Annotated in this window: 190 protein-coding genes, 1 other RNA gene, 1 pseudogene and 2 riboswitches (2 of these 194 only partly in view); of the genes and pseudogenes, 120 read left to right on the top strand and 72 right to left on the bottom strand. The window is 60.6% G+C overall.

Annotated elements, in window-relative coordinates; translation table 11 throughout:
• Together fabB and fabA are read right to left on the bottom strand one after the other, a co-directional pair.
• Nucleotides 1-614, bottom strand: partial view of a beta-ketoacyl-ACP synthase I gene (fabB, locus tag EGJ68_RS16035; RefSeq protein WP_123035557.1) — the 5' portion only. The gene continues 613 nt to the left of window position 1, outside the view; only the first 614 of its 1227 coding nucleotides appear in the window; it begins with the start codon at nucleotides 612-614; its stop codon lies beyond the left edge, outside the window.
• Nucleotides 615-618: 4 nt separating this feature from the next.
• The gene (fabA, locus tag EGJ68_RS16030) at nucleotides 619-1134 is read right to left on the bottom strand and encodes a 3-hydroxyacyl-[acyl-carrier-protein] dehydratase FabA (RefSeq protein ID WP_027950911.1); all 516 of its coding nucleotides are present in this window, start codon (nucleotides 1132-1134) and stop codon (nucleotides 619-621) included.
• Nucleotides 1135-2109: 975 nt separating this feature from the next.
• Between fabA and EGJ68_RS16025 the strand changes: the two genes are divergently transcribed.
• The 3 genes from EGJ68_RS16025 to EGJ68_RS16015 are packed head-to-tail and all read left to right on the top strand — an operon-like array spanning nucleotide 2110 to nucleotide 5747.
• Entirely contained in the window at nucleotides 2110-3555 is a 1446-nt protein-coding gene (locus tag EGJ68_RS16025) for a mannose-1-phosphate guanylyltransferase/mannose-6-phosphate isomerase (protein WP_123035556.1), read from the top strand.
• Entirely contained in the window at nucleotides 3555-4382 is an 828-nt protein-coding gene (gene galU / locus EGJ68_RS16020) for a UTP--glucose-1-phosphate uridylyltransferase GalU (protein ID WP_123035555.1), read from the top strand. Before EGJ68_RS16025 ends, galU begins: the two co-directional genes overlap by 1 nt.
• 15 nt (nucleotides 4383-4397) lie before the next feature.
• On the top strand, nucleotides 4398-5747 hold the full coding sequence (locus EGJ68_RS16015) for a phosphohexomutase domain-containing protein (RefSeq protein WP_123035601.1): 1350 nt from the start codon (nucleotides 4398-4400) through the stop codon (nucleotides 5745-5747).
• Here the strand turns inward: EGJ68_RS16015 and pgi are convergent.
• Both pgi and EGJ68_RS16005 read right to left on the bottom strand, forming a co-directional pair.
• A complete protein-coding gene (pgi, locus tag EGJ68_RS16010) occupies nucleotides 5744-7408 on the bottom strand; it encodes a glucose-6-phosphate isomerase (RefSeq protein ID WP_123035554.1) in 1665 nt (554 codons plus the stop codon). The two genes, EGJ68_RS16015 and pgi, sit on opposite strands and share 4 nt — an antisense overlap.
• Nucleotides 7409-7476: 68 nt before the next feature.
• On the bottom strand, nucleotides 7477-8439 hold the full coding sequence (locus EGJ68_RS16005; RefSeq protein ID WP_123035553.1) for a polyprenyl synthetase family protein: 963 nt from the start codon (nucleotides 8437-8439) through the stop codon (nucleotides 7477-7479).
• 256 nt (nucleotides 8440-8695) lie between these two features.
• Here EGJ68_RS16005 and rplU point away from each other — a divergent pair, with 256 nt between their 5' ends.
• From rplU to EGJ68_RS15975, 6 genes are all read left to right on the top strand, one after another.
• The gene (rplU, locus tag EGJ68_RS16000) at nucleotides 8696-9004 is read left to right on the top strand and encodes a 50S ribosomal protein L21 (RefSeq protein ID WP_123035552.1); all 309 of its coding nucleotides are present in this window, start codon (nucleotides 8696-8698) and stop codon (nucleotides 9002-9004) included.
• Nucleotides 9005-9019: 15 nt separating this feature from the next.
• Complete coding sequence (rpmA, locus tag EGJ68_RS15995; protein ID WP_027950905.1) at nucleotides 9020-9277, top strand: 50S ribosomal protein L27; 258 nt, start codon at nucleotides 9020-9022, stop codon at nucleotides 9275-9277.
• A 122-nt stretch (nucleotides 9278-9399) separates the two neighbouring features.
• Nucleotides 9400-10581 carry an Obg family GTPase CgtA gene (cgtA, locus tag EGJ68_RS15990; protein ID WP_123035551.1) on the top strand — a complete coding sequence of 394 codons (1182 nt, stop codon included), beginning with the start codon at nucleotides 9400-9402 and terminating at the stop codon, nucleotides 10579-10581.
• Nucleotides 10581-11708 carry a glutamate 5-kinase gene (gene proB, locus EGJ68_RS15985; RefSeq protein ID WP_123035550.1) on the top strand — a complete coding sequence of 376 codons (1128 nt, stop codon included), beginning with the start codon at nucleotides 10581-10583 and terminating at the stop codon, nucleotides 11706-11708. The genes cgtA and proB overlap by 1 nt, the downstream gene beginning before the upstream one ends.
• A gap of 30 nt (nucleotides 11709-11738) precedes the next feature.
• Nucleotides 11739-12665: a ZIP family metal transporter gene (locus EGJ68_RS15980; protein ID WP_123035549.1), complete on the top strand. Its 927-nt coding sequence runs from the start codon at nucleotides 11739-11741 to the stop codon at nucleotides 12663-12665.
• Nucleotides 12666-12685: 20 nt separating this feature from the next.
• Nucleotides 12686-13135 (top strand): methyltransferase family protein, encoded by a 450-nt coding sequence (locus EGJ68_RS15975; protein ID WP_123035548.1) that lies wholly within the window; start codon nucleotides 12686-12688, stop codon nucleotides 13133-13135.
• Nucleotides 13136-13146: 11 nt separating this feature from the next.
• Here EGJ68_RS15975 and hemH read toward each other — a convergent pair whose 3' ends face one another.
• Nucleotides 13147-14223: a ferrochelatase gene (hemH, locus tag EGJ68_RS15970; protein ID WP_123035547.1), complete on the bottom strand. Its 1077-nt coding sequence runs from the start codon at nucleotides 14221-14223 to the stop codon at nucleotides 13147-13149.
• Nucleotides 14224-14470: 247 nt separating this feature from the next.
• Between hemH and EGJ68_RS15965 the strand changes: the two genes are divergently transcribed.
• Nucleotides 14471-14824, top strand: a complete 354-nt coding sequence (locus EGJ68_RS15965) for a UrcA family protein (protein WP_158283715.1) — start codon at nucleotides 14471-14473, stop codon at nucleotides 14822-14824.
• A 66-nt stretch (nucleotides 14825-14890) separates the two neighbouring features.
• Here EGJ68_RS15965 and EGJ68_RS15960 read toward each other — a convergent pair whose 3' ends face one another.
• Entirely contained in the window at nucleotides 14891-15880 is a 990-nt protein-coding gene (locus EGJ68_RS15960) for a prenyltransferase (RefSeq protein ID WP_233248865.1), read from the bottom strand.
• A 109-nt stretch (nucleotides 15881-15989) separates the two neighbouring features.
• On the opposite strand from EGJ68_RS15960, the gene EGJ68_RS15955 reads away from it, so the two are divergent.
• The 9 genes from EGJ68_RS15955 (at nucleotide 15990) to EGJ68_RS15915 (ending at nucleotide 26757) form a co-directional block, all read left to right on the top strand.
• Nucleotides 15990-17420, top strand: a complete 1431-nt coding sequence (locus tag EGJ68_RS15955) for an amidohydrolase (RefSeq protein ID WP_123035599.1) — start codon at nucleotides 15990-15992, stop codon at nucleotides 17418-17420.
• 97 nt (nucleotides 17421-17517) lie between these two features.
• Nucleotides 17518-18000, top strand: a complete 483-nt coding sequence (locus EGJ68_RS15950) for a MarR family winged helix-turn-helix transcriptional regulator (protein ID WP_123035545.1) — start codon at nucleotides 17518-17520, stop codon at nucleotides 17998-18000.
• The gene (locus EGJ68_RS15945) at nucleotides 17997-19697 is read left to right on the top strand and encodes an aromatic amino acid hydroxylase (RefSeq protein ID WP_123035544.1); all 1701 of its coding nucleotides are present in this window, start codon (nucleotides 17997-17999) and stop codon (nucleotides 19695-19697) included. The genes EGJ68_RS15950 and EGJ68_RS15945 overlap by 4 nt, the downstream gene beginning before the upstream one ends.
• Nucleotides 19698-19803: 106 nt before the next feature.
• Nucleotides 19804-20976, top strand: coding sequence for an acyl-CoA dehydrogenase family protein (locus tag EGJ68_RS15940; RefSeq protein ID WP_123035543.1), 1173 nt, complete (start codon nucleotides 19804-19806; stop codon nucleotides 20974-20976).
• 1 nt (nucleotide 20977) lies between these two features.
• A complete protein-coding gene (locus EGJ68_RS15935; protein ID WP_123035542.1) occupies nucleotides 20978-21610 on the top strand; it encodes a glutathione S-transferase family protein in 633 nt (210 codons plus the stop codon).
• A gap of 84 nt (nucleotides 21611-21694) precedes the next feature.
• Entirely contained in the window at nucleotides 21695-22843 is a 1149-nt protein-coding gene (locus tag EGJ68_RS15930) for an acyl-CoA dehydrogenase family protein (RefSeq protein ID WP_123035598.1), read from the top strand.
• Between the two features lie 10 nt (nucleotides 22844-22853).
• The gene (locus EGJ68_RS15925; protein WP_332888892.1) at nucleotides 22854-23981 is read left to right on the top strand and encodes an acyl-CoA dehydrogenase family protein; all 1128 of its coding nucleotides are present in this window, start codon (nucleotides 22854-22856) and stop codon (nucleotides 23979-23981) included.
• A 53-nt stretch (nucleotides 23982-24034) separates the two neighbouring features.
• Entirely contained in the window at nucleotides 24035-25438 is a 1404-nt protein-coding gene (locus EGJ68_RS15920) for an ABC1 kinase family protein (protein ID WP_123035541.1), read from the top strand.
• Nucleotides 25435-26757 carry an ABC1 kinase family protein gene (locus EGJ68_RS15915; RefSeq protein WP_123035540.1) on the top strand — a complete coding sequence of 441 codons (1323 nt, stop codon included), beginning with the start codon at nucleotides 25435-25437 and terminating at the stop codon, nucleotides 26755-26757. Before EGJ68_RS15920 ends, EGJ68_RS15915 begins: the two co-directional genes overlap by 4 nt.
• Here the strand turns inward: EGJ68_RS15915 and nagA are convergent.
• Nucleotides 26754-27929 carry an N-acetylglucosamine-6-phosphate deacetylase gene (gene nagA, locus EGJ68_RS15910; RefSeq protein WP_123035539.1) on the bottom strand — a complete coding sequence of 392 codons (1176 nt, stop codon included), beginning with the start codon at nucleotides 27927-27929 and terminating at the stop codon, nucleotides 26754-26756. The two genes, EGJ68_RS15915 and nagA, sit on opposite strands and share 4 nt — an antisense overlap.
• 135 nt (nucleotides 27930-28064) lie before the next feature.
• Between nagA and EGJ68_RS15905 the strand changes: the two genes are divergently transcribed.
• Both EGJ68_RS15905 and EGJ68_RS15900 read left to right on the top strand, forming a co-directional pair.
• Nucleotides 28065-30509, top strand: coding sequence for a penicillin acylase family protein (locus EGJ68_RS15905; RefSeq protein WP_123035538.1), 2445 nt, complete (start codon nucleotides 28065-28067; stop codon nucleotides 30507-30509).
• A gap of 56 nt (nucleotides 30510-30565) precedes the next feature.
• Nucleotides 30566-32104, top strand: a complete 1539-nt coding sequence (locus tag EGJ68_RS15900; protein ID WP_123035537.1) for a cryptochrome/photolyase family protein — start codon at nucleotides 30566-30568, stop codon at nucleotides 32102-32104.
• Here EGJ68_RS15900 and EGJ68_RS15895 read toward each other — a convergent pair.
• Together EGJ68_RS15895 and EGJ68_RS15890 are read right to left on the bottom strand one after the other, a co-directional pair.
• The gene (locus tag EGJ68_RS15895; RefSeq protein ID WP_123035536.1) at nucleotides 32049-32237 is read right to left on the bottom strand and encodes a DUF2256 domain-containing protein; all 189 of its coding nucleotides are present in this window, start codon (nucleotides 32235-32237) and stop codon (nucleotides 32049-32051) included. The two genes, EGJ68_RS15900 and EGJ68_RS15895, sit on opposite strands and share 56 nt — an antisense overlap.
• A complete protein-coding gene (locus EGJ68_RS15890) occupies nucleotides 32224-33558 on the bottom strand; it encodes a DASH family cryptochrome (protein ID WP_123035535.1) in 1335 nt (444 codons plus the stop codon). Before EGJ68_RS15890 ends, EGJ68_RS15895 begins: the two co-directional genes overlap by 14 nt.
• A 203-nt stretch (nucleotides 33559-33761) precedes the next feature.
• Here EGJ68_RS15890 and EGJ68_RS15885 point away from each other — a divergent pair.
• From EGJ68_RS15885 to gdhA, 4 genes and pseudogenes are all read left to right on the top strand, one after another.
• Nucleotides 33762-34870: pseudogene (locus EGJ68_RS15885) on the top strand (NADH:flavin oxidoreductase).
• A 12-nt stretch (nucleotides 34871-34882) separates the two neighbouring features.
• Nucleotides 34883-36337: a RimK family protein gene (locus EGJ68_RS15880; protein ID WP_123035534.1), complete on the top strand. Its 1455-nt coding sequence runs from the start codon at nucleotides 34883-34885 to the stop codon at nucleotides 36335-36337.
• Nucleotides 36334-37005 carry a 2OG-Fe(II) oxygenase gene (locus EGJ68_RS15875; RefSeq protein ID WP_233248863.1) on the top strand — a complete coding sequence of 224 codons (672 nt, stop codon included), beginning with the start codon at nucleotides 36334-36336 and terminating at the stop codon, nucleotides 37003-37005. The genes EGJ68_RS15880 and EGJ68_RS15875 overlap by 4 nt, the downstream gene beginning before the upstream one ends.
• Before the next feature lie 57 nt (nucleotides 37006-37062).
• A complete protein-coding gene (gdhA, locus tag EGJ68_RS15870) occupies nucleotides 37063-38421 on the top strand; it encodes an NADP-specific glutamate dehydrogenase (protein ID WP_269845674.1) in 1359 nt (452 codons plus the stop codon).
• A 42-nt stretch (nucleotides 38422-38463) separates the two neighbouring features.
• On the opposite strand, the gene EGJ68_RS15865 is transcribed toward gdhA, so the two are convergent.
• From EGJ68_RS15865 to EGJ68_RS15850, 4 genes are read right to left on the bottom strand one after another with little or no spacing between them, the layout of a single operon-like run.
• Entirely contained in the window at nucleotides 38464-40086 is a 1623-nt protein-coding gene (locus EGJ68_RS15865) for an ABC transporter ATP-binding protein (RefSeq protein WP_123035532.1), read from the bottom strand.
• Nucleotides 40083-41468 carry an ABC transporter permease gene (locus tag EGJ68_RS15860; RefSeq protein ID WP_233248862.1) on the bottom strand — a complete coding sequence of 462 codons (1386 nt, stop codon included), beginning with the start codon at nucleotides 41466-41468 and terminating at the stop codon, nucleotides 40083-40085. The genes EGJ68_RS15865 and EGJ68_RS15860 overlap by 4 nt, the downstream gene beginning before the upstream one ends.
• On the bottom strand, nucleotides 41468-42445 hold the full coding sequence (locus EGJ68_RS15855) for an ABC transporter permease (RefSeq protein WP_123035531.1): 978 nt from the start codon (nucleotides 42443-42445) through the stop codon (nucleotides 41468-41470). The genes EGJ68_RS15860 and EGJ68_RS15855 overlap by 1 nt, the downstream gene beginning before the upstream one ends.
• Nucleotides 42446-42458: 13 nt before the next feature.
• Nucleotides 42459-44630 (bottom strand): ABC transporter substrate-binding protein, encoded by a 2172-nt coding sequence (locus tag EGJ68_RS15850; protein ID WP_233248861.1) that lies wholly within the window; start codon nucleotides 44628-44630, stop codon nucleotides 42459-42461.
• 141 nt (nucleotides 44631-44771) lie between these two features.
• On the opposite strand from EGJ68_RS15850, the gene EGJ68_RS15845 reads away from it, so the two are divergent.
• Nucleotides 44772-47096: a M1 family metallopeptidase gene (locus tag EGJ68_RS15845; RefSeq protein WP_158283714.1), complete on the top strand. Its 2325-nt coding sequence runs from the start codon at nucleotides 44772-44774 to the stop codon at nucleotides 47094-47096.
• Between the two features lie 51 nt (nucleotides 47097-47147).
• Here EGJ68_RS15845 and EGJ68_RS15840 read toward each other — a convergent pair whose 3' ends face one another.
• Nucleotides 47148-49577: a TonB-dependent receptor gene (locus EGJ68_RS15840; protein WP_123035529.1), complete on the bottom strand. Its 2430-nt coding sequence runs from the start codon at nucleotides 49575-49577 to the stop codon at nucleotides 47148-47150.
• A 339-nt stretch (nucleotides 49578-49916) separates the two neighbouring features.
• On the opposite strand from EGJ68_RS15840, the gene EGJ68_RS15835 reads away from it, so the two are divergent.
• Nucleotides 49917-53222: a bifunctional diguanylate cyclase/phosphodiesterase gene (locus EGJ68_RS15835; RefSeq protein WP_158283713.1), complete on the top strand. Its 3306-nt coding sequence runs from the start codon at nucleotides 49917-49919 to the stop codon at nucleotides 53220-53222.
• Here EGJ68_RS15835 and EGJ68_RS15830 read toward each other — a convergent pair.
• On the bottom strand, nucleotides 53205-54173 hold the full coding sequence (locus EGJ68_RS15830) for a calcium/sodium antiporter (RefSeq protein WP_233248860.1): 969 nt from the start codon (nucleotides 54171-54173) through the stop codon (nucleotides 53205-53207). The two genes, EGJ68_RS15835 and EGJ68_RS15830, sit on opposite strands and share 18 nt — an antisense overlap.
• A gap of 249 nt (nucleotides 54174-54422) precedes the next feature.
• Between EGJ68_RS15830 and EGJ68_RS15825 the strand changes: the two genes are divergently transcribed.
• Together EGJ68_RS15825 and EGJ68_RS15820 are read left to right on the top strand one after the other, a co-directional pair.
• Nucleotides 54423-54851, top strand: coding sequence for an FKBP-type peptidyl-prolyl cis-trans isomerase (locus EGJ68_RS15825; RefSeq protein WP_123035526.1), 429 nt, complete (start codon nucleotides 54423-54425; stop codon nucleotides 54849-54851).
• A 74-nt stretch (nucleotides 54852-54925) separates the two neighbouring features.
• Nucleotides 54926-57304: a parallel beta-helix domain-containing protein gene (locus EGJ68_RS15820; RefSeq protein ID WP_123035525.1), complete on the top strand. Its 2379-nt coding sequence runs from the start codon at nucleotides 54926-54928 to the stop codon at nucleotides 57302-57304.
• A 61-nt stretch (nucleotides 57305-57365) separates the two neighbouring features.
• Here EGJ68_RS15820 and bfr read toward each other — a convergent pair whose 3' ends face one another.
• The gene (bfr, locus tag EGJ68_RS15815; protein ID WP_123035524.1) at nucleotides 57366-57830 is read right to left on the bottom strand and encodes a bacterioferritin; all 465 of its coding nucleotides are present in this window, start codon (nucleotides 57828-57830) and stop codon (nucleotides 57366-57368) included.
• A gap of 190 nt (nucleotides 57831-58020) precedes the next feature.
• Between bfr and EGJ68_RS15810 the strand changes: the two genes are divergently transcribed.
• Both EGJ68_RS15810 and EGJ68_RS15805 read left to right on the top strand, forming a co-directional pair.
• Nucleotides 58021-58233, top strand: coding sequence for a (2Fe-2S)-binding protein (locus EGJ68_RS15810; protein ID WP_158283712.1), 213 nt, complete (start codon nucleotides 58021-58023; stop codon nucleotides 58231-58233).
• A 16-nt stretch (nucleotides 58234-58249) separates the two neighbouring features.
• Nucleotides 58250-60307, top strand: a complete 2058-nt coding sequence (locus tag EGJ68_RS15805) for a TonB-dependent receptor family protein (protein WP_123035522.1) — start codon at nucleotides 58250-58252, stop codon at nucleotides 60305-60307.
• 55 nt (nucleotides 60308-60362) lie between these two features.
• Here EGJ68_RS15805 and EGJ68_RS15800 read toward each other — a convergent pair whose 3' ends face one another.
• The 3 genes from EGJ68_RS15800 to EGJ68_RS15790 all read right to left on the bottom strand — a co-directional run bounded on the left by EGJ68_RS15800 (nucleotide 60363) and on the right by EGJ68_RS15790 (nucleotide 65544).
• On the bottom strand, nucleotides 60363-61220 hold the full coding sequence (locus tag EGJ68_RS15800; protein ID WP_123035521.1) for an SDR family oxidoreductase: 858 nt from the start codon (nucleotides 61218-61220) through the stop codon (nucleotides 60363-60365).
• Nucleotides 61221-61278: 58 nt separating this feature from the next.
• Nucleotides 61279-63057: a cation:proton antiporter gene (locus tag EGJ68_RS15795; RefSeq protein WP_123035520.1), complete on the bottom strand. Its 1779-nt coding sequence runs from the start codon at nucleotides 63055-63057 to the stop codon at nucleotides 61279-61281.
• 168 nt (nucleotides 63058-63225) lie between these two features.
• On the bottom strand, nucleotides 63226-65544 hold the full coding sequence (locus tag EGJ68_RS15790) for a DUF6351 family protein (protein ID WP_123035519.1): 2319 nt from the start codon (nucleotides 65542-65544) through the stop codon (nucleotides 63226-63228).
• Nucleotides 65545-65749: 205 nt separating this feature from the next.
• Between EGJ68_RS15790 and EGJ68_RS15785 the strand changes: the two genes are divergently transcribed.
• Nucleotides 65750-66322, top strand: a complete 573-nt coding sequence (locus EGJ68_RS15785; protein ID WP_123035518.1) for a lysophospholipid acyltransferase family protein — start codon at nucleotides 65750-65752, stop codon at nucleotides 66320-66322.
• A 20-nt stretch (nucleotides 66323-66342) separates the two neighbouring features.
• A complete protein-coding gene (locus EGJ68_RS15780; RefSeq protein WP_123035517.1) occupies nucleotides 66343-67098 on the top strand; it encodes an SDR family NAD(P)-dependent oxidoreductase in 756 nt (251 codons plus the stop codon).
• Between the two features lie 75 nt (nucleotides 67099-67173).
• On the opposite strand, the gene EGJ68_RS15775 is transcribed toward EGJ68_RS15780, so the two are convergent.
• Together EGJ68_RS15775 and EGJ68_RS15770 are read right to left on the bottom strand one after the other, a co-directional pair.
• A complete protein-coding gene (locus EGJ68_RS15775) occupies nucleotides 67174-68163 on the bottom strand; it encodes a universal stress protein (RefSeq protein WP_123035516.1) in 990 nt (329 codons plus the stop codon).
• A 34-nt stretch (nucleotides 68164-68197) separates the two neighbouring features.
• Entirely contained in the window at nucleotides 68198-69841 is a 1644-nt protein-coding gene (locus tag EGJ68_RS15770) for a cation:proton antiporter (protein WP_123035515.1), read from the bottom strand.
• A gap of 112 nt (nucleotides 69842-69953) precedes the next feature.
• Between EGJ68_RS15770 and EGJ68_RS15765 the strand changes: the two genes are divergently transcribed.
• From EGJ68_RS15765 to EGJ68_RS15715, 11 genes are all read left to right on the top strand, one after another.
• Nucleotides 69954-72632 carry an HAD-IC family P-type ATPase gene (locus tag EGJ68_RS15765; RefSeq protein ID WP_123035514.1) on the top strand — a complete coding sequence of 893 codons (2679 nt, stop codon included), beginning with the start codon at nucleotides 69954-69956 and terminating at the stop codon, nucleotides 72630-72632.
• Complete coding sequence (locus EGJ68_RS15760; protein ID WP_123035513.1) at nucleotides 72629-73132, top strand: Na+/H+ antiporter subunit E; 504 nt, start codon at nucleotides 72629-72631, stop codon at nucleotides 73130-73132. The genes EGJ68_RS15765 and EGJ68_RS15760 overlap by 4 nt, the downstream gene beginning before the upstream one ends.
• Nucleotides 73129-73419 carry a monovalent cation/H+ antiporter complex subunit F gene (locus EGJ68_RS15755; RefSeq protein WP_123035512.1) on the top strand — a complete coding sequence of 97 codons (291 nt, stop codon included), beginning with the start codon at nucleotides 73129-73131 and terminating at the stop codon, nucleotides 73417-73419. The genes EGJ68_RS15760 and EGJ68_RS15755 overlap by 4 nt, the downstream gene beginning before the upstream one ends.
• On the top strand, nucleotides 73412-73726 hold the full coding sequence (locus EGJ68_RS15750) for a cation:proton antiporter (protein WP_199228076.1): 315 nt from the start codon (nucleotides 73412-73414) through the stop codon (nucleotides 73724-73726). Before EGJ68_RS15755 ends, EGJ68_RS15750 begins: the two co-directional genes overlap by 8 nt.
• Nucleotides 73723-73989: a Na(+)/H(+) antiporter subunit B gene (locus EGJ68_RS15745; protein ID WP_123035511.1), complete on the top strand. Its 267-nt coding sequence runs from the start codon at nucleotides 73723-73725 to the stop codon at nucleotides 73987-73989. Before EGJ68_RS15750 ends, EGJ68_RS15745 begins: the two co-directional genes overlap by 4 nt.
• 26 nt (nucleotides 73990-74015) lie before the next feature.
• Nucleotides 74016-74693: an MnhB domain-containing protein gene (locus tag EGJ68_RS15740; protein ID WP_158283711.1), complete on the top strand. Its 678-nt coding sequence runs from the start codon at nucleotides 74016-74018 to the stop codon at nucleotides 74691-74693.
• A complete protein-coding gene (locus EGJ68_RS15735) occupies nucleotides 74690-75013 on the top strand; it encodes an NADH-quinone oxidoreductase subunit K (protein ID WP_123035509.1) in 324 nt (107 codons plus the stop codon). Before EGJ68_RS15740 ends, EGJ68_RS15735 begins: the two co-directional genes overlap by 4 nt.
• Nucleotides 75010-76485, top strand: coding sequence for a complex I subunit 5 family protein (locus EGJ68_RS15730; RefSeq protein ID WP_199228075.1), 1476 nt, complete (start codon nucleotides 75010-75012; stop codon nucleotides 76483-76485). Before EGJ68_RS15735 ends, EGJ68_RS15730 begins: the two co-directional genes overlap by 4 nt.
• Nucleotides 76486-76499: 14 nt before the next feature.
• Nucleotides 76500-77978 carry a complex I subunit 5 family protein gene (locus tag EGJ68_RS15725; protein ID WP_199228074.1) on the top strand — a complete coding sequence of 493 codons (1479 nt, stop codon included), beginning with the start codon at nucleotides 76500-76502 and terminating at the stop codon, nucleotides 77976-77978.
• The gene (locus EGJ68_RS15720; protein WP_158283710.1) at nucleotides 77975-79354 is read left to right on the top strand and encodes a complex I subunit 5 family protein; all 1380 of its coding nucleotides are present in this window, start codon (nucleotides 77975-77977) and stop codon (nucleotides 79352-79354) included. Before EGJ68_RS15725 ends, EGJ68_RS15720 begins: the two co-directional genes overlap by 4 nt.
• A 200-nt stretch (nucleotides 79355-79554) precedes the next feature.
• Nucleotides 79555-79938, top strand: coding sequence for a DUF2165 family protein (locus EGJ68_RS15715; protein WP_269845673.1), 384 nt, complete (start codon nucleotides 79555-79557; stop codon nucleotides 79936-79938).
• Nucleotides 79939-79970: 32 nt separating this feature from the next.
• On the opposite strand, the gene EGJ68_RS15710 is transcribed toward EGJ68_RS15715, so the two are convergent.
• The 3 genes from EGJ68_RS15710 to EGJ68_RS15700 all read right to left on the bottom strand — a co-directional run bounded on the left by EGJ68_RS15710 (nucleotide 79971) and on the right by EGJ68_RS15700 (nucleotide 82829).
• Nucleotides 79971-80342: a hypothetical protein gene (locus EGJ68_RS15710; protein WP_123035505.1), complete on the bottom strand. Its 372-nt coding sequence runs from the start codon at nucleotides 80340-80342 to the stop codon at nucleotides 79971-79973.
• An 83-nt stretch (nucleotides 80343-80425) separates the two neighbouring features.
• A complete protein-coding gene (locus EGJ68_RS15705) occupies nucleotides 80426-81166 on the bottom strand; it encodes an ion transporter (protein WP_123035504.1) in 741 nt (246 codons plus the stop codon).
• A 31-nt stretch (nucleotides 81167-81197) separates the two neighbouring features.
• Nucleotides 81198-82829, bottom strand: coding sequence for a hypothetical protein (locus tag EGJ68_RS15700; protein ID WP_123035503.1), 1632 nt, complete (start codon nucleotides 82827-82829; stop codon nucleotides 81198-81200).
• A gap of 195 nt (nucleotides 82830-83024) precedes the next feature.
• Between EGJ68_RS15700 and EGJ68_RS15695 the strand changes: the two genes are divergently transcribed.
• Entirely contained in the window at nucleotides 83025-84077 is a 1053-nt protein-coding gene (locus EGJ68_RS15695) for a hypothetical protein (protein ID WP_123035502.1), read from the top strand.
• Between the two features lie 5 nt (nucleotides 84078-84082).
• Here EGJ68_RS15695 and EGJ68_RS15690 read toward each other — a convergent pair whose 3' ends face one another.
• Entirely contained in the window at nucleotides 84083-84628 is a 546-nt protein-coding gene (locus EGJ68_RS15690; protein WP_123035501.1) for a retropepsin-like aspartic protease family protein, read from the bottom strand.
• 151 nt (nucleotides 84629-84779) lie between these two features.
• Here EGJ68_RS15690 and EGJ68_RS15685 point away from each other — a divergent pair, with 151 nt between their 5' ends.
• On the top strand, nucleotides 84780-85898 hold the full coding sequence (locus EGJ68_RS15685; RefSeq protein ID WP_123035500.1) for a glucosaminidase domain-containing protein: 1119 nt from the start codon (nucleotides 84780-84782) through the stop codon (nucleotides 85896-85898).
• A gap of 90 nt (nucleotides 85899-85988) precedes the next feature.
• Here the strand turns inward: EGJ68_RS15685 and EGJ68_RS15680 are convergent, their stop codons facing one another.
• Together EGJ68_RS15680 and EGJ68_RS15675 are read right to left on the bottom strand one after the other, a co-directional pair.
• Nucleotides 85989-86528, bottom strand: a complete 540-nt coding sequence (locus EGJ68_RS15680; protein WP_158283709.1) for a pyridoxamine 5'-phosphate oxidase family protein — start codon at nucleotides 86526-86528, stop codon at nucleotides 85989-85991.
• A 116-nt stretch (nucleotides 86529-86644) separates the two neighbouring features.
• Complete coding sequence (locus tag EGJ68_RS15675) at nucleotides 86645-87019, bottom strand: hypothetical protein (RefSeq protein WP_123035498.1); 375 nt, start codon at nucleotides 87017-87019, stop codon at nucleotides 86645-86647.
• A gap of 406 nt (nucleotides 87020-87425) precedes the next feature.
• Between EGJ68_RS15675 and EGJ68_RS15670 the strand changes: the two genes are divergently transcribed.
• The gene (locus EGJ68_RS15670; protein WP_233248859.1) at nucleotides 87426-87803 is read left to right on the top strand and encodes a HEPN domain-containing protein; all 378 of its coding nucleotides are present in this window, start codon (nucleotides 87426-87428) and stop codon (nucleotides 87801-87803) included.
• A gap of 5 nt (nucleotides 87804-87808) precedes the next feature.
• Here EGJ68_RS15670 and EGJ68_RS15665 read toward each other — a convergent pair whose 3' ends face one another.
• Nucleotides 87809-88234 carry a hypothetical protein gene (locus EGJ68_RS15665; RefSeq protein ID WP_233248858.1) on the bottom strand — a complete coding sequence of 142 codons (426 nt, stop codon included), beginning with the start codon at nucleotides 88232-88234 and terminating at the stop codon, nucleotides 87809-87811.
• 339 nt (nucleotides 88235-88573) lie between these two features.
• A riboswitch (SAM-I-IV-variant riboswitch) is annotated at nucleotides 88574-88678 on the top strand.
• Nucleotides 88679-88864: 186 nt separating this feature from the next.
• Between EGJ68_RS15665 and EGJ68_RS15660 the strand changes: the two genes are divergently transcribed.
• The 6 genes from EGJ68_RS15660 to EGJ68_RS15635 all read left to right on the top strand — a co-directional run bounded on the left by EGJ68_RS15660 (nucleotide 88865) and on the right by EGJ68_RS15635 (nucleotide 99101).
• Nucleotides 88865-89554 carry a hypothetical protein gene (locus tag EGJ68_RS15660; protein WP_158283708.1) on the top strand — a complete coding sequence of 230 codons (690 nt, stop codon included), beginning with the start codon at nucleotides 88865-88867 and terminating at the stop codon, nucleotides 89552-89554.
• An 80-nt stretch (nucleotides 89555-89634) separates the two neighbouring features.
• A riboswitch (SAM-I-IV-variant riboswitch) is annotated at nucleotides 89635-89734 on the top strand.
• A 1032-nt stretch (nucleotides 89735-90766) separates the two neighbouring features.
• Complete coding sequence (locus EGJ68_RS15655) at nucleotides 90767-92746, top strand: type I restriction-modification system subunit M (RefSeq protein ID WP_123035496.1); 1980 nt, start codon at nucleotides 90767-90769, stop codon at nucleotides 92744-92746.
• Entirely contained in the window at nucleotides 92743-94167 is a 1425-nt protein-coding gene (locus tag EGJ68_RS15650) for a restriction endonuclease subunit S (protein WP_158283707.1), read from the top strand. Before EGJ68_RS15655 ends, EGJ68_RS15650 begins: the two co-directional genes overlap by 4 nt.
• Nucleotides 94164-95078: a GIY-YIG nuclease family protein gene (locus EGJ68_RS15645; protein ID WP_123035494.1), complete on the top strand. Its 915-nt coding sequence runs from the start codon at nucleotides 94164-94166 to the stop codon at nucleotides 95076-95078. The genes EGJ68_RS15650 and EGJ68_RS15645 overlap by 4 nt, the downstream gene beginning before the upstream one ends.
• Before the next feature lie 23 nt (nucleotides 95079-95101).
• A complete protein-coding gene (locus EGJ68_RS15640) occupies nucleotides 95102-95890 on the top strand; it encodes a phospholipase D-like domain-containing protein (RefSeq protein ID WP_123035493.1) in 789 nt (262 codons plus the stop codon).
• A gap of 10 nt (nucleotides 95891-95900) precedes the next feature.
• The gene (locus tag EGJ68_RS15635) at nucleotides 95901-99101 is read left to right on the top strand and encodes a type I restriction endonuclease subunit R (protein ID WP_199228073.1); all 3201 of its coding nucleotides are present in this window, start codon (nucleotides 95901-95903) and stop codon (nucleotides 99099-99101) included.
• A gap of 307 nt (nucleotides 99102-99408) precedes the next feature.
• On the opposite strand, the gene EGJ68_RS15630 is transcribed toward EGJ68_RS15635, so the two are convergent.
• The 13 genes from EGJ68_RS15630 to ssrA all read right to left on the bottom strand — a co-directional run bounded on the left by EGJ68_RS15630 (nucleotide 99409) and on the right by ssrA (nucleotide 114386).
• A complete protein-coding gene (locus EGJ68_RS15630; RefSeq protein WP_123035492.1) occupies nucleotides 99409-105327 on the bottom strand; it encodes a DUF4011 domain-containing protein in 5919 nt (1972 codons plus the stop codon).
• A 40-nt stretch (nucleotides 105328-105367) separates the two neighbouring features.
• Nucleotides 105368-105709, bottom strand: a complete 342-nt coding sequence (locus EGJ68_RS18180; protein WP_158283706.1) for a type I restriction-modification system subunit M N-terminal domain-containing protein — start codon at nucleotides 105707-105709, stop codon at nucleotides 105368-105370.
• A 346-nt stretch (nucleotides 105710-106055) separates the two neighbouring features.
• Nucleotides 106056-106733 carry a GIY-YIG nuclease family protein gene (locus EGJ68_RS18175; protein WP_158283705.1) on the bottom strand — a complete coding sequence of 226 codons (678 nt, stop codon included), beginning with the start codon at nucleotides 106731-106733 and terminating at the stop codon, nucleotides 106056-106058.
• Nucleotides 106734-107021: 288 nt separating this feature from the next.
• Nucleotides 107022-107753, bottom strand: coding sequence for a hypothetical protein (locus EGJ68_RS15620; protein WP_123035491.1), 732 nt, complete (start codon nucleotides 107751-107753; stop codon nucleotides 107022-107024).
• A gap of 405 nt (nucleotides 107754-108158) precedes the next feature.
• The gene (locus EGJ68_RS15615) at nucleotides 108159-108347 is read right to left on the bottom strand and encodes a hypothetical protein (protein WP_123035490.1); all 189 of its coding nucleotides are present in this window, start codon (nucleotides 108345-108347) and stop codon (nucleotides 108159-108161) included.
• Between the two features lie 27 nt (nucleotides 108348-108374).
• Entirely contained in the window at nucleotides 108375-108872 is a 498-nt protein-coding gene (radC, locus tag EGJ68_RS15610) for a RadC family protein (RefSeq protein ID WP_123035489.1), read from the bottom strand.
• Nucleotides 108873-109109: 237 nt separating this feature from the next.
• Nucleotides 109110-109310 (bottom strand): hypothetical protein, encoded by a 201-nt coding sequence (locus EGJ68_RS15605; RefSeq protein ID WP_123035488.1) that lies wholly within the window; start codon nucleotides 109308-109310, stop codon nucleotides 109110-109112.
• Nucleotides 109311-110151: 841 nt separating this feature from the next.
• Nucleotides 110152-111357: a DUF3631 domain-containing protein gene (locus EGJ68_RS15600; RefSeq protein ID WP_123035487.1), complete on the bottom strand. Its 1206-nt coding sequence runs from the start codon at nucleotides 111355-111357 to the stop codon at nucleotides 110152-110154.
• Nucleotides 111354-111743: a hypothetical protein gene (locus tag EGJ68_RS15595; protein WP_123035486.1), complete on the bottom strand. Its 390-nt coding sequence runs from the start codon at nucleotides 111741-111743 to the stop codon at nucleotides 111354-111356. Before EGJ68_RS15595 ends, EGJ68_RS15600 begins: the two co-directional genes overlap by 4 nt.
• A complete protein-coding gene (locus EGJ68_RS15590) occupies nucleotides 111740-112165 on the bottom strand; it encodes a hypothetical protein (RefSeq protein WP_158283704.1) in 426 nt (141 codons plus the stop codon). Before EGJ68_RS15590 ends, EGJ68_RS15595 begins: the two co-directional genes overlap by 4 nt.
• The gene (locus EGJ68_RS18525) at nucleotides 112162-112404 is read right to left on the bottom strand and encodes a helix-turn-helix transcriptional regulator (protein ID WP_123035484.1); all 243 of its coding nucleotides are present in this window, start codon (nucleotides 112402-112404) and stop codon (nucleotides 112162-112164) included. The genes EGJ68_RS15590 and EGJ68_RS18525 overlap by 4 nt, the downstream gene beginning before the upstream one ends.
• 161 nt (nucleotides 112405-112565) lie before the next feature.
• Complete coding sequence (locus EGJ68_RS15580) at nucleotides 112566-113810, bottom strand: tyrosine-type recombinase/integrase (protein ID WP_123035483.1); 1245 nt, start codon at nucleotides 113808-113810, stop codon at nucleotides 112566-112568.
• Nucleotides 113811-113994: 184 nt separating this feature from the next.
• Nucleotides 113995-114386: a transfer-messenger RNA gene (ssrA, locus tag EGJ68_RS15575) on the bottom strand.
• A 125-nt stretch (nucleotides 114387-114511) separates the two neighbouring features.
• Between ssrA and EGJ68_RS15570 the strand changes: the two genes are divergently transcribed.
• A complete protein-coding gene (locus EGJ68_RS15570; protein WP_123035482.1) occupies nucleotides 114512-115576 on the top strand; it encodes an Ldh family oxidoreductase in 1065 nt (354 codons plus the stop codon).
• Nucleotides 115577-115579: 3 nt separating this feature from the next.
• Here EGJ68_RS15570 and EGJ68_RS15565 read toward each other — a convergent pair whose 3' ends face one another.
• The 8 genes from EGJ68_RS15565 to smpB all read right to left on the bottom strand — a co-directional run bounded on the left by EGJ68_RS15565 (nucleotide 115580) and on the right by smpB (nucleotide 122423).
• On the bottom strand, nucleotides 115580-116842 hold the full coding sequence (locus tag EGJ68_RS15565; RefSeq protein ID WP_158283703.1) for a BatD family protein: 1263 nt from the start codon (nucleotides 116840-116842) through the stop codon (nucleotides 115580-115582).
• A complete protein-coding gene (locus EGJ68_RS18170) occupies nucleotides 116839-117495 on the bottom strand; it encodes a tetratricopeptide repeat protein (RefSeq protein ID WP_158283702.1) in 657 nt (218 codons plus the stop codon). The genes EGJ68_RS15565 and EGJ68_RS18170 overlap by 4 nt, the downstream gene beginning before the upstream one ends.
• Nucleotides 117492-118475 carry a VWA domain-containing protein gene (locus tag EGJ68_RS15555; RefSeq protein ID WP_123035479.1) on the bottom strand — a complete coding sequence of 328 codons (984 nt, stop codon included), beginning with the start codon at nucleotides 118473-118475 and terminating at the stop codon, nucleotides 117492-117494. Before EGJ68_RS15555 ends, EGJ68_RS18170 begins: the two co-directional genes overlap by 4 nt.
• Nucleotides 118472-119452: a VWA domain-containing protein gene (locus EGJ68_RS15550; protein ID WP_123035478.1), complete on the bottom strand. Its 981-nt coding sequence runs from the start codon at nucleotides 119450-119452 to the stop codon at nucleotides 118472-118474. The genes EGJ68_RS15555 and EGJ68_RS15550 overlap by 4 nt, the downstream gene beginning before the upstream one ends.
• A complete protein-coding gene (locus EGJ68_RS15545) occupies nucleotides 119445-119915 on the bottom strand; it encodes a DUF4381 domain-containing protein (RefSeq protein WP_123035477.1) in 471 nt (156 codons plus the stop codon). The genes EGJ68_RS15550 and EGJ68_RS15545 overlap by 8 nt, the downstream gene beginning before the upstream one ends.
• Nucleotides 119912-120856 carry a DUF58 domain-containing protein gene (locus tag EGJ68_RS15540; RefSeq protein ID WP_123035476.1) on the bottom strand — a complete coding sequence of 315 codons (945 nt, stop codon included), beginning with the start codon at nucleotides 120854-120856 and terminating at the stop codon, nucleotides 119912-119914. The genes EGJ68_RS15545 and EGJ68_RS15540 overlap by 4 nt, the downstream gene beginning before the upstream one ends.
• Before the next feature lie 12 nt (nucleotides 120857-120868).
• Nucleotides 120869-121855: an AAA family ATPase gene (locus EGJ68_RS15535; protein WP_123035475.1), complete on the bottom strand. Its 987-nt coding sequence runs from the start codon at nucleotides 121853-121855 to the stop codon at nucleotides 120869-120871.
• Nucleotides 121856-121940: 85 nt separating this feature from the next.
• Nucleotides 121941-122423 (bottom strand): SsrA-binding protein SmpB, encoded by a 483-nt coding sequence (gene smpB, locus EGJ68_RS15530; protein ID WP_027949592.1) that lies wholly within the window; start codon nucleotides 122421-122423, stop codon nucleotides 121941-121943.
• Between the two features lie 107 nt (nucleotides 122424-122530).
• On the opposite strand from smpB, the gene EGJ68_RS15525 reads away from it, so the two are divergent.
• The 3 genes from EGJ68_RS15525 to EGJ68_RS15515 are packed head-to-tail and all read left to right on the top strand — an operon-like array spanning nucleotide 122531 to nucleotide 124681.
• Nucleotides 122531-123886, top strand: coding sequence for a sodium-dependent transporter (locus tag EGJ68_RS15525; RefSeq protein ID WP_158283701.1), 1356 nt, complete (start codon nucleotides 122531-122533; stop codon nucleotides 123884-123886).
• A gap of 42 nt (nucleotides 123887-123928) precedes the next feature.
• On the top strand, nucleotides 123929-124360 hold the full coding sequence (locus tag EGJ68_RS15520; protein WP_027949594.1) for a type II toxin-antitoxin system RatA family toxin: 432 nt from the start codon (nucleotides 123929-123931) through the stop codon (nucleotides 124358-124360).
• Nucleotides 124361-124366: 6 nt separating this feature from the next.
• The gene (locus tag EGJ68_RS15515) at nucleotides 124367-124681 is read left to right on the top strand and encodes an RnfH family protein (RefSeq protein ID WP_123035473.1); all 315 of its coding nucleotides are present in this window, start codon (nucleotides 124367-124369) and stop codon (nucleotides 124679-124681) included.
• Nucleotides 124682-124685: 4 nt separating this feature from the next.
• On the opposite strand, the gene EGJ68_RS15510 is transcribed toward EGJ68_RS15515, so the two are convergent.
• Nucleotides 124686-125054, bottom strand: coding sequence for an outer membrane protein assembly factor BamE (locus EGJ68_RS15510; RefSeq protein WP_123035472.1), 369 nt, complete (start codon nucleotides 125052-125054; stop codon nucleotides 124686-124688).
• A gap of 74 nt (nucleotides 125055-125128) precedes the next feature.
• Between EGJ68_RS15510 and fur the strand changes: the two genes are divergently transcribed.
• The 5 genes from fur (at nucleotide 125129) to EGJ68_RS15485 (ending at nucleotide 129700) form a co-directional block, all read left to right on the top strand.
• Nucleotides 125129-125545: a ferric iron uptake transcriptional regulator gene (gene fur, locus EGJ68_RS15505; RefSeq protein ID WP_123035471.1), complete on the top strand. Its 417-nt coding sequence runs from the start codon at nucleotides 125129-125131 to the stop codon at nucleotides 125543-125545.
• A gap of 137 nt (nucleotides 125546-125682) precedes the next feature.
• Entirely contained in the window at nucleotides 125683-126930 is a 1248-nt protein-coding gene (locus EGJ68_RS15500; protein WP_123035470.1) for a cytochrome P450, read from the top strand.
• A 15-nt stretch (nucleotides 126931-126945) separates the two neighbouring features.
• Complete coding sequence (locus tag EGJ68_RS15495; protein ID WP_123035469.1) at nucleotides 126946-127917, top strand: Rieske 2Fe-2S domain-containing protein; 972 nt, start codon at nucleotides 126946-126948, stop codon at nucleotides 127915-127917.
• A gap of 58 nt (nucleotides 127918-127975) precedes the next feature.
• Nucleotides 127976-128740 (top strand): acetoacetate decarboxylase family protein, encoded by a 765-nt coding sequence (locus EGJ68_RS15490; RefSeq protein ID WP_123035468.1) that lies wholly within the window; start codon nucleotides 127976-127978, stop codon nucleotides 128738-128740.
• Between the two features lie 81 nt (nucleotides 128741-128821).
• Nucleotides 128822-129700, top strand: coding sequence for an SDR family NAD(P)-dependent oxidoreductase (locus EGJ68_RS15485; RefSeq protein WP_123035467.1), 879 nt, complete (start codon nucleotides 128822-128824; stop codon nucleotides 129698-129700).
• Between the two features lie 51 nt (nucleotides 129701-129751).
• Here the strand turns inward: EGJ68_RS15485 and EGJ68_RS15480 are convergent, their stop codons facing one another.
• Together EGJ68_RS15480 and recN are read right to left on the bottom strand one after the other, a co-directional pair.
• Entirely contained in the window at nucleotides 129752-130342 is a 591-nt protein-coding gene (locus tag EGJ68_RS15480) for a TetR/AcrR family transcriptional regulator (RefSeq protein WP_158283700.1), read from the bottom strand.
• A 135-nt stretch (nucleotides 130343-130477) separates the two neighbouring features.
• The gene (gene recN, locus EGJ68_RS15475) at nucleotides 130478-132208 is read right to left on the bottom strand and encodes a DNA repair protein RecN (protein ID WP_332888891.1); all 1731 of its coding nucleotides are present in this window, start codon (nucleotides 132206-132208) and stop codon (nucleotides 130478-130480) included.
• 59 nt (nucleotides 132209-132267) lie between these two features.
• On the opposite strand from recN, the gene hrcA reads away from it, so the two are divergent.
• From hrcA to EGJ68_RS15410, 13 genes are all read left to right on the top strand, one after another.
• On the top strand, nucleotides 132268-133302 hold the full coding sequence (hrcA, locus tag EGJ68_RS15470) for a heat-inducible transcriptional repressor HrcA (RefSeq protein ID WP_123035465.1): 1035 nt from the start codon (nucleotides 132268-132270) through the stop codon (nucleotides 133300-133302).
• A gap of 128 nt (nucleotides 133303-133430) precedes the next feature.
• Nucleotides 133431-134042, top strand: a complete 612-nt coding sequence (gene grpE / locus EGJ68_RS15465; RefSeq protein WP_123035464.1) for a nucleotide exchange factor GrpE — start codon at nucleotides 133431-133433, stop codon at nucleotides 134040-134042.
• A 99-nt stretch (nucleotides 134043-134141) separates the two neighbouring features.
• Complete coding sequence (gene dnaK, locus EGJ68_RS15460) at nucleotides 134142-136064, top strand: molecular chaperone DnaK (protein ID WP_027949603.1); 1923 nt, start codon at nucleotides 134142-134144, stop codon at nucleotides 136062-136064.
• A 117-nt stretch (nucleotides 136065-136181) separates the two neighbouring features.
• Nucleotides 136182-137315 (top strand): molecular chaperone DnaJ, encoded by a 1134-nt coding sequence (dnaJ, locus tag EGJ68_RS15455; RefSeq protein ID WP_123035463.1) that lies wholly within the window; start codon nucleotides 136182-136184, stop codon nucleotides 137313-137315.
• Entirely contained in the window at nucleotides 137312-138115 is an 804-nt protein-coding gene (gene dapB, locus EGJ68_RS15450) for a 4-hydroxy-tetrahydrodipicolinate reductase (protein WP_123035462.1), read from the top strand. The genes dnaJ and dapB overlap by 4 nt, the downstream gene beginning before the upstream one ends.
• Nucleotides 138116-138160: 45 nt before the next feature.
• Nucleotides 138161-139015, top strand: a complete 855-nt coding sequence (trxA, locus tag EGJ68_RS15445; RefSeq protein WP_408609917.1) for a thioredoxin — start codon at nucleotides 138161-138163, stop codon at nucleotides 139013-139015.
• 156 nt (nucleotides 139016-139171) lie between these two features.
• Nucleotides 139172-140917 carry an alkyl sulfatase dimerization domain-containing protein gene (locus tag EGJ68_RS15440; protein ID WP_158283699.1) on the top strand — a complete coding sequence of 582 codons (1746 nt, stop codon included), beginning with the start codon at nucleotides 139172-139174 and terminating at the stop codon, nucleotides 140915-140917.
• 48 nt (nucleotides 140918-140965) lie between these two features.
• Nucleotides 140966-142144, top strand: a complete 1179-nt coding sequence (locus EGJ68_RS15435) for an acyl-CoA dehydrogenase family protein (protein ID WP_123035459.1) — start codon at nucleotides 140966-140968, stop codon at nucleotides 142142-142144.
• Between the two features lie 27 nt (nucleotides 142145-142171).
• On the top strand, nucleotides 142172-143311 hold the full coding sequence (locus tag EGJ68_RS15430) for an acyl-CoA dehydrogenase family protein (RefSeq protein ID WP_123035458.1): 1140 nt from the start codon (nucleotides 142172-142174) through the stop codon (nucleotides 143309-143311).
• Between the two features lie 53 nt (nucleotides 143312-143364).
• Complete coding sequence (locus EGJ68_RS15425) at nucleotides 143365-144405, top strand: LLM class F420-dependent oxidoreductase (protein ID WP_123035457.1); 1041 nt, start codon at nucleotides 143365-143367, stop codon at nucleotides 144403-144405.
• Nucleotides 144405-145196, top strand: a complete 792-nt coding sequence (locus tag EGJ68_RS15420; RefSeq protein ID WP_123035456.1) for an SDR family oxidoreductase — start codon at nucleotides 144405-144407, stop codon at nucleotides 145194-145196. Before EGJ68_RS15425 ends, EGJ68_RS15420 begins: the two co-directional genes overlap by 1 nt.
• Nucleotides 145197-145213: 17 nt before the next feature.
• Nucleotides 145214-146965, top strand: a complete 1752-nt coding sequence (gene aceK / locus EGJ68_RS15415) for a bifunctional isocitrate dehydrogenase kinase/phosphatase (protein WP_123035455.1) — start codon at nucleotides 145214-145216, stop codon at nucleotides 146963-146965.
• Entirely contained in the window at nucleotides 146965-147672 is a 708-nt protein-coding gene (locus EGJ68_RS15410; protein WP_123035454.1) for a histidine phosphatase family protein, read from the top strand. Before aceK ends, EGJ68_RS15410 begins: the two co-directional genes overlap by 1 nt.
• On the opposite strand, the gene EGJ68_RS15405 is transcribed toward EGJ68_RS15410, so the two are convergent.
• The 4 genes from EGJ68_RS15405 to EGJ68_RS15390 form a co-directional block, all read right to left on the bottom strand.
• On the bottom strand, nucleotides 147659-148534 hold the full coding sequence (locus tag EGJ68_RS15405; RefSeq protein WP_123035453.1) for an acyl-CoA thioesterase: 876 nt from the start codon (nucleotides 148532-148534) through the stop codon (nucleotides 147659-147661). The two genes, EGJ68_RS15410 and EGJ68_RS15405, sit on opposite strands and share 14 nt — an antisense overlap.
• Entirely contained in the window at nucleotides 148531-149850 is a 1320-nt protein-coding gene (locus EGJ68_RS15400) for a TetR/AcrR family transcriptional regulator (protein ID WP_123035452.1), read from the bottom strand. Before EGJ68_RS15400 ends, EGJ68_RS15405 begins: the two co-directional genes overlap by 4 nt.
• Nucleotides 149851-149935: 85 nt before the next feature.
• Nucleotides 149936-151309 carry an MATE family efflux transporter gene (locus tag EGJ68_RS15395; protein WP_123035451.1) on the bottom strand — a complete coding sequence of 458 codons (1374 nt, stop codon included), beginning with the start codon at nucleotides 151307-151309 and terminating at the stop codon, nucleotides 149936-149938.
• On the bottom strand, nucleotides 151309-151899 hold the full coding sequence (locus EGJ68_RS15390; RefSeq protein ID WP_123035588.1) for a DNA-3-methyladenine glycosylase I: 591 nt from the start codon (nucleotides 151897-151899) through the stop codon (nucleotides 151309-151311). Before EGJ68_RS15390 ends, EGJ68_RS15395 begins: the two co-directional genes overlap by 1 nt.
• 97 nt (nucleotides 151900-151996) lie before the next feature.
• On the opposite strand from EGJ68_RS15390, the gene EGJ68_RS15385 reads away from it, so the two are divergent.
• Entirely contained in the window at nucleotides 151997-152773 is a 777-nt protein-coding gene (locus EGJ68_RS15385; RefSeq protein WP_233248857.1) for an enoyl-CoA hydratase/isomerase family protein, read from the top strand.
• Here EGJ68_RS15385 and EGJ68_RS15380 read toward each other — a convergent pair.
• From EGJ68_RS15380 to EGJ68_RS15355, 7 genes are all read right to left on the bottom strand, one after another.
• The gene (locus EGJ68_RS15380) at nucleotides 152761-154689 is read right to left on the bottom strand and encodes a triple tyrosine motif-containing protein (protein ID WP_123035450.1); all 1929 of its coding nucleotides are present in this window, start codon (nucleotides 154687-154689) and stop codon (nucleotides 152761-152763) included. The genes EGJ68_RS15385 and EGJ68_RS15380 overlap by 13 nt on opposite strands.
• A gap of 422 nt (nucleotides 154690-155111) precedes the next feature.
• A complete protein-coding gene (locus EGJ68_RS18165) occupies nucleotides 155112-155915 on the bottom strand; it encodes a hypothetical protein (RefSeq protein WP_158283698.1) in 804 nt (267 codons plus the stop codon).
• A gap of 34 nt (nucleotides 155916-155949) precedes the next feature.
• Complete coding sequence (locus tag EGJ68_RS15375) at nucleotides 155950-160272, bottom strand: two-component regulator propeller domain-containing protein (RefSeq protein ID WP_158283697.1); 4323 nt, start codon at nucleotides 160270-160272, stop codon at nucleotides 155950-155952.
• A gap of 311 nt (nucleotides 160273-160583) precedes the next feature.
• Entirely contained in the window at nucleotides 160584-161447 is an 864-nt protein-coding gene (locus tag EGJ68_RS15370) for a hypothetical protein (RefSeq protein ID WP_123035448.1), read from the bottom strand.
• A gap of 588 nt (nucleotides 161448-162035) precedes the next feature.
• Entirely contained in the window at nucleotides 162036-163946 is a 1911-nt protein-coding gene (locus tag EGJ68_RS15365) for a S8 family peptidase (protein WP_233248866.1), read from the bottom strand.
• A gap of 115 nt (nucleotides 163947-164061) precedes the next feature.
• Nucleotides 164062-165867 carry a two-component system response regulator gene (locus EGJ68_RS15360; protein WP_123035586.1) on the bottom strand — a complete coding sequence of 602 codons (1806 nt, stop codon included), beginning with the start codon at nucleotides 165865-165867 and terminating at the stop codon, nucleotides 164062-164064.
• A 123-nt stretch (nucleotides 165868-165990) separates the two neighbouring features.
• Entirely contained in the window at nucleotides 165991-167700 is a 1710-nt protein-coding gene (locus EGJ68_RS15355) for a putative bifunctional diguanylate cyclase/phosphodiesterase (protein WP_123035446.1), read from the bottom strand.
• 251 nt (nucleotides 167701-167951) lie between these two features.
• Between EGJ68_RS15355 and nadA the strand changes: the two genes are divergently transcribed.
• Nucleotides 167952-169025: a quinolinate synthase NadA gene (gene nadA / locus EGJ68_RS15350; protein WP_123035445.1), complete on the top strand. Its 1074-nt coding sequence runs from the start codon at nucleotides 167952-167954 to the stop codon at nucleotides 169023-169025.
• Here nadA and EGJ68_RS15345 read toward each other — a convergent pair whose 3' ends face one another.
• A complete protein-coding gene (locus EGJ68_RS15345) occupies nucleotides 169026-170486 on the bottom strand; it encodes a M48 family metalloprotease (protein ID WP_123035444.1) in 1461 nt (486 codons plus the stop codon). It abuts the gene before it with no gap.
• A 194-nt stretch (nucleotides 170487-170680) separates the two neighbouring features.
• Between EGJ68_RS15345 and EGJ68_RS15340 the strand changes: the two genes are divergently transcribed.
• The 9 genes from EGJ68_RS15340 to EGJ68_RS15300 all read left to right on the top strand — a co-directional run bounded on the left by EGJ68_RS15340 (nucleotide 170681) and on the right by EGJ68_RS15300 (nucleotide 184383).
• On the top strand, nucleotides 170681-170920 hold the full coding sequence (locus tag EGJ68_RS15340) for a sulfurtransferase TusA family protein (RefSeq protein ID WP_123035443.1): 240 nt from the start codon (nucleotides 170681-170683) through the stop codon (nucleotides 170918-170920).
• A gap of 18 nt (nucleotides 170921-170938) precedes the next feature.
• Nucleotides 170939-172015: an AI-2E family transporter gene (locus tag EGJ68_RS15335; protein WP_123035442.1), complete on the top strand. Its 1077-nt coding sequence runs from the start codon at nucleotides 170939-170941 to the stop codon at nucleotides 172013-172015.
• A 3-nt stretch (nucleotides 172016-172018) separates the two neighbouring features.
• Entirely contained in the window at nucleotides 172019-174877 is a 2859-nt protein-coding gene (locus EGJ68_RS15330) for an insulinase family protein (protein ID WP_123035441.1), read from the top strand.
• A 254-nt stretch (nucleotides 174878-175131) separates the two neighbouring features.
• Nucleotides 175132-177783 (top strand): pyruvate dehydrogenase (acetyl-transferring), homodimeric type, encoded by a 2652-nt coding sequence (gene aceE, locus EGJ68_RS15325; protein WP_123035440.1) that lies wholly within the window; start codon nucleotides 175132-175134, stop codon nucleotides 177781-177783.
• Between the two features lie 20 nt (nucleotides 177784-177803).
• Nucleotides 177804-179522, top strand: coding sequence for a dihydrolipoyllysine-residue acetyltransferase (aceF, locus tag EGJ68_RS15320; RefSeq protein WP_123035439.1), 1719 nt, complete (start codon nucleotides 177804-177806; stop codon nucleotides 179520-179522).
• Nucleotides 179523-179595: 73 nt separating this feature from the next.
• A complete protein-coding gene (locus EGJ68_RS15315; RefSeq protein ID WP_233248856.1) occupies nucleotides 179596-180525 on the top strand; it encodes a hypothetical protein in 930 nt (309 codons plus the stop codon).
• Complete coding sequence (locus EGJ68_RS15310; RefSeq protein ID WP_123035438.1) at nucleotides 180522-181364, top strand: HAD-IIB family hydrolase; 843 nt, start codon at nucleotides 180522-180524, stop codon at nucleotides 181362-181364. The genes EGJ68_RS15315 and EGJ68_RS15310 overlap by 4 nt, the downstream gene beginning before the upstream one ends.
• 5 nt (nucleotides 181365-181369) lie before the next feature.
• Nucleotides 181370-182602, top strand: a complete 1233-nt coding sequence (locus tag EGJ68_RS15305) for a glycosyltransferase family protein (RefSeq protein ID WP_123035437.1) — start codon at nucleotides 181370-181372, stop codon at nucleotides 182600-182602.
• Nucleotides 182599-184383 carry an alpha-amylase family glycosyl hydrolase gene (locus EGJ68_RS15300; RefSeq protein ID WP_199228071.1) on the top strand — a complete coding sequence of 595 codons (1785 nt, stop codon included), beginning with the start codon at nucleotides 182599-182601 and terminating at the stop codon, nucleotides 184381-184383. Before EGJ68_RS15305 ends, EGJ68_RS15300 begins: the two co-directional genes overlap by 4 nt.
• On the opposite strand, the gene EGJ68_RS15295 is transcribed toward EGJ68_RS15300, so the two are convergent.
• A complete protein-coding gene (locus EGJ68_RS15295) occupies nucleotides 184361-186208 on the bottom strand; it encodes a choice-of-anchor I family protein (protein WP_123035436.1) in 1848 nt (615 codons plus the stop codon). The two genes, EGJ68_RS15300 and EGJ68_RS15295, sit on opposite strands and share 23 nt — an antisense overlap.
• A 201-nt stretch (nucleotides 186209-186409) precedes the next feature.
• On the opposite strand from EGJ68_RS15295, the gene fabV reads away from it, so the two are divergent.
• The 3 genes from fabV to acs all read left to right on the top strand — a co-directional run bounded on the left by fabV (nucleotide 186410) and on the right by acs (nucleotide 190463).
• On the top strand, nucleotides 186410-187600 hold the full coding sequence (fabV, locus tag EGJ68_RS15290) for an enoyl-ACP reductase FabV (protein WP_123035435.1): 1191 nt from the start codon (nucleotides 186410-186412) through the stop codon (nucleotides 187598-187600).
• A 3-nt stretch (nucleotides 187601-187603) separates the two neighbouring features.
• Nucleotides 187604-188437 carry an MBL fold metallo-hydrolase gene (locus EGJ68_RS15285; protein ID WP_233248855.1) on the top strand — a complete coding sequence of 278 codons (834 nt, stop codon included), beginning with the start codon at nucleotides 187604-187606 and terminating at the stop codon, nucleotides 188435-188437.
• 85 nt (nucleotides 188438-188522) lie between these two features.
• On the top strand, nucleotides 188523-190463 hold the full coding sequence (acs, locus tag EGJ68_RS15280; RefSeq protein ID WP_123035434.1) for an acetate--CoA ligase: 1941 nt from the start codon (nucleotides 188523-188525) through the stop codon (nucleotides 190461-190463).
• Nucleotides 190464-190472: 9 nt separating this feature from the next.
• Here the strand turns inward: acs and EGJ68_RS15275 are convergent, their stop codons facing one another.
• From EGJ68_RS15275 to EGJ68_RS15250, 6 genes are all read right to left on the bottom strand, one after another.
• Nucleotides 190473-191138, bottom strand: coding sequence for a 3'-5' exonuclease (locus EGJ68_RS15275; protein ID WP_199228070.1), 666 nt, complete (start codon nucleotides 191136-191138; stop codon nucleotides 190473-190475).
• Nucleotides 191138-193015: a DUF294 nucleotidyltransferase-like domain-containing protein gene (locus EGJ68_RS15270; RefSeq protein WP_123035433.1), complete on the bottom strand. Its 1878-nt coding sequence runs from the start codon at nucleotides 193013-193015 to the stop codon at nucleotides 191138-191140. Before EGJ68_RS15270 ends, EGJ68_RS15275 begins: the two co-directional genes overlap by 1 nt.
• 2 nt (nucleotides 193016-193017) lie before the next feature.
• A complete protein-coding gene (locus tag EGJ68_RS15265) occupies nucleotides 193018-193482 on the bottom strand; it encodes a hypothetical protein (RefSeq protein WP_123035432.1) in 465 nt (154 codons plus the stop codon).
• Between the two features lie 19 nt (nucleotides 193483-193501).
• Nucleotides 193502-195232, bottom strand: coding sequence for a sodium:solute symporter family protein (locus EGJ68_RS15260; protein WP_123035431.1), 1731 nt, complete (start codon nucleotides 195230-195232; stop codon nucleotides 193502-193504).
• A 10-nt stretch (nucleotides 195233-195242) separates the two neighbouring features.
• On the bottom strand, nucleotides 195243-195509 hold the full coding sequence (locus EGJ68_RS15255) for a DUF4212 domain-containing protein (protein ID WP_123035430.1): 267 nt from the start codon (nucleotides 195507-195509) through the stop codon (nucleotides 195243-195245).
• Nucleotides 195510-195603: 94 nt separating this feature from the next.
• Nucleotides 195604-196926, bottom strand: a complete 1323-nt coding sequence (locus EGJ68_RS15250) for a DcaP family trimeric outer membrane transporter (RefSeq protein WP_199228069.1) — start codon at nucleotides 196924-196926, stop codon at nucleotides 195604-195606.
• Nucleotides 196927-197068: 142 nt separating this feature from the next.
• Here EGJ68_RS15250 and EGJ68_RS15245 point away from each other — a divergent pair, with 142 nt between their 5' ends.
• Nucleotides 197069-197725, top strand: a complete 657-nt coding sequence (locus EGJ68_RS15245; protein ID WP_123035429.1) for a response regulator transcription factor — start codon at nucleotides 197069-197071, stop codon at nucleotides 197723-197725.
• Between the two features lie 13 nt (nucleotides 197726-197738).
• Here EGJ68_RS15245 and EGJ68_RS15240 read toward each other — a convergent pair whose 3' ends face one another.
• Nucleotides 197739-201248 (bottom strand): hybrid sensor histidine kinase/response regulator, encoded by a 3510-nt coding sequence (locus tag EGJ68_RS15240; RefSeq protein ID WP_123035428.1) that lies wholly within the window; start codon nucleotides 201246-201248, stop codon nucleotides 197739-197741.
• 192 nt (nucleotides 201249-201440) lie between these two features.
• On the opposite strand from EGJ68_RS15240, the gene EGJ68_RS15235 reads away from it, so the two are divergent.
• The 30 genes from EGJ68_RS15235 to EGJ68_RS15090 all read left to right on the top strand — a co-directional run.
• On the top strand, nucleotides 201441-203072 hold the full coding sequence (locus EGJ68_RS15235; RefSeq protein WP_123035427.1) for a 3-(methylthio)propionyl-CoA ligase: 1632 nt from the start codon (nucleotides 201441-201443) through the stop codon (nucleotides 203070-203072).
• 133 nt (nucleotides 203073-203205) lie between these two features.
• Nucleotides 203206-204801 carry a FadD3 family acyl-CoA ligase gene (locus tag EGJ68_RS15230; protein ID WP_233248854.1) on the top strand — a complete coding sequence of 532 codons (1596 nt, stop codon included), beginning with the start codon at nucleotides 203206-203208 and terminating at the stop codon, nucleotides 204799-204801.
• A 28-nt stretch (nucleotides 204802-204829) separates the two neighbouring features.
• Nucleotides 204830-205315, top strand: a complete 486-nt coding sequence (locus tag EGJ68_RS15225; protein WP_123035426.1) for an Lrp/AsnC family transcriptional regulator — start codon at nucleotides 204830-204832, stop codon at nucleotides 205313-205315.
• A complete protein-coding gene (locus EGJ68_RS15220) occupies nucleotides 205312-205779 on the top strand; it encodes an Lrp/AsnC family transcriptional regulator (RefSeq protein WP_123035425.1) in 468 nt (155 codons plus the stop codon). Before EGJ68_RS15225 ends, EGJ68_RS15220 begins: the two co-directional genes overlap by 4 nt.
• 11 nt (nucleotides 205780-205790) lie before the next feature.
• Entirely contained in the window at nucleotides 205791-206663 is an 873-nt protein-coding gene (locus tag EGJ68_RS15215; RefSeq protein ID WP_123035424.1) for a CoA transferase subunit A, read from the top strand.
• Between the two features lie 21 nt (nucleotides 206664-206684).
• Nucleotides 206685-207488 (top strand): CoA-transferase subunit beta, encoded by an 804-nt coding sequence (locus EGJ68_RS15210; RefSeq protein ID WP_123035423.1) that lies wholly within the window; start codon nucleotides 206685-206687, stop codon nucleotides 207486-207488.
• Between the two features lie 8 nt (nucleotides 207489-207496).
• Nucleotides 207497-208570 (top strand): NAD(P)H-dependent flavin oxidoreductase, encoded by a 1074-nt coding sequence (locus EGJ68_RS15205; RefSeq protein ID WP_123035422.1) that lies wholly within the window; start codon nucleotides 207497-207499, stop codon nucleotides 208568-208570.
• A 27-nt stretch (nucleotides 208571-208597) separates the two neighbouring features.
• The gene (locus tag EGJ68_RS15200) at nucleotides 208598-209350 is read left to right on the top strand and encodes an enoyl-CoA hydratase family protein (RefSeq protein ID WP_123035421.1); all 753 of its coding nucleotides are present in this window, start codon (nucleotides 208598-208600) and stop codon (nucleotides 209348-209350) included.
• 15 nt (nucleotides 209351-209365) lie between these two features.
• Nucleotides 209366-210529 (top strand): acyl-CoA dehydrogenase family protein, encoded by a 1164-nt coding sequence (locus EGJ68_RS15195; RefSeq protein ID WP_123035420.1) that lies wholly within the window; start codon nucleotides 209366-209368, stop codon nucleotides 210527-210529.
• Between the two features lie 2 nt (nucleotides 210530-210531).
• Complete coding sequence (locus EGJ68_RS15190; RefSeq protein WP_123035419.1) at nucleotides 210532-211578, top strand: acyl-CoA dehydrogenase family protein; 1047 nt, start codon at nucleotides 210532-210534, stop codon at nucleotides 211576-211578.
• A 21-nt stretch (nucleotides 211579-211599) separates the two neighbouring features.
• Complete coding sequence (locus tag EGJ68_RS15185) at nucleotides 211600-212748, top strand: acetyl-CoA C-acetyltransferase (protein WP_123035418.1); 1149 nt, start codon at nucleotides 211600-211602, stop codon at nucleotides 212746-212748.
• A 1-nt stretch (nucleotide 212749) separates the two neighbouring features.
• A complete protein-coding gene (locus EGJ68_RS15180; protein WP_123035417.1) occupies nucleotides 212750-213637 on the top strand; it encodes an SDR family oxidoreductase in 888 nt (295 codons plus the stop codon).
• Between the two features lie 10 nt (nucleotides 213638-213647).
• Complete coding sequence (locus EGJ68_RS15175; RefSeq protein WP_123035416.1) at nucleotides 213648-214814, top strand: acyl-CoA dehydrogenase family protein; 1167 nt, start codon at nucleotides 213648-213650, stop codon at nucleotides 214812-214814.
• Complete coding sequence (locus EGJ68_RS15170) at nucleotides 214811-216001, top strand: acyl-CoA dehydrogenase family protein (protein ID WP_123035415.1); 1191 nt, start codon at nucleotides 214811-214813, stop codon at nucleotides 215999-216001. Before EGJ68_RS15175 ends, EGJ68_RS15170 begins: the two co-directional genes overlap by 4 nt.
• Nucleotides 216002-216027: 26 nt before the next feature.
• Nucleotides 216028-216819, top strand: a complete 792-nt coding sequence (locus EGJ68_RS15165) for an SDR family oxidoreductase (protein WP_123035414.1) — start codon at nucleotides 216028-216030, stop codon at nucleotides 216817-216819.
• Nucleotides 216820-217326: 507 nt separating this feature from the next.
• A complete protein-coding gene (locus tag EGJ68_RS15160; protein ID WP_123035413.1) occupies nucleotides 217327-218529 on the top strand; it encodes an acetyl-CoA C-acyltransferase in 1203 nt (400 codons plus the stop codon).
• A 93-nt stretch (nucleotides 218530-218622) separates the two neighbouring features.
• The gene (locus EGJ68_RS15155; protein WP_123035412.1) at nucleotides 218623-220344 is read left to right on the top strand and encodes a GspE/PulE family protein; all 1722 of its coding nucleotides are present in this window, start codon (nucleotides 218623-218625) and stop codon (nucleotides 220342-220344) included.
• 25 nt (nucleotides 220345-220369) lie between these two features.
• Nucleotides 220370-221572, top strand: a complete 1203-nt coding sequence (locus EGJ68_RS15150) for a type II secretion system F family protein (protein WP_123035411.1) — start codon at nucleotides 220370-220372, stop codon at nucleotides 221570-221572.
• 55 nt (nucleotides 221573-221627) lie between these two features.
• Nucleotides 221628-222062 carry a type II secretion system major pseudopilin GspG gene (gspG, locus tag EGJ68_RS15145; RefSeq protein WP_123035410.1) on the top strand — a complete coding sequence of 145 codons (435 nt, stop codon included), beginning with the start codon at nucleotides 221628-221630 and terminating at the stop codon, nucleotides 222060-222062.
• A 7-nt stretch (nucleotides 222063-222069) separates the two neighbouring features.
• On the top strand, nucleotides 222070-222531 hold the full coding sequence (locus EGJ68_RS15140) for a pilus assembly FimT family protein (RefSeq protein WP_123035409.1): 462 nt from the start codon (nucleotides 222070-222072) through the stop codon (nucleotides 222529-222531).
• Nucleotides 222518-222907 carry a type II secretion system protein gene (locus EGJ68_RS15135; RefSeq protein ID WP_123035408.1) on the top strand — a complete coding sequence of 130 codons (390 nt, stop codon included), beginning with the start codon at nucleotides 222518-222520 and terminating at the stop codon, nucleotides 222905-222907. Before EGJ68_RS15140 ends, EGJ68_RS15135 begins: the two co-directional genes overlap by 14 nt.
• Nucleotides 222904-223503, top strand: a complete 600-nt coding sequence (locus EGJ68_RS15130) for a PulJ/GspJ family protein (protein ID WP_123035407.1) — start codon at nucleotides 222904-222906, stop codon at nucleotides 223501-223503. The genes EGJ68_RS15135 and EGJ68_RS15130 overlap by 4 nt, the downstream gene beginning before the upstream one ends.
• Complete coding sequence (locus EGJ68_RS15125; RefSeq protein ID WP_158283696.1) at nucleotides 223503-224258, top strand: hypothetical protein; 756 nt, start codon at nucleotides 223503-223505, stop codon at nucleotides 224256-224258. Before EGJ68_RS15130 ends, EGJ68_RS15125 begins: the two co-directional genes overlap by 1 nt.
• 5 nt (nucleotides 224259-224263) lie before the next feature.
• Nucleotides 224264-225274 (top strand): type IV pilus biogenesis protein PilM, encoded by a 1011-nt coding sequence (locus tag EGJ68_RS15120; RefSeq protein ID WP_123035405.1) that lies wholly within the window; start codon nucleotides 224264-224266, stop codon nucleotides 225272-225274.
• Nucleotides 225271-225837 carry a type II secretion system protein GspM gene (gspM, locus tag EGJ68_RS15115; RefSeq protein WP_123035404.1) on the top strand — a complete coding sequence of 189 codons (567 nt, stop codon included), beginning with the start codon at nucleotides 225271-225273 and terminating at the stop codon, nucleotides 225835-225837. Before EGJ68_RS15120 ends, gspM begins: the two co-directional genes overlap by 4 nt.
• The gene (locus tag EGJ68_RS15110) at nucleotides 225834-226484 is read left to right on the top strand and encodes a hypothetical protein (RefSeq protein ID WP_158283695.1); all 651 of its coding nucleotides are present in this window, start codon (nucleotides 225834-225836) and stop codon (nucleotides 226482-226484) included. The genes gspM and EGJ68_RS15110 overlap by 4 nt, the downstream gene beginning before the upstream one ends.
• A 75-nt stretch (nucleotides 226485-226559) precedes the next feature.
• Nucleotides 226560-228779, top strand: coding sequence for a type II secretion system secretin GspD (gene gspD, locus EGJ68_RS15105; protein ID WP_233248853.1), 2220 nt, complete (start codon nucleotides 226560-226562; stop codon nucleotides 228777-228779).
• The gene (locus EGJ68_RS15100; protein WP_123035401.1) at nucleotides 228769-229476 is read left to right on the top strand and encodes a hypothetical protein; all 708 of its coding nucleotides are present in this window, start codon (nucleotides 228769-228771) and stop codon (nucleotides 229474-229476) included. Before gspD ends, EGJ68_RS15100 begins: the two co-directional genes overlap by 11 nt.
• A 211-nt stretch (nucleotides 229477-229687) precedes the next feature.
• Nucleotides 229688-230002 (top strand): hypothetical protein, encoded by a 315-nt coding sequence (locus EGJ68_RS15095; protein ID WP_199228068.1) that lies wholly within the window; start codon nucleotides 229688-229690, stop codon nucleotides 230000-230002.
• A gap of 96 nt (nucleotides 230003-230098) precedes the next feature.
• On the top strand, nucleotides 230099-230686 hold the 5' portion of the coding sequence (locus EGJ68_RS15090) for a hypothetical protein (protein WP_123035399.1). The gene runs 1005 nt beyond the window's last position; 588 of the gene's 1593 nt are visible here — the first part of the coding sequence; it begins with the start codon at nucleotides 230099-230101; its stop codon lies beyond the right edge, outside the window.

Raw genomic sequence — 230686 nt, 5'->3', positions numbered from 1 at the left:
GCACCCATTGCGTCGAACAGGCTGCTTAGCGTCCAGTGCAGCTCCTCACCGCCGCCGGCAAATACAACGTCCTGCTTGTTGAGCTGAATTTGCTCCATGGCATTGCCAATGCAGTGTGCGCTGGTGGAGCAGGCCGAGGATATCGAGTAATTCACACCCTTGATGTGGAAAGGCGTCGCAAGGCAGGCCGAGACAGTACTGCCCATGGTCTGAGTGACACGATAGGGGCCAACACGGCGCAGCCCTTTTTCCCGCAGAATATCCGCCGCTTCGGTCTGACTGGCCGAAGACGCACCGCCGGACCCGGCGATGATGCCGGTGCGCACGTTTGAGACATCCTTTTCGGTGAGCCCGGAGTCGGCAATGGCCTGCTGCATGGAAATATACGCGTAGGCCGCGGCATCCCCCATGAAACGCAGTTGCTTGCGATCGATGTGATCCGCCACGGTAATCTCCGGTGCCCCGGCGACGTGTGAGCGCATACCGATATCGATCTGCTCCTGGCGAATTTTGATGCCAGAGCGACCGGCACGCAGCGCGTCGGTGACTGTTGTGGCATCGTTACCCAGACAGGACACGATACCGAGCCCTGTAATGACTACCCGTCTGCTCATGGGATTAAAAAGACTCCGTTGAGGTGAACAGCCCGACACGCAGATCGTTTGCTGTGTAGATATCGCGGCCATCCACAGAGACCACGCCGTCGGCGATGCCCATGATGAGTTTGCGCTCGATAACGCGTTTCATGTGGATGTGATAGCCCACTTTCTTTGCACTGGGTACCACCTGGCCGGTGAACTTTACGTCCCCGGAACCCAGTGCGCGGCCGCGCCCCGGATTGCCTCGCCAGCCGAGGAAAAAGCCGACCAGTTGCCACATGGCGTCCAGCCCCAGGCAGCCGGGCATGACCGGGTCGCCTGGGAAGTGGCACTGGAAAAACCACAGGTCCGGATGGATATCCAGCTCGGCGATGATTTCGCCCTTGCCGAAACGTCCGCCTTCAGAGCTTACATGCGTGATGCGGTCCAGCATCAGCATGTTATCGGTGGGCAATTGGGCATTGCCGGGGCCGAAGAGGTGGCCGTGCCCACAGGCTACCAGTTCCTCTTTTGTGAATGCGCTTTGTGCGGTCATAGTGTATCCAGTCGGGCCCTGGGGCTGGGCGGGGCGGCAAGCCCCGCTGTCAGTCGCGTGCTATTCCGGTAGGGCATGTGTATCAGGTCGTCATTCTAAACCCTGCTGGGCACAAGTCCAGCGCTGGCGTGCGCAGGGATTTGGGTGTTGGTCAGGTATGTAGGCTGTGGTGGAGTTTAGTGGGCGGGCGCCCCGTTGGGCCGCTGCGTCNGTAGGCTGTGGTGGAGTTTAGTGGGCGGGCGCCCCGTTGGGCCGCTGCGTCGCTTTGCACGGCGCGTTGTTTCCTGCTCCATTCCGGGCGCATGCGGCGCGCGGTCCTTTGGGTGTTTTTGCGCTGCCGTCTGGCGATCGATTGTTCAAGATATTTGGTCACTTGTCGTGGCGGCGGTGTTCTTGGGGGGGCCTTTACGCACTAGCAGGGCTGGTGGTGGGGTGCGTTTAAGAGAGTTGTGGGGGCGCACCGACGCCCTCCAAGTCCGCAGGAAACAACCCGCCGCACAAATCCTCGCGGGTACGTTGACGATGGGCCTATCGCTTCGTAGATGCTGCGTAGTTGGCTCTACCCCCGCGTCGATCCGGTGTGCGGGGGTCTTTTTGCGGACTCGGAGGGCGTCGGCGCGAACACAGCCTCTCCTTAGGCCCTGCCAACCCCCAGCCCTGCTAGTACGCAAACGCCCCCCAAGCACTCAACAGCCCTGATAGATGCAAAACCCTTAAACCAGCACGCCGCGAAACGGCAGCGCAAGAACCCCCAAAGGACCGCGCGCCGCATGCGCCCGCAGTGGAGCAAAAAGACCCCCGCACACCGGAGCGACGCAGCGGCCCAGCGGGCCGCCAACCTCCAGCACCCGCCAGAACCCCCACCAGAGCCCCCCGCCGCCGCTGGCCTCACACTTTGTCCTTCAAGTAAGATAGAGGACTCCAGCGAGCATCGGCTGCCTGCGGCCAATCTCGCCCAACGCAACAGGACCTACCATGTTGACACCCGTTCTCCTCTCCGGTGGCGTCGGAAGCCGCCTGTGGCCCGTATCCAGGGAGCTTCACCCGAAGCAGTTTCTGCCGCTGGCCGGCGAGCTCACCATGCTCCAGCAAACCCTCAAACGCACAGGTTCACTGGAAGCCAATGCCCCGGTTGTAGTCTGCAACGAAGAGCATCGTTTCATGGTGGCGGAGCAGCTGCGCCAGGTCGGCATTGAGGCGGGCGCCCTGATTCTTGAGCCGCAAGGGCGCAACACGGCTCCGGCGGTGGCGCTGGCGGCGCTGCATGAGCAGGCTCGAGACCCCGAGGCCGTGTTGCTGGTGTTGCCCGCTGATCATCTTATCCAGCAGGTAGAGGCTTTTTCGGTGGCAGTGGCCAGAGCGCTGCCGCTGGCGCGCGCCGGCCGGCTGATGACCTTTGGCGTGGTGCCGCACACGCCCGAGACAGGCTACGGTTATATCCGCTGTGGAGCCGCTCTGGATGAAGACCTCTATGCACTGGAGGCATTTGTCGAGAAACCGGACAGCGCGACGGCTCAGGCCTATCTGGAAAGTGGCAGTTATCTCTGGAATAGCGGCATGTTCCTGCTGCGGGCGGAAACCTACCTGGCGCAACTGGCGGAGTTTCAGCCTGCGATGCTGGCAAGCTGTCGTCGTGCGATGCAGGAGGCAACGCGAGACATGGATTTCATCCGCCCCGAGGCAGAGGCCTTTGCGGCCTGCCCTGCGGACAGTATCGACTATGCCGTGATGGAACACACGCGCGAAGGTGGCGTCATCGCCCTGGACTGTGGCTGGAGCGACGTCGGCGCCTGGTCGGCACTGTGGGAAGTAGCGGCGCGTGATGTGCAGGGTAATGTCAGCCAGGGCGATGTCATGCTCGATAACTGTCAAAACAGCTATTTTCGTAGCGAATCCCGCCTGCTGGCTGCGGTCGGGGTGGATAACCTGGTGGTGGTGGAAACGGCGGATGCCGTACTGGTGGCGGATCGCGACCAAGTGCAGGACGTCAAGCGTATTGTCAGTCGTCTGAAAGCCGAGTCGCGGCCGGAGGCATCGCTGCACTCGCGCGTTTATCGCCCCTGGGGGTCTTACGAAACGCTGGTTACCGCCGACCGTTTTCAGGTGAAGCGCATCATTGTTAACCCGGGACAGACCCTGTCGCTGCAAATGCACCATCATCGCGCAGAGCATTGGATTGTGGTGCATGGTACGGCGGAGGTGACCTGTGAAGACAAGGTGTTCATGCTCGGCGAGGACGAATCCACCTACATCCCGCTCGGTCGCAAGCACCGCCTGGCGAACCCTGGCCGCATTCCCCTGGAGTTGATTGAAGTGCAGTCCGGGACGTATCTGGGCGAGGATGATATTGTTCGGTTTGAAGATGTCTACGGCCGCGAGCAGGCCAGCCAGGCAAACAAGGTAAACAAGGAGAGCCGTTGATGATCAAGAAATGCCTGTTCCCCGTTGCCGGTTACGGCACCCGCTTCCTGCCGGCGACCAAGAGTATGCCCAAGGAAATGCTGCCCATCGTCAACAAGCCACTCGTGCAATACGGTGTGGAAGAGGCTATTGCCGCAGGTATGACGACCTGTGCGATGGTCACGGGCCGGGGCAAACGCAGCATCGCGGATCACTTCGACATCAGTTTTGAACTGGAACACCAGATCTCCGGCACCGGCAAAGAGGTGTATCTGGAGAGCATTCGCAATGTGCTCGACAAGGGTGTGTTCACCATGGTGCGCCAGCGCGAAATGAAGGGGCTGGGCCACGCCATTCTGACCGGCGAGGCACTCATTGGCAGCGAGCCTTTTGGTGTGGTGCTATCCGACGATCTCTGCATCAATGACGGCCCGGGGGTGCTCAGCCAGATGGCCGAGCTCTACCGTCAGTTTCGCTGTTCCATCGTCGCCATTCAGGAAGTGCCGGTGGAAGAAGTGCACAAGTACGGGGTGATTGCCGGTGAAAGCCTGAAGGACGGAATTTTCCGCGTGGATGAGATGGTGGAGAAACCCGATGCCGCCTCGGCACCGTCGAATCTTGCGATCATTGGTCGCTACATCCTGACGCCGGACATTTTCGATATCCTGCGCGAAACCCCGCCCGGGGCCAACGGCGAGGTGCAGCTCACCGATGCGTTGCAGACACAGGCGCGGCAGGGCTGTGTCATGGCCTACAAGTTTTCGGGCCGCCGCTTTGACTGCGGTAGTGTGCCAGGGTTTGTCGAGGCCACCAATTTCGTTTACGAACATCTTTATTCACAGCAGTAGGTGGGGATTGGCAGCATGCAGAAGCTCGACTGTTTCAAGGCCTACGATGTCCGTGGACGCGTTCCCGACCAGTTGAATGAGGATATTGCGCGGCGCATAGGCCGTGCCTATGCCGAAGTGGTTAAACCGCAGAAGGTGGTTGTTGGTCACGATATCCGCCTGACGAGTGAAGCGATCAAGGCAGCTCTGGCGGACGGCCTGCGGGAGCAGGGTGTGGATGTGTATGACATCGGCCTTTGCGGCACTGAAGAAATCTATTTCGCGACCAGTGACGCCGAAATGGATGGGGGCATTGTGGTAACAGCAAGCCACAACCCAAAAGATTTCAATGGCATGAAGTTTGTGCGCGAAGAGTCGCGGCCCATTTCCGGCGACAGTGGCCTTGCGGACATTCAAGCTCTGGCGGAGGCCAACGCGTTTACGCGCGCAGGGTCTCACGGTCGCTACCTGCCGCTGGATACCTCTGACGCCTACATCAAGCATTTGCTTTCCTATGTGGATGTGGCGTCACTGCCACCTCTGCGCATCGTGGTCGATGCCGGTAACGGCGGTGCCGGGCGCGTGGTGGACCTGCTGGCACCGCACCTGCCGTTCGAATTTATTCGCCTGCATCACGAGCCGGACGGACACTTCCCCAACGGGGTGCCCAACCCGTTGCTGCAGGAAAACCGCAGGGTCACCAGTGAGGCGGTGCTCTCTCACAATGCCGATCTGGGTTTGGCCTGGGACGGCGATTTCGACCGCTGTTTCTTCTTTGACGAGCGCGGTGAGTTTGTCGAGGGCTATTATCTGGTGGGTCTGCTGGCGGAGATGGCGCTGGAGCAGCACCCCGGTTCGGCGATCATCCACGACCCGCGTCTGGTGTGGAACACCATCGACCGCGTGGAGCAACTCGGTGGGCGCGCAGTGGAAAGCAAAACCGGCCATGCGTTCATCAAGGAGCGGATGCGGGCCGAAAACGCCGCTTACGGTGGTGAGATGAGTGCTCACCACTATTTTCGCGACTTCGCCTACTGCGACAGTGGCATGATTCCCTGGTTGCTGGTTGCGGCCCAGCTGGGCCGGCGCGGCATGCCGCTGTCGGCGCTGGTCGCCGAATGCATGGCGGCTTTTCCCTGCAGCGGCGAAATCAATCGCAGTGTGCCGGACCCGGCTGCGGTGCTGGCCAGGGTCGCGGCACGCTACCGGCCCCAGGCTGTGGAGGAATCCTCGGTTGATGGGCTGTCCATGGCCTTTGCAGACTGGCGCTTTAATCTGCGCCTGTCGAATACCGAACCTGTGGTGCGCCTGAATGTGGAAAGCCGCGGTGACGCCGCACTGATGACGGCACAAACAGCCGAGTTGCTGGCCCTGATCGACGCTTAGGTCGCCGGGGGGGCGTCGGTTGACCGTTGTGCCCGGAACCATTCTGCGAGCAGGCGCTCAGTGGCCGGGTCTAGGGTTTTGTCGGCCCCGGGATCGTCGAGACGCCTGAGAATGCTGTGGCCGATACTCTTGCCCAGTTCCACCCCCCACTGATCAAAAGCATTCACCCCCCACAGCCGGCTGCTGCAGAATGTGCGGTGTTCGTACAATGCCAGCAGTGCCCCCAAGGTGTGTGGCGTGAGGGCGTCCAGCGTAATGACACTGTGCGGTCGACTGCCGGGAATTACCAGGTGTGGCGCCAGGCGCCGTGCCTCGGCTTCCTCGACACCGCGCTCCAACAGACTGGCGACTGCATCTTCCGTGCTGCGCCCGACCATCAGGGCCCGGCTCTGGGCGAGGCCATTGGCGACCAGCAGGCGATGTTGAGCGGCTTCACCGGTGGCGGTGGTCAGCGGCAGAATGATGTCGGCCGGGCACAGGCGCGTACCCTGGTGCAGTAATTGGTAAAAGGAGTGTTGTCCCATGGTTCCGGCAGCACCCCAGAGCACCGGGGCTGTGTCGTAAGCCAGGGTTTCCCCATCGCGGCTGACCCGCTTGCCGTTGCTTTCCATGGTGAGCTGCTGCAGGTAATCGGGCAGCCTTTCCAGGCCCTGGTCATAGGGCAGTACCACATGGTTAGCTGCCTGGAAAAAGTTGCAGTACCACACCTCAAGCAAGCTCATCAGCATGGGCAGGTTGTGCGCGCTGTCGGCCTCGAGGAAGTGCCGGTCCATGGCCTCGGCACCGGCGAGCAGGGCGCTGAAAGCCTCCCAGCCAATGGCGATCGCAATGCTGAGTCCAATGGCCGACCACAAGGAAAAACGCCCGCCGACCCAGTCCCACAGGGGCAGGCAGTTGTCCGCTGGAATGCCGAAGGCTGCGGCGGCTTCGAGGTCGCTGGTGATGGCCAGGAAATGCCGTGACCAGTCCCCGTCGCCGGCACCCGCCGCGCGCAACCAGCGCTGGGCCGCTTCGCCGTTGGCGAGCGTCTCCTGGGTCTGGAACGATTTCGAGCACAGAATGAAGAGCGTGGACGCGGGGTCGAGACCGCGCAGTGTGCCCTGCAGGTCTGCAGGGTCCACATTTGCCACATAATGGCAGTGCACCGGACCCTGCCAGTTCGCCAGTGCTGCTGTCACCAGCCGCGGTCCGAGGTCTGAGCCGCCGATGCCAATGTTCACCACGTGACGAATGGCTTGGCCGGAATAGCCGGTGAGCTCCCCCATCGTAATGCGTTCACACCACAGACGCATGCGGTGGCGGGTATCCTCGACGCGGCTGAATTCGGCCTCCAGGCCGGTCGGCGCGCTGCGCGCACGCAACAGGGTATGCAGTGCAGGGCGGGCTTCCGTGTTGTTCAGGGGCGCGCCCGCGAGCAGCTGCCGGGCGTGGTGGGGGAGTTGCGCCTGTTCGGCCAGGCGCAGTAACGCGCCGCGGCTATCCCGGCAGAGCAGGTGACGTGAGTAGTCCAGTGTGAGGCCCGCGGCGCTGGCGGTGAAATCCGCAGCACGCTGGACTTCGCGGTTGAACAGCGCACTGACGGCGGTGCTGCGCAGCGGTTCGGCCAGTGCCTGTAGTTCGTGCCAGGAGGGAAGATCCGAAAGATGCAGAGTGTGTGCCATGGTGCGCGCCGCCGGGATAGGTGGCCAGTATAGGCAGCGCTATCGCGGCCTGCAATTCGCTCGTGGCGTCAGTGGTCGCGCTCTATGGACAGGCGTGTAAGCTGCTGCAGGGCGACGAGCGCCGGGCCTGGGGGCAGCCCGGCCAGAGCCGCCACCGCCAGGTCGTGGTGTTCGCGTGCCCGCTTGCGCGTGTGCTCCATGGCGGCACAGCGTTCTACCGCGGCACTGATGGCCTCCATTTCCTCTGCGGAGCGCTCGGTGATGGCGCGTCTTACCAGTGCCTGTTCGTCTGCGTTGCCGGTGCGCAGAATGTGAATCAACGGCAGCGTTACTTTACCTTCGCGCAGATCGTCGCCGACATTCTTGCCCATGGTCGCGGCATCACCTGCGTAGTCGAGCATGTCGTCGACCATCTGGAACGCCAGGCCGAGGTGCAGCCCGAAGCTGGACAGCCGCTCTGCCTGTGCCCGGTCACTGCCGCCCAGCACCGCGGCGCCATAACAGGCGGCGGCAAACAGCACGGCGGTCTTGCGGGTAATGATGTCGATGTAATCCTGCTCGGTGGTGTCCGCGTTGCCCGCCCGGGCCAGCTGCAGTACCTCGCCTTCGGCGATGGTGTTGGTGGTGTCAGCCATGTGGCGCAGGATATCGAGGTTATCGAGTTGTACCATGAGCTGGAACGCGCGCGTGTAGAGAAAGTCGCCGACCAGCACGCTGGATGCATTGCCAAACGCGGAGTTGGCCGTCGGTCGCCCGCGTCGCAGCTGTGATACGTCGACCACATCGTCGTGGAGCAAGGTTGCCGTGTGGATAAACTCAATGACTGCCGCAAAAGTGATATGGGCGCTGGAGCAGGTTCCCAGCGCCCTGGCGGTCAGCAGTGCGAGCAGGGGCCGCATGCGTTTGCCGCCAGCGTCCACAATATAGTGGCCGACATTCTCGACCAGAGGCACGTTGGACTGGAGCTGCTGAATTATCAGGTGGTTGACCTGATCGAACTCGCGGGCAACGCTGGCGCGGATTTGCTGCATAGTGTGAGGGCGTTGAAAATGCTCGCGCATGCTAGGGTGGTCGGGGTGGGGTGTCAAGCGCGGCCGAGGTGGGGTGCCGCCGCGTGTAAATAAACCTTGCCCACATTGGGCGAGTTGAGTAAAATTCGCGCCCTCCGGGAGAGATGCGCCTGAAGCGTGTGCCCCGGAATCATGAGAACTGTTAGTGCCTGTCTCTGCCCCCTTGATTTTCAAGGGTTTTTTGCACCGCGAGCAGGCTAACTGAACGGAGACGGCAATGTACGCAGTTATTGAGAGCGGTGGCAAGCAGCATCGCGTGGTGGAGGGGGAGACCCTGAAGCTGGAAAAAATCGAAGTGGCCACAGGTGAGTCGGTTGAGTTCGACCGGGTGCTGATGGTCGGTGGCGAGCAGGTCAAGATCGGCACCCCGCTGGTAGCGGGAGGCAAGGTGACCGCTGAAGTGGTAAGCCACGGTCGTCACAAGAAGGTTAAGATTGTGAAATTTAACCGCCGCAAGCACTACCGGAGAGAAACTGGCCATCGCCAGTGGTTCACCGAAGTGAAAATCACCGCTATCACGGCGTAACGGAGGCTAGCGACTATGGCACACAAGAAAGCAGGCGGCAGTACACGTAACGGTCGCGATTCCGAAAGTAAACGCCTTGGCGTCAAGCGTTTTGGCGGCCAGCTGGTGCAGGCAGGCAATATCCTGATCCGCCAGCGCGGCACTCGTTTTCACCCCGGCGCCAATGTGCGTTGCGGCCGTGACCACACGCTTTTCGCCACGGCAGAAGGCAAAGTGGAGTTTGTGACCCGGGGCCCCAACAACCGGAAATACGTTCAGGTGGTGAGCGCCTGATCGGGCGGTCAACCTGGCCGGATAGATAGAAAGCCTCGTCAAGTGACGGGGCTTTTTTTTTTGAGTGACTGATGTTCGCAGTGGCGAACGGTGACCCCGCGAAGGGGCGCAACGGCTGAACCATGAAATTTGTAGATGAAGCAAGCATCAAGGTGTTTGCGGGCAACGGTGGCAACGGCTGCCTGAGCTTCCGCAGGGAGAAGTATATTCCGCGGGGCGGCCCGGATGGCGGCGATGGCGGCGATGGTGGCAGTGTCATCCTGGAAGCCGATGAGAACCTCAACACCATGGTCGACTACCGCTTTGTGCGCAGTTATCGCGCCGAGAATGGCGAGACTGGCCGCAGCCGCAACTGTACCGGCAAGAGCGGCGAGGACCTCATTCTCCGGGTACCGGTAGGCACCACGATCATTGATGAGGACAGCGCCGAGGTGCTCGGCGACCTGGCGGCCCACGGTGACCGGCTTATCGTGGCCCAGGGCGGTTGGCATGGCCTCGGTAACGCGCGCTACAAATCCAGCACCAACCGGGCGCCGCGACAAACCAGCCCGGGGACGGAGGGCGAACAGCGCGCGCTCAAGCTTGAATTGAAAGTGCTGGCCGATGTCGGCCTGCTGGGGCTGCCGAATGCGGGCAAGTCGACCCTGATCAGGGCGGTGTCGGCGGCGCGGCCGAAGGTTGCCGATTATCCCTTCACCACGCTGGTGCCGAATCTGGGTGTGGTCAAGGTCGATGCTCACCGCAGTTTCGTCGTGGCCGATATCCCGGGCCTGATTGAGGGCGCCTCCGATGGCGCCGGCCTCGGCATCCGGTTCCTCAAACACCTCACGCGCAATCGTATCCTCCTGCATCTGGTCGACATGGCCCCGGTCGACGGCAGTGAGCCGGCCGATGCGGCGCTCGCCATCGTGCGCGAGCTGGAGCGTTTCAGCCCGACACTGGCAGGGCGCCAGCGCTGGCTGATTCTGAACAAGGTTGATCTGGTGCCCGAGGGCGAGCTGGCGCCGCGGCGCGCAGCCTTGCTCGAAGCGCTGGCCTGGGAGGGGCCTGTCTACGAAACCGCCGCGATCAGTGCCGAAGGCACCAGGCGCCTGTGCCAGGACTTGATGGTTTCCCTGGAGGAGCAGAAGGCACTTGAACTTGCCGACCCGGATGTCGCCCAGGCAGAGGCGGAGCAGCAAGCGCGCATGCAGCAGGAAGCCCGCGATCGTATCGAGGCCCTGCGAGCCCGGCACCGTCGGCGGCCGGAGGACGATGCCAGCGATGACGATAGCGACGATGTTGAAGTGGAATATGTACACTGATGAGTGATCCGCAACGCGAAACCATTGCCGCCAGCCGACGCTGGGTTATCAAGGTGGGCAGCGCGCTGTTGACCAATGACGGGCGCGGGCTGGACGCGGCAATGATCGGCAGCCTGGTGGCGCAGATTGCAACCTTGCGCGCCGAGGGTGCCGAGGTCGTGCTGGTGTCCAGCGGCGCCGTGGCCGCGGGCCTGGTCAGGCTGGGTTGGCCGCGCCGCCCCACGCGCCTCCACGAGTTGCAGGCCGCGGCTGCGGTCGGCCAGTCCGCCCTGATCCAGAGCTACGAAACCGCATTTCGCGGGTACGACATCGTTTCTGCGCAAGTGCTGCTGGGCCATGACGACATTACTGCCCGCGACCGCTACCTCAACGCGCGAAGCACCCTGACCACGCTATTGCACCTCGGGGTGGTGCCGGTCATCAATGAAAATGACACGGTGGTGACCGACGAGATCCGTTTCGGTGACAACGACACCCTGGCGGCGCTGGTGGCGAATCTCATTGATGCCGATGCGCTGCTGCTGCTCACCGATCAACAGGGGCTGTATGAAGAGGACCCGCGCCTGAACCCGTTTGCGGTGCTGGTGGACAGCCGCGATGTGCACGATGCGGCACTGGATCGGATGGCGGGTGAGGGCGGTGCACTTGGCCGGGGTGGCATGATTACCAAGCTGCGGGCGGCCCGACTGGCGGCCCGTTCCGGCACCGAGACGGTGATTGCCAGTGGTCGTCATCCGGATGTTGTGGCCCAAGTGGCCAGCGGCAGTGCGCTGGGCACCTGGTTGCGCACGGGTCGGCAACCGGAAAATGCGCGCAAACAGTGGCTGGCTGGCATGGTGCGTATTCCGGGTAGCCTGGCGCTCGATGCCGGTGCGGTGCGCGTGCTCCGGGAGTCGGGACGCAGCCTGTTGCCGGTGGGCGTGTGTGCAGTGACAGGTGAGTTTGAGCGCGGTGACATGGTGCTCTGTGTGGACCCGCAGGGGCGCGAAGTGGCGCGTGGTCTGGTGAACTACAGTGCCGCTGAAGCGCGTCGAATCATGGGCAGGCCCTCGCTGGAAATAGCGCCGTTGTTGGGTTACCAAGGTGATGAGGAACTGATTCACCGCGATAATCTGGTGTTGTGCTAACGCACGGCGGCCTGGGGACTGGAGGAAAGGATGAGCCTGACACCCGAACTGCTATTGCTGCTCTACTGCCTGGCCATTGCCCTGCTGTCGCTCGCGGGGGGCCTGTTGCCCAACTGGGTGAGAATGACCCATACGCGCACGCAGCTGGTGATGAGCTTTGTGTCCGGCCTGATGCTTGGCGTTGCTTTCTACCACCTGCTACCGCACAGCATCGCCTTGCAACCCCGGGAATACGGTGCCGATGCTTCGGTCTGGTGGCTGATGATTGGGCTCATCGTCATGCTGTTGCTGTTGCGCATGTTTCATTTTCACCAGCACGACTTCAGCGAAGAGGAGCACGAGCATCATGACCACGGCTCCGAGCATACCCATGGCCTGGAGTCCGCGAGCGGTGGTGAGCACCAGCACGGGCATGTGTTGGCGCATGGCGGTCACAGTGGGCCCCAGGCCCTGCCGGCAGCACATCGCCTGAGCTGGGTGGGCCTGGCACTCGGCCTGGGGGTTCACACCCTGATCGATGGCGTTGCGCTCGGCGCGGTGATGCAGGGCGAAGTGGGACGCAGCGCAGGTTTACTGGGTGTTGGGGTGTTTCTCGCCATCCTCCTGCACAAACCCCTGGATGCCATGTCAATAACAACCATCATGGAAGCGGGCGGCTGGAGCAGGCGGTCCCGCTCGCTGGCGAACCTCGGCTTTGCGCTGTTGTGCCCGCTCGGTGCGCTACTGTTCTTCTTCGGCGTCGACCTGCTGGGTGATGCACGCCATCATGCCGTCGCCGGGGCACTGGCATTCTCGGCCGGGGCGTTTATCTGCATCGCATTGAGCGACCTGCTGCCGGAGGTGCACTTCCACAGCCACGACCGCGGCAAGCTGACTCTGGCCTTTCTCGCCGGAATCATACTGGCCTACGCCATTGGCGGGCTGGAGCCGGCTGGGGTACATTTGCACGGGGTTTAAACGCGCGCGAGGAGAACACGATGGTCAAACGTATAATTTATCCGCCCATGTGGCTGGTATTTGGCGTGTGCGCCATTTTTGCCTGCAACGAGTTCTACCCCGGACCGCGCTTTACCAGCCATGCCAGCCAGGCGATTGGTGGTGCCTTCCTGCTGGCGGGGCTCGCCCTGCTGGTGGTCGCCGGTGGCCTGTTCAAGCGCGCGGGAACGGACCTGATCCCGTTTCGCACGGTGTCCGCACTGGTGACCACTGGCGTCTATCGCTTCAGCCGCAACCCGATGTATCTGGGCATGGCGGCCATCCTCCTGGGGGTGGCGGTGACGGTGGGCGCGGCAACGGCGCTGCTGGTGCCGCCGCTGTTTATGGTCATTGTCGAATGGCGTTACATCCGGCCTGAAGAAGATCTGCTCCGGAACCTCTTTCCCGAGGAGTACCCCGACTACTGCGCGCGCGTGCGACGCTGGATCTAGGCGGTTTCTGCTCAGGCACCCATGGCTTTCGCCCGCGCCTGAGTAGCCTCTGTATCGAAGGGCTTTTCTGTCCAGCCCTGCAGTTGCTCTTCTACCAGCGTCGCCAGTGCGTTTATGTGGCCGGTATCGCTGTTGAGGCAGGGAATGTAGTCGTAGCGTTCACCGCCTGCTTCCATAAAGTAGTGGCGATTCTCCACGCCGATTTCCTCAATGGTCTCCAGGCAGTCCGCCGAGAAGCCCGGGCAGATTACCTGCACTGACTTGACCCCCTGCGCAGGCAGTCCCTTGAGCGTTTCATCAGTGTAGGGCTGCAGCCAGGGTTCCCGGCCGAAACGAGACTGGAAACAGGTCAGGTAGTCACCGGCGTCCAGTTGCAGCGCCTCCGCTAGCAGGCGGCTCGTCTTGTGGCAGTGGCAATGGTAGGGATCGCCGTTGTGGAGGTAGCGCTCTGGCTCGCCGTGGTAGGACATGATCAGGCGGTCCGCACGGCCATGTGCCTGCCAGTGCGAGCGCACGCTGGCGGCTAGCGCATCAATGTAAGCCGGGTGGTCGTGATACTGCGCGACAAAACGCAGTTCAGGTAGCCAGCGCCGCTGGCGAAAATCCGCGGCGAGCGCGTCGAAGGTGGACCCGGTGGTGGGTCCGCTGTACTGCGGGTAAAGCGGCAACACCAACAGTCGTTGCACGCCACGGTCAAAGAATGCCTGTAGTTGGCTGGAGATCGGGTGCGAGCCATAGCGCATGGCGAAATCCACCAGTACGCTGTCGCCGTGGGTTCTCTCCAGGACTTCGCGCAGGGCCCTGGCCTGGTCGCGCGTGTGCAGGAGCAGGGGTGAGCCATCATCGGTCCACACCGTGCGGTAGGCTTTGGCGGAGCGGGCCGGGCGCAGGTTCAGGATGATGCCGTGGAGAATGAAGAACCACAGCAGGCGCGGTACCTCGACCACCCGGGGATCGGAGAGAAACTCCTTGAGGTAGCGCCTGAGTGCGCCCTTTTCGGGGGCATCAGGCGTGCCAAGGTTGGTGATCAGGACGCCGATACGGGGCGCCTGAGCGTGGCTGTAGTCGTGTTGTCCGCGGTATCGCATAGGGTGACATTATCCTGTGGGCGTGCCGGAAAGCCAAGCAGTACGAGCCCCTGCAAGGCTCACCTGCCGTTTACGCAAACCATTCGTCGCTGGATTGATGCGGTTCATCGCTGCCCGGGTACTGCTCATCGAAAGCCCCTGTCGGGTGCAGCCGGGGGCCTCTAATCTGTGTTCCATGGACAGCGCGGGAGACACCCGGCGGGTCCTCAAGCCCACTGACAAGGCCACAATGGCCAGGAGAAGAATCATGCAATCATTCATCAACAAGACCGTCGTATCAATCGCTTTCGGTGTATTCAGCACGCTGGCCCTGTCGACGAACGCCGCCGATGCTCCCGAAAACACGCTGGTGCTGGCACAGGGCATGGAAGCCGCCTCAACGCACGTTGCGCTTGGAGACCTTAACCTGGCGTCGGCCGAGGGTCAGCAAGCGCTGCACGACCGGATCAGTCAGGCCGCCCGCGCTGTGTGCGGATCCACCGATTACCGTGTCGCCGGTGGTTTGCGCATGGCATCCAACAACCGTGCCTGCTACGAATCTGCGTTCGCCCAGGCCATGAGCCAGGTGGGTGCCGGGCGGCTTGCCAGCACGGTACGCTGAGTTGTTCAACTCCTGCTACCCCTGGTGGGAGTCCCGGGGAGTCACCGCAAGGTGGCTCCCTTTTTTTTACAGCAGCGTATCGATCACTACACCGGCCAGAAACAGCGGCGTGAACCGGCGGGTGTGCCGGAAGCAGGCAGCTGAGAACCACAGCGGCCACAGCGCAGGGGAATAGGCGGATGGCCGCGCCGATGGCTTCGCAGCTCGCAGTGCGCGCAGGGTGCGCCGCAGCCCCGGCAGGCTGGCGAACACCAGTAACAGCGGCCAACCGAAAGTCTGAGTCAGAACCAGTCCCAGGGTCAGTACGTACTGGGCCAGCAGCAGGGCCGCGGTAACCCGCCGGGCGCGCTGTTCGCCCAGTAGCACCGGTAGTGTGTGCACCCCTTTCTCACGGTCGGCGTCGAGTTTGTCGATGTGTTTGCCAAACAACACAGTAGTGGGCCCAAGCGCGAATACCAGGCTCAACCACGCCACCTCATTGCTCCATTCGCCTGCCACGATGTAGTAGGTGCCACCCACCATGAGTGGGCCCCACACGAGCAGCACGGCTGGCTCTCCAAGGCCGATGTACTTGAGTGGCCAGGTGTAGAACAGGACGAAAAAGGCACCGGCGAGGAACAGCGCAAGCGCGGGGCCGCTGCGCGCAGTCACCAGCCACAGGCCCAGCGCGAGCGCCACGCCCGCGGTAAAGGCAAAATAGCGCCAGAATTGCGCTTCGCTCATCAGCCCGTCTTCGAGTACATGTACGCCGTACTGATTGCGATAGTAGTTGCCGCGGTCAATGCCCCGGCGCGAATCGGTGTAGTCGTTGAGCAGGTTGTTGCTGGCATGGGCAAACAGCAGCCCGGTGGTGCAGGCTAACCAGAACAGCACATCAAAACTGCCGGCGCGCCAGGCCAGCAAGCCGCCAAGCATGGCGGCGGTGAGCGTCATGAACAGGACCGACGCCCTGCAGGCGAGCAACCAGCGCGCCACGGGATCCAGTTGCGCCCACTGCTCGGTGGTGACGCCGGGCATGCCGTTAAGGGCTGCCACCCACAGTTTGAGGTTTACCACGTTGACAAGCCTTGCTCACCACTCTTCAGCCCGCAAGCATATCAGGCATTGCGGTGCCTGCGATGATAAGGTGTCGCCCATCGACCTGAAGCACACGGAGGCACTTGCCATGCAGCGAATAACAGCCATTGCGGCACTGACCACAATTCTCTTTAGCGGCGCGGCGCAAGCCGCAGGGGAAAGCAGCATGCTGACCCGGCTCGATCGCGAGCAGGCGCGCTATGCGGAGCTGGCGCTTACGATCTGGGACAAGGCCGAGCTGGGTTACCTGGAGAACGACAGCAGCACCTTGCTGCAGGACACACTGGCCCGTGAGGGGTTCACCGTAGAGACCGGGGTGGCGGGCCTGCCCACGGCCTTTGTGGCCAGCTACGGCAGTGGCAAACCGGTGATTGGCCTGTTGGCGGAGTTCGACGCGCTCCCCGGGATTTCCCAGACAGCCGCGCCGGTGCGGGAAGCGGCAACCGACAAACACAGTGGCCACGCCTGCGGCCACCACCTGTTTGGTGCGGGTTCGGTAGCGGCCGCGGTAGCGGTGCGCCACTGGATGGAGGCAAACAAAGTGAGTGGCACCGTTCGCCTCTATGGCACACCGGCGGAAGAAGGTGGGTCCGGCAAGGTGTATATGGTGCGTGCTGGCCTGTTTGAAGACGTGGATTCGGTGCTTGTCTGGCACCCGGCTGATCGCAACCAGGCCAACCCGTCCACGACACTCGCCAACAAGTCGGCCAAATTCCGTTTTCGTGGCGTGTCTTCCCACGCTGCAGTAGCCCCCGAACGGGGTCGCTCCGCACTCGACGGTGTGGAGGCGATGAATATGATGGCCAATATGTTGCGGGAGCACATGCCGCAGGAAGTCCGCATGCACCACGTGATCACCAGCGGTGGCTCGGCGCCCAACGTGGTGCCGGATTTTGCGGAGTCTTTCTATTACCTGCGCCATCCCGACGCCGCGACCCTGGAGGAATTGTGGGCGCGCCTGGTGGCGACGGCGGAGGGTGCTGCCGTGGGCACGGGCACGAAGATGAGCTACGAGGTGATTCACGGCAACCACAGCGTACTTGCCAATGAAACGCTCGCCCGGGCCATGCATGATCGCCTGCAGCAGGTGGGCGGTGTGCAATACAGTCCGAGTGACCTCGCTTTTGCCAACACCCTTGCGGAATCTCTCGCTCGCAGCGAAGCGGATCTCGCCGCCGCTGCGGCGCGCATAGAGCCTTTCGCTCCATCGCGCAGCATGGGCTCCACGGATGTGGGTGACGTCAGCTGGGTGGTGCCGACCACCGAGATGCGTGCGGCGACCTGGGTGCCCGGCACGGCGCCGCACACCTGGCAGGCCATTGCCGCTGGCGGCACTGACATTGGTGTCAAGGGCATGATGGTGGCGGCGAAGACCCTCGCACTCACCGCTGCGGATCTGCTGCAGCAGCCCGAACTGCTGCGCGCCGCACGCAGTGAATTCGAGCAGCGCCGCGGCACCGACTTTACCTACCGCCCGTTGCTCGGTGACCGCGAACCGCCGCTTGATTACCGCAAGTAGGGCCACAGGCTGCATTAGCCGCCGGGACAGATGGTTGCATTGGAAACCATTTGTCCCGGGCGTATACTCGGGGTCTGTTTTCGCTTGCAGGTAGCCCATGTCACATTCTCTTTCCCTGGCGCGGTTTCTGCCCTACCGCTGTAACAGACTGGCGCGCAAGATCAGCGTTTCCCTGTCGCGTATTTATGCGGAAAAATATGGCCTCAGTATCCCGCAGTGGCGGGTGCTCGTTACGCTGGCAGAGTATGGCGAGCTGCAGGCCAGCCAGGTCACGGAGCTCACCAGCCTGGATAAAGTGCAGGTGTCGCGCGCGGTGGCGGGGCTCCGTGAACGCGACCTGCTGCTGCGGCGCAGCTCGGAGCGGGATAGTCGGGCAGCGCTGCTTTGTCTCAGTGACACCGGGCAGGCATTGTTCCACCGTATCGAGCCGGAGGTCCTGGCGTGGGAGCAAGCGTTATTGGCACCTCTTGAACCCGCGGAGCAGGCGGTGCTGTTTGCGCTGATCGACCGGCTCGAGCTGCGGCTACAGGGTATGCACCCGGTTGACGATGCCTCCGCCGACGTGAGGCATTTACTGTGACACAGGAGGAGGTGGTGGCCAGCCTGCCCGCCCATCTGCGGCCCTTTGTGCAGGTACAGGACTACGCCCAGCGCTATACGGCACAGGATCAGGCCCTGTGGCGATTCATCATGCGGCATCTGGTGCAGCAGCTGCGTGTCACGGCCCACCCGGTCTACCTCGAGGGGCTCGCTCGCACCGGCATCGCGCTGGACCACGTTCCCTCGATTGACGAAATGAATGCATGTCTGGCCCAGCTGGGTTGGCGAGCGGTGGTGGTTGACGGCTTTATCCCGCCCGCGATATTCATGGAATTTCAGGCGCTGCGCGTGCTGGTGATTGCACTGGACATGCGCAGTGTCGACCACGTTTTCTACACTCCGGCACCGGACATCGTGCACGAAGCGGCGGGGCACGCGCCGTTTATTGTGGATGTCGACTACGCGGAGTTTCTCCAGCGGTTTGGTGAAGTCGGCATGCTGGCGATCGCGTCACAGCGCGATCATGCCCAGTATGAAGCGATCCGTAAATTGTCGATACTGAAGGAGACACCGGGCGTGCAGGCCTCGGTGATTGCTGCCGCCGAGCAGGCGCTGACGGAGCTACAGGAGGCCGGAGAGGCCCCCTCAGAGGCGGCCCTGCTGGCTCGTCTGCACTGGTGGACAGTGGAGTATGGCCTGGTGGGAGACCTTGCGGATTACCGTATTTTCGGCGCGGGCCTGCTGTCATCGCTGGGCGAGAGCAGGCACTGTCTGGACGATGCGCGGGTGCGCAAAATACCGCTCACCGTCGATGCTGTTGCATGTCCTTATGACATCACCCGGGAACAGCCGCAGCTGTATGTGACTCGCAGTTGTCGACATTTGAGTCAGGTGTTGGAGGAGTTTGCTGCCACCATGGCCCATCGGGTAGGTGGTGCTGCCGCGCTGCGTCGGGCGATTGCCGCGGGTACCGTGTGCACGGCGACCTACGACAGTGGCGTTCAGGTCAGCGGCTGCTTTAGCGAGCTGCTCTGTGATGCGGTCGGTCAGGCGATTTACCTGCAGTGTGAAGGGCCGAGCCAGCTGGCCTTCCGCGGCAGGGAAATGTACGGTCATGGCACCGCTGCGCACAGTGCTGGCTTCGGCTCGCCAGTGGGCAAACTCAAGGATTTCACCCGCTGCCTGTCCGACTATTCGGTGGACGAGTTGCAGGCACACGATATACGCATGGGTGAGAGGGTCTGTTTGGAGTTCCTGTCGGGCATTACCGTACGCGGCCAGCTGCACCACGTGTTGCGTCAAGAGCACCGCAACCTTGTCCTCAGCTTCCTCGACTGTACCGTGACGGATCTCCAGGGTAATGTGCTGTTTGAACCCGGCCAGGGGCGATATGACATGGCGGTAGGCGGGGCGATCACAGCCGTTTCCGGCGGCAGTGCAGACCGCGAGAAATACCCGCTATATCAACCGCTTGCGAGTACGCACACGCAGCATGCGGCACCGGACCCGACGCTGGAGGCGGCTTATCAGGCCGTGTTGGCGTTGGGACAGCACGGCAACGAAGCCGCCGCGGCGGCAGCGCTGGATGAGCGGCCGGATGACTGGCTGCTGCGGGTGGAGGTGCTGGCCCTCGGCGAACGGGCGCCGGCGGCATTATCAGCCCGGGCGGAGCGAGAGCTGCAGGCCCTTGGCACACGGCGTGACGAGCTGCACGACGTGCTCGCTCTGATGCAGTAGCTCGCCGCGCCTGCAGCACAAACCGGTGTGGTGCGCGACGCATGCATCCCGGCGGTGCTTCCCTTACTATACCGGCTCGCACAAACACAGTGCATGGAGAGAACGGATGCCACTGGATTTCGATGGCGCGCGACTGCCCAATCCTCACTGCGGCGAGGAGCACGAGGCCTGGCGCACGCAGCTGCGCCGCTTTATTGATAACGAGATCATGCCTTTTGCCGAGGACTGGGATGAAGCGGGCGAGATTCCTGCCGATCTGTGGCCCAAGGCGGCGGCGGTGGGTTTGCTGGGGCTGGGTTACCCTGAGGCCTATGGTGGCACCAGTGAAGGTATCGACAGCTGGCATGCCTGGATCACCCAGGAAGAGCTGGCGCGCATCGGCGCGGGGGGGATTCCCGCCAGCCTCATGGTGCACGGCATTGGTCTGCCCCCCGTACTGAACTGGGGTTCCGAGGAAATGAAGCAGCGGGTGGCGCCACCGGTACTCGCCGGCAAAAAGCATATCGCCCTCGGCATCACCGAGCCTGGCGGTGGATCGGATGTCGCCAGCCTCGCGACCACGGCGGTGCGGGACGGGGACACGTTCATCGTCAATGGCTCCAAAACCTATATAACCGGTGGCATGCGGGCAAACTGGGTGTCGACGGCGGTGCGCACGGGGGGTGAGGGCGCCAAGGGGGTGTCCATGCTGCTGATTCCCACGGACGCGGAAGGGGTCAGCCGCACACCGCTCACCCGCAAGCAGGGTTGGTGGGCATCGGATACGGCCACGCTGTATTTCGACAATGTGCGCGTTCCTGCCGACCAGTTGATCGGCCCTGAAAGTCAGGGGTTCTGGGTGATCATGACCAATTTCAACAGCGAGCGCATGGCGATGGCGGCGGGCATGGAAGCCATGGCCCGGGTCTGCCTGGAAGAAGCGGTGGCCTGGGCGCGCGAGCGGCACACCTTTGGCAAGCGGCTGGCGGATCACCAGGTGATCCGGCATAAAATTGCCCAGATGAAGCAGAAAATCAATGCAACCCAAGCCTATATTCGCCTCTGTTTCGAGTCGATAGAAGCCGGCGTCGCAAACCCGGGCGATATCGCCCTGCTCAAGGTGCAGGCCAGCGAAACAGTGGAGTTCTGCGCCCGCGAGGCGATGCAGATCCTGGGTGGCATCGGCTTTATGCGCGGCAGCCGCGTGGAACGGATTTATCGGGAAGTGCGGGTCAACGCCATTGGTGGTGGCTCGGAAGAAATCATGCGAGACCTGGCCGCGCGCCAGTACGGAGTCTGATATGAAGCTGTGGCACTGTGGCGGGGCGCGCTCGCTGCGGCCCCTCTGGACGCTGGAAGAGTTGGGGCTGGATTATGAGCTTGAGGTGTTGCCGTTTCCTCCGCGTGTGATGCAGCCGGACTATCTGCAGGTAAACAGCCTTGGAACCGTCCCCTACTTTACCGACGGCGATACGGCGATGACGGAATCGTCCGGCATCTGCCAGTACCTGGTGGATCGCTACGATCATCACGGGCTGGGGCTGCGGCCAGAAGATCCGGAGTACGGCGCCTACCTGAACTGGCTGCACCACAGCGATGCCACGCTCACCTTCCCGCTGACCATCGCCCTGCGCTATTATTTCTTCGAGCCGGACCCGGCGAAACGGGCTGTGGCAGATGACTACGCCAAGTGGTTCCGGGCTCGCCTGCGGCGCCTGGATGCGTGTGTAGAGCAGCAGGAATACCTGGTGGCCGGGCGCTTTACCGTTGCGGATATCGCAGTCGGCTATGCCCTCTTTCTGGGTCAGCTCCTGCACCTCGATAAGTACTACAAGCCCGCCACCGCGGCCTATTTGCAGCGGCTGATGGGGCGTCCGGCATTTCAGCGCGCCAATGCGCACGGCGAACCACTGGTCCTGCCCGATGCTGTGTGACGCGCAAACGATGACAAGGAGTGCTCCGTGAGTCAGGTAAGCGAAAAGGAAAAGGCGGCGTTTCGCCAGCAGGTAGCAGCCTGGATGCAGGCCAACAAGCCAGCGGACCCCGGCTTCTTGCTGCCCCAGTCGTTCATGGAAGTGGGCAGTGAACAGCAGCTCGACTTCCTGCGTGAGTGGCAGCACAAAGTCTGGTCCGCGGGCTACCTGGGCATGGCCTGGCCGCGGGAATACGGGGGGCAGGGTGTGGACCCGGTGTTCCAATCCATTGCTGATCAGGAAATGCGCGGCCACGCCGTGCCTATTTGCTTCAATGTGATTGGCCTGGGCTGGGCGGGGCCGTTGATCAACGATATGGGTACGGAAGCGGAAAAAGCGCGCTATCTGAAAGGTATCCTGAGCGGTGAGGATATCTGGTGCCAGGGATTTTCCGAACCGGACCACGGCTCCGACCTGGGCAACGCGCAGCTGCGGGCCCGCAGGGACGGTGACGAGTATGTGCTCAATGGCACCAAGATCTGGACCACCATGGGCAACTTCGCGAAGTACATGATCCTCCTTGCGCGCACGAACCCCGAAGCGGAGCGTAAATACGACGGCTTGTCGTTTTTTCTTGCCCCGATGCAGGTGGCCGGTGTTGACCCGCGGCCGATACGCAAGCTCACCGGCGAATACGGTTTCACGGAAACCTTCTTCACCGATGCGCGCATCCCCGCCAGTTGCCTGATGGGCGAAGAGGGTCAGGGTTGGAAAATCGCCATGCAGACCTTGCAATATGAACGTGGCGCGGAAGCCGGTGCAGCCGGTGGTCTGGCATTCGTGCGCATAGCGATCGACGACATGATCGCCGGGCTTGCGGATGTGGAACGGGACGGCGCACCGGCGCTGCAGGACCCTGCGATACGCGACCAGTTGGTACAGATGATCATGGAAGAAAAAGCGGTGGTGCTCGGTGATCGACGCGCCGGGATCGGGCCCCTGACGACGGATTATCCGTTCTCGCTGCCATTGTCGAACAAGTTGCGGTTTACCGAGAGTACCCGGCGTATGCGCCAGCTGGCGATCAACCTGCAGGGCGCGGAGGGTGGCTTGTACGTAGGCGACGAGGGCGCGCGGGAGGGCGGTTTCTGGCAGCGGGCCTACCTGAACAGTTTTTCCGCCACCATTGGCGGTGGCACCAGCCAGGTACAGGCAAACATCATTGCAGAGCACATTCTGGGCTTGCCCAAGTGAGGAGAGATTGGTGTCGGTGATTGGCAATACAGCACTGCGTTTCAGCGAAGACCAGGCGATGATCATGGATGTGGCCCGGGCCTTCTGTGCCGACCGCTCACCCATGGCCAGCGTGCGTGCGTTGCTGGAGTCGGACGCCGGCTTCGACCCGGCCGTCTGGCAGGAAATGGTGGATATGGGATGGCCCGGCATGACCTTACCGGAAGCGCTGGGCGGCGCCGGTCTCGGTGTTGCGGCCGCCGTGCCGGTATTCGAGGCAATGGGGCGCTCCCTGTTGGGCGGTCCCCTTATGGCGAGCCTGCTGGCAGGGCAGCTGCTGCTGCGGGCCCAGACGGGGGACGCGGATGACAACGCGCTGCTGGCGATCGCCGCCGGGGTGCCCGCGACGATCGCGCTGCTCGACAGCGCCGACTGGGGCGCTGAACGTATCCGCTGCGAGCTTCAGGATGGAGTGCTGCGCGGTGTTAAGCAGCAGGTGATGGAGGCGGCGGCAGCTGAGTGGTTTGTGGTGGTGGCGCAGGAGCATAACGCACCCGTGCTGGCCGTGGTGCCGGCCACTGCGGTCGCCCGGGCGGTGCGGCGTGATCACGTGCTGATTGATGCCACGCGGCGCGCCCAGTCTATCGATTTCACCGGTATTCAGGTGAGTGAGGAGGCTGTGCTGCGCGGCCCCGCGGTTACCAGTGCCCTGCACGATGTGCGTCTGTTGGGCGCCCTGTTGCTGGCGGCTGAGGCGGGTGGCAGTGCGGCCAGCTGCCTCGATACCACGGTCGATTACCTGAAGACGCGCAAGCAGTTCGGCAAGCTCATCGGTTCCTATCAGGCCCTGAAACATCCCTGTGTGGATATTCTGATGGCGGTGGATTCAACGCGGTCTTTTGTCTACCACGCTGCGACCCTGCTGGGAGAAGACGCGCTGGATACTGACGCGGAAATAGCCTGCCGCATGGCCAAGGCGCAGGCTACCGAAACGCTGAAATACGCCGGTGACCGCGCTGTGCAGTTTCATGGCGGTATGGGGTTTACCTGGGAGTGCGATGCCCAGCTCTACCTGCGTCGCGCACAATGGGTGCAGCAGGCCTTTGGCGATGCCCCGCATCACCGGAAAAGACTCGCCCACTTGTTGCTTGATCGCTGAGGCTGGCAAACGTTGCCGGCAGTCCGGTGGCGCAGGTATGACGTATTACGCCCATGAGTAAACGCAAACCGACATCGTCAATTCGCAGCGGGGGCATGGGTCGCGGTCTGGCAATGTCGCTGGCGGGGTTGCGAGCCGGTGGTGCCTTCGCCCTTGACGGCGCGCTGGCGCGCCTGCGCCCGGGCGGTGAGGCGCAAGCGGAAGCCGGCGACTCCGAATTCCTGCGCCGCGAGGCCCGCCGGTTCGTCGCCGAGCTGGGGCGGCTCAAGGGCACCTATGTGAAGATCGGCCAGATGTTCGCACTGCTGGGGGAGCACTTTCTGCCCCGTGCGCTGACGGATGCCCTGCAGGAGCTGAATGCCGCCACCGAACCGCTGCCCTGGGCTGAGATTGAGCCCGCGCTGCGCGCCAGTCTCGGTGTGCGCCTGGATGAGCTCGAGGTCGAGCATGAGGCATTGGCTGCCGCTTCCCTGGCCCAGGTGCATCGTGCAACCGTGCGCGCAAGCGGCGAGCATATCTGCCTCAAGGTGCAGTATCCCGGCCTGCGCGATGTGATCGACAGCGATTTCGACACCGTGGTGCGCATGTTGCTTCTGGCGCGCTGGTTACCGGCAGGACGTCAGCTGGATGACTGGCTGGAGGCCATGCGTCAGCACCTGCACCATGAAATTGACTATCAGCGCGAGGCCCGGCTGGGCGATCTGATGGCGCACCATGTGAACGCAACGGGTGCCGCCCCCGGCTGTTGTGCCTATCATGTGCCCCGGCGCCATGCGCGTTACTGCGCCAGCGACGTTCTGGCGCTGGAGTATATCGACGGCCATCTGGTGACGGATGCGGCGGTGAGCAGGCTGTCGCAGCGCCGGCGCAACGCGCTGGGCCGCGGTATGCTTGATCTGTTCTTTCGCGAACTCTATTCCTGGGGCCTGCTTCAGACCGACCCGAATTTCGGCAATTACCTGATTCGCCGTGAGGCGCGCAGCGACCAGCTGGTGCTGCTGGACTTCGGCTCCACGCTTGAGTGCGAAGCACACTTCCTGCAGCACCTGGGCGGGGCGATTGCCGCCGGTCTGGAGCAAGATCGCGAGGCCTTGCTCGACAGCCTCATAGGCCTGGGGTGTTTGAACGAAGGGAGCAGCGCCTACGCGCGGGATACGTTTATCGATTTCTGTTTTGCCCTGCTGGAGCCGCTGCGTCCCCCCGCCCAACTGCCCGCGGAGTACCTCAACGCGGAGGGCGATTACTGCTGGGGTCGCTCGCAGTTGTTGCGCCGTGCGGGCAAACGCGCCGCCAGTTCAGCCGCATCGCTGGATTTTGCCACCCCCTCCCGTGATTTTGCCCTCATCGCCCGCAAGCTCACCGGGGTGTTCACGTTCATTGCGGTGCTCGACGCACAGTTCAACGGGCACGCGCTGGTGGCGCCGCATATCGCGCGCTGGCGCAGGGGGGGCGTATGACGGGTCGCGACAAGGAACGCCCGGTGCCCGCGGGCCGCCTGCGCCGTCTGGCGGGCATGGCGCGTCTCGCCGGCGGTGTCGCGGGGGGCATGCTGGCAGAGGGCGAGCGCCAGCTGCGCGCTGGCAAGCGCCCCAAGGTGCGCGACATGCTGCTGACGCCGGGCAACGCGCGCCGCGTTACCCGTGAACTTTCTCGCATGCGTGGCGCGGCGATGAAATTGGGGCAGATTCTGTCCATGGATACCGGTGACTTGCTGCCCCGGGAGCTCGCGGAAATTCTTGCACGGTTGCGCGCCGATGCGGATGCCATGCCGCGCCAGCAACTTGAAGCCGCGTTGCTGGGTGCCTACGGCAAGCGCTGGGATCCCGCCCTGTACGATTTCCACTGGCAACCACTGGCGGCGGCATCCATTGGCCAGGTACACCGGATTCGCGCGCCCGACGGGCGCCAGGCGGTACTCAAGATCCAGTATCCGGGTGTGGCAGACAGCATCGATAGTGATGTCGATAACGTGGCGAGCCTGCTGCGCATGTCGGGCCTGCTGCCCCGGCAGCTCGATATCGAGCCGCTGCTGGTGGACGTGCGGGCCCAGTTGCGGGAAGAGGCGGATTACCTGCGCGAAGCGAAGTTCCTGCAGCGTTTCCGCGAGGCTCTGGCGCACGATGAGCGCTTCGTGCTGCCCGAGGTGCTACCCGAGTTGACCCGGCGCACGGTGCTGGCGATGACCTATGTGGCGGGGGAGCCCATCGAGACCCTGGCGCTGCAGCCTGCCGAGGAGCGCGACCGGGTGATGACGGCCTTGATCGAGCTGCTGCTTACGGAGCTGTTCTCCCTGCGCCTGGTGCAAACCGATCCCAACTTTGCCAATTACCGCTACCGCGCCAGCGATGGTGCGATCGTCTTGCTCGACTTCGGCGCCACCCGGCGTTTCCGCGCCGGCTTCGTGCGCGACTACGGTAAATTGGCCGCCGCAGCAATGGCTGAGGACCGCGATGGTCTGGCGCGGGCAGCTGAGCGGGTGGGATATGCCATGGGGGACCCTGGTTCTCACTACCGCGAGCTGGTGCTGGACATGCTGCTCCTGGCGCTGGAGCCTCTGCGGCACCCGGGCGCCTATGACTTTGGTGCGTCGGATATGCCGGCGCGGTTGATGGAGCTGGGCCAGTCGGTTTCAGGGTTTCGCGACTTCTGGCAGGCGCCACCTACCGATGCCATCTACTTCCATCGCAAGTTGGGTGGCCTGTTTATGCTCGCGCACCGGCTACGGGCGCGCGTTGATGTGGCGACACTCATGGCGGAGCATATCCGCACGCCCTAGCGCAGTGTGGCGTGGTCCTGGCGCACGCCGCCCAACCAGGTTGCCGCAACCTCTAGCGTTGTGCCCAGCAGTACCATGTCGGCACGGGCGCCGGGCTGCAGGTGACCCCGTGTCTTATCGCCGACCACCCTCGCCGGGTAACGCGAGGCCATACGCAGGCACTCATCAAGTGCCAGGCCCACCACCTCATGGCAGTAGCGCACGGCGTCCGCCAGGCCGATGGCGCTGCCTGCGAGGGCGCCTTCTGCATTGACCAAGCGGCCGTCGCGTTGCACGATTCGCTCCCCGTACAGCGTGAACCAGTGCTGCCCCCCCGCCACGGTGGCCATCGCGTCGCTGACCAGAAACAGGCGTCCGGGGCTGGCGCAGCGCTGTGCGATACGAATGCTTGCCGGGTGTACGTGGTGGCCATCGGCAATGATACCCAGCCAGTCTGGTGTGCCATCCAGTGCCGCGCCGGTCACACCGGGTTCCCGGGCCGACAGTGGGCTCATGGCATTGAACAGGTGGGTGAAGCCGTTGAGGCCCTCGCCGCGCGCGGTCTGTACCGTCTCGTAGGAGGCATCGCTGTGGCCGGCAAACACCGTGAGCCCCGCGGCGCAGAGTTGGCGGATCTGTCCCGGCGCCATGACCTCCGGGGCGACCGTCAGCAGGCAACGCAGATCGGACAGGCTACTCAGCCATGCGATGTCCTCTGCACTGCAGTTGCGCAAGCGGTCGCCGCGGTGTGTGCCGCGACGGCTGGGGGCGAAAAATGGCCCCTCGATGTGCAGTCCGAGCACGCCGGCCGCGGCGGCTTCACTGCTGGCCTGAGCGGCGCGCACTGCGTTTGCGCCGGCGCGCATGACGCTGGCGGTATCGCTGAGCAGCGTGGGTAGCAGCGCCGTCGTGCCGCAGCGCCGGTGACTGGAAGTCATGTGCAGCACGGTTTCCACGGTAGGCGCGTTATTGAACAGAAGGCCGCCACCGCCATTGGCCTGCAGGTCAACAAACCCGGGCGCCAGGGTGCCCTCACGCAGCGTTTCGCAGGGCAGGGTGGGAGGCAGGCTGGCACGGGTCAGCACTCCGGTGACATGCTCGCCAGCCAGCAACAGCGCGCTGTCGTAATGCCATTTTTCGCCGTCAAACAGGCGCGGTGCACTAATCGCGCGGTCAGCTGTTGCGGTGTCCATGGCCCAGTGTCCTGTCCGAATTGCGCCCGGCTAGAGGAGGTCGGGCACGAGTAAACTAGCGTACATTAGTGGTATGCTTTCGCCAAATATCGGTGCCCATTTCGGTGCAACCGCCAATAACAAAAGAGGTTATGCATGCGCTCACGTGCCTTGTTAGGACTTTCCCTGTGCTGCGTGCTGGCTGCCTGCACCGATGGCAACGATCTGGTGGCGCCCCCGCCGCCCCCTCCCGAACCGGAGCTCACCTACTCCGCTGAGATTCGTCGTACCGAGTACGGCATTCCGCATATCCGCGCCGAGGACTGGGGCAGCCTCGGTTATGGTTTTGGCTACGCGTATGCGCAGGACAATTACTGTGTCGCCATGCGTGAAATCGTGTTTGCCGCGGGCCGCTCAGCGGAACTCATGGGCGAGGACATGGGCAATATCGAGTCGGACTTCCTGTTCCGCTTTCTCAACGGCGATAAAGATGCCTTTGCCGAGGAGTTCGTGTCGGCGTTGCCGCAGTTTGCGCGTGACCTCGCCGCCGGGTATAGCCGCGGTATGAACCGGTACCTGGAAGAAACGGGGCTGGATAACCTGCCCGAGGGGGAATATGGCTGTCGCAACGCGGACTGGGTCTACCCCATCGACAGTGTCGACCTCTTTCTCTTCCTGCGCCGTGAAGCCCTGCGTGGCAGCTCGGAACAGGGTCTGTTCCGCCGTGCCATCCTCGCCACTACGGGCCCGGATGAGGGCGCTGCCCCGGCACCCGATGCGCTGGATGAGGCTGCGCGAGCGCTGGAAGCCGCAGCCGCTGAGCTGCGCGACATTGATCGTGGCAGCAACGGTCTGGCGCTGGGACGCGATGCCACGCGCAACGGCAAGGGAATGCTGTTGGGTAACCCCCACCAGCCCTGGTTCGGCAGTGGCGCCTGGTACCAGGCGCACCTGACTCTGCCCGGTGTTTACGATGTCGCCGGCGCGGCGCTTCACGGTTTTCCCTTCATCGGCATCGGCTTCAACCAGGACGTGGCCTGGACACACACGGTATCGCTAGCCAACCGCTTCAGCCTGTACGAGTTGAAGCTCAACCCCGATAACCCCCTGCAGTATGACTATGACGGCGAGTGGCGTGATATTGATCCGCAAACCGTCACCATCCAGGTGCGCCAGCCGGACGGCAGCCTGCAGGACCGGGAACAGGTGTTTTATGTCTCCCAATACGGGCCGGTGGTCAATCTCAAGGGCGTGACACCGCTGCTGGACGGCTGGCCAATGTTCAATGGTTCGGTACTCGCCTTCCGTGATGCCAATATTCTCACCGGCATCCGCGGCATAGAGCAGTGGATCAACAAGGGGCAGGCCAGATCCATCGCGGAATATGTGGAGGCGTTGCAGAGCATCGGTAACCCGGTGTTCCATGAGTTGGCGGCTGATCGAGCCGGTCAGGCATTCTATGGCGAGCTCTCGGCAGTACCGTTCGTCACCCAGGCCCAGCTGGACCGCTGCATTAACGGTGTGGTGGGACCCTTGCTGGCGGCGGCAACCACCAATGTCATTCTATCGCTGGATGGCTCGGATCCGGCCTGTGAGTGGGGTACGGACCCGGAGGCCCCCGCAGGGAGCAATCTCTATGGCGGATCCAGTCTGCCGCAACTGTTAACCACAGACTACGTTGGCAACAGCAACAATAGCTACTGGTTGTCCGATGCCAATAATCCGCTGCAGGGTTTCCCGGTGATCATGGGGCCTGTGGGCCACGAGGGGCAGCAACAGTTCCTGCGCACCCGCATCGGGCACATCATGGTAGAGGAGCGCAAGCAGGCAACGGACGGCCTGGACCCGGAGCCCCTGTTCGACCTGACGACCCTCAAGGGCCTGATGTACGCCAACCGTGTGTACGGTGCCGAGGTGGTGCTGGACGACGTGTTGGCGGTGTGTGCAACCGAGGCCGCAACGCCCGTGCTGCAGGCCTGCAATGTGCTCGCGAGCTGGGACCGACGGGTGAATGCGGACAGCCGCGGTGCCCAGATTTTCACCGAGTTCTGGAAAGTTATCACTGACCAGCTTGGCAACAGCTTTCAGAATGTCGTGCAGAGCGATGAGTTCTGGGCGCTGGATTTCAATCCGGAAGATCCGTTGCACACTCCCGCCGGCATTGACCTGGCCGTCGCGGCCAACTCGACGCGGGTGGTCGCAGCCCTGACGTTAGCCAGTGAGCGACTTGCCACCGCGGGTGTACCGCTGGATGCGCCCTGGGGTGAGGTGCAGGTGCTGGAGCGCAACGGTGTGCGTGTGCCGATTCACGGAGGCTCCGGCACCATGGGGGTTTATGGCGCGATCAGCGCGAACCTGGTGGAGTCGGGCTATGTGAACCCCCGCAGCGGCAATTCTTACATTCAGGCTGTCACCTGGGATGATTCGGAGTGCCCCATAGCCGATGTGATTCTGGTGCCCTCACAGTCCACTAACCCTGCATCGCCGCATTTTGCCGACCAAACCGAGCTCTATGCGAACAAGCAGTGGGTGCGCTTCCCCTACTGTGAGGCGGATATCGCGGCGCGCCAGATTGGCGAGACGCTGCTGCTGCAGGAGTAGCCGGCGGCCCGTGTCCCGTCAGTGGTCTGGCCGCTGGCGGGCCGCGTAGCAAGGGCATGTCTACTCCACGACTCATTCTGGTGCTGGGTGACCAGCTGTCCCTCGCCAATCCCGCCATTGCCAGCGCTGATCCTGCCGCGGATCAGGTGCTGCTGGCGGAAGTGGCGGAGGAAGCGCATTACGTGCCGCACAACCGGCACAAGATTGCGCTGATTTTTTCCGCCATGCGGCATTTTGGCAACGCCCTGCGCGATCGCGGTTTTCAGGTGCACTACATTCGCTTTGCAGAGGGTGTGCCGAGTTTGCAGGCGGCGCTGGCGCGCGTGCTCGAAAGCCATCCCTGCACTGCGGTGCGTGTCTGTGAGCCGGGTGAATACCGCCTGCGCGAGGTGATGGCAGGTTGGGAGCAGGCTCTGGGCGTGTCTCTTGAAGTGCTCGAAGACAGCCGTTTTCTTGCCAGCCACAAAACGTTTCGCGACTGGGCGGCGGGGCGCAAACAGCTGCGTATGGAGTATTTTTACCGCGCCATGCGCCAGCGCTACGGCGTGCTGCTGGAGCCCGATGGGCAACCCGCCGGCGGGCGCTGGAACTACGATCAGGAGAACCGGGTTGGCTGGCGCGGCCAGCGGGATATCCCGCCGCGTCGTGCGCTGAAGCAGTCCGCTGTCACGCGGGAAGTACTCGCCGACGTCGCCAAGGCCTTCCCGGACAACCCGGGTGACCTCGCGCAGTTCAACTATGCCTGCACGGCCGCGGAGGCCCGCGCGGAGTTCGACTGGTTTCTCGAGTATGCCTTGGCGGATTTTGGTCGCTACCAGGATGGACTGGTGGAAGAGTCACCCTGGGTGTTTCACGGCAAGATTTCCATGTACCTCAATATCGGCCTGCTGGAGCCGTTGGAGCTGTGCAGTGACGTGGAGCAGGCCTGGCGCGACGATCGCTGCAGCCTGGCTGCCGCCGAGGGCTTCATCCGCCAGATACTCGGCTGGCGGGAGTATGTGCGCGGTGTTTACTGGCTGTTGATGCCCGAGTATGCCGAGGGCAACAGCCTCGACGCCCACAACCCGCTGCCCGACTTTTTCTGGACCGCGCAAACCGACCTCAGGTGCCTGCAACGCGCGCTGGAACAGAGCCTGGAGCTCGGTTACGCACATCACATCCAGCGGCTGATGGTGATCGGCAATTTTGCCCTGCTGGCGGGCCTGGATGTAAAGGCTGTGTGCGAGTGGTATCTGGCAGTGTACGCGGATGCCTTTGAGTGGGTGGAGCTGCCCAATACCCTTGGCATGGCCCTGCACGCGGATGGCGGCGTGATGGCTAGCAAGCCCTACGCTGCCAGCGGCAAGTATATCCAGCGCCAGGGAAATCACTGCAAGGACTGCCGCTACTCACCCTCGCGCATGACAGGGGAAGGTGCCTGCCCCTACAACGCCCTGTACTGGCGCTTTATCGACCGGCACATGGATGCTCTGTCGCAGAACCCTCGCATGAGTCTGATTACCGCGAACTGGCGCAAGCGGAAAGCGTCCGAGCGCGAGGCTATCGTCGCCTGGGGTGATCAGGCGCTGCAGCAGCTGCTGGAACCTGCGTCTTGATCGTGTGCCGGTTGCTGGCACAGCGGCGTGAGCAGTAGCGCACCTGCTCCCAGTTGAGACGCCAGCGCGCGCGCCACTGGAAGGGCCTTTCACAGACCGGGCACAGCTTGCTGGGCCGCTCAGTCCGGCTCATGGCCGTTTCCTGCGGTGTCGGGCGGCAGCGGCCAGTCAGCGGCATCGGTCACATACAGCGGCTGCTTGGGTCGGTGTCCGCCCCACTTGGTGGTAAACAGACCGTCGGGGTCGTGCTCGGCGGCCTGTTTTTCCTGATGGAAACGACGCCCGCCGCGGGGGTCGCAGCCCACTCCGGCGATGTACTGCCAGTTGCCGTAGTTGCTGCCCACATCGTAATCGATCAGATGTTTCTCGAAGAAGGCCGCGCCGTAGCGCCAGTCCAGGCCGAGCTCATGTATCAGGCAGCTCGCGCTGATTTGCCGCCCACGATTGCTCATCCAGCCCGTGGCGAGGAGTTGCCGCTGCAGTGCATTGACCAGCGGGAAATCGGTATCTCCCTGACACCAGCGCGCGAAGGCCCGCGGGTCGAAGGTGCAGAACCGGTTGTTGCGGCCCGTGCCAAGGCCGTCGAAACGGAATAGCAGGTGACGGTCATGCAGGGCCCGCCAGTGGAAAAACTCGCGCCACAGCAGTTCGAAAATCAGCCATTGTGTGGACTCATTGGCGGCGTGTGTTTGCTCGAAGCGGTACACGGTGTGAGCCACTTCCCGTGCCGAAAGCGCGCCGCCGGCCAGCCAGGGGGAGAGGGTGCTGGACCCTGCCAGGGGGTCCAGGTCATTGCGGGTGAGCTTGTAGCGGCTGATGGCCTGCTCGCCGAATGTGAATTGCGCCAGCCTGCGCTGCCCGGCGGCACTGCCGCCGCGTAAGGGCAGTGCGGTGTGTGGGGCCACGGGGGAGGCTGGCAAGGCTGGAAAGGCCAGGCCCCCGGGTGGGGGCGGTAGCTGCGTGGGCGCGCTGGCCGGTGCGTCAACCGGCAGCGCCTCGACTGCCCGGCGAAAGGGTGTGAATTGCCGTGGCAGGTCTTCGAGCGCGAAGGGCAGTTGCTGGCGGTTGAAGAGGGTGTTGCCGCCGTGCACCTGCAAGGGAACGGGCAGGCGCTCGCGCACACGCTCCAGCTGCTGTGCTTCATACACGCCGGGACAGCGGCTGGTACCTACCCGGTCGATGCGGTACTGGCGAACGAGCTCGGGCAGCAGCGTCTCCGGCTGGCCGGCGAGGAACAGCAAGTCCTGGCCGAGCGCTGCGAGCTGCTCACGCAGGTCCTGCAAATGCTCGAGTATTACCCGCTGACGTTGTTTGCCGATACCACGCAGATTGCACCAGGGCCTCGGTTCCTGCCAGATGTAGACCAGCAGTAGCTCCGAAGCTGCGGTGTGGGCCAGCAACCCGGGATTGTCCTGCAGGCGCAGGTCGTTCTGTAACCAGTAAAGTTCGCGCATGATTCCGACTTTCGGGGATGTCTTGGGTTTACGCAAGTCAGCCGGGGGTAGATTGTCGATAGCAATTGGAGCGTTCGGGGATTGCCCGCAAAGCGCCCCGGGCGCGCCGCGGTTTGCCGTCATAGTTGCTCTTTCGCGGCTGGTGTTGCCGGGATGGCTGGTATACGCTGCCGCGCAGACGCCTAGCCCTTCTGGAGCCCCGCATGACCACCAGCAATGCCCTTTTGCAACCGGTTACCCTGGGAAATCTCGCGCTGCGCAACCGGGTGGTGATGGCGCCGATGACGCGCAATTTTTCACCGGGCAATGTGCCTGGCGACGCCGTGGTCGAGTACTACCGGCGCCGGGCTGAAGGGGTACCGGCCTGATTATCACCGAGGGCACCTGCGTCGGCCACATTGCGGCGAACGGCTACCCGGACGTGCCGTACTTCCACGGTGAGGAGCGCCTCGCCGGCTGGCGTCGTGTCGCGGATGCGGTACACGCCGAGGGCGGCAAGATTGCACCGCAGCTCTGGCACGTGGGCGGCATGCGCAGTGCCGGCGTCATGCCCGAAGGGGATGTGCCGGGTCATACGCCGTCGGGCATGAATGTGCCCGGAAAGGTGAGCCGTCATGTGATGACCCAGCAGGATATCAACGACGTGGTGGCCGCGTTTGCCCGCGCGGCGGCTGATGCGAGAGCCTGTGGGTTTGACGCGGTCGAGTTGCACGGCGCACACGGCTACCTGATCGACCAGTTTTTCTGGGAAGGAACGAATCAGCGCGAGGATGCCTACGGCGGCAGCCTGGCCAAACGCAGCCGGTTTGCCGTGGAAGTCATCGAGGCGGTGCGCGCCGCTGTCGGCGTGGATTTCCCCATTATTTTCCGTTTCTCGCAGTGGAAACAGCAGGACTTCAGTGCGCGCCTGGTGCACACCGCCGCCGAACTCGGAGCATTCCTGGCGCCCCTGAGCGCGGCCGGCGTGGATATTTTTCACTGCTCCACCCGCCGCTTCTGGGAGCCCGAGTTCGAAGGTTCTGCGCTGAACCTGGCAGGATGGACCCGGCAGATAACGGGCAAACCCACCATCACGGTAGGCAGTGTCGGGCTCAATGCTGACTTTATCCCCAAGCCCGGCGAAACCACGTTTCGCGAAGCGGAACCCGCCAGCCTGGATGAGTTGCTGCGTCGGCTGGAGGCACAGGAGTTCGACCTGGTGGCGGTGGGACGTGCGCTGATTGCCAACCCCGACTGGGTGCAGCGTGTGACTGCGGACGACCTGGCCCGGGTACGCGCTTTTCGCAAAGAAGACCTTGCCAACCTCGCGTGAGGGAGCTGCCCTATGTACAAAACCATTATCGTTGTTGATGAAGAAGATTTCGCGCTGTCCACAGATGACCTTGAGGTTGTCTCCTTCGAGCGCTATCTGGTCGATTTCCCCAAACGCAATGAGCCCAAGACCCGGCTCATCAATCTTTGCGACACCGAGTATTACCTGAGCCGGGGCTATTACTGTTCCCTGTTGGCCGAGGCGCGTCAACACAAGGTGTTGCCCAGCGTCAGTGCGATCAATGATCTGCGTGACCTCACGCTCGGCCCGGATGACGAGGTGAACCTCGCGGCGTTTGACGCGGGTTCCCTGCAGGTGGGTGAAACACGGGAATTCCTCGCCTATTTCGGCTGGACTGAGGATGAACGCTGGCGCAAGCCGGTGCGCAACCTGTTCGAGCGCTATCCGGCGCCTATACTCCGGTTTCGCCTGGCTCTCGAAGACGGTCGCCCCTGCTTGACGATTCGCCGCCACGGCTACACGCACCTCTCGGAAGCGGAGCGGGGGCTGTTTCAGCAGCGGCTGAAAACCTTCACCGAGCAGGTATGGCGCACCTCTGGAAACCGCAAGCCGCTGCGCTGGGATCTCGCGATTCTGGTGAATCCGGATGAGGCCATTCCACCCAGCGATGCCGAGGCCATAAAGCGCTTCATCAAGGCGGCCGCGAAGTTGGGCATGCACGCGGAAACCATTACCGCGCAGCAGGCCGGGCAGATCGCCCAGTACGATGCCCTGTTCATTCGTGAAACCACGGCCATCGACCACCACACCTACCGCCTGGCGCGCAAGGCCGAGCGGGAAGGCCTGGTGGTCATTGACGACTCTGCATCCATTCTGCGCTGCTGTAACAAGGTCTTTCTGCACGATGCCTTCAGTTACCACCGGGTGCCCTCGCTGAAGACGCGCACGGTTATTGGTACCTCGGAAGCCGAGCTGGACGAGATCGAAGCCCAGTTCAGCTACCCCTGCATTCTCAAGCTGCCAGAGGGTGCGTTTTCCAAGGGGATCTACAAGGTTGCAAACCGGGACGAGCTCGCCCAGCGTTTGCGCGAATTGCTCAGCAACACCGCTCTGGTGCTGGTGCAAGAGTACATGTACACCGATTTCGACTGGCGCGTGGGAGTGCTTGCAGGCCGTGCCATCTATGCCTGCCGCTACCACATGGCACGTGACCACTGGCAAATCTACAACCACGGAGCCAAGCGCTTCTCCTCCGGTGGTTACGAGACCCTGCCCACTTTTGAAGTGCCTAAAGTGGTGCTGGATGCGGCACTGAAGGCCTCCCGCGTAGTGGGTAAAGGCCTCTATGGCGTCGACATCAAGCAGAAAGGCCAGCAGGTCTATGTCATGGAAGTCAACGACAACCCGAGCATTGAGCACGATGTCGAGGACGCGTACCTGGGCAAGGAGCTGTACATGCTGATCATGGCCGAGTTTCAGCAACGTCTGGAGCAGCGTGGCCGTTGAGCGCGCTAACCACCCGTGTTGTCGAACCCCCACGGTCTACCGCCAGTGGGCTGTTTTCGCGTATGGCCGGTGATTTGCGTGACCGGGGTTACAGTGTCTGCCCTGGTGCCCTGCCGACAGCACTTGCAGGTGGCTTGCTTGCCCACCTGCACAGCATGAGTGAGGCCCGGTTCACCCCGGCGGGGGTGGGCCGCGAGCACGGCCATACATTGAACAGTTTTGTGCGTACGGACGAAATCTGCTGGATCAATGGGGAATCCGCAGCCGGGCGAGACTGGTTGGCCTGGACCACTGCGTTGCAGCAGCACTTGAATCGCGAGTTGCTGCTCGGATTGTTTTCCTTTGAGAGTCACTTTGCTCATTACCGCCCCGGCGACTTTTACCGCAAGCATGTCGATGCCTTTCGTGGCGAGGCCAACCGTGTGTTGTCAGTGGTGGCTTACCTGAACCCGGGCTGGCAGACGGGCGATGGCGGCGAACTGCGCCTGTATACAGGGGCGGAGGACAGTTCACTGTTATCGGTGCAACCCCTGCATGGTACGGTGGTGGTATTTCTTAGCGAGGAGTTTCCCCATGAAGTGTTGCCGGCCAGCCGCGACCGCTACTCTATCGCCGGTTGGTTTCGCGTCAACGGTTCAACCGCAGACCGTGTTGACCCACCTCGCTAACCCACGCGACTTTCGCCACCCCACGCAACTCTTGCAATCCGCACAGGAGCCAAAACAGTGAACGCACAGCATGCTGATGCCCTCTCGACTTTTATGGACGAAATTGAGCGCCGCAACCCGGGTGAGCCCGAATTTTCTCAGGCGGTGCACGAAGTGGCGATGGATATCGTGCCTTACATTGCGGACAAGCCGGTCTACCAGGAACTGAAAATTCTGGAGCGTATGGCCGAACCGGACCGTATCGTGACCTTCCGGGTGGTCTGGGAAAACGACCACGGCGAGGTCTGCGTCAACCGGGGCTTCCGGGTACAGCAGAACAATGCGATTGGCCCCTACAAGGGCGGTATTCGTTTCCATCCCTCGGTCAACCAGTCGGTGCTGAAGTTCCTCGCCTTCGAGCAGGTGTTCAAGAACAGCCTGACCGGTTTGCCCATGGGCGGCGGCAAGGGCGGTGCCGATTTCGACCCCAAGGGCAAGAGTGAGCGGGAGATCATGCGCTTCTGCCAGGCGTTCATGACCGAGCTGTACAAGCACATCGGCCCGAATACTGACGTGCCGGCGGGTGATATCGGCGTGGGTGGACGTGAAGTCGGCTACATGTTTGGTCAGTACAAACGTATTGTGAATCGCTTCGAAGGTGTCCTCACGGGCAAGTCGCTGGAGTTTGGCGGCAGCCGTATTCGCGCGGAGGCCACAGGTTACGGCGCGGTCTACATGATGGAGGAAATGCTGTCGCACCATAAGGAAAGCATCGAGGGCAAAACCTGTGTGGTGTCCGGCGCGGGGAATGTGGCCACCTATTGTGCGGAAAAGCTGATCGGCATGGGTGGCAAGGTAGTCACCATGTCGGATTCCGGGGGGTTCGTGCATGACCCGGAAGGGCTGACGATGGACAAACTGCAGTGGATCATGGACCTCAAGAACCGGCGCCGCGGACGCATCGAAGAGTATGCGCGGGAGTTCAGTGATGTGACGTACCACGAGGGCGAGCGCCCCTGGCAGGTACCCTGCGACCTGGCCTTTCCCTGTGCCACGCAGAACGAAATCGACGCGGATGATGCCAGGCATCTGATAGAGAACGGCTGCCGGGGTATCTCGGAAGGCGCCAACATGCCTGCGACCACCGAGGCCATCCGGCTCATACAATCGGCAAAGGATGTGTTGCACGCACCGGGCAAGGCCGCGAACGCGGGCGGGGTGGCGGTGTCCGGCCTGGAGATGAGCCAGAACAGCCTGCGTCTGCAGTGGAGTCGCGCTGAAGTCGATCAGCACCTGCGCAGCATCATTCGCGGCATTCATGACCAGTGCGTGGAGTTCGGTACCGCCGCAGACGGCCACGTGGACTACTTCAAGGGTGCCAACATCGCCGGATTCAACAAGGTGGCAGCCGCCATGATTGCTTACGGGGTGATGTAGGCCGCGCCCGCCGGCCGGCCCCCGCAGCAGGCCGCCCGCCGCTCAGAGCCTGGGCACGGCCGCCAGCAGCTCCTGAGTATAGGGGTGAGCGGGTGCGGTAAGAATCTGTTCTGCCGTGCCCTGTTCCACCAGTTTACCGCGCTGCATCACACCCACCTTGTGGGCGAGGCCAGGCACAATCGACAAATCGTGCGTGATGAACAGGTAGGACACACCGAACTCGCGTTGCAGCTCAGCCAGCAGCTCCAGCACTTCCGCACGAATGGAAACGTCCAGCGCACTGGTCGGCTCGTCGCAGATAATCAGTTCAGGGTCTACCGCCAGTGCACGCGCAATGGCGATGCGCTGCAGCTGCCCGCCGGAGAATTCGTGCGGATAGCGGTTGGCGTGCTCCGCCCCCAATTGCACTCTCTGCAACAGGGCTTGAATACGCTCGCGACGTGCCTCCTCGGAAAGCCCCAGGCCCAGGCTGATCATGCCCTCGGCAATAATGTCACCCACGGTCATGCGCGGGTTCATGGAGGAAAAGGGATTCTGGAAAATCACCTGTATCTGCTTGCGGTAGGGCAGCATCGCGTTGCGCCCCAGCCCCTCAATGGCCTCCCCCCGAAAGCGTATCTGGCCGCCGGCTATCGCCTCCAGGTTCAGTACGGCGCGCCCCAGGGTGGATTTACCGCTGCCGGATTCGCCTACCAAGGCATAGGTTTCACCACGGCCGATGGTCAGTGATACCCCATCCACCGCACGGGTGTAGTCCACCACCCGTTGCAGCAGGCCACGACGGATTGGAAAGTGTACCTTCACCTCCTGCAGTTCCAGCAGTGGCGCTTCCGCCGCGGCTTCCCGGAACTGGGTCAGGTCGGGCAGGGCATCGATCAGGCGTTGGCTATAGGCCTGCTGCGGGTGCTGGAAGAAGTCTTCCACGCTGGCGCGCTCGATCAGCTCGCCCCGGTACATCACGGCCACCTCGTCAGCCGTGTTCTTGACGACCCCCATGTCATGGGTAATCAGCAGCACGGCCAGTTGCCGGGAGCGGGTGAGTTCGCGTATCAGGTTCAGTACCTGCAGCTGAATGGTCACGTCCAGAGCGGTGGTGGGCTCGTCGGCAATCAATACATCCGGTTCGCAGGCCAGGGCCATGGCGATCATCACCCGCTGCTGCTGCCCGCCTGAGAGCTGGTGGGGGAAGAAGTCGAAGCGCTGCTCCGGGTCGGGGATGCCCACCTCGCGAAACAGGGCCACCACGCGTTCACGCAGTGCCGCGCCGCGCAGCCGGGTGTGCAACTGCAGGGTTTCGGCGACCTGTTTGCCCACGGTCTGTACCGGGTTCAGTGCACTCATGGCGTTCTGGAAGATCATCGCGACCCGGCGCCCGCGCACCTCCTGCATGCGGGCCTCGGACAGGCCGAAGAGGTCCTGCCCTGCCACGTCCACGCTGCCCCCGCTGATGCGCAGGGCATCCGGGAGCAGGCGCATGGCGGCCAGAGACGTTACCGACTTGCCGCTGCCGGATTCGCCGACCAGGGCAAACACCTTGCCGGCCCGTAATTCAAAACTGACGCCCTTGACGATGGCCGCACCTGTGTCCGCGAGCGTCACGGTCAGGTCGCGTACCTGTAGGCAGACGGTGCCCGGCGCAGGCCGGCTGTGCTGTGCCTCGCTCATGCCTCTGCCCTCCGCAGGCTGGTGCGGGGGTCAAAGGCATCGCGCACCAGGTCGGAAAACAGGTTGGCGGCAAGCACCAGAATGAACATGAAGAAGAATGCCCCGGTGAGTGTCCACCAGATCGTGGGTTCCCGTGACAGCTCGGAGCGGGCCCCGTTGATCATGTTGCCCCAACTGCCCATGGACGGATCCACACCCACGCCGATATAGGACAGCACGGCCTCCGCCAGTACCAGCGCGCTGAAGTCGAGAACGAAGGTGATGAGGATAATGTGCACCACGTTGGGCAATACGTGTCGGCCGAGGATGCGGCTGTGGCTCACGCCAAAAGCATGTGCCGCTTGCACGTAGCCCAGCTGGCTGATTTTCAGTGTCTCCGCGCGTATCAGGCGGCACAGGGTCGACCAGCTGGTGACACCCAGAATGAAGCAGAGTGCGATGAACTTGGCGTCTGCCTTTTCCATGCCTACGGCAAAAAAGTCCGGATTGAGGTCGATGTACACCTGGAACAGCAGTACGGACGCTGCAATCAGCAGGATGCCCGGAATGGAGCTCAGCGTGGTGTACAGATACTGCACCACATCGTCCACCCAGCCCTTGAAGTAGCCGGCCATCACGCCGAGTGTGACGGCGATAGGCAGCATCACCAGCGTCGCCAGGGTGCCCAACAACACGCCGGTTCGAATGCCCTTGAGAGACTGGTACAGCACATCGGCGCCGCCCTGGTCCGTGCCCAGAATATGGTAGTGGTGGCTGATGCTCACTGTCCACGCGCCCGCGCAGAGAATCACGCCCTGGGTGAGCCAGGAAGCAGCCCAGGGCAGGGCGCTGCCTCGCAGCAGAAGCCACTGGGGCGTGATGACCAGCGCGCACAGCAACAGGCCCCAGAGCAGGGCGCTGACACTCTTGACGAGAATGTCCGCCGTGCGCTCATCGGGGTGGGCCAGGTGTTGCCCGGCGTGGCGCAGGGGCGGAAAGTCGCGAATGTCGCGGCCGCTGGCATCCTTGATATTTTCTTTCTCGAAGGACAACAGCGCAAAGGGGGCCGAGTAGGTGCGCTCGAAGCGATCACCCATGCCGCCAGTGAGGACGTCGAACACACTGCTGACCTTGTTGTCGTAGAACACCTCCTGCGTTGCCAGACTCTCCGGGTTCTCCAGAGCGCGCCGGAAATGCAGCGAGTCGAGGAGGGCGACCAGGATATAAGCGGCAATGATGGTGAATGCCACCATGCCCAACCGCGAACTGAATACCTCAGCCCAGCGTTCGCGGGTCTGTGGGTCATGGCGCAGTCGCCAGAAAAACAGCGCGAGGGAAATCACCAGCAGGAAAATCAGCGCATCGGACCAGAGCAGAACGGGTTTCATCGTTGCCAGACTCATCAGGACAGCCGGACCCGGGGGTCAGCCCAGGTGTAGGAAATATCGGTCAGCAACAACCCGACGATATAGAGGATGGAGCCGATAAACACCATGCTGCGCACAATGGCAAAGTCCTGTGAATTGATGGCGTCCAGCATGTAGCTACCGAGCCCGGGTATGCCGAAAAACGACTCGATCAGCAGGCTGCCCATGAACAGGGAAGGAATCAGCACCACCACGCCGGTGAGTATGGGAATGAGCGCGTTGGGCAGGATATGCCGGAACAGGATGGACAGTTCGCTGCAGCCCTTGGCGCGCGCCGTGCGCACGTAGTCCTGGTTCGCCTCCTCAAGAAACAAGGTGCGGTACCAGCGCGCGCCAGCGCCGATGCCGGCGACCACACCTACCAATACGGGAAGGACAAGGAATTTCCACACCTGGCCTTCGGTATGGAAACCGGATATGGGCACAAGGCGCCAAGTCTTGGCCACCAGGAACTGCCCGCCAATGATGTAGAAAAGGTAGGAAATGGACATCAACGCCACAAATACGAATACCGCGCCACGGTCCAGCCGGGTACCGCGAAACATGACGACCATCAGTGCGACACAAATATTGACGCCAATACCCACAAGGAAGGTGGGCAGGGCTACCGCGAGGCTGGGCCACATGCGGGTGGCGACATCGGTGGTGATGTCACGGCCACTCTCCGAGCGCCCGAAGTCGAAGGCGAACAGGCGCACGGACTTGTCGAAGAAAATGGTGTCGGTGACCTGTCCCACGCCGGCCGCCTGTGAGTTGAGAAACAGAGGCTTGTCGTAGCCGTTCTTCTGCTTCCAGTTTGCAATCGCCTCCGGGGTGACATACTTGTCGCCGAGTTGGGAGGCGGCCATGTCATCGGGTGAATTGACCACGAAAAACAGGGTGAAGGTGAGCAGGTTGACGCCGATCAAAATCGGAATGGCATAGAGCAGGCGGCGCACGATATAGGCAAACATGTGGTCGCTCCAGTTATTGGCGGGCCGTCGCACGCAGGCGGCGGCGGTAGGCGATAACGCCGGGTAGCAGCAGCGCGATCAGCAAAGCGCTCATGGCGTACAGCGGCCAGATGACGGGCTGGTTCCATTCCTCGCGCTTGCGCTCGCGCAGCTCGTCGTCAATGCGCACGTACTTCAACGTGTTTTTGGAAATGCCGTGGCGCTTGTTGTTGTGCACCCAGGGGTTGTTCAGGTAGATGTCTTTCGGGTAGTAGCCGAACAGCCAGACGGCGTCCTCGCGGTAGAGCTCGACCATGCGGGCGACCAGCGCATCCCGTTCCGTGCCGGGCGGCAGAACGCGCATCTGGCGGAACAACTCGTCGTATTCCGGTCGCTCGTAACTGGCATTGTTGGCGCCATCGCACTGGCAGATCAGCGGGCTTTCGGGGCCGTAAAGCAGGAACAGGAAATTTTCCGGGTCCGGGTAGTCCGCCAGCCAGCCGTGGGAGAAAATCTGCGTGTTGCCGGTCAGCAGCTTCTCTCGCGTGCGGTTCCAGTCCGCCGGGCGGTATTCCACCTGCACGCCAATACGGCCGAAGGCCCGGTCCATCCAGTTCATACTGGTGCTGGATATCGCCTGGCTCTGCACATCAATGAAGATTTTCAGGGGCTCACCGGTGCGTGCATCGCGACCATTGGGGTAACCTGCTTCGGCCAGCAGCTGCTTCGCATGCGCGATCGACTTGCGCTGTGGTGCGCCGTCTACCCAGTCATAGACGTACGGATTGATGCCGGCTTCACCTTCCACGAACCCGGGTATGCCCGGAGGAATGGGCGACTGGGCGGGGATACCGTTGCCCTTGTAGAAGATGTTGAGGTATTCCTCGGTATCGAAGGCGATCTGCAGTGCGCGGCGCAATTTGCGCCGTTCCTCGCTGTAGCCGCCGAGCACCGGGTCGCGCATGTTGAAGCCATAGTAATAGATCGCGGGTTTCACATCGGGGGCTACCGTGATGCCGTGCTCGGCGAGCTCTGCCCCCAGCTCAACGCCGTCGGGGCCTACCACGAACGCCTGGTCGAACACGCGATTGGTGTTGCCGTGGCTTTCACCCGAGCGGTCGTAGTAGCCCTGCAGGAACTTGGTCCACAGCGACAGCACCTCTTTTTCCAGCCTGAACACGGCGCGGTCGATCAGCGGCAGGCGCTTGCCCGCATCAGCCAGCCGGCCCTGCTCGGCGTCGCCCGGTGCCCCCTCGGTGGGGAAATAGTCTTCGCGGAAGTTGGGATTGCGCTCCAGCACGATCTCGCTGTTCGGGTCGTTCTTCACCATCATGAAAGGGCCGCTGCCCACCGGCCACCAGTCCAGTGTGAGGTTGCGGTCAAGAAAGCCGGGGTTGTGGAAGAAGCGATCCACCTCGGGGGCGATGGGCGAAAAGAAGTGCATGGCCAGCCAGTAGCTGAACTGCGGATAGCGGCCCTTGATGGTAATGCGAAAGGTGCGCTCATCGACCACCTCCAGGCCATCCATGCGGTACTGATCGAGGTTCACCCAGCCATCGCGGGGGATGTCCTTGAGGCGCTCGGAGAATGCCTCCATCCCCACAATGTACTGCGCCATGAAGCCGAGCATGGGCGAGGCATTGAACGGGTCGGCCAGCCGTTTGATGGCATAGGCATAATCATTGGCGGCGACGGGCCGTGAACCCAACTCGGGAAAATCGCTGATCTGCCGATATTGTCGTCCCGCGGCGGGATCTGTGAAGCGGTAGCGAGGGTTGCCCTGGTCATCGAGCGCGAAGGCGGGATGAGGTTGGTAGCGGGCATCGGCGCGCACGGTCATTTCATAGACCGAAAAGGCGACCGCTTCTGTATCGGGGTCAACGGGCTCGCCCGCGGCGTTGGTGTAGCTGATCAGCGGAAAGTCTTCCACGCCCAGTGGCAGCAGTTCGTAGGGCCGTTTCAGGTAGTGGTAACCCATCGGTGGTTCGTAGATCTGCATCAGGAACAGCGATTCATCCGCGGCGTAGGACAGTGCCGGGTCCAGATGTTTGGGCGGCAGGGGTGACATCACTGACTGGTAGGTCAGCAGGCCGGGAGGGCTTTCGGGGTTGGGGTTGTTCCAGGGGCCATCGCTGCACCCCGGCAGAAGCGCGGCGCCAAGCAGCAGTGTGGCGCGCGTGCAGAGAGCGGCGAATCTGGAGAGCATACCGGTGAATCCGAGTGACAGGCAGCATCCATGTTAGCAGTAAACACACCACCGGTTAACCATCGCTGCGCAGGCGAGGTAGAATGCTTCCCCGGAGGCGCCATGCGAAACTTTTGTTTAATCCTTGTGTTGGGTGTACTGATGACGGGTTGTAGCCGTAATGCGGTTGTGCCGCCGCCCGGGCCATTGCAGCCCGGAGTGTCGCTGGCGCTGGCCGAGGCGCGCGCCCAGCGTGTGACCGACATTCACTACCGTGTGCACCTGAACGTTCCGGAGGCCGCTGCGGAGCCCATTGCCGGGCGCAGCGATATCCGCTTCCATCTCGCGGACGTCAAGCAGTCGCTGGCACTGGATTTTCGGGCCGAGAGCACGGCGCTGCACAGCGTTGAGGTGAATGGCGCAACGCTCCCGGCGGTTATAGACACCGAGCATGTTGTGCTTCCCGCCAGTGCGCTGCAAAGTGGTGAGAACCGCGTGGTACTGGAATTCACGGCGGGTGATAGCGCCCTGAACCGCAACCCGGATTATCTCTACACCCTGTTTGTCCCCGACCGGGCGCGTACGGCGCTACCGCTCTTCGACCAGCCGGACCTGAAAGCACGTTGGACCCTGAGTCTCGACTTGCCCGTCAGCTGGGAGGCTGTTGCCAACGGCCCGCGGTTGACCGTTGTCGATGCCGGCGAGCGGCGCCTGCACCACTTTGCCGCGAGCGAACCGATCAGCTCCTATCTATTCGGTTTTGTTGCGGGCCGCTTCCAGGCCGTAACCCGGGAATGGCGCGGGCAGGGCATGACGCTGTTGCACCGGGAAACCGATAGCGACAAGCTCGCCCGCAACCTGGATGACATCTTTCGCCAACACCGCGAAGCGGTGGCCTGGCTGGAGGATTACACCGGCGTACCCTTTCCCTTCGAGAAGCTCGATTTCGCGCTTGTTCCGGCGTTCCAGTACGGCGGCATGGAACACGTTGGCGCTATTCAATACCGCGCCGAACTGTTGTTGCTCGACGAAAACCCGACCGATGATGATCGCCTGCGCCGGGCCAGCCTGATTGCACACGAGGTGGCGCACATGTGGTTCGGCAATCTGGTGACGATGCGCTGGTTCAACGATGTTTGGACCAAGGAAGTGTTTGCCAACTTCATGGCCGCGAAGATGGTGAATCCGGTTTTTCCGGAGATTGACCACGAGCTGAATTTTCTCCTGCGGCATTACCCACCGGCCTATGCGGTGGACCGCTCTGCCGGCGCCAACCCCATTCGCCAGCAGCTGGATAACCTGAACGAAGCGGGGCAGATGTATGGCCCCATTATCTACAACAAGGCGCCCATCATGATGCGTCAGCTGGAGTCTTTGCTGGGGGCCGAAGCGTTCCGCGCGGGCCTGGCCGATTACCTGCAGCGCTTTGCCTACGATAACGCGACCTGGCCCGCGCTGGTCACAATTCTGGACCAGCGCACCGACCTGGACCTTGTAGCCTGGAGCGACAGCTGGGTGCACCGCGCCGGTTTCCCGGACGCGGCACAGCAGGCAGAGGACGCCGCCCTGTTCTATGGACCACAAGTTGCCGAGCTCGCGCAGATGAGGCAGTGGGCGCAGCTGCCGCCCGTAGCGCGTGGTCGCCTGTTGCTCAACCTGTTTGAAGCGGTGCTCGCGGGCGGGGTATCACCGCAGGCCTACGCGGCTGAGTTGTTGCCGTTGGTGGCAACGGAACAGAACCAGTTGCTCCTGCAAACGCTGCTGGAACAGCTGGGTTGGATGCAGCAAACGCTGTTGTCGGATACCGCCGGTGCGCGCCTGCAGCCAGAACTGGAGGCGGTGCTCTGGCAGGCGATGGACACCTCTGCAGATGCGGGACGAACGCGCCTGGTGTTCGAGAGTTTGACGCGACTGGCGCGGCAACCGGCCAGTCTGCAGCGCCTCTATGCGGTGTGGCGTGGTGAGTCGTCGCTGGCGGGCCTGACGCTGGCAGAGCGCGACCGCATTCGTCTAGCGGAACGGCTGGCCGTGGCGTTGCCTGAGCAAGCGCATGCGATCATTGCCCAGCAGCTGGCGCAGATCGAGAACCCCGACAGCCGGCGTCGCCTTGCCTTTATTGCCCCGGCGCTGTCAGCGGATGTTGCGGTACGCGATGCGTTTTTTGCCAGCCTCGCCGATCCTGCACAGCGCGCCACGGAAAACTGGGTTGTGGATGCTGTGGGCTATCTTCACCATCCCCTGCGGATCGCCCATGCCGAGCGTTACATTGAACCCAGCCTGGAATGGCTGCAGGAAATTCAGGTAACCGGAGACATCTTCTTCCCTTCCGCCTGGCTGCAGGCCACGCTGCAATATCATCATTCACCGCGGGCGGTTGGCACGGTGCAGCGCTTTTTGCAGGAGCGTCCGGGTTACAACGCGCAATTGCGAATGAAGATCCTGCAGGCGCTGGATATGCCCCAGAGGGCCATGCGCCTGCGGCAATGAAAAAGGGCCGGGAGCTTGCGCCGCCGGCCCTTGCAGTTCGCGCGATAAACGCTAGAAGGTGTACACCGCGTCGAAGCCGAAGGTGCGCGGCTGCCCCCAGGTGTTGCCGGCCCAGCCGAGTGTGCCGAAGTCGATACCCCACTCGCGGTACTCTTTGTCGGTCAGGTTACGCACCCAGGCTGACAGGCGCAGGTCGCCGTTCTCGCCCATGCTGAGTTCATCCAGTGTGATGCGTGCGTTGAGCAGGGTGCGCGCCTCGGACGCGTCAAACGTGTTCTGGAAAGGGTGAAAAACCATGCTGTCGGTGTAGGCGACATCCAGTCGAGCACTCAGGCGCCCCATGCCAGTGTTGGCGGTGGAGTACTGCAGGCCGAGCGACGCGGTGTTCTCGGGCGCACGCGTGACGGTAACCACATCCTTGATGTTCTCAATCTGGTTGGTCACCGGGTTACGGGCGTTGTACTCGTCGAACTCCGCATCGAGATAGCCGTAGTTCATGTCCACGGACACGGTTTCGGTCAGCAGTGCGATCACTTCCAGCTCAAGGCCCATGTAGGTCGCTTCACCGGCGTTGGTGATGCGGCTGGAGGCGCCGCCACTGCCGGCTTCAAACACCGCGATCTGCATATCCTTGTAGTTGTTGTAGAACACCGCACCGTTGACGCGCAGGCGGCGGTCCAGCCAGTCGGACTTCATGCCCAGCTCGTAGGAGTCCAGTGTCTCCTCTTCGTAGGGCTCTTCCCAGGCCGTGGCACTGGATGCCCGGCTGTTGAAGCCACCGCCGTTGTAGCCCGTGGAGTAGGTAGCGTAGACGTTCATGTCCGGGCTGATCGAGTAGTTGGCCGTCAGCAGGTAGCTGATGTTGTCCCAGGTGTCTTCGTTGGTGAACCGGTCATCGAAGCTGACATGGTTCAAGCCTTCATTGAACAGGAAGGCTTCGCGATCATCCTCGGTGTAACGCAAGCCGGCGGTGATATCCAGCTGGTCGGTCAGGGAGTAGGTTGCCTGGCCATACACCGCCGTGGACTCGGAGGTCTGCCCGTAGATGAAGTCCTGGAAGCCGTTCAGGTTGGGATCAGCACCCGGGAACGGGAAGGGCAGCGGCAGCCGCTGGCTGCCCTGGCAGACCGGGCCGGTGCCGAAGTCGTCACAGAAACCCGCTCCGATAAAGGCACCGCCTACGGCACTGTCTACCAGGAAATTGATCGGTAGTACGAAGCTTTGCGGGTTGTCCTGATAGACTTCTTCCTCGAAGAGGAATACGCCCACGGTGTACTGCAGGCGGTCATTAAATGCATCGCCGATGATCTGGAACTCATGGCTCTCCATTTCAATCCAGCCTTCGGGGATGCCGGCCTGGAAGCCTTGGGTGGGGATTTCCGCGCCACCGCCGTAGAACAGGTCACGCATGGTGTAAGCGCCGCCGTCGAGGTCGGTGGAGTCGTACCCGGAGTCGGTGTCGCGGTTGGCATAGATGTATTTCAGTGTGAATGGTTCCAGCTCCCAGGCCACGGTCAGGTTGTGGCCCTGCACCTCCAGCCACTCTTCGCTGGACCCTTCCAGGGTGAACTGTTCGCGGCGCTTGGTGGGGTCACCCACGGTTGCCGCCATCTGCTGGAAAATCTCGCCGCCCAGGAACGTGTAGGGGAACGGCGTTGTGGTAAATCCGTTGTAGATCGAGTCTTTTACCTTGGTGACCTGAAAAGGTGTTGGTACCCCGGTGTTGTCGGTGTCATCGTAGGCGTAGTCGATGGTCAGGCCATCGGTGGGTTCCAGGCGCAGCGCCAGGCGGTAAGACGAGTTGTCCTCGCTTGCCAGATCCGGGTTGACGCCGGGGAAGTCGTTGGTGGCCCAGCCGTCGTATTCCATTTTGCTGCCGGAGATTTTCACCGACAGCATGTCCGCCATTTGCGGCAGGTCGACAGAGCCTGTAACGCGGCGATAACCGTCGTTGCCCACGCTCGCCTCAAGCCGTCCCCCGAATTCGCCGGTGGGCTTGCGCGTGGTCACGTTAATGGCGCCCCCGGTGCTATTGCGCCCGAACAGTGTTCCCTGGGGGCCGCGCAGCACTTCGATGGACTGCAGGTCGACGATATCAAAAATTGCGCCGACCGTTTTGCTCATGTAGACGCCGTCGAGGTAGAAACTGGTCTTCGGATCGGTCATCAGTGAGGTTTCGCCACTGCCCACACCGCGAATGTAGATGGACATGTTCGAGTTGGAAGACGGTTGCTTCTGCACGTTGGTGTTCGGTACGAACCCGTTGAGGTCGGTCACGTTGTAAATGCCGAGGTCGGCGATCTGCTCGGCGTTGAATGCCGTGACGGCAATGGGCGTTTCCTGCAACAGCGTTTCCCGGCGCTGTGCGGTGACCACGACTTCTTCCAGTGCCAGATTCTGGGCCTGAGCCAGGGAGATGAACGGAAACGATGTAGCGGCAATCAATGCGGCCGCAATGGGGGTGTGCATGTATCTCGGCATGGTAAGGCTCCGTAATCGTTATTATGAGCGTCCCGGAGGGGCGCCTGGGTACCCTGGCCAACACGGTGTGTTGGCTTGTGCAGTTATTGTGTGTTATCGAAAACCTGCAACCGCAGTTTAACTTTGCTTGTGCCTGTGGCGTCAAGTACCGGAGGTGTAAAAATTTACGCCCGTGTCGCGATAGCCCCTGCCGGATAGTCGAATGAGCCAAATTGGTGCGCTTGCCAGAGTGAAAATGACGAATACCAGCAACAGTGATTGCGGGGTTTTGTTACCCGTGCTTACATGCGATGCAGTCAGCGCCAAAAGGGAGGGCGATGCCGCGCTGCGGCAATTGCCATGAACGTAGTTAAGGAAAACGGCTCAAACAACCTCGTACCGGCCCTGTTGTCGGTATTTGTGTTGTTTCTGGGCACGGCTCTCACCATCGCCATGTGGCAGCACAACCACCGGCGAGAACAGGTGTTGCTGCACTCCGCGTTCAGTGCCGAGGCGGAGCGCCTGGTGGCGGTGGCTGAGAATCAGCTGCACGCCTACTCCGTTGTAATGCGCGGCCTGCAGGGCTATTTCCAGGGTTCGGAGAGCGTCGAATACCCGGAGTTTCTGGCATACACACGGGCCCTCAATGCCACCTCGGAGCTCGCCGGGCTGCAGGGCGTCGCCTGGGTGCAATTGGTGCCGCGCAGCGGTATCGACAAACACCTGGAGGTGATGAGGGCGCAGCTGCCGGTGGATTACGATATTCGGCCCCCCGGTGACGCTGACTGGCTCGCGCCTATTGCCTATATCGAGCCGATGGCGGGCGCCAACCTCCGTGCCATCGGTCTGGACATTTACCAGATTCCGGTGGCACGTGCCGCGGCCGAAAAGGCACGTGACCTCGGCGAGATCGTCATTACCCGGCCCCTGCAATTGGTTCAGGACCAGAGCGGTGACGACTTCCAGCAACCGGTGCAACCGGGGTCACCCTCTTTTGTCATGTATATGCCCATTTATGGTGCATCCGCAGTTCCGGACACCCTCGCAGCCCGGCGCGAGCGGATTACCGGCTACGTCGATGTACCCTTTCGCGTCCGGGACTTGATTGGCGGTATGGCGAGGGAAATCAATGCTGGTCTGGATTTCGATATTTTTGATGGCGACCCGGCAGATCCCGAGAGCCTTCTCTACCTGTCTGACGCGGTTTCCCATGCGGAGCGCGGTGCGAGTGGCGAGGTCCAGATCGAGCGCAGCCTGACCGTGGGCACTCGTCGCTGGACCTTTTACGTGAGCTCTACGCCCGCCTTCCGTGCCGCGGTGCTCGCGTCAGGCCGTTCCTCGATGATGTTCATGGCGGGCGGTGCCGCCAGCCTGGCGCTCGCCCTGCTGGTGCTGGTGATTGCTCGTGGGCGAGACCGCAGCGACCGGCGTGCGGAGCGGCTAGCGAACCTCTATCACGCACTGAGCGAGGTGAACCAGGCAATCGTGCGCATGGACAGCGAGGCAGACCTCATGCCGCTGGTGTGCAATGTCGCGGTTCGATTCGGTGGCTTTACTCTGGCTTGGGTCGGCCGGATTGATCCCGATACGGGTGACATCATCGGAGTTGCCGGCACGGGTGAGGGGAGCGAATATTTCGACAGCAAGTCCCTGTCGATTCACACAGACCATCCCGGCGGGAGTGGGTCCATGGCCACCGCCGCACGCGAAAATCGGCCCGTAGTCGTCAACGACTACCTCGATCCTTCCCTGACTGAACCTTGGCATGACCGTGCCCGCGAGTTCGGCTGGCGCTCGTCAGCCGCCTTCCCCATCCCTCGCGGTGGCAAGCCTTTCGCTGTGCTCAGCGTCTACCACGCCCACCGCAATGTATTCGACGATGAAGCGATGGACCTGCTGCGCGAGATGAGCGCCGATATCAGCTTTGCGCTGAACAACTTTGACCGCGAGGAGCAGCGCGCGAATTTTGAGAAGGCGATTCGAGATAGCGAATCGCTGCTGTCGACCATCTTGGAAAATGTCGGGGCCTGCATATACCTGAAGGACCTCGACGGTAAATACCTGTTCGTCAATCAACAGGTACTTGCGACCTGGGGCATCGAGCGCGAGCAATTGATCGGGCGCGGCGACGAGGAGCTGCTCGAACCCGAAAGTGTGGCGCGCATCCGCGAGAGCGACCGGAAGGTGCTGACTTCGGGAATCTTACAGGAACGTGAGGAAGTCGATACCGTGAGGAGCACGGGCAAGAGTCGCGTTTTCTGGTCGGTGAAGATTCCCCTGCGTGATGCGGACGGCAAGGTCTATGCGCTGTGCGGAATATCCACCGATATCACCGAGCACCGGGACAACCGCGATCGCATCCTTTTCCTGAGCAACTACGACCCCCTGACAGGCTTACCCAACCGTGAATTACTGCATGAGAGAACCCGGTTTGCGGTGAACTCGGCTGCGGCCAGCTCGGCGCCGCTGGCCCTGTTGTATATAGACCTCGACCGTTTCCAGCTGATCAATGAATCGCTGGGCCTTGCAGTGGGTGATGGTGTACTCAAGGCGCTGTCCAACCGGCTCACAGCGGAGTTGAACCTGGAGGCCACACTGTGTCGCATGGGGGGCGATGAGTTCTTCCTGCTGTTGCCTGGCTCAGGACAGGCCGAGGCGGCCGCTATGGCGGTGCGGTTGCTGCGCCTGATTGCCGAGCCGCTCGCACTCGATGCGCACCGTCTCAGCGTTACTGCCAGCATCGGCATTGCCTGTTTCCCTGAACATGGCAGGGACTTGGATCAGCTCACGCAGTCAGCCGACGCCGCCCTTTCCCGGGCCAAGCTGGCGGGGCGCAACGCGTTCTGTGTCTTTGAGGACGAGATGCGCGTGCACGCGCATGAAACCCTGCAGATCGAGAACCAGCTCAGGGAAGCCCTGGCCAACGGGGACCTCAGCCTGCACTACCAGCCGCAGGTAAGCCTTACCACCGGCGAGGTTACAGGGGTAGAGGCGCTTATTCGCTGGCAGCACGCGACAATGGGCTTCGTGCCGCCCTCGCGGTTTATCCCGATCGCGGAAGAGAGCGGGCTGATACTCGACATAGGCAGTTGGGTACTGCGTACTGCCATTGCGCAGCAGGCGCTGTGGCAGGCGGCGGGGCTAGCCGTGGGGCCTGTGGCCGTGAATCTTTCAGCGGTGCAGATCTACCGCGACGACTTTGCCGATATGGTAAGCCAGATGCTTGCCGATGCGGGGGTCCCTGCGGGACTTCTCGATCTGGAGCTGACTGAGCGTATCGCCATGGAAAGTTCCGGCAAAACCCTGGCAACACTCGCCGATCTGCACCGCCGGGGCGTCGTGCTCTCGATTGACGATTTCGGCACGGGATACTCGTCGCTGAGCTACCTGAAGCGGTATCCGGTACAGAAACTGAAGATCGACAAGAGTTTTGTTGACGGTGTGGCAGAAGATGCCGAGGACCAGGCGATCGCGCTGGCCATTATCGGTGTGGCTCGGGGGCTGGGTTTTCGCACAATCGCCGAGGGTGTGGAAACGGAGGCGCAGTGGCAGTTCCTCAAGGATAACGGCTGCGACGACTTCCAGGGCTACTATTTCAGCAAGCCGCTCCCCGCCAGCGAGTTCGAGGCACTGCTGCGTCAAATCACCTCAGGCAGCGCTGGTTAACAGTACCCAGCACGTGTAAGCCACGAAACACAGCATCAGCAGGGCGCCCTCCACGCGGTTGATGCGCCCCTGGCCGCGCCGTCGATAACCCATCACGCAGAGCAGGAGGGCCAGCGCGCCCATGCTGAGCACGTCGCGTCCCAGCACTTCGGGGGGCACGGTGATTTCGGCAATACCACCGGCAATGCCCACCACGGCGAGTGTGTTGAACAGGTTGGAGCCGATCACGTTGCCCAGCGCTATGTCGCTCTCGCCCTTGCGCGCGGCAATCACTGACGATGCCAGCTCGGGCAGGGAGGTGCCGATGGCGACGATGGTGAGGCCGATGACGAGGTCGCTGACACCCAGGCCCTGCGCAATCAGTACCGCGCCCCAAACCAGCAGCCTCGAGGCCGCAACCAGCAACACCAGGCCAAAGAACAGCCAGAACAGCGCGCGCCCGAGAGCCATGTTCCCCGCGCTTTCGTGTTCAGCGCTGACCTCGGTGGCAAGGGTGTCGGCGGGGCCGCGCAGTCCCTGGTAGATGGTCCAGCCCATGAGCAGGGTAAACACGCCCAGCAGGACAAAAGCCTCGCCGTGGGTAATGACCCCATCGGCCACCTGCCACGCCGCCAGCGCCGTTACCGCCAGCAGAACAGGCAGTTCCTTGCGCAGAATCTGTGAATGCACGGCAAGTGGACTGAGCAGGGCGGTCACACCGAGAATCAGCGCAATGTTGGTGATGTTGGATCCATAGGCGTTGCCCAGCGCCAGGCCGGGGTTGCCCTGGCTGGAGGCGATGGCCGAGACCACCATCTCCGGTGCGGAGGTGCCGAAACCAATGATCACCATGCCGATGAGCAAGGGGGGAACGTTGAAGTGCCAGGCCGTTGCCGCCGCCCCCGAGACAAAGCGGTCTGCGCTCCAGACCAGTATAACGAGGCCGATGAGAACGGCTGCCAACGCAATCATGACTCTGCTCCTGAAACGGGTGTGTACCGGGCAACTCCCGGTCGTTGCCCGCAAGATACTGACCATTGGATACTGTAGCCAGCGCGGCACCGTATCAATATTACCGTTTCGGGTTCCAGTGTGGCGCGGGCGCAGGTTTTCCGCCTCTCCGGTTTACATCGCCCGCACAGCCGTTACACTGGGGTGCTCGCGAGTGACTGCGCGCTGCACTGCGTAGTTTCCCCTTTCCCTACGCATCAGGAGCACACTATGAGCGCAGCTAAAGCAGGCGATAGCGTCAGCATTCATTACACCGGTACCCTCGACGATGGCACCGTATTCGACAGCAGCGATGGCCGCGACCCCCTGCAGTTCGAGGTGGGTTCCGGGCAAATTATCCCCGGCCTCGATCGTGCCATTGAGGGTATGACGGTGGGCGACAAGAAGCAGGTGAACGTCGCGGCCGACGACGCCTACGGCCAACCGGCCGACGAAGCACGCCAAGAGGTTGCCCGCTCCCAGATACCGGAAAACATTCCGTTGGAGCCGGGTCTGCAGCTGCAAATGCAAACGCCCGATGGCCAGGCGATCCCTGTACGTGTCGCCGAAGTCGGCGAAGACGTGGTGGTACTGGATGCCAACCACCCGCTGGCGGGCAAGGATCTTACCTTCGATATCGAGCTGGTTGCCATCGGTTAAAGCCGCTTTGTGTTTTGCCCTGCCTGTGGTAAACAGGCAGGGTTCCCTATAAAAGATAATAAAACGGAAGCACGATGAAGATACTTGCCCGATCCCCTGCTCTCTCCGCTGTTCTCGTCCTGGGCCTCGCTGCACTTATCGGGTGCTCCGACGGCAGTGACCCCGCCCCGGTAGTGCCGCCGGAGGTGACGCCGGAGGAAGTGCCGGACCCGAACCTGGTGATTGTTGAGCCCGGAGACGACTTTCAGCGTCGCCTGATAGAAGCCTTTATCAATGTTGAGCCCGGGCAGACCATCGAGCTGCCCGCCGGTGAATACGCACTGGACGCGCAGCTCTCCCTGGATGTCGATAACGTCACCGTACGCGGCCAGGGCCAGGGTGAAACCCTGCTCGACTTCGGTACCCAGGTGTCTGGTGGCGAGAGTATCCTGGTGACCAGCAACAATGTGGTGCTGGAAGATTTTGCCGTCATTGATGCCCCGTCGGATGGAATCAAGTTCAAGTTTTCCAACGGCGTGACCCTGCGTTCTGTGAGGGTGGAGTGGACCTGCGGCGCCTGCGAGGACAACGGCGCCTACGGCTTGTATCCCGTGCAGACCAAGAATGTGCTTATCGAGGACTGTGTGGTTATCGGTGCCAGTGACGCCGGTATTTACGTAGGGCAGTCGGACAAGATCATCGTGCGCCGCAACTCGGTGTCGCTGAACGTGGCCGGTATCGAAATCGAGAACTCCACTGACTCGGATGTGTACGACAACCTCGCCGAGAACAATACGGGGGGCATTCTCGTGTTCGATTTGCCGAACTTATCGACGGACGGCGCGCGTGCACGGATCTTCGACAATACCATTCGCGATAACAACACGCCCAACTTTGCCCCTGCGGGTAATATTGTCGGCGTGGTGCCGGCGGGTACCGGCATCCTGGCCATGGCCTTCGACGACGTGGAGATTTTCGGCAACCGCATCGAGAACAACCAGTCCATGGCGGTCGCGATCGTCAGCTACGATATCAGTGGTCTCACGACCAATGACGTGACTTACGACCCGGATCCCCGACGCGTTCACGTACACGACAACCTCTACAGCAACAACGCCTACGCGCCTGCGGACCTTGCGCTGGATGTGGCCGGCCTGTTCGCCGGGCTGGATGGTCTGCCCGAGGTGGTCTATGACGGACTGGGCGAAGCCGAAGGCGCCTTCCCGGGTGCTGACCGCATCTGTGTTTCGGAAAAGGATTCGGTGCGCATGGGCGTTGTATTCCAGCCCGGTGGCGGTGGTCCCAGCGTGGACCCCGCCTTCTTCAATTGTGCCCATGCCTCATTGACGGCAGTTGAACTGGACACGCCAGAGGAAATTGCCGAGGGCGAGCGCCCGCTGACAGATGATGAAATTGCCGCCTTGTGCACGCCGGAGGGTGCCGACCCCAATTTCGATGCAACCGAGGTGAGCTGTCGGGAACTTGCCGGCTACAACCTGTTTGCAGATGCCCTGGAGCCGCGCACAGCCGCGAACGCGGGAGTGGGCTATGAGCTGACCAGTGCGCTGTTCACCGATTACGCCAGCAAATACCGTTTCATCTTTGTACCCGAGGGTCTGCAGGCGGCCTACAATGCGCAGAATGTGTTCGATTTCCCGGTGGGCACCATCATCGCGAAGACCTTCACCATGCCCAACGATTTCCTCAATGCGGCATCGGGCGAGGTGATCATCGAAACCCGTTTGATGATTCACCGTCGTGATGGCTGGGCCACACTGCCCTATATCTGGCGCGAGGACGGTAGCGGCGCGGACCTGACGGTCGCCGGTGGCCGCCGCTCACTGGAGTGGATACACAGCGACGGCAGTACGCGCAGCACTGACTATGTGATTCCGGATGCCAACAGCTGCAAAACCTGCCACGGTGTCACACGGGCCGAAACCGGCAGTGGTGTCAACACGGAAACCGTCAACCTCCCTATTGGCCCCAAGGCGCGCTTCCTCAATCGCGACCGGCAGTATGGTGACGCTGTAAAGAACCAGTTGGCGCACATGGCAGACGAAGGCATTCTGGTGGGCCTCCCCGCCGATCTCGCGGCAATCGACACGGCGCCTGATTGGGAGGATGTGTCCAAGCCGCTGGAATCACGGGTGAAGGCTTACCTGGATATCAACTGCGCGCACTGCCACAGCCCCGGTGGCTTTGCCAGCAACTCCGGCATGTTCACCGAGTTCTGGCGGGAAGTGAACGCGACCTACGGCGTATGCAAGCCTCCGGTTGCGGCGGGCGCAGGCTCGGGTGGCCTGCAGTACGGCTTGGTGCCGGGGAATGCAGACGCCTCCATCGCTGTATTCCGCATGAACTCCAATGAGCCTAATGTGCGCATGCCGGAAATCGGCCGCAGCATCATTCACGACGAAGCGGTGGAGCTGGTGCGTAATTGGTTGAACAGCTTGAGCGGTGGGTGTGACTGACCGCGGCGCGGCCGCGTAATACCAAGGCCCGCCCTGTCTTGCAGGGCGGGCCTTGTCGTTTCTACATCATGGATTGCTGGTAATTCTGGTTGCCGATGCGCTCGATCAGTTCGAGCTGGGTTTCCAGCCAGTCGACATGCTCCTCTTCACTTCTCAGTATTTCCGAGAACAGGTCGCGCGTACCGAAATCGGATACCGACTCGCAGTGCACAATCGCTTCGCGGAGCAGCGGAATGGCCAGTTCTTCCTGCTTCATGTCGCATTGCAGAATTTCCGCCACGTTTTCACCGATAAACAGCTTGCCCAGGTCTTGCAGGTTGGGCAGCCCCTCGAGGAACAGGATGCGACGGATCAGCATGTCGGCATGTTTCATCTCGTCGATGGACTCTTCGTACTCCTTTTCGTTGAGCTTGTTGAGACCCCAGTTCTCGAACATTCTGGCGTGCAGAAAGTATTGGTTGATGGCCGTGAGCTCGTTCTTCAGCGCCTGATTGAGGTAGGCGATGACCTGTTTGTCACCTTTCACGATCTGCTCCTTGTGTGGTGGTGTTCTCCTGCAGTGTAGTCAACTTGCTGCGCTGAGGCCATGGATTGCGCAGCGCAGGCGTGGCTGCGCCGGGCGAGTGATTTTCCGATACGAGACTGACAATTAATACCACACGCAATTGACAATGATTCGCATTCTACTAAACTGGTCGCAATCAGGAGGTGATTACATGTTCGTTTGTCTTTGCCGGGGAGTGACCGACTCCGAAATTCGCGCCGAGGTGCGCCAGGGTGCAGTCCGCTACGAGGACATTCAGGCGCGGCTGGACGTGGGCATGTGCTGCGGTACCTGCAAAGAGAGTGCCGAAGAAGTCATCGCCGAAAGCATAGCCGAGTCCCTGTTTTTCGAACTCAAGCCCGCCGCAGACGCCGCCTGGGCCTGACCTGGAGTAATGCATCATGAAATTCGCTTTTCTGCGCCCGTCAAAACGGGTGCTGCCCCTTGCTGTCGCTGCTGTTTTTCTGCCCTCCGTCCTGTCTGCGCAGGAGGGAGGAGAGTTCCCCATGCCGGTGATCGAGGTGATTGGCAAGAGCGAGGATGCCGTGTCGCGGCAGACGGGCTCCGTGGTGCTGATTGACCGGGAGGCGCTGGAACTGATTCAACCACTCTCCACAGACGATGCCCTGCGTCGCGTCGCCGGCATCAACACGGCAACCGAGGACGAAACCGCGATCGTGGCGAACCTGGGGATTCGCGGACTCTCGGCGAGTGAGTCCAAATCGCTCATCCTGGAGGACGGTGTACCCGTCGCGCCGGGTTTGTTCATCGGTAACGAGCGTTATTTCAACCCGCGCATCCAGCGCATTGAGCGCATCGAGGTGCTCAAGGGGTCGGCTTCTTTGCGCTACGGCCCCTCTACCATTGGCGGTGTAGTGAACTACCAGACCAAGACCCCAGATGACGGCGTGCTGCTTTCGGGTCGGCTCGGCTCCTTCGATACCCGCGAGGCTTCGGTAGAGGCTGGCGGGCGCAGCGCTTCAGGTGACGCCTTTGCGGGGCTGGTGGCGACCCGCGCCGAGAGCGATGGCTTCATGGACAAGGACTACGAAATGACCGATATCCTGGTCAAGTCCGGCATGGCGCTAAGCGATACCCAGGAAGTAGGGATGAAGTTCTCCTGGTACGAAAATGACGCGAATATCTCCTACCGCGGGTTGCTGCTGGGCGACTACGAGGCCGGCAGCACCTACAATCCGGCGCCCGACGATTATTTCCTGACTGACCGCATTGCTTTTGACCTGAACCACGCCTGGCGTCTGAACGATCAGGCGCAGCTGCAAACAGTCGCCTACTGGAGCGAGGTGTCTCGGGATTACTGGCGCTACGATGTTGATACCGATGCCTCCAACGAGGCGGGTCGCTGGGTGTATACCGACACCCTCACAGGCAACAACCGCAGTTTTGAGCGCCTGGGCCTGGATACGAGGCTGCAGCTTGACCACCCACTTTTCGGTCTGGAGAACGAGGCGGAATTTGGTTTCAGGATCATGCGCGAGGAGTCGGACGACACACGCATTCGCGCCACCCGTGCCACCGATCGCACCGGCCTCAATGACCGGCATCGTGTCGACAGCGCCGACAGCATCGCCGTATACGCCCAGAACCGCATGGTGCTCAGTGAGAGATTGGCACTGACGCCGGGGGTACGGGTCGAGTCCTATGAGCAGAAGCGCCGCGTCCTGACGGACAATAACGCCTCGGCCAAAACCTCCAATACCGAGGTTCTGCCCGGTATTGGCGCCACCTTCGAATTGACCCCCACGGCGCAACTCTACGGTGGTGTATATCGCGCGTTTTCGCCGGCTGCCAACGGTGTGGCCCTCGATGGCCTTGCCGACCAGAACCTGGATGGAGAACGTTCCAATAACTACGAGGCCGGCATACGTGGCCTGCAGGGCAAGCTGAGCTATGAAGTCGCCGCTTTCTACATGGATTTCGACAACCAGGTAGTGACCGGTAACAGCGACCCGAATCTTTCCCAGTCCAATGCCGGTGAAACCACCCACCAGGGTATGGAGCTGGTGCTGGGCTACGAAATCGGCGGCGGTTTCAGTGTTGATGCCAACGCAACCTGGGTACCTGAATCCGAGTTTGAAACCGGGGAATTTGCCGGCAACCGGTTGCCCTACGCCCCCGAGCACCTGGCCAACCTTGCGCTGAACTACAGCGGTAACAAGCTACAGGCCGCATTGACTGCCCACTACCGCGGCTCGCAGTTTGGCGATGCCAGCAACCAGGTAGAGATCCCGATCGACGCGGCGGGGGGTATCTGGGGCGGGAAAATGCCGTCTTACACGCTGCTCGACTTCATGGCCCAATATGCCATCAGCGATTCCCTGACACTGTTTGGCTCGGTCAAGAACCTTACGGACGAGCGCTACATCACCGGCTTGCGCCAGGGGATTTACGTCGGTCCTGAGCGCTCATTCGAAGTGGGAGCGCGCTTCCGGCTCTAGCATCCATGCCGGCAGGGGCGGAGAGGCACCCACTCTCCGCTTGGCTGTCGGTGAGCTAGAGCGGATAGGTAAAACCCGTACACTCTTCCGTGTAAGTCCACAGCCGGGCGGCCGCGGCGTCGTCACGCGCCCAGGCACGCGGGCGCACCTTTTTACAGTTGGCGAAATAGTCACCGCTGACGTCGGCGACATCGTCACTCGTACACAGGTAGAGAGACGTTTCCGCGCCCTGATCGGGCGAGCGAAAGAAAATCTTCATGATGGCGGGCGCGATAGACTTCAGGAAGCCTTCGTTCTGCTGCCCCAGAGACGTGGCCACGGCACCGGGGTGTAGTGCATTCACCGTGATCGGCTGACCCGCCAGCCGCTGCGCCAGGCTGCGCGTAAACAGGATATTTGCCAGCTTGGAGCGTCCGTACTCGCGAAAGGCCTTGTAGTTCTTTTCCGCCTGCATGTCATCGAAGTTCATGCCGCGTACAAACGCATGTGCGGCCGAGGCCACATTCACGATACGCGCTCGCGGCGCTTGCTGCAGCGCGGGCAGAAGCAGACCGGTGAGCAGGAAGGGCGCGAAATGGTTGACTGCCAGCGTCTCCTCGTAGCCATCGGCTGATACGCGCCGGCGGGTATTCATGAGACCTGCGTTGTTGAGGAGCACGTCGACGGGCCTGCCCAGTTCAAGGCAGTCGTGTGCCGCCTCGCGCACGCTGGCAAGACTGGCCATATCCAGCGCGACGACGTTCACATCCTTACCCCCGGCTGCGACCACTTCCTTCTTTAACGCGTCTGCCTTCTGGAGATTGCGACAGAGCAAGGTGAGTACCGCTCCCTGCCCCGCGAGCTTGAGTGCTGCGCTGCGCCCGATGCCGGCTGTGGGGCCGGTAATGACGATGTGTTTGCCTTGCATATTCATGATCTCTGCCTCTCGAGTTCAGACCAGTGCCAATTACCTGATCAAATGATGATTAAGGTCAGCCCTCCGCGGACCAGACCAGCGCCAGCAGCTTGCCCTCGGACATCTCCTCGACGGGGGCATCGTCATTGATGACGCGCAGTTTGCCGTCTGCGGTGAGGGTGAACATGGGGAGGATGCTGCTGCCGTTCTTCTCCTTGTAGGCGGCGAGGTCGAACTCCGCGTTGAGATTGATGGCGCGGACTTCGGCGCCGCGGGCCAGCAGGCTGGCCAGTTTCTGGTAGGTGATGTCGTCGCCGAACAAGCGCGGTGCACGGAACTCGTCAGCTGGGCGCTCGCGGTCGCTCACGTCGCGCTCTTCCGCGTTGCGCAGGCTGAACACACGCTTGGGGCCGAATTCGCCGCGGTATTTCAGGCAGGCGAGCGTGTTCCAGCGGGCGCGTCGCGACATGGCGAACAGGCGGCCGATACCCACCAGTTCCAGATACTGATCGGCGTGTGAGGAAATCGGGTCACCGTAGTAGGTTTCCAGCCCGGCCATGCGGGCGCTGCGGATTTCTTCATAGGACGTATCCGCGAGTTTCACCCGAAAGCCCTGGCGCACGAGCGCCTGGCCGATCGCGCGCGCCACGCCGTTTGCGCCAACAATCAGCACGCCATTGGGCTCTGCTTCGGCCAGCCCCAGCGCGCGGGTGGCGGCGCCGGCAGTGAGGCTTTGCAGCACCACAGTGGCGATGATGACGAGGAACGTGTATGCCACCAGGTCAGAGGCGCCCGGGTAACCCACGTCCTCCAGACGCAGCGCAAACAATGAGGATACCGCGGCGGCCACAATGCCGCGCGGCGCCACCCAGCTCAACAGCGCTTTCTGCCGCCACGTATAGTTGCCACCCAGTGCCGCCGCCCACACCACCACGGGCCGTGCCAGCAGCACGACGAGTAACACCACCACGCCGCTCCAGCCGGTTGCCAGAATGTCCAGCGGGTCCACACGGGCCCCCAGTACGATGAACAGCACCGAAATGATGAGAACCGAGAGGCTCTCCTTGAAACTGAGAATTTCACTGACCCCCACATCCTTCATGTTGCCCAGCCAGATGCCCATAACGGTAACGGTCAACAGGCCTGATTCGTGGGCGATGTAATCGCTGCCGGCGAACATCATGATGACCCAGGCCAGGGTGACCACATTGATAAGATATTCAGGTACCCAGTGCCGCCGCAGGACGAAACCCAGGCTGATGGCCCCGGCAAAGCCTGCCACGAAGCCGACGCCAATACTCTGCGCGAACACCGCCCACGATTCCGCCCCGGTGAGAATGTACTGAAAAACCAGCACGGCCAGCAGCGCGCCTACCGGGTCGATGAGAATGCCCTCCCAGCGCAACACCTGGCTGACCTCCGGTTTGGCGCGCATGGTGCGCAGCAGGGGGTTGATCACCGTGGGGCCGGTGACCACCACCAGTGCCGCGAAGAGCAGCGCGATGGGCAGCGAGAAGCCCGCCAACAGCCAGCACCCTGCCGCCATCAGCAGCCAGTTGAGCAGGGCACCCCAACTCACGAGGTTGGTGACCACCCGGCCGTGGCCTTTGAGGTCGCGGAATTTCAGTGTCATGCCGCCTTCGAACAACACCAGCGCCACGCCGAGGGAGACCATGGGAAACAGCAGGTCACCGAACTGCTCGTCGGGACGTACCAGGCCGGTGACCGGCCCGGCGATAATGCCCAGCACCAGCAGCGCAAGGATGGAGGGCTGCTTGATGCGCCAGGACAGCCACTGGGCGCCCACGCCCAGTACCAGTATGGCGGCGATGATGTACAGCAGATTCTGATCCACTCGCAAGACTCCTGTCAGTGTGTGGTGGGCAGTGCGGCGGCCAGCATACCGCAAATCGCGGTGCGCGCGCCGCGACTGTCGTCGGCCGCGGGTCGGCGCCACCGTGTGAGGCGGGAAGGAGATTGCGGGAGTCGCACCCGGTCGGTGTAGCGGCCCCCGCGGTGCGGGTTAGTCGATAATGCCGGGCTGGCTGTAGTCGCAGACGCCGTCCGGGAAGATGGCCTGCAACTGTGCGTACTGCTCAGCTGTCGGCATCCAGTCACCGTAAAGGCCGGCGTCGATAGCGTCATCCAGCGGCTGCAGGGCGCAGCGGAAGACATCGCCCGTGACTGGCGCGCCGGCAACGATGCGCGAGGTGCTGTAGGGGGGGAAGCGTTCGGTACAGCTACCTGCAGGTTGATCGTCGAGTATGCCATCCCACACGGTATCGCCACTGGCAATCAGTTCGCCGGCGCTGTCGAAGCAGCTGTCCACGGCGCTCGCGGGGCGGTTGGCCGCCACGGAACTGTCCGGATTGGCCTGGATATTGGCCATCCATTCATCCAGCACGGCAAACGCCTGCATGGTGTTGTCGTAGTCGCTGCCGTCCGGATTGCGGTCGATGAACCAGATCACCTGGTTGGAAGCATCGCCGTCGTGATTGAGCAGGCGCTGGCGCGTGACGAAGGACTGGATCGTGTTGTGCATATCCAGCTCGTCCTCCAGGTAATGCCGCAGGTCGATGAACGGTATTTCGGCCTCGCCCCGCTGCACCATGCCGGAATCAAAAGCGGCCTGGATGGCGCCCGGGTCGGCACGTTTGCGCGCGGCGGGTTCATCTTCCGTTGCCGTAGTGGCGTTGCGCCAGCTCCAGGGGTCGATCTGATTCGGGTAGAGCGGTTCGCTGTCATCCAGCGCGAAACACAAATCGATAATGAACGGGCACCCCTCCTGCACCATCTCCGGTTCATTCTTCCAGCTGCCGATGTTCCAGTTGAGGTCGATGAACTCAGCGGGGCTGATGTTGCCATCGAGCAGCGCCTGCAAGCCGTATTGCACACCCACGTTGTCCCAGGTGGTGGCGGCGAAGCCGTCTTCGGCACGTCCGTAAATGTTGATGACATCGGCAAAGTGCGTCCACTCGACGGCGGCCTGCTGTTCCGGGGTGATTCCGGGTGCCTCGCCAAAGTAAGGATTCAGCGCCAAGGGGGAGAGGCCGCGCCAGGAGGCGGTGCATTCACTGGACCCCTGTGGCACCCAGGGTGTGAGCCCGAAGCTGACCACATCATTGGGCACGTCGTTGTTGGCATTCAGGCCGATAAGCCAGCTGCGGTTGTTCCAGTCGGCCCATTTGCCGCCCGGATCATCGCGCAGCTGCAGGTCTATCCAGCGCTCTATGAGCTCACAGTCACCGATGTGAATGGTCTGTGTCACCATATCGGAATAGGAATACTGCGGTACGCCGGCATCGATCAGGCCGGGGTGGTTCTGGGCGTAGACATACTGCTGGATGCCGCCGCCGGATCCACCCACACCCACCGTGTAGTCCGGTACCCCATAGGCCGAGACGAAGCGATCCTTCACCATGAGGGCGGTTTCACCGCCCAGTTCCAGATTGTAGTGGGTGCCCGTTTTCGTGCCGGTGGAGTAGGCCACCGCATACCCGGCGGCGAGGCCGTCGGTATACAGCGCGCGGCTGCGGCTGGGGCCGCCCTGATAGTGCCCGATGGCCACGCCGCCCTGGAAGTAATAGATCAGGCGCTTGTTCCAGGCGCTCAAGTCGGCGTTGCCGGCTTCATCCGGTGCCGGCGACAGCATGGCAATGGAATAGAGGAAGCGGTTCAGGGTTCCCCGTTCCCAGCGCACGATGAAGTCGACTTCCTCACCGTCCGTTGTTGTGGTCGTGGCGACATCGGCAGGCCGCTCCCCGCTTTCCGGGTAGTCCATCCAGCCGCCTGCTTCGCTTAAGTACTTGTAGCTCACCACAGTCTCCACGCTGCAGTTCTCATCAATCACCGGGCCCAGCTCAAGGTCTTCCAGGTGGCCATCGGTGGCGCAGAAAAACGGCTCCTGTTGGGGCCCCGAAAAAATCGGGCCACTGGCGGGGTGATTGACCAGGGTGACACTGGCTGCCGTCACGTTCCCCTCGACGCTGGTGACCTCGAGCACATTATCACCCTCCATGAGACTGCCAACGCGGCCTTCCAGACTGTGGCCTACCGTGCGGGCCGCAAACTGCGCGCTGACATCCTCGCCTTCCAGCATGATCACCACGTCCGCCAATGGCAGGGCCTTGGGCACTTCAATGCCAACCCGAGCCTCACCCCCGCTAACCCTTTCGGGCGCACTGGACAGCACCGACACGGCGAACGCGCCCAGCAGGTCGGGCTCTCCACCCGTGTCGGTGCGGTCGGTGCCATCGCTGCAGGCTGTGAGCAGGACGGTCAATGCCAATACCCTGCCAAGAAGTGACCCGCCACGGCGGGTAACTGAACCAAACGTCTGCATCCTTTTCTCCTTATTGTTTCGGGTGTGCAGTACTTTAATAGTAGATGGCCTGACGCAGGCCGCCACTCATCTGGTGCAATTTTCTGGCCAGCGCCTTTGGAAATGGCCCGAGTCTGATAGAATTCTCCAGAGGAGATTTTTCTGCTGCCATGTGGCGCGAATCGGTCGGGCCACAACCCGCATACACTCCGGGAGTGCCAGATACATGAAGCAGAAAATCGCCCGCTGGCTGCTGCGCAGGGCCGGCTGGAGCCTGGAGGGTGTGCGGCCAGCGCACGCGCGCTATGTGCTCATTGCAGCGCCACACACCTCGAACTGGGATTTCCCGCTGATGTTGTTATACGCCGCGGCGTTTGATATTCAGGTGCGGTGGATGGGCAAGCACAGCCTGTTCGCGTGGCCAGCTGGCTGGTTTATGCGCAAGCTGGGTGGCATGCCCATTGTGCGGCATCGCAGCGGTAACCTGGTGGCATCACTTGTCGAGGCCTTTCAGCGGCACCCGGGTCTGGTGCTTGTGGTGCCAACTGAAGGCACACGCGATCGAGCCGAGTACTGGAAATCCGGTTTTTATCACATTGCGCGTCAGGCCCGTGTGCCGATCGTCCCCTCGTTTCTGGACTTTTCCCGCAAGCGCGGCGGCTTCGGTCCGTCTCTGATTACCACGGGTGACGTGGTGGCGGATATGCAGTATTTCCGCGAGTTCTATGCGGGCATGGCCGGCAAGTTCCCCGCCAACGTGGGGCCGATACGCCTGCGGGAAGAAGCGGATCAACGGTAAACCAATAAGAGGAGTGAAAGATGCAACGTTTTGCTGGCAAGGTCGCATTCGTGACGGGTGCAGCGTCAGGCATTGGCCTGGCAACCATGACCCGACTGGGTCGCGAGGGTGCGAAAATATTCGCAGCCGACATCAATGCCGGGCAACTGGCAGAGGAAGTGGCGAAGCTCAGCGAGGGGGGCGTGGACATCCACAGCCGTACGCTGGACGTCACCGATGAAGCTGACTGCCGCGCCGCAGTTGAACAGTGCGTGACGCAGTTCGGCAAGCTGGATGTGCTGTGCAATATTGCCGGCATGGTACTGACCAAGAACTTTGCGGACGTGAGTGTGGCCGAATGGGATCGAGTCATGGCGGTGAACACCCGCTCGGTGTTTGTGCTCTGCCAGGCCGCTATGCCGCACTTGCTGGAAGCGGGCGGGAATATTGTCAATATTTCATCCGCGGCGGGTTTGCAGGGGCTGCCCTATAACAGCGCCTACTGCGCCAGCAAGGGCGCGGTGCTGTTGTTGTCGAAGTCACTGGCGGTAGAGTTTGCCGGCCGGGGTGTACGCGTCAACGCGGTTTGTCCCGGCGCGGTGGATACACCGTTGATCAAGGGCCTCCAGATCCCCGAAGGTGCCGACCTCGCCCTGTATGGTCGCATGTCGCCATTGACGAGCTATTTTGCCCAGGCCGAGGAAATTGCGGGTTCGGTTGCTTACCTCGCATCGGATGAGGCCAGGTTCGTGACTGGCTCGGCGCTGGTTATTGATGGTGGTCAGACTGCGATTTGAGTCTGGAACGACCAGGGGCGGGGGGCGCCCTGCCGGCGTTTCCCCTGCGTTTTAGGCGTTGACGCGGACTGGACCTCAGTCGTTTGCAGTGATGGGTGTCGCGAAGCCCTCGGGTTTGATAGCGAGTACCGAACAGTCTATCTGCTCCAGAATGGTTTCCGCCGTGTTGCCCATGAAGAACCCGCGAATCCCCGTGCGCGCTACGGTACCCATCACCAGGCAGTCGACCTCCAGTTGTCGGGCGAGCAAAGGGACCTCCTGTCTGGGGGCCCCCTTGACGAGGTGGGTACGGGGAGCGAGATAGCGCAGGGCCTCCTGAGCCGCAGGATTCTGTGCCCCAATGTCATGCAACAGCCTGTCGAGTTGCTGTCGATGCTGGAGCCTCTCCTGTTCAATGCCCGAGGCCAGTCGGTCCTTGGGTATGCTGGCAGACACTGCGAGGTTTTGAGCCAGCTCGGTCATTGCCTCCCATGCGTGCACAACATGCAGTTCTGCGGATTCCGCCAATGCGAGGCTGGCAGCCATTTCCAGTACCTGCACGTTCAACTGGCGGTGTCTTTCGAGTTGCTCAGGTGGATGAAACTGTGCGACATCGACCGCCGCCAATATGCGTTTATAGGGTCCGGCTATGTCGGGTTTGACAAACCATATGGGGCAAGGGCATTGGCGTAACAGCTGCATGTCATCCCCGGCAAAAAAGCGATCCAGCCAGGCGGGTGACTCGGGGCACTTGATGACCAGGTCATGGCTCCCGCGCAGCACTTCGCGGATAATCTCCAGAAATGAAGTCCCCGTCAGAACCGTGTGCGGAATGCTCGCTCCCCTCTGGTGATGCGCAGTCAGTGAGGCCAGCCGCGCTTCGTGTTGCTGACGCAGCGCGCTTTGCAGGTCGACAGGGTCTGAACCCGCGTGCGACAAACCCGTGAAAGACGGCAAGCGCGGAATCACGGTTGCGACCGTGAGTGCTGCCTGATTGCTATCTGCGAGCGCAACGGCGCGTTCCCACGCCAATTCACTGGAGGCATCCGCTTCCAATACGCATAAAATGTGTTTGAAACGCTTCATGGCAGTGCCCCCGGCTCTTGCTTGCCTGTGTGACCTACGTTGAATCCGATTCCGTGATCCTGTCGGCTGCTTCGTAGGCAGCATCAGAGAACGGTGACAGGACAATATCCGCACCGGCCTGTTCGAGCTCGGCCACATCATTGTCGAATTGAGCAGTGATCGCGGTACGGCCACGGTATCCCTGCTGTCTCAGTGAATGCAGGAGGGACAGGTTGGCGCGTTTCTCGCGCGCCGTACTGATTATCCATTGCACACGTTCCAGTGGCAATGTAGCGGAGAATTCGGGGTCTTCGGCATCACCAAACATAACGGGGTAGCCCGCCGGATCTCCATGCCTGGTCAGGTCCGGATTAATGTCTACCGTCAATACACGCCACCCTCGTTCGCGCAGCGAACGAGCAATACCGAAACCGTATCGTCCAAGGCCGAACAGTAGCGCTTGTGGCACGGCATCATCGGGTAGGTCTTGCGTCGACATTTCTCTATGCGTTTTGCGGCGTTCAAATAGCCGCAACCACGGTGCGAGCACGTTGTAGAGTTGGTGCGAGTAGATGATCATGTAGGTCGAGGCACTGATGGTAATCAGCCCTACCAGTGTGATCAGGCCCATGGTTTCTGCGCTGATATGGCCAAGGCTGAGCCCGAGAGCGCCCAGGATCAGTGAGAACTCACTGATTTGCGCCACCGTCAGGCCGGCGAGGAACCCGGTGCGGCTCCGGTAACCGAGGGCGCCCATGATGATCAATACGATCAGTGGATTGCCGACCAGTACAAATAGTGAGAAGACGGCAGATTCGAGCAGTTGTGCGCCCAGCATGCCCAAATCAAGGTGTGCACCAAGGTCGATGAAGAAGAACAGCAACAGGAAATCGCGCAGGCTGGTGAGGCGCGCACCCAGCGCGTCGCGATACGGCGTCGAGGCGAGGGATACCCCGGCGATGAAAGCGCCCACTTCTTTGCTGAAGCCCAGGGTAACCCCGAGTGCCCCGAGCGCCAGCCCCCAGGCGATGCCGAAAAGCACAAGCAGCTCTTGCGACTGGGACAGCATATGCGTGAGTTTCGGCAGCACGTAGCGCATGGCAGCGGCCACAAACAGCAGGAACACCGCGCCTTTCAACAGCACGGTCAGGGCCGCTACTGGCACCGATACGTCCTCAGTGGCCCGCATCGCATTCAGGCCGATCATGACCAGTACAACCACCAGGTCCTGCACGATCAGGAAGCCCAGCGCAATGCGGCCATGCAGCGTATCGACCTCGCGCTTGTCCGAGAGCAGCTTGACGATGATGATGGTGCTGGAAAATGTGAGGGCTACCGCGACATACAACGCGGTCACGGGTGGCATCCCGAAGGCCACCGCAATCAGGTAGCCGACAATGCTGGTGAAAGCGACCTGTCCCAGCCCCGTTGCCAGCGCGACCGGTCCCATGGTTTTGATAATGTGCAAATCCAGCTTCAGTCCGACGACGAAGAGGAGTAGCGCAATGCCGAACTGCGCCAACAAATCGATTTGGTCGTCTGCGGTCACCCAGCCAAGCATGGAGGGGCCAACCATGATGCCGACGGCGATAAATGCCACAATCAAAGGTTGGCGCAGGCGAACGCCAATGGCACCTACGAACGCCGCGAAGAGCAGCAGCACCGCTATCTCGGTAAATACGTCGGGGAACAGTCCCATCAAGTTGTCTCTCTGATGGCTGGAGAACAGGCCAAATGATATAAGATCATGCTTTCATAGGGGTGAGCAGAAAACAAGGAACCGGTCAGAATTCGACGGAGGAGCGCCTGCAATGACCACGCCGTGGCACAGCCGTGATGGCACCGATGTACTGGGCGATCTTGACAGCGATGCCCGGGGTTTGTCCGGGCACGCTGCAGCACAGCGGCTGCACGAGCATGGCTCGAACACCCTCCCGCAACCAGCGCGGCATGGTCTCCTGGTGCGCTTTCTGCTGCACTTTCACAATGTCTTGATCTATGTCTTGCTTGGGTCGGCAGTCGTTACAGCGCTGCTGGGTCACTGGGTGGACACCGTTGTTATCCTGGCGGTGGTGGTACTGAATGCGGTTATCGGCCTGGTGCAGGAGGGCAAGGCCGAGAGAGCCATGGATTCCATCCGCCACATGCTGGCGCCGACGGCATCAGTCATGCGCGATGGCAAGCGTCAGAAAGTGCCCGGAGAATCACTGGTGCCGGGCGATATTGTTCTCCTTGAGTCCGGTGACAAGGTGCCGGCCGACTTGCGCCTGCTGAGAGCGCACGGTCTCGCCGTCCAGGAAGCGATCCTCACCGGAGAATCCGTACCGGTGGAAAAAGGTGTCGAGGCTGTTGCCGCCGCTGCGGTGGTGGGAGATCGGGCCTGCATGGCGTTCAGCGGTACCCTGGTGGCAGCCGGTCAGGGCGAGGGCGTGGTGGTCGCGACCGGCGCGGATACCGAGATTGGCCGTATCGGCAGTATGCTCATCGGGGTGGAGGCCCTCACCACGCCGCTGGTGCGGCAGATGTCGCTATTTTCCCGCTGGCTCACGCTGTTCATCCTGGCTCTCGCAGGCCTGATTCTGGCTTTTGGCCATTTTTTTCAGGGTCAGGACCTGGGCCAGCTGTTCACGGCAGTGGTGGGGCTCTCCGTCGCTGCCATTCCCGAAGGTCTGCCGGCGGTACTGACGGTGACCCTTGCGATCGGCGTGCAGGCGATGGCCCGCGAACACGCCATTGTGCGCCGTCTGCCGGCGATCGAGACCCTGGGCTCGGTCTCGGTGATCTGCAGTGACAAGACGGGCACCCTCACCCGCAATGAAATGATGGTGGCGGCGGCGAGCATCGCCGGCGCCGACGTTGTGGTACAGGGTTTCGGCTATGAGCCCGTTGGCGAGGTGCGCGGCGACACTGACCGTGAATATCCGCAATGCCTGGACGTACTGGCCAGGGTGGCTGCCCTTTGTAACGATGCAGCACTGCATCGGCGAGACGGCGTGTGGGAGGCCGAGGGGGATCCCATGGAAGCAGCCCTCCTCGCCTTCGCCGGCAAGCTGGGTCTCAATCAGGAGGACACTCACGCCACCTGGGTACGTACCGACTTGATTCCCTTCGATACCCGTCACCGGTTTATGGCCACTCTCAACCATGACCATGACCACCACGCCTGTGTGCACGTTAAAGGCGCGCCGGAAACCATCTTCGGGTTCTGTAGCGCGCAGCGCGCTCCCGACGGCTCTACCGCCAGCTTCGATCACGATATGTGGCACGCTCGGGCGGAAGCACTGGCGCAGGAGGGCCAGCGTGTTCTGGCGCTGGCGACGGTGGCTGTGGCGGAGGAAAAGAACGTCCTGGATTTTGATGATGTGGAAAGTGGGCTGGTTCTGGAGGGGCTGGTAGGGCTTATCGATCCACCGCGGCCTGAGGCCATTGCTGCCGTTGCGGCCTGTGCCGGCGCCGGAATCAGCGTGAAAATGATCACCGGCGACCATGCTGGCACCGCCGCCGCCATTGGCCGCCAGATTGGCCTGGAAAATGCTGATCGGGTGCTGACCGGGGTCGAACTCGACCAACTTGACGATTCTGAGCTGGCGGCGCGGGTACTGAGCACCGATGTTTTCGCCCGCACCAGTCCCGAACACAAGCTGCGTCTGGTCAAGGCGCTGCAGAGCAGCGGCAAGGTGGTGGCAATGACGGGTGACGGTGTCAATGACGCCCCGGCCCTGAAGCGCGCCGATGCCGGTATTGCCATGGGGCTGGGTGGCAGTGAGGCGGCCAAGGAAGCCGCCGAGCTGGTGCTGGTTGATGACAATTTTGCCACCATTGTCGCTGCGGTCCGCGCCGGTCGCACGGTCTATGACAACCTGAAGAAGGTTATCGCCTTCCTGCTGCCGGTAAACGGGGGCGAATCCCTGAGCCTGTTGCTGGCAATCCTGTTCGGCCTGACCCTGCCGATTACGGCGGCCCAGATCCTTTGGGTCAACATGGTCAGCTCGGTGGTCCTGGCCATGGCCCTGGCGTTCGAACCCACCGAACCCGATACGCTCAAGCGGGCACCGCGGGATCCGGCCAGCCCCATTTTATCCCGCGGCCTGGTGGTGCGGATTGTGCTGGTGTCGCTACTGTTCTGCGCCGGAGTTTTCGGTCAGTTCTGGCTGGCGCTGGCCCAGGACCTGCCCCTGGAGACCGCTCGCACCATGGCCGTGAATACGCTCGTGGTTATGGAGATTTTCTACCTGTTCAGCGTCCGCTACGCCTATGGGACCTCCCTCAGCCTGGAGGGGATCAAGGGCACCCGGGCCGTCTGGGTGGCGCTGCTGGTGGTGACCGGCCTGCAGCTCGCCTTCACTTACCTGCCGTGGCTGGCAATGTGGTTCGAGGCGCAGCCGCTGGGGCCCCTGCAGGCGCTGCAGGTGCTCGCCATGGGCGTGGTCATGTTGTTGCTGATGGAAGCGGGCAAGGCGGTACGGGCGCGTTGGGCCATCGCTGTATGAACGGCCCCGTTCCCGGTAAGGTGTCGGTGCTGCAATGCTTTGCGAGCGCGGTCGTCCGCACCGTCGTGTTGCTTGTGTTGTGGTGGGCGCTCACAGAGGGGGATGCAGACGCTGTCGCGTTCGGGCTCTGGGTGGTGCCCCTGATCGTCGTGTTGTGGTGGCGTTTGTTTCCGCCAGAAGGCCGGGGTCCTCGGGTACTGGCTACCCTCGCGTTTGGCGGTTATTTTCTTTGCGGTTCGGTTGCTGCGGGCCTGGATGTGGCTCGGCGCCTCCTCTCACCGCGCCTGCCGATTAGCCCCGGCTATTTGACCTATACTACTTCTCTGCCCGCGGGTAGCCCGCGCTGGTTGTTGGCCAACACGCTCTCGTTGCTGCCTGGAACGCTCAGTGTGACCTTGCGAGGGCCGCAGCTTGAGCTGCACTGTCTGGATACCACGGCGCCTGTGTCTGCTGCGGTGGGCCACGTAGAAATGCGCATCGCCCGGATGTTTCCCCGATGACACTACTGATGGACACAGTGGCCGTCGTGCTGTTGCTGCTACTTGTCGTGGGCCTGCTGCGTATCTGGCTGGGGCCTGAGCCGGCAGACCGTATGTTGGCTTCACAACTCTTTGCTTCCACCGGCGTGGCGTTGCTGTTGGTATTGGCGGAGTCGCAGGCGCAACCGGCGCTGCGCGATGTTGCCCTGGTGTTGGCGTTACTGGCGGTCCTGTCTACCGTCGCATTTGTGACCCGTGTCATGCAGGTTGCCCGGGCGGACAGCAGAGGAGAACGGCGCGATGTCTGATAGCCTCATCATGCTTTTACAGGCGCTTCTGCTGGTCATCGGCTGCCTGTTTTTCCTGGTGGGTACGCTCGGTCTGTTTCGTTTGCCGGATACCTTGACGCGCATTCATGCGCTGACCAAGGCGGATAATCTTGGTCTCGGTTTTGTGGTTCTGGGGTTGTTGCCATCGGTGCCCGGTCCAGCCACCGCTGCCAAGATTCTACTCATCTGGCTCATCGCACTGGCGGCCAGTGCGACCGCAGCCCACCTCGTGGCAAGGACCGTGCGCGCTACCGATGCCAGCCGTGATCGTGAGGAACGCGCATGAGCGGGTGGCTGGATGGTCTTCTCGTGGTGTCTCTGCTGGTGACGGCGGTGGCTGTGCTGTTGTCCCGTGACCTGTTTCGCGCGGTGGTGATGTTCATGGCTTTTGGCTTGCTGATGGCTCTGGCCTGGGTGCGCCTGCAGGCACAGGACATCGCCCTCGCGGAGGTGGCCATTGGCGCCGGGCTCACCGGAGTCCTGTTGCTTGATGCGGTGAGTCATTTCCGGCGCGCGCGGCCTCAGCATCGGTCCCGGGGGACGGAATAACTGTGTGGCGGCCAGTGCGGGTGGTTGTGACTTTGGCGGCATGCGTGGGCTTTGTCGTCGCGCTGGCGGCTGCGGTGCTGGGTGCCGCCGGAGCCGCAGCGCCCTCGGAACTGTCGGACCAGTTGCAAGCCAGCCTGGCGCGCAGTGGTGTGGAACATCCGGTCACGGCGGTTCTGCTGAATTTTCGCAGTTACGATACCCTGCTTGAGATCGGCGTGCTGGTCATAGCCGGCATGGCGGGAATTTCGCTGGCCAGCACCAACGCGCTGGAGGATCCGGCACTGCGCAGTGCGGACTCTCTGCTGTATGCCCTGCAGCGCTGGTTCGTGCCGGTAATGCTGTTGCTGGCAGCCTATCTGCTGTGGGCTGGCGCCGACCGCCCCGGCGGTGCATTTCAGGCCGGTGCCGTTCTCGCCGCGACGGGCGTGCTCATGCGTCTGGGCGGCCTGCCCATGGCGTTTATTCGCCCGGGAATCCTGTTGCGGCTCGGCCTGGTGCTTGGCTTTGCGGTGTTTTTGCTGGTGGCCGTTGCCGGTGCCCTGAACGGCGAAGCCTTTCTCGCCTACCCAGTGACGATCGCGGGCGGACTCATCCTGATAATTGAGATCGGCCTGACGTTCTCCATCGGCATGATTCTACTGGCCCTGTTTGTGGCGGCGCCCGTTACCGATGAGCACGAGCCGGAGGAGGGAGGCGGGTTGTGAGCCTCAATCTGCTGTATGCCCTTGCCGGTGTTGCCTTGTGTGGCATCGGCCTTGCGGGTTTTCTGCTGCTGAACCACCTGCTGCGGCGCTTGCTGGCCTTCAATCTGCTTGGCTCGGGGGTTTTTCTGGTTCTGGTCGGCCTGGCGCAGCACGGCGATGGTCCGGACCCCGTGCCCCAGGCACTGGTGCTGACGGGAATTGTCGTCGCGATTGCCGCCACTGCCCTGGCCATCGTCTTGATTCGTCGTTATTTTCACCTGACCGGGCGCACCTCGCTGGATACGGGAAATAACGCGGGCGACGGCGGAGGGGAATCTTGAGTCAGTGGCTGATAGCGGGCCTGCTGTTCACGCCCCTGGCGTGGGCAGCGCTATCTCTGCTGCTGGGTTTCCGTCAGGGCCGGTGGCTGAGCTGGCTGGGTATGGCCATTCAGATGGCCGTGTCCCTTGCCCTCTGGTTCGCGGTGATGGAGGGGGGCGGTTTCTACTATGCCCTGGGGGGTTGGAACGCGCCGCTCGGTATCGCCCTGCGGGTAGACGGACTGGCGGTGACCTTTGTGCTGCTCACTGCGGCTGTGGGTACGGCCTGCGGCCTGCATGCCGGCGTCTACCTGGATGCCGACAAGCCCTGGCAGCGCTATTTCTGGCCGCTGTTCTGGTTCCTGTGGGCGGGCCTCAATGGCGTCTGGCTGGGCGCCGATCTGTTCAACCTCTATGTCAGCCTGGAACTCATCAGCCTCTCTGCCGTGGGGCTGGTCGCCCTGGGGGGAGAAGCGGCCGCTCTGCGCGCTGCACTGCGTTATTTGTTTGCCGCCCTGCTTGGATCGCTGGCTTATCTGCTGGGCGTGGCTCTGTTCTATGGGCGCTTCGGCACCCTGTCGCTGGCAGTCATCGACCAGCTGCTGGTTGGCGGGGAGCCGGCGCTGATTGTGGCTTTGCTGCTGATGCTGGCAGGTCTGGCTCTGAAGACAGCCTTGTTCCCGCTGCATGCCTGGCTACCGCCGGCCCACGGCATTGCCCGATCACCGGTCAGTGCGCTGTTGTCTGGGCTTGTGATCAAGGCCTCATTTTATATTGCCGCGCGCCTCTGGATGGAACTGGGGGACCGCCTGGGGTCCCCGTGGCTGGCGCAGGGCATGGGTGTGCTAGGCGCCGCTGCGGTTATCTGGGGCAGTTGGCTCGCTTTCTGCCAACCCCACTTGAAGCAGGTGGTTGCCTATTCTTCGGTGGCCCAGATTGGTTACCTGTTCCTGCTGTTTCCACTGACCTTCGCGGTCGCCGAGCCCGTGTCCCTGCTCGCGCAGCAGGGCATCACCCTGCAGGTCATCAGCCATGCCCTGGCCAAAGCCGCGATGTTCCTCGCCGCCGGCAACCTGATCCTGTCGGTGCGCAGCAACCGGGTGAAAGCGCTAGCGGGGGTGAGTCACTTCCTGCCATTCTCCCTGTTCTCGTTCGGTCTCGCGGGGGTGTCGCTGATGGGCTTGCCCCCGACCGGTGGCTTTGCTGCCAAGTGGCTGCTGCTGCAGGCAAGCCTGGCCAGCGGCCAGTGGTGGTGGGTCGTGGTGCTGTTGCTGGGTGGCGTTCTGGCGGCGGCCTATGTGTTTCGTATCTACCGGGCCTCCTTTCTCGAAGTCAGTAACAGCGATGACTTCTACCATCCGCCACAAAGCCTGGAGGCAATCCCGATGATACTGGCCCTCCTGGCGTTGGGGCTGGGGCTGGTGGCGGAGCCCGTGCTCTCGGTGCTGGCGCTGCCGTTTGAGGTGGTTGCTGCTGAGGCCGTTCACCCGTGAGTGCCGGGGCGTTATTGCCGATACTGGCTCTGCTGAGCTCGCTGCTGGCGGCGGTGGTCATCTTTGCCTTGCCGGAAACCAGCCACCGCTTGCGTACCCTGGTCAACCTGTTGGCGGCATTGCTGAAGCTGGGTATCGTTGCGGTGATGACCTGGGGCGTGTTCCAGGGTATTGATTTCAGCGTCAGTTTCACCATGCTGCCGGGGGTCCGTTTCATGCTGCGGGCTGATGCCCTCGCGATGCTGTTTGCGGGCCTCTCGGCCCTGCTTTGGTTGTTGACCACCATCTATGCGGTTGGCTATCTTGAGGACTCGCCCAATCGCAGCCGCTTCTTCGGCTTCTTCAGTCTTTGCGTTGCCAGCACCATGGGCATTGCCCTGGCGGGTAACCTGTTTACATTTTTCCTGTTCTACGAAATGCTCACACTGTCGACCTATCCGCTGGTCGTGCACCGGGGTACCGAGAAGGCTCTGCAGGCGGGGCGAAACTACATCATTTACACGCTCGGTGGTGGCGTGGTCCTGCTGCTGGGGATAGCCTGGCTGCACGGTCTGGCAGGGGATCTGGCATTTCGGGAGACGGGGCATTTCCAGGGATCAGACCCCGCGTTGCACGGCCAGCTAACACTGATTTTCGTCGTGCTCATCGCGGGTCTCGGGGTCAAGGCCGGCATGTTTCCAGTGCATGGCTGGTTGCCCCAGGCCATGGTGGCGCCCGCGCCTGTCAGTGCGCTGTTGCATGCGGTGGCGGTGGTCAAGGCAGGGGCCTTTGGCATTGTGCGTGTGGTCTACGATATTTACGGCATCGACTTCGCCTTTGCGCTCGGTTTGCTGCAGCCCCTCGCCTGGCTGGCGGCCTTTACCATTCTTTACGGCTCGGTGCGGGCCCTGACACAGATCGACCTCAAGCGCCGTCTGGCGTTTTCCACCATTAGCCAGGTGTCTTACATTATCCTGGGGGTGACCCTGTTCGGTCCGATCGGCACGGTGGGTGGCCTCGTCCACCTGTTGCACCAGGGCATCATGAAAATCACCCTGTTTTTTTGCGCGGGCAACTACGCCGAGACGCTGGGGGTGCATCGGGTCGATGAGCTGGACGGCGCCGGCGCCCGGATGCCCGCAACGTCGGCAGCCTTTACTCTGGCGGTCCTCGGCATGATCGGGGTGCCGCCGTTGGCTGGTTTTGTTACCAAGTGGGTGTTGGGTACTGGTGCGCTTGCCGCCAGCATGGAGTGGGTCATTCTAGTTCTGCTCCTGAGTAGTCTGCTCAATGCCGCCTATTTCCTGCCAATCGTCTATCGACTCTGGTTCAGCCCGGTTGTCGCACCGTGGCCGGCAGAGCGGCGCTGGGGCCGGCTGGAAACCAGTGCCTGGCTACTCTGGCCGCCGCTGGTTACCACACTGATGCTGATACTGGTCGGCCTGCTGGCGGCGACAGCGTTTAGTCCCCTGTCGTGGGCGCGGCTCATTGTGGTGAGGATGTACCTGCCGTGAACGGATCTCCACCGCTCGTGTTGGTTGCCGTCAGTGTGCTGCTGCCACTGCTGTATCCACTGCTGGCGACACGCCGTGGCTGGCACCGCGCCCTGCGCGGTGCCCTGCCGCTGCTGCCCGTGCCGGCGCTGTTACTGGCCTTCCAGTCGGCCGCGCCCTGGACACTGGAATTGCCTTGGCTGTTGCTGGGCAGTACCTGGATGTTGGATGAGCTGCGGCGCAGCTTCCTGTTGTTGACGGCGCTGCTGTGGGGTGTGGCGGGGTTGTACGCGGTCGGCTATCTGGGTGCGCAACATGTGCGCAGGTTTTGCGTGTTCTGGGGGCTGACCCTCTCCGGCAACCTCGGCCTTGTGCTGGCCGCAGACATCGCCAGCTTCTATGCCTTCTTCACCTTGATGACCTTTGCCGCCTATGGCCTGATTGTTCATGTGGGCAGCGGCCGTGCGCGTTTTGCCGGGCGCGTCTATCTGGTGATGGCGCTCTGCGGTGAAATGGCCATGCTGGCTGGATTCCTGCTGGCGGCGAGCACCGGGGACAGTTTGTTACTGAAGGATCTGAACGTCGGCATCGCCGGCAGCGCCAACAGTGAGCTGATGACGGCGCTGTTCATCGTTGGTTTCGGGGTCAAGGCGGGCTTGCCGCTGCTGCACTTCTGGCTGCCTCTGGCACATCCGGTGGCGCCAACACCGGCAAGCGCCGTACTCAGCGGGACGATGGTCAAGGCGGGGCTACTGGGTTGGCTGCTGACCTTGCCTGTCGGTGAGGCCGGCTGGTTTGCCTGGGGGCAATTTCTGATGCTGATGGGCTTTGCTGGCGCTCTCGGGGCGGCCGTGTTCGGTGTAAGGCAGCGGGATCCCAAGACCGTGCTGGCCTGGTCCAGTATCAGCCAGATGGGATTGCTGACGGTGCTGGCAGGCGCAACGCTGGCGGTGCCAGGGCAGGTATCGGGGCTGCTACCGGTGATTGGCGTGTTTGTTCTGCATCACGGTTTGGCCAAGGGTTGCCTGTTTCTGGCAGTGGGCCTGGTACTTCCCGCTCACCGTCTTCTGAGATGGGTGGTGTGGTTGCTGCTTGCCCTGCCGGGCCTGTCCTTGTTGGGAGTGCCGTTAACCAGCGGCCAATTCGCGAAGGGCGTGATGAAGGATGCCTTGCTGGGGCAGCCGGGCTTGCCGCTGTATGGGCTGCTGCCGCTGTTGTTGCAGGCGACTACGCTGGCGACGCTGGTGCTCCTTGTTCGCTACGGCTGGCTGTTGTGGCAGCAGCTGGAGCGAGGCAATATCCGTGCGACGCGCTGGCTGGGTTGGATGCTCGCGGTGCTCTGCAGTACCGTAGTGTTCTGGTATTTGCCCACTGTAACGGCGGTCATGTCGGCTTGATCATGGGCGAGCGGCGGAATATAAACTGCCGTGTGCCGCCTCTGCGATGAGTTACCCTTACTGCGTGCCTTTTGGCCCGCCGATCTCGTTGCATGTTCTCCGTGCTGCTGTCCTGGCTTTGCTGTTATGTCGATGGGCCAGGGTGGATGGCACCCGGACTGGTGTGTTTTCAAGTTGCCGGCTAGGTTGTAATTGTCGCCGTGGTCACCGCCGCGGGGGATCAACCTTACTATGCGCTCTATGGTCCCCCGATTGCGTCAAACGTTCTCCACGTTGCTGTGCTGGCTATGATTCTTGCCGGTGAGGCGGCGGTTGCGGCGCTTGCATCGGCCGGCGTGTACAGGATGCTGAGAAGCCGCTTGGCGGCGCCTGAGGTTTTTGCCGATGCCACACGTCCGGCGGTGGCCGCGTGTGCCGTGGGCATGCTGGTCTGGTTTGGACTGTTCGTCGTCATTGGCGAGGGCTATTTCATGCTCTGGCAAAGTCAGGCAGGTGCCGGGCCGATAGCCGGGGCGACGCGCTACGGTACGGTTTGTGGGTTTTTTATGCTGTTTTTATTGCTGGCGCCCGACACCGATCCGTAGCCAACCTCTCTGGATTACGCTGCCACCAGGCTTCACGGCTTGCAGTTCTTCTCCCCCGCCATAACGCACAACCCGTAGCCCAGGCTGCCGTTCTCGCGGCAGTTTTTGCTGCCTGCCAGCATGCAAAGGCCGTAACCCAGGCTGCCATTTTTCTTGCACAGGGTGCCGTCTGCCACTTCACACAGACCATAGCCTAGTGAGCCGTCGGGTTTGCAAAGAGGCTGCCCAGCCGCTTCACAGAGGCCGTAGCCAACCTTCAACCCGGGGTTGTCGAGCTGCACCAGTGCCGCAATGGTTTCCAGCGAAAGTTCACGGCTCTGCAGCTCATCGACCAGCGCCTCCAGGTTGTTCCCCAGTGAGGCAGTGCTGGCGCACAGCAAAAAAACGGTTATCAGGTACTTCATAGCTAGAGCTCCGTGCCGTTAGCCGCTGGGTTGTGAAAGCCCGGCTGCGCAGTTGATATTCAGTATTGATGCTCCCTGCTTCGTCAGCTGGCATCATCCTTGAGTGTCGCCTCGCGTGTGCTGACGATGGCCATGGTGATCAGCCCCGTGGGTACCGCAAACACGCCCAATCCGATCATGAGGGTAAAGAAGGTGAATATCTTCCCCCCCACAGTCACTGGGTACACATCGCCGTAACCCACGGTCGTGAGTGTCGCCAGTGCCCACCAGAATGAATGGAATACCGAGGCGAAGGTGTCGGGTTGCGCGTCCCGCTCGAAAAAGTAGATTCCGACGGCGGCGAGGTAGAACACGAATAGCGCGCCAATACCGAACACAGCGAGGTCCACGCGTACCAGGCGGAAGGCATCGCCAATGCGTTTGGCTGCGTCGACATAGCGAACGAGTTTGAACAAGCGGAAAAGCCGAAACAGCCAGAGAATGCGCAAACTGCGCAGGTCGAGCCCGAGCTGCAGGTAAAATGGCAGAATCACCAGCAAATCGATAAGGCCATGAAAGCTGAAGATGAAGGCCAGGCGTCTCTCGCTAAGCCACAGGCGCAGCAGGTATTCGATGGTGAAGACGATAATCACGAACACTTCGAACCGGTGCAGGTTGCTGCGTACGTCTGGCGGAAGGTCGGGCAGCGTTTCAACGGTAAATGCGACAATGGAAAGTACGATCAGCGCTTGAATGAAAGCCTGGCACGCGCGCCCGAACAGCGTTCTATTGCCGGCAAAAACCGTCTGTAGCCGCGTTCGCAGGCTGGGTGCCTCGGCAGTCAAACTCGCTCTCCCTGTGGTTCAGACTGGTACATCAACCGGGATAGTTGAAGCGCTGTACGGCGGATTTTTCGCCATTTTTGTAGGTCAGTTGCACGGTAACGTAACGCGTGCTGCGGGGCACCGTAATATGCACCGGTGTTTTGGCGTCAATAGGTGCCAGGCCGGGTTTGCGCCAGGGTGGAAAGCGAAAGTTCCGGTGCGGCTGGGCAGCGTTCAATCCGTACTGAATCTTCTCGATACTGCCCCGATAGCTCATCAGGTGGGTGAAATACAGTAGACGCTTGCCGTCGTAGTCCCTGAAGCTCACCCAGCTTGTGTTCGTTGCCTCAAGCACGCGCTGGTTCGCATCTTCGCTCTGTTTCTTTCCCTTGAACTCAACGCTGTAGGGCCCTTGCAAGTTGCCCCTGAGGTCGCGGTAGCGCACATCAATGGTGGTGTCGGGCTGGCCGGCGGGCAAGTTGAAGAACAGGTTGGGCGCGGGTTTGCCCGTTTGCGGATTGATCACGCCACTGTCCCCAGTACTGCGAGGCTCAGTACTGCCCTGCACATTCCAGAGCACCTCAAGAGCAGGCTCGGCGATAGTCACCTGGGCGGTGTAGCCGGCGTTGTTGGCGGCGAAGGAGAGGGATAAGGGGTTCTCCAGGGTGCCATCACCCAACGCGTTCAGCGCTTGCAGGCGGGCACTGGCGTCATTGCGCCATTGCTCAACCAGCGACTGATCGATCATGTACTTGAGCAGACCGCCGGCTTCATCGACTGCCTGGAATTGCTGCAGGTAACGTCGTTCTGCACGTTTATCAGCGAGTGTCTGAAAGCCCAGGCGGCGCGCGGACACGTCCTCACTGAGATGATAATAAACAGGTGCGAAATCCGGGTGCTGCTCGGCATGGTTTTCGAGCGCAAGCACGCGCTGTGGCGCTTCGAGTAGCAGCAGGCGGACGTAGGCGGGCATGCCGTCCTCCTTGCCTGTCATCAGGGTGGTGTAGGTCTCGCGGGCGCCTGCTGTGCCTTCTTGCACTTTTAGAAACGCGAGAAATCGGAGGTGTGGGTCCAGAAGTGGTAAATCACTGCGGAAATAAATGATATAGGAACGTTGTGCGGCAGCGTAGTCGCCGCCGAGTTCCTGTAGACGCGCGTTGTGATAGTAGTCCTCCGGCGAACGGGGGTTGTCGATCACGCCGCCGCTGGCGAAGTTCTCCCGCATTTCTTCCAGGGTACGGAGCACCTGCGCGGAACTGCCTTCAAGGCGCGCAGCGCTTTCGCGCAGGCTCAGCGTGTCCTCGGCAATTCCGTCAAGCTTCGCATCAATGATGCCGAGGCGTGACTGTAGTTCAGCGATGCCGGGGACGGCTACCGCGATAAACCCGGTTTCTTCCGCGCCCTCACCAGACTGGAAGAGCACAATCAGTCCAAACACACCGGCGGCTAGACCGGTAAAAGCAACTCCGCCCAGAAGATCCTCGTTCCCGCGGCGATAAAGAATAAACAACAGCACGAATGCCAGCGCGGACATCCCGAACAAGTAGGATGCGAACGGTGCAATGGGTTGCAGGACATCGGCGACGAGCCCACCAATTGTGCAGGCCGAGCCAGTGATGGTGAGGGTGGTACTGCGCAGGCTCTGGAAAACAGTGCGATCAGTGAAGGACTGTAGAACAGACATAGGCGTTGGCCATTGTTTTTCTCAATACTACACGGTGCGCCCCCGTTCGGCTATTTGGCCCAATGGTGTATGCACAAGCCCAACCAATTGCGTGGCGGGTGAATATTTTCTCTGCGCTGGCTAGGCGGACGGTGTGGTTTCTGCTAAAGCTACGCATCGCCAATCGGCGACTCACATAGACGCAGGAGATGGACCTTGGACGCGCTACAGATCACACGACGCAAACTTATTGCCACGGCACTCGCCGGAGCTGCTTTGAGCACCGGTTTGTTCATCAGCTCGCCGGCGGCAGTGGCCGGCGTAAAATTGAAGACCTCCAACAAACGTGGCCTGGCCAATATCAAGCAGGTGAGGTTGGGGAGCGTGGCGCTGGCATGCCTGACAGAGCGCAGGCGCCAGATATCGGTTGGGGGTGGGTTCCGCAGCATGGGCGGCGCCTCTCAGGCCACCGTGCAAACAAACCTCAGCGGATTGACCGACGCGGACTTCCAGGCGGCGGCAGACGCGGCCTATACAGCGGTCATCGCCGCGCTGTGCGCGAATGGAGTGGAGGTGCTGGACAACAGTGCCCTGTTGGCATCACTGCAGGAGAGTGAGCCTGTACAGGCCAATGGGGCCGAGTACGCCTTCCCTGAAGGCAACAAGCAGAGCAGCAAGGCAGTGATGTACGGCGCGAGCGCGTTTGGCGGTTATGTGCCACTCCCGGAATGGACACCGACTGCGCCGGGCCTGGCGGGTATGGGGTCCATGGGGCTGGTGATGTCGGCGAATCGTGTGGCCACGCTTTTCTCCCAGCGAGCAGCTGAAGACGGGGTGCCGATACTTGGAATTCTGATTGGTGTTAGCCCTGTGCGGATAGAAGCGGATTTTGGCTCCGACTGGCGTGTCCCCGATGCGTTTGGCAACGGCGGTCTGACGCGCACAGGCGCGCTGAGCACGGAGACCGGTCTCTCATCGCACCCCCTGCTTACCCGTCTGGAGGTGTTTCCCACCAGCGGCAAGCCGGCGCAGGTCAGAACGGAGGAGGAAATCGGTATTCAAGGTGGCGTAGGCAGCCTGACCGATACTACAGACGGTGTCACACAGGCTGCGCAGGGCATAGGGAATGTATTGTCTGTGTTGGGCGGCTCCGGCCGGCAGTCGAAGACGACCCGTTATACTCTGGAAGCCGATGTTCCTTCCTATGCCGCAGGCGTTGCCGCTCTGTCGGGCGATGTGACGACGGCGCTGCTGGGCGGCTTTTCCTAAAGGCTTTAACGGGAGGGTAGGGCGGGGTACTGGCGCAGCGTGAGGCTATCCCCGCGCTGCGTGAATTCCAGGTGTTTGAGGAAACTCATACCGAGCAGAACCTCGTCTGTTTGCAACCCCGGTACAATGCCGGCGCGAACATCGGGGAGCCGTATGTCCGCGACGGCCACCTCGTCCAGCACGGTGGCGTAGCTTATCGCCATACCGTTGGCGGTTTGCGTGCGGTAGGCTCGCCCGCGCTGTAGCCCCAGACGGCCTGCCAGCGTCTCCGGAATCGCCACCCCGGTGGCTCCGGTGTCCAGCAGGAAGGTGACCGGCTGTCCGTTGATCTCGCCGCTGGTGACATAGTGCCCAAAGCGGTTGCGTTGCAGTGTCACTTCGCGGATGCCGTCCTCAGCGTACAGAGTCTCGGGGCGCGGGTTCGGGTTGAGTTGCCGTTCCAGCACGTCGCTGAAATACAGAACGCCCAGCCCCAGCAGAACTATCCATGCCATGGCTTGCATGCCGAGGCCCATGCGTTTCTGTTCCTGAATTTCCTTGTCGTCGCTCATTGGGTTGATGAGGTGCTCAATGTTGAGTGGGGTATACAGACCTATAATAATGCATTTCTTGGTGGCTCATTGAGCGATGCCGGCGGGGTTGACTTCCCCGGCTCTGTGTCGCGCATAATCCCAACGTCTTTACCGCCATGAGAGAACCTGTATGCCCGTACAAATTACCCTCTTGCTGACCAGTCTCGCACTGCTCGCCGGCTGTGGCGGTGATGAACTCGTAGAGGTCTCCACACCGGCCTCTGAATCAGCCGCTCAGGTTTCGGCGCCAGCAACGACTCCGGCCCACGCGGATGCACCTGTGATAAGCACCACCGAGGTGCTCGTTGCCTCTTCGGTGCAGGACATGATCGCGCTGCTTGAGGGTGAGGATTGGTGGGGCGAACCCAAAACCGACGAGCCGCTGGCAGTGCCGCACCTGCTGATCACTGCGATCAAGCCGAACTGGCAAGAGGCGTCGAAGAATATTCCTGTGCAACAGAAAAAGGCGTTGTTCTATCGCCTGATGCTGCCGCTGGTAACGCATGCCAACCATATGGTCATGGAGTTTCGTGCCGGGCTGGAGCAGGCGCAACAGGAATTGGCCAGCGATGGCCGAGTGTCGGAGCAGAGCCTCGTCCTGCTGCGGCGGCTGGCGTTGTTGCTGCCTGGCGAGACTGAGGAGCATGTAGCTGCCCTGCAGCAGAATACCCCGGAGCTAAAAGGCATGATCGACGACCTGCTGTACCGTGTCGATACCGTACCTGCGGGCCTTGCGCTGGGGCAGGCGGCATACGAAAGCGGCTATGGCACCTCCCGCTTTGCGGTACAGGGGAATTCACTCTTCGGCCAGTGGACTTACCAAGGGGATGGGATCAAGGCTAAGGAGCACCGCAGCTACAAGGGTGATTATTCTATCAAGGCTTTCGACTGGCCGTTCGACAGCGTGCGCGGTTACTTCATCAACCTGATGTCCCACCCCGCCTATGAAGACTTCAGGGACCTGCGGGCCGAGATGCGCGGACGCGGCGAACCGCTGTCTTCGCTGGCGCTGGCAGACGGTCTGCTGCGCTATTCCGAGCGCGGCCAGGAGTACGTGGACTCCCTTAAAGGCATGATCCGCCACAACAAGCTCGACCGTGCGGATGGCGCGGTGCTGCGCGACGAGCCGGTTCGATTCCTGCTGGGCGCCGAGAGCCCTGTGGCGGCGGAAAAACTGCGGGCTGACATCGAGGCGATGCGTGCTAACGGTAAACTGCAGGAACTGGTAGATGGCATGCGGTTGGACTGAGTTACGCACACTCTCTCGAACCTGTCAGTCCACGGTGGTGGACTGACAGGTTATCAGTGATCTCAACCGCGATGTGCTGGAGCTTATGCGTCAGGGAACCAGCCATTGGAATTCATCAGGGGTCAACAATGCCCGCCGATGCCCTTCCGCGGCCAGTTCCAGCCAATCGATACTGAGAACGTTGGCGATAATAATAGCGAAGGCAGGCGACTCAGCAGGCTCTCCAGCATGGACGGGCATTGGTGACCCCGGGGTTTGCGGCGCAAGATAATCGGCTGCTGCAGCGGTTTTAACAACGGTTTCCCAGGCCTGTTCTACCCTCTCGCCCCGGGTTTCGATTCGGGTGCTCAGCGACACACGTAGTTGCCAGCTCAGCGCTTTGCTCCAAAAGACCAGCACCGACGACGGGTTGGCGGCCAGAGCCAAGGCCTTGGGGCTGCGATGATCGGTGTAGATCATCAGGCGCTGGTACGTCTCCTGCGCGTCGCGTAACACCACCGTGCGAGCCTGGGGTAAGCCATGCTCATCGACGTTCGCCAGAACGGGCAAGCGCCAAGCATGATGTCGGTCAATAGTCGCGCACTGCAGTTGCTCCCAGATAGCGCGCCGTATCTTCGCTTGAGAATCCACTCGTAAATCTCCAATAAAGGGTGGTGCTAACGCGGGGGAAAGGCCATGAAGATCATGGCCTGCCTAACCTGATAACTGCGTATTCTTGCTCTATTGGTTAGCCGGTGTCGCTGTCTTCATTGCCATGACTCGCATACCGACCCACACCAGGCCGATGAAGTATAGTAAGGCCATACCAAAATCAGAGCGAGGACGACCAACCCGTCGGCATCACCTAGCCAGCGGGGCAGCGCGAACACCAAGCACGCCATCAGTAATCCCACAATGGCGCCCACCACACAAGCGAACAGCTTGTCCCAGGCGAAATGCTCGATTCCCGCCCAGTAGAGCAGGAACAAGAATCCGGCCCAGAACTCGTGTACACCGAGCGCCGTATTGAGAGCGATGAACCCCGCGACCACAATGATGACGCCCAGCAGCACCAGCAGTCCCTTGGCGGGGGTCATGAGATCGTTGGTCTCGGTCTGGTCGGTTGTGTTGTTGTTATTCATGATAATTCCCTTTGGAATGGCTTGTACGCTGAGCGAGTGGGGCTGCGGAATGGTTGCAGTAAATCATCGATGCTCTTTTGATCCCGGCCATCGCCGTAATTGAAGCACACGCTCTTGGCAAAAACCTCACCAACACGATGCCACTCGCTACGTTTCACCACCCGCGGAAATTCACTCAGGGTATTGAGTATTTCGCGTCAATCTTGGGCGTGGTTTTTTATTCGAATTATGGTTTTTTTAACGGTGGTGTCTTGTACTAGCGAAAGCTAGCGGCATGCGGGCGCCTTAAAGGGCGCATTTGGCAAGGGCTATAGAGTCTTGGGCGACCTGTTGTATTCTCCGGCTGGCTGCCGGATTAATGCCTGAATCTTGTCGCCTCATATTCAAGCACAGGGGGATCAGATAGATGCTATTGGACCACCAGTCACTCAAGAAACGACAACGCGAGGAGCGAGAAAATCACCCCACCAATCTGGCATTGCGTGTACATCGTGCGCTCAGTTGGCTGGACAGGGCCGAGCGTTGCGAAGATCAGGACGGGCGCTTCATATTCCTCTGGATTGCTTTTAATGCCGCCTATGCCAACGAGATCGGTGACCGAGAACGCGCCCCGGAACTGCAGGTTTTTGAGGGTTTTTTACAGAAACTGGTGGACCTGAATCGCGACCAGCTGCGCGATTGCAACGCCTTTTTAGGCAAGCTGGTGCCCTTCGTGATTCTACTGATGCTGGATAACCCCAACGTGCTTTGGGGCGATGCCTGTTATCCGGTGGTGGCAAGCTGAAAATCTTACTGCCCCAATATTTTCAGTCCCTGGCCATACGGATTGTTTGGGCTGTCTGTCCGGTACGGGCTGCCAGCACCGTAAGGATTGTTGATGGAATCGGCGGAGTAAGGGCTGCCATAGCGTCCGTAGGGATTTGAGGTGGATTCGGGGTCGTATGGGTTGCTGCTCAGCTTTCCACGGTAGTGGCCCTGGCTGTCGTAAAGCTTCGGGGCATCGGTCGCGTAGGGATTGGTAGCCGATTTATTGCTGTGGCTAATACCGTAGGCGCCATAGGGGTTGTTGATGCTGTCCGCGTGGTAGCGGCTGCCTGCTCCGTAGGGATTGCTGTTGGAACTGCTATTGTAGGGATTGGCGCTGAGGTTACCCTGAGCAAGCGCGGAGCAGCCGTACAAGGCCGCTAGCAGGATGCTGAGCTTGAAACGAATCATCCGATGTCTCCTTGGCTGTAATTTCGCTCTAGCGTGTTGAGCGCTGTGCAGACATGTGTCGCCGGTTCTCCCTGGTTGGGCAGTTTGACGTTTTCTGTCAGCGTCGGTTTGCCATTAACGCCACTCAGTGTCGACTATAGACGATCAACCCGACGATCGTAGTAGTGGACGGACGTACAGGTACAGTTTTCAGGCAGGTTCTGCTGGGGCTGTGGACAAGAGCCAAAACTCCTTGCTCGATGGTGTACTGTCCCGCGACGAGGCTTGTTCAAGCAGGCTGAACCAAAAATGCTCCCCGTCTTTTCTTGTTGCAGACGGCCGGTTACGTTGGTAGATTGACCCCAGCATCAAGAGGAGCAATAGCTCCACCAACCGCCCACTCCGGGAACGGTGGTAAAACGATGCGCCATGCGCACAACCGTGCGTGGAACACATAGGAGAACGTCATGCCCAGTCTACCTTCGCCTGTCTTTCGCTTTCCCCCTTATTACGGGGCCGGAGTGTGTGGCCTAGCCTGTTACCGTATTTCAATCATAACGCTGGTTCCCCGGCAGCAGTTGCTTAGCGTATTACGCGTGTTCAGCGCCCTGACTCCGATTCATCGGCCGTCGCTGATTGGATGGCTCTGATATGAAACGCAGAGAATTCATGAAGTTATCGACGGGAGCCTTAACGGGTCTCGCTGTTGTTCAGGGCGCTAACGCATCATTGCAGGAGAACACCCAACAAACGCCGAGGAGGAAAGGCACATCGCTTCTTCGCGTCTTGGCTGTGATCCACCCATTGGATTTGGAATATCGGTTTAATCTTGCGGGTCACTTTATATGGGTTGACTTGGATCTTTCCACGGGGGAGTACGAGGTCTGCGGGGAATTTGATCAAATACACAGTCACCCGATGGCTAATTGGATCTCAGGAGCTCATCACCGTATACCAAACATCTATAGAACACCGGGTTTTCCACAAGAGAAACCTGTTCTGCCAGACTATTGGTTATGGCCTGAACTAGTGGAGACCTATCCTGTGGATGGTTTTTGGACAGCGGACATACCTCGATTTGTGAAGGCCACCTTAACCAGAGATATTGCTAGATGGCTCGCAACCGATGAGATTCAGATTAGAGATCGCCGAGACGATTTTGACCTTCTTTGGGCTGACTGGGATCTCGCCACGGGTGAGTGGAATGAATGTGCAGTTGACGACCCGATCTATGACAGTGTTTTATGCCATGGCGTCACTCCGGAATACGAAAAATGGGAAATAGTTGAAATGATGTCGAAGGAGGAAATAGAGGCCTTTTTCAAAAAATCACGTGGCTGAGTTGCGTAGGCCAGCCCGACATGGGCTGCCCGTTCGCACCCGTTTGAAAACAGTACATGCAGTTTCTGACTATACTGCGCCCACAGCATCAAGAAGGGCTTTATGCCCTGCCAACCTGCCCACCTGGGCAAGGTGGTTTCCGTAAGGAGATGTGGCCATTAGGCAACCAAACAGGTTCCGTATGTCCCCTTGATGCTCCCGATGAACTTTTAGCGGAGCACTGACCGTGAACACAATCGATATGTCTTTCCGGCCCGGCAGCTATTGGCCAGAATCCCTGGCGCCCGAGCAGTTATTGTCACTGGTACGGGCCATTTCCACATCCCTTTTGGCATTTTAGGGACACCGCCTCAGGGTGTTCTGTGCCGGTGTTCCTAAATGCGCAGGATTTTGCAGCACGCTGATGGACCGCGATGGATAATAAAAAAGCCGCAAACCCTTGTGGGGCGCGGCTTTCGTGGACTTCTTTGGACTTGCTTGGATGCTGCGGGAAATGTGATTGGTGGAGGCGGCGGGAGTTGAATGTTAAGCATAACTCTATGTTTTAATTGGAGCTATTTCATGGGCTTCTGCGAGGTATACCGCCAAATATACCGTCAATTGTCTTTCTTGCTCGGGTTCAATTGAGCTTTGAGCTGGTCTCGCCACAGCTGAACGAAGCGTACCAGCATCAGCAGTGCGTAGCCAGACTGGCGGCAGGTTCTCCCATCACTTGAACAGGCAATCATCCCAGAAAACGCTCAGCACTTTGAGTATGGTAGCTGGCGCCCCAACTCAAGAAGGCGACGCCAAACCATGTTCATGAAAATCATCACCCACCCCGCCGTTCGGTTCTCCATCAAGTGCTACGAGACCGCCATGATTGCAGGCGGGGTTTACATACTATTTAGCTTGCTGAAGCACCTGGTTTCCATCTCCATCTAGCCTGGCTGTCATCCGGACAACTCGCCTCCACAGTTCCTCACTTCTCCGCAGTGGCGTCCGTCCAGGTTGAGCGGAGCGGTACGTGGGCGGACGCCAAGCGCGTGACGCAATACAGATTTCTTCCCTCCTTGTAGCGTAGGGGCATCCCTGCCCGGGCTCCCGCTCCGCTGCGCCCGGGCAAGGCTGCCTACCCTTCAGGTTCTGGCTTCAGCACCACGTGCGCGACAGTCCAACCCTCCTTGGGTATGATCCTTGGTTGACCCTCCAAGCCAGACAAGGACAGCCGACTTGAACACCGAGAACCATTCTCAGACCGCAGCCTTCATCTGGTCCGTGGCAGACCTCCTGCGGGGTGATTTCAAGCAGTCGCAGTATGGGCGGGTCATTCTGCCTTTTACCCTCCTGCGGCGCCTGGAGTGCGTCCTGGAGCCGACCAGGCACAAGGTCCTAGCGCAAGCCAAGACCAGTGCCGACAAGACTGAGGCCGTGAGAGAGCGCCTTCTGCTGCGTGCTGCAGGCAAGGACTTCTTCAATGCGTCACCGCTTACCCTGTCCACTCTGTCCGATACCCAGACAGCTGATGACCTGATGAGCTATGTCCAGTCCTTCAGCCAGGCGGCCCGGGAGATCTTCGAGCACTTCCACTTTGAGGACTTCGTCCAGCAGTTATCCGGAGCTAACCTCCTGTACCAGGTGGTGCAACGCTTCGCCAGTATCGACCTGAACCCGGCCCGCATCACCAACTTCGGCATGGGCATCATCTTCGAGGAGCTGATCCGGAAGTTTGCCGAGAGCTCCAACGAGACTGCAGGGGAGCACTTCACTCCCAGGGACATTGTGCACTTAACGACTTCCTTGGTTTTGACCGGGCAGGAACACAAGCTCAAGCCCTCCAGCATTGTCACCATCTATGACCCAACAGCAGGTACCGGGGGCTTCTTGTCGGAGGGTGACGAGTACATCCAGAAGGTGAGTAGCGGGGTTACTGTGTCTCTGCACGGCCAGGAGCTCAACCCGGAGTCCTACGCCATCTGCAAGGCGGACATGTTGATCAAGGGACAGGGCGTGGACAACATCAAGCTGGGTAACACCCTCTCTGATGACCAGCTGCCAACCCTGCGGGCCGACTTCATGCTGGCCAACCCCCCGTTTGGGGTGGAGTGGAAGAAAGTCCAGAAGGACGTGGTAAAGGAACACGAGCAGCGCGGCTTCGATGGCCGTTTTGGTCCTGGTTTGCCCCGGGTCTCTGATGGCTCCCTGTTGTTCCTGTTGCACCTGGTCAGCAAGATGCAGGATCCCAAGCAGGGAGGTTCCCGGATAGGCATCATCTTGAATGGTTCCCCTCTGTTTACCGGCGGTGCCGGTAGTGGGGAATCGGAGATCCGCCGCTACCTGCTGCAGAGAGACTTTGTTGAGGCCATTGTGGCCCTGCCCACGGACATGTTCTACAACACCGGTATTGCCACCTACATCTGGATACTGTCCAACAACAAGCCAGTAGAGAGAAGGGGCAAGGTACAGCTAATCAACGCCACCAGCCGCTACAGTAAGATGAGGAAGTCCCTGGGGTCGAAGCGCCAGTATGTGGATGAGGCCAACAGTGATGCCATCGTCCGTGCCTATGGGGCCTTCGAGGAAACCGAGGAGAGCAAGATCTTCCCGGTGGATGCCTTCGGGTACCGGCGCATCACCGTGGAGCGCCCCCTGCGTCTTAACTTCCAGGCCAGCCCTGAACGGCTTGCCAGGCTGGCAGAGGAGAAGCCACTACAGAAGCTGGAGGGTGGCCAGCTACAGGCCCTGGAGGCTGCCTGTGGCAGTCTTGATGCAGAGGTGGTGTACACAGACCGTGCTGTATTCAGCAAGGCCCTGAAGGCCGCTCTCAAGCCTTTGAGGTTCAAGCTGCGCGCACCACAGCTGAAGTCGGTCATGAATGCCCTGGCGGAGCGTGATCCTGAGGCCGCCATCTGTACCGAAAAGGACGGCAACCCTGAGCCAGACACCAGCCTGCGTGACAACGAGAACGTGCCCCTGGGTGAATCCATCTACGAGTACTTCGACCGTGAGGTAAAGCCCCACGTCCCGGATGCCTGGATCGATGAGAGCAAGACGGATCCCCTGGATAGTGAGGTTGGTATTGTTGGTTTCGAGATTCCCTTCAACCGGCACTTCTACACGTTCGTGCCGCCCCGGCCACTGGAGGAGATCGATGCTGACCTCAAGGCCTGCACGGACCGGATCAAGGCTATGATCGAGGAGCTGTCGGCGTGAGTTTCCCAGTCTATGATCATTACGCCCCGGTCGATGTGGCAGGTCTAGGCCGAATACCACGCCATTGGTCCATCGTTAGAATGGCGTATTTGGAAAGTAGTGGGGAAGATTTTGTTTCGGGCCCGTTCGGATCATCTTTAGGCTCTGATGATTACGTTGATGCCGGTGTTCCAGTCATTCGAGGAGTAAATACGGCGCTACATGCAAACAGCAAGTTTTACGACAAGGATTATGTTTACGTCAACGACGAAAAATTTGAGAGCCTAAAACGCTGTAAAGCTATTCCGGGTGACGTTATTTTCACTGCTCGGGGCACGGTAGGTAAGGTTGGCATAGTCCCCGAAGCTGTACCAAAAGCACTCATTTCTCCAAATCAACTCAGGTTTAGACCAAGTACTGGCGCTGTTGTCGCCGACTTCCTTTTTTATGTTTTTGCCTCCGAGCCAATGTTCGCTCACGTTATCTTGTCATCTGACAGTGTCGCACAGCCAAATATGAACCTAGGCAGTTTGAAGTCGCTTCGTATCTGGCTCCCTCCAGCAACTGAGCAAAACCAAATAGCCCGCTTCCTCGACCACGAAACCGCAAAGATCGATGCCCTGATCCAGCAGCAGCAGCGTCTGATAGAACTGCTGAAGGAGAAGCGCCAGGCGGTGATTTCCCATGCCGTGACCAAGGGACTGGATCCCTCGGTGCCGATGAAGGACTCGGGGGTGGAGTGGTTGGGGGAGGTGCCGGAGCATTGGGAGGTAGTTCGTTTTAAGCACATTGCGCGAAGCATCAAGGCCGGACCATTTGGCTCAGCGCTGACCAAGGATATGTACACCTCGTCCGGGTATCGTGTGTATGGGCAGGAACAGGTGATACCCGGGGATTTCAAGGTGGGTGACTACTTCATAAGTGACGAGTACTACCGCGAGCTTCAGCAGTACTCGGTCGAGCCCCAAGATATTCTGATCAGCTGTGTGGGCACCTTTGGGAAAATTGCAATTGTCCCCGCAGATGTAGAACCTGGGATTATTAATCCACGCCTTATTCGGGTCCGAGTCCTAGACCATACAATCCCTCAGTTTATCGAAGTTACACTCAAGAGCTATATCGTCTTTGAACAATTTTCGTTGTTTAGTCGTGGTGGAACGATGGACATCATAAACATTGCGACCCTGAGCGACATTTGGCTTCCAATACCTCCACCCTCTGAGCAAGACTCAGTCGTCAGGTGGGTGGAAAGCCAGTCTGAAAGTTTCGATCAACTGATAACTGAGGCTGGCCTCAACATCAAATTGCTTGTTGAACGCCGATCCGCCCTCATCTCCGCCGCCGTCACCGGCAAGATCGATGTCCGTAACTGGAAGCCACCGGCTGACGAGAGCGCCTTTGATGAAGAAGTTCGCCAGGCTGGCCTGGAGATGGCGTCATGAGCCAGGGCCGCAGCATCCGCCTGTTCCTGGTCGATGGCACCCCCAACGGCCTCCTCACCGCCGAGATCATGAACTGGACAGGCCATGTCCTCACTGGCCCCCGCAGCAAGCTCAGCGAGCTTGTACAGCGTCCTGAAGTGGGGCGCACCGGGATCTACTTCCTGGTAGGCCCTGACCCGGAGAACAGCTTCAGACCCTTGGTTTACATTGGGGAGTCTGATGATGTCGGCAAGCGGCTGAAGCAGCACAACAAGCCAGAAGATCAAGGGGGCAAGGACTTCTGGGAGAAGGTCTGCCTGATTACCAGTAAGGACCAGAACCTCACCAAGGCTCATGCAAAGCACCTGGAGAGTGTGCTCATCTCCAAGGCTGGACAGGTCGGTCGCTGCAGGCTGGTCAATGGTACCGCGCATGACTATAGCAGCCTGCCGGAGTCGGACCTTGCCGACATGGCTTTCTTTGCTGAGCAGATCCGGACCGTGTTGCCTGTCCTGGGCTTCGATTTCCTGCGGGATACCAGCAAGCCAGTCACAACTGCCGTAGCTGGCACTGCTTTGGAGTCACCTGTATTCGTGCTGGAGATACCCAAACACAAGATCACAGCCAGGGCCCAGGAGATAGATGGCGAGTTCTTCGTCCTGGCCGGGAGCATCGCCAGAGCCAGCTGGTCCCCGAACAGTCACACCTACAGAGACCTCTATGAGCAGTTGATCCAAGACGGTGTACTTGCCCCGCATTCATCTGGCTCCCTGGAGTTTACCGCTGACCAGATGTTCTCCAGCCCAAGTGCAGCAGCGGCTGTGGTCTCGGGGAGAGCCGCCAATGGTCGGACACAATGGAAGGTAGAAGGTAGTGGGCAGACCTATGGAGAGTGGCAGGATCAGCAGGTAAGCTCTCTCGGAGCCTCTTAGAAAAATAAGTAGGAGAAGTACTGATGCAAGTGATGTATTGGCAGATCCTTGTGATTGGATCAATGGCAGGCGCTTACCTTTTAGTTTCTCGACAGGCGGCGCTATGGGTAGGCGCTGGCTGGACAGTCTGGACCCTTGCAATGCTTAACTATGAACCCCTGATCATGGTGCAGTTAGCTTCCACCTGGGGCACGTTTTTCGTAGTCGGTAGACTGAAAACGTCCTCCACTGACCTGGCCCAGGCCAGAGAAAAACTCGCAGGCTTTGAAGCTGCGACGGCGGGTTTCTCGGGGCAAGTGCGTGATCTTGCGAGATCGGCTGAGAGCCACGGGAAAGTGACGCCTCTGCAGGATTCCGAGCACTACGAGTACCTTTTGAGAGCCATCAAAGAGTCGAAGAAGTCATTGCTCATTTTGTCTGGATGGTTGTCGTCAAGCGTAGTCGATGAGACCTTCTGTGTTGCTATCAGAGATGCCCTGTCCCGAGGAGTGAATGTCTACCTTGGATTTGGCTACGAAAACTCAGGCGGCCAACATGAAGCCTCTCCTAAAAGTCATCAGGCCATGAACTCACTACGCGCTGTCGCTGACGCTGCTAGAGGGATGGAAGGAGTTTTGAAGGTTGGAGAGTTTAACAACCACCAAAAAATTCTGATCCGAGATTGCGAGGAAGTTGTCTGTGGGAGCCACAACTGGCTTTCCAACCGTGCATTCATGAACCGGGAGAAGAGCTTTGTCGTGGATGATCCGAACGTCGCACGGCAGGCATTCGCTGAATGTAGGCCGCTCATCGAAGGCAACCTGAAAATATAAGGGGCCAGCAGTGGCAGACAGCCGGGAGCTACAATTCCAGCAGGACATCATCAACCAGATGGTGGCTTCAGCAGGCTGGGTGACGGGACCTGCCTCAGGCTACGACCGTGCCACTGCTCTGTACACCGAGGACCTGCTGGCCTTTGTCCAGGAAGCCTACCCGGACCGCTGGGAGAAGTACTGCAAGAACAATCCCCAGGATCCTGCCGGTGCCTTGGTGAAGGCCGTGGTGAGAGAGCTGGATCGGCACGGGACTCTCGAAGTGCTTCGTCATGGTTTCAAGGTTCCAGGGGTCAAGATCGACCTCTGCAGCTTCCGCCCCGACCACGGCATGAATCCAGAAGCCCAGGCCCGGTATGCCGCCAATCGCCTGCGGGTGGTGCAGGAAGTCTCCTACTCACCTCATGCTCGGGAGGGGGAGTACAACCCGCGCCTGGACCTGGTGCTGTTCGTGAACGGGATCCCCACGGCCACCCTGGAACTCAAAAGCCAGTTCAAGCAGTCAGTGGAGAATGCCAAGCGCCAGTACCAGAATGACCGGCCAGTGAAGGACCCGGTGACCCGGAAGCCAGAACCACTACTGACCTTCAAGCGCGGAGCCCTGGTCCACTTCGCCGTGAGTCAGGCCGAGGTGGCCATGACTACCAAGCTGGATGGCAAGGCGACGTACTTCCTGCCCTTCAACCGGGGGACTGAGGAAGGTGGAGCAGGCAACCCTGCACCACCGGATGGTGACACCTACGCCACGGCTTACCTCTGGCAGGAGGTTTTCCAGAAGGATGCCTGGCTGGCTATCCTGGGCCGCTTCCTGCACCTGGACCGGCAGGAGGTCCAACACTTCGACGGCACCAAGGACATCAAGGAGGCCCTGATCTTTCCTCGCTACCACCAGTGGCAGGTAGTGAACCGGCTGATTGAGGCAACTCGGGAGGAGGGTGCCGGGCACAAGTACCTGGTGCAACACAGTGCTGGTTCCGGCAAGTCCAACTCAATTGCTTGGCTGGCTCATCAGTTGGCTTCCTTGTATGACGCCAATGGTGCCAGCAAGCTGTTCAACTCTGTCATCGTTGTCACCGACCGCACGGTGCTGGACACGCAGCTGCAGAACACCATCTATCAGTTCGAACATGCCCAGGGTGTAGTCAGGCCCATTACCCGGGACATCGGCAACCAGAGCAAGTCGGAGCAACTCGCCGAGGCTCTGGCCAAACAGACCCGCATCATCATCGTCACCATCCAGACCTTCCCGGCCCTGTTCGATGCTCTGGACAAGTATCCGGAGCTGGCCAGTGGCCGCTACGCCGTGATTGCCGATGAGGCGCACTCCTCACAGACTGGTTCCTCTGCCACCAAGCTAAAGGCAATCCTGGGTGCTGACAGGCCCGAGGGAGACGAGATCAGCGCTGAGGACCTACTGGATGCCGCGGTGCAGGCCCGTAAGCCAAGTGAAAGCATCAGCTACTATGCGTTTACCGCTACCCCCAAGGCCAAGACCCTGGAGCTGTTTGGTCGTCCACCGGACCCGAACTTGCCTGCGGGCAAGGAGAACTTGCCGGAGCCTTTCCATCTCTACTCCATGCGTCAAGCCATAGAAGAAAGGTTCATCCTCGATGTCCTGAAGCGGTACATCACCTACAACACGGCCTGGAAGTTGTCGCACCCCCACGGTGACGACACGGAGGTAGAGTCCCGCAAGGCGTCGACGGCACTGGCTCGCTGGGTACGTCTGCACCCCTACAACATCAGTCAGCGGGTGGAGATCATCGTGGAGCATTTCCGGGAGCATGTCCGGCACCTGCTAGATGGCCAGGCCAAAGCCATGGTGGTCACCGGCAGCCGCCAGGAAGCTGTGCGCTATGCCCTGGCCATGCGCCAGTATGTCGAAGCCAAAGGCTACAGGGACGTGCATCCCCTGGTGGCATTCTCTGGGACTGTGCCGGCTGATGAGGTGACCCCGGAGGAAGTGTCGGAAACCAGTAGCCTTCTCAATCCTGGCTTGAAAGGTAGAGACCTGGCGGACGCCTTCGACACGGCTGACTACAACGTGATGATTGCCGCCAACAAGTACCAGACCGGCTTTGATCAGCCCAAGCTGTGCGCCATGTACGTGGACAAGAAGCTGCAGGGCGTGGACTGTGTGCAGACATTGTCCCGGCTCAACAGGATCTTCCCGGGCAAGGAGACCTTCATCCTCGACTTCTTCAATGATCCCCAGGACATTCTCGAAGCCTTCGTTCCCTACTATGGCAAGGCGGAGCTTGAGGACGTGTCGGATACCCAGGTGGTCTATGATTTGCAACGCAGCCTGGACCAGGAGGGGATCTACCACGGGGAGGAGGTTACTGGTTTCGCGTCAGCGTTCTTTGATCCCAGAGCACCGGCATCCAGGCTCAGTTTTCACTGCCAACCCGCTGTCGAGCGCTACAGTGTCCGGTACCGGGCGGCACTCGATGACATGCAGCACTGGACCCAGGCTCGCAATGCCGCAGAGGCAAGCGGAGACCGGGAGGGGCTCAAGCAGGCAGAACGTGCCTTGGAAGAGGCAGGCCAAACCAAGGACACCCTGGACCTGTTCCGGAAGAACCTGCAGAGCTATGTCCGGGCCTATGAGTTCCTGTCGCAGATCGTCCACTATGACGACAGGGAGCTGGAGCAGCTTTGTGTCTACGCCAAACACCTGCACCCACTGCTGCGGGTAGACAGGGTTGAAGGCGAGCCGGTGGATGTGGCTGAGCTGGCACTGACCCACTACCGCCTCACCAAGCGCGCGGAGCAGCAGTTAAGGCTTGCTGATGAAGAGACAGAGCACGGCCTCAAGTCGATTCAGGATGTGGGCACTGGCAAACCACACGACCCCGAGAAGGCCCGACTGTCAGAGATCATCGGCAGGCTCAATGACCTCTTCGGTGCCGAGGTGGGTGATGACGACAAGCTGCACTTTGCAAACGGCATCGCCGACAGGATCGAGCGTGATGAAGAAGTCATGGCTCAGATCCGGCACCACTCAACGGAGAAGATCATGCACGGTCTGTTCCCGAAGCGGGTGACCGATGCGGTGCTGGATGCTCTGGGGGACAATGGCAAGCTATCTGAGCCTATCCTGGACAGTGAGGAGAAGAGTAGGCAGTTTGCTTTGTTGATTCTGGAGATGCTGGCGGGGCGTGGTCGATTGTTGGAGCCCGGCGCAGCTGATCAACCGGCTAGTCGATGAAGAAAGTCTACAGGAGCTACGGCAGGGTCTGCATTGGCAAGGACAGCAACGGTAGCTACGCTATTACGGCAGTCAGGGAATGCACCTAGTCAATGAAGACTTTGCCAAGCTCCCTGAATTTGTCCGTGAAGATTACGCCCTCTGTAAGCAGACACTCTGGGAGTCGGCGAATTGTTCTAAATCCGAACGACTTGCGAAGGAGATGAAGCTCATCCGTGAACATCAAGCTAATGAAAGGGGCTCTACCCCCTTTTCCACGGACCGCTCTAATACGGCTGAGCACGCAGGACTCGAAATTCGCCTACAGTTATTCCGAATGCAGTTTGGCTGCGACTGCACTGACCCATTGCCGGAATTCCTTCAACGTTGATTCAAAGCGACGCTGCAGTTTGAATACGTTACATATGTAATCCACTGGGTCGTGAGGAGCCTTCTCAAGAGCTTCGCGGGCAAGACCGAGCGCTTCTGGATAAGCAATTTCATTCCACTTTCTATCGCCACCAAAAGCATCAACCCCACGCCAGGGAACTTCTTCTCGTATGTCTCCAGGAGAAGGCCACATGACCCACTGGCCATTGAATGGACCTGACTTACCTGCCCAGTTTTCGATTATGTTAAGCAAGTGATCTCTCTGCTTTGCACTGGTCTTATTTCGGCCGTATGCCGCAGCAACTTGCAAAGAAAGATCCTTTAGTGTAATACCTGGTTGCTCAGCCAAGATCTCTTTTGCCAAGCTGTTGATGTTCATTCGCTCCGATGAATCGTAGTACTTGCGCGCATCATAGTCGGTACGCTCGGCATGAGCGAAACTGCCCGACGACTTGTCACCATCGTCGACCTCATCATGCTGGCTTGAAGACTGCTCATAGTCGTCACTTGACGCGGTCGCGGCTGCGTCGCCATGCTCGACTTCCTCATCACTCTCCCAATCAATCTTGAACTCGTCTTCACTCTGATTGATTATGTCGACATCTGATCGCTTGGTTCGATCCTTCGCAAGAAGTTCTTCAAGCTTGTTATGTACGCGCCGGATTACTTCATCCGGATCAGTGAAGTACTCAGTCGACCAGATGCGCACGAGTGTCCAGCCCAAATTCTCGAGCACCGAGTGACGCACGCGATCTCGGTCCCGGGCCGAAGGAGAACCGTGATAGGTGGCACCATCGCATTCGATACCCGCAAGATAAACACCCGGGTATTCCGGATGAATGATTCCGAGGTCTACGCGGAACTTGCTCACGCCCACCTGCGTTTGCACTTTCCAGCCGAGATCACGCAACGACCAAGCGACGGCCTCCTCAAAGTCGCTGTCAAACTGATCAACACCGTATTCAGCCGTTGCCTGCTCCGGCAGGACCATCGGACCATGCTCAGCGTACTCGAGATAGTGTTTCAGGTGCTCTACAGCGATGGCCGATGTGCGACTCATATCGATCATGCTGTGATCAAGGCTCGCAAATACACACACTTCAGTCGTTGCCCGGGTAATTGCGACGTTTAATCGACGCTCTCCGCCCGCTTTGTTCAGGGGGCCAAAGTTCATGCTCATGGTACGGCCGCCAGGCGAAATCGGTCCGTACCCCACACTCAACATGATCACATCGCGCTCATCACCCTGGACAGACTCCAAGTTTTTTACAAAGACGGGATCATAGTCATCGGTGCCGCGGAAGAACTGTTCAATCTCTGGATACTTCCGACGCGCTTCATCAAGGAAGTCCTCTACGGTACGCTGCTGCTCTGAGTTGAGGGTCACGACGCCTATACTGAACTTGCTGAGCTCGGGATGTAGAAGCCGCCGTACGACCTCGGATGCGACTGCCTTGGCTTCAATCGGATTGTTGCGCCCCCTACCCTTGGCGTAGACCCCATCCACACGGTGAAAGGTCACCATGGAGGCCTTTGTAGAAGCCGAGGGGTACGTTATGAGCGAGTTCTCGTAGTAGCGACCATTCGAGAACGCGATCAGCGTCTCATGGCGGCTGCGGTAGTGCCCCAGAAGCCGTAAGTGCGGGAGCCGAGCGGCAAGCGCTTGGTCTAGGATCGACTCGAGATCGTCCTCGTCAGGATTTTCGACATCAACTGTCTTGTTGAAGAAGTTCGTCGGCGGCATCTGCTTCGGGTCGCCAACGACAATAACATTCTTGCCACGGGCGATAGCGCCTACTGCATCCCATGGCGTGATCTGGCTCGCCTCGTCGAAGACCACAAGATCGAAGGACGAGAACGTGCTAGGCAGAAACTGTGCGACGGAGAGTGGACTCATCATCATGACGGGGCACAGGTCCAAGACTCTATCTCCCATGTCCTCAAAGAGCGCACGAATGGGCTTGTGACGCGTCTTCTTCTGCAGCTCCCGTGACAAAGTGCTGAAGTAAGGAGCATTCTCTTTGCTATTGATGTCTGGCGCCTGCTTGGCTGCCTGCATTCTTATGTAGTCGCTCGTGATGTCCGCCAGGTCGCTGTCCATCTTGCGGAAGGTGTCGATAAGATTCTCATGACTGATGGCGTCAAAGTTGACCAGGTGTTCGTCGGCGTCGATCAGGCGAGGCGCAAGCCAAGCGCAAAATGCCGTGAGCAGCTGCTGATCGGCCTCATGCAGCGGAATCTGACCTGATTCGAGACCATCTGCCATGGCGTCAAGTTTCAGCTTTGAAGCTTCTCGTTTGGCGCTCATCCAATTCACCCAGGCTTTGAGCTTCTGAGCGTTGTTGGATACCTGCAGCAAGGCATCATTCATTTCGGCGAGTGTCATCTCTTCCGGGAAAACAACTCCGAAGTCTGCGAGTCGGGACATCAGATCGTCGAAGGCCTCCTTTGCCTGCTCGTACTGTGTGGTTTTAGAGTTCACACTCGAAGTGTCGAGGAAATCACGCGCATCAACGAGGTGCTTCTTCAGGGCAACCATTAGGTCGACGGCGTCGTCGACAAGATTCAGCGCTTCGCCGATGCACTGCCTGGCCTTCTCGCCGGACACGAAACGTTCATTAAGGAAGGTAGGATCCGTGTCCCAGCCACTCCAGATGCCGGCCTTTTCGAACTCTTTCGTGCCATTCTGTACTTTTTCTAGTGTATCGCGGGCCGCTTTCAAATCCTCAAGGACAATGAGATCACTAAACTTTTCAAATCCGGCGGTGCGGGCAGCTTTGTTGACCTTGCTCTTCAGAAAGAGACGTTTAAAAAAACTGTTCGCCGCCTCCTGCTGCCAGCCAAGCCACTCCTCGACGGGAGCCGTTAGCACTTTTTCGGCTGTCGCATTGTGAGCGACCTTTTCGATTCGGGTATCGGCCTCCTTTTTGATTTCGGCCAGTTCTGCCAAGCGGCCCAATCGCGCCTTGGCGTCCCCCCCAACCACGTACTCGATAGAATGGTCTTCAGCAATGCGCACGAGCTTCGCAATAGCACCCACGGACTTCAGGGTCCGCTGGGTGATGTGATCGACTGGGCTAGCAAAGTGCACCGTCAAGCCACGGGAAGCTACCTGTAGTCTCTCGATGATCGGAGCGACTTCCTTCAGGAGGTCAAGGAACAGAGTTTGCCAGGCGTTAGACCACTCGAGGGACTTCACGATACGGAACGGCACGGCATCTACGGATTCGATGCCCTCATAGGCCGTGATCAGGTGCTGACCTGCGTGCAGGAGCTGCTGTAGGCCTACCTTGTCCTTGATGGGCGCTTCCTTAAGGCCGCCTGTCCAACCTAAGTCGAGGGTATGCGCGTCCCTGAACTTAGCCCAACGTGCGATCGCCTGCCGCGGGGTGATCTCAAACGGAGAGGGGGCATGGAGGGCCTGCACGTAGTTGTTGAGCTTGTCCCTGCGGTCCTTGAGGAGCTTTGCAGTCTCTTCCCAGTTTGCCGCCTGACCTGACTCAGCGTGGGATACAGCCCGCGCGAGCTGATCAAGCACAGCTTTCTTGTTGGCCTTGGAGGAATGCAATTCAAGGCACAGATGGTCGAGGCCAATCTTCTCAATGCGGCGATACACCACTTGCAGAGCCGCGATCTTTTCGGCTACGAAGAGAACCTTGCGGCCCATCGCAATATTGTGGGCGATGATGTTGGCAATGGTCTCGGACTTACCCGTTCCCGGCGGACCTTCCAAAACAAAGTCCTGCGCCCGGCCGGAAGCCTCCACGGCTACCAGCTGTGAGCTGTCACAATTTAGGGGCGTGAATACGCCGTTGGGGTTAATCTTCTCGTCAACATCATGTCGGTCAATGAATGACGACTCTTGCTGATATGCCTCATTAGGAGAGTCGACCATGTGACTGACAAACGGATTACCCTTTAGATCGTCCAGGCGGGTCCTGAGATCGTTCCACATCACGTATTTCGCGAAGCTGAACGACGCCAGAGCGGATTCTTCCACGACCTCGAAGCCGGGTTGCTCGCTGACCGCCTCCCGGACCATCTGCCAAACGTGGCCAACATCCACACCAGACGCATCCTCGGGCAGCTCATCCTTGAACTGACGAAGGTCGATCGCGTGCTCGTTAAGCAGGAATTCGATCAACGTAAGGTTGAAGATCGGCTCGTTGTCTGCCAGCTGACGCAGCTTGATCGATGCTCGGGCGCTTTTTCGGGTGAGCTCCACAGGTAGCAGTATCAGCGGTGCCTTGTAAAACTTGGTCTCCCCCGGCACTTCCTGCCACTTGAGCATGCCAAGCGCCAGGAAAAGCGTGTTTGCTCCGCCCTCTTCCAAGTCATTCTTTGACTTACGCAGGAGATCTACGAGACTGTTCTCGAGCTTCTTCTGCGTCATGTTGGCGATGATGTTTTTCTTGTCGAGCTGTCCAATGGCGAAGCTCTTATGCAGATCGTTTCCTGTCATCAGACGGAAGTTATCCGCGCTGCGCTCCGAATCATTGATGGGGCTGCGTTCTGCAGACTGAAAATCAAAGGCCTGCCCTCCCGCGAGCATGTCTTCTAGCTTGCCCAAGTCCGGGCAGTAGATCCTAACAGCGCGAGCGCGGTCGCTAAAGTTAAGTAAGCTGTTGCGCTTGGAAAGGTCCAGCAGCTTTCGCTGCCACATATCAACGCGGGTTTCGGGAGTCTCCTCCTCAACACGCTCGTCTATAGACACCTTCGGAAGTGGGGGTAGGGGTGGCAGCACCTCTAGGCTGACCTCCGCGGCTTCTTCTTCCTCACGGCGCTGTTCAACCGTAGACAGGGGCTTGATCTTGCGTGACCTAGCCTGAGCGATATCGATAACGTACACAAAGTTATCTTCTTTACCTTCCTCAATGAGTTCGCGGCCGCGGGCCGCCGACTCCTGGAAGCTCACGGGGGCACTGTTGGTTGCCAGCGTGGTCTCAAATATGACTAGATCCCGTGAATCGAATCGCTTGCGCAGATCCATCGGGTCGTCATTCGTTAAGAGCGGAAAGCTTGAGTCGATCAACCAGACACCCACGACGGCGTGACCTTCCAAAAGCGCGATCACGGGGTTGAGGCCCATGAGCTCAAGACAGCTGGCGAACAGCGTTGAAAGATCCAAACAAGCCGCAATTTTCTGGGTACTGATTTCGCTCGGGAGCCGAATCAACTGCCCATCGTGAGCATAGGACGGCGGGGGTGAGACATAGGCAAGCTTCTGACCCACGATGACATTCCAGAGCGCCATAGCCATCACATAAGGCTTATCCCGCGTGCCGCTCTGGTAGCCATCGGCTGAGCGACCGTGCCCATTCTTTTCCATGAGCTCGGTTGCCTGGCGCACTAGCGACTCAACATAGGCTCCATTGGGTTTTACGAAGGCGGCCAGCAACTCCGGCTGACGAGACTCACCGCCCCAGAAGTTGGCGGGCAAAAGCGTGATGTGGTGAGTGTCGAGTACGCGCTCGCCTTCCTGGTCTCGGGATGAGAGAACAAACTTAAACTTCAGCGTCACTTCTTCTGTCAGCCCATACAAGTACTCGTCGGGCATATCGATAGACTTCTCAGGCAGCCGGACGTGCTGCCCGGGGATCAAAGCGCCGATCTCCCAGACCGTGGGCTCTATGACTTCATGCTCACATTCGAGACGAAGCTGAAGGTTACGAATGGGCTTCGGGTCAGCCGTTAGCTCTATGTCCTCAAGGTGCAGTGCGAGCTCAGTGAAAAGTCGATATGCATTGCGCTGAGCGGCGAGCGAGTACACAGATGCGCCGTGGTAGCGCAACTTGAAACCTCGTTCAATGTCTTTGCGTGGTTCAGAGATTAGGCTTTCGTGTTGTGCCGTGTCCATTGCTGAGCCTTTGTATACTATTTTATGAATGCCCACCTCATTACGGGCGGCCGTCTAAGCGGTCTTCGAACTCGATACTAAAGCGGATCAAGGCCGGCTCCCAGCTGCGAGTCAGCGTAGTCCTTCCTTTCAATGCCTGTTGCATCGCTAGGAGAACGACTCTCATTGCGCCATCATCACTGGGGAATACCTTTCTGCACTTGATCGTTCTGCGGATGGCGCTGTTCAGTGACTGGATGGCGTGTAAGACGTATTTAAGGAAGATCAGACGCAGAATTCCATGCTTGTATTTGGCGACATTCAGGTTGACGCGTAGCTTGTCGGCGGCCTTCCAGCGTTTGTCGTCGATTGACTTCAGGAATTGCTGTTCGGTGTTGCTCATCGCTTCCTCTTGGGTCTTGTTGTTCCTAGTTTGCCGGGCCTAACCCGTCACCCTCGCTGGTGCCCGTGGGATGGCTAGGACTATACCCATCAATTGCAGCCACGGAAAAGCACAACGTGCGCAGTGTGACGGAGCCAGCAAACTCAGTGGATCGGTCGCCTCGTCCCCAGTCTTATCTCCAATCTATGGCATTCGGAACGGTGGCGCAGCGCTGTATGGATAGACAAGTACCGTTTTCAGGCAGGAGGGGGCCGAGACTCACCACCTACCTTCGTGGCACTTGATAGCATTCAACACCTCCCTAAGCGGGTAACGGATAAGGTAGCCACCAATTCCCAAAGGACTCTTAGCTTTCGACTTTGGTTATTTTTGCAGTAGTTGCAGCCACCAAATATAGGCCCCCTGTCGGCTTCGTCGAGAGTGATACGGACACCTCAACGACATCTCCAACATCAAACTCGTCTCGATCGCGATTACACTGGACCCTGAGCCCTTCAGGGAAGTATTCATTGGGAAGGCTAACAAAGCGTTTTCGGCCCCCCTCATATACCACTCTCGCTCGAATATTCCTTTTGTTATACGAACCACCTCTGTCGGAGTTGTCTTCTCGAGCCTTGGCCTCTAAAAACACTATCTTCGGAATTTGTGTATCTATGGGCCGGAAGCCATAGTCCTCTTGGCAATCTATGACTTCTGCTCGACTATTGAGCTTATGGCCATAAAACTTTATTGCGGCAGCTTCTTTACTCTTCGCTGATTTTGGAAATGAGGCAGTAGCTAGTACGTAGTGAGTAAATCCGGAGTGACCGTAGGCTCTGATCGCACGCTTGAAGTTGTCATTGTAGGATCCTGAGTTTGCATCTACGGAATGGTGAACATGCTGCTTCCAGCGCCTTACTGGGTCTTCAGACATGCCTACATATACACCCGCGGGACACCGGTGCGCATATACAATGTGCTTCGCTTTTTTTACATCTGCCTCTCCAAGTCCATTTAGTATCTCGAATCTGATTCTCTCTGGCATTTCCATCGATTCTATGAGGCCCCCCGTAGATTTTCTTTGTTAACAGCATTTTTGATATAAAACGTAAAATTTCCACTGGCGTAATGGTAGACACTGGACCAAATATTGGCCATGCGAATCAATGAAATTTTCTTTGGTGGCATTACAGCATCCGCGCCGTAAGCTAGCTCGATCGAGGATTGACGGTGACGCGCCGACCTGGCATAGAGCGGCTACGGTCCTGGCCTTAGCGAGGTTGAGGTCGTAACTGTTGAATCCGAGTCCCGCCGCGTGAGCCCGGGGGCAAGGTCATTCCTCAGAGAACTTGGCGACACGGCGCTTAGTGGCAGTAATCAGGCCATCCGCCGCTTCCGGATGAATATTCATATTCACATAGGCTTGAATGAAATCGTCGAAAGTCGGATGACGGCCATTAAAACCATCTACCGCTCGTGCGTAGCTAAAAATGTTGTTGACGCGAGCCTGTAGTTCGCCCAAGTCGACTATCCTTCCCAAGATATTAGTAGAGACATGACCAAAGAAGCCGTTAGCACTCTCTGCGCTTTCGTGTAATCCGATCATGCGTGTCTCATGAATCTGAAAATCTCGAAGGATTCGCGCCAAGTATTCGCCGACTTCCGGCTCAGCTTTCTGGATGGAGTCTCGGAACACTGTCCTAAAACTTGTTGGTGCGGAGGGTAAAATGGGTAGATTCACTGGTTGCCGGGGAGCATTCACGAGCTCGCTAATCGGCTTAGCTAAGGCTACGGCTTGTTTTAGATAAGCGGCGCTAGTTCGAAAGTGTCTCGTGAGTTCGCTCAGCGCATCGGGCAGGAAGGCTTGTGCTGCCCTGAAGTCCCTTCTGCGTTGTTGCTCTGAATTGTAGGCGGAAATATTGAAGGCTACTAAGCTGGCGGCGAAAGCAAGTACCCCCACGTTTAACGCCTGCCAGTCATACCATACGGCCCCAATGTGGTGCCATGAACCGCCACCAGATAGTATCGGGTGGAAAATCATGGAGTATAGATAGGCAATGCCCATCACAACGGCGCCAAGGTTTAGAGCTTTCAGTCTCGCTGTCCACATCTTAGTGTTGGTCGCAATCCGCAAATATGTTAAGAGGATACATCATCTCGGATGGCGACTGAAAATGGCTTTGAATGGTTAATTTATAGAGAAAGCTGGGTACACTCCACACGCGACGCGAGTCGGCTGCGCCCGGGTGCAGTAGCGCCGCCATGAGCAGCTAAGCAGATTTATCCATAGGACTGATTATGCGGCGTCAGCGTACAGTCCCCTTGGGGACAGCGCATAATCCCGTCTTATGGTCATTCTGCGACATCATTGCTGTTGCCTTGTACCTTCCTGGTTTGGCTTCCAAGCCAGCAAAAAAAAGAGGACCGCACCGTCTCCGGTGCAGTCTCTTCCTTGATGAAGCGTTGTTAGCTACGGCTCTTCCTGACCCGATGTCTTGCCAAGGAAGCTGATGTCACCACTGAGGTATCTGTAAAGCCAGTAGAGGACAACTGGGGCGCACAGGATAAGCCCTGCAGGCCCTTCCTCTGCTGTGATGAACAGGCCCAGCATCACCAGGACACTGCTAACCAGAAACGCGACTGTGTCTTGCTTGCTCATTGAGTAGTTCCTTATTGATGATGGGGCTCAGAGACGACCGCGCTCTGCCAGGGAGTAGACGCCCTCAGTACCGACGATGATGTGATCCAGTACTCGAACATCGACATGAGCTAGCACGTCCCTCAGGCGGGTCGTGATTCTCATGTCTGCATCGCTGGGCTCGGCAATACCTGATGGGTGGTTGTGGGTGAAGATGACAGCCGCTGCGTTATGCTCCAGAGCTCGCCGCAGGACGACCCTGGGATAGACAGCAGCACCATCTACCGTGCCCCGGAACATACGTTCGAAGGCAATGAGGCGGTGCTGGTTGTCGAGGAACATGCAGGCAAAGTATTCATCCAATTCGTGGGCGATCTGCAGGCGGCAGAAGGCCTTCACGTTGGAAGGGTTGCTATACACATCAGAGTCTCGGATTCGAGATTCGAGAATCATCAAGGCCTCTTGGATGGTGGCCTGCTCCTTCTCTTCAAAGCATATTGCATAGGTGAGCGGAGAAGTGAATTCCTTGGTTTGGTGAGTGTTCATGGTTTAGCTCCTGACGTTCGAAAGTGTGTGCGAGTGCAGCCGAGACCTTTCGAGGTCAGAAGCTGCAAGGGTCATGGGAAAGCCAGGAACGCGCCTGTGCCTCCCAGTCCTAGCGCGCAGCGCCAGGGATGGGCGAAGACGCAACCGATGAAACCAAGAGGCTAAAAGCGGGAGTAGAGGCTATCTGGTTGTGTGGGTGTGTAAGAAAACACCTGCCCGAAGGCAGGTGGTCGTTGATCAGGTCAACCGAGGCAATGTCTTAAGTTCGATCTGCAGCTGCTCAAGCCGAGCACTGCGCTCCAGTTGAGTGCGGTTCTCGAAGTCTGCGGCTTCGTGCTCTGCCCACTTGGCGCAATGGTCGAGGGCAGATGCACCACGGTTCATGGCGGTGAAGAGGGTAGCGATTGCGGTGAAGAAGTTGCCGAGGGCTGTGAACATGAGGGTAGCTCCGTAGTCATTGTGGGGTGGCGTTCGCCACACTGACCGCGCAGCGGAGCCAGCATCAGTAGCGAAGACGATGTCTATCGAAACGTACCGGGGGGCGGTGCTCCTCCCTACCGTCCCTGGCTTACCCCCGGGGGGGTATTTGCCAATGCGACAGCGAGGCACTGAGTACTGGGGCCGTAGGCAGGTGAGCAAATTTGCCTTATGGCTTCGGTAAGGTGCAGTTAGTACCTCGGGTGTACATAGTCGCCTGCGGCTGGTTCCGTCGAGTTAGAACATCGGGAGAACATCGGTGGAGAAGTCTGGCGAACTTCTTGGAGAGCGATCAAGCTAGTCCTGAGAGTTGTATATTTATTGATCAGTACTGGTTTCCTCGGGTAATGCTCTCGGTGGCCACCTAGTACTACACAGGGACTATATCGGTTTGGCCACCAGAGTTGATAGTTTCTCGTGATTGATCAAAATTTGTACAGTCATGCACCGACGGCCCCGGTTGGCGCTTTGGGCTGCGCCCCGGCGCCACCGGGCCGACGGTGGTGGCGTGGGCGCTCACCCCAAGGAAAGACCGCAACAACGAAACATTGCATAAAAAACAATGACCTACGAGAGCTGGAAGTGCAACATGCCCGAAACGGCTCATGAAACTTCTCTTCTACGTTGCAGATACTGTTGCGGGTATGTTGCAGTTAGTGTGGTTGGAAACCCCTATGAACGCTGGATTGTTGCGGTGTTGCGGGTAAATGCCCCGTGGAGGGGCAGGAAGAGGAGAGAATGTGCCGCTGGGAGCGTGGCGCCCTCAGCGGCAATGGTGGCCGGTACGCGTGGCGGGCAAACGTCAGGCCAGGTAACGCTCGAACGCATCCTCCAGCTGCGCATGCTCATATCCCCGAAGGGTCTTATCACCGACGCGGATGGTCTTTGGCTTGACTCCATACGGCCGCAGGAGCTTTCCTACCAGATTTGGCGTAATGGGCTTGCCAGTGTTGCAGGTTTTCCAGGGTCCATCCTCATCGCTGATTAGCGCTTCACAGAGTTCCTTCGAGGTGGCACGAGAAGACCCTGATTTCAGAAAGAACTGCTGGATGTCCCGCAGGAGCATCGTCTGCAGTTCGGGCTCTGCCGTAACCGTAAGCTCTCGACATGCCTTCTCGCACCGGCCCAGCCATGGCTCCCCCAGCACGGCAGCAACCTGAAAAAGGGGCTTCCAGTTGTCGCCAGCTCGGTCATTGCCCACTTTGGGCAGTTGGACAGACTGGTTCCTGATGAGGGTCCTGTTTGCCGCTACCCAGGCTGCAATGGTTTGCCGCAGCGGTTCATTGAGATCCTGCAGATCCACCGGCACTTCTTCCGTGTGCTCGTATGACTTCTTGCGCCGCAAGTTGATCACGATACTTCGATCCATCAGCGTGCCGGGTAGGTCGCCAATGGAGGCCAGCACCATAGGCATCCAGGTGCTGAACTCCCGAGCTTCGAAGTTATCGCCATCGCACCGCATTACCTTGGCTGCAGCCTTAGTGTGGCTGGAGTTGATCAGCCCGTTGAGGTCTGAATCTCCATTCTTCAGGAATGTATCAGCCTCATCTATGAAGAGTGTCGGCTGCCTCTTCTCTGTGATGCGATACAGTATTGCCTTAGTCATATTCGACATCAGTTGGCCATCCTTAGCCATCGAGCTAGTGACCTCCATAGTTGTCGTCTTCCCGCAACGTTTCTCCGGGCTGATGAGCGCCAGCTTTGAGAAGACACGGAAGTCATCAATGATGTAGCTGGCTATGAGCCAGAGTGCCATCGCGTCGACTTCGTACTCTGTGAGAACGCAGTACCTCTTGATCACCTCCACCATCTGGGTCGCCGGCTCAGCTGGAGGAGCTTGCGCCCCTCCTGCTGCCTGCCCACCAAGAACTGTTTGGATGCCAGCGTCGGTTTTGGTACTATCATCGCGCAGGTCAATTGGTATGTCTTGGTTTTGCTTGCAGGCGGCCAAGACATCCCCTTCTATTTTCTCCGCAGAATCTACGGCACCTTCTGGCAACATACTCATTGGCTTAGACTTTCCTTGATTTGAGGGAAGGCTGCGGCTGCAGCCTCTGTGAGATCAGCCCGGTGGATGTAGTGACCTACGCACTTCTTTACACCGTATTCATCGACCACCATCCGTCGTTCACGCATGATGTTCGCGCCAAGCTTGACCAGCTCGGATACTGCTTGAGAAGGGTTGGTTACTCCGGCCTTCTGGAGCTCCAAAGTGTTAATCCCTTGCTCACCAGCGGCGATGACGGACCGGAATGTCCGGCTCAAGTAGGGAGGCAGGGAGACCTTCTCTACAGTGACATGCGCTCGGGTACAGACAAGTCGATCAGATTGACTCGGTCTCGCGACGTCCATTCCGGTGTTCGTTTGAGAAACTTTCTGCGTAAGAGTAGTCATGCGTGCAGTCCTTTCATACTGGTATTAACGTCGAATGAGGTATGGTGGATTCGCAACCCAAGGTATTTGTAATGGGGTGCGTCCAAGTGGAGCTCGGAGTTTGAGGTCGCCATGTCCTTGCGCATGCGCTCAAAAGATGCTCCCAGCTCCTCCAGATATAAGACAGCCGCGTCGGGGTCGCTGACCCGAACTTCGTAGAGCTCGGGCCAGCTGACCCACTTACTGCCGGTAGCCAGGAAGTAGGCTAGCGCCCGACCAGGGTCCCGGGGCAAGGTAATCGTTGTATTGCTCGACAGCGTCACTGTCACATTGCCCTGCTCGTCCACGGGACGGATCATCAGTGTTTTTGAGATCCATGGATTCGGGGTTCTGTGATTGGTCTTCGGCGGCGGCCGCTTGTTGGGTTTTCCTCGGCTGTTCATTGGCCCACCTCCTGGTCACGCTCGGCAATCCGTTGATCGATGAAATTTAGGATTTCATCCTCGACCCACGCCCGAGATGTTCCGCCCGGAACCAGTGTTACGGGTGGTGGCAGCAGGCCTCGGTTTACCAAATCGTAGATGTAAGAGCGGGATAGCCCCGTCAGTTCCTGCACGCCTCGCAGGCGAAGCAGACGTTTCCGGCGACTACCGTTGTAGGAATGGTTTACGGTCTGTTGCATTGGTGCGATTTCCTATATGGCTTAGGGGTGTCGGCTACTGTCCAGTAGCCGACGAGGCCATCTTCAGGAATCTGCAAAGGCTTTTCTGAACTTTCTACCTTATAGGGCGAAACTAAATCTATGAAAACCTACGGACAGTATGGTACGCGCGGGAAGGCAGCCTAGGCCGCCTTTGCTCTGCTGTTAGCGTCGGTCCCTCCTGAGGAGGTCTGAAGCGCTTTATCGCGCAGCTCGTCCAGGTAGCTTGCCCACTGACTCATCATCTCCGTCCGCCCATCCAGGTGAGACGTGCGGTTGTAGGCCCGCCCATTGGGGTCTTTCACTGCATGCGCCAGCTGATGTTCGATCCAGTCGGGACGGAAGCCCAGAACCTCGTCAAGGAGCGTCCTGGCCATGGCCCGGAAACCGTGGGGGGTCATGGTGTCGTTGTCATAGCCCAGCGTCCTTAGTGCTGTTCGTACTCCATTCTCAGAAAGGCACCGGCTGGCGCCGCGGGCACTCGGGAAGACGAACTTGCCGCGTCCTGTCAGTAGTTGGATTTCCTGCAGGATAGATAGCGCTTGCTCGCTGAGCGGTACAATGTGGGCGTGCCCCATCTTCATTTTTTCAGCTGGTATCTCCCAGCGCTTTTCCGCCCAGTTCAACTCAGACCATTCCATGGCCCGAATTTCCCCAGGGCGTTGGAAGAGGAGGGGGGATAGCCTAAGGGCTCCCCGTACAACAGCAGTGCCACGGAAACCGTCAATCGCGACCATCAGCTTGCCTACTTCGACGGGGTCTGTGATCGCTGCCAAGTGTTTCTTCTTGGGGTTTTTCAGGGCACCCTTGAGATCCGCTGAAGGGTCTCGTTCTGCCCTGTCAGTGACAACTGCATATCGGAATACCTGGCCGGCGGTTTGCTTGGCGCGGTGTGCTGTCTCTACAGCGCCTCTAGACTCGATCCGCCGGAGCGTGTTGAGAAGGTCTGATGCTGTGATACCTGTGATGGGGCGGTCACCCAAGTAGGGAAACAGGTCCTTCTCCAATGCCCGGAGCGTCCTGTCCTGATGACTCTTGGAGCGATCAAACATTTTCGTGCTGAACCACTCCCTGGCGATTGCTTCAAAGGTGTTCTGGTCCGTCAGGTGCTGCGTCTGTTTTGCCACCTTCCTGGTTGCTGCGGGGTTAATGCCTTTCCTGAGGTTAGTCCTGGCATCCTGGTGCGCCTCGCGGGCCTTCAGCAGGGAGACATCGGGATATACGCCCAGTGCGAGTGTTTTCCGCTTCCCGGCAAACCGGAAGTCGAAACGCCAATACTTGCTGCCGTTGGGGTGGACTAGCAGGTATAGCCCGTCACCATCGCTGAGCTTGTACTGCTTGTCAGTTGGCTTTGCGTGTTTTACTTGGGTTGCCGTCAGCTTGCCCATATCTGCAGTCCTCTCCTGGTTTTGACGGTACACGTTTTGACGGTACCGAATATACCGCCACCTGTACCGTCAAAGGTGACGGGATCTCCTCGGATCGTGTGGAGGGTATAGGACGCAGTATAAACAAAAAAGCCCTGAATATCAGGGCTTTAAGGACTTCTTTGGACTTGCTTGGATGGGTGTTTGGTGGAGGCGGCGGGAGTTGAACCCGCGTCCGCCAGTACTCTGCCTTCGGCTCTACATGCTTAGTTTCCGTTAATTAATTTAGCCGCATACAGCCCAACGGGCAGGACGTAATTGGCGAGCCTGAATAAGTTTTAGCAGTTCCACCTCAGGCGGGCTTCACAGCGATCCAGTTCTATATGACAGTCAGTAGTGCGGTACTGGCACCTTACTAAAGACCGCTAGGGCCGAAGCCACTAGTTGGTGCTTTCACGGGCTGCTTACGCAGCCAGTTGGGCACCGTAGTTGTCGTCGTTGGCAACTAATAGTTTGCAGCTTTGGATTAACGTGATTGGCTACCATCACGGCATGCACCTCAGGGTTCGTTACCGTCGTCGAATCCGTATCGCCCCCAGTGTGACTCGCAATTGTACCTCAATTGCACAGTGTTAGACTGTAAATTCTGCAGAAGTTCCCTTGGTTGGCCTACCCGGTTTGGCATTGGCGGCCTGCCACAAATTTAAACACAGGAGCCTGACATGTCTGTGCGTTACGCTCACACCGACCTCCATTCTTTCAGCCAGCGCCTGTTTGAGGCCGCGGGCCTGCCCGCCGACCGCGCAGCGGTAATGGCTGAGGTGCTGCTGGAAGCCGATCTCATGGGCTTTACCACCCACGGTATGCAGAGGGTGGCACACAATGTGCGCTGGCTGATGGAGGGCGCCAGCCGCGGGAGCGGTGAGCCCACGGTTTTGGTGGACAAGGGCGCCCTGTTCAACTGGGATGCTGCTTTCCTGCCAGGCCCCTGGGTGGTGAGTCACGCGGTGGACACGGCGCTGGCACGGGTGCCGGAACATGGGGTAGTGACGGCAACGCTGCGCCGCAGCCAGCATATAGCGTGTCTTGCGGCTTATCTGCCGCGTGTTATTGAGGCGGGTTATCTGGGTATCCTCACCTGTTCCACGCCTGCGGAGCATACCGTAAGCCCCTTTGGCGGCCTCACGCCGGTCTTCTCCGCCAACCCGCTGGCCATGGGGGCTCCCGGCCAGGAGTACCCGCTGCTGTTTGATATCAGCATGTCGGTGACCGCCGGCGGCTACGTAGCGCGCGCAGCGCGTGAGGGCGAACGACTGCCCGAACCGTGCCTGAAGGATGCCGAAGGCCGGATAACGGATGATCCGGCTGCACTGGCCGGTCCCCCGCGCGGCAGCATCATGCCCATTGGCGGTGCCCAACATGGCTACAAGGGCGCAGCACTCTCCGCAGCGACCGAAGTGCTGAGCATGGCGCTGGGCGGCTACGGACGTGCGGACGCTGAGGCTGCGGGGGATGGTGAAGCCAATTCGGTGTACCTGCAGATTATCGACCCCGCCGCGTTTGGCTCGCTGGCCGCGTTCAAGGAGCAGCTGCATGCGCTGCAATACCTGGTGACGGCAAGCGAGGTACCCGAGGGTGCGCCGCCGGTGCGTTTTCCGGGTCAGCGAGCCTGGCAGCAGCGCAGCGAGCAGCTAGCTGGTGGTGTGGCGCTCTATCCGACCATAATGGAGGATCTGGCGCCGCTGGCGCGGCAGTTAGAGGTTGCCCAGCCCGTGCCGCTGGGCTGACACTCAGGGGTTCAACGGCGGCAGTGCCGGCATTGCGCGTGCGCGCCGGGCCTTGTGGTACTGCTGCCGCGCGCTTTGCAGGTCACGGGCCAGTGCGCTGCCGGCGGGTGCTGTTTTTCCCTGGCCGAATAGCGCCGTGCCCAGGTGGTCGAGGGTACTGGCAAGTTCCGCATTCCCGTAACGCAACGCGAACGCCCGGCTTGGCATGGGCGGCTGTAAATGCTCGCTCCAGGCCAGCAACGCGCGGTAGGCCGCTACGTTGTCGTTGGCCCGCAAGGCGCGCTGCAGTACCTTGAAGGCATGGGCTTCGCTCGCTAACCGGCGTTTGTGCCAAGTTTGCCAAGCGGGCTGCAGCAGCCGTCGCCACACGCGCCAGAGGGCGCCAACCAGCAGGCCGGCCAGGGCGACCGCGACGAGCGACCGCCAGCTCAGCGCCTCACCACTGTCATCCGCGGCTGTGCTGTCCGCGGGAGTTGGGCCGCTTACGCTGAACCTTGCGCCCTCGGCGGTCACCTGTTCCACGCTGCCACTCTCGGTATTCCAGTAGCTCAGAGTGACCGGCGGGACCTCGAATTCTCCGCCCGCTTCGAATACCAGCGTGACTTTTTCGCTGCGTGTGGCGGGCGGGCCATCGGCTGTACGCGGGCGGTCCGCATACACGGTGGCGCCCTCGAAGCGCAGGGCAGGTGCCAGTGGGGGCAGGAAGATGGCGGGCAAGCCGTCCAGTTCGGCGCGGTATTCCAGGGTGACGGCATCGCCGCTTGCGAGGCTGCCGGTGTCGCCACTGATGTCCACACTGAGCCGCAGAGCGGGCCCCGCCAGATACGGCGAGAGAGACTCGGCTCCCGCGGGCACCACGGCGCTGAAGCGCACGTCGGGTAGCGGCACCGCCATGCGGGTGGGTGCGGCGCCGGGGTTGGCATAGCTGACACCCAGTTCGGCACCGTCAATGCGGTAGTCGGCGGCTTGCAGCGGATAAATGCGGAAGCTGCGCACAATGCCCGACCAATTCTCGCCGTTGATGGTGCGGCTGGTAGGGAAGGAGCTGTCGGGGGGGCGCTGGGTGACGGTGTTGGCGAGCTCGAAATCCGGGTACGCCGGCGGCTGCGCAAACCAGGTGGGCACCAGCACGGTCACCTGCAGTTCCAGCGCTTCGCCCACCCGCACCTGTTCCGGGGTGACGGTCACTTCCACCACGGGCTGTACCTGGGCAAAGCCATTGGTGCTCAGCAGAGCGAGCCAGCACGCGGCGAGCAGACGTTTCATGGGGCCTCCCTCCGGCTCTGTTCCAGCGCGAAGCGGGTGCGCAGGAAGTCGGCGGTGTCGGTATTCACCGAGCGCATCCATTTTTCCGCGGATTCCAGCCCGATGGTGCTTTCCCGAGTGATTTCCATGTCGCGGCCGCGCTCATCTTCGTTGTCGAATACGTAGTCGTCGGCGCTGAGCTCGGATTCGTCCTCGGTGTCGCTGTCTTCGCGCAGTTGCTCAATGTAATGGGAAATATACCGCGCCAGGGCGAGGTTATCGGCAGCTTCCTGCCAGCCCGGCGCCGCGGCGACCGCCAGTTCAAAGGCGCGGATGGCATTGCGGTAGTCACGGGCTTTTATCAGGGCGTTGCCGCGGTTGTAGAATCCGGTGGCGTCCGGGACGCGTGCAAAGAGCTCTGCGGACTGTTCGTACTGCCCGGCGTGGTAAGCCGCGGTGGCTTTCCGGCCCGGGCTTTCAAAACGTTCGAGTGCGCTTTGCCAGTCGTTTCGGTTCATCGCCAGTTGGCCTTGCTGGTCGCGGGTCAGCCACAGGTCGACGAAGGCGGCTTCACGGCTGGCCAGCCAGGCCAGCGTCAGCGCGGTGAACAGCGTCACCAGCGCCAGCTGCAGGGATGCCCGCTGCCACCATGGCGGGTGTGGGTTGTGGCTCATCGCAACACCCAGCCACGGCGAAAGCCGTAGAGCACCAGCAGCAGAGCGGGCCACAGCAACAACCAGCCTTCGTCGTGCCATTCGGCGTCCGGATCTTCCGCCTGTAGCAGGTTGGATTCAATCAGGCGCAGCAAGCGGCGTATGTCACCGTCACCGGGCTCGCTGCGCACCAGGGTCATGCCGGTTTCGCGGCCTACCCGGGCCAACAGGTCACCGTCGATGGCGGTTTGCAGGGCGCCGCCAGCGGGCCCGAGCACCGGTTTGCCATCCGGCAGCAGCGCCACCCCACCGGCATCGGTGCCCACGACCAGTGCGGCCACCGCCGGCGCTGACGGGTTGGCCGTGAAGCTCGCCAGGGCGGGGATGTCTGCGCTGTCAAAGCCATCGCCAATGAACAGCAGGGTACCGATTTGGGCGCTCTCGCCGAGCAGGTCCAGTGCCAGCGGCAGCGCTGCCACGCTGTTGGTGCCCTGGCGAGGCATGATGGCCGGGTCCAGGCTTTCCAGAAAGCCAGCCAGGATCGCGCTGTCGGTGGTGGGCGGCACTACGATATGCGCGGAGCCGGCATACACAATCAGCGCCGTGCGCGCACCGGTGCGCGCGGCCACCAGGTCCAGCGCCTTGAAGCGGGCGCGCTCCAGCCGGCTGGGTGTGAGGTCGTTGCTGCGCATGGAATCGGTGACCTCCATGGCGATAACCAGCGGCGCTGTTTCCTCGAACCAGGGCGCTACCTGCTGGCGCCAGGCGGGGCCCGCAGCAGCCAGGGCCAGTAGCAGCAGTGCCAGCGCGAAGCTGTCCAGGGCCGTAACGCGTGTCTGGGTGGTGTGCTTGATGGTGAGCGCGCTGCGCAGGTGCGGTGCAACCAGGTTGCCGAAGGCGTGCTCGGGGCTGCGGCGGTTGCGCAGCAGCCACCAGATGCCGGCTACGGCGGGCACTGCAAATAGCCACAGTGGGCGCAGGAAATGCAGGTGCTCAATCATGCGCTGTGCCTCTGCCGGTTAAACAGCAGGAGGGCCAGTGCCGTGAGGCCGAGGAGCAGTGCAGCGCTTGCAGGCCAGGCTACCAGCGAATACCGCGGTCGCCAGGATTCCGTGTTGACCTCGGCGGCGGTGGCTTCATCAATGCGCTGGTACACCGCAGCCAGCGCCGATTCGTCTTCGGCGTTGAAGAATTCCCCACCTGTGCGTTCGGCGATTTCCGCCAACAAGCCGAAGTCGACCCGGTCTTCCCCCGTGGCCTGCGGGTCGCCGATACCGATGGTGTAGATCTCCAGGCCGTTGCGCGCGGCGATGGCGGCGGCGTTGATGGGTGTCATACGGCTGGCGGTGTCGTTGCCGTCGGTGAGCAGAATGAGAATGCGCTCATCCAGGGTGCTCGACTCGAAGGCGTGGATGGCGAGGCCGATGGCATCGCCCAGCGCGGTCTGTGGCCCGGCCATGGCCACCGCCATCAGGTCCATCAGCTGGCTTGCCGTGGCCAGGTCGCGGGTGAAGGGCAGCTGTATATAGGCTTTGTCGCCGAAGACAATCAGCCCCACGCGGTCGGCCTGACGGGCGGCAATGAAATCCGTCACCACCTGCTGCACGGCCTGGTGGCGGGAAATGGGCTCGCCGTCGAGGCCGGGAAAGTCCCGGTAATCCATTGAGCCGGAGAGGTCGATCGCCAGCATGATGTCGCGGGCAACCTCCGTGCGCACGATCGGCTCGCCCACCCAGGTGGGGCGCATCAGTGCCAACACCAGCAGCAACCAGGTCAGCCAGAGTACAAACGCCTGCAGGCGCCTGCGACGGCGCACAACGGCTCCCGTGCCCGGCTCGACGCCGGAGGCGGCCACGATGTCGGCAAAAAAGGGTACCCGCAGCGCGTTGGCGCGTTCCCGGTGTGGCGGCAGCCCCCACCAGAGCAGCAGGGGCAGGGGCAGGGCCAGCACGCCCCAGCTGAAGCCCAGTTCAAACACGGTGTACCTCGATCCAGCGGCGTGCGGCCGCGATCAGCTGGGGGTCGCTGACAGGTGGGACATAGGCGGCCTGTGCCAGCGCGCTTGCGGCGGCTCGCACCTCGGGGTGGTTGCCGCTGCTGCGGCAGAGGAAATCCGCCCAGGCGGCACCTTGCAGGGCGGCGACGTCATGACGTGGATAGGCCCCCAGTGCGGTGCGTTTCAGCAGCACGGCGACGGCCTGGCTCGCGGCGGCCTCCTGCCGCGCCAACGCATCCAGTGCGCGCAGCGCTTCACGCCGGTAACGGTTGGCCCGGTAGGATGCCATCCGGTGCGCAAGGGCAATCAGGCCCAGCGCCAGCAGCCCGCCCGCCAAGACCCACCAGCCGGCGGTGGCGGGCAGCAGGGGCACGGGCTCCGGAGGCACAATGCCGTGTAGCAGGTCGATGAGTTGCGACAGCGATAACCCGTCGTACTGGCTCATGCGCGGCTCCGGGCCGGGCGCCGCTGATCCAGTAGCTGGCGGATCTGGGGCAGTGTGCTGTGCGCCGCATTCAGGGGCAGAACCGACAGGTTGATTTCGCGCTGCCAGTTGCGGATGGTCTGCAGCCGCTGGCGGGTGAAGCCCCCCACGGCTTGCAGTGTGGCACTGTGGCTGAGGTCGATTTCCGCCTGCAAATGGCCGTCGCCAAGTACCGTGGGCTCTCCCTGCGCCAGGCCCTGCTCGGCCAGCGGGTCGTGCACCAGCATGAGTAACACATCGTTGTGCGCGGCAATGGTCGCCAGGCGCTTGCGTGTGGTTTCATTGGCCCCGGCAAAGTCGCTCAATATGACCACGAGGTGGTCGTGGCGGGCCAGCCGCGCCACCGGCCGCAGCACATCGTTCAAGCGGTCGGCGCTCTCGTCCACGCGCTTTGCCGCGTGCAGTGCGCCGTTGTAATCGGCCATTGCCTGCAGCAGCGCGAACACGGTGCGCCGGCTACGGCGCGGCGCAAACTCCGCTTGCGTGCTGTCATCGAACACGATGCCACCCACGCGATCCCCGGCGCCCAGCACGCCGAAGGCGGCGATGGCCGCCGCCTCCACTGCGGTGACCGACTTCATATTGAGGGTGGAGCCGAAAAACATGGACATGCGCTGGTCAACCACCAGCAGTGCAGGGCGGTCGCGTTCCTCGGTGTACACCCGCACATGCGGTCTGCCCGTGCGTGCGGTGGCCTTCCAGTCGATGGACCGCACGTCGTCACCGGGCAGGTAGTCGCGCATTTCCTCGAAGTTGAGGCCGCGTCCGCGCAGGCGCGAGGCGTGTTGGCCATTGAGCACGCTACGCGCGGGCTGGCGCGGGAGGAAGCTGAGTTGTTCCGCGGCGCCCTGCAGATTGCGCAAGTGCTCGAGAGAGACGTGGATGCGGGGGTCGTCGCGCATGGCCGGGCGCCGCTAGGGCAGTGCCACCTCGGCCAACAGTGTGTCGATGACCTTGTCGGCGTTCATGCGCTCACCGTGTGCTTCATAGGACAGCATCAGCCGGTGCCGCAAGCAGTCGTGGACAATGGCGCGGATGTCTTCAGGGTCGAGGTAGTCGCGCCCGCGCAGCCAGGCGTGGGTGCGGCCGCATTTGTCCAAAGCGATGGAAGCCCGTGGGCTCGCCCCCACCTCGATCCAGCGTGCCACGTCGGCCGAGTACTTCTCGGGCGTGCGAGTGGCATAGACGAGATCGGCCATGTAGCGCTTCATCGGCGCCGACACATGCACCTCGGCAATTTCCCGTCGCGCATCGAACACGGCCTGTTGCGGAATACGCGCGGGCTTTTCGGCGGCGCTGTCCTGATCTGTGGCTACCTGAGCCCGCTGCTCTTCGATACGCACCAGGTCGACGATGCGTATTTCGTCTTCCACTGGCGGGTAGACGATATTGACGTGCATGAGGAAGCGGTCCATTTGCGCCTCGGGCAGCGGGTAGGTGCCCTCCTGTTCCACCGGGTTCTGTGTCGCCATCACCATGAACAGCGGCGGCATGCTGTGCGTCTTGCCGGCCACCGTGACCTGACGTTCTTCCATGGCCTCGAGCATGGCGGCCTGTACCTTGGCCGGTGCGCGGTTGATTTCGTCGCCGAGCACGATGTTGGCGAAGATGGGGCCGGGCTCGAAGCGGAAGTCCCCGCGGTTGCCGTCCTGGTAGTAGACCTCAGTGCCGGTGACATCGGAAGGGAGCAGGTCGGGTGTGAACTGGATGCGGCTGAAGTCGGCTTCCAGGTGTTCGGCGAGAGCCTTGATGGCGCGGGTCTTGGCCAGGCCCGGCAGGCCCTCCACCAGCAGGTTGCCATTCGCCAGCAGCCCTATCAACAGCCGCTCGATGACGGCCTCCTGGCCAATAATGGACTCCTGCATGCGCGAGCGGAGCTCGTTGATACGTTCTTTCGACATGCGTGACAACCTGAGTCCGTTAGGGGCATCCGTATGTTGCCAGCGTTGGCGAGGCCCGACAATGGCTCCTGACAGCCCAGCGGGGTTACTGCTTGACGTTGTCCCGAATGATGCGCTGCTTTTGTCGGTCCCAGTCGCGTTCTTTTTCCGTGTCGCGTTTGTCGTGGCCTTTCTTGCCTTCCGCCAGTGCGATGCGCGCCTTGACCAGATGGCCCTTCCAGTACAGTTGGGTGCACACACAGGTCAGGCCTTTCTGGCTGGTTGCTGCCAGAATCTTGGCCAGTTCCTTGCGGTGCAGGAGCAGCCTGCGGGTACGGGTGGGGTCGCTCACGAAGTGCGTGGACACGGTGTCCAGCGGCGTGATCTGCGTACCCAGCAGCCAGGCTTCGCCGTCTTTCATCAGCACGTAGGAATCGGTGAGCTGGCATTTGCCCATCCGCAGGCTCTTGACCTCCCAGCCCTCCAGCGCCACGCCGGCTTCATAACTGTCGAGCAGGTGGTAGTCGAAGGTCGCGCGCTTGTTGCGTGCGATCACATTGTCGTTTTTTGCTGGCTTCTTCTTACTCATGCCGCGCATTATACGGACAAGCCCGCACACTGGAACGTGAATTTGGCTCTTTTCACCGCCCGCCCTCTGGTACACTCCAAGCCTATGATTAGAAGGAAGTTTTTCCGGTGAGTTCGAGTGTGGGGAATCCGCTGGGGGAGTGGCGCTCACGGATGACGTTTGTGCTGTCGCTGGCCTGCGCCACGGTGGGTATGGGGAGCATATGGCGGTTCTCCTACCTGAGTGGCGAGTACGGAGGCGGCCCCTTTGTGGTCGCCTATGTCGTATTTCTGCTGCTGCTGGGTGTGCCCCTGCTGATCGCCGAGCTGGTGCTTGGACGGCAGGGCATGGGCAGTGTGGTGGAGTCGATCAACCGGGCCGTGGACCGCTCGCGTCTGCGCCCTGCGTGGCGCGTGTTGCCGTGGTTCATCTGCGCTACCGGGGTGCTGCTGCTGGCGTTGTATGTGGTGGTTGCCGGCTGGGCTCTGGTGTACGCGGCGGCCATGTATGCAGGCAGCTTCAATGCCGCGAGCATGTTCAACGCCGGGCAGTATTTTGCAGCACTGGTGGAGGACGGCGACCGCATGTTGCTGGGGCAGACGGTGTTTCTCGTCTGCGCCGTGACTGTTGTGGGAGCGGGTGTACGCCGCGGCATTGGTTTTCTCGCGTGGTTGGTGGTGCCCACCCTGCTGGCGGGCCTGGTGTTGCTGGTGCAGTACAGCCTGGCTAATGGCAATGCATCGGCGGCGGGCAAGTTCCTGTTTTCCGTGCAGTGGCTGGACTTCAACGCCGAGGCAGTACTGATGGCGCTGGGCCAGGCTTTCTTCACCCTCGGGGTTGGCGTAGGCACGGGTATCAGCTACGGCAGTTACGCGCCCGTGCGTGCGCCCCTTGGGCGCTCAGTGTTGGCTGTGGCGCTGTTCGATACCCTGGTCGCCATCGCCATGGGTCTGGCGATATTTCCGCTGGTGTTTGCCAGCCATCTACTGCCCTCCATGGGCCCCGGCCTCATGTTCATCAGCCTGCCCTACGCTTTCGGCAATATGCTCAATGGTGAGGTGTTCGGGGCGTTGTTCTTCGCGCTGGTGGCACTGGTGGCGCTGGGTTCTGCCATCGCCATCCTGGAGCCGGTGACCGGTGCTATCAAGCAGCGCTTCGGACTGCGTCGGGTGACCTCGGCGGTTATTGTGGGCGCCGTGGTGTGGTTGCTGGCCTACGCGGCGGCGGCGACGCTGGCACCGAGCAGCCGCGGCACGGCGCCGGACCTGTTTCGCCACATGGACCAGCTGGCGGGCGGGGTGTTGTTGCCGCTGGCAGCGCTGGGCACCGCGTTGCTGGTGGGTTGGCGACTGGGCCGGCCGCTGCTGCGGGCTCAGCTGTACCGCGAAAGCCCGCAGTTTTTTTCGCTCTGGTACTTCCTGTTGCGGTATATTGCGCCGCTGGGCATCTTGCTGGTCATGGCAAGTGCCCTGTTAACCGAGTAAACCCGGGGCGGTGCCAGGCCGCCACCCCTGAAAGAGATCGCGATGACCCGAATCTACCGCCATGCCTTGTTGCCCTATGCAGACCGGCAGCTGTTTGAGCTGGTGAATGATATCGAGGCTTACCCCGAATTCATGGAAGGCTGTGTGGGTTCCCGCGTGCTGCGGCGCGAGGCGGATGTGGTGGAAGCGCGTCTCGATCTCGCGCGCGGCGGCATTACGCAAAGCTTCAGCACCCGCAACCGTCTGCAGGCACCGCAGTACATCACATTGGAACTGCTCGATGGCCCTTTTGATTATTTCCAGGGCAACTGGGAGTTTCGAGGTCTGGGCAATAGCGCCTGCAAGGTCACGCTGGACCTTGAGTTCAGCACCAGCAGCCTGCTGGTGGGTGCGGCAGTGAGCCGTTTGTTTGACAGCGTCACCAACAGCCTGGTGGACGCGATTGGGCGCCGCGCGCGGCAACTTTACGGCTAGGACAAGATGAGCGAGACAGCAATGATCCAGGTTGAAGTGGCCTATGCGCTGCCCGAGAGGCAGGCCATCATTCCATTGACGGTCGCCGAGGGTACCACGGCACTGGAAGCTGCACGGCGTTCGGGGGTGGTCGAGCGTTTTGAGGGGCTCGATCTGGACGACGCCCGCCTGGGCATATTCGGGAAGTTAGTGGCCGCTGACCAGGCACTGCACGCGGGCGACAGGGTGGAGATCTATCGGCCGCTGAAGGCCGACCCCAAGGAGGTGCGCAAGGCGCGCGCAGCGCGGGTCAAGGAACGGCGTCAGGAAGACGCGGGCTGAGTCGCTATTCGCTTGCTGCGCTGGCGGCATCAGTCGACGTAGCCGCCGCCCATTGTGGCAGGTAGTCGCCCGTGACGGTTGCCAGACTGTCGCCCTCGAAGTGGATACTGACCGTGGCTTCCCGAATCACATCGTTGCCATTGCGCAGCAGGTACGGGTAGTCCCAGCGTTCGGCGTTGAAGCTGTCTTCCACCAGCGGGGTACCGAGGATGAAACGCACTTGACGTTGGCTCATGCCCGGTTGCAGTTGGTCTATCATATCCTGGGTGACGATGTTGCCCTGCTCGATGTCGATACGGTATACCCCGGGGAATCCGAAATTGCCGCAGGCCGTGAGCGAGGCCAGTGCCAGTGCCAGGAAAAGGCTGCGCATGGGCTTTAACTTCCACTTGTCATGATGGGGTGGCATCATACCCGTCCAGACCTGTACAGAGAACCCCCGAAGCCATGCCGACTGACAATCAGGAATTGCGTAATGCCGGCCTCAAGGTCACGCTGCCGCGGGTCAAAATCCTGCAGATCCTGGAGGCCACCAGCGAGACCAGCGAGCACCTGAGCGCGGAAGATGTCTACCAGAAGCTGCGTGATGCGGGTGAAGACGTGGGCCTGGCCACGGTGTATCGCGTGCTGACGCAGTTCGAAACGGCCGGCCTCGTCAACCGCCACAACTTTGAAACCGGGCACTCGGTATTCGAGCTGGATACCGGTGAACATCATGACCATATGGTGTGCATGACCACGGGTGCCGTCATCGAGTTCAACGATCCGGTGATCGAGCGTCGTCAAAAGGAAATCGCTGCCGAACACGGTTTCGAGATAGTAGACCACTCACTGGTGCTTTACGTGCGGGAAAAGCGCAGCTGAGCCCCACCTGAGCGGCTTTTGTCGCGTTTTTCCCCCCGCTTTGCCATGCCATGACGCGCTTTTAATAAAAATACACTTGTGTGTAGTTTTCTCCGAACGTATATTCTTGCGTCAGCCATTTGGCAGAGGAGCAAAATATGCAGGCAGTCAGCGAAACCCAACAGCCCATAGAGGAGCTGTTCAATCCGGCGTCCGAGGAGTATCTGAAGACGGCGTCCAGTCAGTATCTGGCACTAGCCCAGCGCGGCCGTCTGGTCTGGTACGCGCCCTGGCAGGCCTGGATCATGACCCGCATGCCCGACATCATGGAATGCTGGCGCAATGAATACCTGTCCTCTGACTTCTACGATTGGGAGTTCGCGCCGCCGCGTCCCTCCGAGGATCAATGGAGCAATTACGAGCGCGCGATGATCGGCCACAGCATGCTTGCCGATCACGATCACCACCGGCTGGTGCGCCGTGTTGTTTCTCCGGCATTTTCGCGCAACGTGGTTGACGAGATCCAGCGTCGTATCAAGCCCGATGTAGAGAAGCTGATTGGTGAATTGGCTGATCTAGAGAGCTTCGACTACATCGAAAAGGTCGCCAACCATATCCCCTTCATCTCCATCAGCCGCATGGTCGGTTTGCCCGAGAAGTACTGGCCTGAAATCAAGCAGGTAGTGCTTACCTTCACCGAGGCCTGGAACCCCACCCTGAGCGATGAACGCCGCGAAGCCGCGCGTCAGGACAGCAACCGTGCGATTGAGATTCTGCAGCGTGTGATTGCAGAACGACGTGCTAACCCGGGTGCCGACGACTTCCTCAGCGTGCTGCTGAAAATCGAGGAGGAGAACGAGAATTTCGGCGAGTGGGATATCATCACGCTGGTGCTGGCGTTGATTGGTGCCGGCGCAGACACCACGCTGGTGGCGCAGCAATGGACACTGTACGCCCTGCTCAAGCACCGGGACCAGATTCCTGCGGCGCTGGAGTCGCCGGATGCCTTCTCCAACACCTTCAGCGAAGTGATGCGCTGGTCAATCTCGTCGAAGATGGGTTTTGCGCGCTATGCACCGGAGGACATGGACGTCCTCGGCCAGAAGGTGACCAAGGGGCAGATGGTGTTGATGATGCCGCACCTCAAGGATCACGACCCAGAGTACTACACCGATCCCGAGCGCTTCGACGTCAAGCGCGAATTCAACCCCGATGTGCTGTTTGGCTACGGTCCTCGCTACTGCATTGGTGCTGCCATGGCGAAGCGTCAGCTGTACCTGACCATGGTGGAGCTGTTCAAGCAGTTCCCGGACCTGGAGCTCGATGGCGAGCCGGAGAAAGACAATACCGACCACAATGCGGTGGTGTTCCGCGAACTGCGTGTTCGCACCAATATCCGCAAATAAGACGAGGAGAAGACGATGACCAAGCGTTATGACAAGGCAATCCCCTTCGGCTGGTACGCGATTGACTACAGCGATAGCCTGAAGGCGGGCGACGTGCGCCCCGTGGAGTATTTTGGCCGTGAGCTGGTGCTGTTTCGCACCGAATCCGGTGAAGCATCGTTGCTGGGTGCGCATTGCCCCCACCTCGGCGCACACCTGGGGTATGGCGGTATTGTGAAAGGGGAGTCTATCAGCTGTCCTTTTCACGCCTGGGAATTCAACGGCGAAGGCCAGTGCACGTCAGTGCCCTATGCCAAGCGTATTCCGCCGAAAGTGGAAGGCAAGGAGTGTGTGCCGAGCTACCCGGTGATGGAGCGCAACCAGATGATCTGGGCCTGGTACCACCCCAAGGGCGAGGCACCGCTGTTCGACATCGACGATGTCCCAGAGCTGCAGTCCGATGAGTGGACGCCACTCGACACCTACGATTGGAAAATCAACACCATCATCCAGGAAACCGGTGAAAACGCCGCTGACATGGCCCACTTCATTACGGTACATGGCAACCCCGGCATGCCCCAGGGTACGGTGGAAATGGAAGGTCCGCGCCGCGTGACCGATTTTGATTCAGAAGCCCAGAGCATTGATGAGCAGGGCAATGTCGACATGAGCGGCGAAAATCATGACGCCATTCACCTGCACTCGGTAGGTGTTGGTCCTGGTTTCACATTCCAGCGCTTCTCGCGCATGTTTGATGTGGTGATGATGGGTACGGTAACTCCCATCAATGACCAGACCGTGCACCTGCGGTTCAATTTTTCCGTGCCGCGCAAGCAGTCTGAAGACAATGCCATGATGGCGACCGGTACCGTGCACGAGATTGTGCGCCAGGTGGAGCAGGATATCCCGATCTGGGAGCACAAAGTGTATCTGGATGATCCGGCGCTGTGCGACGGTGACGGCCCCATCGCCAAATACCGCAAATGGTTCCAGCAGTTTTATGCCTGAGCCCCCGGGCTCAGGAAAGCAGGCACACCGAAAGCACTCATAACAGAGGATAACGAGTATGAACGAGAAACTTGCCACCACGCCCGGCGATCACTACAACTGGCCGATGCTGAAGATCCGCTATCTGACGGATCCGGCCAAGCTGGCCGCGGTGCTGCCCCCGGGCTTTGAGCCCGGTAGCCGCCCCGAAGTGACGCTGACGGTGTACAACGTGCCGGTAAACGGCGAGCCGGAGCAGGGCCTTTTGACCACGGTGCTGTGCAACTACAAGGGCCAGGAAGGCCAGTTCGCGCTGGGCTATGCGATCGACAAGGAAGCGGAAATCTTCATCAGCCAGGAGAAGTTCGGCCAGCCCAAGTACCCGGCCGAAATCAAGTATTACCGTCTGGGTGAAGAAGTGGGTGCGCGCGTAACGCACCAGAACTACACCTTCCTTGAGTACTACGGAAAAGTGACGGACACGCAGGACAACGGGCCCAAGTTTGATGAGCACGAGTTCTGGGTGAAATACTCACGTGCTGCCTCCTACGTCAAGACTGGCTTTGATTTCCCACCGCATGTGGTCAACGTGGTAAGCAACTACGGTACCGCGCAAAAGCTGAAAGTAGAAGGCGACCTGATCCTGCGTGACAGCCCGTGGGACCCGCTCACCGAGCGCCTGCCGCCGGTTTCCAAGCCTGACGTGTCGCTGTGGACACCCGAGTTCCTCGGCCGCAGTGTCGACCTGGGTGATCCGCTGGACGCCGATGCGTTTGAGCCTTGGGCCAACACGATTGGCAACTCACGTTGGCTCGGCGTCAACGGTGGTCCGCTGAAGAGCTGATTGCCCTTTGGCGTTGCCCCCCGGGCCGCTGGCGTTCGCCCGCGGCCTTTTCTTTTTTTCAGTGCAGAGGAATATCCAATCATGCAGGATTTCAATAACAAGGTGGTGGTGATCACCGGTGGTGCCAGTGGCATCGGCAAGGCCCTGGGTCGCTCTTTTCTCGCCGCAGGGGCCAAAGTGGTGCTGTCTGACGTTGAGCGCGGCGCGCTGGAAGCTACCCGCGATGAGCTGGCGGCGAACGGCGGTACGGTGCGGGCCATCGTCACCGACGTGTCCAAGCCCGACTCGGTGAATGCCCTGGCTGACGCCGTGTTCGACGAGTTTGGTGCCTGTCACGTACTGTGCAACAACGCCGGCGTGAGCGTCACCAACACCAACGTCTGGGATACCACGCCGAACGATTGGCAATGGGTTCTGGGTGTGAATGTGCGTGGCATAGCGCACGGTGTGCAGGCCTTCGTGCCGCGCATGCTGGCATCGGGCGAGGAAGGGGTGGTGATGAATACCTCTTCCGGTGATGGCGGTATTTCACCGCTGGCGGATCAGTCGGTGTATGCCTCGAGCAAGGCGGGTGTCTCCATCATGACCGAATGCCTGAACGCCCAGCTGGTTGGCCAGGAAACCAAGCTTCGAGCCTGCATTTTCTACCCTTCCGGCGGCATTCTGCCCACGGGTATCTGGACCACACGGCGCAACCGCCCCGAGGAGCTGGCGCGAGAAAAGCCGGTGCCTGAGGGCGGGGAAATGACCTTTGATGAATTCATGCAGGGCATGAAGGAAATCGGCGTCGACCTGCCGGTGCAGGACCTCGATGAGCTGGCGGAATTTGCCCTCGACGGCCTGCGCAAGCAGGACTTCGTGATCATGATTGGCCGCGAAACCATGGAAGAAACACTGGTGGAGCGTGCCCGCAAGCTGGCTCGCGGTGAGTGTCCGATTTCGCACGGCCTGCACGGCTAAGCGACCCTCCTGTGCCGGGTGCCTCGGCGCCCGGCAGGCACCGGCTGGCGCCTAGCCTTGTGCGGCGCCCGTCACCTGCAGCTGCGCCCGCTCGCGCACCACGCTGTTGCAGAGAAAAGCCATCAGCTCGTCGTAGCGGCGGGCCGCGTCGTAGTCGGGGTTGTGCAGGTGGTTGAGGATCACCGTGTCGATCATGCCTACGGTCATTTCGGCACAAAACTCTGGCGACAAAGCGTCTTTCAGGTCATCAATGCTGGCGGCATACAGCCGCAAGAAGTTCTCGTTCATTACCGACAGCAGGGTTGCACCGCTGGCAAGGCTGTTGCCGATGCTGGCGATAGAATAACGCGCCAGCTCGTGCTCAAGGTCAGAGGCCCGACAAAGTTGCTGTTTCTGCGCTTTCAGGACATGCGTAATGCGTTCATCCAGCCGCGTAAACCGTTCCAGCGCTGCATCCACCGAGCCCCTGACCAACTCCAGCGTCCGGTTCACACAAATATCGAACAGCAGATCGTGGCGCGTTCCGTAATAGTTGTAGAAGGTTTTACGGGAGATGCCTGAGCGTTCGCAAATGGCATCAATGGTCATGTCGTCAATGCCGTGCTCGGCGATCAAGGCCAGCGCTTCATCGATGATGCGCACGCGTTGCGCCTGCTTTTTGCGTTCCCTGAGGCTTGTGCGGGGTACTGGGCTGGTCAAAATAGGCGTCTTTTTTTAGCGTGTGGAGCTTCCGTAGCAGGATCTACCATACACCACAAGCCGCGCCCCGCGCCAGCGTCAGGCGTCTTCTGCATCGCGGAGCATTTCCCTGGCGTGCTCCAGAGAGCGCTCGGTGAGTTTCACGCCGCCCAGCATCCGGGCAATTTCCTGCGCCCGCTGGTCGTCTTCAAGCGCTGCCAGACGGGCCCAAGCTGCCGTCTTGTCGGAGGTCTTGCTGACCAGCAGGTGCCGGTGCCCCTGCGAGGCCACCTGCGCCAGGTGGGTGACGCAGAGAACCTGTGCCTCGCGCGCCAGCCCACGCAGCAGCCGCCCGACCACTTCGGCCACCGCGCCGCCGATACCCACGTCGACTTCATCAAATACCATGCTTGGCAGTGTGCCCCCCTTGGCAGTGACCACCTGAATAGCCAGGCTGATACGCGACAGCTCGCCGCCGGAGGCAATCTTCCCCAGTGGCTGTGGGGCGGCCCCCGGGTTGGTGCTGATCAGGAACTCAATGTCCTCTGCGCCGTGGGGATGAGGGGCATCGGACTCGCGGGGGGTAAGTGCGATGGCAAAGCGGCAATCTGCCATGGCCAGTGTGTGCAGGATGTCGGCCGTTTTGGCAATGAGGCTCTTGGCGGCTTTGGTCCGCCCCTTGCTCAGCTTGGCGGCATCTTTGCGGTAGGCCTCGGCGAGGGCCTCCAGCTCCTGCTGCAGCGCTTCGATGCGCTGCCCACCCTGTGCCAGCCCCGCCAATTCCTCCTGCAACCCGGCCTGCAGCTCCAGCAGTTGTGGCGGCTTGATGCGGTGTTTGCGCGCCACATCGTGCAGTTGTTCAAGGCGTTTTTCCACCTGCGCGAGCCGCTGTGGGTCAATTTCGATAGAGTCGATATGGCGCTGGATCTCGCGGTGTGCCTCGTCAAGTTGTATCGCCGCTGAGTCCAGCAGGCTGAGGGCGTTGTCGGCGGTTTTGCTGCTGCCGGCGGCACTGCGCATCAACTGCAGGGCGTGGCGCGCTGCGCTGGCCTGTTCTTCGCAAATCTCCAGCGCCTGATGGGCACCCTTCAGTACATCTTCCGCATTGGCCAGCAGGCTCTGGTCGCGCTCCAGTTCCTCCAGCTCCCCTGCGCGCAGTCCCAGCTGCTCCAGCTCGTCTACCTGGTAGGCCAGCAGTTGGGCGCGCGCGGCGGCTTCGTCGCGGTTGTCGGTGAGTGCCGCCAGCTCGCGCTGGCCGCGCAGCCAGTCCGAGGCGCACTGTTCCACCTGGCGCGCCAGTGTCTGCTGGCCAGCGAACGTGTCCAGCATCGCGCGCTGTACCGGTTTGCGCAGCAGCGACTGGTGCGCGTGCTGGCTGTGGATGTCGATCAGCAGTTCGCCGAGTTCGGCGCAGTCCTGCAGGGTGGAAGCACTGCCATTGATGTAGGCGCGCGAGCGCCCCTCGGCGGTGACCACGCGGCGCAGCAGGCATTCGTTATCGTGCGCCAGGTCGCGGGCCAGCAGCCATGCGGCCGCAGGCGCGTTGCCGGCGATGTCGAAGGTGGCGGTCACCTCCGCCCGTTCGCTGCCGGCGCGCACGGCCTTGGGGTCGGCCCGGTCGCCCAGGCACAGGCCCAGAGCATCGAGCATGATGGACTTGCCGGCACCGGTTTCCCCTGTGATGACGGTCATGCCGCCATGGAATTCCATGTCGAGGGTGTCGACAATGGTGTACGCGCTGATATGGATGTGGGTGAGCATGATGAACCGCTTGCTGTTTGTGCTGTTATACCGCAGATCTGTTGCGGCATAAACATCCGCAGCGGTCATTGCTTTGTATTCCCGGGGCACTGTGATACAACCGGGTCCACAGGCTTACAGGATGGGGTATGAACTCAGCGGATTTGTCCGAGCGCGCGCGGACCATACTCAAGGCTCTGGTGGAGCGGCACATACGCGACGGGCAGCCGGTGGGGTCGCGCAGCCTGCTGGAAGAGGCGGGGCTGGCGGTGAGCGCCGCGACCGTACGCAACGTTATGTCGGAGCTGGAAGAACGCGGCCTGTTGCATTCACCCCATACGTCGGCCGGCCGGGTGCCCACCGCCCAGGGTTATCGCCTGTTTGTGGATCGTTTGCTGCAGGTGCAGCCCCTGGACGAGCGGGCTATCGTGTCGCTACGGGAGCAGCTGCACCCGGACAAGTCCACGACAGAGCTGGTGCAATCCGCCTCATCGCTGCTCTCCGCCATTACAGCGCAGGCCGGCCTGGTGACCGTGCCGCGGCCCGAGACGCACCAGCTGCGCCAGGTCGAGTTCCTGCCCCTGTCCGGTGACCGCGTACTGGTGATTCTGGTCGTCAATGAGCGCGAGGTGCAGAACCGCATCATCCACACCCAGCGGCCGTTTACCGAAGCCGAGCTGCGCGAGGCCGCGGCACTGGTCAACCAGCGTTTCGCGGGCCAGCCCCTGAGCGCGGTGCAGGATCGTATTCTGGCGGAAATGGAGGACGCCCGCAGCCGTATCGACAGCTACCTGCAGGCGGCGCTGGATCTGGCGAGCAAGGCCCTCAACCAAGAGGCCCCGGAAGAAGAATACCTGATGGCCGGCGAGTCCCGCCTGCTTGGCCATGTCAGCCCCGAGGATGTGGGGCGACTGCGCGAGCTGTTCGATGCGTTCGAGCGCAAGAAGGACCTGTTGCACCTGCTGGAGCGGTGTACCCGCGCCAACGGGGTGCAGATTTTCATCGGGAACGAGGCCGGCTACGAAGTATTCGGCGACTACAGCGTCGTCACAGCGCCCTACACGGACGGTGCCCGCACACTCGGTGTGCTGGGCGTGATCGGGCCCACGCGCATGCCCTATGAGCGGGTTATCCCGGTTGTGGACATTACCGCGCGCATGCTGAGCTCCGCCCTGTCCAGCTGAACGCAGCCACCGGCACAGGGTGGCCTTGAAATTTCCCTAAAGCGTCCCAACATCGTTCCAGACCGCAGCGAATCGGCGCGCAAGCGCTGTGCCTGTGCAATTCACAATGCCAGTGATGGAGTCCAGACGTGGCTGAGAACGAGCAGAACAAACCAGAATCTGAAGCCGGCGACAGCGGTGTCTCGCGGCAGGCAGCCGAGGCGGCAGCGTACGCGGAAACGGCAGCCTCCACCGAATCTGACGCGGGCCCGGGTGGCGAAGAGGTTACCCCGGAAGCGCTGATGGCAACCCTGGAGGAAGACCTGAATGCGGCCCGCGATGCGGCGTTGCGCGCGCAGGCGGATGCCCAGAACATCAAGCGCCGCGCCGAGCAGGATGTGGAAAAGGCGCGCAAGTTCGCCCTTGAGTCCTTCTGCAAGGAGCTGCTGCCCGTGGTGGATAACCTGGAACGGGCGCTGGCCGTCACCGTCGGGCACGATGACTCGGTGAAGCCGATTGTCGATGGCCTGGAGCTGACCCTGAAGAGCTTTGCCGACGCCCTGCGCAAGTTCCACATCGAGCCGGTTGACCCCGAAGGCGAGCCCTTTGATCCGCAGCTGCACCAGGCGATGAGCCTGGTCGAAAATGCAGACGTGGAGCCGAATACGGTGATTGCGGTGATGCAAAAAGGCTACACGCTGAATGCGCGCCTGGTGCGGCCTGCCATGGTCATGGTCAGCAAGGCGCCTGCTGCGCAGTAAAAACGGCGTCGGCCCCTTGAAATTGTTGGTTCAGCGCCAATATAGACAGCAAGTGAATACTGCAGCCGGCCGTGCCGGCGCAAATTAGGAGATGAACACATGGGCAAGATAATCGGTATCGACCTGGGTACCACCAACTCCTGCGTCGCGGTGCTCGAAGGGGGCAAGTCGCGCGTGATCGAGAATTCCGAAGGCGATCGCACCACGCCGTCGATTGTGGCCTACACCCAGGATGGCGAAATTCTGGTCGGGCAGAGCGCCAAGCGCCAGTCCGTCACCAACCCCCACAACACGCTGTACGCCGTGAAGCGCCTGATTGGACGCAAGTTCAAGGACGACGTGGTACAGAAAGACATTAAGATGGTGCCCTACAAGATCGTTGAAGCCGATAATGGCGATGCCTGGGTGCAGGCCAAGGACGAGAAAATGGCGCCGCCGCAGGTCTCCGCCGAGGTACTGCGCAAAATGAAGCGCACGGCCGAGGAATACCTGGGCGAGGCGGTTACCGAAGCGGTGATCACGGTGCCGGCGTATTTCAACGACTCCCAGCGCCAGGCAACCAAGGACGCCGGACGTATTGCCGGCCTGGAAGTGAAGCGCATCATCAACGAGCCGACCGCAGCGGCGCTCGCCTACGGCATGGACAAGGCCCAGGGTGATCGCACGATTGCCGTATACGACCTCGGTGGCGGTACCTTCGACATCTCCATCATCGAGATTGCCGAAGTCGATGGCGAGCACCAGTTCGAAGTGCTGTCGACCAACGGTGACACCTTCCTCGGCGGCGAGGACTTCGACCTGCGCCTGATTGAATACCTCGCGGCGGAGTTCAAGAAGGAAAGCGGCATCGACCTGCACAACGACCCGTTGGCGCTGCAACGCCTGAAGGAAGCGGCGGAGAAAGCCAAGATCGAGTTGTCTTCCAGCCAGCAAACGGAAGTGAACCTGCCCTACATCACAGCCGATGCCACAGGCCCCAAACACCTGGTGGTCAAGCTGTCGCGCTCCAAGCTGGAGTCGCTGGTTGAAGAGCTGGTCAAGCGCTCCATGGAGCCGGTGAAGGTGGCGTTGCAGGACGCCGGCCTGAGCCCCAGCGAAATCAACGATGTGATTCTGGTGGGCGGTCAGACCCGCATGCCGATGGTGCAGAAGGCGGTGGCAGATTTCTTCGGCAAGGAGCCGCGCAAGGACGTCAACCCGGACGAAGCGGTTGCCATGGGCGCTGCCATCCAGGGCGCGGTACTGTCTGGCGACGTCAAGGATGTGTTGCTGCTGGACGTGACCCCGCTGACGCTGGGTATCGAGACGATGGGCGGTGTTGCCACCCCCTTGATCGAGAAAAACACGACCATTCCCACCAAGAAGTCGCAGGTGTTCTCGACGGCAGACGACAACCAGACCGCGGTGACCATTCACGTGGTGCAAGGTGAGCGCAAGCAGGCGTCCCAGAACAAGTCGCTGGGCCGCTTTGACCTGGCGGACATTCCGCCGGCGCCCCGCGGCATGCCGCAGATCGAGGTGACGTTTGACCTCGATGCCAACGGCATCCTCAATGTGTCGGCCAAGGACAAGGCAACCGGCAAGGAGCAATCCATTCGCATCACTGCGTCAGGCGGCCTGAGCGAGGAGGATATCGAGAAGATGGTGGCGGATGCCGAGGCTAACGCCGATGCCGATGCGCGCTTCGAAGAGCTCATTGCTGCGCGCAATAGCTGTGATGGCCTGGTGCACGCTGCGCGTAAAACGCTCGAAGAGGCCGGTGATAACGCCACCGCGGACGAAAAGGCCGCTATCGAGTCGGCGATCAGCGAGGCGGAGGAAGCCCTCAAGGCGAACGAGAAGGATGCCATTGAGGCCGCTGCAGCCAAGCTGACCGAAGCCACCGGCCCGGTCGCACAGAAAATGTACCAGGCGCAGGCGGAAGCCGCGCAGGGTGCCGAGGCCGAGGGTGCGGAGCAGTCCACAACGGGCGATGAAGCGGTCGACGCCGAGTTCGAAGAAGTGAAGGACGACAAGAAGTAGGCGTTAACGCTTCCTGTCACCCGGGGCGCTGCAGCGCCCCGTCAGTTAACTTGACCGCGCGGGACCTGAGAGCCCGCGTAGTCATTTGCGAGGATGCGGTTTAACGCCAGGCTGACTATGTCAAAACGCGATTATTATGAAGTGCTCGGGGTCGAGAAAGCGGCCGATGAGAAGGACATCAAAAAGGCCTATCGACGGGTCGCCATGAAGTACCACCCGGACCGGAACCCCGATGATCCGGATGCCGACGACAAGTTCAAGGAGGCCACCGAAGCCTACGACGTTCTGATGAACGCGGAAAAACGTGCGGCTTACGACCGGTTCGGCCACTCGGGCGTCGATCCCAATATGGGCGCGGGCGGCTTCGGCGCCGGCGGTGGCAGCTTTAGCGACATCTTCGGCGACGTGTTTGGCGATATCTTTGGTGGCGGCGGTGGCCGCGGACGCGGTGGCCCGCAACGTGGGTCGGACCTGCGCTACACGCTGGATATTTCGCTTGAGGATGCGGTCAAGGGCACCACAGTGGAGATCAAGGTGCCCACCCTCGCCACCTGCGAGGAGTGCGACGGCTCCGGCGCACGCAAGGGCAGCTCCCCGGTAGACTGCACTACCTGCGGCGGCATCGGTCAGGTGCGCATGCAGCAGGGTTTCTTTCAGGTACAGCAGACCTGTCCCACCTGTCGCGGTCGCGGCAAGATGATTTCCGACCCCTGCGGTAAATGCCACGGACAGGGGCGCGTGGAAAAGCGCAAGACGCTGTCGGTCAAAGTGCCACCGGGCGTGGACACGGGCGACCGTATCCGCTTGTCCGGCGAGGGCGAAGCCGGCCCGGATGGTGGTCCGCCCGGGGACCTGTTCGTGCAGATGTCGGTGCGCCAGCACCCCATTTTCGAGCGCGACGGCAAGAACCTCTACTGTGAAGTCCCCATCACGTTTGTCGCTGCGGCGCTTGGCGGTGAGCTGGAAGTGCCCACGCTGGACGGCCGCGTGAAACTGAAAATTCCCGCCGAAACCCAGACCGGCAAGCTGTTCCGCTTGCGTGGCAAGGGCGTAAAGCCGGTGCGAGGTGGCGCGGTAGGCGATCTGTTGTGCCGCGCGGTCGTGGAGACGCCGGTCAACCTGAACAAGAAGCAGAAGGACTTGCTGCGCGAGTTTCAGGAAAGCCTCGGCCAGGGCGGCGATGCACAGTCACCGCGCCAGACCAGTTGGTTCGAGGGCGTGAAAACCTTTTTTGATGACATGAAGCCATGACGATAAAAGTCGGAATCACCGGCGCTGCCGGGCGCATGGGGCGTACACTGATCGAAACCATCGCGCAGCAGCCTGGCCTGGAGCTGGCGGCAGCCGTTGAGCAGCCAGAGAGCAGCCTGATTGGCGCGGATGCCGGCGAGCTGGCCGGTCTCGGCAAACTCGGAGTGCCGGTGTCCGCGGCGCTGAGCGAGGTGATTGCGCAGATCGATGTGTTGATTGACTTCACCGTGCCCGCGGCGACCCTGGCGAACCTCGAGGCCTGCGCGGCGGCGGGCAAGGCGATGATCATCGGCACCACCGGCTTCACGGCGGAACAGGGCCAACTGATCAAGCGTGCGGCGGGCAAGGTGCCCGTGTGCAAGGCGTCGAACTTCAGCACCGGTGTCAACCTGTGTTTCAAGCTTCTGGACATGGCAGCGCGCGTGTTGGGCGATGATGTGGACATCGAGATCGTCGAGGCGCATCACCGGCACAAGATAGATGCCCCCTCTGGCACCGCCCTGTCCATGGGCGGTGTGGTGGCAAATGCCCTGGGTCGCGACCTGGCGGAAGTGGCGGTATATGGCCGCGAGGGACAGACCGGCGCGCGGCAGCGCGACACCATCGGCTTTGCCACCGTACGCGCGGGGGATATTGTTGGCGACCACACAGTGATCTTCGCCGCCGACGGGGAGCGCGTGGAAATTACTCACAAGGCCTCCAGCCGCATGTCGTTTGCCCGGGGCGCCGTGCGCGCCGCGGGCTGGCTGGTGGGCCGTGAGCCGCGTTTATATGATATGCAGGACGTACTGGGCCTGTAAGCCTGAGCCGCTGGCCCGTTTAAAGCTCGCTTCGGAGGAATGTTTGTGACCGAGTCCATTGTCAATATCGACGAAAGCAACGCGGCGGCGCTGCTGATAGAGGAGTCCCACCGGCGTCCGGTCGTGGTGGATTTCTGGGCTGACTGGTGCGGCCCCTGCAAAAACCTTATGCCGGTGCTGGAAAAACTGGCAAATGAATATGGCGGTGCGTTTTTGCTGGCCAAAGTGAACGCTGACGAACAGCCCATGATCTCCCAGCAGTTTGGCGTGCGCAGCCTGCCCACCGTGATGGTGATGCAGGGCGGCCAGCCGGTGGATGGCTTCGTCGGCGCGCAGTCGGAGGCGCAGGTACGCGAGCTGTTGGAGAAATACCTGCCAAAGCCCTGGGATGGCCTGTTGGAAGAGGGCCAGGCGCTCATTGCGGCGGGCGATTTCAGTTCCGCGCTGAGCCCGCTGCGCCAGGCCTTCGAGGACTCCGGACAGCGTCACGACATCACGCTCGCCTACGCGCATGCGCTGCTCGAGAGCAACCGGCTGGACGACGCGGAAGCGGTTCTCGGTACGGTGCGCATGGCGGATCAGGATCCGGCCTGGGAGCAGCTGGTCGCGCAACTGAAACTCAAGCGCGAAGCGGCAGTAACGCCGGAGATGGCGGCGCTGGAGGAACGCCTTGAGGCGGAGCCGGGCAATCATGACGTCCGGCACCAATTGGCGGTGCAGTATACCAATGCCGGTTATTTTCGCGAAGCCCTGGAGCACCTCATCACGATTTTGCGGCAGGACCTCAACCACGCTGATGGCGCGACCAAGAAGGCCCTGATCGATACCATTGCCAGCCTGGGCAAGGGCGACCCGCTGGCCGCGGAGTACCAGCGCAAACTTTACAGCCTGCTGTACTGAGCGCCAGCCGGGCGCCCAATGCCCGGCAGTGCGCCTGCCCCCGGCGCTTGTTTTGCGCTGCGGTTATCGTTAAGGTACATGCCCTGGCGATGAAAAACATACTCCAAGGTCAAAACCGCTATGGCGTGTACCCGGAACAGGGCTCCAAGGCAGCGCGTGCCGCACTTTCGTGCTTGCGTCGCCTTGGCGTTGGCGGCGTTTCTGATCGCCTGCTCCGAGGCGCCGGACCCACCGCCCGCAGTGGCGGGCAGCGCAGCACTTGAGGCACACTCCGCCGAATTCAGGCGCGACATCATCGAAGTGGTGCCCGGCATCCACGTGGCGATCGGGTATGCGCTGGCCAATGTGATACTGATCGAAGGCGATGACGGCGTCATTATCGTCGATACCACCGAGTCGCTCGCGGCGGCGCGCACCGTCAAGGCCGAATTTGACCGTATCACCGACAAGCCGGTGCAGGCGATCATCTACACCCACAACCACACAGATCATATCTTCGGCGCCGAGGCCTTCGCCGCGGGTAGGGACGTGCCGGTCTATGCCCACAAAACCACCTGGAGCCATATCGAACGCATCATGAACGTGCTGCGTCCGGTTATTGAAACGCGCTCTTTCCATATGTTCGGCAACTACCTGGAAGCGGGCGGCGAGGCTGTCATCAATGACGGCATCGGGCCGGCCCTGGCGCACAGCACAACCGGGGAGGGCGATATTTACGGCCTCTTGCCCCCCACGCACACGGTCGACGAGCGACTGGAAGTGACCCTGGCGGGGCGTCGGCTGGTTTTGATGCACGCGCCCGGTGAGACCGACGACCAGTTGCTCGTTTGGTTGCCCGATGAGGGGGTGCTGCTGCCCGGCGACAATGTGTACAAGGCCTTCCCCAATCTCTACACCATTCGCGGTACCCGCTACCGCGACGTTATGCAGTGGGCGCACAGTGTGCGCCTGATGCGCTCGCTGGGCGCTGAGCACCTGATCCCCAGCCATACACGCCCGGTATCGGGTGCCGAGGCTGTCGACGAGATTCTTCAGGTGTACGGCGACGCCATTCAATTCGTGCACGACCAGACAGTGCGTGGCATGAACCAGGGGCTGGACGCCGATACCCTGGCGCGCACCGTGCAACTGCCCGCCGAGCTTGCTGGGCATCCCTGGTTGCAGCCGTTCTACGGCACCGTGCCCTGGTCGGTAAGAGCAATTTACAATGGGTATCTCGGTTGGTTCGAGGGCAACAGCAGCACTCTGTTCCCCATAGCGAGCGCCACCCGGGCCCAGCGTTTGCTGGCACTGGCGGGGGGTGCAGATGCCGTGCTGGCTGAGGCCGAGGCGCACCTGCCGGCTGATCCACAGTGGGCCGCGGAGCTTGCCGACCTGATGCTGGCTGCCAGTCCCGATTCTGTTCCGGTTGCGGCTGAGCTGAAGGCGCGTGCCCTGCGTATGCTTGCAGAGGTTACGCCGAACCCGAACGCACGGAACTGGTATCTCACCGATGCACTGGAGTTGGAGCAGCGTATCAGCACAGGGCCTTCGCCAATCAGTGCCGAGCGTGTCGCCTTTGCGCAGGGGTTCCCGATTGCCGGTGTACTACGCAGCATGGCGGTGAACCTGGATCCGGAGCGCAGTGCCGGGGTAAACGAGCGCGTGGTGTTTGTGTTCCCCGATCAGGGCGTGCAGTACGCGGTGCATGTGCGCCACCAGGTGGCAGTGATCGATGCACTGCCCTCGGTTCCGGAGGGTGAAGGTGTTGTGGTGACGGTCCCGGCCACGGAGTGGCTGGCCCTGATGACCGGCCAGCGGAGTTTTCCGCTGGCGCTGGCAGACGGCACTCTGCACGTGTCCGGGGGTATGGCGGACACGGCGAAATTATTGCGTTTTCTGGCGTTGTTTCGTCAGAAATAAATTCACAGCGGCCCCAGGGCCAGTTCAATTCAATCGAGAGGTAGCCACGTGGATACAAGTTTTGCTCCGGAAGATCTCGCGTTTCGCGATGAAGTGCGCGCATTTTTTGCAGAGGCCTACGATGCCGACCTGCAGGCGCGCTTGAACAACCTCGATACGTTCAAGGACGCCGTCATCGACTGGCAGAAGCGCCTCTACAAGCAGGGTTGGATCGCCCCCGGCTGGCCGAAGGAATACGGCGGCACGGGTTGGAACGCCACGCAGAAATTTATTTTTGAAACCGAACGCAGCACCGCGGGCATTCGCGATGTTATCCCCTTCGGTCTCAATATGGTGGGGCCCGTTATCTATGCGTTTGGTAATGAAGAGCAGAAGGCGCGGTTCCTTCCTGGCATCCTGCAGAGCGATGACTGGTGGTGCCAAGGCTATTCCGAGCCCGGCGCGGGGTCCGACCTCGCGTCACTGAAAACCCGCGCCGTGCGTGAGGGCGACGAGTATGTGGTCACCGGCGCCAAGATCTGGACCAGCTATGCTCAGTATGCCGACTGGATATTCTGCCTGGTACGCACCAGCAGCGAAGGCAAGAAGCAGAATGGCATCAGCTTCCTGTTGATCGACATGAAGTCGCCGGGTATCAAGGTCAACCCGATCGTCTCTATAGACAACCACCACAGCTTGAACGAAGTGGAATTCAACGAGGTGCGGGTGCCGGTCGCCAACCTGATTGGCGAGCAGGACAAGGGCTGGACCTATGCCAAGGCCCTGCTGGCCCATGAGCGCACCGCGATTGCCGGTGTGGCGGACAGCAAGCGCAGCCTTGCGGAAACGCGCGCCTTCGCCGAGCGGGAAGTCAACGGTGGCAAATCCCTGTTGAGCGATCCGCTGTTTCAGAAGCGTCTGTCCGATATCGAAATCGAGCTGATGGCCCTGGAGTTTACTGAGCTGCGAGTGCTGGCAACGGTGGCGGCCGGTGGCGCGCCTGGTGCCGAGTCCTCCATGCTCAAGATCAAGGGAACAGAGATGCAACAGGCTGTGCAGGAGCTGCGCATGGATGTCGCCGCCTATTACCAGGGGGTACTGCCCAATGAGCTGACAGCGGAGCAGCTCGGCCACGACTTTGGCTCACAGGCCCGCCAGACCTACATGTATGGTCGCGCTTCAACGATTTACGGCGGTTCCAACGAGGTACAGAAAAACATCATCGCCAAGGCCGTGCTCGGCCTTTAATCCCGCACTGCTGGAGAGGATATAGCAATGAATTTCGAGTTTACTGAAGAACAGGGCATGCTGCGGGACAGCGTGGCGCGCTTTGTGCAGGACAGTTACGATTTTGATACCCGGTGTAAAATCGCAGCAACTGATGAAGCCATGAGCCGCGAGAACTGGCAGACCTTTGCCGAACTCGGCTGGTTATCGGTGCCTTTCGCCGAGTCTCACGGCGGTTTTGGCGGCGGCCCGGTGGATACCATGGTGATGATGGAGGAGTTCGGCAAGGGCATTGTGCTGGAACCTTACCTGGCAACTGTGCTGCTGTTTGGCGGGCTCCTGCAGCGTGGCGGCAGTGTAGAGCAGCAGGCCGAGATCATCCCGCGCATTATCGAGGGCGGTTGTCAGGGCGCGTTTGCCTATCTGGAGCGGCAGAGTCGCCATCAGCTGGCCGATATCAAGACGACCGCAACCGTCGAGGGCGACCAGCTGGTCCTGAACGGTGAAAAAGTGGTCGTGTTCAACGGTGCCAGTGCGGATCAGTTGATCGTCGCGGCGCGCAGCAGTGGCGAGCAGAGCGATGAAGCGGGCATAACCCTGGTACTGGTGCCCGCAGATGCGGCCGGTGTCGAGCGCACGGCTTACCGCCTGATGGACGGGCAAGTGGTTGCCAACATCACTTTCAGCAACGTGCAGGTGCCTGTGGCGGATATTGTGGGTGAGCTGGATAACGGCTACGCGGTCATGAGTCCGGTGATTACACAGGCCAATGTGGCACTCGCGGCAGAAGCGCTGGGTATTATGGGGCAATTGAACGCCAAGACCCTGGAATACACCAAAACGCGCAAGCAGTTCGATGTGGCAATCGGAAGTTTCCAGGCGCTGCAACATCGCATGGTGGATACCTTCATGGCCTACGAACAGGTCAAGTCGCTGCTGTACCGGGCCGTGTGTGAGCTGGATGGCGCGGGTGACGACGTGACCGCCTGTGTGCATGCCCTGCAAGTCCTGGTCGACCGCAATGGCCGGAAGATTTTCGGCGAGGCGATCCAGCTGCATGGGGGTATGGGTATTACCGACGAACTGGATATTGGCCACTACGCCAAGCGTTTGATGATGATCAACACCACCTTCGGCAATGGTGACTACCATCAGGCAAAGTTCAATGAACTGCGCTACAGTGCCTGAGTGCGGGCGAGAGCAGTGGCCGGTTCGATGATAATCACCAGGGAGAAGTAACAATGAAATTGGGCATACTGCTGGGTTATTCCGGCAAACAGATCAACATCCCGATTGACCTGATCCGTCAGGCGGAATCCATGGGCTACGACTCCGTATGGACAGCAGAAGCCTACGGCAACGATGCGGTGACTGCAGCGGCCTGGGTGCTGGCGCAGACCGACAAAATCCGCGTGGGTACCGCCATCATGCAGATGCCGGCGAGAACGCCTGCCATGTGCGCCATGACCGCCATGTCCCTGGATCAACTCTCTGGTGGTCGCTTCATCGTTGGTCTGGGTGCATCCGGGCCACAGGTGGTCGAGGGTTGGCACGGTGTGCCCTACGGCAAGCCGGTCACCCGCACGCGGGAATACATCCAGATCATGCGGAAGATCATGGCCCGTGAAGGGCCGGTAGAGTTCGACGGCGACATGTATCAGCTGCCCAATACCGGCGCTGGTACCACCGGCTTGGGTAAGCCCCTGAAGTCGATTCTCGAAGGTAACCCGAATATCCCGATCTACACCGCCTCCATTACACCTGCCGGCCTGCGCTGTGCGGGTGAAGTGGCGGACGGCGTGTTTCCGGTGTGGATGGACCCGGATAAATTCAGCATTCTGGGTGACCATATCCAGAAAGGCCTGGATACCGCTGGAAACGGCAAGAGCCTGTCTGATTTTGATATCGCCCCTTTCGTGTCAGTCGCGCTGAACGATGACCTGAAAGCGGCTTACGATTCCCTGCGGCCCTGGCTTGCGCTTTATATTGGCGGCATGGGCGCCAAGGGCAAGAATTTCTACAACGACTACGCCACCCGCGCAGGGTATGGCGAGGTGGCCGAGCGCATCCAGGATCTGTACCTCAGCGGCAAAAAGGCGGAAGCGGAGGCACTGGTGCCTGACCAGCTGCTAGATGAAGTGGCACTGGTCGGCCCGCGTGAGCGCATCATCGAGCGTCTCGGCAGCTGGAAAGCCGCAGCGGCACGCGGCGAAGTGGGCACCATGTTGCTGGGTGTACACGATCCGGTGGTTCTCGAGCTGTTTGCCAAGGAACTGCTGTAGTGGTGGTAGAGGGCGCCGTTGTTATTGTCACCGGCGGTGGCAACGGCATAGGCAAGGCCCTCTGTGCGCGCTTTCACCGTGAGGGCGCCCGCAAAGTGGTGGTGGCGGATTTGCACCCGGCCGATGCCGAGGCAGTTGCGGCCGTGGTCGATGGCGACGCCTATGGTCTCGATGTGCGTGACGAAGCCGCGCTGCAATCGATGGTCGCAGAGGTGGAAGCGAAATACGGTCGAGTCGACCTGTTCTGCAGCAATGCGGGCATTATCGCCGGTGATGGGGAGCCCTGGTGGGCCACCTCGGCGCCCAACGAAACCTGGCAGGCGATGTGGGACATCCACGTCATGTCCCATGTTTTTGCGGCCCGCGCCTGCTTGCCGGGCATGCTGGCGCGCGGCGAGGGATACCTGCTGAATACGGCCTCCGCAGCGGGGTTGCTCAACCAGGTGGGCGATGCGGCCTATTCAACCACCAAGCACGCCGCCATTGGTTTTGCCGAGGCGCTGGCAATTACCCACGGTGACGACGGAATCAAGGTGTCCGTGCTATGCCCACAGGCGGTTGCGACCCAAATGATCGGCAGTGTGGAAGAGGGCGGCACCGCGGGGGTCGACGGTATCCTGACGCCGGATGAAGTCGCCGAGGCAGTTGTTCAGGGCCTGGCCGCAGAGCGCTTTCTGATACTGCCGCATCCGCAGGTTGCTGATTATCGGGCGCACAAGGCCGCCGATTACGACCGTTGGCTGGGTGGCATGCGTAAATTGCGTCGCCGCTTCGGCAACCCGAACCTTTAAGGCGGCCGCGCCTCACCATGCAACGGAAAGAGCAGCAGGCGCGCTTTGCGCGCACCATCCTCAACGGCTTCGAAGCCTATTTCGCCGAGTTCCAGAACATCACGCTGGCAGCGCGCTCGCGCTTCGAGGCGCAGGACTGGCTGGGTATGCACGCCGCGTCCATCCGTCGCATCGATCTCTACAAGGAGGCGACCACCCGGGTGCTCGAGTACGTTGAGCTGATTGCGGGTGAACAGCTGCACGCCCTGCAGTTCTGGCAGGAGGCTCGGGTGGTCTACGCCGACCTGGTGCGCGGCCACAACAACTTTGAAATTGCCGAAACATTTTTCAATTCGGTGTATTGCGGCGTATTCAAGCACCGCAAGATTCGCGACGAGTACGCGTTCGTGTTTTCTCCCCAGGGCGACATGCCGGCACCGGATGTGAGTAAGGTGTACAGGGCGTACCCGTTCGAGGGTGACCTGGCGGGTGTGCTGCGCCGGCTGCTGGATGACTATGGTTTCAGCCTGCCGTGGGAAGACCTGACGCGGGACATAAACAGCCTGGCAGATGCCATAACCCGTTGTCTCTCGGAGCGCCTGAACCTCTCGCGCGAGGGGGTCGAGCTACAGACTCTGGAGCCCCACTTCTTCCGCAACAAGGGCGCATATATTGTCGGGCGGATTGTTTCCGGCCCTGATTCCATGCCGATTGTGATCCCCATTCTGCACTCGGGGAACGGCGAGGTGTATGTCGATACCATCCTGTTCGGTGCCGACAAAATGAGCGTGGTCTTCAGCTTCACCCGCGCCTATTTCATGGTGGATGCGAGCATTCCCTCGCAATATGTCCTGTTTCTGCAGCAGCTCATGCCGGCCAAGCCCATTTCCGAACTCTACAGCTCGATGGGCTATAACAAGCACGGCAAAACTTATTACTACCGCTGTGCGTTCCGGCACATGCAGAAAACCAGTGACCAGTTCATTATCGCGCCAGGTATCAAGGGCATGGTGATGAGCGTGTTCACACTGCCCTCATATGATTTCGTGTTCAAGATCATCAAGGACAGGTTCACGCCGCCCAAAGAGATGACACGGGAGCAGGTGAAGGAGAAGTACCGGCTGGTAAAGCGCTGGGACCGCGCCGGACGCATGGCGGACACACAGGAGTTCACCAATCTGGCGTTCGCGCGCGAGCGCTTCTCCGACGAGCTGATGGCCGAGCTGCACAAAGTGGCCCCATCAATGATCGAGGAACATGGCAAAGCGCTGGTTATTCGGCACGTGTATGTAGAGCGCCGCATGACCCCACTCAATCTTTACCTGCAGAGTGCCAGCGATGAACAAGTGGGCGCGGTGATGGATGAGTACGGTAATGCCATCAAGCAGCTTGCGGCGGCCAACATATTTCCCGGTGACATGCTGTTGAAGAATTTTGGTGTGACCCGTCACGGCAGGGTTGTGTTCTATGACTACGACGAAATCGTGCCGCTCATGGACTGCAATTTTCGAGAGATTCCCGAGCCGCGCAGTGAAGCCGAGGAGCTGGCCAGCCAGCCGTGGTACAACGTGGGGCCCAATGATATTTTCCCCGAGGAGTTTCGCCTGTTCTTTTCCGGCAACCAGCGCGCACGCAAAGTGTTCGATGCCATGCACAGTGATATCTACGAGGCGAGCTTCTGGCGTGGGTTGCAGGCGCGCATCCGCGATGGGCATGTCGAGGACTTCTTTCCCTACCGGCGCAAACTGCGCTTCAACCGCAACACGGATCAACAGGCAGTCAACGCATAATGGCCACACTGTATTTATTCAGACACGGACAGGCGTCCTTCGGCGCCGACGATTACGACAAACTGTCTACACTGGGCAGCCGTCAGGCGGAGGTGCTGGGGCACTATCTGCGCGACCAGGGCATTCAGCTGGATGCCGCCTACAGCGGCGCACTGTTGCGTCAGCGCGAAACCACCGCCCTGGCTCTGGCCAGCCAGTCGGGCGATGTACCTCATCACATTGATGCGCGCTTCGACGAGGTGCGTAATGACGAGCAGATCCGCTATCTGGTGCCGGTGGTTGCCAAGGCGAACCCGTCTATTCAGGCGCTGGTGGATAAGGGACTGAAGTCCAGTAAAGATTACCAGAAGGTTATCGAGGCCGTTTTCACGCACTGGACCTCGCCGGCTTGCGATGAGCCGCGCATTCAAAGCTGGGCCGATTACTCGGGTTCAGTTGCAGCAGCGTTACGCGATGTGATGGCAGCCGAGGGCGCCGGCAAAACAGTCGGTATTTTCACCTCCGGCGGCACGATAGCCACCATTGTCAGCCAGGTGCTCGGACTGTCGGGCGAGCATGCCTACAAGTTCTATGAACCGATCTTCAATTGCTCTGTGACCCAGCTGTTCTACAGCGGTGACAAGGTTTCGCTGTCCTACTTCAACGACCGCTCCTTCCTGCAGGTGCTGGGCACGCAGCAGGGCGAGCAGCTCGTTACGTATCGCTGACCGGACGCTTGCGTCGCAGCAGGGATTCCTGCGCTGTAGAGGCCACCAGATCCCCCTGGCGGTTGTAGAAGCTTCCCCGGCTCAATCCCCGGCCCCCATGTGTGCTGGGACTGTCCATCGCGTACAGCAGGTAGTCGTCCACCCGTAGCGGACGGTGTATCCACAGGGCGTGGTCCAGGCTCGCGGTTTGCATCTGCGGGTCCATGGCCGTGACCGGATGCGGCAGCAGGGCCGCGCCCAGCAGGGCGAAATCTGAAATAAACGTGAGAATGGTCTGGTGGCGGACGGGGTCATCCCCGATCACCTGATCCGGATCCAACACGCGAAACCAGGTGTACTGCTCCGGCTCCTGGGGCTGCGGGTTGACGTAGTCTCGCCGTTTTACCGGACGCCGTTCAAGTGCCTGCATCATGGGTGCGGCAAAGCGATCCGGATGCTGCTTGGCCATCTGGCTCCAGAACTCGAAGTCGGTTTCCAGCTCTTCCGGTGGCGTGACGTCCGGCATCTCGAACTGGTGACTGAAACCATCCTCCTGCGCCTGGAACGATACCGACGTACTGAAAATAGGTACGCCGTCCTGTTTTGCCGTCACCCGCCGTGTGGTGAAACTGCCGCCGTCCCGTATCGGATCAACCTCATAGACAATCTGTTTTTTGGGGTTGCCCGGCCGCAGAAAGTAAGCATGCATGGAGTGTGCGAAGCGCTCGGCATCGACTGTACGGCTGGCTGCATTCAATGACTGTGCGAGCACCTGGCCGCCGAATACCCGTGGCGGGTAGCTCGGACTGTTGCCAATGAACAGATACTTGTCAATTCGCTCGACCTCGAGCAGGGTGAGGAGCTTTTGCAGCTTGTCTGTCACGTTTCAGCCTTCTTTCCGGAGGGTAGTGCCTCATCCGGGCGCGGTATGAGGCCATTGAAAAATAGATCGAAATAGTCTTTTGCAACAGTGTCCAGGTCATCCACCCGTCGCCACAGTTTAATGTCCATAGACGCGTTGATTGCGCCGGCGATTAACTGCTGTGCAATAAACGGCTTGATGGTGCGAATGCTGCCGTCCTCGATACCTTCGCGAATGAAGTCACCGAAGCGCTGGTTTGCCGCTTCCGTGCGCGCAAGAACCTGCTTGCGTCGTACCATGGGCAAAGCCGTGATAGTGCTGTAGCGAATCAGCGGACCGCGCTCCGAGTTCTGGGCATGGAAAATCTGTCGGCATACCTGATCAATCTTGTGCAGGCCACTGCCCTGCATCTGCACCGCCTGGTCATGAATGTCTTCCGTGATGTCGAGTGAGTAGGTATAGCAGTTGAACAGCAGGTCCTCCTTGTTCCGGATATGGTAGTAAAAAGCGCCCTTGGAGACGCTCAACTGCTCGGCAATTTCATCCAGTGAGGTGCCATTGAACCCCTTCTTGTTGAAAAACCAGGTGCCGGTTTTGTAAAACGCCTGTTGCTTTAGCCGGTTCTGCTCCTCCCGGTCGAAGCCCTGCGTGTATGGCTCCGGTGTGACGCTGACGGCGAGTGACGCAGGTCGGTACGTATCGTCACCACTGTGCAGGCCGTGTGCGAGAAGATCCCAGGCGGCGAGTGCGACGTGATCTACGGTATCCCGTGGAAGGCTGTGCAGCCAGAAAAAGATCCAGTCCAAAGATCCGAGAATTGATCGCGTTGCAGCAATCGTCTCGCAGGGCCTTATTTCGCCGGCGGTGATGCCGTCACTCAGGTAGCCGCGCAGATGCTTGAACATGCTGATGTAGCGGGCTTCCACTTCCTCGCGCTGGGTACCCTGCAGAGAGGCGATCTCCAGCAGGGCGGCGTAGTGAGGCCCCCTGTTTTCCTGTGCGGCCAGCCAGTTTTCGAATTGCAGCAGAAAAAATTGCCGGGCCCGCTCCAGCGGGCTGTCAAAGCGCCGCTCAATGTCGGCCATCGAGTGAAGGTGATGATCCAGGGTGGCGAGGTAGCACTGGAAAATCAGCTCTTCCTTGGTTTTTACATAGTAGTAGAGGCTGGTTTTGGTCAGGCCCAGCGACTCCGCAATATCGCGCAGCGTGGTCGCTCGAGACCCTTTGGAATTGAACAGCTGCGCCGCCTGGGACAGTATGGCTGCGCGCTTGGCGTCGTGCTGGGCAGTTCGATTGAACGGTGACCCCTGGCGTGGCCCGTCACTCAGTGTACTCATGCAGCGCCTCTGCGGAGGACGGGACCGCCGTTCTCCGTACTCAATAGTCTCAATTTCAAACTTTAAGTATTTTTTTTGTCGCTGTCTATAGTGTGCGAGGTGAGTCCCGAGTCGGGTTGATGTCTAGCCACCTGCGGGACCGGTAGCGCCACAACAGCAAGCTGGACTTGAGCAGATAATCCAGCAGCATGACGGCGAACACCCAATACACCGACAGGTTCAGTTGTACGCAGAGCCAGGCGGGTAACAGACGGCCAAAAATGATGCCAATGAACGTTGCCAGCAAGGGAAAGCGGGTGTCCCCCGCGCCCCTGAGAGCGCCCGCGAGGGCGAAATCAATGGCCATCATGGGCTGTGCGAGGCAGATGATGTAAATGAAGCCCACCGTGAGGTCAATCACCTCGACGTCGTCGATCATGAACGTCGCGAGGTCGCGCGCGTACCATGCCATACAGGCGGAAAGTGTAATCATCGCCAGCAACGCCATGCGCAGCGACCTCCACCCCGTGATCATGGCCTGAGCCGGGCGGCCGGCGCCGAGTTGTTGACCCACCAGGGTAGCGGTTGCGATGCCGAAACCGAACCCGACGACAATGGGGAACGCGACGAGGCTGATGCCTATACCGTAGGCAGCATAGGCACTGGTGCCGTAGTTGGCGACAATGGCGAAGAAGGCGAGAAATGCAATCTGTACCACCCCCTGCTCAGTCACTGCGGGCAGCGCGATGCGGACCAGTTTGCGCGCTGCAACCCAGTCGAAGCGTGCCTCTCCCACGGGCTGCAGGTTGAAGCGCCCTTTCCACCACATGAGCACAAAGGCAATGGTCACCAGCGCCCCCGCAATACCCCCGCCGAGCGCCACCCCGGCGACGCCGAGGGTAGGCAAGGGCCCCATGCCGAACGCCAGGGCGTAGCCAAAGGCCACGTTCATAGTCGTGCTACATGCCAGGAAGTAGAGCGGGGTGATTACATCGCCCGTCGCCCGCAGTGAGGTCGACAACATCATGTTCGTGGCAGAAAACAGGTTGAACAGCCCCAGCCAGAAGATGAAGCTTGCTGCCAGCAGCGTGGTTGCATTGTCCAGGCCAAAAATGCCGGCGATGGCCGTCGGGACGGTGAGCACAGGGATAGAGAGCAGCCCGGCAACCAGTAGAGCGAGCAGCAGCGCTGTCCAGCTTGCCATTTCTGCCTGTGCAACCTGCCTCGCCCCCCAATGCCGGGATACCGTTGCGGTGGTCGCCACGGACAGCCCCATGAGAATGGCCTGCACCAGAAAAAACACGCGGTGCCCCGTGGTGACAGCGGCAACCGCCGAAGTGCCGAGGCCAGCGGCAATCTTGATGTGCAGAAAGCCAACCGTGGTGAACAGCAGGTTTGAGATGATGGTCGGCCAGGCCAGCTGCCACACCCGGGCACTGCTTGACTCTCTCACTTCACCTGTTGTGTCCGTTTCACGCATCAAGGGCGCCCTTGTTCTGGTTCGGCGCACGCCTGATGGCGAAAACAGCTGACCAGGTGGTCATTCACCAGGCCGACGGCCTGCATGTATGCGTAGATAATTGTCGAGCCCACGAAGCTGAAACCCCGCCTCTTCAAGTCTTTGCTGATGGTATCCGACAGCGTGGTGCGTGCCGGTACCTCTGCCAGGGTGTGCCACTGGTTGGTAATGGGTTTGTTGTCAACGTGTTGCCAAAGGTACTTGGAGAACGAACCGGCTGAGGCCTGAACTTCGAGAAAAGCTCGGGCGTTCTTGCGCGCGCTATAGACTTTGAGTCGGTTGCGCACAATACCGGGGTTGAGCAGGGCTTTATCCAGCTCGGCGTCTGAAAAGGTGGCGACCTTGTTCGGGTCCAGTCCGGCAAAAGACGCATGATAGCCCTGACGCTTGCGCAGTACCGTAATCCAGGAAAGCCCGGCCTGCGCACCCTCCAGAACGAGGAACTCGAACAGGGTAGGGTCGTGTCGCACAGGCACACCCCATTCCTCGTCGTGGTAAGCAACATAGAGAGGGTCTGACCCGCACCAACCACAGCGATTCATTGTACCCATGCTCTGCATGTCCCTGCGGAAAACACTCAGTATCAGACCGCGAGTGATGGCTGTCTACTACCTGCGGCCTTCACCATCTGGCGCAGCCCACTCGGGTATGACAGAATCCACTACCATGACCGACTCCATACGTTTCGAGTGCACCGGCCACATCGCCCGGCTGACACTGAATAATCCTGCCCAGCACAATGCCCTCGGGCAGGAACAGCTGAGTGCTATACAGGCATCCCTGGTTACCCTGCAGGATGACGAGCAGGCGAGAGTACTGATCATAACCGGGGAGGGCGACAAGACCTTCTGCGCTGGGGCCTCGCTACAACAGCTCGGCAGCGGCAATCTGTCCGGCGATGCCTTCCAGGAAACCACCGACCTCATCGCAGAACTTGCCATTCCTACGATCTGCGCCATAAGCGGTAATGTGTATGGGGGCGGCGTAGAGTTGGCATTGAGCTGCGACTTCAGGATTGGTATTGCGGGCAGCAAGTTGCGGGTGCCCGCTGCCGCTATCGGTTTGTGCTACCCCGTCAGCGGCATCAACCGTTTTGTTGAACGGCTGGGTGTGAGTGCGGCGAAAAGAATACTGCTTGCCGCCGAGGAAATGCAGGCGCAAACACTGCTGGAGATCGGCTTTCTCGACTATCTCGTGCAGCCGGCGGCCCTGAAGGACACAGCAGAGCAGCTTGCACGTGATATTGCAGCCCTGGCCCCTCTCTCGGTCAGGGCGATGAAGCAGATTATCCAGCAATCAGCCGCCGGCAAGCTCGACCGCGAGTTTGCGCAGGGTCTGGCAATGGAGTGCCTGCGGTCAGCCGATTTGCAAGAGGGCTTCGCGGCGCGGCAGGAAAAGCGGGAGCCACGGTTTCAGGGCAGCTGATCCAGGTCGTTATTTTCTCCCGAAAGCGAAAAATACCCGTGTATCGTCTGCCTGTCCGGGCTTATCTCCAGCGTTCCGTTTGCCGCGCTGGCCGCCAGTGCAGCGATGGAAAACCCGGCGAATTCCGCAGCTTCGAAACTTAGCCCTTCAGGAATGCCTGCGCCATCGTCGTGATACTCAAGGTAGACCTCCCTAATGGACGGCATACTGACGACAACACGTACGCAGCAGGCGCCTGTGGATTGGGAAAACCCATGGCTCATCGAATTCTCGAATAGCTCTCCGATGATGATCGCCAGTGGTATAGCCTGCGTCGCGGGCAACAGTTCACTGGTGGCGTCGTTTACCGCAATCAACCGCTGATTCAGATCCGGATATCGGATGGCTGCTGAACTGAAAAGCCGCCCGACGAAAGCACTGGGGTCGAGGTAGAGTTCCTCGCCGCGGTAGTAAAGCGCATCCTGCACCAGGTCCAGTACTTGCAGTCGGTAGTCCGTGCCGCTTCGAAGAGCTTCCATATCGCCCTGAGCGTACTGGGCGCTGCGCTGGATGCAGGTGTTCGCCCACGCCAATAATTCTTTGTTGTAGCGATGAATGGAGTCCGTAAGTACTCGCTGGATATCCATTTGGTCGAGCAATTCATCGGCGAAGTGATCCGCCACCCGCTGCATCTCCCGGGCCTGCTCCAGCGCCTGCTTCTTCAGCATATGCTCGCGATAGATCCGAAGGAACAAATAGGCAATTCCCAGGAGAAACAATGCATAGAGTGTATAGGCCCACCAGGTCCGCCACGGAGCCGGCTTGACTTCAATATCGAGCGATATACCAGATAGATTCCAAATGCCCGACGCATTGAGTGCTTGCGCTCTAAACACATAGTCCCCCGCCGGGAGGTTGGTGTATGTTGCAGAGCCGCGATTCCCGACATCCACCCAGTCGTCGTCAAAGCCCTCTAGCTTATGACGGTATCGGGTAGATCCGGGGTCGGTAAGGTCTCTAGTGCTGAACTCGAGGTTCAGGAAGCGATCTTTGTGGCCGAGGGTTATGGATTGACTTAGCGCATGATGCCGATCAGTATGAATTCTCCGTCCGCCAATTACTATGTCATTCAGGAATATGGTGGCGGCGGATGGACCTTCGCCAATATCATGAGGATGAAATTTGTAAAAGCCGTTTACACCGCCAAAGTACAAATATCCAAAAGCGTCTTGAAATGAACTGTTCAGTTCAAAGCCTATGCCATCTATCCCATCTTCCTCACCGTATTGAACGACCTTCCCATTACTTGTGCGACGTGCAATACCTTGGTTTGTGGAAAACCAAATTTCCTCTCCGATGCCGCTCTCAATAGAATAAACTGCCTTTTCGGCATATGAGATTTCAGAGAAATCTTGGTTAACTATAGCTCTATTGTCCGTGAATTCGTGAGGAGATTTTTCGTGCTTGAATAAGCCGTCATGCATTGAGCCGAACCAGACAAAATGGTCCGTCTCGTTCGCGGTCCATATGATTGGATGCTCAGCCAGGTCGGAGGATTCGTTCGAATAATTCACGCTGACAAGCTCGTTGTCTACAAGATCTAGTGTTCTCAACCCGGCCTCCGTGCCCACCCAAATAGTTCCATCACTTGATTGAAACATGAAGAGTATCTGATTCTCTCCAGAACTCCCGCTCGCGGCTGCTAGGTGCCTCGCAGCACGTCCTCTAACATCCATTTTCGGGATACCTTGACCATAGGTGCCAAGAAGGAGTTCACCTTCGTTGGTTTTAAGAAAGCTGCTTATTGAATTAGAGCGAAGCCCGTTGATATTAGATAGATCCCAGCGTTGAGCGCGAGGTGTTGCAACTTGCAAAATTTCAAAGCCGAGGTTTCGATACCCCAGATATATGGTTTCATTGCGTTGATAGAGGGTCATAATTCCCTCCCGAAAATAGCCAGTCTCCCCCCGATCTTGATCAATCGAGACAATCTGATCGCTTTCGGACTTTAATAGCGCGAGACCGTGATAGGAAGCTATTAGAATGTCATCGTTCTCTGCCCTCGCAAACCCGACTATCGATTGCAGTAGCGGACTTTTGCTTGAATCAAAAATTTGGAAGGGAGTTTGTACAAGTCGAAAAATCCCTTTGTAAGTGCCAATCCAATACGCGCTGCTCTTGGAGTCTGGAGTTATTGAAATAACGTCGCTGAGTGACTGATGGGATGGTGATGGATGTTCGTTGCAAAACCCCTCGGATGTACAGATCAACAACCCCTGATCTGTGCCAACTAGTGTGGTTCTTTTGTCTTTGAGTACTTCAATATCGTGTACGTTAGAGGATTGAACTCTCTTTGAATTTACGTCAAAAACTCTTGCGGCCTCGCAGTTTTTTGTTTCAGCGTCGAAAAAAATATTCCTCCACCGCGAGACCCGATGATAACTTTATTGTTCCCTAGCTTGGCCAGCTCACTAATATTTTTTAGATCGGAGCAGCTATCAGGTTTGAATTCATTATCGATTTTTCCTTGCATCGAGATCGATAAAACAATGTTCGACGAAAACGAAACTAAAACGCCCCCATTTTCAGTGCCGACAATGTCAGACGGAATTCCGAGCCCACTGGCCGGAACAATATCTGCTCTTCGGCTCCGCGAAGAGAGCGCTAGAATCTTTCCGTTTTCATATGCAAGCCAAAGTAATCCTTTTGGAGAAAAGTAGGCTTCAACCACCCCGTCGTTCTGTCCACCGATCGCCTCAAGCCAATCTGCAGTGACAAATTTTGCTCGACCTCTCTCAAGTGATACGGCTTTGTTATCTGTTGTTAGTGAAAAAATTTCTCCATCCCATACTTCAAGCAAATGGCGTGCGCGGAATCTGACTTGATCACCAACCCTATTTGTAAAGTGAGTGAACTTTCGATCATCTTTCCTTCCGACCTGCGTCACGCCATCAAGAGTCGCTAGCCAAAGTTTACGGTCTGTGGAGTGTAGGGTCGATAATATCGTTGTTGATGCCAGGTGCTTTAGTGCTACCGGAACCTGAATAGTATTTTGAGATCTGGGCTGGCGGTTTGATCCGTTGACTTCAGACGAGTAGATAGGTGCTGAGATAGACATCAGGAGGAAATAAACTAGATACATATAGGGGCCGGCAGCGGGCATACATGTCCTCCTTCAGCACGTGATGATTAGTCGTCTAGTGCTCCAAATAATTTCGATATCTTTCACGGAACGCGGTCTTGAATGCTGAATAAGCCATTGAAATTGATTCAAGTGCTAAAACGTAATCGACTTCATTTCCACCCTTTATATCAGACTCAATTTTCCCCGCAATAGACTTTATCTCTTTCGCACCAAGGTTGGCACTCATCGACTTGATCGCATGAGCTAGAGACTGCAGGTGTTTGGATTCTAGGGTGCTGTTGCGATTACTTAACTCTGAAATTTTTTGATCCATTTGAAGACAAAAACCTACGAATACTTCTTCGAGGATGGCCTTCCCAGTCTGCTCTTGAATATGCAGTATATTGCTCACAGCAGGCTCGTCAATAATCCCTGTGTCTTTGCTCGTCTCATCTGTATCCGAGGCATTTAGTGAAGTGTCGTGACTTTCCTCGTCTTCGAGAAATCCATGTTCGCCGAAATGAGTTGTCAGAATATTCCGGATATCCTCAACTCTAAATGGTTTGCCAAGGAAGCCATCCATTCCTGCTTCAAAAAATGCTTTTCGGTCGCTCGAAGTGGTTCCCGCAGTAAGCGCGATTATTGTGCATGGTGTATGATCATTTTCCGCTTCGGCACTTCGAATAGAGCGTGTCGCTGCAAAGCCGTCCATGAGCGGCATCTGACAGTCCATAAAAATTAAGTCATATCGATTTTGACATTGCATCTGTACTGCTTGCTCGCCATTCTCTGCAATAGCGGCGCTGTATCCACACATTCGAATTACCTCACTGGCAATCCGCTGGTTTGTCGGAATATCCTCCGCAACTAATATCTTGAGAGGTTTCTTTACTCCTTTTCTTTGTTGTGTTTCCCTCGTGGTGGCTGTATTCGCCCCGTGCGCCCAATTTAAAACCGATTGGCTCACGCTTTCCATCGTGGTTGGTTTGCTGATGAGAGCACTTGCGCCCAAGCTTTGGTGCTCCGAGAAGGAATTCAGTGATGTTATGATCGTCGTTCGGCTTTTTAAGAGGAACCAATGCATACTCAAAATCTGCCTGTCCACAGTTGATATGTCGATAAATATAAACGAGTCTGAACCCAAACTATGATACTCAGATATTGTGTCGAGCTCTGTAATCGATGATGCGCCCAAGCGTTTTAGCTGTTCAGCCACCATGTCACGAGTTGATTTGTGGGCGGAAATTATTGCAAAAGAAGTGCTCGAAAATATCTTGTTTTCTGATTGAGAGCTCAGAGTTCTGATATCAAGGATAGGGATGCTTAAGTGCACTGAGGTGCCGACATTTAGCTGGGAGCTCACGTGTATGCTTCCTCCCATTCTTTCCACATAGCTCTTAGTTATTGAAAGGCCAAGACCCGTGCCGCCGTATTGTCTCGTGGTACTAGCGTCGGCCTGAGTAAATGGCTCAAAAACCCTTTCGCAAGTCTCGTCGTCCATTCCAATGCCAGTATCGTTTATTCGGAAATTTAATATTGATGTGTCGGTTCCTACGACTTTTTTGCGATCAACAAGCAGGTCAATATGACCGGATTCTGTGAACTTAATCGCGTTGTTCGTTAAGTTCATTAGGACTTGCCGTAGCTTTCCAGGGTCGCCAACGAAATCCATATCGATACTCGCGTCAATAACGTGGCTCAGTTCGATATTTTTCCTCGAGGCAGGTTCGCTCTGGAGGTAGCAAATTTCTTCGACCAGATCTACTACGTTGAATGGAATGTTTTCAATCTCAATCTTATTGGCTTCGATTTTTGAAAAATCGAGAATGTCGTTGATCAGTGAAAGAAGTGCTGCCCCACTGTTGTTGGCCGCGGTGGCAAATCTGCGCTGCTGCTCACTTAAATCAGTGTGCAGTAGAAGCTCTGTCATGCCAATCATGCCGTGCATCGGCGTCCTTATTTCGTGGCTTACAGTCGCAAGAAATTCGGATTTGGCTCGGTTTGCTGTCTCGGCAGCGTACGTTGCCTCTTGTAAGTCCTGTGTGCGCTCCCTTACTTTTTCCTCTAGCTCCCTCTGTCTAGCGATTGCGATTTCAGATTTCTCTCTTTGGTTTTTCAAATATACCGTTAGTAAAGACAATAAAATAATCGAATATGCTAAGTATGCTGCGCCGCTACGCCAGATTGGTGGGGATACATGTACATTGATTGATTTTCCATCCCAGTTCCAGGTTCCGCCGGGGCTTGCTGCGGCGAGGTGCAGTCGATATGAGCCGGGTGGTAAAGTGGTGAACGATGCCTGCCTTGCATCGTTGGAAATTACCCAGTTTTCGTTGATGCCATCGAGTTTATAGGCATACTGGAGGAGTGATGGCGCTGAATAGTCGGCTGCAAAAAATTCAACCGAGAATATTTTGTCGTTGTGCGTAAGCTCAATATTTTGAAGTTTGTTGTATGGTTTTGCGAAGTTTCTTCTTTCGTTCATGACACGTATTTCTGAGATGCTCACCTGTGGCGGCGATTCTTGATCCTTGAACCCGTTTGGATCAATAATGTTGAAGCCTAAATTTCCACCAAAGTATACAAGACCGCTGGTCGATTTGAAGGATGCGCCCATATTAAACTCCGTATCTTGTAGTCCATCGCGGACCCCGAACTGACGAGCTTCCTTGCTAACGGTATCTAATTTTGTCACACCTCGATTGTGAGAAATCCAAAGATTTCTCTTTATGTCACTTTGGATGCCGTAAATGTTTGAGCTTGGTAGTGAAATGTTCTCGGAGTAGTGGTCGAATTTTTCAATCCCTTCAGTGCGAGCTTGCTTTCCCCATCTATTTAGGCCGCCTCCTTTTGTTCCTATCCATAGGTTTTGATGCTCGTCTTCGTAGAATGACCAGACCATGTCGCTTGAAATACTGTCTGTATTTCCACGCTCGGTATAGTATCTGTCGAATGCCCCTAGATCTGCGGATCTGAGCCGGTTTAGTCCATTTTCTGTGCCCACCCAGATAAATCCCAAGGAGTCTTCGAACAGTGCAAGTACATTGTTGTTACTTAGACTTTGATCGTTGTTGGGCTCGTATATGTACCGCCTGAACACTGATTCATCGGCGCTTAGTGCACTAAGTCCGCCGCCATAAGTACCCACATACAACGTCCCTGATCTAGACCTCATTATCGACGTGATCCCGTTCGCTCCGATAGTGGTATTATCAAATCGCGAATGTCTGAACGTCGTTACCTCATTGGTTATGGTATCAAGTTTATTTAGGCCGCCAGAGAATGTCCCAATCCATAGGATGTTTTCTTCGCCGAGAAGGCTCATTACGGCAGGGCTTGATATTGCAGGAACCGTGTGTTCGTTGATGGTTAAGACCGCGTTGTTGTCTTGGTCTAGTTTGCTTAGCCCATCGTCTGTACCAATCCATATTCTGCCACCTTTCGTTTCCCCGAAGGCGTTAATTGATTCATTTGGTAGGCCTGCTGTTTCTGTATTAAATTTAGCGAATAAGTTTTGGGATCCCGTCGCTAGTCCAAAGATAGTTCCGACCCAGTAGAGGCCTTCCCTAGATTGGTAAATGCTTGATATTCTGTCTGAGGGTAGATTTGTGTTGAGCGTATTGAACTTATGGAAGTCATTCGTATTCTTAGCGTATAAATTGAGGCCATCTAGAGTGCAAATCCAAATCTGATCCGATTTGTCTTCAAATATGTCGATCGGAGTGTTTGAGAGAATTGATCGTGTGTTCTCAGTTGATGTTGTGAAGCGCTGTGCGGAATTTTTTGTTGGATTATATCGAATGACCCCCGACGATGGTGTGAGGGACCAAATATTTCCGCTCGAATCTGAAAGCACTTTGAAAATGGGTTCACTCTCGACGGATCCTCCCGCGGAGAGATTGTGAATGTTTATTTTGGAAGCCACGAGTGGTTCAGTTGTAGTTATTTTGAACAGCCCAGTAGATATGGAGGCGGCCCAAACTGTAGAGTCGGGCGACTGTGTAAAGCTGTTAATCTCTCCCAAGTAAGGTAGTCCGATGGTGCTGGGTGTATAGTGTTCAAATTCTTCAGTCGATGGAGTGAAGATGCTGAACGCATTGTCATACCCTAACCAAATGCGGCCACTTTCATCCAAAAATAAAGTTAGAATATCGTTCCTCAGGGGCGAAGACGCATCGTTTTTATCCGCGGTAAAATGCTCAAACCCGTTGTCAATTTGGTTGTATCGATTTAGCCCCCCACCCCGGGTCGAGACCCAGATCGTCCCTTCGAGGTCTTCTACGATGCTTGTAACTGCGTCGTGTGATATTGAGCTTGGGTTTGTTAGCGAGTATCTGTAGTTCTCGACCTCATGGCCATTGTATCGATTCAGCCCCTCCTGTGTCAGAAACCACATATTGCCACTGGAATCCTGAAACGATTGAGTTACGATCTGTTGGGTGAGCATTGTCGTCACGATGGACGGTTGGAAATCTATGTTTGGCGCGGAGGATGAGTCCATTCCCATCGGTTTGGTAGTGGCGGTGAGCACTATGAGCGCCGTTATAATCTGCAGCCAATAGATCATGTTAGGTTGTGTTCTAGCCTTTAGATGGCTCCAGTGTAATCAATCTGTTTGGCTATGTCTGATCGGGCGATGTATAAAAAGGAATCCGAATAAAAAAGGGAGGCATTGCCTCCCTTTCTGTGTCTTTCATGGTTAAGTCGTTATCGAAGGCTCCACTTGTAGCCGGCCTGGTCGGCGTAGCTGCGGAAGCCCCACTTGTAGCCGGCCTGGTCGGCGTAGCTGCGGAAGCCCCACTTGTAACCGGCCTGGTCGGCGTAGCTGCGGAAGCCCCACTTGTAACCGGCCTGGTCGGCGTAGCTGCGGAAGCCCCACTTGTAGCCGGCCTGGTCGGCGTAGCTGCGGAAGCCCCACTTGTAGCCGGCCTGGTCGGCGTAGCTGCGGAAGCCCCACTTGTAACCGGCCTGGTCGGCGTAGCTGCGGAAGCCCCACTTGTAACCGGCCTGGTCGGCGTAGCTGCGGAAGCCCCACTTGTAGCCGGCCTGGTCGGCGTAGCTGCGGAAGCCCCACTTGTAGCCGGCCTGGTCGGCGTAGCTGCGGAAGCCCCACTTGTAACCGGCCTGGTCGGCGTAGCTGCGGAAGCCCCACTTGTAACCGGCCTGGTCGGCGTAGCTGCGGAAGCCCCACTTGTAGCCGGCCTGGTCGGCGTAGCTGCGGAAGCCCCACTTGTAGCCGGCCTGGTCGGCGTAGCTGCGGAAGCCCCACTTGTAACCGGCCTGGTCGGCGTAGCTGCGGAAGCCCCACTTGTAACCGGCCTGGTCGGCGTAGCTGCGGAAGCCCCACTTGTAGCCGGCCTGGTCGGCGTAGCTGCGGAAGCCCCACTTGTAGCCGGCCTGGTCGGCGTAGCTGCGGAAGCCCCACTTGTAACCGGCCTGGTCGGCGTAGCTGCGGAAGCCCCACTTGTAGCCGGTTTCCGTCGCAACGTTTGACGCTCCCCAAGTGTACTCAAGGTTTGTGGACGCGGACTGCGCCTCTGTTGAGCCTGACGCAATGTGGCCCTCGCTCATTGCCCACTTATAGCTTGTTGGCTGTGCGTCTGCGTTTGCCCAGTCGCTGGAGGTAGCGTTATCTCTGCTACCAGTGCTCCCCCACTTGTATCCGTTAGAGGTCCGATAGGTGACGGTTTGTGCGAGTTCGTGTGCCACTTTGTGAACTGTCGCAGAACTATTGGCAACACCGTTTGCTTGGGGGCCAGGGGCTGCTAGTGCAGCTCCAGCCATTGAAAGTGATATAAGAGCTGCGCTCCACTTGAATACATTCGAAAGATTCTTCATAGGTAATCGGCCTCATCGCACGGTTTTCTGCCACCCCAGTGGCCCAAATTTCCCAACCCTATCTCATCCTTGAGAGGCACTTTTGCCGCCAGTTCGCGGCGCTTGGTACCGTTATAGGGAGCTGCGAGGGGAGGTTGAAGAGGTTTCCATAACCAGTTTGGGGCACTGTATTTCTACAGGATTGACGTGGTCGTCCGCCCATTCATGTTTTGGGTGAGATAGCTGCTTGTAAGGTATTGATAAATATATGGAAAGTAATTTTTGGTGGGGTGGTTTTTAGCGCTTGCCCCATTTGGGTTACGCGCTGGGGCGGGGGTGATATCAGGGGGGTGACTCACCGTCAGCTTGGCGGGAAAGCGCTTCGATTCTGCTGCGCTCTGCAGTGTAGATTTCCAGCCAATCGACTGGCAAGTCTGCGCCGGGTGGCTCCCCGTCGTCGCGTTCGATGTGGCCCTTAACGCCCCATCGGAGTGCGTCGGAGGGGGCATCCTCGGTCGGCTGGGGTGTCAGCAGGTTGTCGATGCCCGGTAGTGTGGGTGCCCCGGTCTCATCCACGATTGCGGGACCTTCGTAATGCGTTTCGCCGCGGATGTCCCGTGCGATATCCAGGCCCTGGTTGCCGCAGCCGGATGTCCCGAGCGTTATAGCCCGGGTCGCGCTGACCGCTCCGCTGCCCTGCAGGAACGGGCTGTAATAGAGGCGCCCGTTTTTGTGAATTGCGGGTTCTGCGCTGCTCATCAATTTGCATTTGATGTCATCGGGTGTCAGCTCCGGTTCCAGTTGCAGGAGTAGCGCGGCAATACCTGAGACGAGTGCGCTGGCCTGCGAGGTGCCGGTCATGACCAGTTCTCCGCTGCTGATCATGTAGTTGGGGTGTTTGCGCGTGAGCGTGCTATCTGGGCTTGCGAGGCCGGCGATATGGCCTCCAGGGGCCACCAGGTCTGGCTTGATGTGTCCGCTGGGCGTTGGGCCACGTGACGAGAACCCGGGGATATAGTCATCATTCCGGTCATCCACGGTCCAGGAATCGGTGTAGGCACCTACAGTGATAATGTAGGGCAAATTTCCGGGCGAGCCGATAGTCATCGGTTCTGGGCCCTCGTTCCCCGCGGCCGCGATGACGCTAATGCCCGCTGCCCAGGCTTGCATGAGTGCCTGATTGATCGGGTCGAGGAAGTAGGGCCAGCGGGGGCGGGCGGCAAATGACAGGTTCAGCACTCGAATATTGAGCTGCTCGCGGTGCTCGACGACCCACTGTATGCCGCGGACGATATCCAGGAAGTCACCTTGCCCTTCTTCGTCGAAGGCCTTAATCGCAACCAGCTGCGCGTCCGGTGCAATGCCCTTGTAGCTGCCATCCGGTTGCCCCTGTGTGAGTACTCGCTCACTGTTTGCGATAACGCTGCTCATGTGTGTGCCGTGTCCACTGGCGTCGGGCACCGGTACGCTGGCTCTGTTGTTTATGGCGTCATAGCGGCCAATGATGCGGGGCTCACCTTCGGTGTCGGTGGCCAGAGCAGGGTGTTCCCACAGGCCGGAGTCGAGCACCGCTACCGTAACACCGCGCCCCGTAATACCATGTCGATGGAGGTCTGCGGCGCCTGAAACGCGCGGGTAATATGTGTCGGATAGGTAATCGGCGTAGCCGGGAATGAGCTTCAATGTGCAGCTTGTGCCGAATTGCAATGTTATCTGGAAATCGCTTTGCTGCCACTGGTCGTGCAAGTCAGAAACATGGGCGGGAAAGGTGATGCTGAATTGTGTGCGCGTGCCCGGCTGCGGGCCCGCCTCTGCTTCCGCCAAGTCAGTGGTTGTCTGCCAGCGATCCTCGCCATCGAGCGTGGCCGGAGAAAGCTCGAGTGTGGCCTCTCCCAGCTGTGCATGCAGTTCGGGGCCAAGACCGGCTGGCCAGGAGAGCTTCACGCTTTTCAGGCGGTCGGTTGCTTCGCCGAGGTTATGGACTGCCCATTTCAGCGTATTGCTCCCAAGGTGAGCCTCGAGCGCGCCGCCCAGCGCACATGCCGTGGCGTCAGGCGGCGGCAAGGGCTCGGACATATCCATCGACAGGTCGTCAATCAGACGTGAGAGCACGGGGGAGCTGCGAATCTGCTCGAGTTGTTGCGTCGTCACGGAGGCGCCCAAGGCGTTGATGATTGGCAGGTCGTGCGTCACGCTCCCCCCTGCACGTTCCACCAGTTCGCGCAGCTCCTGCACCGAATTGCCCTGCAGCATTATCAACAGAGGTTCGTTATCGGGTGCTGCAGCGCGTGACAGTAGCGGGAGGCACAGAACGGCAGTCAGCCACAGTGCCCTGAAATTCATACGAGTTGGTTTGCGATTTGCCAATCTACTGGCCCGAGGCGAGTTGCTCGGAAAAGTTGTGTCGCAGCAGGTTGGGCACTTCCTCTGGGTACACAGGGATGGAAAAGTAATATCCCTGCAGCAGGTCACACTTCTTCTCTACCAGGTAGCGCATCTGTTCGGCGGTTTCGATGCCCTCTGCAATCACGCGCAGGTTGAGAGTGCGCGACAGGGCGAGAATCGCATCGATGATCGCGGCACCGTCCGGGCTGCCAAGATCGGCAATGAAGCTCTGATCGATTTTCAGCGTGTCAATTGGAAAACGCTTGAGGTAACTCAGGGATGAATAGCCGGTACCAAAGTCGTCCACTGCCAGGTCGAGGCCAATGGCCTTGAGTTCCTTCAGTTTGACGATGTTCGTTTCCGCATCGGTCATGATGGCGCCCTCGGTAAGCTCCAGTTCCAGGCGATGCGGCAGCATCTTGGAGTTTTCGAGGAAACCGCGCACGAAGCCCGATAGGCCACTCTGGTTGAACTGCAAGGGGGAGATGTTCACACTCACGCGGAAAGACGGCAAGCCGAGGCTGTCCCAGTACTGGCAGTCCTTGGCGACCTGGGTCATTACCCATTCACCGAGCTCAATGATCTGCCCGGTACGCTCGGCGACCGGGATGAATTCCGCAGGTGATACCATGCCGCGTATTGGATGCTTCCAGCGTACCAGTGATTCCAGGCTCACCACGTTGCCGGTAGCAACCTCTACCTGTGGCTGATAGCGCAGCTCCAGCTCGCCTGACTGCATGCCGTGGCGCAACTCTTCTTCCATTTTGAGTTGTTCAACGGCCTTGGCATTCATTTCTTCGTTGTAGAAGCGGTAGCAGGCCCGCCCCGCGGCCTTTGCCACGTACATGGCGGTGTCCGCGTTGCGAATGAGGCTGTCAGGGTCTTCGCCATCCGTTGGATAAATGGCGATTCCGATGCTGGGGGTAACAACCGGGTTATGTGATTGCAGTGCGATGGGTTGCGAGAGGCTTTCAAGAATCCGCCTTGCAATCCCCTCTACGTGTTGTGTGTCGGGCACATCTGACAATACGACTGTGAACTCGTCACCGCCCAGGCGCGCGATTTCCGCACTGCCATCACCGCTGTTGTCATCGTCGTCATCATCGTCGCTGAAAAAGTTGATAGCGTCGTCCTGGCGCAATTCCAGCGTCAGGCGCTTGGCGATTTCTACCAGCAGTCGGTCGCCTCGCCCGTGGCCGATCGAGTCGTTGATGCGCTTGAAATTATCCAGGTCGATGAAGAGCAGGGCCGCAAAGGAATTACGGCGCTGGCTGCGCTTCAGAATGCGCACCAGTTGTTCATTGAAATTGCGCCTGTTTGGCAGGTTCGTCAGTGGGTCGTAGTAGGCCAGGTAGCGCAGCCGGTCTTCTTGTCGACGCAGGGAGTTGAACGCCTGGCTGGCGCGCAACATGTACTGCACGTCCCGTCCCAGTAGCGACCAGTTGACCGGTTTGGTTTTGTATTGAGTGGCACCGGCGTCAAAGCCTAGATCAATGGATTCGCGATCGTCGGAGCCGGTGACGATCATGATGGGTATGGATTCGCCCTGCGGCATCTCGCGAATGAGCTTGCACACTTCAAGCCCGCTCATGCCCGGCATTTCAACATCAAGGAACACGAGGTCTGGTCGTTCCCGGGCAAACATTTCCAGTGCTTCCGGGCCGCTGCTCGCCTCGACAACAACCATATCTTCCGCTTCCAGGCACTGCCGTGTCAGTAACCGCACGATCTGGTCGTCGTCGCAGACCAGAATTTTTGCGCGTATCGTATGCGAGCTGGGGTTTTGCATCAGTACGTTATGCGCGGCAACCGGAAGAGCGAACAAGGCTATCATCCCATGTCGTTACCGCATAGGTCTCTTTCACGCAGGCAGCCCAGAAGTTCTGCCTATCGTGGGGTGTGTTACAAAATGTCAGGATGAGATGCGCTCCCGCTGTTTGAAACGCTGTTCCTGCACGAAGCGCGGCAGCTGCTGTAGTGGAATGGCCTTGCTGTAGTAGAAACCCTGAACCTGCTCGCAATTTTGGCTGCGCAGGAAAGTGACCTGTTCGTGATTCTCAACGCCCTCGGCGATTACCTCGATGTCCAACCGGCGCGCCATTTCGATGATGAGGCTACAAACTGCCGCCTGTTGCACATTGTGCGGCAGGTCGCGCACGAACGCCGCATCCACTTTGATGGCTGAAATAGGCAGCTCAGTGAGGTGCGTAAGCTGCGAGAAGCCGGTGCCAAAGTCATCCAGGGAAAAGCGGATGCCCAGCTGCATCAGTTCGTGCATGCTCGCCTTGATGGCGGCCGGGTCCTTGAGAATGGTGGTTTCTGTGAGTTCGAATTCCAGGCGCGCGGGGTTTGCGCCTGTGCGCTGCAAGGTATCTTTGACCGCAGCGATGAAACGGTCGTCCTGAATCTGCGAGAAGGAAATGTTGACCGCCACTACCACGTCATCCATGCGCTGGTCGCCCAGCCAGTTGAGCGCACAGCAAGCATGCTGAATGACCTGATAACCAATGGTTTTCATCAGGCCCATGTCTTCGCACTCGGCGATAAACTCGCCCGGGCAAATAAGGCCGCGCTGGGGGTGGTTCCAGCGCAGTAGCGCTTCCAGCCCGGCGAGACGTCCGCGCTCGAGATCCATCCGGGGCTGATAGTGCAGTTCGAATTGGTTGTGTCGGGCCGCAACCCGCAGTTCGGCTGCCAGTGTGCTGCTGCCCTGCATATCAAACTGCAGATGGTCGCTGTAGGCCACGAAGCGGCAGCCGGGGATAGCCTTGGCCTGCAGCATGGCGCTGCGCGCGTGATCCATCAGTTCACTCATGTTGGCAGCGTCGTCCGCGAAAAGTGCGCCCCCGATGCTGGCGTCGATGGCGACGTGTTGGCCTTCCAGATAGTACGGGGCCGCAATCGCCTGCAGCATCTTGTCGGCGATACGGGCCATGTCAGCGGGCGCACCCACGTCTTCCAGTACAACCGCAAACTCGTCGCCCCCCAGCCGCGCAATGCTGTCACTGCTGCGCAATTTGCTCAGCATGCGCTGGCTGAGTGCCTGGATCACGGCATCACCGTTCTGTTCACCGTAGTGGTCGTTGATGTTGGTGAACTGGTCGACGTTGAGATAAAGCAGGGCGGTTTTGAAGCGGTAGCGCTGCGAACGCTGCATGGCACGTTCGAGGTGCGCGCGAAAGCCCGCGCGGTTCAGTGTTCCGGTCAGTGCGTCGCGGCTGGACAGTTCGCTGATGGTGGTGCGTGCCTGCTTCAGTTCGATGCTGTAGTCGAGCAGGCGGTGCAACATCGGATCCTGCAGTTGCCCGCGAACGAGGTAGTCCTGCGCGCCACTATCGCGCAACTGTCGCAGTTGCTCGCTGTCGGGTATGTTGTCACGCAGGAGGATGATGGGCAGCGATGGCACGTGTTTCTGCGCCAGGCGCAGCAGGTAATCGGTTTCCGGCCCGGCGGCCAGGATAACGGCATCGATCGCCGGGTCCATCAGCGTGTCGAGTGGGCGTTCGAGAGCGGTGTTGCTGTTGAGCCTGAAGCGCCGGGGCTCGGCACGATCCAGGCAATCCGCCAGGATCAGATGATCTGTTTTATTGGCCGAAATCGCCAGAATCGTTCGCAGATCCACAGGTTCCCCGCGCTTTACTGTGCACTGTGAGAGAGCCCGGGGCCCTCAACAGCACGTTAATGTTGCTCGTTATTCTATATATAACATGAGGTTATACGTAGTATGTGAGAGAAATTCTAGTAATTTTTCCCAAATGCCGGCGCTTTCACGGTATTTTCCACGCATGAGCGACGAGGTTGGCTGTCTGGGGCTCGGCGACACAGGCGCAAATTGTGCTAGAATCGCCCGCCCTTGCGCACGACAGGCCGAGCATGAGCATTGCTTCCGACAAGCTGGAATCTATTCGCAAACAGGTTCAGGTCCACCTGGACAACGCTGAGCGCAGTGAGATGAGTCCTGCGCGTGAGCGCGAGCTGTGTGACCGCATTGGCCGACGCTTGCAGGCGGAGAACGCGGTCATCGTTGCGCATTATTATACGGCGCCCGCGATCCAGGCGCTTGCCGAGGCTACCGGGGGCTGTGTATCAGACTCCCTCGAAATGGCGCGCTTCGGTCACGATCACCCGGCCACCACGCTTATTGTCGCGGGTGTAAGATTCATGGGGGAAACGGCGAAGATTCTCACCCCGGACAAGCGTGTGCTCATGCCCACCCTCGAGGCGACCTGCTCTCTGGATCTGGGCTGCCCGATTGAGGAATTCTCCGCGTTCTGTGATGCGCATCCGGACCGCGAAGTCGTGGTATATGCCAATACATCTGCCGCCGTAAAGGCGCGCGCGGATTGGGTGGTGACGTCGAGCATTGCGCTGGATGTTGCCGAGCACCTCGCTGCACAGGGCAAGAAAATCATCTGGGCCCCGGACCGTCACCTGGGCGACTATGTGCGCAGCCAGACGGGGGCCGACATTCTCATGTGGGATGGCGCCTGTATTGTGCATGAGGAATTCAAGGCCCGTGGCATAGCGGATCTCAAGCGTGTTTACCCGGATGCCGCGGTGCTGGTGCACCCGGAGTCGCCGGCAGCGGTACTGGAGTTGGCCGACCGCGTGGGCTCCACAACGCAGATTATCCGCGCGGCACAGGAGCTCCCCAATCCACGCTTCATTGTGGCGACGGATCAGGGCATTTTCTACAAACTGCAGCAGCAGGCTCCGGGCAAGGAGTTCATCATCGCGCCCACTGCCGGCAATGGCGCAACGTGCCGCAGCTGCGCCAACTGTCCGTGGATGGCGATGAACGAGTTGCAGGCGCTGGACCAGGTGTTCGAGCGCGACGACAATGAAGTGTTTGTTGACCCGGCGGTTGGCCGGCAGGCGATGGTGCCGCTGCGGCGTATGTTGGATTTTGCTGCCAATCTCAACAAGGGCGTCATCGGCAACGCCTGATCAGATGTCCATGCGCTCGCGCAGGGTGTCGATGTCAACCAGGCGCTCGTTGATTCTCGCCGCGGCCACGTGGTTCGATCCGACCAGTTTCAGGGCATAGCTCAACTGTTTTTCCGCTTCGCCCAGATTACCATTGAGAATGAAGTACTCGGCGCGCGACTGGTGCAGGCCGACGATGTTTCCGGACAGTCCCTGCACCTCAGCCAGCAGGTACCATAGCGCCGGGTCCTCCGGGCGCACCTTGCTCTGCTCCAGCAGCACGGCTTCCGAAATGTGCGGTTTCCTGTCGCGCATCAACGCACGGGCATAGGCCATGGCCAGCGGGTGACTACCGGGTGATAGCTTCAGCTCGCGCTCCAACAGCGCCGCTGCCTTGCCAGGCTCCCCGCGCGTCATCAGTATTTCCGCATTGGCGAGTTTGTACTCGAGACGGTCGGCATCGCCAGACCAGATGCTGTCCAGCTCAAGCGCGGCCTGATCGACCCGACCGGCATCCGTGAGCGCCAACACCAGACCGTAGGTAGATGCCTCGCGTGATCGTGTATTGCCGTCCAGCTCGCCGCGGAACTGCTGAATGGCGGCTTCTGGCGTCGCGGCGAGGTGGTTGGTCACCCTGGCCCGCATCAACTGGTACTGCAGATCGTCTTCCCGGACCGGGCTGGTGTATTGCCGCGCCCGGTTGCGCGTATCGGCAATGCGGTTTTCCGACAACGGGTGAGTGCGCAGGAATTCCGGTATGCGGTTGCCGCTGGTGTAACGCGATGCCTGCAGCATGCGCTCGAACATCGCGGGGGTTGCATGGGGGTCCAGCCCAGCGGCCACCAGCGTCTGCATGCCCACGCGATCCGCTTCCGCTTCGTTGCTGCGGCTATAACGCAGTGCGGAGTCCTGCGCCGCTGCCTGTGCTGCCGATAGCGCGGCCATCCCGGCGTCACCGCCGGCTGTGGCGAGCAGTACGAAACCCGCCAGCATGGCGGCCAGGTTCAGGGGTTGCTGGTTGCGCTGAAATTCAACCCGCCGTGAAAAGTGGCGCTGGCTCAGGTGGGCAATTTCGTGGGCCAGTACCGAGGCCAGTTCGTCTTCTGTCTGGGCGTACATCAGCAGGCCGTTGTGCACGCCGATGACGCCGCCCGGTACCGCAAAGGCGTTGATGGTGGGGTTGTCGACCAGCACGAGGTCAATGCGTCGATCCTCCAGCTGGCTGTGTATCACCAGACGGTAAATCAGGTCCTCCAGGTAATCGAAGAGCAGAGGGTCGTCCATGGTGGACGCCTGACTGCGAAAGATCTTCAGCCAGGTTCTACCGAGTTGGTATTCGTACTCCGCGGAAAACAGGCTGGTGCTGGACTCGCCCAGATTCGGTAGCTTGAGCCCCTCCACAGCCTGAACGTGCGCCATCGGTAGCAGCGCCACCAGCAGCGCAGCGCTCAGGTACTTGGGTCTGAAAAATCGGAGCAGCATACGCTCAACACATACCACGTTTGATCCAGGCCGCGCGGGTCGACGGCAATCACTGTATTGTACGTTAAGGGCGCGCGAGCGGCCCAGCACGGTCGCAGTCCTTGTGATGACGGTTTGCTGGAAAAGTTCAGCGCTGTTGGGGTGTATCGGATGAACCGATATACTGCGCGGCGAATTGGCGAGGTGGTTGAGCGATGCGGGCGGTAGACGAAGCAGCGGAGGAGGTTGACGCACAGGGCCTGGATTGCCCCATGCCCCTTTTGCTGGCAAAAAGGGCCCTGAACGGCTTGCCATCCGGCGCCTGTTTACGTGTGCTGGCCACCGACCGGGGTTCCCAGCGAGACTTTCGCGTGTTTGCCGAGCAATCCGGTCACCTGTTATTGGAAGCTGACGAATGTGATGGCGTTTACGCCTATCTTCTGAAAAAGCGTTAGGCGACGGGAAACTGCTGCATGCTGGATATCTTCAACAAGTGGTACAAGCGCTACCTTTTCGAGGAAGAATCGGTGCTGTTGCTGGTACTGTTGCTGCTGGCGGTGGTCTTGCTGGCCACCATCGGCGACATTCTGGCGCCGGTGGTGGCTTCAATCGTCCTCGCCTACCTCATGCAGGGCCTTGCGGGGCGGCTGGAGCGGCGCGGCCTGCCGGGTTGGGTCGGCGTGAGCGTTGCCTACACGCTCTTTGTGGGTATCTTCTTTGGCGTTACCCTGGGGCTGCTGCCGCTGGTGTGGCGCCAGCTGGTGGCGCTGGCGGCGGAAATGCCGCGCATGCTCGAGCAGGGCCGTGAGCTACTCGTTCTGTTGCCCGGCCGCTACCCGGATGTGGTCAGCCAGCAGCAGATCAACCAGATGGTCGCGCTGGCACAGGCGGAGCTCGGCGGCCTGGGGCAGCAGGTGGTTACCCGTTCGCTCGCGACCATTCCCAGTATCCTCACGCTGTTGGTCTACATGATCCTGATTCCGATTCTGGTGTTTTTCTTTCTCAAGGATCGGCGGCAGATTCTCGCCTGGCTGGCGACCTTCCTGCCCACGGAGCGGCCCCTGTTGCGCCGTATCTGGTCGGAAATGGACACGCAGGTGGCGAATTATGCGCGGGGCAAGGTGCTGGAGATCCTCATCGTGGGCTCGGTCAGCTATGTCAGCTTCACGTTCCTGAACCTCAACTACGCCGCGCTGCTTGCCCTGTGCGTGGGCCTGTCGGTGATCATTCCCTATCTGGGGGCAGCCCTGGTGACACTGCCCGTCTTGCTGGTGGGTTTCTTCCAGTGGGGCTTCACCAATGAATTTTATTGGCTGATAGCGGTCTATTTCATCATCCAGGGGCTGGACGGTAATGTGCTGGTGCCTTTGCTGTTCTCCGAGGCAGTCAATTTGCACCCGGTCGCCATCATCCTGGCGGTGCTGTTTTTCGGTGGCATCTGGGGGCTCTGGGGTGTGTTTTTTGCCATTCCCCTGGCAACCCTGATCAAGGCGGTGATCAACGCCTGGCCAACACCCGCACAGGGTGATAATCAACGCAGTCTGGAGTAAGTCATGCAAGCATTCCGGTTTGGACAGTGGCGCAGCGCACTGGCCCTCTTTTCTGTGCTCGCGTTGCTGGCCGCCTGTGCCAGCCTGCCTGCTGGGCAGCCGCAGCCGGTCAAGAGCCCCAATGACGACTACGCGTACCGTTACCTCACCCTGCCCAACCAGCTCGAAGTGTTGCTCATTTCCGATCCGGAAGCGCCCAAGGCCGCCGCGTCGCTGGATGTGCTGGTAGGCAGTGGAGACAACCCACCCGGTCGCGAGGGCCTGGCACATTTTCTCGAGCACATGCTGTTCCTGGGTACCGACAAGTTCCCGGAAGCGGGTGATTACCAGCAGTTCATCGCCCAGCATGGCGGCAGTCACAATGCTTACACCAGTTTTGAGCACACCAATTACTTCTTCGACATCCAGGCGGGGTACCTGCCGGGTGCTCTGGACCGGTTTGCCCAGTTCTTTGTGGCCCCGCGGTTTGACGCCGTCTACGTCGAGCGCGAGATGAATGCGGTGGAGGCCGAATACCAGATGGGCCTGCGCAGTGACTCACGCCGCGGGCTGGATGTGCTGCAGGATGTCATGAACCCGGCGCACCCCTTCAGCGCCTTTACGGTCGGCAGCCTGCAAACACTGGCGGATACACCGGAACAACCGATTCGCGAAGATCTGCTGCGTTTTTACGAGCAACACTATTCGGCGAACAAGATGCGCCTGGTGGTGTTTGGCGCTGAGCCGCTGGACGCGCTTCAGGCCCTTGTCACACCGTTGTTCAGTGCGGTTCCCAACCGCGATACGGAAGTCGCGGAGATTGCAGCCCCGCTGTTTGCGCCCCAAAGCCTGCCGATGCTGCTGCAGGTGCAGCCCCAGGCGACCCTGCGCCAGCTGGAGGTTTCATTCCCGGTGGCGGATTACCGGGCTGCATATCGCAGCAACCCGCTGGCCTATCTGGGCAACCTGGTGGGGCACGAGGGCAAGGGCAGCCTGTTATCGCAGCTCAAGGCAGAAGGGCTTGCCGAAACCCTCGCCGCGGGCTCTGGCCTGGGCTGGCGGGGCGGCGCTCTGTTCAGCATCAGCATTGGCCTCACCGAGGAGGGGCTTGCGCAGCAGGACCGGGTTCTGCAACTTCTGTTCAGCTACCTGGAACTGCTGCGTGAAAACGGGCCACAGCAGTGGTTGTATGAAGAGCAAGCGCGCCTCGCGGAGTTGCAGTTCCGCTTTCGCGAGCAGGCCAATCCGGTCAGCTATGTCAGCGCCCTGGCCAGCAGCATGCATGACTATGCGCCTGTGGATATCCTGCGCGGTGGCAGCGTGATGAGTGAGTACTCACCTGAACTGATCAGCGAGCTGCAGGCAGCGCTGGTACCGGAGAATGCACTGGTCACCCTCAGCCATGCCTCCGCCACCGTGGACCGGGAGAGCCCCTATTATGAAGTGCCCTACAGTGTACAGCCGGTTAGCGCCGAGCGGCTGGCGCGCTGGACCGCGCCCGCGCCTGATATCGCGATGGCACTGCCTGCGCCCAACGAATTTATCGCAGAGGATGTCAGCCTGGTGGTTGACGAGCCGGTAGCGCAGGCGCCGCAACGCGCTTTCGAGAGCGCAAGGCAGACCGTGTGGTTCGGGCAGGACACCGAATTCGGGGTACCGCGCGGGGCGCTCTATATCAACTTCCGCTCATCCGAGGTGGGCGCAACACCGCAGCAGGCCGCCGCGGCGCTGTTGTATACCGCCTTGTTGAAGGACGCGGTCAACGAATTCACCTATCCAGCGCTTCTGGCTGGCCTGGACTTTGACATCTACAAGCATGCCCAGGGGATCAGTCTGCGCATCAGCGGTTACGACGACAAGCAGCAGCGCCTGCTGGACCGCTTGCTGGCAGCGATCGATGACGCCAGCTTCAGTGAGCAGCGGTTCAACAACATCCGCGCTGATATGGTGCGCAACCTGCGCAACGCGGTGGCCAAGCGACCCAGCAGCCAGGTGATGGACGATGCCCGTGAGGCGTTATTGCACGGTGAATGGGGCGAGCAACCGCTGATTGATGCCTTGCTTGGCATGGATCTGGCCACTTTGGATACCTGGGTGCAGGGGTTCTGGGGCGGCGCGACGGCGGAAACCCTGCTTTACGGCAATTACACGGCAGGCAAGGTCGAGGCGGTTGCGGAGCGCGTGGGCCTGCTGCTGGCGGCGGGCGAGCCACCCGCGTTGCCACCGCTGCAAGTCACACGCCTGACCTCAGGTGAAGCCCTGAAATATGTTGTCGATGTACCCCACGATGACGCAGTGGTGGGGTGGTATCTGCAAGGCGCCAGTAATGCATGGGGTGATCGCGCCGCAACCGCATTGACCGCGCACATCATCAAGACCGGCTTCTATCAGCAACTGCGCACCGAACAACAGCTCGGCTACGTGGTCAGCGCCTTCGCCTGGCCCCAGCTCGATGTGCCCGGACTCATGATGCTGGTGCAGTCCCCGAGTACCCCGGCGCCGGCAGTTATGGCCTCGATGGAAGCCTACCTACGCAGTGTGGAGGGTAGCCTGGATGAGCAGCAGTTCCTGCGTTATCGAGAGTCGCTGGTTGGTGAGATCCTGCGCCCCGAGAAGAATCTCTGGGAGCGTGCGGAGTTTTATTGGCAGTCTATCGCCAAGCGCGAGTTTGCGTTCGACGGCCGTCAGCAGCTTGCGGATGCGGTGCAGTCGATCACACTGGAGGACTGGCGCCTGTACTTTCAGCGCGTATTCATGGCGGAGCCGCGGTCTTTACTGCTGGTGGCGCCGGGCAAGGCCGCCAGCGTGCCGGAGGGCCATGGTGCCCCGGTGGCGTCAGCAGCTGCGGTGAAGGCCCGGCTTGGGGTTTACACCATCCAGTAGGCGGAGCGGTCTGAGCGCCGCGCCCGCCGAAAACAGGCCCTATTTAGTTCTAAAAAGGAACTATGTAGTTGGCAGAATGGTTCCGGGTGGTGCGCGGTGCCGTACCGTTAGCACGGCACGTCCGTGCAAAGGCGGGCATTTTCTGGCATAAACGGCTATACTGGTGTGAGTGATGTGACGGCATAAGCAGTTCTTATTTGGAACCTATAAAAGCGCGCACTCACATGTCACCCCGTTTCAGGAGTTAAAGCCGCATGACCGAAGACAAGGACCCGATCGAAACACGGGAATGGATGGACGCGCTCGACGCGGTGAGTCGCTACAGCGGGCCAGAGCGCGCTGCTGAGCTACTCATTGAGCTTGCCAAGCATGCCACTGAAACCGGTGTACGCTTGCCCACGGCGATCACCACGCCGTTTCGCAATACCATCGCCCCCCGCGACGAGAAGCTGATGCCGGGGGACCTGTTCATGGAGCGCCGCATTCGTTCGCTGGTGCGCTGGAATGCCCTGGCGATGGTGATGCGGGCGAACGACAATGACGAAGGCCTGGGCGGCCACATCTCATCATTCTCTTCCAGCGCCACGCTGTACGATGTGGGCTTCAACTACTTCTTCCGCGGCAACGAGAGCGGGCACCCCGGTGATCTGGTGTTCTACCAGGGGCACAGTGCGCCGGGCATGTATGCGCGCTCCTACCTGGAAGGGCGGCTCACCGAGGAGCAACTGGACAACTTCCGGCGTGAGGTGGATGGCAATGGCCTGTCCTCCTATCCGCACCCCTGGCTGATGCCGGATTACTGGCAATTCCCTACGGTGTCCATGGGTCTTGGCCCTATCCAGGCCATTTATCAGGCCCACGTCATGAAATACCAGCAGAGCCGGGGCCTGCTCGATCATGGCGACCGCAACGTCTGGTGTTTTCTTGGCGACGGCGAATGCGATGAGCCTGAGTCGCTCGGCGCCATATCCATGGCGGGGCGCGAACGCCTGGGCAATCTCATCTTCGTCGTCAACTGCAACCTGCAGCGTCTGGATGGTCCGGTGCGCGGCAACGGCAAGATCATCCAGGAGCTCGAGGGGGTATTCCGCGGCGCCGATTGGGATGTCCTCAAGGTCATCTGGGGCCGCAAGTGGGACCCCTTGCTCGAAAACGACGATAGCGGCCTGCTGCAGCAGCGCATGGACGAAGTCTGCGACGGCGAGTTGCAGAACTACAAATACAACGGCGGCGCCTATACCCGTGAGCATTTCTTTGGCAAGTATCCGGAAACCCTGAAGCTGGTAGAGGACCTGTCGGACGACGACATCATGTACCTCAACCGCGGCGGCCACGACCCTTACAAGCTCTACGCGGCGTATGCCCACGCGGTGGCACAGAGCGAACGCCCCACAGTTATCCTGGCCATGACCGTGAAGGGCTATGGTACGGGCGAATCCGGCGAGGCCAACAACGAAACGCACTCGCTGAAGAAGCTCGATCTGGATAGCCTGAAAGCCTTCCGCGACCGGTTTGGCATCCCTATTTCCGATGCCGAGCTGAAGGACGTGCCGTATTACCGGCCCGCGCCCGACAGCCCGGAAATGCGTTACATGAAGCAACGGCGTGAAGAGCTGGGCGGGTTGATCCCGGCGCGGCGCAAAGAACTCGACCTGCTGCAAACGCCCGAGCTTTCGGTGTTTGACAATCAACTCAAAGGCAGTGGCAAGCGCGAAATATCCACGACGATGGCGTTTGTCCGGCTGCTTTCCACACTGGCCAAGGACAAGCATATCGGTGATCGGGTGGTGCCCATCGTGCCGGATGAAGCGCGCACCTTCGGCATGGAAGGCATGTTCCGGCAGCTGGGCATTTATTCCTCGGTCGGCCAGCGTTACACGCCGCAGGATGCCGGGCAGATCATGTTCTACAAGGAGGACCAGAAAGGGCAGATCCTCGAGGAAGGCATCAACGAAGCGGGTGCGTTCTCCGCCTGGATTGCGGCGGCCACGTCTTACAGCACCAGTGGCTACCCGATGGTACCTTTCTACATTTTTTATTCCATGTTCGGTTTCCAGCGCATTGGTGACCTGGCCTGGGCCGCCGGCGACAGCCAGGCCCGTGGTTTCCTGATCGGCGCCACCGCGGGGCGCACTACGCTCAACGGCGAAGGCTTGCAACACCAGGACGGCCACAGTCACCTGCTGGCCAGCACCATTCCGAATTGTGTGAGCTATGACCCCGCCTATGCCTACGAGCTGGCCATCATCATTCAGGATGGTTTGCGCCGTATGTATCAGGAGGGGGAGAACAAGTTTTACTACATCACCACCATGAACGAGAACTACCAGCAACCTGAAATGCCGCAGGGGGTAGAGGAAGGGATCGTGCGCGGCCTGTATTCCCTGCGCCGTTCCACGCGCAAGAAGGGCCCGCGGGTGCAGCTCATGGGCGCCGGCACCATCCTGCGTGAAGTGGAAGCCGCGGCGGTGATGCTGGAGCAGGATTATGGCGTGGCTGCTGACATCTGGAGCCTGACCAGCATCAATGAACTGCAGCGCGAAGGCAAACGTGTGGCGCGCTGGAACCTGCTGCACCCGGAAGATGAGCCGCGCGTGCCCTATCTTACCGAGCAGCTGGAGGGCCACGATGGCCCTGTTGTGGTCGCAACGGATTATATGAAGGCACATGCAGAACAGCTGCGGCAGTTTATCCCAAGGCGTTATTCGGTATTGGGTACTGACGGTTATGGCCGCAGCGATACGCGCGAGCGCCTGCGCCGTTTCTTTGAAGTAAGTCGGGAGTTTGTGGTGCTTGCCGCCCTCAGGGCACTGGTAGATGAGGGCGCGTTGAAGCCCGCCGTTGTGGTCGAGGCCATGCAGGCCCTGGGTATATCCCCAGACAAAATCGACCCCACCACCCTTTAACGGCACAGGAAACGAGGCGCATGGCTAAGCAACAGATAACAGTGCCGGACATCGGCGGAGCGGAAGGGGCGGAAGTGATCGAGCTGCTGGTCGCTCCCGGGGATGAGATCGAGTTGGAGCAGGGGCTGCTGGTGCTCGAGTCCGACAAGGCATCCATGGAGATTCCGGCAACACTCGCCGGCAAGATCTTGCAGGTGCTGGTGAACGTGGGTGACGAGTTGTCCGAGGGGCACCCGATAGTGGTTGTGGAAACGGCTGACGGCGCGGTCGGTGATGGCGATGCAGGGGGCGATAAAGAAGATGTTGCGCCCGCCGAACCCACCGCAAAGCCTGCGAAAGAGTCCGCCGCGGAAGCGTCCACTGCAGAAGACGAACAGACGGACGCGGCAGACGGGTCATCCGCGGAAACGCAATCCACAGAGAATGCCGAAGCTCGGGAAATCACCGTGTCAGTGCCGGATATCGGCACCGACGAGGCGGTCGACGTCATTGAGCTCAGTGTGAAACCCGGCGATGAAGTCGCGGAAGGTGATTCGCTGGTCGTGCTGGAGTCGGACAAGGCGTCAATGGAAGTGCCTTCGCCGCAAGCCGGCAAAGTCGTGCGCATGCTGGTGAAGGAAGGCGCTGCGGTACGCGAAGGCGACCCGCTGGTGTTGCTGGAAAGTACAGTCGAAGCCGCAGCGGACGAGCCCGCTGCCGGAGCAGAAGCCGCGGCGGAGAAACCGCAGGCAAGCAAAACTGAGCCCACTGCACAACGCGAGCCGGCGCCACAGGCGCGCGCGGAGGCCGCCGCTGGCAAAGCCGAGCCAGCGCCCGCCGCTGCGACCAGTGATGACAGCCTGGTGTACGCAGGCCCGGCAGTGCGCAAGCTGGCGCGCGAACTTGGCGTTGACCTGGCAAAAGTGGCGGGCTCTGGCCCGCGCGAGCGCGTCCTGAAAGAAGATGTGCAGGGCTTCGTCCAGCGTGCCTTGAGCGGCAAGGCGCCAGCGGCTGCCACAGGCAGCGGTATACCGGCCGTACCGGAAGTGGACTTCAGCGCCTTTGGCGACGTTGAAACAGTACCCCGCACCAAGCTCGACAAACTCACCGCAGCCAACATGCAGCGCAGCTGGCTCAATGTGCCCCACGTCACCCAGTTTGATGACGCTGACATCACTGAGCTCGAAACCTTCCGCAAGAGCATGAAGGCGGAGGCGGAGCAGCGCGGTACCCGGCTGACACCCATGCCGTTCCTGCTCAAGGCATGTGCTCATGCCCTGCGCGACAACCCGAAGTTCAATGCCTCAGTCACCGCGGACGGTGAGAACCTGGTGTACAAGCAGTACGTGCACATCGGTATGGCGGTGGATACGCCGGTGGGTCTGATGGTGCCGGTGATTCGCGATGTTGACCGCAAGTCGCTGTGGGAACTCGCTGACGAAGTGGTGGAACTGGCCGAGAAGGCGCGTGAGCGCAAGCTCAAGCCGGCCGAAATGCAGGGCGGTTGTTTTACCATTTCCAGTCTCGGCAATATCGGTGGCAATGGTTTCTCGCCCATCGTGAACACGCCGGAAGTGGGCATTCTCGGGGTTTCCCGCGCCGCCGTGAAACCGGTGTGGGACGGGGAGGCATTTCAGCCGCGAACGTTGCTGCCGCTGTCGCTTTCCTACGACCACAGGGTGATCAATGGCGGCGACGCAGGGCGTTTCTGCACGCAACTCGTTACCCTGCTGGGGGATATCCGCCGGCTTCTGTTCTGAGCCCGGTGGGAAAATTGGCACGGACCCTGCTTAGATCCTCAATGACAGGGATACCGATGCAAGGGGAGACGGAGTGTTGGCAGGCAACACGGGGGAAACGGGCGCGCAGGGCTGGCGCACCGCTTTCCTCAACAGCGAAAGCCTCCCCGCCGCGTACCTCGATCAGGCGCAGCGCTGGTTTGATCCGGTAGCCGAAACGATTCTCTCTTTGCACCGTAGTGGTGCAGGCGCAACACTGCTGGTGGGTATTAATGGTGCGCAGGGGGCGGGCAAGAGTACCCTGGTGGCGTATCTTTGCGACTGGTTGGTGCATGAGGCCGGGCTGTCCGCACTGTCGATGTCGCTGGACGATTTCTATCTGACCCGTACCGAACGTGGCGAGCTCGCGGCAGCCGTGCACCCGCTTTTTGCCACCCGCGGCGTACCCGGTACACACGATATCGCCCTGCTGCAGGCTACCCTGAAGGCACTGAGGACGGCTGGCGAGGTGGCGGTGCCCCGGTTCGACAAGGCGGTGGATGACCGGCAGGCGGCGGCCGCGTGGCCCCGGGTGGCGGCGCCGCTGGATATTATCCTGCTGGAAGGCTGGTGCCTGGGCGCTGTTCCGGAGCCCCCCGGCGCTCTGTCTCGCCCCTGCAACCCGCTCGAACAGCAGGAGGACAACCACGGTGTGTGGCGGGAATACGTTAACCGTCAGCTCGCCGGTCCCTATGCGGCGCTGCATGCCCAGTGTGACCTCTGGTTGATGCTGCGGGCGCCTTCCTTCGCCGAAGTGCTGCGCTGGCGCACGGAGCAGGAGCAGCGCCTGCGGGCTCGCACACACGGCGGCCCGGCCGCCGGTAATGCCCTGATGGATGACGTTGCGTTGGCGCGGTTTGTCCAGCACTACGAGCGACTCACCCGGCATTGTCTCGCCACGCTACCGGCGCATATGGATGTGGTGTGGAATCTGGGCAGTGACCGCGCCATCGAGTCCTGGGCCGGACCACGGGTGCCGGTATGAGCGCGCAGCTGCTGGTATTTTCCGATCTCGATGGCTCCTTGCTGGACCACTTCAGTTATGGCTGGGCTGCGGCCGCCGATGCCCTGCAGCGTTTGCAGAGCGCTGGCATTCCCCTGATCTTGGCCAGCAGCAAGACTCGGGCCGAGATGGCGCCGCTTCAACAGGCGCTGGGGGTGGCGCATTACCCGATGATTGTGGAAAACGGCGCTGCCGTGGTGGTGCCCGCCGGGACGTTTAGCGCGCCCCTGGAGAATGCCGTGCCTTGTAGTGCGGGGCAGGAAGTGCGTTTTGCGCCGCCACGCTCGCGGTGGCTGGCCACGCTGGCCGCACTGAAAATGGATTTCCCGGGCGAATTCGCAGGGTTCGACGATCTGGGTGTGGATGGAATCCAGGCGGCGACCGGGCTGGATGCCGCCGGTGCAGCACTGGCGGCCTGCCGCGAATTCAGTGAGCCTGTGCAGTGGCTGGGTGCCCGGGCGCGGCGCGATGCGTTCGTGGCCGCGCTGCAAGCGGCTGGCGCTCGCGTGCAGCAGGGTGGGCGGTTCCTGACCGTGGCGGGCCAATGCGACAAGGGGCTGGCGCTGCGCTATCTGCGCGCAGCCTACCAGCGCGAGGCGCCGGGTCAGACGGTACACGACCTTGCCATCGGTGACAGTGGCAACGATGTACCGATGCTGGAAGTTGCCGAGAGTGCCTTGCTGGTGCGCTCCCCGACACATGATTTTCCGTCGCTGGCACGCCGTTCTGGATTGCGGCGCAGTGCCGCTCTGGGCCCGGCAGGCTGGTCTGAGGGTGTGCTCGCCTGGCTGCGGGATTACCAAATCACTGAAGGAGACTGATCGTCATGGGCGATTTCTACCAGAACGGCATCATCACAACACTGCACAATCTGGCACACCGCTCGGTGGAGGAGCTGGAGGCCGAGCTGCTGGTATTCTCACGCACACGTCCGCTCGGGCTTATCCTGCCTTCACTGTATTCAGAGCTGGAGGGGGCGGCGTTGCCGCATATCGTCAAGGAGCTCGCGCAGGTGCCTTACCTTGCGGAGATTGTCATTGGACTGGACCAGGCGGACGAAGCGCAGTATCGCAGTGCCCTGGGTTTTTTCTCCACGCTGCCCCAGCGTCATCGGGTGTTGTGGAACGACGGGCCGCGGTTGCGCGCTCTCGATGCAGAACTCGAGGCGAGGGATCTGGCGCCCCGCGAAGCGGGCAAAGGGCGCAACGTGTGGTATTGCATGGGCTACACCCTGGCCTCTGGTCGCGCGGAATCGGTGGCATTGCATGACTGCGACATCCTTACCTACGAGCGTAGTTTGCTGGCCCGTCTCATATATCCGGTGTCAAACCCCCAGTTCAACTACGAGTTCTGCAAGGGCTACTACGCACGCGTCGCCGGTGGCAAGATCAACGGGCGGGTAAGTCGCCTGCTGGTGACGCCGCTGCTGCGCGCGCTGAAGAAGACCGTGGGCGACATGGAGTACCTGGACTACATGGACAGCTTCCGCTACCCCTTGGCGGGTGAATTCTCGTTCCGCCGCGATGTGCTCACGGACATCCGCATTCCCAGCGACTGGGGTCTGGAAATTGGTGTGCTCTCCGAGGTGTATCGCAACTATGCCAACAACCGGCTGTGTCAGGTGGATATCGCGGATGTGTACGACCACAAGCATCAAGAGATGTCGCGCGATGACGCCACCCGCGGTCTCTCACGTATGTCGATCGACATCGCCAAAGCCTTGTTTCGCAAGCTCGCCACACGTGGGGTTACTTTCAACAGCGAGACATTTCGCTCGCTCAAGGCGACCTACTACCGTATTGCCCTGGATTTTGTGGAAACCTATCACAACGATGCAGTGATGAACGGCCTGAAGCTCGATATTCACGGGGAGGAAATGGCGGTAGAGCTGTTCGCGGAAAATATCATGAAAGCCGGAGAGGCATTTCTGGAGTACCCGATGGAGCGTCCATTCATACCGGGGTGGAACCGGGTTATCAGCGCCGTCCCCGATATCCTCGACCGTTTGCAGGAGGCGGTGGACGCCGATATGCAGGATTATGGCGGAACAATAGCGTGACGTCATCGACCCAAAGCGACAGGGAATGGCTGGAGGCGCGCGTAGAGCAGCACCTCGAGGTCATCTACGCCGACACCGAGGCCTGTGCGCAAGTGGCAGGATTGGCGTTGCAGCTGCTGCAGGCCATGCGTCTGGAGGGCGAGGTCGTGAGCCCGGCACCTGCCAGGAATGTGTGGACTGAACGTGATGCTCTGCTGATCACCTATGGCGATAGCCTGCTGGCACCGGATGAGAAGCCACTGCACACGCTGAAACGGTTTCTCGACGCACACGCCAACGGCGTGATCAGCGGTGTACATATCCTGCCGTTCTACCCCTGGACCTCAGACGACGGCTTCGCTGTACTGGACTACTCGAGTGTCAACGAAGCACTGGGGGACTGGGACGATATCGGCGCGATTGCGTCCGCCTATGACCTGATGGCCGACCTGGTGATCAACCACTGTTCCAGCCGCAGTCCCTGGTTTGAAAACTTCCTGCGCGATGAGTCGCCGGGGCGCGACTATTTCTTCACCGCGGACCCGGCGGAGGACCTTTCCGCCGTGGTGAGGCCGCGCACGTCGCCGCTACTGCGCGCCGTAGAGACAGCGCGCGGGCCCCGGTATGTCTGGTGTACCTTCAGCCATGACCAGGTTGACCTCGATTTTCGCAACCCCGAGGTGCTGTTGCAGTTCGTGCGCATTGTGCGGCTGTATCTGGATCAGGGGGTGCGCATTTTCCGCCTGGATGCCATTGCCTTCCTGTGGAAAATCCCGGGAACCACCTGTCTGAACCTGGAGCAGACCCACGAAGTCGTGCGCCTGTTGCGGACGCTGATAGAGCACGCCCGCCCGGATGCCATACTGATCACGGAAACCAATATTCCGAACCTGGAGAACCTCTCCTATTTCGGTAATGCCAACGAGGCGCACTGTGTCTACAATTTTTCCCTGCCGCCCCTGTTGATCAATACATTGCTGACCGGGGATTGCACCTATCTCCGGCAGTGGCTGATGGCGATGCCCCCTGCTCGCAGTGGCACGACGTTTTTCAATTTCGTTGCCTCGCACGATGGCATAGGCCTGCGGCCGGCGGAGGGGTTGCTCAGCGATGAGGAGCTGGCGGCATTGCTCAAGACGCTGCAGGGCTTCGGCGGACAGGTGTCTTGGCGTGCCCTGGAAGGCGGTGAACAGCACCCCTACGAAGTGAATATCGCGTTGTTTGATGCCCTGCAGGGCACAGTGCGTGGGGTAGACACAATGGGGTTTGCCCGCTTCGTGTGCGCCCACGCCATCATGTTCGCGCTGGAGGGTATTCCCGGTGTGTACATTCACAGCCTGCTGGGCACGCGCAATGACTATCAGCGGATGGAAAACACCGGCCACAACCGGGCCATCAATCGCCACCAGTGGCAATGGGCGCAGCTGGAGTCAGAGCTGGGCAACGCCGCCAGCCCGCACCGACAGGTGATGCTGGCATTGGAGGCTCTATTGCGCTTGCGTGGTGAGCAGCCCGCGTTTCATCCCAATGCGGCGCAGTTCACCTTGCAACTCGGCACTGCCTTCTTCGGTTTCTCACGCCAGAGCCGGGAGCCCGAGCAACAGATATTCTGCGTCAGCAATATCACCGATGAACCGCATCCGCTGAACCTCCTCGACCTGAACCTGGTCGAGGAAGCAGATTGGGAAGACCTGATCAGCGGACAACCCTGCCCCGACCTCGATCAGTTACTGCAGCTGGAACCTTATCAGACCGTCTGGATCAGCCGGCGCGGGGCGGTCACTCCCCGCTCACCAGGCTGACTGCAAACAGGGCAGTCGTGCCGCTCACCTCGTTACCGACAATCAACAGCGCCTCGCCATTCGGGCTTTGCTCGGCCGGCACGAAACGAATGGATTCGGGGCCCAGGTCACCCACCGCAGAGAAGTTGCCGCCATCGACCAGGCTGTCTATGTCTTGGCTGAAGTCTCGCGTGTTGATGTATTGCACAAACTCCGCGCTCTCCGGGTTGCTGATGTCGTAGACCATGATGCCACCCACACGCTCGAGTCCGACAAACGCATAGAACTTGCCGTCGATGCGGGCGATCTCCAAGGCTTCTGGCTCCGGGCCTTTGTCGTCGGAGCGATCATCACTGGCATTGTCGTCGTTGCTGGCGTTGAAACCCTCAGTCAGGCGCTGCGCGGTGATAAGTTCGAAGTCGGCACCGCTGTCGAATACCCGTGCGCCGTTGCGGCTGTCCCAGATGCTGAAGGAGCGCGCGCCGAAGCTGTAGAGTTGCTCATACACGCAGCCTGCGGTGGGCTGTCCGCTCGCCTCCAGGCTGCCGGTGGGACAGTCACGTACGCCGAGGTTGGTAATAACCTTGATACGACCGAGGTTGGCGTTGTCGGTCAGTGTGTCGAGGTCCGGTGCAAAGCGCTCCAGGTTTGCCAGTTCGATGGTCGCGCCGGTATCCAGAATGTCGCCGACGCGTATCTCGTCGAGATAGTGAAAGCAGTCGCCGTCATCGTAGTCGAAACCGCCCTGTGCGCTGCACTCGGCCTCGCTGGCCGCGTCGGTCAGATATTCACGGCCATCCCCCTCGTTGGCACTGACCACATACGTGGTGCCATTGACCGTATAGCTCTTCAGGCTGTCCGGCATGTAGGTTCCGCGCAGTGGCCACGCGCGGATGTTGGTGCCACCGTCCCGGTTGCTGGCGTCGAGGCCATTGCCGGTCAGGCCATGATCCTTGTAGCCCAGGCCGATGACTGCGCTGATTTCGCCTGCTGCCACGTCGACCACCGCCAGTGCATTGTTTTCCTGCAGGGCGACCCAGGCCGTGCTGCCGTCCGCTGATACGGTGATGAATTCCGGTTCGATATCCTGTGCAATGCTCGCGCTCTTGGCGGAAATGCGTACATCGGCCCCCAATGTCTTGCTGCCACCGGTATTGAAGTCGGTGAAGCGCAGCGTACGGCTCACGGGATTGCCAGCCCCGCCAGTGAGATCGATCAGCGTGATGCTGCCTTCAGGGTCGACACTGTAGTCTCCATTGGGCTCGCCTTCGTTGGCGACCAGCAGCGTGTTGCCGTCCGGGGTGAACGCCAGCATGTCGGGGAGCGCGCCGGCTTCGGTGGCGGAAAGGAATGTGCCGTCTGTCTGGTACAGGGCGACGTAGCCGTTGTCCTGTTTGGTGTCGGCTTCAACGGCCACGGCCAGCAGATTTCCGGCAACCGCGACACTATTGGCAGCGCCCAGCGCTTCCGCGCCAGCCAGCGCGGGCACGGCGCTGGCGATATCGGCCGCCACGTTCAGCGTGCCTGCCAGCACGGGCATATCGGGTGCGCTGATGTCGAGGATGTCCACCCTGCCGGATTGCGCGTTAACCACGAAGGCCTGGCGTGTTGCCGGGTCATAATCGACAATTTCCGCGGCGCTCTCATCGAACTCTCCGGTTTCGTAGCGGCCCAGAAAATTCAGTGCGATGCGGCTGTTGGTGGCGTTTTCCCCCGGCGCTCCCTGCTCCCCCGGGCTCCCGTCAGCGCCATCGAGTCCGTCGCGGCCATCGTCGCCATCGCAGCCGGCCAGCAGGGCAGGCAACGTCAGGCAAGTGGCCAGTAGCCAGGGGTTGAGTCGACGCATGGGGTTCTCCGTTTGGTTCGCCAGTGAAGTATCACTGCATGGTGCGAGGACTTTGTGACGCGGTGATGGCACTGAGGTAACAGTTCGGTGACCGGTCTGTGACAGGCGAACGCGTCTTTGAGGTGGTGAGGCCTGTGATACACTCGCGGCTGCGTCCGCAGGGGCGCATTCGACTGAACAGAATCAGGGAAACAACCGATCATGATCATAAAGCCCCGCGTGCGCGGTTTCCTCTGCACCACGACTCACCCGGCAGGCTGCGCCACCAACGTCCGCAACCAGATTGACTATGTGCAGCAACAAGGCCCGCTGGCCAATGGCCCCAAGCGTGTTCTGGTGATTGGTGCCTCGACCGGTTATGGACTGGCCTCCCGCATCACCGCTGCATTTGGTGCCGGTGCCGCAACGCTGGGCATTTTCTTTGAGAAAGAGGGCACCGAGAGTAAACCGGGTACCGCCGGCTGGTACAACAGCGCTGCGTTTCATGCCGCCGCTGAGGCCGAGGGCCTGTACGCGAAGAGCATCAACGGTGATGCCTTCAGTGATGAGGTCAAGCAGAAGGCCATTGCCACCATCCGTGAGGATATGGGTCAGGTTGATCTGGTCGTCTACAGCCTGGCTTCCCCGCGCCGGCAGCACCCGGTCACCGGGGTGGTGCACAACTCCACCCTGAAGCCCATCGGCAAGCCCACCGTGCAGAAGGGCGTGAACACCGACAAGCAAGAGGTGCAGGACTTCCACCTTGAACCTGCGACGCAGGAGGAAATCGACAACACCGTGGCGGTGATGGGCGGGGAAGACTGGCAGATGTGGATGGAGGCGCTGGACGCCGCGGGCGTGCTCGCGGCCGGCGCAAAGACCACCGCTTACACCTACATCGGCGAGAAGATGACCTGGGACATTTACTGGCACGGCACCATTGGCGCGGCGAAACAGGATTTGGATCGACGCGTGGAAGGCATTCGTGAGCGTCTCTCCGCTCACGGCGGGGATGCGCGCGTCTCCGTGTTAAAAGCCGTGGTGACCCAGGCCAGCGCGGCTATTCCGGCAATGCCAATATACCTGGCCATTCTGTTCAAGGTGATGAAAGCACGGGGTATACACGAGGGCTGTATCGAGCAGGTCGATGGCCTGTTCCGCAACGCGCTCTACAATCCCTCACCTGCGCTGGATGACATGGGTCGCCTGCGTGCCGATGGCAAGGAGCTCGACCCCGCCGTGCAGTCGGAAGTCGCCGCACTCTGGCAGCAGATCGATACCGACAATCTGCACGAGCTGTCGGACTTCCAGGGGTATCGGCGCGAGTTTTTGCAGTTGTTTGGTTTCGAGGTGGACGGGGTGGATTACGACGCAGACGTGAACCCGCTCGTCCCCATCCGGAATATGGTGTAGGCGATGTTCGAACACGGAGTGCCTTTTCGCCTCAATGATCGCGTGCGCCGTCTGGTGGCGCCGAATCCGGGCATGATGACCGGCCCCGGCACCAACACCTATCTGCTCGGCAGCGAGCAGGTGGCGGTGGTGGACCCCGGCCCGGCCATTCCAGAACATATCGAGGCGATTGTCGCGGCGGGTGAGGGCCGCATACGCTGGATCATCTGCACGCACACCCATCCCGATCACTCACCTGCCTGGCAGGCGGTAGCCGCTGCCACCGGCGCCGAGGTGATTGGCGCGCTACCGGCGGACGACCGCTTTCAGGACGATACTTTCGCGCCCACAACACTGCTTGACCACAACTGGGTGCTGCAAGCCCCCGAGTTTACTCTGCGAGCGCTGCATACGCCGGGGCATGTCAGCAATCACTACTGCTTCCTGCTGGAAGACGACGGCATGCTGTTTGCCGGTGACCACATCATGAACGGCTCTACTGTGGTGATCGTGCCTCCCGGTGGCGACATGAAGGCGTATATCGAGTCGCTGCGACTGTTGCTGGACTACCCACTGCAAAGCATTGCCCCGGGCCACGGTGAGCTCATTCACACCCCTGTGCAGGAAGTTGCTGGCCTGGTGGAGCATCGCCTGGCGCGGGAGCGCAAAGTCATTGCAGGCCTGTCCGCACTCGGCGAGGGCGATCTCGATGCGCTGGTCAAAGTGGTGTACGACGATGTTGACGCTGCCCGTCATGAGTGGGCGAAGCTCTCCCTGTCGGCTCACCTGATCAAACTGGCTTCGGAAGGACGTGCGCGCAGCGATGCTCCGGCGGAACGCTGGACCTGGCTGGGCTGAACCTTCGGGCTTAGACCTTGGTCGAGTTGCGCCGCCCCGTTAACGCAGTATTATCGGGTGCAAAGTCACCGGCGGAAGCAATAACATGTCCAATTTTCCCCTGCATAAAATTCCCGACAATTTCCGCGATGCGCACATTACGCCCGAGCGTTATCGCCAGATGTACCAGCGCTCGGTGGAAGACCCGGCGGGTTTCTGGGGCGAGCAGGCCACCGAGTTCCTGCAGTGGGACCAGCCCTGGCAGACGGTAGTCGATTACGACTTTCACGAAGGGCGCGCCAGCTGGTTCACCGGCGGGCGCCTGAACGTGAGCGTCAATTGCATTGACCGTCACCTGGCCACCCGCGCCGATCAGACAGCCCTGCTCTGGGAGGGCGATGACCCGACGCAAAGCCAGCACATCACCTATCGTGAACTGCACGAGCAGGTCTGCAAGTTAGCCAATGTACTGCGCGCACGCGGCGTCGGCAAAGGCGACCGGGTGTGCATCTACATGCCCATGGTGCCCGAGGCGGCCTATGCCATGCTGGCCTGTACGCGAATTGGCGCTGTCCACTCGGTGGTGTTTGGTGGTTTTTCACCGACCGCCATTGTCGACCGTATACAGGATGCCGACTGCCAGACGGTCATCACCGCCGACGAGGGCCGTCGGGGCGGCAAGACGATCGCTCTGAAAAGCAATGTGGATGCCGCTCTGGAGTCCTGTCCCAACGTGCACACCTGCATCGTCGCGCGGGTCACCGGCGCGGACATAGCGTGGCAGGAGGGCAGGGACGTCTGTTACGTTGATGCCACTGCGGCGGCGGCAAGTGCCTGCGAACCGGAGAGCATGGACGCGGAGGACCCGCTGTTCATCCTGTATACATCGGGCTCAACCGGCAAGCCCAAAGGGGTGTTGCACACCACCGGCGGTTACCTGCTGCAGGCGGCAATGACCTTCAAATACACCTTCGACTACCGCGAAGGCGAGGTGTTCTGGTGCACTGCGGACGTTGGCTGGGTCACCGGTCACACCTATATTCTCTACGGCCCGTTGGCCAATGGCGCCACCACCCTGATGTTTGAAGGTGTGCCCACCTGGCCCGATTCGGGGCGGTGTTGGGAGGTGATCGACAAACACCAGGTCAATACCTTCTACACGGCACCGACCGCGATCCGCTCCCTGCATGCCCATGGCGATGCGCCGGTGAAACGCAGTTCCCGGGCGAGCCTCCGGCTGCTGGGCTCGGTGGGTGAGCCGATCAACCCGGAAGCGTGGGAGTGGTATTACCGCGTGGTGGGTGACTCCCGCTGCCCCATCGTCGATACCTGGTGGCAAACGGAAACCGGCGCGCAGATGATTACGCCCCTGCCCGGCGCCACGGACCTGAAGCCCGGCTCTGCGAGCATGCCGTTTTTCGGCGTGCAGCTTGCGCTACTCAACGAGGACGGCAGCGAAATTGAAGGCGCCGGCGCCGGGTACCTGGTCATCAAGGCATCCTGGCCGAGCCAGATCCGCACGATCTACGGCGATCACCAGCGCATGGTGGACACCTACTTCAGCAACTATCCCGGTTACTACTTCACCGGTGATGGCGCCACGCGGGATGCGGACGGCTACTACTGGATTACCGGTCGCGTGGACGATGTGCTCAATGTGTCTGGCCACCGCATGGGAACCGCCGAGGTGGAGAGCGCACTGGTCCTGCATGAGGATATCGCGGAGGCGGCTGTGGTTGGCTACCCGCACGATATCAAGGGGCAGGGCATTTACTGCTTTGTTACACCCATGGACGGCGTTGAACCCAGTGAGACGCTGCGCAAGGAACTGGTGCAATTGTGTGCCAGTGAAATCGGGGCGATTGCCAAGCCCGATGTCATCCAGTGGGCGCCAGGTTTGCCCAAGACGCGCTCCGGCAAGATCATGCGGCGTATTCTGCGCAAGATTGCCGAAAACGAAGTGGCCAATCTCGGTGATACCAGCACCCTGGCCGATCCCTCGGTGGTTGATCACCTGGTGGCGAATCGCGCGCACCCGGTCAGCTGACGGGGGCTGCTAGCGCAGGTCGCGCAGGCGCACGTCCGTGTGTTTACCGCGGTGTGCAATCTGTGCCAGGAGCAGCTCGCCGGTGGCGATGGCGTCCAGCAGTGCGTTGTGTGCCGCATGTGCGGGCAAACCGTAGCGTTCTCGACAGCTGGCTAGCGTGAGTGCGCCGGGTGCGCAGGCCTGGCCCCGGCGCTCACGCTGTCGCTGTTCCAGGCGCAACGTGTCGAGGGTGGGCAGCAGCAGGGGCGCGCCATACAGCTGCTCACAACACCGGTTGAGGAAGGCGATATCCAGTACGGCGTGGTGAAACACCAGCACCTTACCGGCCGCTTCCTGCAGGAATGCCGTCATCACCTCCGCTGCGGGCAGCCCCTGCGCCAGCTCCCGGTCGTGGATATGATGAATAGTGGCACTTTGTCCAACTGCCTGCGCGCCGCTAATCAGGTAGTGCCGGGCGCTGCCCAGCTGGATGGCGCCCTCCTCAATGGTGACCCAGCCGAGGCTGAGCAGGGCACCTGTGGCCGGGTCCAGAGAGGACATCTCTCCGTCGCAGACCAGAAAAGGCACCTCGGCGCAGATGGCGCCCCCTCTGGGTAAAGCGTGACTCCAGCAGGCTGCCAGCGGTGTTCCAGCCGCGCGCCTTTTGCAGCGCGCGCGGCGCAGAGCCAGCCACATCAATTCATCCCTGCTCGATAGGTCTGGCGCACGGCGGCCTGCGACTCGTCGATCAGGGTGAACGCATCGCGCAATTGCTCCCGCGCCAGCGTAGGCAGTCCGTGGGGCTTGAGGAAATTGTCCGGTGGCTCGCCTGCCAGAATCTGCTGGCACTGATGTTGCAAACGCTGCTGTTGCACGCAGTGCAGGGCGTCGGCCAGGTTGCGACCGTCACCCATAGTCAGTTTCTTCTCACGCGTCAGCGCCTGCAGGCGCTCTTCCGTGTTGACCGCCGCTATCCCATTCGCCAGTGCGTGCAAGCGCACGATCTCTGTGATCGGTAGCACCCCGCGTTTTTTCAGGTCCACAGCATCGCGGTGCTCACCGTTGCGCTCGACCACGAAGCGTCTGAACATGCCGAGCGGTGGGCGGCTTTCCAGCGCGTTGGCGGCGAGTGCTGCGAGGAAGATCGAATTGCGCGAGGCCTCCTGCAACATCACCCGCTGCAGCTGTGCGCACAAACGTTCGTCGCCGTAGATCGCGCGCAGGTCAAAGAAGATGCTCACTCGCATCACTGCCGCAGGAGACGGCGTTGCGGTCCAATTGCGCACAGTGTCCTGCCAGCGCTGCAGCGGTTGCCGCCAGCTGTCCGTGGTGGCCATGACCCCGCCCCGGCAGTACGGATAACCACAGAGCTGCAGGCCATCACAGACCCGCTGTGCAAGGCTTGAAAACCAGCCCGCGTCAGCATCGCGCGCCTCGTCTGAGAGGATCATGCCGTTGTCCTGATCGGCCCCGAACAGCTGCTCGGCGCGCGCCTGCGAGCCGAAGCCCACCCAGCACCAGGCCGCAGGTGCAGGCCCCAGCTCGGTTTCCGCCAGCTGTATGAGGCGCACGGTGACGGCATCCGAGATGGCCGTCAGTACCCGGCTTACCTGATGTGCATGCATGCCGGACTGGCTCCACTGCACCACCAGTCCGGGCATGCCCTCCAGCAAGGTCTTTATGCCCTCGGGGCTGTCCTGCCGCGAAATATGCTGTACCAGATACACGGGATCATTCTGGCGCGCGAGAATCAGATCGGAGGTGGTGAGCATGCCGCAGAGCTCCCCAGCCTCGGTGACTGGCAGGTGGTGGTAGCCGCGGCGGGTCATGAGCAGGGTGGCGTCGAACAGGCTGCAGTCTGCCTCAATGGCTTCGGGGTTGGTCGTCATGATGTTGGCGATGGCGGTGTCGGCAGGAAGCGCCGCGGTAAGCGCGCGGGCGCGTAGATCGCGATCGGTGATGATGCCCTCTAGCTGTGTGCCCCTGAGCACCAGAGCGGAGGACACGCGCCGTTGTGTCATGGCCTCGGCGACAGCCTGCAGGGTGTCGCTGCTGCGCACCGTGAGCAAGTTCGTACTCATGGTGTCGCGGATACTTTGCAGCAGGGCGTTGGCCGCCGGTTGATAGCGCGCTGCCCGTCGCAGCCGGCGGTTGCGCTGGCTGCTGAAATGGCGGTCGATGTTGCGGTGTGCCTGTCGCAGTGCCTGATAGGCGGTGTCGGGCAGGAAGTAGATCAGTGCATCCTCAATGACCCGGGCTTGCACCTGGCCGCGTTCGGCATTGAGTCCGTCGATATGAAAGCTCTCGCCCTCGCCCAGGCGATCGAGCAGCGTGTTTTCCGCATCGCGCAGGTCCACGGCGCCGCTGCGAAGGATGCGCAAGCCACAGGGTTCCGAGCCGGCGGTAAAGCACTCGCCTCGGGTGTGGTAGCTGATTGCCAGCGTCGGCAGCAGGCGGGCCAGTTCGCTGGATGCCAGAGTGTCGAAAGGTAGCGTTGTGGCGAGGAAGTCAGCCACGGGGGTGAGCTCAACGGGTGGCTGCGGCACTGCTGGCGTGTTATCCGCGTCCACCATGTTCAGGGCTGCAGGCTGCGGTAGCGCTGCAGGAAGTCGGACCCGGTGTCAGCATAGTAGCGGCTGCCGCCCGCAGCGGCGACCAGCTGTAAACGGGCACCCTCTGCCGGCAGCACCGGAAGTGTCAGCACCCACTGCTGCGGACTGCCGTCGCTGCTGTGCATGGGCTGCGGAGCGCCCCCTTCGATTGCCATGACTGCACCTTCGAGCGCATGTGAGGCCAGCAGGCGCAGCTGCCAACCGGACGCCAGCGCCTGCACGTCGATTTCCAGCTCAAGGTCGCCGTTGGCGAGTTCGCAACGGCCGCTGTCGTAGCGGCAGTTGCTCTTGGCCAGCAAGGGGTAGTCGCTCCCCGCCTCGGCCTGCTGTGGCTGCTCGCCCACCAGCTGGCCAACGGCAAACCACGCGCCGATGGAGAGCAGCGGTGCCACCAGAAGTGCGATGATGACATGACGGTTACTGAACATCAGTTTGCTTCCCTGTGCGTCAGTGGTCCTGGGCGGCGCTGGCGCCTGCCGGAACCCGGATGTGTTCCACCAGCTCCTGCACCGACGCCGGCGGTGCGCTTGTCACCCGGCTCACCAGCATGGCCACGGCGAAGTTCACCACGGCGCCCACGGCGCCAAAGGCGTTTGGCTCAATGCCGAGGAACCAGTTGGCCGGCATATCGCCGAGAAATGCCGTTGAAGCTATAAACATAATACCCTTGTGCTGGAACACGTAGAACAGGGTGACGCCAATCCCCGCGACCATGCCCGCAATCGCGCCCTCCTTGGTGGTGCGCTTGGAAAAGATACCCATCATCAAGGCGGGGAAGATGGAGGACGCTGCCAGGCCGAAGGCGAGTGCTACCGTGCCGGCCGCGAACCCCGGCGGATTGAAGCCGAGATAACCGGCTCCCACGATGGCCGCCGCCATGGCGACCCGGCTCGCGCGCAGTTCGGCGCGTTCGGAAATGCCCGGAGCGATCATGCCCTTGAGCAAGTCGTGGGAGATAGCTGAGGCAATGGCCAACAGCAGGCCCGCAGCGGTGGATAGTGCCGCCGCCAGTCCGCCCGCCGCGACCAGGGCGATTACCCAGTTGGGTAGCTGTGCGATTTCAGGGTTGGCCAGTACCATGATGTCGTTGTCCACGGTCACCATCTCATTGGTCGTTGTATCGGCACTGTATTGGATACGGCCGTCGCCGTTCTTGTCCTCGAATGCCAGCAGTCCCGTGGTTTCCCAGTTGCGGAACCAGTCCGGCCGCTTGTCGTACTCGAGGTATTCGCCGGGCGTGGGTTCGATGGTTTGCATGAGGTTCAGGCGTGCCATGCCGGCCACCGCGGGTGCCGTGGTGTAGAGAATGGCAATGAAGAGCAGTGCCCAGCCGGCGGAGCTGCGCGCATCGCGCACCTTGGGTACGGTGAAAAAACGGATGATGACGTGGGGCAGCCCCGCGGTGCCGATCATCAGCGAGGCCGTGTAGGCAAACATATTGAGACCGCTCAGGCGGTATTCGGTGGTGTATTGATTGAAACCCAGCTCCATGACCATCTGGTCCAGCTTGTCCAGCAGGTAGGTGTCCGTGCCGGTCAGTGTGCTGCCCAGTCCCAGCTGCGGGAACGGGTTGCCGGTCAGATTCAAACTGATGAATATCGCCGGAATGGTATAGGCCATGATCAGCACGCAATATTGCGCAATCTGGGTATAGGTGATGCCTTTCATGCCACCGAGTACCGCGTAGAAAAACACGATGCACATACCCACCAGCAAACCGGTACCGTAGTCGACTTCCAGGAAGCGCGAGAAGGCAACGCCGATGCCTTTCATTTGCCCGATGACGTAGGTTACCGAGCAGATAATCAGGCAGACCACGGCGACCGCGCGAGCGGCCTTGGAGTAAAAGCGGTCGCCGATGAACTCCGGTACGGTGAATTTGCCGTACTTGCGCAGGTAGGGGGCGAGGAACATGGCCAGGATAACGAAGCCACCCGTCCAGCCCATCAGGAATACCGAGCCACCGTAGCCCATGAAGGCAATCATGCCGGCCATGGAGATAAATGAGGCCGCGGACATCCAGTCCGCGGCGGTCGCCATGCCGTTCGCAACAGGGTGCACGCCGCCGCCGGCAACGTAAAAGTCCTTGGTGGAGCCGGCGCGAGACCAGATGGCAATGCCGATGTACAGCGCGAAGCTGGCGCCGACCACGAGATAAGTCAATGTTTGCAGTTCCATGAGGCGGCCCCTAGTCTTCTTCTACGTTGAATTCGCGGTCGAGCTTGGCCATCTGCCGTGTGTAGTAGAAAATCAACACCACAAACACGTAGATGGAACCCTGCTGCGCGAACCAGAAACCGAGTTTGTAGCCACCGATCTGTATCTGGTTGAGCACATCGACAAGCAGAATGCCGCAGCCGAAACTGACCACGAACCAGACCACCAGCAGTTTGAACATCAGGGCAAGATTGCGGCGCCAATAGGCCAGCGCCTGGGCCTCGGTTAAACGTGACATGGGGACTCTCCGTTACTGTTGTTATCGTCGCAGTCAGCCCGACTATAGCACCAGGGCTCTCTGCATCGCTGTTGGACCTTGGTCGAAAGGGACATCAAAAGGCGTACTTCATGGCGAACTGCAGGCGGCTCAGGTCACCCGAGCGGCCGTCCTCCAGTTCCTTGCGCGCGTAGATCAGCTCACCACCCAGCTGCAGGCCTGGATGCGGCAGCCAATTCAGGTTGGCGTGTACCGACTCGTAACGTTTCGCCAGCTGACCGGCGGTGGCGTACTCGCTGATGGACGGGTTGTCGGCGGCGGACGCGGAGAGGGCGAAGGTGCTGCGCCACTGCGCGCTCCAGCTGTGCTGATAGGCGAGCATAGCGCCCCACTGTGCGATGGTGTCGATGTCACCATTGCTGTCGATATAGCCGTCATCGAAGGTGTTCAGGCCCATGTAGCGGCCCAGTGCGGAACCCTGGTTCAGCATGAAGCGCAAGTCACCGCTATTCAGTTGCCATTTGCCGGCGATGCTGAGCCCATAGCCCCAGGTCTCGTCACTGGCCAGTTTTTCGCCGCTGCTCAACCGGCTTTCATAACCCAACTGCCTGCCCATGGCGGCAAGGGTCCAGTTGAGGTCACCCTGCGAGCTGTTGTAGCGCGCGATCATGTCTGGGAGTGTTTCAGCATTGTCCAGGCGCCGGTTGACGCCGGTCTCGCCGAGCTCATCGATGCGGGTCGCCGGGTTTTCCAGCGCGAATTGCAGTTTGCCCTCGGTCCAGCGAATTTGTGGCTGGCGGACAAAAATGGTGCTCACCGGGCCAACAAAATCCAGCAGGTCCGGGAGCGCGCCCACGTTGAAGAACGTTGACCAGCTCTGGCCCGCCAGCAGGGAGCGCCCGGATCCCATATCCCAATTGATATAGGCGTGGCGTAGACGCGGGTTCCAGGAATTTGATATCCGTTCGTCTCCACCCGGGCTGAGCATGAAGTCCAGCTCGATGCGCGTGTCAATGCTGCCCTGCTCCGTTGCTGTCTGCGTGGTGAAGAAGAATCTCGACGACTGGGCATGTAGTTTGGTGCTGGAGGCCGGATCACCATTGCCGGACTCGGGTTCCACCGGAATCAGCGAGGACACAAGAAAGTCGTCCACCAGGTCGTTGCTCGGTTTGCCCTCGCTGTAGCGTGAAGTGATCGCGTCCAGCTGTATGTAGCCGCCGTAGCCGAAACGGGTGCCTTTGCGTGTGGGCCGAGTCGCCTCGACGTCTGCGCGTGTTGCCGCGCCAACGGCCTGCTCGTCGGTGACCAGGGCTTTCAACTCCGCAATTTGTTGCTCCAGCTGCGCGATGCGCGCGGCGAGATCTTCCGCTGCCGCATTGAGTGGCAACAGGGCGAGTGATGTGGCAAGCACGGTGGCAAGCAGTTTGCGCATGGGCATGGTGTGGGTGTCCTTTAGCTATTATTCTCTGCGTGATGCATGTTGTACTCTTGGCTTCTGCTATAGCCCATTGGACTTTGGTCAAAGCCGCGAGGCATTCTCGACCAAGGTCTAATACTGAATAACAAAAACAGGAGGCCCTGTGTCTCGACGCAGTATTCTTATCGCCGACGACCACCCATTGTTTCGCTCCGCCCTGGAGACGGTGGTGGCAGGTGCATTTCCGCAACACCGGCTGGTGCTGGCGGGCAATGTCGCCGAGCTGCAACAGGCAGCGCAGAGTGACCAGGGCATTGAGCTCCTGCTGCTCGATTTGCATATGCCGGGCGCGCTCGGATTCTCCGCGCTCTGCTGGTTTACGGGGCAACTGCCCGCTGTGCCGGTGGTGATGGTGTCAGCGAATGCCCAGCCAGATACCGTGCGCCGGGCTCTTGATCACGGCGCTGCGGCGTTTCTATCCAAATCGGCGGGGCTGGAGGAAATGCAGCGCTGCATGGAAGCGGTGATGGCGGGTGCGCGCGGTTTGCACCCGGGCCTGTCGCTGGGGAACAGGGGCGCGCGGCTGCAGGCGCTTGATGTTGCCGAGACCTTGTCCAGCCTCACGCCGCAGCAGTTTCGGGTGGCCTCCATGCTTGTAGAGGGCCTTCTGAACAAGCAGATTGCCGGTCACCTTGAGGTCAAGGAGGCCACTGTCAAGGCACACATGACGGAGATATTCCGCAAGCTCGGGGTGCACTCCAGAACACAGGCCGTGCTGGCGCTTGCCAGCCTCGCGGTGGAGCCCGCGGAGGACGTTTGAGCGCGGCTCGCCTTCAGCGCTCCAGTAACGCCAGTATCAGCGCCAGCAGGCGTTGTGGGTTGACGGGCTTGGGAAGAAAGCGATGGCCGGCCTGCAACACGCTGTCGCGAACGGCGATGGCGTCATCCGCTGAAACAACGATGGCGGGGGGCAGGGGGTGCTGGGCAGTCAGGGTTGCCAAAGCCGCTATGCCGTTCTCCCCGTTGTCCAGGTGGTAGTCGACCAGCAGGATATCCGGACACTCGCCGGCGGCGAAGTGGGCTTGCAGTCCGGCTGCGTTGTTGCAGGTGAGTACCCGTGCACCACCACCGCGCAGTAGCTCCGCCATGCCTTCGAGCAACAGGGGCTCATTGTCCATGCACAGAATGGTCGCGCCCTGCAGGTCGCCCAGCGCCTGTTGCCGGTGCCGCATGGGTGCCTGCTGGCTCCCCAGGGGGACGATCAGCGAGAAGAGGGTGCCCCTGCCGGGCGTCGACGCGAGCCGCAAGGGGTGCTGCAACAGGTCTGCGTAGCGTTGCACGATCGCCAGGCCAAGGCCCAGCCCGTCGTTGTCGTCGCGACCGCGGTCCCCGAGACGCTCGAACTCGGCAAATGCCCTCACCTGGTCCGCCTCGGCAATACCGGGCCCGGTGTCCCAGACCTGTAGTTCGGCACTGTCGCCGCGGCGTCGCAAACCGAGCAGAATCTTCCCCTGTTGTGTGTACCGCACCGCGTTGGACAGCAGGTTCTGCAGGATCCGTTCGAGCAGGGTTGCATCTGAATGCAGCCAGCAACTGCTGGCAACCACCGTCAGCTGCAGGCCGCGTTCAGCGCCGCGAGGCGCAAATTCATCGGCCAGTGTTTGCAGCAGCGGCTGCACCGGGAAGTCACGCAGACGCGGTGTTTGCGCGCCGGAGTCGAGGCGCGCAATTTCGCGCAGTTCGGCAATCAGCTGTTCTGCCCGGTGCAGGGAGCGGTCTATTTGCTGCAGGGTGTCGCTTGTTTCGCTGTCCCCGTCAAGCCGGCTGGCAAGCCCCGCGGCAAAGAGCCGTGCTGCATTGATCGGCTGCAGCAGGTCGTGACTGGTGGCCGACATGAAGCGGGTCTTGCTCAGGTGAGCATCGCGCAGCCTCGATTCCACCTGCGCGCGTAGCCGGTTTTCCTGACGCAACAGCGCGTTGCTGCGACTGAGGGATTCCGATCCGGAGGCGAGCTTGAGTTCCAGTTCGGTTTTGGTGTCCTCCAGTTCAGCCAGCATCGCCCGGTAGTCAGTGATGTCAATATAGGTGCTGACAAACCCGCCATTGGGCATGGGGTTGCCGCGAATGTCGATAACCTTGCCATCCGGCAGGGTGCGTTCCAGTCGGTAGGTGCTGCCATCGCGCAGCCATTGCAGGCGTCGCGCTATCTGCTGTTCGATCGGGGTGTCGTCGTCGGCTTGCAGAATGCCGCGTTCGGCGTTGTAGCGATAGATTCGCTCAATAGGACAGCCGACATACAGCAAGCGCTCCGGGTAGTCGAACATGCGCTGATACGTCTGATTCCAGGCCACCAGGCGCAATTGGCTATCCACCACGGAAATGCCCTGAATCATGCTCTCAACGGTGGTTTGCAGCAGCTCCCGGTTGAAGGTGTTGAGGCGGTTGGCGCCGCTGACCATGCCGGCAAGGTCTGCGTAGCCCAGCTGCTGGCTGTTCTCCAGTTGCGACAGGGCTTTGTGTGCCGAGGTGCTGCCGATCACGCTGGCGATAACGGCTTCCGCCTCATTCACGGCAAACTGGGGGGTGCGATCCCCCGGCAATATCCGCTGCTGGTAGCGATCCTCGAATCCCTGCCAAAGACGGTGCAGCTTGTCGGCTTCCAGGAAGGGTATGAGCAGCCCTTGCAGCTGTCCGCCGCGAATCAGGCTGAGGCTGAAATCGCTGCCGCGCGGGTCCGGGTGATCAGAGGTGCTACCCAGAAACAGCTCCGCCTGGCGCGCATCAACAGCGGACTGCGGCAATAACAGAGACAGCCCTGTGACGCACAGGCTGTTGATGGTCAGGCTCCAGACGGTTGCGTACGCCAGCGGCGCATTGAAGGACAGGCCGAACAGCGCGTCTGGACGCAGGCTGGCAAGTTCCCAAGGGCCCGCGAGCAACAGGCTGTGTTCGGGTGGCAGCAATGCCGGCAGCACGCCACAGTAGAGCCATAGCAGCAGGCCGGCAATCAACCCGGTGGTAATGGCCACACCATGGGCGCGCCGCCAGTAGAGTCCCGCCAGCAGTGCCGGCGCCAGTTGTGCCGCTGCGAGAAATGACAGGAAGCCGATCTGTGCCAGCCAGGGCAGGCTCATGACCTCCCTGGCCACAATCCAGGCAATCAGCATGATGCCCAGAATAGTCAGCTGCCTGGTGCGGCGCAGCCGGTCGCCGAGGTGCAGTATGGCAGCGGGGGAATTGCGTTGCAGACGCACCAGCAGCGGCGCGATCACCTCGTTGGTGATCATGATAGCCAGGCTTACTGTGGCGACAATCACCATGCCCGTTGCCGCGGAGATGCCGCCAATAAACGCAGCGGTGCTGGCCCAGCCGGAACCCAGCGCCAGTGGTATCGACTGCACCCAGGTGTCGGGGCTGGCGTTGCCAGCGCCACCAAACAGGCGCGCACCGGCAAGGCTGATGGGCAGGACCAGCAGCATGAACAGGCCGAGATAGAGTGGCAGCAGCCAGCGCGCGATTCGTGTGTCTGTCCCGGCCTGGGCCTCGACCACGGTAACGTGAAACTGTCGCGGCAGGCATAGAATGGCGAGGCCACTGATGAGGGTTTGTGCAATGAAGTCGGCGCTCAGGCTGAATTCGCGTCGTGCCGCTGATGTGGGCAGCGACGGCTGCTCTGCACCTTGCAGCAGCTGCAGGCCGGCGAGCGCGGCAATTAGCGCAAAGGCAAGCAGTTTGACCACCGACTCCAGGGCAATGGCGGCCATGACCCCGCGATGCCGCTCGCGGCCGTCCAGGCGGCGCGTGCCGAATAACAGCGTGAACACCGCGAGCACGATGGCGGTGAAGAGTGCCGTGTCCGAGCCGGCCTGCGCTGCGCCTGCGGCGGGCCCGGCGATGACACTCCAGGCCTGCGCCAGCGCCTTGAACTGCAGTGCGACATAGGGCAACACGGTGGCTGCCGCGACCAGGGTAACCAGCACTGCCAGCGACTGCCGTTTGCCGTAGCGCGCACCGATGTAGTCGGCGATGGAGGTTACTCTGTGCCGCTCCCCCAGCCGAATGAGCCGGCGCACCAGACCCCAGCCAAACAGGAACACCAGTATGGGGCCGAGGTAGATGGGCGCATGGCTCCAGGCGGACTGGGCGTCGCTGCCCACGGCACCGTAGAAGGTCCATGAACTGCAGTACACGGTGAGTGACAACGCGTAGATGAGCCCGCTGCGGGCCGGGCGTGCGCCGGATACGGGCGGGGCGGCCGCATTGCGGTCTGCCTTCCAGGCCACGGCAAAGAGAACGCAGACATAGGCCAGGGCGAGCCCAAGCAGGGTTGCGGGGGTGGGCATGCGGTCGCCAGCGCCTGTTATTGGTGTTTGCGGCGACTATAACATTGCCGCGTTATCGATGGCAGGTGGCGCCTTCTGGCGCACGCCTGCCCGTTTTTGACGCTTGCCTCCGCCAAGCGGTGCTATCCTCGTCAGAAGTGATTACACTTCGGGCAATGGCCTCGATTCAATCAATAAAAGGAGAACATCCGGATGCACGGTTTGATGATGGACATGCCGCTGCTGATCACCTCGATCATCCAGCACGCGGAGCGGGTTAATGGGGATCAGGAGATTGTTTCAGTTACCCGCGACAACCCGCGACACCGCTATACCTATCGCGAAGCGTTCGAGCGCTCCCGTCAGCTCGCCAACGCCATCAGCCCCTGGGGCCTGCAGCGGGGAGACCGCATCGGCACACTGGCATGGAACGATTATCGCCACCTCGAGACGTACTACGCCTCGGCCTGCAGTGGCTACGTCTGTCATACGATCAATCCGCGGCTGTTCCCGGAGCAGCTGGTCTACATCATCAACCATGCAGAAGACCGCTACGTATTCCTCGATCCCGACTTCGTACCCTTGGCCGAAAAGCTGGCGCCCCAGTGCCCGGGTGTTGAAGGCTGGATTGTGCTCACCAGTGCGCAACACATGCCGGAGACGACCCTGCCCAATGCGATGTGCTACGAAACCCTCATCGAGGGTGTGAGCAGCGACTTTGAATGGCCGGAGCTGGACGAACGCGATGCCTGCGCCCTGTGCTACACCTCGGGTACGACAGGCAACCCGAAAGGGGTTCTCTATTCGCACCGCTCTACCATGCTGCACGCCTACGCCACCATGATGCCGGACGCCATGGGCCTGTCGGCGAGCGATGTGGTGTTGCCGATTGTGCCCATGTTTCACGTCAATGCCTGGGGCAACCCCTACTCCTGCCCGATGGCCGGTTCCAAGCTGGTGTTCCCCGGCAACAAGATGGGTGACGGAGAAACGCTGGCCAACCTCATCAATGAGGAGCAGGTGACCATGTCCGCGGGTGTGCCCACGGTCTGGCTGGCGCTGCTCGCACACCTCAAGGCCACCGAGAAGCAGGTGGAATCCCTCAAGCGGGTTGTCGTGGGTGGTGCCGCATGTCCCCTGGCGATTGCGGAGCAATTTGATGCCTACGGTGTCGTTGCGCGCGTGGGTTGGGGGATGACCGAAATGAGCCCGCTCGGCACGATCAATGCCAGTGATACCCAGCGTGAGCGCTTCAGTGAGGAAGATTTTTCCCGGCTGCGCCTGAAGGCCGGGCGCGCCATCTTTGGCGTGGAAATGAAAATAGTCGATGAAGAGGGCCAGGAGCTGCCTTGGGATGGAAAGGCCTTCGGGGCGTTGAAGGTACGCGGCCCCTGGATCTGCTCGGGCTACTTCAAGCGCGACGCCGACGGTGCCCACGAAGAGGCCGGCTGGTTCGAAACGGGCGATGTGGCGACCATCGATCCCGAGGGTTACATGGCGATCACCGACCGCACCAAGGACGTTATCAAGTCAGGTGGCGAGTGGATCTCCTCAATCGAGCTGGAGAATGTGGCGATGAGTCACCCCAAGGTGGCGGAGGCCGCGGTTATTGGTCATTACCACCCGAAGTGGAGTGAGCGGCCGTTGTTGATTGTGGTGCGCAAGGGAGACGGACAAGACTTGGCTGCTGATGACATGCTGGGCTGGTTTGAAGGCAAGGTGGCGACCTGGTGGAAGCCCGATGCGGTGGAGTTTGTCGACGAGTTGCCGCACGGGGCCACGGGCAAGATCCACAAGGTCTCACTGCGCGAGCAGTTCAAGGACTACAGCTTCCCCGATCAGTAGCAAGCCCTGGCACTCCGCGCCTTGTGGCGTGGAGTGCCGCTTCACTATGCGTAGTTTGCTGGGCAAATAATTACGAATTCCGGTTGTAAAACCGCGAAACGCTGACTAGTATTGTGGCCCCGGTTCACTGTTTGTGCCTTTTGCCATGCCCACTCCCGAGTCAGATCAGCGCACACTACCGCAGGTTGTCGCGGCTACCGCGAGGGCGCTGCCCGAGCGGGTGGCAATCAGTGACGGCCCCGTTTCCCTTACTTACGCCGAGCTCGATGCGGCGCGCCTGCGAGCCGCTGCGGCGTTTCTGGCAGCTGGGCTTGCGCATGGAGAACGGATCGCCATCTGGGCGCCAAACATGTGGCAGTGGATAGTCGCGGCCATGGGCGCGCAGACCATAGGTGGCGTGCTGGTGCCCCTGAATACCCGCTTGAAGGGCGCCGAAGCCGGTTTTATCCTCCGCCGCAGCGGTGCGCGCTGGCTGTTCACGGTAGGTGAGTTCCTTGGCATGTGCTATCCAGCCATGGTGGCGCACGAGGATTTGCCTGACCTGCAGGGGACGGTATTGTTTGATGGCGAGAGCGCTGGCACACAGGCATGGTCGGAATTCCTCGCCCGCGGCGACGCTGTGGATCCTGCGGCCGTCGAGGCGCGCGCCAGCCAGCTGACCCCGGATGACACCCTGGATATCCTGTTTACGTCGGGCACCACCGGGCAGCCCAAGGGCGTGGTCACCAGCCATGGGCAGAATATTCGCGCCTTCTCCACCTGGAGTGCGACAGTCGGCCTGAGCAGTGACGATAACTATCTGATTATAAACCCGTTTTTTCATTCCTTCGGGTACAAGGCGGGTTGGCTCGCAGCCACCATTTGCGGTGCCAGAATGCTGCCGGTCAAGCAGTTCGATCTCGATGCGGTCCTCAGCCAGATCCACCGTGACCGCGTCTCGGTCATCCCCGGTCCACCGACCATTTACCAGTCGCTGCTGAGCCACCCGCAGCGTGGGGAATACGATCTGTCCAGTCTGCGCCTGGCGGTAACCGGGGCGGCGCCCGTGCCGGTGTCGTTGATCGAGAAGATGCGCAGCGAGCTGGGTTTCCAGGTAGTGGTGACCGCCTATGGGCTGACCGAGTCCTGTGGCGTGATTTCCATCTGTCGTCCCGAAGACAGCGCAGAGCGCATTTCACACAGCTCCGGGCGTGCGATGGCGGGCGTGGAGATGAAATGTGTCGACGCCAATGGCGCCACTGTTGCGGCCGGTACTGAAGGCGAAATCTGGTGCCGCGGCTACAACGTCATGCAGTGCTACCTCGACAACCCCGAGGAGACCGCACGCACGATTACCGCGGATGGCTGGCTGAAAACCGGGGATGTTGGCGTGATGGATGAGGACGGCTACGTGCGCATCACCGACCGCATCAAGGATATGTTCATTGTGGGGGGCTTCAATTGCTACCCTGCGGAAATCGAGAACAGCCTGCACAGCATGCCCGGTGTGACCCGGGCAGCGGTAATAGGCGTTCCAGATGAGCGCATGGGCGAAGTTGCCTGCGCGTGGATTGTGCCGGCCGCCGGTGCGCAGCTGGACGAGGCGGCCGTTATCGCCTGGTCGCGCGAGCATATGGCGAATTACAAAGTGCCGCGTGTGGTGCGCCTGGTGCCGGAGCTGCCCATGAATGCCGGTGGCAAAGTACTGAAGAACGAGTTGCGCCAGCGTATGGCGGCGGAACGGGGCTAGCGCGGACGTGGCCGGGCAGGAACAACGGGTGGAGCGCGTCTCGCAGATAGAGCTGGACGAAACGGACCACGCCATCATCGCCCTGCTGCGCGCGGACGGCCGGTTGCCCTTTCGCTCCATCGCACGCGAGCTCGGCCTCACCGAGGCGACGGTGCGTTCGCGGGTGCGGCGGCTGGAGGAATCCAGAACCATGCGTGTGGTGGCAGTCACCGACATCGAGGCCGCCGGTTTTGGCATGTTGCTGGCGATTGGCGTGCAGGTGGAGAGCCGCTCACCGGAGGAGGTGGCACGCGAGCTGGCGGCTGTGCCCGAAGTGTTTTCGGTCAATGTGGTGGTGGGTGCCCAGGACATTGAAATACTGATGGTGGCGGAAGACCAGGTGGCGCTGCACCGCCTGTTGCATGAGCGCATTGCCGCCATGCCGGGTGTGCGTCGTCTTACCCCGGCGCTGGCGGTCAATGTGCTGAAAAACCAGCCCGACTGGGTGCCGTTCGACCGGGGTGCCAGCGCATGACGCGCCGCCGTCTGGACGACATCGACCGGCAGATAGTGGCACGGCTGTCGGAGGATGCGCGTATCAGCAACCGGCAGATTGCGACTGACCTCGGGGTGACCGAAGGCACCGTGCGGGCGCGGGTCAAGCGTATGGAGGAGGAGCGCCAGATTCGCATTACGGCGGTCACCAATATCGATCGCTTTCGCAACGGTGCACTGGCCTACATCTGGATTGAGGTGGAGCGCAGTCATCAGGTGCAGGCAGTAGCGCGGGCACTTTCTGCCATTGGCGAGCTCGGGTTTGTCGGCGAGATGCTCGGCCGCTCCGATTTGTTGGCCATCACCATGGTGCGCAGTAACGAACATCTCGCCGAGTTCGTGCACCAGCGCATCAGCAGCATACCGGGTGTACGGCGTACGGAAAGCACGCTCGGTGTCAATTTTGTCAAACACGATTACCGCATGGCGCGGATCGTCAGCTGAAGGAATACAACATGGATAAACGGCTCAGTGCCCGCGATGCGGTGGCACAAATCGAAGACGGAATGACCGTGGGGATTGGTGGCTGGGGCCCGCGGCGCAAGCCAATGGCACTGGTGCGCGAAATCCTCCGCTCGGATGTGAAAGACCTCACGGTGGTCGCTTATGGCGGTGCTGATGTGGGCATGCTCTGTGCCGCGGGCAAGGTCAAGAAACTGGTGTTTGCGTTTGTTTCACTGGATTTCATTCCGTTGGAACCTTACTTCCGCCAGGCGCGGCAGAGCGGTGCCATCGAGGTTATGGAAGTCGATGAAGGGATGATGTTGCTGGGCCTGCGAGCCGCTGCCTGGGGGCTGCCTTTCATCCCCACCGCGGTCGGCCTGGGTACCGATGTCATCAACCAGAATCCGGATATCAAACTGATCGACAGCCCCTACGACGACAAGGAGTGGGTGGCCATGCCGGCACTGAACCTCGATGTGTCCCTGATTCACGTGGACCGCGCGGATTTTCGTGGTGTGTGCCAGATCGCGGGTCCTGACCACTACCTTGACGACTGGTTTGCGCGCGCGGCGAAAAACACCATCGTATCCTGTGATGAACTGGTTGATACGTCGTTTTTTGCCGATCCGGCGCGGGCGCGGGAGGTGTTCTGGGAGCGCGCTGCGACCAGTGCCATCGTGGAAATTCCTGGCGGCGCCCACCCGACGTCCTGCAACCCGCTGTACGGCTTTGATGTAGCGCATTTCAAGGCCTACAACGCCTCGGCCAAAGACGGTGGCATTGCGGGTTACCTGGAGAAATACCTGGGGGCCGACGAGGCCGAATACCAGCGCAATGTGGGTGGGCTCGACGCCATCCGCGCCATTGCGTTGCCCACCTACTGATACGCCCAGGGAGATTACTGCATGTCAACTGTAGCAACCGACTACACCCTCGCCGAGCTGTGCATTGTTGCCGCCGCCGAGGCCTTTCGTCACGACGGTGAAGTACTGGCAACCGGCATTGGGGTCATACCGCGACTGGCCGCCAGCCTCGCCATGAAAACCTTCAACCCGGACCTGATGATGACGGATTCGGAGGCCTTCCTGCTCAGCGAGCCCAACCCCATTGGCAAGCGCCCCGCTGATTTTCAGCAGGCCAACGAAACCTGGATGGGCTTTTCGCGTATCTTCGACAATGTGTGGAGCGGCAAGCGTCACGCGATGCTGGGCCCCACCCAGATCGACCGCTTTGGCCAGACCAACACCTCGGCGCTGGGGGGCACCTACCAGCAGCCCAAAGTGATGATGCTCGGCGCACGCGGTTTCCCCGGCAACTCGATTTGCCACGCCAACAGCTTCTTCGTGCCCGGCCACAACACCCGGATCTTCATGGACGGCGAGTGTGATTTTGTCTCCTCCATCGGTTATAACCCCGCCCGGTTGCCGCGCGGTCGTTCGCTGGACGATGTCGATATCCGCCGTGTCGTGACCAACCTGTGTGTGATGGATTTTGGTGGCCCGGAGCATCAGATTCGCCTGCTCTCCCTGCACCCGGGGGTTACGCTGGAGGAAGTGCAGGACAACACCGGTTACCCGATTGCGGTGCCGGCGGATGTGCCGACCACGCCAGCGCCGACTGACGAACAACTGGCGATCATTGCCGGCCTTGACCCGCACAACCAGCGCGCCGCGCAAATTGCCGACAACCCGCCCGGTATCCGGGCCTGAGGCTCACTATGCTGACAACACGACTGACAGAACTGCTCGGCTGCCGCTACCCCATCGTGCAAACCGCGATGGGCTGGGTGGCGGATCCGCGGCTGGTCGCCGGCAGCTGCAACGCCGGCGGCTTCGGTTTTCTCGCCGGCGCAACCATCCCGCCCGAGGAGATGGAGCGCGACATCCTGCAGGTTAAAGCGCTGACTGATCGCCCCTTCGGCGTCAACTTTCACATGTACCAGCCCAATGCGGCAGACATCATCGACATGGTAATCCGCCACGGTGTGCGTGCGGTGAGCTATTCTCGCTCACCGGGCCCGGAGATGATTCGCAAGCTGAAGGATGCTGGCGTGATCTGCATGCCGACGGTGGGTTTGCCCAAACATGCCGTGAAAGCGGTGGAGCTGGGGGCTGACGCAGTCACGGTGCAGGGTGGCGAGGGTGGAGGCCACACCGGTGCGGTGCCGACCACGCTGCTGATACCGCAGGTGGTGGATGCAGTGGGCACCCAGGTGCCGGTAGTCGCGGCAGGGGGGTTCAAGGACGGTCGCGGGCTGGTTGCCGCGCTTGCCTGGGGCGCCGACGGGGTCGCCATGGGCACGCGTTTCCTGCTGACCCGGGAGTCGCCGGTGCCGGACGCTACCAAACAGCGCTACCTGGATTGCAAGAATCCGGCGGACATCATTGTTTCGCGCGCCATGGACGGTATGCCGCAGCGCATGATCATGAACGAACTGCTGACGGAGCTGGAGCGTGCTTCCAAGCTGCGCAAGCTGATCATTGCCATGCGCAACGGCCTGGCCTTTCGCAAGTACACCGGCGCCAGTGTGGTCGGCCTGCTCAAGTCCGCCATTGCCATGAGCCGCAGTGACGACATGACCGCCGCGCAGGCGATCATGTCTGCTAATGCCCCGATGATCATCCAGAAGGCCATGGTCGATGGGCAGCCGGCGCGCGGGGTGTTGCCCAGCGGCCAGGTGGCCGGGGTGATCGACACCCTGCTCACCTGCGAGGAGCTGATCCAGTCCATCGTTGAGGAAGCCGAAAGCCGCTTGCAGGCCCTCGCCGCGCGTGCCGCCGTCAACCCGTAATTCACTGCACCGACAGGTAGAACAACCATGAGTAAACCCTTTCGCACCACCATCGAGGACGGCATCGCCGAGATGATCCTCGACAAGCCGCCCGTAAACGCTTTCGACAGCGCCGGCTGGTTTGCCATCGCCGATGAAATCGACGCGCTGGGCCGCGACGACGCCGTGCGGGTCATTTTGATCGCCGCCGAGGGCCGTGGCTTCTGCGCCGGCGTAGACATCAAGGAACTCGCCGCCGAATCAACGCGGATTGTCGATGTGAACAAGGGCAACTACGAAACCTTCCGTGCCATCCACCGCAACCCCAAGCCGGTCATCATCGCCCTGCACGGCTTTGTGCTCGGGGGCGGTATCGGCATGGCGGGCGCCGCCGACATTCTGGTCGCATCTGACTGCGCGCGCTTTGGTGTGCCCGAAATCGACCGCGGCGCCATGGGCGGCGGTGCGCATCTGCAGCGCATGTTCCCGGTGCAGAAAGTGCGCTACATGTACTTCACCGGTGAATTCATCGATGCGCAGGAAGCCTACCGGCTGGGCGCCATCGAGAAGGTTGTCAGCCGCGAGGAGTTGTTGCCCACGGCGCGCGCGATTGCCGCCAGTATCGCCAGCAAATCCCCGGCCATGGTCAAGCTGGCCAAGGAGGCCCTCACCGGTATCGAAGACGGCAACCTCGAAGACAAATACCGCTGGGAACAGGGATTCACGCTGGAGGCCTACACCGTGGGCGACTCCCAGGAGTCCCGTGATGCCTTTATCGAAAAACGCGACGCCAAATTCTGAACGCAGGACTAACACATGCAACTGGCATTTACTGAACAGCAACAGGCCTTTCGCGCCGAGATTCGCTCCTGGCTGCAAGCCAATGTGCCCGCGCAAACGCTGCAGACCTTCGACACCGAGGAAGGCTTTCAGCAGCACCGCGAGTGGGAAGCCACCCTGAACCAGGGTCGCTGGGGGATGGTCACCTGGCCGGAAGCACTGGGCGGGCGTGGTTGTGACCTCATTGAGTGGCTGATATTCGAGGAAGAGTACTACCGCGCCAAGGCGCCGCTGCGGGTGAACCAGAACGGTATTTTTCTGCTCGGTCCCACCTTGATGGAGTACGGCACCGAAGAGCAGAAAGCCCGCTTTCTGCCGGCCATGGCGGAAGGGCGTGACGTCTGGGCACAGGGCTGGTCTGAACCCGGCGCCGGTTCCGACATGGCGGCCATTCGCTCCACGGCACAGCTTCAGGGCGACAAGTACATTATCAACGGCCAGAAAACCTGGTCGACGCGCGCCGTGTGGGCTGACTGGTTGTTCGGCATGTTCCGTACCGACCCGGACTCGGAACGCCATCGCGGGCTGACCTTCATCCTGGTGCCCCTGAATACCCCGGGTATTACCGTGCGCCCCATTCCGCAACTGGATGGTCTGCCGGGCTTTGCCGAAATCTTCTTCGACAATGTGGAGGTGGATGTCAGCAATCGCCTGGGTGACGACGGTGCCGGCTGGGCGGTGGCCATGGCCACCGCCGGCTTCGAACGCGGGCTGATGCTGCGCTCACCGGCGCGCTTCCAGGAAACCGCGCGTCGCCTGGTGGAGCTGTACCGCGCCAATGAAGCGAGCGCCAGTCACGACCCACAGATCCGCGACGCGGTCATGCGCGCCTACCTGGATGCCGAGAGTTATTGCCTGAGCACCTACCAAACCGCCTGTCGCCTGAGTCAGGGCGGCAAGATCGGCGCGGAGTCCTCCACCAACAAGATTTTCTGGTCAGAGCTGGATCAGAACATGCACGCTACCGCCATGAGCATTCTCGGCGCGCGCGCCGAACTGCTGCCGCATGCGCCGGCTGCGGAGGGTGTTGGCACCTGGCTGGACGGTTGGCTGTTCTCGCAGTCAGGGCCCATCTACGCCGGGACCAACGAGATTCAACGCAACATTATTGCCGAGCGTATGCTCGGGATGCCGAGGTAATCATGGATTTCACTTTCAGCGAAGACCAATTGCTGTTTCAGGATTCCGTCCGCGGCTTTCTGGTCAACGAAATCTCCCCCGAGCGGCTGCGCGCCGGTTGGGAAACAGACACGGGCCGCGACCCTGCACTCTGGCAGCAGTTCGCCGAACTCGGCCTCACCGGGATCACGGTGCCCGAAGAGCACGGTGGCCTCGGCATGGACGCCGTGGACTTTGTATTGCTGGCCCAGGAATGCGGCTATGTGGCGCTTGCCGAACCCCTGGTCAATCACGCGCTGGTCGCCGTGCCCCTGTTGCAGGACATCGGCGGTGAACTGGCGGCGCGCTGGTTGCCCCTGGCTGCAACGGGTGAGGCGCGCATCATTGCTGCGGTCGAACAGAACCTGATGGTGGAAGACGCGCATGTCGCCGACCTCCTGTTGCTCGAGCGCGAGGGACAGTGGTTTGCGCTGGAGCAGGGGCAGTTCAGTTGCGAGCGCAGCGAGAGTATCGACCCCGGCCGCCGCCTGTATACGGTGACGGTGCCAGCGGGAGCCGCGCCGATCGCCGATGGCGAGCGGGCCAGCGCGCTGCGCTCGGCCAGCCTGAATCGCGGTGCGCTGGGATGTGCGGCCCAGGCACTGGGCCTGGCGCAGCGCATGATAGATCTGTCGGTACAGTACACCGCCGAGCGCAAACAATTCGGCAAGGCTATCGGTTCATTCCAGGCCGTGAAGCACCACATGGCCAATGTGGCCGTGCGGCTGGAATACGCCAAGGCGCCGGTCCACCGCGCGGCGTATGCCGTGGCCGAAGACGCCGCAGGTGCTGCCCTGGCGGTGGCGCAGGCCAAGCTGATGGCGTGCGAAGCGGCCAATCTGGCGGCCAAGAACAGTATTCAGGTACATGGCGCCATGGGCTACACCTGGGAGGTGGACCTGCACATCTTCATGAAGAAGGCGTGGGCCCTGGCCAACACCTGGGGCGATGCCGGCTGGCACAAGCAGCAAGTGGCGGCGGTGATATTTGCGGACGGCGCGGCGCTGGGCGCCGGCGCCACCTTCCAATAAATACAGACGAGGACACAGATCATGGCGGATGCCTATATTGTTGATGCAGTGCGCAGCCCCACGGGCCGCCGCAAGGGAGGGCTCGCCGGCGTGCACGGCGCAGACCTGGGTGCCCACGTATTGAAGACCCTTGTGGAGCGCAACGGCATTCCGGATGCCGACTACGATGACGTGATGTTCGGTTGCGTGGACACCATCGGCCCGCTGGCGGGCGACATTGCCCGCACTTGCTGGTTGGCGGCGGGGCTGGATGAGGCCGTGCCCGGCACCACCATAGACCGTCAGTGCGGCTCGTCACAGCAGGCGGTGCATTTTGCTGCCCAGGCGATCATGGCCGGGGTCAACGATGTGGTGATTGCCGGCGGCGTGCAGACCATGACGCAGATCCCCATTTCCTCGGCCATGCTGGCCGCCGAGCCTCTGGGTTTCTCCGACCCCTTTTCCGGTAGCGAAGGCTGGGTGGCGCGCTATGGCACGGTGCCGGTGTCGCAGTTCAATTCTGCGCAGATGATCGCAGACAAATGGGGGTTCAGCCGCAGCGACATGGAGGCCTTTGCGCTGCAGTCCCATACGCGAGCGCTACAGGCGATCAGTGAAGGGCGCTTCGCCCGGGAGATCGCGCCCCTCGCCGGTGTGGAGATGGACGAGACACCGCGCCAGACCACCATGGAGAAAATGGCGGAACTGCAGCCATTGCAGGAGGGCGGCACCATCACGGCGGCTGTGTCCAGCCAGACCTGTGATGCCTCGTCAGCCATGTTGATTGTCTCGGAGGCGGCTCTCAAGCGCTACAACCTCACACCGCGGGCACGCATCGCGCACATGAGCGTGCGCGCGGCGGACCCCATCTGGATGTTGACGGCACCCATTCCTGCGACCGAGTACGCACTGAAGCGCGCCGGTATGCGGCTGGCGGATATCGACCTGGTGGAAATCAACGAAGCTTTCGCCTCGGTGGCGATGGCCTGGCTGAAAGATACCGACTACGACCCGGCCAAGACCAATGTCAACGGCGGCGCGATTGCCCTGGGACACCCACTGGGTGCTACCGGCACGAAATTGATGACCACCCTGCTGCACGAACTGGAGCGCAGCGGTGGTCGCTACGGCCTGCAAACCATGTGCGAAGGCGGTGGTCAGGCGAACGTCACCATTATCGAGAGGTTGTGATATGAGCGGAATATGTGAAGGGCGCGTGGTAATCATCACCGGTGCAGGTGGCGGCCTGGGGGCAGCGCACGCACGGGTGCTTGCCAGTGAGGGCGCCAGAGTCATTGTCAACGATATCAACGAAGTGGCGGCGCAGGCGGTGGTGGACGACATCCGTAAGGCCGGCGGTGAAGCCGTGGTGAACACCTCGGACATCACCCATTACGACGACAGCCTGAACGCGGTCAAGCAGGCCATAGATGCCTTCGGCGACCTGCACGCGGTCATCAATAATGCCGGCGTTAACCGTGACCGCATGTTCGCCTCCATGACGGAAGCGGAGTGGGACACCATCATGGCGGTGCACCTCAAAGGGCATTTCTGTATCAGCTCCCACGCGGTGCACTACTGGCGCGGCCAGTCCAAGGAAGGTGTGGCGGTGGATGCACGCATCATCAACACGACCTCCGGTGCAGGACTGCAGGGCTCCATTGGCCAATCGAACTACGCCGCCGCCAAGGCCGGCATCGCAGCCCTTACCTTGAACCAGGCGGCCGAGCTGGCACGCTACGGCGTGACGGCCAATGCCGTGGCGCCCGCCGCGCGTACTGGCATGACCACCGCCGTGGAAGAAATGGCGCAGCGCATGGCCAAGCCCGAGGACGGCAGTTTTGACTACTGGGCACCGGAGAACGTCTCCTCGCTGTTTGCTTACCTGGTCTCCGCCGAGTCAGCAGCGGTCACAGGTCGTGTATTCGAGGCTGAGGGAGGGCGGATATCCATCGCCGATGGCTGGCGTACCACCGAGCCGGTGGACAAGGGCGATCGCTGGCAGCCGGCGGAAGTGGCCGGTGCAGTGCAGCAGTTGCTGGCGCGCGAAGTGCCGGCGCAAAAAGTCTACGGCACCTGAGGCAGGGCGCATGGAATTTCGTTTTACCGAAGAACAGCAAATGATCCGCGACACCGCCGAGGCATTTTTGGCCGAGGTGTCCACCGCGGCCGCCGTGCGCGAGGCGATGGCAACGGAGCGTGGCTACAGCGATGCGCTCTGGCAGCAGATCAGCGAAGAGTTGATGTGGCCCGCGCTGCATATCCCCGAGGCGTTTGGTGGCCTGGGCCTGGGCTTTGTCGAGCTGGCGGCCATGCAGGAGCAAATGGGTCGTACCCTGCTCTGCGCACCGTTCCTCTCGACAGTCGGCTTTGCCGTCAACGCGTTGCTGGTGGCGGGCAACGAGGCGCAGCAAACGGCGTATCTGGGTGATATTGCCGCCGGTAAAACCGCCACGCTGGCCTTCATGGCGCCTGGCAGCCGGCCTGATGCGGCGGCCATTCAGGCAACCTGTCGCAGCGAAGGCGACGGTTTCGTGCTCGACGGGGAGTATCGCTACGTACTCGATGGCCATACCGCGGACATTCTGGTGCTAGCCGCCCGCGCACCGGGCAGTGTGGGGACCGAGGGCGTCAGCCTGTTCGTTTTGCCCGCAAGCACCGCGGGCATCAGCCGGGAGTGGTTGCCCACCATGGACCAGACCCGCAAGCAGGCTCGCATCGTGTTGGAGAACGTGCAGGTTGAGCGCAGCGCCTGCATGGGCGAGGCCGGGCAGGCCTGGCCGGCCCTGGCAAAAACGCTGGACCTCGCCGCCATCGCGCTGGCGGCCGAGCAGGTCGGGGTGGCGCAGCAGGCGCTGGACAGCTCCGTGGCCTACACCACCGAGCGCGTGCAGTTCGGCCGCACCATTGCGTCCTATCAGGCGATCAAGCACAAGGCCGCCGACATGATGCTCAAGGTGGAGGCGGCGCGCTCGGCAGCTTATTACGCGGCCTGCATCGCCGATGAGGCGCTGGCGGGCGGCCCGCTGGGCAGCGGGCTCGCGGAAGCGGCGAGCATCGCCAAAGCCTACTGTTCCGAAGCGGCGTTTTTCAATACGGGCTGCGGCATTCAATTGCACGGTGGCGTGGGTATTACCTCGGAATACGACATACAACTGTATTTCAAACGCGCCAAATCGGCTGAAACCCTGCTGGGCGATACGGCCTGGCACCGGGAGCGGCTTGCGCAACAGCTGCTGGATGGAGGTGAGGCATGAAACTGAGTTTCAGTCCGGAAGACGAACTGTTCCGCGAAGAAGTCGCCAACTGGCTGGCAGACAACCTCTGTGGCGAATTCGAGCCCATCCGCTTTCGCGGTGGCCCGGGGGATGAGCATTCCTTCGTCGAGGAGCGCAAAGCCTGGGAGCAGAAACTGGCCGAAGGCGGCTGGACCTGCATTGGCTGGCCCAAGCAATACGGCGGCCGCGCGGCGAGTGTTGAACAGCAGGTTATTTTCAACGAAGAATACGCACGCGCCGGCGGCCCCGGCCGCATGGGGCACATCGGCGAAACCCTGATGGGCCCCACGCTGATCGCTTTCGGCAATGCGGCACAGCGCGAGCACTACCTCCCGGGTATTCGTGCAGGCCGCGAATTCTGGTGCCAGGGTTACTCCGAGCCCTCGGCAGGCTCCGACCTCGCCAACGTCAAAACCCGTGCCCGTTTCGATGAAGGCACTGGGCAGTGGCAGATCAGCGGGCAGAAAGTGTGGACGTCGCTGGCGCACGAATCTCAGTACGTGTTCGTGATTGCCCGCACTGACCCCGACTCCAGTGCGCACAAAGGGCTGGGCTTCTTCCTCGTCGCTATGGACCAGCCTGGTGTAACTGTGCGCCCGATCGAGCAGCTTACCGGCACCAGTGAGTTCAACGAAGTGTTCTTCGATGATGCGGTGTGCGATGCCGATGACATCGTCGGTGCGCCAGGCGAGGGTTGGAAAGTCGCCATGGGGCTGTTGGGCTTCGAGCGCGGCGTCTCTACCCTGGGCCAACAGATGCTGTTCCAGAACGAGTTGGACGAGATCGTGCGTGTTGCCAAAGCCAACGGCGCTGCATGTGACCCGGCATTGCGCCAGCGGATTGCCGAGGCTCACATCGGGCTGCGCATCATGCGCTTCAACAGCATGCGCATGCTCTCCGGCGGCGGTGACGACGGCAGCCTGCAGAAAGAGGCCATGATCTACAAACTGTACTGGTCCAGCTGGCACCGCAACCTGGGCAAGCTGGCCATGGATGTGCTGGGCGCAGAAAGCGAGATTGTTCCCGAGGCGCCCTACGGTCTGAGCCGGCTGCAGTCCATGTACCTGTTCACGCGCGCCGACACCATTTACGGCGGCACCAACCAGATCCAGCGCAACATCATCGCCGAGCGCGCACTCGGCATGCCCCGCGAACCCCGCGGCTAGCGCGCGGGCTACAGGAGAAACACAGCATGGCATTGAAAGAACCACCACCCTACGTCGCCGGGCACAACCTGCTGGCGGGCAAGTCCGTTCTGATTACCGCCGCGGCCGGTGCCGGCATCGGTTTCGCGGCCGCCACCCGGGCGGCCGAGGAGGGCGCCCGGGCCGTTATGATCAGCGACATCCACGAGGGTCGGCTGGCCAAGGCGGTCGAGCAGCTGAAAGCGGACACCGGCCTTGAGGCGGTGTACGGCAAATTGGCCAATGTGACCGATGAGAGCGATGTGCAGGCCCTGGTGGATTACGCGGAGGCGACCATGGACGGCGTAGACGTGTTGATCAATAACGCCGGACTGGGGGGTACGCGCCTGCTTGTCGATATGCCCGACGACGAATGGAACCGCGTGCTGGATATTACCCTCACCGGCACCATGCGCATGACTCGAGCCATGCTGCGCAAGATGCAGCCGCGCGGCGCAGGCGTCATCGTCAACAACGCCTCCGTGCTGGGCTGGCGCGCGCAGAAGGAACAGTGCCACTATGCGGCGGCCAAGGCGGGTGTGATGGCGCTGACGCGCTGTGCCGCGCTCGAGGCGGCGGATCACGGTGTGCGCATCAATGCTGTGTCGCCTTCCATTGCCTTTCACGAGTTCCTGAAGAAGACCACGCCGATGGAGTTACTGGAAGAACTGGCGGCGAAGGAGGCTTTTGGGCGTGCCGCCGAGGTGTGGGAGGTGGCGAATGTGATGATGTTCCTGGCCTCGGATTATTCGGGGTATATGACCGGGGAGATTGTTTCCTGCTCCAGTCAGCGGGCTTGATGGGGGCGGGTGTGGGTGTGGCGTGCTGCCTGTTTATGGCGGGGCGTGCCGGAGGCTGTGAGCGGGCGCGCCGGCCGGGACTCGCCGTGAATACGTCCCTGTAGGCTCGAAGCAAACATCCATGTTTGCTACGGTCCCGCCCGGCGCGCCCGCCCGCAGCCTCCTACCGATTTTGCCAGTTCGTTAGTGTGGTATTGCTTTGAGTTTATTCGTGCGTGCTCACCCTGAACACTTCCGTGAGCGAGGAGTGGATGCGGGGTTGCCCCTGACAAAACTCTCGCTCGCATGGATGCGAGCGCGAAGCCCTCATGGATGGGTTCACGGCGTGTTTTGTCAGGGGCAACCCCGTAGCCGCTCCGGATTGAGGCACCCCCCCCCACGAACGGGTTCACGAAGCGTTTTGTCACCGCAGCCACTCCGGATTGAGGCACACCCCCCCAGTAGCAGTACAATCCCCAAACCCAAAACAACAACCCAGCACTAACAACCGAATCAAAGGAGTTAACCATGAGAGACGCAGTTATCGTCAGCACCGCCAGAACCCCGATCGGCAAAGCCTTCCGCGGCGCTTTCAATGACACCGAAGCCCCCGCACTGGGCGGCCACGTCGTACGCGCGGCGGTTGCGCGCGCCGGCATTGATCCCGCTTTGGTGGATGACTGCCTCATGGGTGCGGCGGCACAGCAGGGCACACAGGCCTACAACCTGGGCCGGCTCTGCGGTGTTGCCGGCGGTCTGCCGGATACGACAGCGGGCATGACCATGGACCGGCAGTGTTCCTCCGGGTTGATGACCATAGCCACAGCCGCCAAGGCCATCATGTGCAACGAGTACGATGTTGCCGTGGCGGGTGGGCTGGAGTCCATCTCGCTGGTGCAGAACAAGCACAAGAACAGCTACCGCAACGTGTCGAAAACCGTGCTGGAGGTTTCGCCCCAGGCGTATATCCAGATGATCGAGACTGCTGAGATCGTCTCTGAGCGCTATGGCGTTTCTCGCGAGGCGCAGGACGAGTACTCGTTCCAAAGCCAGATGCGTACCGCAGCGGCGCAGGAGGCCGGCTTGTTCGATGCGGAAATCGTGCCGATGGCCTCCACCAAGGCGGTCTTCAATAAAGAAACCAAGGAGACCACCTACGAGGCGGTCACTTTGGAGAAAGATGAAGGTAACCGCCCCTCCACGACGCTGGAAAGCCTTCAGGGGCTGGAGCCGGTTTTCAAGGATGGCCAATTTGTGAAAGAAGGCCGCTTCATCACGGCGGGCAATGCCTCGCAACTGTCGGATGGCGCCTCAGCCTGTGTGTTGATGGACGGTGCGCTGGCGGCGAAGCAGGGGCTGCAGCCACTGGGTATCTATCGCGGCCTGGCGGTGGCCGGCTGCGGCCCGGACGAAATGGGCATCGGCCCGGTGTTCGCCATTCCCAAGCTGCTGCAGCGTCACGGCCTGAAGATGGATGATATTGGCCTCTGGGAATTGAACGAGGCTTTCGCCTGTCAGGTGCTGTATTGCCGCGACAAGCTCGGCATCGATAACGACCGGCTCAATGTCAACGGTGGCGCCATTTCCATTGGTCACCCCTTTGGCATGAGCGGTGCCCGCATGGTCGGCCATGCCCTGATCGAAGGGAAACGTCGCGGTGTGAAATACGTGGTGATCACCATGTGTATCGGCGGTGGCATGGGCGCAGCCGGGCTGTTTGAGGTCGCCTGATCGGCGCCGGGCCTGTGCTACAATCCAGCGCTCGATGGAAGCAGACGGCGGTCTCAGCCGTCTGTTACTCATGAAGGCAAGTGGCGGTGGAGCATGATCAGGATTGGTGAGCTGCTGGTCCAGCAGGGCAAGATATCGGAGCGCGATGTCGAGCGTACCCTGTTGGCCCAGAGCGAAATGGGCGATCGCTTCGGCCAGGTGCTGGTTAAGCTGGGGCTGGTCTCTGAGCAGGATGTGGCGCTGGCGCTGAGCGAACAGCTCGAAATTCCGCTGCACCCAGCCTCGGAATACCCGCAGGAGCCGGTGACGGTTGACGGCGTGGCCCAGGAATTCCTGGTCAATAACCTGGTGGTGCCGGTCGCGGCTGATGACAACGGCGTGTGTTTTGCGGCGGCAATACCCCAGGATCCGTTCCTCGCCAAGGCCCTGTCCATGGCGCTGGATCGTCCGGTCACCATTGTGCTCGGCCTGGAAAGCGACATCGCGCGGGCCCAGCAGCTGCGTTTGCAGGAGAGCGAGGAAGGTGACGACGACGGCACGCTTGGTGATCAATTCGCCGGCCAGTCGGATGATGACTTCATTGAGCACCTGCGCGACCTCGCCAGCGAGGCGCCGGTTATTCGCCTGGTCAACCAGCTCATTCACCGCGCCGTGGACATGGGTGCCTCTGACATCCATATCGAACCCTTTGAGGATGGCCTGCAGTTGCGCTATCGGGTTGACGGCGTGCTACAGGAGCATTCGGATACGCCGACAGCCGGCCTCGGTCAGGCCATCGCCTCGCGCATCAAGTTGTTGGCCCAGATGAACATTGCCGAGCGGCGGCTGCCCCAGGACGGTCGCATCATGATCCGTGTAAAGGGGCATGAGCTCGACCTGCGCGTTTCCACCATTCCCACGGTGCATGGCGAGAGCATCGTCATGCGGGTGCTGGACCGCGGCAACATCCGCTTGAGCCTCAGTGATATGGGCTTCAGCGACGATACCCTGACGCGTTACCGCAAGTTACTCGATAGTCCTCACGGCGTATTGCTGGTAACCGGCCCCACCGGCTCCGGCAAGACGACAACCCTCTACGCCTCACTGGCTTCCCTGGACTCCGAGCGCCTGAAGATCATCACGGTGGAAGATCCGGTGGAATATCAGCTCCAAGGCGTGAACCAGATTCAGGTGCAGGCACAAATCGAGTTGAACTTTGCCCGCGCCCTGCGCGCCATCCTGCGACAGGACCCCGACATCATCATGATCGGTGAGATGCGCGATACGGAAACCGCGCAGATCGGTGTGCAGTCGGCACTCACCGGGCACCTGGTGCTTTCCACGCTGCACACCAACACGGCAGCTGGCGCCATTACCCGCCTGGAGGATATGGGGGTGGAGCGCTACCTCATTACCTCGGCGGTCAACGGGGTGTTGGCGCAGCGCCTGGTGCGTACGCTGTGCAAGCACTGCAAGTCCCCGGTGGAGTTGACCAGTGATGCGGTGCAGCGTTACGGGCTCGCGCCCTTCATTCGCACGGCGCAGCCTACGGTGTATCAGGCCAGGGGCTGCGAGCACTGCCTGCAGACAGGCTATGCCGGGCGCACGGCGATTCACGAACTGTTCTGCCTTGATGAGGCCATTCACCGCGTGATCATGAGTGGTGCCGATGCCACGTTACTGCATGCCGCCGCACGTCAGCAGGGCATGATTACGCTCTACGAAGACGGGCTGCGCAAAGTGGTGCGCGGCGAAACGTCCCTGGAGGAGGTCATGCGCGTGACCCAGGACCAGAGCGAATCCGGGGCATCCGAGGCCGGTGCGGACGCCGCTTGAGCGGTTGCCAGAGGCGGGGTTAGGCATGGCGCATTTTACCTACAGGGCCATAGGCCGCGATGGCAAGCCGCTGGATGGCACGCTGGAGGCCGAGGGGCTGGAGGTTGCCTCGCGTTTGTTGCGCTCTCAGGGCCTGACCTTGCTGGCGCTGGAGCCGGGCGCGGCGAAGGTGAACCGCAGCACGGGCGGCAAGCCGGTGAAGCGCGAGGACGTGTTATCCACCACCAGCGAGCTCGCGGTGCTGCTGCGCGCCGGCTTACCGCTGGACCGGGCGCTGAAAGTGCTTATCGATATGGCGTCGGAGCCTGCGCTGGAAGCGCTGCTGCAGGACCTGTTGCGGGACGTCAAGGCGGGTAAGGCGCTGAGCCAGGCGCTGCAGCCCTATCAGCCAGTATTCGGCAACTTCTACATCAACATGGTGCGCTCGGGGGAGGCCAGCGGGCAGCTCTCCGCTGTGCTGGACCGGCTTGTGGAATATCTGCAGAGCGCCAAGGCCAACCGCGACAATGTGGTATCGGCATTGATTTACCCGGCTATTCTGCTGGTGGTTGCCGTGCTGTCGATTATTCTCATGCTCGGCTTCGTGGTGCCGCAGTTTGAAACCCTGTTCGAAGATATGGGCGAAGCCCTGCCGCCCCTCACGGCGATGGTGGTCGGGGCGGCGGACTTTATCGCCAGCTATGGCTGGCTATTGCTGCTCGTCAGCGTGGGAACGGGCTGGGCGATACGCAACTGGCTGTCCACCGAGGCCGGGCAGGCGAGCAAGGATGCCCGCTTGCTGAAATTACCGCTGGTGGGTGGGATACTCTTCGAGTTTGAAGTGTCCAAGTTTGCACGCACGGTAGGCACCTTGCTGGGCAACGGTGTTTCCCTGCTCAAGGCAATATCGATCGCCATTGATACTGTCGACAACCGGGTGATCAAGGCGGCGCTGCAGGTGCTGCCACCCGCGGTGAAGTCGGGCAAGCGCATGTCGGTGGCGCTGGAGGAAACGGGGCTGTTCACGCCCATGGTCATTCAGATGACGCGTGTGGGTGAGGAGTCCGGCCGTCTTGATGCGATGATGCTGGAGCTCGCGCGCGTGTTTGACGGCCATGTCCAGGCGGGTGTAAAACGCGGGCTGACCCTGCTTGAGCCAGTGCTTATCCTGGGTATGGGCGCCATTATTGCTGTCATCATTATCTCAATTTTGTTGGGCATTCTGTCCGTGAATGACCTCGCGCTGTAATGGGCGCGTGTGGCTACGGCTTTGCTGATTATTTATCTGTAACGAGGAAAAACGCATGATCTCAGGACGCGGCCGCACTGCGCGGCGCACTTCAGCCGGTTTTACGCTCATGGAACTGCTCGTCGTACTGGCGATTCTGGGCCTGTTGATGAGCCTTGTGGGGCCGCAGGTTCTGAACCAGTTGGGCGGTGCCAAGACCAAGACAGCCGCTATCCAGATCAAGGATCTCGAGCAGTCGCTGGAAATGTACAAGCTGGATGTGGGGCGTTTTCCCTCCACCAGCGAAGGGCTGGATGCACTGGTGAGCAAGCCGGCCAGCGCCGCCGGCTGGAATGGCCCCTACCTGAAATCCGATGTGCCGCTGGACCCGTGGAAACGCGAGTATCAGTACAAGGCGCCGGGGGAGCACGGTGAGGTGGATATCTTCAGCTACGGCCAGAATGGCACGCCGGGTGGTGAGGGCGAAGACCAGGATGTGGGTAACTGGTAGCGCCGCCATGGCGGGCGGCCGCAGGCACCATACCGCCGGGTTCTCGTTACTGGAACTGATGGCGGCACTGGCCATCGCGGGGCTGGTCATGGCCCTTGCCGTGCCGTCCACCCTGCGAATGTATGAAAATATTCGCTACCGTCAGGCGGTGCGGGATGTCGTCACGCTGTTCGCCAGTGCGCGCTATGAAGCGCTGCACAGCGGCCGGGCACAGGCCGTTGAAGTCGACCCCCGGGAGCGCAGTGTGCGATTTGCCGACACCGTCAACGTTCTGCCGGACAGTGTAGCAATGACGGTACACTCGGCCAGTGAGCTGAATCGTGGCGGCGTGGGCGTCATACGTTTCTATCCCGAGGGTGGTGCCAGTGGCGGCGGTGTCGACATTACCTCGGCAGGCGGCGCGGGTGTGAGTATCACGGTGGACTGGTTGCTCGGTTCGGTGACGCAGGAAACCTATGCGGCGCGCTAGGTCGGCACGGGGTTTTTCGCTGCTGGAAATGCTGGTTGCGCTGGCCATCCTCGGCCTCTCTCTGGGGGCGCTGTACCAGGCCACTAGTGGCGCCACGCGCAACGTACGTTCCGCAGAAAAATATGCCTACGGCGTTGAACTGGCCCGCTCCCTGGTCGCGGAGCATGCGCGGGTGCCCGCAGGCGGGCTCAGCGTGCAGGGTGAAACCGCGGGCGGTTTTCTGTGGCGGGTGCAGGCGCGGCCGGCGCAAGCGGGCAGCGGCAGCCTGCCGCCGGGTTCGGTGCAGGATATCGAAGTTGTGGTGCGCTGGAGTGACGGGCGCAAGGCACGTGAGGTGGTACTGAACTCTGTCGCCGCCGGGGTGGCGCGCGAATGAGCGCGGGGCGCCAGCAGAGCGGTTTTACTCTGGTTGAGGTGGTGGTGGCGCTGTCCGTGCTCTCGCTGATCATGCTGGCGACCATCAGCGCACTGCGTACCTTTGCCAATACACAGCAGTCGCTGGACCGCATGATGGGGCGCGTGGATGAAGTGCGTACCGTCAGCAGTCTGCTGCGTGACCTGGTGGACAGTGCCGCTCTGGGTGCAGATGGCGGCGAAGGCTTGACGCTCGGGGGCGGCGCGCGGGATGCCGCCTATTTCGCCGGCTCGGACGGCGTTTTGATGTTCAAGGCGAATATCCTTTTCGGTGAGAACTTCGGTGGCGAGTATGTGCTGCGTTTCAGCCGCGAAGACAGTGCGCTGGTGATGCGCTGGCAGGCGTCCAATGGCGACTCGAGGACGATAGACTGGTCGCAGGCGGCCTCCCGCATACTGGTCAGACAGGTGGATCTGTTCGAGGTGGCCTATAGGCCCGCCCCGCGGGCAGACTGGGTGCCGGAGTGGCAGAACGGCGGTGTGCCAGTGGCGTTGCGCCTGCGTCTACGTGCGGCGGAGCGCTTCTGGCCGGAGCTGATTATGGCGGTACCGCGCTGATGCGTGGCACGGCGTCGGAATATTCCCCCTCACTGATACGTCATGCGAGGAGTCAGGGTGGTGTTGCGCTGGCCATGGTGGTCTGGTTTGTGGCGGCCATGTCTGTGCTGGTGATGGGCATTGTGTCCGAAGCGCGCGTGGATGTGCGCATGGCACAAACCCATATTGCGCGAGCGAAGGTGATGGCAGCGGGGGACGGCGCAATCAGTTTGCTGCTTTCCCGGCAGGCGTTGTTGCGCGAGGCACAAGCAGGGCCGGGGGAAGACGGCCTGGAGCCGGCACTGGAGGCGCAGTTCATGCTCGGAGAGCAGCCGGTGCAGGTGCGCATGACGCCGGTTTCACGCTTGCTGGACCTGCACAGCGCCGATCCGGAGCAGCTGGCGATGGTCTTTAGCGAGGCGGGTCGCCTGCAGCGGGAAGATGCCCGACGCCTCGCGGCCGCTGTGGTACAGTTGCGCGGTGGCCGGGCGATCGGCGTTGGCGTCGGGTTCCGGCCGAAAACGGTAGAGGACTGGCTGCAGTTGCCCGGATTTGACCGGGTCCTGCTGGATGGCCTGCGCCACGTTCTGCGGATGGATGATGAGGCCGCGTACCGCCTCGACGCCGTGATGGATTATGATGGTCGGCGCTGGCTACGCAGGCGCTGGATAACATTGCAGGGCGGTTCGGGTGCGAGCGGGTTCCCTTGGCAAATAACACGAACCGAGGCGCCGCGAGTGCTTGACGACAGAACAACAACAGCTGGGGCACGCTAGGCGCTATGCTCGATCAATCCCGACAATGGCACCTCTTCGGCTACGATATGCGCCGTATAGGCCACCACTGGCAGGTTGCCTGGGCAGAATGTCTCTGGGGTGACCGCTCCCCCGTGCGTGCGCGCCTTGATGAAGTGGTGCACGTGGAAGGTGGCGGCGTGCAGGGCAAGTTTCACGCCGGTGCCCTGGTTGCCGCGGGCGAGCCGACCTGCGCTGCCATCGTGTTGCCGGATTCCCTGGTGTTGTTCAAGACCCTGCACCTGCCGCTGGCCGCCGAGGATGAATTGGAATCGGTCATGCGCTTGGAGATTATGGCCAACAGCCCGTTTCCGGCGACGGATACGGCGGCCGGCTGGTCCCTCAGTGAGCGCGGTGACAAGGGGCTGCAGGTAGAGCTGGCGATTGCTTCCCGCAGTGCCGTCATGCGACACCTGGGCCAGCACCACGACGTGCATGCCATTGATGAACGTGAGGTCTGGGCTCTTGCCGGCGCGCGGCCCATTGTGTTGCGCGGGTTTGCTGAGGGTGCACGCCTGGCGCGTTATCAGCGTCGCCTGCTGCGTATCGCGCTGCTACTGGGTGGTGCCTTGCTGTTGGTGCTGCTGATTCTGGCGCTGGCGGCGGGTGGCAAGTATGTCAGGTTGCAGCAGTACGAGGCGCTCGCGGCGCGGGTGGAGAGCGAGGCGGCCGAGGTGACGCGGCAGCGCCAGTCGCTGTCTGTAGCCAATCAGACCATTCTCGCCGTGAATGACGTGTTGCGTGAGTATCCGGACCCCCACCGTGAGCTGGCGCGGCTGACCGCCCTGTTGGGAGATGAGGCCTATATTCTGCAATACACCCAGCGTGGCCGCGACCTGCGCTTGCGGGGCCGTGCCGAAGATGCCGCTGGCGTGGTGCAGAGCCTGACGCGGGAAGAGGCCTACGAAGAGGTCGCGGACCAGGGCATCACGGCAGTGGGTAGCAGTGGGGTAGAGCAGTTCAATGTCAACGTGCGTTTGCGTGAGGGTGGGCCGTGAACTGGTTCCGCAACAACCCGCGTTACGCCGTTATGGTGCTGGGTACACTGGCGCTGCCCGCTTTGCTGCTGTTGTACCTGGCAATCAGCCTCTTCGGCATGCGCAGCGGCTATCAATTGCAGATAGAGCGCTTGGAACCCCGTATCGCGCGTTTACAGGGGCTTCTGAACCGTGAAGAGCAGGTGCGCGATGCGGCGCGGGTGGTGGGTTCCGACGTGCTTGACCTGGTCTATCCGGCCACCGATGACGCGGGTACCGTGTCGGCGAATTTGCAAAAGAACGTACGCGAGATATTGGGTGCAGCAGGCCTGTCTGTGAGCAATAGCCAGATACTGCCGGTGCGGGAGAAGGACGGGTTCGACCATATAGCCGTCAAGCTGACAGCATCCGGTGGTTTGCCCGCGCTGGATACTGCGCTGGCGGACCTCAATGCCTATTTGCCGCTGTTACTGCTGGAGTCTATCGAGGTCTGGCCCAACCGCAGCCGGGCTCGCGCTAGTGAAGCCGAAGAACAAACGATCACCACAACAGTGCAGGTGTTGGCGTTGAAGGTGCGCTCGTGAGGCGCGTTGGTGCGTTACTGGAGCACTTCCGCGTGCAGCATGAGCCGCAGCGGACAGAGCGCCGGGTAGAACTGGCGGTGCTGGTGCTGGCGCTGGTGTTGCTGCTGCAGCTTGCCTGGTTTTTGTTGGGCATTCTGCTGCCGCCGTCCCCGGAGCCCATCGAGCCAACCGATGCTTCCCTGACGGTGGCCGACCGTATAACAGGGCGACTGCTGGATACCGGCGACAGCGCGGAACTGCGCGACCGACCGCTGTTCTGGGCAGGTCGCAGGCCCGTGGACAACAGCGCCGCACCGGTTGCGGAGGCGCCTGAGGAAAAGGCATCTCAACTCAAGGGGGTGCGTCTGCTGGGCATATTTGGCGTTGGGGATGTAGGCGGTATCATTGTGCGCGCCGATGGCAAGCAACAGCGTCTGGCGGTGGGTGAGTCGCTGCAGGGCTGGACTCTGGAATCCATGGACGGCACTGGCGCCACGCTGGTCAGTGCGACCGGTGGCGAGGAGCGGCTCACGCTTGAACGTGTCCACGGAGCGCGGTCAGTGCGAGCCGAGTCGCCACCCGTGCCGGACGCGAAAGCGCCCCGTAGAGGGCCTGGTCCGCAGCCTGGTGACGGCGCGGACGAGTTGACACTCGGCGGCCGGCGTTGATTCACGGGAATGAAATCGGGGCAGTGCGTAGTGCGCTGCTGGCCATTACGAACAGGGCAAGATCAAGGAAAGGTTATGTTGCGACGGTCCTCTAGGTTGCTATTGCTGGTGCCACTGCTAACCAGCTGTGCGCTGCTGGACAACCAATACCGCGGCGAGCCATCGGAGCCGTCTGCCGGTATTGCCGCCCCGGGGGCGCAGGAGCCGGCCCTTTCACGCAGCGCCGGCGAGCTTGCCGATGCAGCCGAGGAGCGCGTCAAGCCGGTCCTCTATCGCGGCAATGATCGACAGGTTCGCGTACCGGAGAAGCGCGATGCCGTGCGGCTGGTGGGCGATGCCGTCAGCCTCAACTTCGAGGATGCCCCCCTGAGCGAAGTGGTGCACGCTGTACTCGGCGACATACTGGGCCTGGACTACATTCTCGACGGTCCGGTCAACGGCACCATCACCCTGCGTTCCCGCACGCCCATCCCGCGCGACCAGTTGCTGACGATCCTCGAGTCACTGCTCAGTGCCAACCAGATGGCGATGGTCCGGGACAGCCAGGACCGCTACCTGGTGACGCGAACCCAGCAGGCGAGCCGTCAGGCACCGCGCCTGTCAAATCCACGCGACCCGGGTGCCGGCTACAGTACAGTGATCATTCCGCTGCAATACATCAGCGCCAGCAACATGGCGGAGATATTGCGGCCGGTGGCGGATGACCCGGCCTTCCTGCGTATCGACAACACCCGCAACCTGCTTTTGCTGGCGGGCACGCGCTTGCAGATAGACGGCTGGCTGGACATGGTTGATACCTTCGATGTCGATCTGCTCAAGGGCATGTCCGTGGGCCTGTTCACTCTTGAACACGGGCGTGTGGGCGATACTGCCAATGTCCTTCAGGGCATGCTGAACAGTGGCGGCAACGGCAATGATGACGTCGGGCAACTGGTTAAAATCATTCCCATCGAGCGCTTGAACAGTCTGCTGGTGGTGACCCCGCGTTCGCACTACCTCGACACGCTGGGCACCTGGATCGAGCGCTTGGACTCGCGGCCGGATTCCAAGTTTGAGAAACGCCTGTTCGTCTACCCGGTGCAGAACACCACGGCGTCCCGGTTGGCGGATCTGATCAGCAATATCTACGCGGGTGGTGGTAGTAGCAATGCACGCAGTGGCTCCAGCGTCACCGGCAGCTACGGCAGCGACCGTGATGTCGCCCCCGGATTGTCCATGGAGTCCATTGGTTCTTCCAGTTCAGGTGGGAGTGGGTCGGGTGCCGGTGGTTATGGCAGCGGTTCCAACAGTTCTGGCAGCTCCGGCTTAAGCGGCGGTCTTAGTAGCGACTTTGGCAGTGCGTCGGGTGGCGGCGCCAGCGCCGCCACGCTGGGCGGTGGCGATGACGGGGGTGTCGCGGATGTGCGTGTGGTGGCGGACGAGGAAAACAATGCCCTCATGATCTACGCCACAGGCAAGCAGTACGACCTGATCAAGGATGCCCTGCGTCAACTGGATGTCATCGCGACGCAGGTCATTATTGAAGCCAGTATTCTTGAGGTCACGCTCACCGATGAGCTCCGTTATGGGCTTGAATGGACATTCAAGAACGGCTTCGGCACCGACTACGATGGCTTTGGCCAACTGGCCAACAGTGGTGGTGGGCCCGCGGCGACCTCGCCCGGGTTCTCCTACACGCTGACCAATTCCCTGGGCGACATCAGTGCCGTGCTGAATGCGCTCTCCGAGGATTCACTGATCAATGTGATCTCCACGCCGTCGGTGATGGTGCTGGATAATCATCCTGCTTATATACATGTGGGTGACCAGGTGCCGGTACGCCAGGGAACGTCCTCCACGGATGGCGGCACAGTCACCGAAAACATCGTTTACCGGGACACGGGTGTGAAGCTGATGGTGCAGCCCTCGGTGAACGCCGGGCAGCTGGTGACCATGGATGTGGAACAATCGGTCACCGACGTGGGTACGGTGGATTCTGCCACGGGCCAGCGCACCTTCCTGGAGCGCAATATCATGAGCCGGGTGGCTGTGCGCAGCAATGAGTCCGTAGTGCTGGGCGGTCTTATTCGGGAGAATGCCTCGGCCACGGACTCCGGTTTGCCTCTGCTGCACCGCGTTCCCGTGCTGGGTACACTGTTTGGCACCACCTCTACCGAGAACCGGCGTACCGAGCTGCTGGTGATCATTACCCCGCGGGTGATCAACAATGAACAGGAGTTGCGTGATGTCAGTCGAGAGCTGCGCTCGCGCGTGCGCAACATGGAGCTGATCAAGACGCCCCTGGATGCCGAGTAGCGCCCCGGTGCTGGTCTCCATCCACATGCCGAAAACAGCGGGCCTGAGTTTCCGGGCCGCGCTCGAAGAGCATTATGGCGCCGGCTTTGCGCCGGATTATGCGGATTACCCGTTGGCCAGCCCGCTGCCGCAGCGGCATGCCGCTGCGTTGGAGTTCAGCCTGGCCGCCGAACCCTCAGCCTACCGGCAGGTTGGCTGCATCCATGGCCATTTCCTGCCGATCAAGTACTTGCTGCTGGCGGACTATATGGAGTGCCGGTTTGTCACCTGGTTGCGCGAGCCCCTGCAGCGCCTGGTATCCCACTACTATTACTGGCAGCGCAGCTACGATCCGGCGGCAGATGACACCTCCAGCCTGCACCGCAGGGTGGTAGAGGAAGCCTGGACGCTGGAGCAATTCTGCCTGGCCCCCGAATTGCGCAACGTGTATAGCCAGTTCCTGTGGGCCTTTCCGTTGCGAGCCCTCGATTTCGTGGGAATTACCGAATATTTCGCAGAAGATTTGCGTGATTTTTCCACACAATTCCTGGGAATAAATGTTGAGCCGCAGTTTGCCAACGCCGCCGAGGTGCCCGCCGGGCCCGAGCAGCTGCGCCCACGGCTGCGCCAGCAGGTGCGTGAATTTCACGCGCAGGATCTGGCGCTTTACCAGTGGGCGCTGCAGAAACGTGAGGCGCGCCGGCAGGCTCTGCTCTGATTCGCCGGCACTTCCCGTCCCCTCCACGGGCGCGGTATAATCCCCGTCCAATGCAACAAAAGGTAATATATTCAGTATGTTATATGCAATGTATCGACTCCCGGCAGTGCTCCTGGCGGCGCTCGTTTTCTCTCTGGCAGCGGGGTGCAGCACCGCGCCATCACAGCCGGATACGCTCACTCCCGCTGAGACCGCGGCACTGGAGGAGCGTGTGCGCGGCCGCTGGCAGGCCCTCATCGACCGGGACTTCGAAGCGGTCTATGCCTACGCTTCACCTAATTACCGAGCTGTTTTCTCCAAGAGTATGTTTATTCGCAATTTTTCCTATTCGCTGGATTGGCAGTTGACAGCTGTTGAAGTCCTTGCCTATGATGCCGAGGCAGCTGTGGCGAGTGTGGCGGTTCGGGTCATGTCCAAGCCGATCAAACAAACCTCGGTGTCAGCTCAGTTCGGGTTTATGCCTTCAACTGTTCGCGAGCGATGGGTTAGCATCAATGGCGAGTGGTGGCATAGTGCCAGTGGTTGAGAGGGCACGTTGGTTGACAGCTGGCTGCAGTTAGCAATAATAGCGCTAGCAATCTGTACTTTGGTTGTGAAGTAAAAACACATTAGGAGTCTCCTTATGAATGCAAAGTTTAAGCCTCTGGGTCTTGTTGCTGCAGTAGCAGCGGCAACCGCAGGTTACAATGGTGTTGCTAATGCCCAGCTGGAGCTGGCTGCATCTAGCGACCTGGGTAACCTGGCACTGATCCCTTACTACACGGTCCGTGACGGTAACGTCACTGGCGTTCACATCACCAACACCAGCGATGCTACTCAGGTCGTTAAAGTGCGTCTGCGCCGTGGTACCGACTCCATGGACGCCCTTGACTTTAACCTGATCCTGTCCCCGAAAGACGTATGGACTGGCTTCCTGGCGGCGGAAGGTGAAGATGTTGTCTTCAACACCACTGACAGCTCTTGCACCGCGCCTGCGACTGCTGGCGGCAAGTTCACCATGCCCGGTATCTACCGTGCTGACGCTGATGAAGGCTACATCGAAATCATCGGCATGGGCCAGCCGCTGACCGAAACTGCGCCTATTGCAGTTTCCGCCAAGCACGACTCAACAGGCGTTCCTGCTGACTGTGCTGCTGTTCGCGACAACTTCTTCGCCAACGGCGTAGCAACCACCACTCGTGGTGTTATCGACGGTGAAGCCTCCGTACAG

The organism is Haliea alexandrii (assembly GCF_003719295.1).
Classification (GTDB): Bacteria; Pseudomonadota; Gammaproteobacteria; order Pseudomonadales; family Halieaceae; genus Haliea; species Haliea alexandrii.
This window is presented reverse-complemented; position numbering and strand designations above follow the sequence as displayed.

What these genes read in the sequence shown, in the direction of transcription:
- fabA (WP_027950911.1), bottom strand. Translation starts at nt 1,134, where the DNA reads ATGACCGCACAAAGCGCATTCACAAAAGAGGAACTGGTAGCCTGTGGG.
- EGJ68_RS16025 (WP_123035556.1), top strand. Translation starts at nt 2,110, where the DNA reads ATGTTGACACCCGTTCTCCTCTCCGGTGGCGTCGGAAGCCGCCTGTGG.
- galU (WP_123035555.1), top strand. Translation starts at nt 3,555, where the DNA reads ATGATCAAGAAATGCCTGTTCCCCGTTGCCGGTTACGGCACCCGCTTC.
- EGJ68_RS16015 (WP_123035601.1), top strand. Translation starts at nt 4,398, where the DNA reads ATGCAGAAGCTCGACTGTTTCAAGGCCTACGATGTCCGTGGACGCGTT.
- pgi (WP_123035554.1), bottom strand. Translation starts at nt 7,408, where the DNA reads ATGGCACACACTCTGCATCTTTCGGATCTTCCCTCCTGGCACGAACTA.
- EGJ68_RS16005 (WP_123035553.1), bottom strand. Translation starts at nt 8,439, where the DNA reads ATGCAGCAAATCCGCGCCAGCGTTGCCCGCGAGTTCGATCAGGTCAAC.
- rplU (WP_123035552.1), top strand. Translation starts at nt 8,696, where the DNA reads ATGTACGCAGTTATTGAGAGCGGTGGCAAGCAGCATCGCGTGGTGGAG.
- rpmA (WP_027950905.1), top strand. Translation starts at nt 9,020, where the DNA reads ATGGCACACAAGAAAGCAGGCGGCAGTACACGTAACGGTCGCGATTCC.
- cgtA (WP_123035551.1), top strand. Translation starts at nt 9,400, where the DNA reads ATGAAATTTGTAGATGAAGCAAGCATCAAGGTGTTTGCGGGCAACGGT.
- proB (WP_123035550.1), top strand. Translation starts at nt 10,581, where the DNA reads ATGAGTGATCCGCAACGCGAAACCATTGCCGCCAGCCGACGCTGGGTT.
- EGJ68_RS15980 (WP_123035549.1), top strand. Translation starts at nt 11,739, where the DNA reads ATGAGCCTGACACCCGAACTGCTATTGCTGCTCTACTGCCTGGCCATT.
- EGJ68_RS15975 (WP_123035548.1), top strand. Translation starts at nt 12,686, where the DNA reads ATGGTCAAACGTATAATTTATCCGCCCATGTGGCTGGTATTTGGCGTG.
- hemH (WP_123035547.1), bottom strand. Translation starts at nt 14,223, where the DNA reads ATGCGATACCGCGGACAACACGACTACAGCCACGCTCAGGCGCCCCGT.
- EGJ68_RS15965 (WP_158283715.1), top strand. Translation starts at nt 14,471, where the DNA reads ATGCAATCATTCATCAACAAGACCGTCGTATCAATCGCTTTCGGTGTA.
- EGJ68_RS15955 (WP_123035599.1), top strand. Translation starts at nt 15,990, where the DNA reads ATGCAGCGAATAACAGCCATTGCGGCACTGACCACAATTCTCTTTAGC.
- EGJ68_RS15950 (WP_123035545.1), top strand. Translation starts at nt 17,518, where the DNA reads ATGTCACATTCTCTTTCCCTGGCGCGGTTTCTGCCCTACCGCTGTAAC.
- EGJ68_RS15940 (WP_123035543.1), top strand. Translation starts at nt 19,804, where the DNA reads ATGCCACTGGATTTCGATGGCGCGCGACTGCCCAATCCTCACTGCGGC.
- EGJ68_RS15935 (WP_123035542.1), top strand. Translation starts at nt 20,978, where the DNA reads ATGAAGCTGTGGCACTGTGGCGGGGCGCGCTCGCTGCGGCCCCTCTGG.
- EGJ68_RS15930 (WP_123035598.1), top strand. Translation starts at nt 21,695, where the DNA reads ATGCAGGCCAACAAGCCAGCGGACCCCGGCTTCTTGCTGCCCCAGTCG.
- EGJ68_RS15920 (WP_123035541.1), top strand. Translation starts at nt 24,035, where the DNA reads ATGAGTAAACGCAAACCGACATCGTCAATTCGCAGCGGGGGCATGGGT.
- EGJ68_RS15915 (WP_123035540.1), top strand. Translation starts at nt 25,435, where the DNA reads ATGACGGGTCGCGACAAGGAACGCCCGGTGCCCGCGGGCCGCCTGCGC.
- nagA (WP_123035539.1), bottom strand. Translation starts at nt 27,929, where the DNA reads ATGGACACCGCAACAGCTGACCGCGCGATTAGTGCACCGCGCCTGTTT.
- EGJ68_RS15905 (WP_123035538.1), top strand. Translation starts at nt 28,065, where the DNA reads ATGCGCTCACGTGCCTTGTTAGGACTTTCCCTGTGCTGCGTGCTGGCT.
- EGJ68_RS15900 (WP_123035537.1), top strand. Translation starts at nt 30,566, where the DNA reads ATGTCTACTCCACGACTCATTCTGGTGCTGGGTGACCAGCTGTCCCTC.
- EGJ68_RS15895 (WP_123035536.1), bottom strand. Translation starts at nt 32,237, where the DNA reads ATGAGCCGGACTGAGCGGCCCAGCAAGCTGTGCCCGGTCTGTGAAAGG.
- EGJ68_RS15890 (WP_123035535.1), bottom strand. Translation starts at nt 33,558, where the DNA reads ATGCGCGAACTTTACTGGTTACAGAACGACCTGCGCCTGCAGGACAAT.
- EGJ68_RS15880 (WP_123035534.1), top strand. Translation starts at nt 34,883, where the DNA reads ATGTACAAAACCATTATCGTTGTTGATGAAGAAGATTTCGCGCTGTCC.
- EGJ68_RS15865 (WP_123035532.1), bottom strand. Translation starts at nt 40,086, where the DNA reads ATGAGCGAGGCACAGCACAGCCGGCCTGCGCCGGGCACCGTCTGCCTA.
- EGJ68_RS15860 (WP_233248862.1), bottom strand. Translation starts at nt 41,468, where the DNA reads ATGAGTCTGGCAACGATGAAACCCGTTCTGCTCTGGTCCGATGCGCTG.
- EGJ68_RS15855 (WP_123035531.1), bottom strand. Translation starts at nt 42,445, where the DNA reads ATGTTTGCCTATATCGTGCGCCGCCTGCTCTATGCCATTCCGATTTTG.
- EGJ68_RS15850 (WP_233248861.1), bottom strand. Translation starts at nt 44,630, where the DNA reads ATGCTCTCCAGATTCGCCGCTCTCTGCACGCGCGCCACACTGCTGCTT.
- EGJ68_RS15845 (WP_158283714.1), top strand. Translation starts at nt 44,772, where the DNA reads ATGACGGGTTGTAGCCGTAATGCGGTTGTGCCGCCGCCCGGGCCATTG.
- EGJ68_RS15840 (WP_123035529.1), bottom strand. Translation starts at nt 49,577, where the DNA reads ATGCCGAGATACATGCACACCCCCATTGCGGCCGCATTGATTGCCGCT.
- EGJ68_RS15835 (WP_158283713.1), top strand. Translation starts at nt 49,917, where the DNA reads ATGAACGTAGTTAAGGAAAACGGCTCAAACAACCTCGTACCGGCCCTG.
- EGJ68_RS15830 (WP_233248860.1), bottom strand. Translation starts at nt 54,173, where the DNA reads ATGATTGCGTTGGCAGCCGTTCTCATCGGCCTCGTTATACTGGTCTGG.
- EGJ68_RS15825 (WP_123035526.1), top strand. Translation starts at nt 54,423, where the DNA reads ATGAGCGCAGCTAAAGCAGGCGATAGCGTCAGCATTCATTACACCGGT.
- EGJ68_RS15820 (WP_123035525.1), top strand. Translation starts at nt 54,926, where the DNA reads ATGAAGATACTTGCCCGATCCCCTGCTCTCTCCGCTGTTCTCGTCCTG.
- EGJ68_RS15810 (WP_158283712.1), top strand. Translation starts at nt 58,021, where the DNA reads ATGTTCGTTTGTCTTTGCCGGGGAGTGACCGACTCCGAAATTCGCGCC.
- EGJ68_RS15805 (WP_123035522.1), top strand. Translation starts at nt 58,250, where the DNA reads ATGAAATTCGCTTTTCTGCGCCCGTCAAAACGGGTGCTGCCCCTTGCT.
- EGJ68_RS15800 (WP_123035521.1), bottom strand. Translation starts at nt 61,220, where the DNA reads ATGAATATGCAAGGCAAACACATCGTCATTACCGGCCCCACAGCCGGC.
- EGJ68_RS15790 (WP_123035519.1), bottom strand. Translation starts at nt 65,544, where the DNA reads ATGCAGACGTTTGGTTCAGTTACCCGCCGTGGCGGGTCACTTCTTGGC.
- EGJ68_RS15785 (WP_123035518.1), top strand. Translation starts at nt 65,750, where the DNA reads ATGAAGCAGAAAATCGCCCGCTGGCTGCTGCGCAGGGCCGGCTGGAGC.
- EGJ68_RS15780 (WP_123035517.1), top strand. Translation starts at nt 66,343, where the DNA reads ATGCAACGTTTTGCTGGCAAGGTCGCATTCGTGACGGGTGCAGCGTCA.
- EGJ68_RS15775 (WP_123035516.1), bottom strand. Translation starts at nt 68,163, where the DNA reads ATGAAGCGTTTCAAACACATTTTATGCGTATTGGAAGCGGATGCCTCC.
- EGJ68_RS15770 (WP_123035515.1), bottom strand. Translation starts at nt 69,841, where the DNA reads ATGGGACTGTTCCCCGACGTATTTACCGAGATAGCGGTGCTGCTGCTC.
- EGJ68_RS15765 (WP_123035514.1), top strand. Translation starts at nt 69,954, where the DNA reads ATGACCACGCCGTGGCACAGCCGTGATGGCACCGATGTACTGGGCGAT.
- EGJ68_RS15760 (WP_123035513.1), top strand. Translation starts at nt 72,629, where the DNA reads ATGAACGGCCCCGTTCCCGGTAAGGTGTCGGTGCTGCAATGCTTTGCG.
- EGJ68_RS15755 (WP_123035512.1), top strand. Translation starts at nt 73,129, where the DNA reads ATGACACTACTGATGGACACAGTGGCCGTCGTGCTGTTGCTGCTACTT.
- EGJ68_RS15750 (WP_199228076.1), top strand. Translation starts at nt 73,412, where the DNA reads ATGTCTGATAGCCTCATCATGCTTTTACAGGCGCTTCTGCTGGTCATC.
- EGJ68_RS15745 (WP_123035511.1), top strand. Translation starts at nt 73,723, where the DNA reads ATGAGCGGGTGGCTGGATGGTCTTCTCGTGGTGTCTCTGCTGGTGACG.
- EGJ68_RS15710 (WP_123035505.1), bottom strand. Translation starts at nt 80,342, where the DNA reads ATGAAGTACCTGATAACCGTTTTTTTGCTGTGCGCCAGCACTGCCTCA.
- EGJ68_RS15700 (WP_123035503.1), bottom strand. Translation starts at nt 82,829, where the DNA reads ATGTCTGTTCTACAGTCCTTCACTGATCGCACTGTTTTCCAGAGCCTG.
- EGJ68_RS15690 (WP_123035501.1), bottom strand. Translation starts at nt 84,628, where the DNA reads ATGAGCGACGACAAGGAAATTCAGGAACAGAAACGCATGGGCCTCGGC.
- EGJ68_RS15685 (WP_123035500.1), top strand. Translation starts at nt 84,780, where the DNA reads ATGCCCGTACAAATTACCCTCTTGCTGACCAGTCTCGCACTGCTCGCC.
- EGJ68_RS15675 (WP_123035498.1), bottom strand. Translation starts at nt 87,019, where the DNA reads ATGAATAACAACAACACAACCGACCAGACCGAGACCAACGATCTCATG.
- EGJ68_RS15670 (WP_233248859.1), top strand. Translation starts at nt 87,426, where the DNA reads ATGCTATTGGACCACCAGTCACTCAAGAAACGACAACGCGAGGAGCGA.
- EGJ68_RS15665 (WP_233248858.1), bottom strand. Translation starts at nt 88,234, where the DNA reads ATGATTCGTTTCAAGCTCAGCATCCTGCTAGCGGCCTTGTACGGCTGC.
- EGJ68_RS15660 (WP_158283708.1), top strand. Translation starts at nt 88,865, where the DNA reads ATGAAACGCAGAGAATTCATGAAGTTATCGACGGGAGCCTTAACGGGT.
- EGJ68_RS15645 (WP_123035494.1), top strand. Translation starts at nt 94,164, where the DNA reads ATGAGCCAGGGCCGCAGCATCCGCCTGTTCCTGGTCGATGGCACCCCC.
- EGJ68_RS15640 (WP_123035493.1), top strand. Translation starts at nt 95,102, where the DNA reads ATGCAAGTGATGTATTGGCAGATCCTTGTGATTGGATCAATGGCAGGC.
- EGJ68_RS15630 (WP_123035492.1), bottom strand. Translation starts at nt 105,327, where the DNA reads ATGGACACGGCACAACACGAAAGCCTAATCTCTGAACCACGCAAAGAC.
- EGJ68_RS18180 (WP_158283706.1), bottom strand. Translation starts at nt 105,709, where the DNA reads ATGAGCAACACCGAACAGCAATTCCTGAAGTCAATCGACGACAAACGC.
- EGJ68_RS18175 (WP_158283705.1), bottom strand. Translation starts at nt 106,733, where the DNA reads ATGCCAGAGAGAATCAGATTCGAGATACTAAATGGACTTGGAGAGGCA.
- EGJ68_RS15620 (WP_123035491.1), bottom strand. Translation starts at nt 107,753, where the DNA reads ATGGGCATTGCCTATCTATACTCCATGATTTTCCACCCGATACTATCT.
- EGJ68_RS15615 (WP_123035490.1), bottom strand. Translation starts at nt 108,347, where the DNA reads ATGAGCAAGCAAGACACAGTCGCGTTTCTGGTTAGCAGTGTCCTGGTG.
- radC (WP_123035489.1), bottom strand. Translation starts at nt 108,872, where the DNA reads ATGAACACTCACCAAACCAAGGAATTCACTTCTCCGCTCACCTATGCA.
- EGJ68_RS15605 (WP_123035488.1), bottom strand. Translation starts at nt 109,310, where the DNA reads ATGTTCACAGCCCTCGGCAACTTCTTCACCGCAATCGCTACCCTCTTC.
- EGJ68_RS15600 (WP_123035487.1), bottom strand. Translation starts at nt 111,357, where the DNA reads ATGAGTATGTTGCCAGAAGGTGCCGTAGATTCTGCGGAGAAAATAGAA.
- EGJ68_RS15595 (WP_123035486.1), bottom strand. Translation starts at nt 111,743, where the DNA reads ATGACTACTCTTACGCAGAAAGTTTCTCAAACGAACACCGGAATGGAC.
- EGJ68_RS15590 (WP_158283704.1), bottom strand. Translation starts at nt 112,165, where the DNA reads ATGAACAGCCGAGGAAAACCCAACAAGCGGCCGCCGCCGAAGACCAAT.
- EGJ68_RS18525 (WP_123035484.1), bottom strand. Translation starts at nt 112,404, where the DNA reads ATGCAACAGACCGTAAACCATTCCTACAACGGTAGTCGCCGGAAACGT.
- EGJ68_RS15580 (WP_123035483.1), bottom strand. Translation starts at nt 113,810, where the DNA reads ATGGGCAAGCTGACGGCAACCCAAGTAAAACACGCAAAGCCAACTGAC.
- EGJ68_RS15570 (WP_123035482.1), top strand. Translation starts at nt 114,512, where the DNA reads ATGTCTGTGCGTTACGCTCACACCGACCTCCATTCTTTCAGCCAGCGC.
- EGJ68_RS15565 (WP_158283703.1), bottom strand. Translation starts at nt 116,842, where the DNA reads ATGAAACGTCTGCTCGCCGCGTGCTGGCTCGCTCTGCTGAGCACCAAT.
- EGJ68_RS18170 (WP_158283702.1), bottom strand. Translation starts at nt 117,495, where the DNA reads ATGAGCCACAACCCACACCCGCCATGGTGGCAGCGGGCATCCCTGCAG.
- EGJ68_RS15555 (WP_123035479.1), bottom strand. Translation starts at nt 118,475, where the DNA reads ATGATTGAGCACCTGCATTTCCTGCGCCCACTGTGGCTATTTGCAGTG.
- EGJ68_RS15545 (WP_123035477.1), bottom strand. Translation starts at nt 119,915, where the DNA reads ATGAGCCAGTACGACGGGTTATCGCTGTCGCAACTCATCGACCTGCTA.
- EGJ68_RS15540 (WP_123035476.1), bottom strand. Translation starts at nt 120,856, where the DNA reads ATGCGCGACGACCCCCGCATCCACGTCTCTCTCGAGCACTTGCGCAAT.
- EGJ68_RS15535 (WP_123035475.1), bottom strand. Translation starts at nt 121,855, where the DNA reads ATGTCGAAAGAACGTATCAACGAGCTCCGCTCGCGCATGCAGGAGTCC.
- smpB (WP_027949592.1), bottom strand. Translation starts at nt 122,423, where the DNA reads ATGAGTAAGAAGAAGCCAGCAAAAAACGACAATGTGATCGCACGCAAC.
- EGJ68_RS15520 (WP_027949594.1), top strand. Translation starts at nt 123,929, where the DNA reads ATGACCCGAATCTACCGCCATGCCTTGTTGCCCTATGCAGACCGGCAG.
- EGJ68_RS15515 (WP_123035473.1), top strand. Translation starts at nt 124,367, where the DNA reads ATGAGCGAGACAGCAATGATCCAGGTTGAAGTGGCCTATGCGCTGCCC.
- EGJ68_RS15510 (WP_123035472.1), bottom strand. Translation starts at nt 125,054, where the DNA reads ATGCGCAGCCTTTTCCTGGCACTGGCACTGGCCTCGCTCACGGCCTGC.
- fur (WP_123035471.1), top strand. Translation starts at nt 125,129, where the DNA reads ATGCCGACTGACAATCAGGAATTGCGTAATGCCGGCCTCAAGGTCACG.
- EGJ68_RS15500 (WP_123035470.1), top strand. Translation starts at nt 125,683, where the DNA reads ATGCAGGCAGTCAGCGAAACCCAACAGCCCATAGAGGAGCTGTTCAAT.
- EGJ68_RS15495 (WP_123035469.1), top strand. Translation starts at nt 126,946, where the DNA reads ATGACCAAGCGTTATGACAAGGCAATCCCCTTCGGCTGGTACGCGATT.
- EGJ68_RS15490 (WP_123035468.1), top strand. Translation starts at nt 127,976, where the DNA reads ATGAACGAGAAACTTGCCACCACGCCCGGCGATCACTACAACTGGCCG.
- EGJ68_RS15485 (WP_123035467.1), top strand. Translation starts at nt 128,822, where the DNA reads ATGCAGGATTTCAATAACAAGGTGGTGGTGATCACCGGTGGTGCCAGT.
- recN (WP_332888891.1), bottom strand. Translation starts at nt 132,208, where the DNA reads ATGACCGCTGCGGATGTTTATGCCGCAACAGATCTGCGGTATAACAGC.
- hrcA (WP_123035465.1), top strand. Translation starts at nt 132,268, where the DNA reads ATGAACTCAGCGGATTTGTCCGAGCGCGCGCGGACCATACTCAAGGCT.
- dnaK (WP_027949603.1), top strand. Translation starts at nt 134,142, where the DNA reads ATGGGCAAGATAATCGGTATCGACCTGGGTACCACCAACTCCTGCGTC.
- dnaJ (WP_123035463.1), top strand. Translation starts at nt 136,182, where the DNA reads ATGTCAAAACGCGATTATTATGAAGTGCTCGGGGTCGAGAAAGCGGCC.
- dapB (WP_123035462.1), top strand. Translation starts at nt 137,312, where the DNA reads ATGACGATAAAAGTCGGAATCACCGGCGCTGCCGGGCGCATGGGGCGT.
- EGJ68_RS15430 (WP_123035458.1), top strand. Translation starts at nt 142,172, where the DNA reads ATGAATTTCGAGTTTACTGAAGAACAGGGCATGCTGCGGGACAGCGTG.
- EGJ68_RS15425 (WP_123035457.1), top strand. Translation starts at nt 143,365, where the DNA reads ATGAAATTGGGCATACTGCTGGGTTATTCCGGCAAACAGATCAACATC.
- aceK (WP_123035455.1), top strand. Translation starts at nt 145,214, where the DNA reads ATGCAACGGAAAGAGCAGCAGGCGCGCTTTGCGCGCACCATCCTCAAC.
- EGJ68_RS15410 (WP_123035454.1), top strand. Translation starts at nt 146,965, where the DNA reads ATGGCCACACTGTATTTATTCAGACACGGACAGGCGTCCTTCGGCGCC.
- EGJ68_RS15400 (WP_123035452.1), bottom strand. Translation starts at nt 149,850, where the DNA reads ATGAGTACACTGAGTGACGGGCCACGCCAGGGGTCACCGTTCAATCGA.
- EGJ68_RS15395 (WP_123035451.1), bottom strand. Translation starts at nt 151,309, where the DNA reads ATGCGTGAAACGGACACAACAGGTGAAGTGAGAGAGTCAAGCAGTGCC.
- EGJ68_RS15390 (WP_123035588.1), bottom strand. Translation starts at nt 151,899, where the DNA reads ATGGGTACAATGAATCGCTGTGGTTGGTGCGGGTCAGACCCTCTCTAT.
- EGJ68_RS15385 (WP_233248857.1), top strand. Translation starts at nt 151,997, where the DNA reads ATGACAGAATCCACTACCATGACCGACTCCATACGTTTCGAGTGCACC.
- EGJ68_RS15380 (WP_123035450.1), bottom strand. Translation starts at nt 154,689, where the DNA reads ATGACCCTCTATCAACGCAATGAAACCATATATCTGGGGTATCGAAAC.
- EGJ68_RS18165 (WP_158283698.1), bottom strand. Translation starts at nt 155,915, where the DNA reads ATGCCCGCTGCCGGCCCCTATATGTATCTAGTTTATTTCCTCCTGATG.
- EGJ68_RS15375 (WP_158283697.1), bottom strand. Translation starts at nt 160,272, where the DNA reads ATGTGGTTTCTGACACAGGAGGGGCTGAATCGATACAATGGCCATGAG.
- EGJ68_RS15370 (WP_123035448.1), bottom strand. Translation starts at nt 161,447, where the DNA reads ATGAGCGAGGGCCACATTGCGTCAGGCTCAACAGAGGCGCAGTCCGCG.
- EGJ68_RS15365 (WP_233248866.1), bottom strand. Translation starts at nt 163,946, where the DNA reads ATGCTGCAGGGCAATTCGGTGCAGGAGCTGCGCGAACTGGTGGAACGT.
- EGJ68_RS15360 (WP_123035586.1), bottom strand. Translation starts at nt 165,867, where the DNA reads ATGCAAAACCCCAGCTCGCATACGATACGCGCAAAAATTCTGGTCTGC.
- nadA (WP_123035445.1), top strand. Translation starts at nt 167,952, where the DNA reads ATGAGCATTGCTTCCGACAAGCTGGAATCTATTCGCAAACAGGTTCAG.
- EGJ68_RS15345 (WP_123035444.1), bottom strand. Translation starts at nt 170,486, where the DNA reads ATGCTGCTCCGATTTTTCAGACCCAAGTACCTGAGCGCTGCGCTGCTG.
- EGJ68_RS15340 (WP_123035443.1), top strand. Translation starts at nt 170,681, where the DNA reads ATGCGGGCGGTAGACGAAGCAGCGGAGGAGGTTGACGCACAGGGCCTG.
- EGJ68_RS15335 (WP_123035442.1), top strand. Translation starts at nt 170,939, where the DNA reads ATGCTGGATATCTTCAACAAGTGGTACAAGCGCTACCTTTTCGAGGAA.
- EGJ68_RS15330 (WP_123035441.1), top strand. Translation starts at nt 172,019, where the DNA reads ATGCAAGCATTCCGGTTTGGACAGTGGCGCAGCGCACTGGCCCTCTTT.
- aceE (WP_123035440.1), top strand. Translation starts at nt 175,132, where the DNA reads ATGACCGAAGACAAGGACCCGATCGAAACACGGGAATGGATGGACGCG.
- aceF (WP_123035439.1), top strand. Translation starts at nt 177,804, where the DNA reads ATGGCTAAGCAACAGATAACAGTGCCGGACATCGGCGGAGCGGAAGGG.
- EGJ68_RS15310 (WP_123035438.1), top strand. Translation starts at nt 180,522, where the DNA reads ATGAGCGCGCAGCTGCTGGTATTTTCCGATCTCGATGGCTCCTTGCTG.
- EGJ68_RS15305 (WP_123035437.1), top strand. Translation starts at nt 181,370, where the DNA reads ATGGGCGATTTCTACCAGAACGGCATCATCACAACACTGCACAATCTG.
- EGJ68_RS15295 (WP_123035436.1), bottom strand. Translation starts at nt 186,208, where the DNA reads ATGCGTCGACTCAACCCCTGGCTACTGGCCACTTGCCTGACGTTGCCT.
- fabV (WP_123035435.1), top strand. Translation starts at nt 186,410, where the DNA reads ATGATCATAAAGCCCCGCGTGCGCGGTTTCCTCTGCACCACGACTCAC.
- EGJ68_RS15285 (WP_233248855.1), top strand. Translation starts at nt 187,604, where the DNA reads ATGTTCGAACACGGAGTGCCTTTTCGCCTCAATGATCGCGTGCGCCGT.
- acs (WP_123035434.1), top strand. Translation starts at nt 188,523, where the DNA reads ATGTCCAATTTTCCCCTGCATAAAATTCCCGACAATTTCCGCGATGCG.
- EGJ68_RS15275 (WP_199228070.1), bottom strand. Translation starts at nt 191,138, where the DNA reads ATGTGGCTGGCTCTGCGCCGCGCGCGCTGCAAAAGGCGCGCGGCTGGA.
- EGJ68_RS15270 (WP_123035433.1), bottom strand. Translation starts at nt 193,015, where the DNA reads ATGGTGGACGCGGATAACACGCCAGCAGTGCCGCAGCCACCCGTTGAG.
- EGJ68_RS15265 (WP_123035432.1), bottom strand. Translation starts at nt 193,482, where the DNA reads ATGTTCAGTAACCGTCATGTCATCATCGCACTTCTGGTGGCACCGCTG.
- EGJ68_RS15260 (WP_123035431.1), bottom strand. Translation starts at nt 195,232, where the DNA reads ATGGAACTGCAAACATTGACTTATCTCGTGGTCGGCGCCAGCTTCGCG.
- EGJ68_RS15255 (WP_123035430.1), bottom strand. Translation starts at nt 195,509, where the DNA reads ATGTCACGTTTAACCGAGGCCCAGGCGCTGGCCTATTGGCGCCGCAAT.
- EGJ68_RS15250 (WP_199228069.1), bottom strand. Translation starts at nt 196,926, where the DNA reads ATGCCCATGCGCAAACTGCTTGCCACCGTGCTTGCCACATCACTCGCC.
- EGJ68_RS15240 (WP_123035428.1), bottom strand. Translation starts at nt 201,248, where the DNA reads ATGCCCACCCCCGCAACCCTGCTTGGGCTCGCCCTGGCCTATGTCTGC.
- EGJ68_RS15235 (WP_123035427.1), top strand. Translation starts at nt 201,441, where the DNA reads ATGCACGGTTTGATGATGGACATGCCGCTGCTGATCACCTCGATCATC.
- EGJ68_RS15220 (WP_123035425.1), top strand. Translation starts at nt 205,312, where the DNA reads ATGACGCGCCGCCGTCTGGACGACATCGACCGGCAGATAGTGGCACGG.
- EGJ68_RS15215 (WP_123035424.1), top strand. Translation starts at nt 205,791, where the DNA reads ATGGATAAACGGCTCAGTGCCCGCGATGCGGTGGCACAAATCGAAGAC.
- EGJ68_RS15210 (WP_123035423.1), top strand. Translation starts at nt 206,685, where the DNA reads ATGTCAACTGTAGCAACCGACTACACCCTCGCCGAGCTGTGCATTGTT.
- EGJ68_RS15205 (WP_123035422.1), top strand. Translation starts at nt 207,497, where the DNA reads ATGCTGACAACACGACTGACAGAACTGCTCGGCTGCCGCTACCCCATC.
- EGJ68_RS15200 (WP_123035421.1), top strand. Translation starts at nt 208,598, where the DNA reads ATGAGTAAACCCTTTCGCACCACCATCGAGGACGGCATCGCCGAGATG.
- EGJ68_RS15195 (WP_123035420.1), top strand. Translation starts at nt 209,366, where the DNA reads ATGCAACTGGCATTTACTGAACAGCAACAGGCCTTTCGCGCCGAGATT.
- EGJ68_RS15190 (WP_123035419.1), top strand. Translation starts at nt 210,532, where the DNA reads ATGGATTTCACTTTCAGCGAAGACCAATTGCTGTTTCAGGATTCCGTC.
- EGJ68_RS15185 (WP_123035418.1), top strand. Translation starts at nt 211,600, where the DNA reads ATGGCGGATGCCTATATTGTTGATGCAGTGCGCAGCCCCACGGGCCGC.
- EGJ68_RS15180 (WP_123035417.1), top strand. Translation starts at nt 212,750, where the DNA reads ATGAGCGGAATATGTGAAGGGCGCGTGGTAATCATCACCGGTGCAGGT.
- EGJ68_RS15175 (WP_123035416.1), top strand. Translation starts at nt 213,648, where the DNA reads ATGGAATTTCGTTTTACCGAAGAACAGCAAATGATCCGCGACACCGCC.
- EGJ68_RS15170 (WP_123035415.1), top strand. Translation starts at nt 214,811, where the DNA reads ATGAAACTGAGTTTCAGTCCGGAAGACGAACTGTTCCGCGAAGAAGTC.
- EGJ68_RS15165 (WP_123035414.1), top strand. Translation starts at nt 216,028, where the DNA reads ATGGCATTGAAAGAACCACCACCCTACGTCGCCGGGCACAACCTGCTG.
- EGJ68_RS15160 (WP_123035413.1), top strand. Translation starts at nt 217,327, where the DNA reads ATGAGAGACGCAGTTATCGTCAGCACCGCCAGAACCCCGATCGGCAAA.
- EGJ68_RS15155 (WP_123035412.1), top strand. Translation starts at nt 218,623, where the DNA reads ATGATCAGGATTGGTGAGCTGCTGGTCCAGCAGGGCAAGATATCGGAG.
- EGJ68_RS15150 (WP_123035411.1), top strand. Translation starts at nt 220,370, where the DNA reads ATGGCGCATTTTACCTACAGGGCCATAGGCCGCGATGGCAAGCCGCTG.
- gspG (WP_123035410.1), top strand. Translation starts at nt 221,628, where the DNA reads ATGATCTCAGGACGCGGCCGCACTGCGCGGCGCACTTCAGCCGGTTTT.
- EGJ68_RS15140 (WP_123035409.1), top strand. Translation starts at nt 222,070, where the DNA reads ATGGCGGGCGGCCGCAGGCACCATACCGCCGGGTTCTCGTTACTGGAA.
- EGJ68_RS15135 (WP_123035408.1), top strand. Translation starts at nt 222,518, where the DNA reads ATGCGGCGCGCTAGGTCGGCACGGGGTTTTTCGCTGCTGGAAATGCTG.
- EGJ68_RS15130 (WP_123035407.1), top strand. Translation starts at nt 222,904, where the DNA reads ATGAGCGCGGGGCGCCAGCAGAGCGGTTTTACTCTGGTTGAGGTGGTG.
- EGJ68_RS15125 (WP_158283696.1), top strand. Translation starts at nt 223,503, where the DNA reads ATGCGTGGCACGGCGTCGGAATATTCCCCCTCACTGATACGTCATGCG.
- EGJ68_RS15120 (WP_123035405.1), top strand. Translation starts at nt 224,264, where the DNA reads ATGCTCGATCAATCCCGACAATGGCACCTCTTCGGCTACGATATGCGC.
- gspD (WP_233248853.1), top strand. Translation starts at nt 226,560, where the DNA reads ATGTTGCGACGGTCCTCTAGGTTGCTATTGCTGGTGCCACTGCTAACC.
- EGJ68_RS15100 (WP_123035401.1), top strand. Translation starts at nt 228,769, where the DNA reads ATGCCGAGTAGCGCCCCGGTGCTGGTCTCCATCCACATGCCGAAAACA.